This window comes from Plantactinospora sp. WMMC1484 (genome assembly GCF_049315195.1).
Classification (GTDB): domain Bacteria; phylum Actinomycetota; class Actinomycetes; order Mycobacteriales; family Micromonosporaceae; genus Plantactinospora.
In genome coordinates, this window is record NZ_CP186055.1 from 2,924,925 (window position 1) to 3,155,610 (window position 230,686).

The window sequence follows — 230,686 nt, forward strand, 5'->3', positions numbered from 1 at the left end:
GGCAGTACGCGACCAGGACGGCCGGACGTACGCCGCCGCCAGCGTCTCGCTGCCGTCGCTGACCGTCACCGCGTTGCAGTTGGCGGTCGCCTCGGCGGTCGCGGCCGGCGCCACCCGGCTGGAGGCCGGTGCGGTGGTCACCGAGGCGTCGACGCTGGATGGTGCCGGCCACGCCGCCGTCCGCGACCTTGCCGCCGACGCCCCGATCCATGTCGCCGCTCCGGACGGCACCCTGCTCGGCACGGTGCTGGAGTGACCGCGCCCCAGGGCGGCCACCCGGCGAGTCCGCAGGGCGGTCACCCGGCGAGTCCGCAGGGCGGTCAGCCGGCGAGTCCGCAGGCCGGCGACCAGGGGAGCCGTCGGGGCGGTGACCGGGCGGGCCGCCGGACGGAATACGGTTACCGGGCCGGCTTCGCCTGCTTCGTCGGGCGGCCGAACGCCGGCAAGTCGACGCTGACCAACGCGATCGTCGGGCAGAAGATCGCCATAACCTCGAGCAAGCCACAGACCACCCGGCACGTGATCCGGGCCGTCCTGCACCGGCCGGACTCACAGCTCGTGCTGGTGGACACCCCCGGGCTGCACCGGCCGCGTACGCTGCTCGGCGAACGCCTCAACGACCTGGTCCGGCAGACCTGGAGCGAGGTCGACGTGATCGGCCTCTGCATCCCGGCGGACGAGCCGATCGGACGCGGCGACCGGTTCATCACCGGCGAGCTGGCCGAGCTGAAGGCCACGGTGCTGGCGGTGGTGACCAAGACCGACCTGGTGGACCGGAAGCGGCTGGCCGAGCAGTTGCTCGCCGTCGCGGAACTGGGCGACTTCGCCGAGGTGGTGCCGGTCAGCGCGGTCTCCGGCCACCAGGTGGAGACCCTGGTGGACGTGATGACCGGCTACCTGCCGGCCTCGCCGCAGCTCTATCCGGACGACATGCTCACCGACGAGCCGGAGCAGGTCCTGGTCGCCGAGCTGATCCGGGAGGCGGCCCTGGAGGGGGTCAGGGACGAGCTGCCGCACTCGATCGCCGTGGTGGTCGAGGAGATGATCCCCGAGGATCGGCTGACGAAGATCTACGCCGATGTCTACGTGGAGCGGTCCAGCCAGAAGGCGATCGTGATCGGGGCCCGGGCCAGCCGGCTCAAGGAGGTCGGCATCCGGGCCCGGCAGCAGATCGAGGAGTTGCTCGGCACCCGGATCTATCTCGACCTGCACGTGCGGGTGGCCAAGGACTGGCAGCGGGATCCGAAGCAGCTCCGCAAACTCGGCTTCTGACCAGGGACCAGGGACAAGGGACGAGGGCCGCGGATGCCGGTACGGGTGCTGGTCACCGGCGCGGCCGGTCGGGTGGGAAGCCTGCTCCGGCCCCGGCTCGCCGGTCCGGGGCGGATCCTGCGGCTGCTCGACGTCGCCGAGCAGCGCCCGGCCGCGCCCGGCGAACCGGTGGAGATCGTCCGTGCCGACCTCGCCGATCCGGCGGCGCTCGTCGCGGCCTGCACCGGGGTCGACGCCGTCCTGCACCTCGCCGGGATCCCCACCGAGGAGACGTGGGACGCGCTGCTCCGGGTCAACGTGGTCGGCACGCAGCACCTGCTGGAGGCGGCCCGCAGGGCCGGGGTGCCCCGGGTGCTGCTCGCCTCCTCGATCCACGCGGCCGGCTGCTACCGCCGGGAGGGCAGCAGCCCGGACCCGCCCGGTGTGCCGGCGCCGGCCGGCCCGGACGGGGTGCCGGCGGCGGCGCCGCCGCGTCCGGACACCTACTACGGCTGGTCCAAGGCGGCCGTCGAGTCGCTCGGCAGCCTCTACGCGGACCGGTTCGGCATGACCGTCTTCGCGCTGCGGCTCGGTGCCTGCTTTCCGGAGCCGCCAGGGCTCAGCGGGCTGGAGAACTGGCTCTCCCCGGGCGACTGCGCCCGGCTGGTCGACGCATGCCTGCGGGCGGAGGCGTCCGGGTTCCGGGTGCTCTGGGGGATCAGCCGGAACAGCCGGCGCTGGTGGTCGCTGGTCGAGGGGCGGGAGATCGGGTACGAGCCCACCGACGACGCCGAACGCTACGCCGACCGGGTGCGCCCGCTCGACGATGAGATCGCCACCAGCGGGCTGATCGGTGCCCAGTTCTGCCGGTACCCCGTCGGGGAACGGCGCTGATCGACGGCGGTGCCCGCCAGCTGCTCGTAAATCGACGAGGCTCGAAGAGTGCGCCCGCTAGGGTGCGTTCCATGGCACAGATCCTCTCGGTCAACCTCGCCGTTCCCGAGCCGAACAGCGCCAAGGAGGTCGGGGTCACCGGCATCAACAAGCGTCCGGTGGACGGGGCGGTGCCGGTCCGGGCGCCCGGACCGAAGACCGTCGGGCTGGGCAGCGGCCTGGTCGGCGACCAGATCTTCGACGTACGGCACCACGGCGGCGACGACCAGGCGGTGTACGCGTACGCCAGGGAGGACTACGACTGGTGGGAGGCGGAGTTGGGTCGTCCGCTCGCCGACGGCGTCTTCGGGGAGAACCTCACCACCGTCGGGCTCGACGTGAACGGCGCGGTCATCGGTGAGCAGTGGCGGATCGGATCCGAGCTGGTGCTACAGACGACCTTCGGCCGCATCCCGTGTGCGACCTTCCAGCTCAAGATGGGGATCCCGCGGTGGTTGAAGCGGTTCACCCGGGAGGCGCGGCCGGGTGCGTACCTCCGGGTGCTGCGGCCGGGGGAGGTGCGGGCCGGTGACGAGGTGACGGTGCTGCACCGGCCGGAGCACGGGGTGACCGTCGCCGAGGGATTCCGGGCCTGGATGTCCGAGCCGGAGCTGCTGCCCCGGCTGCTGGCGGTCGAGGAGGCCCCGGAGGATCTCCGGGAGCAGCTCCGGAGGCGGCTGAACGCCTGATCCGACCCGGATGCCGAGCTTTCGTCCGTGACGTTGCCGTCTGTTCCGGGAGGGTTCAGCTAAAAATCCTCCGGTTGTTGCTATACCCGCCCGGCGGCAAGGGGTAGGAAGACAATTCGTCCCCTTCTTCCGTCGACAGACCAGGCTGATGCGAAACCGGTACTACGACCTGCTCCGCTGCCTCGCCATCGTCCGCGTCGTCGTCTACCACGTCACCCACTGGGCCTTCCTCACGCTGGCGTTTCCCGCCATGTCGCTGATGTTCGCGCTCGGCGGGGCGTTGATGGCCGGTTCGCTGGAGCGTGGCGGTGCCGCCGCGATCGGGCGCCGGCTGCGCCGGCTGCTGCCGTCGCTCTGGCTGGTGGCGGCGATCTTCGTGCCGGCCATGCTGCTCACCGGCCTGGTCCCGTCCTGGCGGCTGGCGCTCTGGGTGCTGCCGCTGGCCGATCCGCCGGCCAACACCTGGGGCGCGCTGGTCCTCAGCGTGGTCTGGTACCTGCGCGACTACCTCTGGTTCGTCCTCGTCTCGCCGCCGGCCTACTGGCTGTTCCGCCGCTGGCCGGTGCCGACGGTGCTGGCGCCGTACCTGCTGCTGGCGGTCGTCGAGTTCGGCTACCCGGAGGCGCCGGGGGTGCTGCGCGACTTCGGGCTCTACTTCGGGGCCTGGCTGCTCGGCTTCGCCCAGCACGACGGGATGCTGCGGCGGATGTCCCGCCGGCTGATGGTGGCGATCGCCCTGCCCACCGCCGCGCTCGGCGCAGCGTGGATCTTCACGCACCAGGGGCCGCGCGGCTACGACCTGAACGACGTACCGGCCGGCAACGCGCTCTGGTCGTTCGCGTTCGTGCTGCTGGTGCTCGGGCTGGCGCCACCGTCGGTGGCCTGGGTCGATCGCCGGGCGGTGCTGCGTCGGGCGGTGACGGTGGTGAACAGTCGGGCACTGACCATCTACCTCTGGCACATGCCCTTCGTGATCGCCGTCGACGCGCTGCTCTCCGGGCTGGGGCTGGCCCATTCGTCCGCGCTCGGCCTGGCGGCGCGGCTGGCCGCCGTCGCCGTGCTGGTGGCGGGCGCGGTCATGCTGTTCGGCTGGGTGGAGGACCTGGCCGCCCGCCGCCCGCCCTGCCTGCTGCCCGGCGGCCCGATCGCCGCTGCCGCCCGGTCACCTGCCGCCCAACCACCCGCCGGCCGCCCACCCACCGGCCGCCGACCAGCCGCCCTGCCACCTGCTGGCCCCGCCGTTCCGTCCGACCACACGGCTCGGCCTACGGCGGGCGAGCGAGGCGGCGTCAGCTCGCGCGGACAGTGATGCTGCCGCTGCCGGTCTCCAGGTCGAGCACGTCCTTCGCGGCCGGATCGTTGCGCACCCGCACATCGGTGCCGCCCGAGTCGGCGTGCGCCCGCACCTGGTAGTCGCCGGCCGGCACGGTCAGGTCGATGGAGCCGCTCGACGCGCTGGCCTGGACCGAACCGGCGGCGGCGAGGGTCAGCTCGATGCTGCCGGAACCCGTGTGCGCCGACACCTTCCCGGCACCGAGCGAACGGCCCTCGATCGACCCCGAGCCGGCCCGCGCGGAGACCGGCCCCGGCAGCCGGCTGAGGGTGATCCTCCCGGAGCCGGTCTCGGCCCGGACCGGGCCGCTGGCGTCGGTCACCGAGATGTGCCCGGAGCCGACCCTGATGTCGACCTCCGCCAGCGCGGTCAGGGTGACGTTGCCGGAGCCGTTCTCGCCGCGCAGCGTGACGCCGGCCGGGGCGAGGATGTCGTACGACACCCCGCAGTGCCGTCCGCAGTCGGTGTCCAGGAAGAGCTTCGTCCCCTCGATCCGGTAGGTGGCGTCGTCGGGCTGGCCGCCCCGGTACTGGACCACGCGCTCAATCCGGACGTTCTCCACGGCTCCGGTGCGTACCACCACGTCCCCGGAGCCCGGCGAGACCTCGATTTCGGTGATCTTGACATCCTCGGTGCGGTTGTAGGTGAGGCGTTGCTCGGCGACGCCGTCGCAGCCGGCCGAGGCGAGCAGCGCGACCAGGACGAGCGTGCCGGTGGCGGCGGTGGTGGCGGTGGCGGTGGCGGTCCGGGAAACCAGCATGGACGAAGGCTATGGCGGCACCGGATCGCCGGCATCCGGGTTCTGCCACCGGGCCACCCCGATCCGACCCTGAGAGCCGCCTCAGGGTCGCCGATCGGGCAGCCGCGATTGGAAGGGCCCCTTCTTCTACAGAAAACGATAAGAAGGGGCCCTTCCTTACACCCGGAGGGTGGGCGGGAAGAATGGGGGGGTGGCCGGATACCGCCGTCAGCTCTACCGCGACGACGCGGTGGTGCTGCGCGTCCAGAAGCTCGGCGAGTCCGACCGGATCATCACCCTGCTGACCCGCCGGCACGGCCGGCTGCGGGCGGTCGCCCGGGGGGTACGCCGGACCACGTCGCGGTTCGGCGCCCGGCTGGAGCCGTTCGGCCACGTCGACCTCCAGATCGCCGGTGACCCAAAGGGCGAGCAGGGCAGCTCGCTGCACTCGATCAGCCAGGTGGAGGGGGTCCAGCTCTACGGCAAGGCGTTCGTCGCCGACTATCCCCGCTACACCGCGGCGAGTGCGATCGCCGAGACGGCGGAGCGGCTCACCCCGGTCGAGCGGGAGCCGTCGCTGCGGCTCTTCCAGCTCACCCTGGGCGGGTTGCGCGCCCTCGCCGACGGCGAGCACGCCAGCACCCTGGTGCTGGACGCGTACCTGCTGCGTGGGATGGGACTGGCCGGCTGGGCGCCGGCACTGGTCGCCTGCGCGGTCTGCGGTACGCCGGGCCGGCACGGTGCCTTCTCCGTACCGGCCGGGGGTTGTGTCTGCCCCGACTGTCGGCCACCCGGCGCCGCCCATCCGGCGCCCGCCACCCTCGGCCTGATGGCCGCGCTCGCCTCCGGGGACTGGCGGACGGCGGACGCGGCCGAGCAGGCGCACCGCCGGGAGTGCAGCGGCCTGGTGGCGGCGCACCTGCAGTGGCATCTGGAGCGGGGGTTACGCTCGTTGCCGCTGGTCGACAGGGGCTCGACCGGCGGGGAGCGTACGGAGCGGGCGCGGCACGCCCCGCGACGACCCGACGCGGTGGACGTGGCGAGCGAGGCTGCGGCGGACGTAGCGAAGGAAGCACAGTGATCCGAGCGATGACCAACCGGGCCCGCCGGGCGCCGGTGCCACCGACCCCGCACCCGTCCGGTGCCCGGCCTCCGGCGTTGCCGGCCGAGGCGCTGCCGAAGCACGTGGCCGTGGTGATGGACGGCAACGGGCGCTGGGCCAAGGAGCGTGGGCTGCCCCGGACCAAGGGGCACGAGCAGGGCGAGTACTCGCTCTTCGACACGATCGAGGGCGCGATCGAGCTGGGCATCCCGTACCTGTCCGCGTACGCCTTCTCGACGGAGAACTGGCGGCGCTCGCCCGACGAGGTGCGCTTCCTGATGGGCTTCAACCGGGAGGTCATCCGGCGCCGCCGGGACCAGTTGGTGGAGCTCGGGGTCCGGGTGGTCTGGTCCGGCCGGGCCGGCCGGCTCTGGAAGAGCGTCATCTCCGAGTTGCAGACGGCCGAGGAGATGTCCCGGGGCAACTCGACGCTGACGCTGCAGTTCTGCGTCAACTACGGCGGGCAGGCCGAGATCGCCGACGCCGCCGCCGCGATCGCCCGGGAGGTCGCCGCCGGCAGGGTCGACCCGGCCAAGGTCAACGAGAAGATGATCGCGCGGTACCTCTACCACCCGGAGGTGCCGGCGGTCGACATGTTCCTCCGTCCCTCCGGCGAGCAGCGCATCTCCAACTTCCTGCTCTGGCAGAGCGCCTACGCCGAGCTGGTCTACCTGGACGTGCTCTGGCCGGACTTCGACCGCCGGCACCTCTGGTACGCCTGCGAGCTCTACGCCCAGCGGGACCGGCGGTTCGGCGGCGCCCTGCCGAACCCGGTCGCACCGGAACCGATCCGCGGCTGACCGCCGGCGTCCGCACCGGCGCGTCGGCCCGCTACGGGTGGTCGGCGCAGCAGGGGGTCGGGTCCGGCACCTCGAAGGGGCCGATCCGGTTGCCCGCCACCGGCGTGGTGACCAGCGTCAACCGCCCGTCCCGCCAGTGTGGACGGACGAAGTCACGGGTCTCGACCGGCGTGCCCGGGTCGGGCTCCCCGCCGCTGCCGAGCACGGTCACCCGCGCGATGGCGCTCGCCGCCAGCAGGTCGGCGACCGTGAGCACCCCGACCAGTCGGTCGACGCCGGGATAGCGGACCGCCCGGCCGGAGCGGCGGGCGAGGTGCTCGGCGGCGGCGTGCCCGGCGGCGTCCCGCAGCTCCGGCGGCGTCGGCGGCACCTCAGGCACCGTTCCCGCCGGTGCCAGGCTGATCGCGACGTGCGGATGGGGGACGGCCACCAGGTGCGTGCAGGCGACCAGCTCCGGGCCGGCGAACGGCAGCACCTGCTCGCGCAGCCAGTGCTCGGCCTCCCGCTCCGTACGGTGGCCCAGGCTCAGCCCGACCACGAGGCCGGCCCCGGAGGCGGGGCCGGCGCTCGTGGCGATGTCGTGCTCGCCGGTCAACTCGGCAGCACCCAGATCGGGTTGGCGTAGAACCAGAGGTCCTCCCACGGGTCGGCGGCGCCGACCACGTCGAGCGCCGGCCCGTGCGGGTCGACGGCGGCGCCCATCAGGCCGGGCGCGCTCCGCTTGCCGTCGGTGCCCCGCAGCCGTACGTAGAACGGCTTGTCGACCCGGCCGAACGAGTAGGTGAAGGAGACCCGGCCGGTGCCCCGGCCGACCTCGAACGACTTCGCCACCCGGGCGGTGGGCGCGGTGAAGGTGTCCCGGTCGCCGACCGGTCCGGTGACCCGGCCGGTGATCACGTCGACCCGGGCGAGCACCGGCACGAACTGCGACCAGTTCGGCGTGTTGGCCAGGTCGATGTCGATGGTCAGTTCGACGGAGGTGCCCCGCCTGACCCGCAGTACGCCGCCGAGCGGGGTGCCGGAGTCGTGCCGCCGGTCACCGGCGACCCGGGCCCGGACGTCCAGACCGCTGATCAGGCCGCCGTGGTCGACCCAGACCCGGCCGGAGCGCAGCCCGTCCATCACGGCGCGGTAGCTGAACGAGCTCGCCCCGACGTGTGTCCGGCTGTACTGGCCCGGCCAGTAGTCGCCGGCCTCGGTGAGCAGCGGCCCGTACACCGGGTCGTGGTATCTGCCGTTGAGCTCGAAGTTGCTGTCCGGCCCGCGCTGCGAGGTGTCCAGGTAGTTGACGTGCGAGTCGGAGTTGGCGCTGATCCACCACGGCTTGCCCTCGGCCAGCAGGCTGTCCCAGAGCCCGCCGACCGTGGCGGTCATCCAGTCGAAGCCGCCCCAGGTGCGGTAGCTCTCCAGCGGGTAGCCGGGGAACGAGCTGGCGGAGGGGTTGTTGTCGTAGTAGCCCCGGGCCCGGCCGGCGGTCGCTCTCGGCAGGCCGGCGGCCTGGTGTCCGGGCGCGCCCTCCATGCCGATCGCGACCGTGGGGTCGGCGTCCCGCCAGGCCCGCACCTCGTGCGGCGAGTCGATGCCGCGCCGGGCCGGGTGGTTGGCGAGGAAGAGCGCCCCGTCGATCCGACGCCGGCGGACCGCCTCGCCGAGGAACCTGATGCCGGCGACGGCCAGCGCCTCGTTGGCCGGGGTGGGGTCACCGGCGCCGCGCACGCTGCCGTCGTACGCGTTCTCGAACTCCTTCAGCACCGCCACCTCGTTGCGGCCCGGTGCGACGAAGACGGTGGCGTGCTCGGCGGCCGGTATGTTCCATTCCAGACCCTGGTAGATGAGCAGGTCCCTGAGCTGGCCCCGGGCGGCGACGATGTCCGGATTGACCTTCTCCACGCCGATCTTCGCGTGCGTCACGCTGCCGTGGTCGGTGACGACCATCCAGTCCAGCCCGTAGGCGCGGGCGTGCCGGGCCTGGTCGATCACCCGGTACTGGGCGTCGGAGCTGTACTGCGTGTGGATGTGGTGGTCGCCGGCGAGCCACTGGAAGCCGCCCTTCGGCTCCGAGCCGCCGCCGTGCCCGCCGTGCCCGCCGCCGGGGCCGTGCGCGTGTGCCAGCTCGGGTGTGGCGAGCACGGTGGCGGCGGCACCGGCACCGAGCAGGCCCGCGTTGCGCAGGAAGCCGCGCCGGGAGAGGTCGGAGGGGGAGAGCTCCTCGTCCGGGACGGTCAGGTCGACGGCGGCCGGCATGTCCCCGGTGGTGTCGTGGTCGTGGCCGTGGTGATCGTGATCGTGCGAATGGCCGTGGCCCATGCTTGCTCCGTAATTCCTCGACAATGCAGAGGTGGCCCAATCTCGTCCCGCCCGGAGAACAGCAGATGACCTGATCAGGGCACTCATGCAAACATGTTGCTGCGGACATGGGCCCGGCCAGGGTGAACCGTTCGTGCGGGTGCGTAACGCCCCGGCCGGGCCGGCCGGGTCAGCCGACCAGCGGGCGGAAGGTGCCGAGCGCGACGCTGACCGCGAGAGCTCCGGAGGCCAGCACCGCCGCCCCGACCACCAGGGCGGCATCGGCCACTGTGAACCGTTGCCGGCGGGCCGACGTACGCGGCGTCCCCGAGTCGAAGCCGCGCGCGTCCATCGCGGTGGCCAGCCGGGTGCCCCGGCGGATCGCCCCGACCAGCAGGGTGAAGGCGGTCGAGCCGAAGAGGCGCAGTCGGGTCAGCGGGTTGCGGCCGGCATCGAGGCCCCGGGCCCGGCGGGCCAGGCTCACCATCTGCCACTCCAGCGCGAGCAGCGGCACCAGGCGGAACGCGGCCAGCGCCCCGATCGCGAACCGGGGCGGAGCCTTGACGTTCTGGATCAGCGCGTCGGTCAGGTCGGTCGGGTCGGTGGTCGCGAAGATGAGTACGCCGGGCAGCGCCACCGCGATCACCCGGAGCGCCATGCCCAGCGCGGTGACCAGTACCCCGGTGGTGACCTCGACCGGCCCGACCTGCCAGAGCAGGGCGCCGGTCCGCTCGGCGGCGAAGAGCACCAGGGTGCAGAGGATGCCGAGGGCGCTGGCCAGCAGCGGCCAGGCCCGGCGCGCCAGCGCGACGTAGCCGACGCCGAAGAGCGGCACCACGGCGAGCTCGAAGGCGATCGCCACCGCCGGGGCGACCGGGTCCACCGTGGCGATCAGCGTGACGGAGACGACCAGCGCGGCGGCGACCTTGGCGACCGGGTTGCGCCGGGCCAGCGGCGCGCCGGGGGCGGCGATCGGCTGGTACGGGATCACGCGTCGCCCCGTACGCCGGCCGGCTCGGGCGCGCCCTCGCCGAGCCGGATCGTCCGGTCGGCCAGGGCGGCGACGAAGTCGGTGTCGTGGGTGACGGTGACGATGCCGTGCCCGGCGTCGCGCAGTCCGGCGAGCAGGTCGACCAGCTCGATCCAGGTCCGCCGGTCCTGGCCGAAGGTCGGCTCGTCCAGCACCAGCAGCCGGGGGGCGGTGGCCAGCGCCGTCGCCACGCTCAGCCGCCGCGCCTGGCCACCGGAGAGGGTGTACGGGTTGGCTCCCGCCAGCCGGTCGAGCCGGAGCCGGACCAGCAGTTCGTCCACGACCGACCGGACCACCGCCTCGGGCTGACCGGTCCGGCGCGGCCCGAGCGCCAGCTCCTCGAAGACCGTGTTCCGGACGAACTGGTGCTCCGGATCCTGGAAGACGGAACCGATCCGACGGGCCAGCGCAGGCGCCCGCCACCGGTGCGGTGCGGTGCCGGCGTCCCGGCCGGCCAGGGCGGGGGAGGCCGCGAGCCGGCCCGTGCGGGGGCGGAGCAGCCCGCCGAGCAGCAGCGCCAGGGTGGACTTGCCGGCGCCGTTGCGCCCGAGCACGGCGACCGCCTCGCCGGCGCGTACCCGCAGGTCCGTGCCGGCCAGCCGGGGCGGCAGGCCGAGCCGGTCGGCGGCGAGCAGCAGGTCTCCAGGGGCGGTCGCGGCCCGGCGCGGAGCCGTCGGCGGGCCCGGCACCCAGACCCCGGCGGCGGCCAGCTCCGGGCCGTGCGCGGCGAAGACCTCCGCCGGTGGCCCCTCCGCGCGCACCCCGCCGCCGGGTTCCAGCACCACCACCCGGTCGACCAGCGGAAGCGCCTCGGAGACCCGGTGCTCGACCAGGATCAGGGTGGTCTCGTCGTCCACCGCCGCCGCGACCGCGTCACGGACCAGGGCGGCGCCGGCCGGGTCCAGGTTGGCGGTCGGCTCGTCGAGCAGCAGCAGCCCGGGGCGGAGCGCCAGCACCCCGGCCAGGGCGAGCCGCTGCTGCTCGCCGCCGGAGAGCGCGGCGGTGGAGCGGTCGGGGCCGTAGGGAAAGCCGACCCGGGCCAGCGCCCCGGTGACCCGTGGCCAGATCTCCGCCGCCGGTACGCCCCGGTTCTCCAGGCCGAACGCCACGTCGTCACCGGAGCGGGCCATCACCAGCTGGGTTTCCGGGTCCTGGAAGACGATGCCGACCCGCTCCCGGGCCTTGCGCGGGTCGAGCCCGTCGATCTCGACGGTGCCCTCCTGCTCGCCGGAGTCCTCGGCGAGCAGGCCGGCGAGCGCGGCGAGCAGGGTGCTCTTGCCGGCCCCGGAGGCACCGAGCAGCAGCACCCGCTCGCCGTGCCCGATCCGCAGGTCGACGTCGCGGACGGCCCAGGCCCGCCGCCCGGCGTGCCGCCAGCCGAAGCCGCGCAGCCGTACCTCGCTCACCGCGCCCGCGCCGGCTAGACGGCGGTACGTTCGCGGCCGGCCGGGAACCGGTCCAGTACGCCGGTCTGGGCCAGTGAGCGGGTGAGCGCCCAGCCGCCGGCGCCGGCCACGACCGCCGAGCTGAGTACGGTGATCAGGAAGATCGGCACCCGGAACGAGGCGACGTCGAACTCGGAGTAGTAGCGGATCTGGTCGAAGACGGCGGCGGCGAGACCGGCCAGCAGGCCGGAGCCGACCGCCACCGGCAGCCGGAACGAGCGGTAGCGGACGGCCGCGAACGCCGCCTCGGCGGCGACGCCCTGGGTCAGCCCCTGCAGGATGGCGAGGGTGCCCCACTGGCTGCCGAGCAGCACCGAGACGACGGCAGCGACGAACTCGCAGTAGAGTGCGGCGCCGGGCTTGCGGATCACCAGGCCGCCGAGCACCCCCGGCACCAGCCAGATGCCGTAGATGACCGCCTGGGCCGGCGGAAAGAAGGCGAAAGCGCCCTCGGTGGCGCTCCAGACCACGTTCCAGGCCCAGAAGATGACCCCGAACGCGACCGCGATGACGGATGCGACGACGATGTCGACGGTGCGCCATCGGGTGGTGATGGTGGATGTTGTCACGAGCTTGCCTCCCAGTCGCGCAGCGGACCGGGCAAGTCGCACGCCGCGTGCCGGGACGGACCCGGACCGCGGCGCGGCTGGAGAATCGACCGAACTCCCTGCGCTGGCATTACCCAGATCAGGTGCGAGGGTCTGCGGGCGGATCGCCCGCACTCTCAGCGCTGTGCGCTCCCCTGTCGGATGTGCTGTTGTGCCGCAGACGCTACACCGGATGCCGCCGGGCCGACAGTCGGGGAAGCGCCGGATGTGGCCGCGCCCACCATCGCCCGGGATAGGGTGGATGGCCCAGATCAACTTCTCGAAGGGACCGCGATCGTGGCACTCAGCCCGGAGGGCTATCTCGACGTCGTCACCGAGACCATCGCCCGGGTGGCGGCGGGCGCGCGGGACGGCGTACGTCGGGCGGCCGACCTGGTCACCGGCGCGCTCCGGGCCGGCGGGGTGGTGCAGGCGTTCGGCACCGGCCACTCCGAGGCGTTGGCGATGGAGATAGCCGGCCGGGCCGGCGGACTGGTGCCGACGAACCGGATCGCGCTGCGGGATCTGGTGCTGCGCGGGGGTGAGCCGGTCGACGTCCTCGGCCCCACCCTGGAACGGGATCCGACCGTGGCCCGCCGACTCTACGAGGTGACACCGATCGACTCCCGGGACGTCTTCGTGATCGCCTCGAACTCCGGGGTGAACGGCACGGTCGTCGAGTTCGCGTTGCTGGTCAAGGAGCGCGGGCACGGGCTGATCGCCATCACCTCCCGGGAGCACTCGGCCGGGGTCGCCTCCCGGCACCCGTCCGGACGCAAGCTCGGCGACCTCGCCGACGTCGTGCTGGACAACGGCGCCCCGTACGGTGACGCGGCGCTCCCGCTGCCCGGCGGCGGCGCGGTCGGCGCGGTGTCGTCGATCACCGCCGCGCTGCTCGCCCAGCAGATCGTGGTGGAGGTGGTCCGCCGGCTGGTCGAGGCGGGGGAGACGCCTCCGATCTACCTTTCGGCCAACATCCCGGACAGTGACCACCACAACAACGCCCTGGAGGCCCGGTACGCCGGCCGGCTCCGCCGCGGTGCCTGATCTCGGACGACGCGGAACCGAAAGATGCACGCGTTTCGCCGATCCGCGCTCCGGGCAATGACGCCGGAACCAGTAGGCGATCTGGAGGTGGCAGGGTGTCCACGGAGCCCGTACCGGGTGCGGAGGAGACCGCGAAGCAGCGGTGGCAGCGGAACTTCGCGGACCTGTTGCAGGAGTTGCGGGTGGCGCAGACGGGGGTGCAGATCCTCTTCGCCTTCCTGCTCACCCTGCCGTTCAGCAGCGGCTTTCCGGAGACCAACGCCTTCCAGAAGGACACCTACATCGTCGCGCTGCTGGCCGCCGCCGCTGCCGCAGCGCTGATCATCTCGCCGGTCGCCTTTCACCGTGCGCTCTTCCGGCGGGGACGCAAGCCGGAGATGGTCCGGTTCGCGCACAGGATGGCAAGCGGTGGCCTGGCCTTCATGCTCGTCGCCATGGTCAGCTCGGTGTTGCTGGTCACCGACTTCGTCCTGCCCCGGCCGGTGGCGTTCGTGCTCAGCGGGCTGACCGCCGCCTGGTTCCTGACGTTCTGGGCTGCGATGCCATATCTGCGGCGAAACTGGGGCGAGCCGGACGAGGACGACGACGAGGAGCCGGCCACGGGTCGGCCCGACGCGGTCGGCTGAGCGCCGGCCGACCCGGGAGCGGCCCGGCTCACCGTCGCGATTACTCTGCGCAATCCATACGGGACAGTAGACGTCTTCGCCTGATCGGCTTGTCTACTGTGGCCGATCGGAGGAAGTGCTCCAGGTAGTTCCCGCTTTTTTGATCATCGCCATCTTCGGCCGGGCGGGTCGCCCCCTACGCCGGGTCCTTTGACGGAGAGTTATACGCGGAACCGACAACTACGGACCGCGAGAGGCGAGGATGAGCGAGGTTCTGGGGGGACTGCCGGCCGGGCGCCCGGTGGCGGTACTGGTTGACCCGGTCGGGGGGCCGGGTCAACCGATCGACGAGCGCGACCATGACGGGCACCGGGTCGGGCAGGCGCGCCGACTCCGTCGAACAGACGGGGGTGAGGCGGCATGAGGGGCGGGGACAACGCGGTGGTACGGGCCGAGTCGGCCGCCCGGTTGGGGGACCGGGGCCAGGCCGAGTCCGAGGTGAGTTTCGAGGCGTTCTGCCAGCGGAACTTCGTGCTGGTCGAGCGCTTTCTGCTCGCCCAGTGTCCGGACCGGGGGCTGGTCGAGGACGCCGTACAGGAGGCCTTCATCACCGCCCGCGACAAGTGGGAGCAGATCCGGGAGTACGAGAAGCCGCTGGCCTGGATGTACAAGACCGCCCGCTACAAGCTGCTGGTGCTGCGCCGGCGCCGGCGGCAGGACGTCGAGGTCAGCCTCGACGAGGTGCCACCGGAGCGGCTCGCCGAACCGGCCGATCCGGCGGAGGCGCGCGAACTGCTCCGGGGCTGGCTGCCCCAGCTGCCGCCACGCCAGGCCGAGGTCTTCATGCTGGCGCTGGACGGCTGGGCCGACCAGGAGATCGCCCAGTTGCTCGGCATCGCGTACAACACGGTGCGGACGTACCGGCAGGAGGCGCGGAGCCGGTTGAAGGAACTCGCCCAGCAGGCGGGCTTCGACACGCCCGCCGGAAGGGGGCGGGGATGAACCTGGACGACATCCTCTCGTTGGCCGCCGACCGGTCACTGAGCGAGCTGGAGCGGGCCCGCGCCCGCCGGGCCACCCGCAGGGTGCAGCAGGAATACCAGCGGGCCGTCTCCGAGGGCCGGGACCTGACCGGCGACATCGAGGTCCGGGATCCGTTGACCGCCGACACCGACGAGGCGGCCCGGATCGTCCGGGCGGCGGAGTTGGCGAAGCTGGGCACCGTGACCTGGGTACGCAACACCGGCGAGCTGGCCTGGTCGGACGAGATGGCGCTGATCCTCGGCCAGCCGCCCGGGACCCTCCGGCACTCGGTCGCGGCGCTCTCCCGGCTGATCCACCCGGACGACCTCGACCGGGTCCGCCGGGCGGTCGAGTCGGTCTGGCGGGAGCAGACCGTCCGGGAGACGACCTGCCGGGTGGTCCGGCCGGACCGGGTCACCCGGTACGTGCACTGCTACCTGGAGTACGTCGTCGACGACGGGCACCGCCCGTACGGCATCATCGCCACCGCCCGGGACATCACCGAGCGCGAACTCGCCCGGCAGGAGCAGGACCGGCTGGCCCGCCGCCGCGAGACGGTGCAACCGGAGCTGGCCGGCCGGGACCCGGTCACCGGGCTCTTCTCCCGGTCGAGGTTTGCCGACGAGATCGACACCGCGCAGCGGGGCGGGCCGGGTGTGCTGCTGGTGGTGGCCGTGGAGCCGGTCGGTCCGGCCGGCGACCCCGCCGCACTCGGCATCGCCGGCCTCGGCGGTGGTGCCGGCGGCGCCGACGGCGCGGACGAGCAGGAGCGGCTGGCGGTCGCCGTCGCCCAGGTCGTCCGGCGGGTCGTCCGTCGTTCCGACGTCTGCGGGCTGACCGGCCCCCACGAGTTCGGGGTGCTGATGCAGCGGACGACGCTCAGTTCCGCCACCGCGCTCGCCGAGGCGATCATCGACGGCATCCGCTCCCAGTCCTTCGTGCTGGGCCGCACCCGGCTGGTGGACGCCTGGGGCGGCCTGGTTCGCTACCAGGGCCGGGACGGCAGCCGGGGTGCCGACCTGATCGTGGACGCGGAGACGGCCTGGCGTCGCGCCCGGGCGACCGGCGTCTCCCGGGTCGCGCTCGACCAGCCCGCGGCCGAGGAGGAGCGTCGGGCGCTCTGCCGCAGCCGGATCCGGGCGACGGTGGCGGAGAACCGCTTCACCCTCTACACCCAACCCATCCTCGACCTGCGGCTCAACCAGATCACCCGGCAGGAGATCCTGCTCCGCCTGGTGAACGACGGCGGGCAGGCGCACTCGGCGTCGACGCTGCTCGGCGACGCCGAACGGGTGGACGAGATCCTGCCGATCGACCGGTGGGTGATCGACCGCACCATCGAGCTGATCGCCCGGGGGTCGGGTACCTCGCACTACCAGGTGAACCTCTCCGGCCGGTCGCTCGGCGACCCGCACCTGCTGGAACGGGTGCAGGAGCGGCTCCAGCGCTGTGACGTGGACCCGGGCCAGATCACCTTCGAGATCACCGAAACGGCGCGGATCGGCAACCTGACCGAGGCGCACAACTTCGCGCACGGCATCCGTCAGCTCGGCTGTCAACTCGCCCTCGACGACTTCGGGTCCGGGCACGTCCCGTTCGCCTTCCTCACCTACTTTCCGGTCGACCTGGTGAAGGTGGGTGGCGAGTTCGTCGCCGACCTCCGGCACTCGGTGGCGAATCAGAGCATCGTGCGCTCGATCGTGGAGATGTGCGGTGCGCTGGGCATCCGTACCGCCGCCGAGCACGTGGAGGACGAGGCCACGATGAACCTGCTCCGCGACTTCGGGGTCGACTTCGCCCAGGGTTACCTGGTGGGCAAGCCCAAGCCGGTGGCCGGTCCGGCGCGCACGGCGCGGGCGGCGCCCGGGACCGACCTCGATCAGGAGCGGGAGCTGCGAGCCGCCACGGGGTAGCCGAGGGGACGCCGGCTCGGCCCAGCCCCGGGGCAACCCGGTGCCGGGCCGGCCGGCGGGCGGTGGTGGAGCGGGGCGCCGGGCCGGCTGGGAAGGTTGGCGTGCCGGCCCGATGCAACGCTGCGGGATGCCGTAGCCGTCATGAAGGGCGTGACAGCCCGAGCAAGGCCGCGCCCGGCGGTCGACAGGCCGATGGCGGAACCCATCCGGAGCGATCCAGGTGTCCGGAGACGACCGTCGAGAGTCGTCCCGCAGCTGGTGCTGCTGGCAGTCGCGGGCGTCGTCGCCGGCTGTGGTAGCGGCCAGCCAGGCGCGTCGCCGGCCGGGCAGGCTCCCCCGGTGGTGGTGACCGATCAGGGGTACCGGCGACCGGCACCCTCCGCCCTGCTCGATGCGGCGCTCCTCGCGCCCACCGGTCTGGGTGAGGGATGGCGGCAGAGCCCGCACCCGCCGGAGCCACCGCCGTGGCCCTGGCTCCAGGAGGACTGCCCGGCGTACCGGGAGGCGGACTATCCCGCCCAGCGGCACCGCACGGGCGCCGTGCAGCGCCGCTACCGGTACGAGGGATCGGCGCTGGTCGCGACGCACGTCGTCGAGGCGTACGAGGCGGGGTGGGCGGCACGGGCCCTTGACGACGTGCGGCGGGTCCTGGACACCTGCCGGCGTTACGATGCCTACGGCGGGTCCATCTCGTTCACGCTCCTCGACACGGCTCTGCCGCCGCAGGACGGGCTGATCGTGCAGGGGCGGATCGAATCTCCCGGCACCTCTGCCCGGTCCACGCTGCTGGTGGCGGTACGCCACGGTGAACGCCTCTCGACGCTCCAGATTCCCGGGCCGGTGGACCAGCACACGGCGTACGCGGTGGCGGCGAAGTTGGGGGACCTCCTTGACTAGCCGCCGACGCGGGCCGACTCGCCGGAACCTGCTCGTCGCCACCGCCGCCGCGCTGCTCGGGGCGGGTGCCGCCGGTTCCGGGCTGGCGTACCGGTCGATGAGTGGCGAGGACACCTCGCAGCGTCCCGGCCCGCAGGCCGGCACGGCCCGACCGACGCCCAGCCCGACGCCGGACTACGAGGCGCTGGCGCGTACCCGGGTCGAGAAGTACCTGCGCGGGGTCGGCGGGCGGGTCACCCTGGCCGTGCAAGATCGTCACCGCGGCCTGGCGGTCGCCGCCGGGACCCGGCGGTTCCAGACGGCGAGCATCGTCAAGGTCGACATCCTGGCGGCGCTGCTGCTACGCCGGCAGGACCAGGGTCGCAAGCTCGGCGCGCAGGAACGGCAACTGGCCCGGTCGATGATCACGGCCAGCGACAACGCCGCCGCGAGCAGCCTCTACGCGATCGTCGGTTACCGGGCCGGGCTGACCGCCGCCAACCGGATCCTCGGGTTGCGCGAGACGACGGTCAACTCGAGTTGGGGGCTGACCACGACGACCGCCGCCGACCAGCTCCGGCTGCTGGCATCGGTCACCGATCCGGCTGGTCCGCTGACCGACGCCAGCCGGGAGCTGCTGTTCGGGCTGCTCGGACAGGTCGACGACGAGCAGGACTGGGGCGTCACCGCCGCCGCCGGTCCGGCCAGCACCGCGAGCTACGTCAAGAACGGCTGGACGACGGTTGACGCCGACGACGGGCTGTGGCTGGCGAACAGCATCGGCCGGATCGTCGAGCCGGGGCGGGACTGGCTGATCGCCGTACTCTCCGACCATCACGCCAGCCGAGCCGACGGGATCAGGGCGGTGGAGCGGGCCGCGACGTACACCCTGAAAGAGCTGCGCGCGATCCCGCCGGCCGCCCCGGCGCACTGAGTGGTCAACCGACCCGGTTGGTGTTCTCAACCGACCCGGTTGGTGTTCCGCAGAATGATCGTGAACTCACCACCGTGGGCCCGCCGACCCAGACCGTTCACCTGGCCCGGCGCCGTGTCGCCGGAGAAGTAGTAGAGCGGCCAGCCGCCGTACGTCGCCTGCCACGTGCCGTTGCCGAGCCCTTGCCGGCCGGGGCGATGGGACGACTCACCGTCGAGCGTGGGCCGCTCCACGGTGAGCACCGGTGGCCACTCCGCCGCGCAGGCGCCCAGGCAGGTGACGTTGCCGTGCTCGTCGCCGCTGAACGTGTAGACCGCCCGGCCCTCGGCGTCGACGAGCGCGTCCGGATATTTCGGCAGGCCGAACGTGAGCGCCGCCGCATCTCCGCTCGGCGAGGGGGGCGCGGTCGTGGTGGGCGGCGTGGTCGCCGCCGCCGCCGTCGTCGTCGCCGTCGCCGTCGTCGTCGCGGCGGGAGGCGCGGAGGTGTCGTCGCCTCCGGAGCAGCCGCCGGCCAGCAGGAGTGCGCCGCCGGCGGCCAGCCCTGCCAGCCGGAACCGGGACCCAGATCGATGCGTCAACTCTGCCCCCAACCACGATCGTTCGACGGGATTGGTACCAGCCTATTGGTATCACCGAGGGGCAACGGTGACGTCACGCCGGAGACCGGTCAGGTCGTGACCGCCGGGCGGCTCGCCCGGAGGCTGCCGATGCCGATGTCGAGCGCGGCCTCCAGATGCGTGATCCGGCCGGTGGCGAGCATCACCACGACGCCGCCCTGGATGCCGGCGAGCAGCGCGGCGGCGGATCGCTCGGCATCGAGTCCGGGATCGACCTCGCCGATCGCCTGCATGTGCTGGATCCCCGCGCTGATCTCCGCCTGCCAGCGGTGCAGCAGCTCGGTGACCACCGCGCGCGTTCCGGGGGTGCTCCGGCCGAGGTGCGCGACGAGACCGTTCAGCGGGCACTCCATCCCCTGACCGAGATAGCGGGCGACCACCCGGTCCCGCCAGGCCGACCAGGCCGGCCAGGAGGTGAGGTCGCCGAGTTGCGGCTGTTGGTCGCTGATCACCCGGTCCGCCTCGTGCCGGGCGACGGCCAGCAGCAGTTCGTCCTTGCCGTCCGGGAAGTAGTGGAAGAGCTGGCTCTTGCTGGTGCCGGTCCGGGCCCGTACGTCGTCCAGGGTGGTGGCCGCGACACCGCGTTCACGGATCTCCGCCGCCGCACCCTCGACGATCCGTTGCCGGGTAGCGGCGCCTTTCGTGGTTAACATCCGATTCATATGCATTCGATCCCTTGACGGTGGCCCAATTCTGGACTTGCTGGTCCATTTTATCCGGGGCAGAGTGGTGCCTCGGCCAATCCGGCCACGACGATCTGGGGGAGCCATGGGAATCGATAACTACTACCTGCTCGGCAGGTCCGGGCTCCGGGTGAGCCGGCTGGCCCTGGGCACGATGAACTTCGGCACCGCCGGTTTCCATGCCGCGTACGGCCGGACCGAGGCGGAGGCCGAACCCGTCTTCCGGGGCTACCTGGAAGCCGGCGGCAACTTCGTCGACACGGCGGACTTCTACACCGCGGGGGAGAGCGAGCGCATCCTCGGCCGATTGATCGCCGCGGGCCGGGTACGGGACAGGATCGTGCTGACCAGCAAGTTCACCAATACGGTCGATCCGGTCGACCCAAACGCCAGCGGTAACGGCCGCAAGCACATCATCCGGGCGCTGGACGCGACGCTGCGCCGGCTCGGCACCGACTACCTCGACCTCTACCTGTTGCACACCTGGGACCGGATCACCCCGGTCGAGGAGGTCGTGCGTACCCTCGACGACCTGGTGCGGGCTGGCAAGATCCGGTACGCCGGTCTCTCCGACGTTCCCGCCTGGTATGCCGCCCGCGCCCAGAGCCTGGCGGAGGCGCACTCACTGAATCCGATGATCAGCCTCCAGTTGCCGTACTCGCTCGTCGCCCGGGGCGTCGAGCCGGAGTTCGTGCCGATGGCCCAGTCGCTCGGGCTGGGGCTCACCGCGTGGAGCCCGATCGGCGGCGGGCTGCTCACCGGCAAGTACCGGCGGACCGGTGACGGCCTGGCCGGCGAGGGCCGGCTCGGTGCGCCCGGCGGGCACCAGCGGCCGGTCGGCGAGCGGGAGTGGCGGGTGATCGACGCGCTGGAGGGTGTCGCGGCGGAGCTCGGCCGGAGCATGGCCCAGGTGGCGATCAACTGGGTGGCGACACAACCCGGTGTCGGCTCGGCGATCATCGGAGCGAGCACCCCGGAGCAGTTGGCGAGCAACATGGCCGCGCTCGACTTCGAGATTCCGCCGGAGGCGCGCCGCCGGCTCGACCTGGCCAGCGCGGCGGAGCTGGCCGGGCCCTACGCCATGTTCACGCCGGAGTACCAGTCCTGGGTGGTGAGCCCCGGCCTCGGCATCGGCGACAAGCCGGCCGGATATGCCCCGCCGGTCTGGAACGGTGCCGTCGCCCAGCCGGCCGCGTGACGTCGCCCGCCCGTCCTGCCCCTGGCCGGCAGGATCTTCGTCATGCAGCCTGTATTTCGCCGTCGGCTCGCTCACCTGTACATCAGAGGCGCCATGCCGACCCGGTAACGCCTCTGATGTACAGGTGACGGTGGGCGATGGCGGCGTGTCGGCGGGTGGGTGGGGTGGGGAGGTGGGTGGGGAGGTGGGAGGTGGGGAGGGGATTGAGGGGGAGGGGAGGTGGGAGGTGGGGAGGGATTGAGGGGGAGGGGAGGTGGGAGGTGGGGGATTGAGGGGGTGGTATGGGGTTGCTACTGTCGGGTAACAAGTCGGGGTAGGGTTGTTCGCGTGGATTGCTTGGACGACAGGTAGGACCCCTGCCAGGAGCCAGGACGATCGGTGAGGGTCCTTCCATACAGCTCGGAGGGGGTTGCCGTGACCACGACAGAGCAGAACAGGCCGGCGGCGGGTGACTCGGACGGAGTCGGACCGCTGCCGAAGGAGGCCGGTCAGGTCACCGAGCGGGAGGCCCGGCAGGTCGCCGAGGCGGCCCGGGAAGCGGAGTGGGGCAAGCCGAGCTTCGGCAAGGAACTCTTCCTCGGCCGGCTCCGGCTCGACCTGATCGACCCCTGGCCCCGGCCCGAGCCGGAGCGCGCCGCCCGAGCCGAGGAGTTCCTCTCCCGGCTCGGCGACTACGTACGCTCCGAGGTGGACGGCGAGGCGATCGAGCGGGACGCCCGGATCCCGGACGAGGTCTTCGCCGGGCTGGGCCGGCTCGGCGCCTTCGGAATGAAGATCGACCAGAAGTACGGCGGCCTCGGCCTCTCCAACCTGCACTACTGCCGCGCGCTGACCCTGGCCGGCTCGGTCAGCCCGGCGATCGGCGCGCTGCTCTCGGCGCACCAGTCGATCGGGGTGCCGCAGCCGCTCAAGCTCTTCGGCACCGACGAGCAGAAGCAGCGCTTCCTGCCCCGGCTCGCCGCCGGTGAGGTGTCGGCGTTCCTGCTCACCGAGCCGGACGTCGGCTCCGACCCGGCCCGGCTCGCCACCACCGCCGAGCCGACCGAGGACGGCACCGGCTACCGGCTCAACGGCGTCAAGCTCTGGGCCACCAACGGCACCGTGGCGAGCCTGCTGGTGGTGATGGCCCGGGTGCCCGCAGCCCAAGGGCGGCGCGGCGGCATCACCGCCTTCGTCGTCGAGGCCGACTCGCCCGGCATCACCGTCGAGCGGCGCAACGCCTTCCTCGGACTGCGCGGTCTGGAGAACAGCCTGACCCGGTTCACCGACGTCTTCGTACCCGCCGAGAACGTCGTGGGTGGCGAGGGGCGCGGCCTGAAGATCGCGCTGACCACCCTGAACACCGGGCGGCTCTCGCTGCCGGCGATGTGCGTGGGCGCCGGAAAGTGGTCGCTGAACGTGGCCCGGGAGTGGGCCGCCGATCGGGTCCAGTGGGGCCGGCCGGTCGGCGGGCACGAGGCGGTGGCGAGCAAGCTCGCCTTCATCGCCGCCACGACGTACGGCATGGAGACCATGCTCGACCTGAGCTGCCTGCTCGCCGACGACGACCGTAACGACATCCGGATCGAGGCGGCACTGGTCAAGCTCTACGCCAGCGAGATGGCCTGGAGGATTGCCGACGAGCTGGTGCAGATCCGGGGTGGGCGCGGCTACGAGACCGCCGAGTCGCTGACTGCCCGGGGCGAACGCCCGGCCGCCGTCGAGCAGATCCTCCGTGACCTGCGGATCAACCGGATCTTCGAGGGTTCGACCGAGATCATGCACCTGCTGATCGCCCGGGAGGCCGTCGACGCCCACCTCTCGGTGGCCGGCGACATCATCGACCCCGACGCCGAGCTGGGCCAGAAGGTGCGGGCCGGGGCAAAAGCGGGCGCGTTCTACGCGCGCTGGCTGCCCAGCCTTGCCGTCGGCCGTGGCCAGACCCCGAGCGGGTACGCCGAGTACGGCAACCTCGCCGGCCACCTGCGGCACGTGGAGCGGACCGCCCGGAAGCTGGCCCGGTCGACGTTCTGGGGGATGTCCCGCTGGCAGGGCAAACTCGAGCACAAGCAGGGCTTCCTCGGCCGGATCGTGGACATCGGCGCCGAACTCTTCGCGATGTCGGCGGTCTGCGTACGGGCGAACGCCGAACGGGAGACCCGGCCGGAGGGCGTGGAGCTGGCCGACCTCTTCTGCCGGCAGGCCCGCGTACGCATCGCCGCGCTGTTCCGGGCGCTCTGGGAGAACACCGACTCGGTCGACACCGTGGCGGCGAAGCGGATCCTCGCCGGCCGGTACGCCTTCCTGGAGGACGGGGTGGTCACCCCCGCCGCCGACCTGCCCTGGGTGGCCGCCTGGCAGCCCGGCCCGTCCACGGCCGAGGACGTCCGCCGCCGCATCCCCCGCCCCGACCAGAAGTGAGCGGAAGTGGCGTGGTTTTCAGGCAGCCGGTGACCCGGCTCAGTAGAGCCAGGACTCCTTCGGAGCGGTGAGCGGGGCCAGCGTCTCCCAGAGTTCCTCGGGGATCTCCCAGGTGGCGAGGCGGGCCGTCTCGGCAATCCGCTCCGGGCGGGAGACCCCGACGATGGTGGCGGTGATCCGGGGGTCACGCAGGGAGAACTGGAGTGCCGCCGCCCCCAGCGGTACGCCGTGCGCCGTGCACGCCGCCTCCATCGCCCGGATCCGCTCCAACGTGCCGGCGTCCGCCTCGCGGTAGGCGTACCTGGTGAACTCCGCGGGGCCCTTGGCCAGGATGCCGCTGGCGAAGGGCGCCGCGTTCACCACGCCGACGCCGAGGGCTACCGCCTCGTCGATCAGGTCACCGGCCGAGCGGTCCACCAGGGTCCACCGGTTGTGCGTGATCAGTGCCGCGAAGTGTCCCGTACGCAGGTAGCGCGCCATCAGCTCCACCGGGCCGCCGGCCACCCCGAGGTGTCCGATCACGCCCTCGCGCTGCAACTCCAGCAGCGTCTCGACCGGGCCGCCCGGCGCCATACCCGCCTCGAAGCTGATGTGTTCCGGGTCGTGCAGGTAGACCAGCGGCAGCCGGTCCAGGCCGAGTCGTTCCAGGCTTCCCACGGCGGAGCGACGCGTCTGTGCACCGGAGAAGTCGCCGGTGCTGAGGTCTCGGTCGACCTTGGTGGCGAGCACGAAACCCTCCGGTACGCCGCCGATCCGGCGCAGTGCGGCACCGATCCGCCGCTCGCTCTCCCCGTCGCTGTAGCCGGCGGCGGTGTCGAGGAAGTTGAACGGGCCGGTCAGCGCGGCGAGGGCGGTCTCGGTGCCGCGTTCGGCGTCGACGTCGTACCCGAAGACGCCCGGCATGCTGCCCAGCGGGCCGCCGCCGACGCAGACCGGGGTGACGCGCAGGCCGGTGCGGCCGAGCGGGCGGCGGGGGAAGGCGTCCGGGACATGTTCCTGTCGGTACACGGAGATCCTTGACTTGCGACGTCGGCAGGCGTTGCCGGCGGGCGATCATGCCGCCCGCCCGGACATTGTGGCCGGCAGCGGCGGCGCTGGCCAGCCGTTGCGGGCATCATCATCGGCGGCCCGGTGCGCCGCGCAGTCCGAGCGCACGCAGTTCCAGTGCCGCCAGCGCCTCCACTGCCCCGGCGTCACCCCGCCGCCACGCCTGCGCCACGTCCGGATCGATCCGGGTGAGCCGGCGGATCGGCTGGTTGGCCAGCGCCCGCAACGCCAGCAGGTCCCGCCCGCCGGGCGCCGACCGCAACGCCCGGGCGGCGGCGGCCCGCCGCATCCAGCGGACCCGCAACGGCAGCCACCCCAACAGCACCACCCCGAGCGGAAACACCAGCAGGGCCAGCGACAGCGCCAACGCCAGGTCACCCACCAGCTCCTGCTGCTCCCGTCCGGCGTCGGCCATCGCCCGCGCCGCTCCGGCGGCCTTCTCGAACGGCGAGGTCAGCTCGTCGCCCACCACGGGCAACCGGCCGACCTTCCCACCCGCGTCGGCCAGGTTGTCGGCCAGCCCGCCGCCGGCCCCCTCCAGCTTCTGCCCGGGTACGGCGAGCTTCTGCACCAGGTCGTGCAGCCACATCGCGGCCCGGATCCACAGGTAGACCCAGGCGACGACGAGCAGGTCGGTGAGGAGTTGGCGGGCGGCGGTCGGAAAGCGATCGGCGTAGATCCTCATGCCGGTCAGCGTGCCACGGGCCGGTGCGCGACGCCGTGCCGGTGGGCCGGAGGTGCGCTCCCCGGCCCACCGCCCCCACCGTGCTGTCGTCGGTCAGCGCCGGTCCGACACGATGGTGTAGTCCACCCCGCCGAGCACGAACTTCTCGCCGATCTCCCGGGCCGGTCCGACCTGGAGCACCTGGAGCACGTACGGCTTCTGCACGGCCTCGCCGGCCGCGAAGCTCAGCTTGACGACGGGACGCTCCTCCGGGTTGATCGGCAGGTCCCTGATCTCCGCCCGTGCCGGGTCGACCTCCAGCTGGTTCCGACCGACCACCCGGACGCCGTCACCCGCCCGGCCGTTGCGTACCCAGCGTTCGAAGAGCTCCGGGCCGAGGTCGACCACGACCTTCACCCCCGGCACGACCTGGTCCGCCGGCCGGAACACGAGGTCGAAGTTGGCCGGCACGGGCAGCGCGTTCGCCAACGCGTACGGGCGGTCGACCGACGGTCCGCCCGGGGTGGCCGGGACGGTGTTGGCGTTCTTCCAGACGATGTTGTTGTTGTACTGCGTGTTGATGGAGGTCGCCGTGCCCTCGAAGTTCATCGGATCGGTCGCGGACTCCCAGCGGAGCAGGAGGCAGAAGTGGCCGATGGAGGGCACGTTGGGCCACGCGATGGAGGTGACCGTCTCACCGGGCGCGACGGGCAGGCTCTTCGCACCGATCGGGGTCCAGTGGACCGGCCAGTTCGCCGCGCCACCCGAGGTGGTGTAGTACGCGCGCAGCGTGCCGGAGCTGGTCCCCGACCCGTACGGGCCCGGGTTCCGGAGCTTGACGAAGATGTAGCTGGTCGACCCGACGACCGGGTTCGTGTGGGACGCGCACTCGATCCCGTCGGGGCAGATCTTGACGTCCGGGCTGTTGAAGAAGGACGAATAGATCGCCCCGTGCGGCTCGTTCCCGACGTCCGACGCGGTGTCCTTCATGAACGCGTCGGTACGCTCGGAGGCCGCGGCGGTGGCCGTCGACCCGTTGCCGGCGTCACCACCCAGGGCGGCGCTGCTCGTCGAGAGGGTCAGCAGCGTCGCCAATACCGCGCCGAACAACACTATCGAGGTTCGGAGCAGGCGTGGACTCGCAGTGGTCATGGGGTTGGTTCTCCTTCGGTACTGGGGCGATGAGTAGTGAGAAGCGCGCTCCCACGGGGCCGGCAAAACGACTCTAGTCAGTGACCGAAGGCAATGGAATATGCAGATAATTTGATTGCCGTGCGTGCCCGCATATGCCGGGGAGGGAGTAATTCTCGGATAAGGAGGAACGCGAATGGAAGAATTACCCGCCGTTTTGTATCAACCGCGCCCGACGGTTCTCCTGTACGGCCGTGAATCCGGGTGGCGGTCACCGCCCGGCGACGCCTCGGCGTGCCGGCGGTTCCGTGGACGCCTCAGCGCAGCGGGACCCAACTTGTCGCCACCGCGTAGTCCGCGGTCCGCGCCTGTAGCTGGACCGGACCGGGCGGCGGCGGACCCAGCGAGAAGAAGCCGACGGCGTCCACCGCCACCTCCTCGTACGGGCCGCGTGGGGTGCGGGCGACGATCCGGCCGCCGCGAGCCGGCGAGAGCTGCCCGATGATGCCGGTGCCGGTCACCTCGATCGCCACCACGACCGGACCGGCGTGGAACGCCAGGGCGCGGGCGGAGCCGGCGGACCGGGTCAGACCGGCGGGCTCGGGGTCGCACGCCGAGTCGAAGGTCAACTCGGCGATGGCCAACTCGGTGTCCACGGTCCGCCAGCTGAACGCCGCGTAGCCGGCGGCCAGGAACTCGTCCGGACCGGCGGTGCGGAGCTCGTCCGCGTCGGCCGCCGGGAACTCGTCCCGGGGCGCCGGGGACTCGTCCGGCGGCGCCGGGGTCTCGTCCGGCGGCGGTCCGGTGTCGCGCAGCGCCTCGGCCAGCTCGCCCAGCAGGGCCTCGTCATCGCCTGGTGGCCACTGCCCCATCGCGGTCACCTCCGCTCCCGTCGGCCTCCGAGGACGCCCCGACGAACGCGGCGAGCGCGGGGGAGTCGCGCAGCTTCCGTAGGCATCGTGCCTGCGACGGGCCGATGCTGCCGATCGGCATGCCCAACCGCTCCGCGATCTCCCGATAGCTCGTCGGAGGATCGGCGACCAGCAGGGACAGCAACTCCCGGCAGCGCGCCGGGAGCTGGTCGAAGCCGTCCCGCAGCGCCTGCCGGCGTTCCGCCCGGAGCAGGTTCTCGTCCGGCGACGTGAAGTCCGGCGGCAACAGGGCACCGATGGTCGCCCCGACGGCGTGGTCGAGCGGGTCGAACGGCTGGGTACGCCGGCCGACACGGACCAGCCGGTAGCACTCCCGCCGGGTGGTGGTGGCCAGCCAGGTCGCCAGGGCGGCCGGCTCGCGTACCCGGCCCAGGTGCTCCACCAGGCGAAGCCAGACGGTCTGGTTCACGTCCGCCGCGTCGGTTCGGTCCAGCCGGTGTGCCCGGATCACCGAGAGCACCAGCGGGGTGTAGCGGCGGACCAGTTCGGTCCAGGCGAACTCGTCACCGTCGGTGGCCGCGGAGACCAGGTCGGCGAGGACGCCTTCCGTCCCCGGGTCGGCCGGTGCGGCGCCGGCATCGGGGCGCGCGGGCGGCTCCGGACGCTCAGTCAACGAGTACGCCGTAGTCGGGGTGCCAGGCGGGCTGGGCGAGCAGGAACTGCCGGGCCTGCTCGGCGTCGAGCCCGGTGGCGCTCATCACGGCGGCGAGCCGACCCGAGACGTGTGCCGCCGCGAACGACGTGCCGGCCCAGGCCGCGTACCCGAGGAACTGCCTGGCGGGCCGGCCGGGCAGCAGCAGTCGGCCGTCGACGTAGGTGCTGCTCCGCTCGCCGACCGCGCATGCGTCCACCCAGGATCCGAAGCCGCTGTATGCCGCCGGCACCAGCCCGTCCGCCTGCCGGCTGACGGCGGCCACCGCCAGGACCTCGGGGAGCGCCGCCGGCCAGGCCGGCCGGTCGGTGCCGGTGTTGCCCGCGGCCGCGACGACGACGGTGCCCGCCTGCCGGCCGGCGAGCAAGTTGACCAGCGGCAGCGGCGGCAGGTCGTCCTGGGTCAGACAACCCAGCGACAGGTTGACGATCGACACCTGCGGACTGAGTGCCGCCAGGGCCGTCGTCAGCATCTCCTCGTCACCGACGCCGGTCGGATCCAGCGCCGGCTCGGGGTCGAACCGCACGCCCGGCGCGGCCTGCCGGACCACCCCGGCGACGAAGGTACCGTGACCGCCCTGCGGGCCGAGTACGTCGCCGTGCAGGTAGAGCGGGTCCTCGTCGTCGACCTCCGGCAGGTAGCCGCCGCCGAGCCACTGCGGGTGCCGGCTGCCGGCCAGCCGCCAGAGCCCGGTGTCGCAGATGCCGACCGTCACCCCGGCGCCCTCCCCGGCGTACGCCGGATCCGGCGCGGGCAGTGCGGCGGCGACCTGCGGCGGACCGCCCGGGTTGCCCATGATGTTGCCGTAGCCCAGCAGCACGTGGTGCGGTTGCGCCCGGGGGACCGGCTGGCCGGGCCACTGCCGGGGATCGCGCAGCGTCGCCACGACGGCGGGCACGTCGGTCTCCCGGTCGAAGTGCACCCGGGTGACGCCGGCGAACCTGCCGCCCGGGGCGACCTGATGGCCGGCCTTCCGCAGCGCGGTCACCACCCGTGGGGTGTCCGGGTCGGCCACCAGCAACTGCCGGGGGCGGTAGAGGAATTCCCGGCCGGCCTCGGCGTGGTACCGCACGTCCGAATCGGCTTCCAGCAGTTGTTGGAATGCCCGCTGGTATGCGGCGTCGTCGTCCCGGTCAGCGGCGGCGCGCCCCGGTCGGAGTGCGGCACTCAACGGTGTGGTCGCGGCCAGCGCGGCCAACGCCATGAGATGCCGACGGGACAGCCGACCGGTCGGGCGCGGCGCAACGGGACGGTCAGGCGACACCGGTCCTCCACATGTGCGAGAAAAGCGCGGTTGACAGGCCAACTCCTGGAACGTTCCCCGGCGCCTCCCTGAACGTTCTCCGGCGGCGTCAATTCTTTTCCAGCGATAGTCAGTTGTCAATAATCGTGGCTCCGGTGGGTGTCGCTGAATCGCCTCTTTTCGGATACGGTGCAGATTGACCGAAGGCCATTTATCGGGGATTCTGTCCGCATGGGTGACAGCGCCGGCTCCGTCGCTCCCACCGCCCGGGCGGCGCTCGACGCCGTCCAGCGCTATCCCCGCGAGGCCATCACGATCGGTCGACGGGTCCTGGCGACCGGGCAATCCGACGCGGACGAGCGGTCCACCGCGGAGCGGGCGATCGGGCTGGCCCTGCGGGAGCTCAACGACCTGCCGGGGGCGCTGCGGCATCTGCGCCGCGCGCTCCGGGCCGCCGGATCACCCCGGGCGGCGGCGCTGGCCAGGATGAGCCTCGGCTACGTGCTCGCCAACGCCGGCCGCACCTCTGCCGCACTCGCCGCGGTCACCTCGGCGCTGCCCGAGTTGACCGGCGCCGACGCCGGGCGGGCCCGGATGCAGCGGGGCGTGGTGCTGCACTTCCGTGGCCAGTTCGAGGAGGCGGTCCGGGAGTACGGGATCGCGGTGGAGATCGCCCAGCGCGAGGGCGACCGGCTGCTGGAGGCGCGCGCCCGGAACAACCGAGGGCTGCTCAACGCGCACCGGGGCGCGCCCCTGGGCGCCGACGACGACCTCGGCTGCGCCGCCGCCATCTTCCAACGGCTCGGACTGGAGCTGGCCGCCGCCGACGTCCGGTGGAACCTCGGCATCGCCGCGAGCCACGGTGGCGACATCCCCGGGGCGCTGCGCCGCTTCTCCGCCGTGGAGGAGGAGTACACCCGGCTCAACGTACCCCGGCCGGCGCTGCTGCTCGACCGGTTCGAGCTGCTGCTCTCCGTGCCACTGGTCGACGAGGCGGTCGAGGTGGCCAGCGTCGCCGTACGCGAGCTGCAACGGCGCCGGATGGCGTCGGACCTCGCCGAGGCGCTGCTCGCCCGGGCCCGGGCCGCCCTGCTCGCCGGTGATCTGGCGACCGCCACCGAGACCGCGGCGGCGGCACGGGTCCGGTTCCGCCGCCAGGGGCGCCGCACCTGGGCCGCCTTCGCCCGGCACGTCGAACTGCGCGCGGAACTGCGCCGGGGTACCCGCTCGGCCTCCCTGCTGGCCGCGATGGTGCGCACCGCCGGACAACTCGACGCGACCGGATGGCCCGGTCCCGCGCTGACCACCCGGATCGAGGCAGCCGGGCTGGCCGCCGCGCTGGGCCGTACCGGGCAGGCGTTCGACCTGCTCGCGGTCGCCGCGCAGGCGCGCCGCCGGGGGACGGCGGCGCGGCGGGCGCAGGGCTGGTACGCGCTGGCGCTGTCCCGGCGGCTCGGCGGAGACCACCGGGGTGGTGCCCGGGCGCTGCAACGCGGACTGGCGGTGCTCGACGGCTACCGGGCCGCGCTCGGCGCCACCGAACTGCGTGCGCACAGCGGCGCACACGGTCAGGAGTTGGCGGCCGAGGGCGTCGACCTCGCGATCACCTGCGGTACGCCCGCCCAGGTGCTTGCCTGGACGGAGCGGTGGCGGGCCAGCACGCTGCGGATGCGGGCCGTGCTCCCGCCGCAGGACGTCGGGCTCGCCGCCGCCCTCGCCGAGCTGAGGATGGTCAGCGGCGCGCTGGAGGAGGCGCTGCTCGCCGGCCGACCGGTGACCGCACTACGCCGTCGCCAGACCCGGTTGGAACGGCACATCCGGGAACTCGCCCGAGGGGTCGACGGCGGCGGCGGGCTGCTGGCGCCGCCGGGTGTGCACACCCTCGGCGAATGGCTCGGCAGGGCCGTACTGGTGGAACTCGTCGCCCACCGGGAGCGGCTCCGGGCGGTGCTGCTCCGGGACGGTCGGGCGACCCTGCACGACCTCGGCCCGCTCGACGCGGCGCTGCACGCGGCCCGGCTGCACCGGTTCGGTCTGCGTCGGTTGGTGGTGACCGGGGACACCCCGGACGCGCGGGCCGGGGTGGAGCACGCCTCGGAGCTCCTGGATCGGCAGCTCTTCGGGCCGCTGCGGGCGATCCTGGCCGACCGGCCGCTGGTCATGGTGCCGATCGGGGCGTTGCACGCCGTCGCCTGGGCCGGCCTGCCGACCTGCGCCGGACGGCCGGTGACCGTGTCCCCGTCCGCGACGGCCTGGCTCGCCGCCGTCCGCCGTACCGCGCCGGACGGCCCGCCGCTGCTGGCCGCCGGTCCGCGCCTGCCCGCCGCCGAGAGCGAGGTACGCCTGCTGAGCCAGGTGCTGCCCGGCGCGCGTCTGCTGGTGGGCGATGGCGCGACCGCCGAGGCGGTGACCACGGGGCTGGACGGGACCCGGCTGGCGCACATCGCCGCACACGGGACGTTCCGGGCGGACAATCCGCTCTTCTCCACACTGGAACTCGCCGACGGCCCGCTGACCGCATACGAGTTGGAGCGGCTACCCCGACCGCCCGGCTGTGTCGTGCTCTCCGCCTGTGACTCGGGGCTCTCCGGCGTACGCCCCGGCGACGAGGTCATGGGGTTCACCTCGGTGCTGCTGGCCCTCGGCACCAGCAGTCTGATCGCCGCCGTGCTGCCCGTGCCGGCGGACCTGACCACGGCGCTGATGCTGGACCTGCACCGCCGGATGGACGCCGGTGCCTGGCCGGCGTCGGCGCTCGCCGCCGCCCAGCGGGAGTTCGCCGCCATCGGCGACGGCTCCGCACGGGCCACGGCGGCGGCCTTCGTCTGTTTCGGCGCCGGTTGGCTCGGCTCCACGCCGCCGGGCCGGCCGGCGGCCGACTGAGCATCACGCCACCGGCCCGGCCGGCGGCCGACTGAGCATCACGCCACCACACCGCAACCGGGCCGGCCGGCGGTCTCGGATACCGCCAACGGGCGGCGGCGAATCAGGTCACCGTTTGGCGCAGTCACCGTTTGGCGCAGGTCACCGTCTGACGCAGGTCACCGTTTGGCGCACTCCGGGCAGGTGCCGAAGATCTCCAGCGTGTGGCTGACGTCGGAGAAGCCGTGCTTGCTGGCGACCCGGTCGGCCCAGCTTTCCACGGCCGGCCCCTCCACCTCGACCGTACGGCCACAGGCCCGGCAGACCAGGTGGTGGTGGTGCCCCTCGCTGCACCGCCGGTAGAGGTGCTCGCCGCCCGGCGGCCGCATCACGTCGATCTCGCCCGCGTCGGCCAGCCCCTGCAGGGTGCGGTAGACCGTGGTCAGGCCGACCCGCTCGCCCCGGCTGCGCAGCATCGCGTGCAGGTCCTGGGCGCTGTGGAAGCCCTCCACCTCACCGAGCAGTGCGCTGACCGCGCTGCGCTGCCGGGTGTTGCGTGTCGCGGTGCCGCCGTCCGCCGCCGCCATTTCGCCCTCCTCACGTCGCACCAGGTGCCTGCCGGACGCCCCCGTCACGGTGTCTCGCCCGAGTGGCTGACCGCGTCCGCCACGATATGCGCGATGTGCTCGTCAACCAAGGCATAGGCGATTTCCCGACCGCGCCGCGAGCCGCGTACGACTCCGGCGCCGCGGAGCACCCGCAGGTGCTGTGAGACGAGCGGTTGCGGGGCGCCGAGCTGCTCCACCAACTCGTGCACGCACCGTTCGCCCTGTGCGAGCTCGCTGACGATGGCGAGCCGGATCGGTGCGGCGAGCGCGCGTAGCAGCTCACCGGCGCCCGCGTATGCCTCGTAGGCGTTTGTGCTCGTCACCCTGTAACGGTAACCGTTGTTAACGGCGTACCGCCGTTCGGTGCGCCGTTCCAAGGTCAACGGGTGTGGGGCCGGCAGGCTGGGCGGCTGCCGGACCGGCTGTGGCCCCGGCCGCCGAAGGCGCGTCCGGGGCCGCCTGCCGGGCGGCGTCGAGCGCCACGTCACAGGGCTCGACCTGCGGCTCCGGGCCCGGCACGGCGCGCCGCCGGGCCAGCGCCCGGCGTACCGCCACCCCCACCGACACCACCAGGAAGAGCCCGATCGCCAGGATCACGATGGTGGCCCCGAGGGCGGTGTTGGCGGTACCGGCCAGCCACACCCCGGAGCCGGAGGCGAGCAGGCCCAGCCCCATCGCCGCCAGCATGGTGCCGAGGAAGCCCCGGGTGACGAGCTGCGCGGTGGCCACCGGCACCACCATCAGGGCGCTGATCAGCAGCAGTCCGACCGCCCGCATCGCGATGGTCACGGTCACCGCCGTGGTCACCGCGAGTAGCAGGTTGAGCGCCCGGACCGGCAGGCCGGAGACCCGGGCGTACTCCTCGTCGTGGCAGATCGCGAAGAGCGCCGGGCGCAGCGTGACCATGGTCACCAGCACCAGCGCCGCGAGCGCCACGATCACCACCAGATCCTGCGGCGACGTCGTGGTCAGCGAGCCGAAGAGGTACGCCATCAGGTTGGCGTTGCTGCGGCTGCCGGAGAGCCCGACCAGCATCACGCCACCGGCGATGCCGCCGTAGAAGAGCATCGCCAGGGCGACGTCGCCGGAGGTGCGACCGCGTTCCCGGATCAGCTCGATCGCGACGGCGGCGACGGCGGCGACGATCACCGCCGTCAGCACGGGGGAGCGGTCGAGCAGCAGGCCGACCCCGACCCCGGTCAGCGCGACGTGCCCGACGCCGTCACCGATCAGCGACATCCGGCGCTGCACCAGATAGATGCCGAGTGCCGGTGCGGTCAGCCCGATCACCAGCGCCCCGACCAGGGCGCGGATCATGAAGTCGTACTGGAAGAGACTCATGCCCGGCCGCCCCACACCCCTGTCGATCCTGTCGACTCCTCCGGCGCGTGCGGGTGGACGTGGACATGGCCGGGCGCCGCGTGGTGTCCGACCGGTTCCGGCACCGGGCCGTCGTGCGCGATCTTCCCCTCGTGTACGACAACCGCCCGGGTGACCACCTCGGCCAGCGGCCCGAGTTCGTGTGCTACCAGCAGCACCGTCCCGCCGTCGGCGACGAACCCGCGCAGCGCCTCGGCGAAGGCGTCCTGGCTGGCCGAGTCGACCCCGGCGGTCGGCTCGTCGAGGACCAGCAGCTCCGGCCGGCCGGCCAGGGCCCGGGCGATCAGGGTGCGCTGCTGCTGACCGCCGGAGAGGGTCGCCACCGGGTCGCCGGCCCGCTCGGCGAGCCCGACCGCGCGCAGCGCCTCGGCCACCGCCGCCCGGTCGGCGCGTCCCGGCGGCCGGAGCACCCCGCGCCGGGCCAGCCGGCCGGAGGCGACCACCTCGGCCACGGTGGCCGGTACGCCGCTGCCGGCGCCCATCCGCTGCGGCACGTACCCGATCCGCTGCCACTGCCGGAAGCGGCGCTGCGGGGTGCCGAAGAGGGTGACCGCCCCGGCGGCCAGCGGCACCAGGCCGAGGATCGACCGGATCAGCGTGGACTTGCCGGAGCCGTTGGCGCCGAGTACGGCGACCACCTCGCCGGGGCTCACCCGCAGGGACACGCCACGGAGCACGGGGCGGTCGTCGTAGGCGACCACCCCGTGCTCCAGTGTGACGACGGGTCCGGTCATGAGCATCCGAGCGCGGTCTTCAGGGTCTGGAGGTTGCTGCGCATCACCGAAAAATAGTCCCCGGTGCTGTCCGGCTGCAGGCCCTCGATCGGATCGAGTACGGCGGTCTTCGCGCCGACCTCCCGGGCGATCGTCTCGGCGACCTTCGGGCTGACCAGGGTCTCGAAGAAGATCGTGGTCGTCCTGTGCTCCCGGGCCTCGGCGGCGACCTCGGCCAGCCGTTGCGGTGCCGGCTCGTCCTCCGGGCTCAGTCCGGAGATGCCGATCTGCTCCAACTGGTAGCGCTCCGCCAGGTACGCGAACGCGGTGTGGCTGGTCACCAGCTCGCGCCGCTCGCAGGTCCTCAGGCCCTGGGCGTACTCCGAATCCAGGGCCTCCAGTTCGGTGCGGAGCGTGGCCGCCCGGGCGGTGTAGTCGGCGGCCCGGTCCGGGTCGACCGCGCCCAGCCGCTCGGCCAGCTTGTCGGCGATCCCGGCCAGCCGGGTCGGATCCAGCCAGACGTGCGGGTCCTTCCCGCCGGTCTCCTCGGCGTGCTCCTCCCCGGCGGTCTCCTCAGCGTGCTCCTCCCCGGCGCCCGGCTCTCCGGTCGGCTCTCCGGTCGGCTCCCCGGTCGCGGACTCCGCGCCCTCGCCCGCGTGTTCCTCCTCACCTTCGCCCTCGTGCTCGTGGCTGCCGGCGGTCGCGTCCAGCAGTGGCGCGACGGTGGCCACGTCGAAGGCCCGGCCGCCGGCCTGCTGCTCGACCGCCTCGTCCACGCTCGGCTGGAAGCCGGCCAGCAGGACCACCAGCTCGGCGTCGCTGATCTGGCCGACCTGGCCCGGGTTGAGCTCCAGGTCGTGCGGCTCGGCGCCGGGCTTGGCGAGATTCGTCACCCGGACGGCGTCCCCGCCGACCCGTTCGGTGACGAACTGGAGCGGGTAGAACGCGGCGACGACGTCGACCCGGTCGGGGTCGGCGCCGCCGCCACCGCCGTCGCCACAGGCGGCGGTGCCGGCGAGCGCGAGCAGGCCGGTGGCGGTCAGAGCGACGGTACGCAGGGCAGGGCGGATCACCATGTCATCCACTCTGCGCGACAATGAGAATGATTGTCAAAAACGCATGCTTGCATGAGAGTGCTTTCAGGCCCGTGGCCGTCGTCAGAGGATCTTCATCAGTGCGGCGGCGACCAGCAGGGTCAGGATCAGCAGCCGGAGCGTCCGGGTCGCCGTCCGCTGCACCGGCCACGTGGTCACCAGCAGCGCGGCCAGCCCGGCGGCGAGCAGCAGCAGGAGGGCCCCGCCGACGATCCCGGGCGCGAAGAGGGCGACCAACACCAGCACCAGCGCGCCGAGGAACGCGGCCGTCGGGTTGACCCGGGCCAGGCGGGTCAGCAGGACACTCTGCGTACGCTGCATTCCACAGACTCTACGAGATCCCGATACCCCCGGCCGGCCGGCTGTTGCCCCCGACACCCCGCCTGCCGGCCGGGGCCGCGACGGCAGGAGGCGTACGTGCTCGTGACCAACCGGTTCGTCGTGGCGGAGGAGAACGCCGAGACCTTCACGGAGCGGGCGCACGCCGCGCTGGCGGCCCTCGCCGTCCGGCCGGGCTATCGCCGGGGCCGGCTGCTGCGGGCACTCGACGACCCCCGGCACTGGTGCATGATCACCGAGTGGGAGTCGGTCGGCACCTACCGCCGCGCTCTCGGAGCCTTCGACGTCAAGATCCACGCCACTCCGCTGCTCGCCGAGTCGCTCGACGAGCCGTCGGCGTACGAGACGCTCGCCAGCGCCGAACCGGACGGCCAGGTCGACGTCGCCCCGAGCGACCGGGCCGCCGACCCCGGCCGCTGACTCCGCTCGCCGGCTCCGCTCGCTGGCTCCGCTCGCTGGCCCCGCCGACTCGGGCCGCTGGCTCCGCTCGCTGGCTCCGCCGACTCGGGCCGCTGGCTCCGCTCGCTGGCTCCGCCGACTCGGGCCGCTGGCTCCGCTCGCTGGCTCCGCTCGCCGACTCCGCCGACTCGGGCCGCCGACCCCGGCTGCTGACTCCGGCCGGTGAGGAGCCGGGCACTACCCTTGCGCCATGACCGTTTCCGGACCGCCCGGCGGGCCGCCGTCCCCATTCGAGCCCGTCCAGGCCGACGGTCCCGCCGCGCCCGGCGGCGGATCCCTACCGCCGCCCGGTCCGTCCCGTCCGCCCGGCTATCCGCCGCCACCGGCCGGCTCCTACGGCCACCACACACATCCCACGAACCACGGTCAGCCGGCACCGCCGGCCGGCTACGGTCAGCAGGCGCCCCCGGGCGGTTACGGCTACCAGATGCCGCCCGCGGGCTACGGCGACTCGTCGCCCGTGGTGACGGCCGTGGTGACGGCGCCCCCACCACCGGCCGGGCCCGGTGTCGAGCCGCTCTTTCCAGCGCCGCCCAGCGAGGGCCGGGGCGCCCGGATGTGGCTCGGGCTCGGGGTGGCCGCCCTGGCCGTCGTACTCTTCTGCGGCGGTGGCGGGGCGGCACTGGTCGGCCTCCTGGTCTCCGGAGCCGAGGCGTTGAACGAGCAGGCCAGGTCGGTGGTGACCCAGTACCTTGACGCGATCGACGACGAGGAGTTCGACAAGGCGTACGGCCTGCTCTGCGAGTCCGCCCAGCAGCGGGAGTCGCCGGCCGAGTTCGAGCGCCGAGTCGGCGCCGAGCCGGAGATCGCCTCCTTCCGGGTCGGCGACGTCTCGCTGACCGGCGAGCTGAGCGTGCCGGTGGACGTCACCTATGCCAGCGGCGGGCGGGACAACCTTCAGGCCCTGCTGGACCAGGATCCGACAACCGGCGGTCTGCGGGTCTGCGACATCCGGTGAACCCGGGCACGAGAGCGGACAGCCGGTGGACAGCCGGCCGGCCGAGGGCGGGGCCGGCGTCGACGTGGAGTAATCTGCTGGGCTCGGGCCGCAGGTGACCGTACCGTTGTGCGGAGCACCGCCCGAGCCGGGTCCGAGTGCCTGTCCCGTCCGTCGTCCGTACCCCGCCGATGTCGTCCGTACCCCGCCGATCCTGTCGATCCCGTTGATCCCGTTGACCCCGCCCGGGTCCCGTTGACCCGGCTGACCGTCCCGACGATTGTCCCCGCCGGCCGCCAGCCGGTGTAGGAGGTAGCCATGCCAGCCGACCGTATCGACGCCGTCGTCAGTCTCGCGAAGCGTAGAGGCTTCGTCTTCCCGTCCAGCGAGATCTACGGGGGCACCCGGTCGGCGTGGGACTACGGGCCGCTCGGCGTGGAGCTGAAGGAGAACGTCCGGCGCCAGTGGTGGCGGACCATGGTCCAGCAGCGTGACGACATCGTCGGTCTCGACTCGGCGGTGATCCTGGCCCGGGACGTCTGGGCCGCCTCCGGCCACCTGGACGCCTTCGTCGACCCGCTGACCGAGTGCCAGTCCTGCCACAAGCGGTTCCGGGCCGACCACCTCGAAGAGGCGTACGCGGAGAAGCACGGCCAGCCGCCGGCCTCGCTGGCCGAGTTGAACTGCCCGAACTGCGGCAACAAGGGCACCTTCACCGAGCCGCGGATGTTCAACGGCCTGATGAAGACCTATCTCGGCCCGGTGGAGAGCGAGGAGGGCCTGCACTACCTCCGGCCGGAGACCGCGCAGGGCATCTTCGTCAACTACAACAACGTGGCCGCGTCGGCCCGCAAGAAGCCGCCGTTCGGCATCGCCCAGGTCGGCAAGTCGTTCCGCAACGAGATCACCCCGGGCAACTTCATCTTCCGGACCCGCGAGTTCGAGCAGATGGAGATGGAGTTCTTCGTCGAGCCGGGCACCGACGAGGAGTGGCACGAGTACTGGCTGCGCGAGCGCTGGAACTGGTATGTCGACCTCGGTCTCTCCGAGGAGAACCTGCGCTTCTTGGAGCACCCGCAGGAGAAGCTCTCGCACTACTCGAAGCGGACCGTCGACATCGAGTACCGCTTCCGGTTCGGCGGCACCGAGTTCTCCGAGCTGGAGGGCATCGCCAACCGCACCGACTTCGACCTCTCCACGCACAGCAAGCACTCCGGCGTCGACCTCTCCTACTTCGACCAGGAGAAGCAGCAGCGCTGGGTGCCGTACGTGATCGAGCCGGCCGCCGGCCTCACCCGCGCCGTGCTCGCCTTCCTGCTGGAGGCGTACGACGAGGACGAGGCGCCGAACACCAAGGGCGGGGTCGACAAGCGCACCGTACTGCGCTTCGACCCCCGGCTCTCCCCGGTCAAGGTGGCCGTCCTCCCGCTATCCCGCAACCCCTCCCTCTCCCCGAAGGCGAAGGACCTCGCCACCGCACTTCGCCGACGTTGGGTGGTGGAATTCGACGACTCGCAGGCGATCGGCCGCCGCTACCGCCGCCAGGACGAGATCGGCACCCCGTTCTGCGTCACCGTCGACTTCGACACCCTTGAGGACAACGCCGTCACGGTACGCAGTCGCGACACCATGACCCAGGAGCGCATCTCCATCGACCAGGTCGAGCGCTACCTCCTGGACCGCCTCCCCGGCTGCTGAAGCTGCGGTGTAAGGAAGGGCCCCCGCTTATCGTTTTCTGCGGTAGAGGGGGCCCCGCTTAACACCCCGCACACGTCACCGAACCCTCGGCGGGACTGGTACGCGTCCTCGACGATCTGTCGGACCCGCCGTGGTTCCCGGCGGATCTGGGCCGGCGGGAAGTGCAGGATCAGCACACCGTGCCGGCTCAGTTCGTTGTGGCGGTCCATTGTGCGGTGCCAGTCGGCCGGCGCGAAGTGGAACTCCTGGGAGTCGACCTCGAGCGCGATCGCCGCCTCCGCGATGTAGCCGTCCGGGGTGGGCAGGCTCGACCCGTCCCGACCCAGCAGCCGAGGATTCCAGACGATCTCCGGCAGCAACCGGCTTCCGGAAAGGCAGGCACGCAGTTCCGCCTCCGGCGCAGACCGGACACCCCGGACCACTTCCTGGAACGCCCGGCGTACCAGCGCGGTGCGGCTGCGGCCGGCCCGAATCACCTCCTCGTCCAACGCGGCGAGATCGGTGTAGCTCCGCTGTACGGCCTCCGCCACGATCGCCCGTACCACCCGGAGGTCACGCAGGTCGCGTGCGGTGTCGACCACCGCCCTGGCCGGTGAGCAGACCTGGTAGAGGCCACCGTCCCGGGCGCGGTCGTCGAGGGCGAGGGTTCGGCAGACCAGGACGTGTCCGGTGGAGGCGCGACGTGTGTCGTGCGGCACGATCAACTGCATTTTCGGCGTTTGCGGGGCATAGCGGAAGCCGTACCAGATCAGGGCCGCCGGTCCGGTGAGCTGTCCGCTCCGCCCGACATAAAGCGCCGCGGCGATGCGTCGCTGTTCGTCGGTGAGGGTGCCGGTGACCAGGGCGTACGTCGCCGGTAGCACTCGCTGCCACCGACCGCGTCGCGTCTGGCGGTACATGTGCATGTCGTCGATGCCGGCGGCGAGCAACTGTGCCCGCGTCACGATCTGCTGCTGGCGCTCGGCGAGACTGTCGATGCTCGGTCCGTGGTGGCCCGCTGCGGGCCGGGCGCGTCGGTTCCGGGGCGAGGACGGCGTGGCGATGCTCATCGGCGCAGGCTGCTCCGGCCTCACATACATTGTGAGGGCCCTGCCGCGCACCTGTGGATAACGTGGGGGGCTGTGTACGACGATCGAGAGCGGCGGGGAGTGTGCTATGGCTGAGCTGTTAGGAGGGGGCCCTTCTTCTACAGAAAGCGATAAGCGGGGGCCCTTCCTTGCCCTCGGCACGTATTCGGTGTGGCCGCCGGTCGTGCTCGCCCCGATGGCCGGGATCACGAATGTCGCGTTCCGGCGGCTGTGCCGGGAACAGGGTGGTGGGTTGTACGTCTGCGAGATGGTGACCACACGGGCGCTGGTGGAGCGGAATCCGAAGACGCTCCGGATGGTGGCGTTCGGCGGGGACGAGTGGCCGCGCAGCCTCCAGCTCTACGGGATCGACCCGGAGGTGACGGCAGCGGCGGTCCGGATGGTGGTCGAGGAGGGCCTGGCCGACCACGTGGACCTCAACTTCGGCTGCCCGGTGCCGAAGGTCACCCGTAAGGGCGGCGGGGCGGCGCTGCCGTGGCGGCACCGGCTCTTCGCCCGGATCGTCCGGGCGGCGGTCGAGGCGGCCACCCCGGCCGGGGTGCCGGTGACGGTCAAGATGCGCAAGGGCATCGACGACGATCACCTGACGTACGTCGAGGCGGGGCTCGCCGCCCAGGAGGCCGGGGTGGCGGCGGTGGCCCTGCACGGGCGTACGGCGGCGCAGCGCTATTCCGGCACGGCGGACTGGGACGCGATCGGCACGCTCAAGCAGGCGCTGGACGTGCCGGTGCTCGGCAACGGCGACATCTGGGAGGCCGACGACGCGCTCCGGATGGTGGCGTGGACCGGGGCGGACGGTGTGGTGGTCGGGCGCGGCTGCCTCGGCCGGCCCTGGCTCTTCGCCGACCTGGCAGCCGCCTTCGACGGCCGGCCGGTGCGTAGGCTCCCGGCACTCGGCGAGGTGGCGGCGACGATGCGCCGGCACGCCGAGCTGCTGGTCGACTGGTTCGCCGGCGGCGACCGGCCCGACACCGCCGAGCGGGACGGCTGCGTCGACTTCCGCAAGCACGTCGCCTGGTATCTGAAGGGTTTCCCGGTCGGCGGTGAGCTGCGCCGGGCGCTGGCGATGGTGAGCGGCCTCGCCGAACTCGACGACCTGCTCGGCAAGCTCGATCCGGCCGAGCCGTTCCCGGTCGACACGCTCGGCCAGCCCAGGGGCCGGACCAACTCGCCGGGCAAGGTCTTCCTGCCGGACGGCTGGCTGGCCGACCGGGACAGCGCCGAGGTGCCGGCCGGCGCCGAGCTCGCCGACTCCGGCGGCTGACCTGCCCGGAGCCGCTGCCCGGGCCCGCCGTGCCGCCCGGGCCCGCCGTGCCGCCCGGGCCCGCCGTGCCGCCCGGACCCACGTTCCCGGCGAGGGTGAGGGTGAGCCGGCTCCGGCCGAGGGCGGATATCGGGGGAAGCTATCGGGGTCTACACCCCACCGGGATTTCCTGGTCCGGAAGAGGCCGGTGCGGTGTCGGCACCGGTCGCCGTGGAGGAGGAACCGCCGGGGCGGGGTTCGGGTACGACAGGGACGCCCGCCCACGGCACCTCGGGCGAGCGGTGGAACGTGATCCCGGCGGTGCTCCACCGCACCCCCTGCCCGGCCAGCCGGAGCCGGAAGTCGGCCCAGTCTCGGGCCTGCACCGGTGACCAGCCCAGTTCGGCGATGGCCGGCAGCCGGGGGAAGGTCATGAACTCGACGTCGCCGATCGTCCGGACCGTCTCCGTCCAGAGTGGTGCCTCCACGCCCAGCACCGCCTCGGCGGGCACCCCGGCCAGATAGCTGCCGGGATCCCAGTCGTACGCGTCGCGCACCTCGACCAGCCCGGCCCAGTCCTTGCCCAGCGGAGTGGCCGCGGAGTATTTCATGTCCAGATAGCTGCGGTTGCCGGGCGAGAGCAGCAGCTTGGCGCCGGCCCGGACGGCGGCGGCCACGGTCTGGTCCTCCTCCGTGGTGCCCCAGTACTGGAGCACCCGCCCGGCGCTGTGCTCGGCGACCGCGATCTGGTGCCAGCCGAGCACCCGCTTGCCGTGCCCGGTGACGATCCGCTGCACCCGGTTCATGAAGCGGGCGTAGTCGGCCGTGTCGAGGGCGAACGCCTCGTCGCCGCCGATATGCAGGTAACGGCCGGGGGTCAGCGCGGCGACCTCGCCGAGCACGTCGTCGACGAACCGGTAGGTCCGCTCGCTGTCGACGGCGACGGTGCTGAACCCGACGTCGGTGCCGATGTATTCCGGCGGCGCTACGCGGTCCGGGGCGAGTTCCCCGTAGGCGGTCAGCGCGGCGTTGGTGTGCCCGGGCAGGTCGATCTCGGGGACGACCGTGACGTGCCGGGCGGCGGCGTACGCGACGATCTCGGCGTACTGCTCCTTGGTGTAGTGGCCGCCGGGGCCGCCGTCGACCTCGGTGGCGGCACCGACGCTGGTCAGCCTGGGCCAGGAGTCGACGGCGATCCGCCAGCCCTGGTCGTCGGTGAGGTGCAGGTGCAAATGGTTGAGCTTGTAGCGGGCCAGATGGTCGATGAAGCGCAGCACGTGCGGCACGGCGAAGAAGTGCCGCGCCACGTCGAGCATGGCGCCCCGGTAGCCGAACCGGGGGTGGTCGGAGATCGTGCCGCCGGGGATCACCCAGGGGCCGGACTGGCGTCGGGCCGACTCGATCTTCGCCGGCAGCAACTGCCGTAGTGTCTGCACGCCGTAGAAGAGCCCGGCCGCGGTGCGGGCCCGGACCACCACGGCGGTGGCGGTTGTCTCCAGGTGGTAGCCCTCCGCCGAGTCGGCGCCGGCCGGTGCCGTGCCGGTGCGGCTCGCGGTGCCGGCCGCTGCCGTGCCGGGACGGCCCGGTGCACCGGTCGTTGCCGCCTCGTCTCCGGTCAGCAGCAGGGAGATGCCGCCCGGCACGTCGCTCTGGCCGGCGGTGACCACCGGCAGCGGGTAGCCGGTGGGGCGGCGCAGCAGGTCGGCCAGGTAGCGGCCGACCGCGCCGGCCTCGGGACCCGGGGTGGTCCGGATGGTCGTGCCGGGGGTGAGGACGAACTCGACCCCGGCGGCTGGCTCTACCCGCGCGGGCGCGGGTAGCACGTCGGTGAGCCGGGGCGTGTCGGGGCTGGTGGCGAGGGTGGACCGGGATGGGAATGTGGCAGGTCGCACGGCAGATCTCTCCGGGGGAGCCGCAGGTGATTCCGGGCAAATCTCATGAAACGTACGTTCGAAATGGCCAACTGTCAAGGGTTGGTCACCCTCTGGTATGAGCCCTCTCGACCGAGCCTCGTCGCCCGGGGTCAACGCGGGAATTCGACCGAGCCTCGTCGCCCGGGGTCAACGCGGAACCGGGCCGGCCGCTTCCGTCCGAGGGTCGGGTCGATGACTGATCTTGCTCGTGGGATCGTTCCCACACAACCTCGCGAACACGTACAGCCTTCGCAACTGTGCGGATTGTCACCGAACGGTCCCAGGGCACCCGCCGGTCGCTTAGCCTTCGCCCACCAGCAGCCGGCCGTTCTCGCTGGTACGGGCAACTGTCCCCTGGGTAGTAGAGAGCGGCTAAACCTTCGTTCAGTGTCGAACGGCGCACGTGGGAGGGTCCGTTGACAGCGCAGCAGACGGCGGGACACAAGGGGAACAAGAGACACAAGTACGTCTACGACTTCACCGAGGGCAACAAGGACCTCCGGGACCTGCTCGGTGGCAAGGGCGCCAACCTGGCCGAGATGACCAACCTCGGGCTGCCCGTGCCGCCCGGATTCACCATCACCACCGAGGCCTGCCAGGCATACCTGAACACCGGAGCCCAGCCCGACGGGCTGGCCGAGGAGATCGCCGCCCACCTGGCGTCGCTGGAGAAGGGGATGGGCAAGCGGCTGGGTGACCCGGCCGACCCGCTGCTGGTCTCGGTCCGTTCCGGAGCCAGGTTCTCCATGCCGGGCATGATGGAGACGGTGCTCAACGTCGGGCTCAACGACGAGAGCGTGGCCGGCCTCGCCGCCCAGGCCGGTGGCAACCACCGCTTCGCCTGGGACTCCTACCGCCGGCTCATCCAGATGTTCGGCAAGACCGTCTGCGACGTGCCCGGCGAGGACTTCGCGCACGCGCTCGACGAGGCCAAGCGGGCCAAGGGGACCGACAACGACCTCGACCTCGACGCGGACGACCTGCGGGCACTGGTGTCGACGTACAAGACGATCTTCCGCAAGCACACCGGGCGGGATTTCCCGCAACAGCCCCGCGAACAGCTCGAACTCGCCATCAACGCCGTCTTCGAGTCGTGGAACGCCGAGCGGGCCGTGCTCTATCGCCGGCAGGAGCGGATCCCGGCCGACCTCGGCACCGCCGTCAACGTCGTCGCGATGGTCTTCGGCAACCTCGGGCCGGACTCCGGCACCGGGGTCGCCTTCACCCGTGACCCGGCCAGCGGCGCCCAGGGCATCTACGGCGACTACCTGGCCAACGCCCAGGGCGAGGACGTGGTGGCCGGCATCCGCAACACCGTCCCGTTGCAACGGCTCGAAGAGCTGAACAAACCGGCGTACGACGAGCTGCTCGCCATCATGGCCAGGCTGGAGGAGCACTACCGCGACCTCTGCGACATCGAGTTCACCATCGAGCGCGGCAAGCTGTGGATGCTGCAGACCCGGGTCGGCAAGCGCACCGCCGCCGCCGCGTTCGTGATCGCCGCCCAGCTTGTCGACGAGGGCCTGATCGACCTGGACGAGGCGCTGCAGCGGGTCAACGGCGCCCAGCTCGCTCAGCTCATGTTCCCGCGCTTCAAACTCGACACCGATCCGACCCCGCTGGCCAGGGGAATCGGCGCCTCACCCGGGGCCGCCGTCGGCAGGGTTGTCTTCGAGGGGAAGCGGGCGGTCGAGCTGGCCGAGGCCGGCGAGGACGTCATCCTGGTCCGCCGGGAGACCAACCCGGACGACCTGCCAGGCATGATCGCCTCCCGCGGCATCCTCACCTCGCGGGGCGGCAAGACCAGCCACGCCGCCGTGGTGGCCCGGGGGATGGGCAAGACCTGCGTCTGCGGCGCAGACGCCCTCGACGTCGACGTCCGGGCCCGGCGGTTCACCGTGGACGGCCGGACCGTCGCCGAGGGCGACATCGTCTCGATCGACGGCACCACCGGCAAGGTCTACCTCGGCGAGGTGCCGGTCTGGCCCTCCGAGGTGGTCCGCTACTTCGAGGGGAGCGTCGAGGGGGAGACCACGGACGATCCGCTGGTGGCCGCCGTACATCGAATCATGACGCACGCCGACACCCGGCGGCGGCTGGGCGTGCGGACGAACGCCGACACCGGCGAGGACGCGGCCCGGGCCCGGCGGTTCGGGGCCGAGGGGATCGGCCTGTGCCGGACCGAGCATATGTTCCTCGGTGACCGACGCGCGCTGGTCGAGCGGCTGATCCTGGCCCGGAGCGACGACGAGCGGCGGGCGGCCCTGGCCGAACTGCTGCCGTTGCAACGGGCCGACTTCGTCGAGGTGTTCCGGGCGATGGACGGGCAGCCGGTCACCGTCCGGCTGATCGACCCGCCGCTGCACGAGTTCCTCCCCTCGCTGGAGGAGTTGGCGGTGCACGTGGCGGTCGCGCACGAGCGCGGCGAGGACGCGGCCCGGGACGAGGCCCTGCTCAGCGCGGTACGCCGGATGCACGAGCAGAACCCGATGCTGGGCCTGCGCGGTGTCCGGCTCGGCCTGGTCATCCCGGGCCTCTTCGCCATGCAGGTGCGGGCGATCGTCGAGGCGGCGGTGGAGTGCGCCCGGGACGGCGGCACCCCGAAGCCGGAGATCATGGTGCCGCTGGTCGGCGCGGTCCAGGAGCTCGAGACGGTACGTACCGAGGCCGAGAAGATCATCGCGGAGGTGACCCGGGAGCAGGCGGTGGAGGTGCTGATCGGCACCATGATCGAGGTGCCCCGGGCCGCGCTGACCGCCGGGCAGATCGCCGAGGCGGCGGAGTTCTTCTCCTTCGGCACCAACGACCTGACCCAGATGGGCTGGGGCTTCTCCCGCGACGACGTGGAGGGCGCCTTCTTCTGGCGCTACCTGGAGCTGGGGATCTTCGGTATCTCGCCATTCGAGTCGATCGACGCCGAGGGTGTCGGCCGGCTGGTCAGGATCGCCAGTGAGGAGGGCCGGGCGGCCCGTCCCGGGCTGAAGCTCGGGGTTTGCGGCGAGCACGGCGGCGACCCTGAGTCGGTGCACTTCTTCCACCAGGTGGGGCTGGACTACGTCTCCTGCTCGCCGTTCCGGGTGCCGGTCGCCCGTCTGGAGGCCGGCCGGGCGACTGTCGAATCCACCGGCTCCGACAGTCGCTGACCCGGAGACCGAGGGTCGGTGGCCTGTCGCCGCTCCGTCGAGGAGTGGTGACAGGCCACCGTCACGCCGCTGCCGTCGTCACTGCCGTCCCTGCGAGCGCCAGCCACCGGAGGAGGACCATAGGCCGGCCGGGAGCGCGGCCATCGGGGTACGGGTGGCCAGCGGCGCGTCCGGGTCGCTGCTCGGCGGGATCGCGGTCGCCACCGTCGGCTGCCGTACGGCGTTCCAGAGGGCGCCGAGCCGCGCGGCGGCCGGGCGGGCCTCGGCGTGCAGGCGACCCAGGTCGGTCTCCTCCGGCACCACGGTGGTCAGGATCGCGTCCTCGCCGGCCGGATAGACCACGATCCAGCCCTCCGCGCAGCGGACCACGGACTCCCGCAGCGGGCCGTGCCCGACCAGTTGGGCGAAGCGATCACCGATCCCGAGACCCGCCGCGGAGAGGGCGGCGACATGGTGCGGGTCGGCGCCCGGAAGTTCGCCGGCGACCAGCAGCCCGTCCGCGGCGGCCAGCACCGCACCCGATATTTCCGGCACCGCTCGACGTAGCCGGTGCAGTTCGGCCAACAGGGCGGCATCAGTATTCACTGGTGTCTCTCCTTAGCCCCCCGCCCGGTAACCTTCCGACTCCGGCACGCTACACCGCGCGTCGTCCGGGTGCCGTCCCATGACCATCGGCAATCGTCCGGCAACTCTCAGCTGTTTGGCTGTTGTGTCCGCAGCCGCAGGTCAATCGCGTAGTGTGTCGCGCATTCGTTGACCCTTCTCGTCCGGCAACCCGGGCGTAACGTGGTCGACACGCGAACTTCGTTTCCCTCGCAACGGAGGTGTGGCGCATGGGCAGCGTCTGGGAGAACCTGGTGGTCGATGCCGCTGATCCGGCCCGACTGGCGCGCTGGTGGGCCGAGGCGCTCGGCTACCGGATCGTCGCCGAGCTGCCGGACGAGGTGGAGATCCGCCGGGCGCCCGACGTACTGCCCGGCCTGGTTTTCGTGCCGGTGGCGGAGGGGAAGGAGGCGAAGAACCGGCTGCACATCGACCTCCGACCCACCGACAAGGAGGCCGAGATCGAGCGGTTGGTCAACATGGGTGCCCGGCACGTCGACATCGGGCAGGCACCGGAGGTCACCTGGACCGTGCTGGCCGACCCCGAGGGCAACGAGTTCTGCGTGCTCGCCCAGCGGAGTTGAGATGCGCCACCCGGCGCGCCCGTACCCGGGGTTGACCGGGCGGGGGGCCGCCGGGTGAAGATCGGTGGTGTGAACAGTCGGCCGGATGCCGAGCGCCGGGTCGCCGAGCCGGCGAAGGACAGCGGTTACGGGCGCAGCCCGTACCAGCGGGACCGGGCCCGGGTGCTGCACTCGGCGGCGTTCCGCCGGCTCGCCACGAAGACCCAGGTGCACACCGCCGGCACCGACGACTTTCTCCGGACCCGGCTCACCCACTCGCTGGAGGTCGCCCAGATCGCCCGCGAGATGGGCGGGCGGCTCGGCTGCGACCCGGACATCGTGGACGTGGCCGGGCTCGCGCACGACCTCGGGCACCCGCCCTTCGGGCACAACGGCGAGGAGGCGCTCGACGCGCTCGCCGACGGCTGTGGCGGCTTCGAGGGCAACGCCCAGACGCTGCGGGTGCTGACCCGGCTGGAGGCCAAGGTGTACGACCCGGCGGGCGCCTCGGCCGGGCTCAACCTGACCCGGGCCGCGCTCGACGCCACCTGCAAATATCCCTGGCCGCGCCGCCCCGGACGGCGCAAGTTCGGGGTGTACGCCGACGACGCCGACACCTTCGCCTGGCTGCGCCGGGGCGCCCCGGACGGCGACGTACGCTGCCTGGAGGCACAGGTGATGGACTGGGCCGACGACGTGGCGTACTCGGTGCACGACGTCGAGGACGGCATCCACGGCGGCTACCTGCGGCTGCGGCTCGCCCAGTTGCGGGCCGACGCCGACGAGCGGGCGGCGCTCTGCGCCGACGTCGCCGACCGGTACTCCACCGAGTCCGCCGACGACCTGGCCGGGACGCTGGCCGGACTCCTTGCCGACCCGGTGCTCGCCCCGCTCTACGACTACGACGGCAGCCACCGTGCCCTGGCCGCGTTGAAGGCGAGCACCAGCGTGCTGACCGGGCGCTTCGTCGCGGCGGCGGTGCGGGCGACCGAGGAACGCTACGGCAGCGGCCCGCTGCGCCGGTACGCCGCCGAACTCGTCGTGCCCCGGCGGATCCGCGCCGAGTGCGCGCTGCTGAAGGGCATGGCGCTGCGCTACGTGATGCGCCGCCCCGGCGCGCGGGAGCGCTACGAGCAGCAGCGCCAGATCCTGGCCGAGCTGGTGACCGCGCTGCTGTCCCGGGCACCGGAGGTGCTCGACCCGGTCTTCGCGCCGCTGTGGAAGGCGGCGCCGGACGACGCCGCTCGGCTGCGGGTGGTGGTCGACCAGGTCGCCTCGCTCACCGACCCGGCCGCGGTCGCCTGGCACCGGCGCCTCGCGTGAGGAAGGGCCCCCTCTTATCGCTTTCTGTTGTAGAAGGGCCCCTTCCTTGCACTCTTACCAGGCGGAGTTGGTGCCGTCGACGGCGAGGAGGATCTGGTCGAAGGAGTTGCCGTCGTTGTCGTCGGTGTAGGCGGCGCTGATCTCGCCCCAGGGGGAGGAGGTCACCGCGAGCTGTTCCTGACGGCCGGTGGTGGTGCGGCCGAGCACCTGGGCGGGTAGGCGGCCGGTGGTCGTACCGTCCGCGTTGAGGCCGCGGGCGGCGACGTCCGGGGCGGTGGTGCGGATCGTCCAGCCGACCACGACGTTGGCCTGGTCGTCGATGCCGGCGGTCGGCGCCACCGCGCCGGTGCCGGTGGAGACCTCGACGTCGGCGTGCCCGGCGGTGGCCGCGCTGGTGAACGACCGCGCCCACACCCCGGCGGTGCCGGTGTGGTCGGACTCCCAGGCGATCGTGAAGTCGCCGGTGAAGTTGGCCGCGATCGCGGGGCGGCGCTGCTGGGCGCCGGTGGCCGAGTTGGCGACCCGGCGGGAGAGGCTCACCGCACCGTTCGACCGGGCGAACCGGGCCAGCCCGATGTTGTACGACCCGTTCGCGTCGGCGTCCTCGTCCCAGACCACGAGCGCGTCGCCGGAGGCGGAGACGGCCACGTCCGGGCGGTGGTGCTGGCCGCTCGACTGGCTCGCCTGCACCTCGTACGCCTTGGTGCTGGTGCCGGTGTAGCCGGCGACCCGGACGGTCGCCGGTGCGGAGCCCTGGATGTCCTCCCAGGCGACGCTGAAGGCGACCGCCGTGGTGCTGTTCGGTGCGCCGTCCGGGTCGACCGCCACCTTCGGGTAGAGCTGCTGGCCGTCGGCGGAGGCGTTGGCCCGGCCCGAGGCGAGCACGCTGCCGGTCGGCGAGATCACCCGATACGGGACGTTGTAGAAGCCGTTGCCGTCCGGGTCGTCCGCCCAGACGACCACCACGTTGCCCCGGTCGTCGATGCCGACGTCCGGCGTGACGTGCTTCCAGTCGACGCCGGAGGTGCCGCCGCCGGAGAGCTTCAGTTCGTGCAGCGGGGCGCCGTTCTCGAAGACTCGCAGGAAGATCTCGGAGTGGACGTCGTTCTCCGGAGCGGTGGTGTCCCGGTCGTCCTCCCAGACGACGGCGACCCGGCCGTTACGGTTTGCGGCGATGGCCGGCACGTCCTGGTCGCCGGTGGCGACGCTGTTCGCGGTGATCCAGGTGACCGGCGCGGTGGCGATGGCAGCATCGGCAGCTGCCGCCGGGGCCGGTGTGACCCGCGCCGGACTGGCCGGGGTGGCGGGGATGGCCGGGGTGGCGGGGATGGCCCGCGCCGGACTGGCCGGGGTGGCGGGGATGGCCGGGGTGGCGGGGATGGCCAGCAGGGGGGTGAGGAGCAGCGAGGTGACGGGGTTCATGTGGATGCTCCTGCTCAGCCGGCCTGGAGGCCGGGGCGGCCGTCGGTGATGACGAACGATCCGACCGTGGCGGCCGGGGCGCCGTGCTCGGTCACGGTGGCGACCGCCCGGAAGTCGGCCCGGACCTGGCTCCGGCTGATCGTGGTACGCACGTAGCCGCGCCGGTTGGAGTAGAACCGGATGTGCGGGTTGATGGCGGCGTCCGGGATCGCCGTGTCGGCGGTGCCGTTGCCGCCGGAGGAGATCGAGGTGCAGACCAGTTCGGTGCCGATCGTCGCCGAACCCGGGTTGGCGTAGTCGGCCTTCAGGTCGTTGGCCCAGGCCCGGTGCACGTCGCCGGTGAGCACCAGCGGGTTGCGTACGGCACGGTCGACCCAGCCCTGCTGGATCCGGGACCGGGAGGCGCGGTAGCCGTCCCAGGCGTCCATGTTGGCGGCGCCGGCCGCGTCGAGCTGCCGGGCGAAGAAGACCTGCTGGCCCATGATGTCCCAGGTGCCGAGATGCTGGCCGAGGCCGTCGAGGAGCCAGCCCTCCTGGGCGGCGCCGGTCAGCGTACGGCCGGGCAGGTCGGCGTCGGCGCAGACCTTGCGCCCGTCCCCGCAGGCCTGGTCGTCCCGGTACTGGCGGGTGTCGAGCATGTGGAAGGTGGCGAGCTGTCCCCAGCGGACGCGCCGGTAGAGTCCGATGCTGTTGCCGGAGGGTGCGGAGCTGGGCCGCAGCGGCAGGTTCTCGTAGTACGCCCGGTACGCGGCGGTGCGCCGGGCGGTCCACTGCGCGGCGGTCAGCGCCGGGCTGTTGTTCTCCCGCACCGTGCCGGCGTAGTTGTTCTCCACCTCGTGGTCGTCCGGCACCAGCAGCCAGGGTGCGGCGGCGTGCGCCGCCTGTAGGTCCGGATCGGACTTGTACTGGGCGTACCGGCGGCGGTAGTCGGCGAGCGAGACGATCTCGGCGCCGGCGTGTTCGCGTACCGAGCCGCTGCTGGTGGCGTCCTCGTAGAGGTAGTCGCCGAGGTGCAGCACCAGCCCGGGGTTCTCCTCGGCCATCCGGCGGTAGGCGGTGTAGTAGCCGGACTCGTAGTGCGCGCAGGAGGCGAAGGTCATCACCAGGTCCCGGCCGAAACTGCCGGCGGCCGGCGCTGTCCTGGTCCGCCCGACGGCCGAGATGTGCCCCTGGGCCCGGAACCGGTAGTAGTAGTCGGAGTCCGGGGCGAGGCCACCGGCGACGACGTGCACGGAGTGCGCGTCGGCGTACCGGGCGGTGACCGAGCCGGCGGCGACCAGCGAGGTGAACCGGTCGGTGGTGGCGACCTGCCAGTCGACGGTGACGTCAGCGTTGGTCATCCCGCCCTGCCCGTCGGCGTTCAGCGGCGTCGGGGCGAGGCGGGTCCAGAGTACGACGCTGTCCGGCGCCGGCTCGCCGGAGGCGACGCCCAGCTTGAAGGGATAGGGGGTGGCGGCCAGCGCGCCGTGCACCGGCAACGCCACCGCGCCGGCCGCACCGAGTCCACCGAGGACGAAGATACGGCGATTGATCTTCCTCATGGCCGGTAACCCTGGAGTGCGTCTGTTAACGGCGCGGGCACCGGCGCCGAACCCCAGATGGCACCCGGGTGTCGCATCGAGACAGACGGATGTCAGGCCGACCCGGAGGGCAACGAGTTCTGCGTGGAACGTGGCGCGGAGGAACGTGCCGCCACGGGAGGCTGAAACCGGCGGGTCGCTGGTTGGTCAGCAAGACCGGCAAACCGGAGGTCGAGGGAGGAACCCGTCATACAACAACATGGTCCGTTCCGGGTTCGCTCCGGGCATACCACCGTATGAACTGGATCTGGCGCTGCGCCGGCCGAGCCGTCCGCACCGTCCCTTCCGCCGAGCCGGGAATGCGCTCGGATTGGCCGATCTCGGCCGCACGACGGCGCCGCAGGTGGAAACCTCCTAGTCAGGGGACCGCGTCGGCGGCGGGGAGCGGGGGACGGGCCATGGATCCGAGGACTTTCGTGGTGGACGGCGGCACCAGCGGGCTCGGTCTGGAGGTCGCCCGGCTCCTCGCCGCCGACCACCGGGTCGTGATCCTCGGCAACGTTCCCGAGGAGGTTTCCCGGGCCCGGGACGAGCTGGGCTGCGACGGCATCGTCTGCGACATGTCCCGCAGCGAGCAGGTCCGGGACGCCCTGGCCGAGACCACCACCCGGTACGGGTCGATCGACGGGCTGGCGCACTGCGCCGCGATGTGGGCCGGCGGCAAGCTGGAGGAGCTCTCCCCGGAGACGATCCGCCGGGCGATCGAGGTGAACGTGCTCGGCACCGCGTACCTGCTGCACGAGGCGCTGGTCGTGATGCGGGAACAGGGGTACGGCAACATCGTCTACGTCAGCGCCCTCGCCACCGACGTGCCCCGGCCGGGCATCCCGCTCTATCGGGCGACGAAGAGCTTCGGCACCAGCCTGGTCGAGTCGCTGGCGGAGGCGCAGGGGACGAACAGCATCAAGGTGATGGAGATCCATCCCGGGCCGATGCCGACCAGGCTGCAGGAGCGGGTCGGCGCCGAATTCCTCGACACGATCTTCGCCGAGCCGGCGCAGGTGGCGACCGAGGTGGTCCGGCTGCTGCTGCTGCGGGCCGACGACCTCTACGTCTCTGGGCAGCGGGTGCTCCGCGCCGACGGGCGTTGGTAATCCGGGCCGATGGTCAGCGCGGGTCCGGCCTCCGCCGAGCCACCACCCTCGGCGTGGGCGCCGCTGCGGGTGGCGACCTACCGCAACCTCTGGGTGGCGATGCTGGTCGCCAACATCGGCACCTGGATGCAGACCGTCGGCGCCCAGTGGCTGCTGATCGACGAACGGAACGCCTCCACCCTGGTCTCCCTGGTGCAGACCGCCAGCTCCCTGCCGATCCTGCTGCTGGCGCTCCCCGCCGGTGCCCTGGCGGACACCCTCGACCGGCGACGGCTGCTGATCGCCGTGCAGTTCTTCATCGTCGGGGTGGGGCTGGCGCTCACCCTGCTCACCCTCACCGGCCGGATGCCACCGGCGCTGCTGCTCACCCTCACCTTCGCCTTCGGGGTCGGGCAGGCGCTCACCCTGCCGGCGTGGGCCGCGATCATCCCCGACCTGGTGCCGCGCAACCTGCTCCAGCCCGCCTCCGGACTCGGCTCGATCAGCGTGAACGTGGCCCGCTCGGTCGGCCCGGCGATCGCCGGCGTGTTGATCGCGCTGACCGGCGTACCGCTGGTCTTCGCCCTCAACACCCTGGCCTTCCTCTTCTTCGCGGTCACCCTGATCCGCTGGCGGGCCGGCACCTCCCGGTCGGTCGAGGTGCCGGAGCGGTTCACCGCCGCCCTGCGGGCCGGCGGCCGGTACGTCCGGCACTCGCCGATCGTGCAGCGGCTGCTCTTCCGGGCCCTGCTCTTCCTGATTCCCGGTAGCGCCCTCTGGGCGCTGCTGCCGTTGATCGCCAACCAGCGTCTCGGCCTCGGCGCCGGCGGCTACGGTGTCCTGCTGGCCGCGCTCGGCGCCGGTGCGGTGGTCGGCGGGGTGGTGCTGCCCTGGGTCCGCTCCCGGCTTCCGCCGAACGTCTTCCTGCTGCTCGCCGGGCTGACCTACGGGCCGGCCATGCTGGTCGTGGCGCTGGTCCCGATCGAGGCGGTGGTGCTGGTCGCGCTGGTGCCGGCCGGCCTGGCCTGGGTGACGGTGCTGGCCAACCTCAACGCCGAGATGCAGCTCTTCCTCCCCGGCTGGGTACGCGCCCGGGGGCTCGCCGTCTACCAGGTGGTCTTCGCCGGTGGGCAGGCGTTGGGTGCGCTCGCCTGGGGCATCGTCGCCGACACCGCCGGCCTGATCGTGGCGCACGTCGCCGCCGGGCTGCTCATGATCCTCGGCGCGCTGACGGTGCGGGTCTGGCCGCTGCCGGACCTGCGCGCCGTCGAGCAGGACCCGGCGACGCACTGGCCGGACCTCGAGCTGGCGCACGAGCCGGACCCGAGCGTCGGCCCGGTGATCGTGATACTCACCTACACCGTCCGGGAGGAGCGGCGGGCCGAGTTCGTCGCCGCGATGGAGGAGGTCCGGGCCGCGCGGCAGCGTACCGGTGCGTCGCGCTGGGGACTCTTCCGGGAGGGCGAGTCGGGGGACCTCTTCGTGGAGGTCTACGAGCTGCCCTCCTGGGACGAGCACCTGCGCCAGCACGGCGGCCGGCTCACCAAGGCGGACCAGGCGGCCGAGCTGCGGGCGTGGCGGCATGCCGAGGGGACGCCACAGGTGAGCCACCTGTTGCCGGCCGAGGCGAACCCGTAGCCGCCCCGCGACGCCCGCACCGGCGGTCAGGACCGTCGGTCGGCATCGCTGGTCAGGACTCCACCGTCTCCCGGGGGCCGATCGGCTCCCGGACCAGCGCGCCGTCGACGTAGCAGTACTGCCAGTTCTCGCGCGGCTCGATCGAGCGGATCAGCGGATGCCCCGTCTCCTCGAAGTGCGCGGTCGCGTGCTTGTTCACCGAGTCGTCGCAGCAGCGGACGGCGCCGCAGGTCAGGCACATCCGCAGGTGCACCCAGTCGTCGTCGGTCTCCAGGCACTCCGGGCAGGCGTCGTCGTCGGTCTCGGTGATCTGGATCCGGTCGAGGTGGGTGCAGCTCGTACTCATCGTCTCCTCCCGGACATACCGCCAGCGGGACCGGAGGAGCTGGTCCGGGATCACCCGGGCGAGATAGCGGGACTGCGCCGCGAACATCGGGCTGAGCACCGCGAGGATCAGGACGTAGAGCGCGACGAACGGCCCGATCCGGTCGTCGAGCCCGGCCGCCAGCGCGAGTGTCGCCAGGATCAGCGAGAACTCGCCCCGGCCCAGCACGGTCAGCCCGACGTTGGCCGCGCCGCGCTGGTTGAAGCCGAAGAGCGACCCGGTGATCACGCCGGCGCTGATGTTCACCATGATCGTGATGGCGACCGCCACCAGCACCGGTACGGCCACCGAGCCGAACGCCCCGACGTCGATGCTCAACCCGAAGGCGACGAAGAAGACCGCGGCGAAGACGTCCCGCAGCGGCAGGACCAGCCGCTCCACCCGTTCCCGTACGGTGGTCCGGGCGACGACGAGACCGATCATGAGCGCGCCGATCGCGTCGGAGACGCCCACCTCGGCCGAGAGCCCGGCGACCAGTACCACCAGCCCGACCATGCCGATGGCGAGCAGTTCGTCCTCGTGACTGCCGATCAGCCAGCCGATCGCCCGCGCTCCCCAGCGCGCCACCGCGACCAGCAGCAGCAGGTATCCGAAGCTCATCGCGATGTGCATGACGATGCCGGCCGCGGAGGTGGCACCGGCGAGGATCGGGGAGAGCAGGGCGAGGTAGAAGGCGAGGAAGAGGTCCTCGATCACGATGATGCCGAGGATGATCGGAGTCTCGGCGTTGGCCAGCCGGCGCAGCTCGATGAGGAGCTTGGTGGCGATCGCCGAGGAGGAGATGCCGAGCGCACCCGCGATCACGAACGCCTCCGGGGTGCCCCAGCCCAGGGTGAAGCCGAGGGCCAGCCCGGCACCGACGTTCAGCCCGATCGAGCAGCCGGCGGCGATGAAGAGCCGCTTCCCGCTGCCGAAGACCTGCCGCACCGGAAACTCGACGCCGAGGTTGAAGAGCAGCAGCACCAGCCCGATCGCGGCGAGCAGGGCCAGGTCCTCGGGATGTGCGACGAGTACCGGGCCGGGGGTGGCCGGCCCGAGCAGGATCCCGGTCAGCATGAAGAACGGCACGCTCGGCAGCCCCACCCGCCGGCCCGCCCGGGCCAGCAGGCCGGCGACCAGCACGATGGCGCCGAACCCGATCAGATCGGCGTGCATGGGTGTGTCTCCAATCGGGTGGCGTCGCGCCGGGCGGCGGACCCGGGTGACGTCAGGCGAAGCACGTCAGATGAGGCAGGTGGTGGGCGGTCGGGCAGGGGCGCCGGCGGGACGGCCGGTGGGTCGTCAGGCGAAGGTCGTCGGTGGGTCGTCAGGCGAAGGTCGTCGGTGGGACGTCAGGCGAAGGTCGGTGGGTCGTCAGGCGAAGAAGGTGCCGCCGAGTACCGCGCCGACCTTGCGGGACTGCTCCTCGCTGAGTTCGACCACGGCGGTCGGCTCGTCGGAGCGGGAGGTGAAGACGTAGAGGTCCCGGGTGCCGTCGCGGCGTACCACGATCGAGACGCGGTTGCCGCCGTGCCCGAGATCGATGTCGTACCGCTTGCCGATGCCCGGCAGCTCCTGCACGTGTACGCCCTGGCCCATGACCTCTCCCCAGACGAAATGGCCGCCCCCGCAGGACGGGCCGGAACCCGCTGACGGGCCGGCGGAGGTGGTCCGTGTCCGAAAGCCTACGTCCCCGGACGGGTGATCGGCGGACCCCGGGCAGCCGGAACCGAGGAGTTAGGGTAGCCTAATCTAATGACGGACAGCCGGAACGGAACCGGAGTCAGGTACGCCACGGTACTGCGGACCGCGTGGATCACCCCACACATGATCCGGGTGGTGCTCGGCGGGGAAGGGCTGACCGGGTTCGCCGCCGACGCCTACACCGACCACTACGTAAAATTGATCTTCCCGCCGGTCGGCGTCGACTATCCGGTGCCGGCCGACCTCGATGCGATCAAGCGCGAACTGCCCCGCGACCAGTGGCCCCGACTGCGCACGTACACCGTGCGGGCCTGGGACGCGGCGGCCCGCGAGCTGACCCTGGACTTCGTCTACCACGGCGACGAGGGGCTCGCCGGCCCCTGGGCGGCCGCCGCCCGCCCCGGCGACCAGGTGATGTTCCGGGGCCCCGGCGGCGCGTACGCCCCGGACCCGGCCGCCGACTGGCACCTGCTGGTCGGCGACGAGAGCGCCCTGCCGGCGATCGGCGCCGCGCTGGAGCGGCTGCCGCACGGCGCCCCGGCACGGGTCTTCGTCGAGGTCTCCGGCCCGGCCGAGGAACAGCACCTGCCGACCGGGGCCGCCGCCGAGATCGTCTGGGTGCACCGCAACGGTCGGATGGTGGGCGACGCCCTCGTCGAGGCGGTATGCGCGGCCACCTTTCCCGCCGGCGACGTGCACGCCTTCGTGCACGGCGAGGCATACTTCGTCCGCGAGCTGCGCCGGCTGCTCCGGGGCGAGCTGCTCCGGGTGCCGAAGGAGCGGCTCTCCATCTCCGGCTACTGGCGCCGGGGCGACGACGACGAGAGCTGGCGCTCGGCCAAGCCCGAGTGGAACCGGCAGGTCGAGGCGGAGGAGACCGCGACGGTCGGCTGAGCCGTGTTGCCGCGCTGCCACCCCTTCGCCGCCGGCGTCGGCCCCGCAGGGCAGGATGTAGGCCGGAGGGGGTGAGGCGGTGGCCGGGCGGATCCGTGACGAGGACATCGCGCTGGTACGCGAGCGCACCTCGATCGCCGACATCATCTCGGAGACCGTCACGCTGAAGTCGGCGGGCGGCGGCAACCTCAAGGGACTCTGCCCCTTCCACGACGAGAAGACCCCGTCGTTCACCGTCGCACCTGCCCGAAATGTCTATTTCTGCCACGGCTGCGGGGCCGGCGGGGACGCGATCAAGTTCCTGATGGACGCCGAGCACCTGACCTTCGTCGAGTCGGTGGAACGCCTCGCCGACCGGGCCAACATCCAGCTCCGCTACGTCGAGGCCGGCCCGGCGCCGGTCCGGCCGCAGCAGGGCCAGAAGCAGCGCCTCGTCGCCGCACACGCCGCCGCCGCCGAGTTCTACGCCGGCCAGCTCGGCACCGCCGGGGCCCGGCCGGCCCGGGAGTTCCTGGCCCAGCGCGGCTTCGACCGTGCGGCGGCAGAGACCTACGGTTGCGGTTTCGCCCCGGACGCCTGGGACCCGCTCACCAGACACCTGCGGCAGAAGGGCTTCACCGGTCAGGAGCTGGTCACCGCCGGGCTGGCCCGGGAGGCGCGTTCCGGCTCGCTCATCGACCGGTTCCGGCGCCGGCTGCTCTGGCCGATCAAGGATTTGACCGGCGACGTGATCGGCTTCGGTGCCCGCAAGCTCTTCGACGACGACGACGGCCCGAAATACCTGAACACCCCCGAGACGCCGATCTACAAGAAGTCGCACGTGCTCTACGGCATCTCGCAGGCCAAGCGGGAGATCGCCCGGCAGGGGCGGGCGGTGATCGTCGAGGGCTACACCGACGTGATGGCCTGTCACCTGGCCGGCGTGCCGACGGCGGTGGCGACCTGCGGCACCGCCTTCGGCGCGGACCACATCTCCGTGCTGCGCCGGCTGCTGATGGACACCGACGCGGTGGCCGGGGAGATCATTTTCACCTTCGACGGCGACGCGGCCGGGCAGAAGGCGGCGCTGCGGGCCTTCGAGGACGACCAGCGTTTCGTCGGGCGTACCTTCATCGCGGTCAGCCCGGACAACATGGACCCGTGCGAGCTGCGGCTGGCAAAGGGTGACCTGGCCGTGCGGGACCTGGTCGCCCGCCGCGAGCCGCTCGTCGACTTCGCGCTGCGCCAGGTGCTCAACCGGTACGACCTGGACACCGTCGACGGCCGGGTGGAGGCGATGCGCCGGGCGGCGCCGCTGGTGGCCAGGCTCAAGGACCGGGAAAAGCGTCCCGAGTACGTCCGGAAGCTCGCCGGTGACCTCGGCATGGAGATCGAGCCGGTGCAGTTGGCGGTGCGCAACGCCGCCTCCCGGCAGCAGGAGACCGGTGCGCCGCGCCGGGGCAACGGCGCCGGACCGGCACCGCAGCAGCGGCAGGTCCCGGTCGAGCCGCTGGTGGACAGCCCGCAGAGCATGGTGGAGCGGGAGGCGCTGAAGCTCGCCCTCCAGGTGCCGGTGCTGGCCGGCCCGATGTTCGACGCGCTCGCACCGGAGGCGTACCTGAATCCCGTACACCGGGTGGTGCGGGCGGCGATCGAGGCGGCCGGCGGCGCGGCGACCGCGACCACCGGCGCGGTCTGGATCGAGCGGGTCCGGGACCACTGCGGCGACCTGGCCGCCGCCGCGCTCGTCGGCGAGCTGGCCGTGGAACCGCTGCGGCTGGATACCGACCCCGATCCCCGGTATGTCTCGATCACGCTCGCCCGGCTGGAGTGGGGGTCGGTGACCAGCCGGATCCGGGACCTGAAGTCGAAGGTGCAGCGGGTCAACCCGACCACCAACAAGGATGAATACTTCGCGCTCTTCGGCGAGCTGCTCTCGCTGGAGCAGCACGCGCGCGCCCTGCGCGAGCAGGCGATGGGGGGTCTGTAGCCGGTGGCGGGCTTGTTCAACCTCTTCTCCCGGCGGCGGAGGCTGCCGGCCGACCGGCGACCCGCGCTGGAGCCGGCCGAGCGGGTGCTCGACTGGGCCCGGGTGGCCGACGGCGAAGAGGTCGTGGTGGTCACCGACCGTGGGCTCTGGCTGCCCGGCGAGACCGCCCGGCTCGGCTGGCACGAGGTGCACAAGGCGATCTGGTCGGGCCGGGACCTGGCGGTCACCCCGGCCGAGCTGGTCGAGGAGCGGCCCGGCTACCGGGTGGTTGCCGACGGGCCCGTCCGGACGTATCTGCTGGTCGACCCCGGTGACGTGCCGCACCAGGTACGGGCCCGGGTGACCCGGTCGGTGGCGTACACGGCACACCACCGGGTGCCCGGCGGCGGCGGGGTGCGGATCGCGGCCCGGCAGGTGCGCGGCGTCGACGGCCTGACCTGGACGGTCCGCTACGACCCGGGCACGCCGGCCGGCGACCCGAGAGTGGTGGCGACCACCGACGACCTGGTGACGGCCGCCCGGACCGGCACCGATCCGCTGCTCTGACCCCGGGCTGCGGCCGGCTGCTCCGGCGGCGGTGTGGCGGGAAACTCGGTGGGGCGTGTCGGACCTGGCGGTTATGGTCGGGTGCGTGGCGGAGGACGGGGTTCTGATTCGGGCCCGAGGGCTGGTCAAGCGGTTCGGGAATTTCGTTGCGGTCGATGGGATCGACGTCGACGTGCGGGCGGGGGAGGCGTTCGGGTTCCTCGGGCCGAACGGCGCCGGCAAGAGTTCGACCATGCGCATGGTGGGCTGTGTCTCGCCGCCGACCGACGGGACGTTACAGATCATGGGGATGGACCCCCACCGGGACGGGCCGGCGATCCGGGCCCGGCTCGGGGTCTGTCCGCAGCTCGACAACCTCGATCCCGAGCTGACCGTCCGGGAAAATCTCACCACCTACGCCCGCTACTTCGGCATCCCGCGCCGGGTGGCCCGGGAGCGCGCCGCCGAGCTGCTCGACTTCGTGCAGCTCGCCGAGCGGGCCAACAGCAAGGTGGAGCCGCTCTCCGGCGGCATGAAGCGGCGGTTGACCATCGCCCGCGCGCTTGTCAACGAGCCCGACATCGTGCTGCTCGACGAGCCGACCACCGGGCTCGACCCGCAGGCCCGGCACCTGGTCTGGGAGCGACTCTTCCGGCTCAAGCAGCAGGGGGTCACACTGGTGCTGACCACCCACTACATGGACGAGGCCGAGCAGCTCTGCGACCGGCTGGTGGTGATGGACGGTGGCCGGATCGTCGCCGAGGGTTCGCCGCGCTCGCTGATCGAGCGCTACTCGACCCGTGAGGTCGTCGAGTTGCGCTTCGCCGGGGAGAGCCAGGAAGCCTTCGCGGGCAAGTTGGCCGGGCTCGCCGAGCGGATCGAGGTGCTGCCGGACCGGATCCTGCTCTACGTCGGCGACGGCGACGCCGCGGTGGCCGAGGTGCACGCCCGGGCGCTCAGCCCGGCCAGCGTGCTGGTCCGGCGCAGCAGCCTGGAGGACGTCTTCCTGCACCTGACCGGCCGGACGTTGGTGGACTGACGATGGCACTCGTGGAGAGCGCGCCGACCGCCAGGCAGCGCACCGGGCTCGTCGGGCGGTTCCCCGCCCTGGCGGTGCTCGAATACAACCTCGTCGCCTACCGGCGGACCTGGCGGGCGGGAGTCTTCTCCTCCTTCCTGCTGCCGCTGCTCACCATGGTCGGCTTCGGGCTCGGCGTCGGGGCGTACGTCGACTCCGGGGTCGGCGGGGTCTCCTACCTCGACTTCATCGTGCCGGGGTTGATCGCCTCCACCGCGCTCCAGGTGGCGATCGGCGAGTCGACCTGGCCGGTGCTGGGCAACTTCGAGTGGATCAAGACCTACTACGCGCAGGCGGCGACGCCGCTGCGGGTCGCCGACATCGTCGGCGGACAACTCGGCTTCGTGCTGTTCCGGGTCACCACCAGCAGCGCCGCCTTCCTGTTCGTCGCAGGGCTCTTCGGCGCGCTGCACTCGCCGTGGGCGGTGGCGACCCTGCCACTGGTGCTGCTGCTCGCGTTCTCGGTGGCCGCACCGGTCTTCGCCTACAGCTCCTCGATCCGCAGCGACAGCTACCTGGCGCTGCTCTTCCGCTTCGCGGTGATCCCGATGACGCTCTTCGCCGGGGTCTTCTTCCCGGTCGAGTCGCTGCCGGTGCTGCTGCGCTGGCTGGCGTACGCGTCGCCGCTCTGGCACGGCGTGGACCTGTGCCGGGCCGCCACCCTCGGGGTCGCGCCGGCCTGGTCGATCCCGGGTCACCTGCTCTACCTCGCCGCCTGGGGCGCCGTCGGCTGGTGGCTGGCGAACGCCAGCTTCCGCCGCCGGCTGGTCGTCTGACCGTCCGGCCGGCCCCGCACCATCTGCTCCGATCGGAAGGGATGCCTCCGTGGTCAGCATCGTCCTGCCCCGGCTGATCAGCTTCGAGGGCGCGCCCCGCCGCTCGTTCTCGGTGGCCGAGCGCAACGTCGCGGCGTTGAAGTCCGCGTACTGGGTCGTGCTGATCTCGGGATTCTTCGAGCCGCTGCTCTATCTGCTCTCCATCGGCGTCGGGGTGGGAGCACTGGTCGGTGACCTGACGCTGCCGGGTGGCACCGTGGTCTCGTACGCCGCCTTCGTGGCCCCGGCGATGCTGGCCGCCTCGGCGATGAGCGGCGCGCTGGCGGAAACGACCTTCAATTTCTTCGGCAAGATGAAATACATGAAGCTGTACGACGGGGTTCTCGCCACCCCCGTGCAGCCGTTCGAGATCGCCCTCGGGGAGCTGAGCTGGGCGATGTTCCGGGGCACCCTCTACTCGGCAGCGTTCCTGGCCGTGATGGTGGCGCTGGACCTGACCAGTGCGGTACGCGCGCTGGTCGCCTTCCCGGCCGCCGTCCTGGTCGGCTTCGCCTTCGGCGCCCTGGGCATGGCGCTCTCCACCTTCATGCGAAGCTGGCAGGACTTCGACCTGATGGGCTCGGCGCAGTTCACCCTCTTCCTCTTCTCCGGGACCTTCGTGCCGGCCGAGGCATACCCCCTGCTGCTCCGCTGGCTGATCGAGGTGACGCCGCTGTACCGCGCCGTACACCTGATCCGCGGGATCAGCGTGCAGGGCGCCGGCTGGGGCGAACTGCTGGACGTCCTCTACCTGGTCGCGATCACCGTGCTCGGGCTGCTGCTCGCGGGCCGCCGGATGGGCCGGCTGCTCCGCAAGTGAGCCGCTGACCGGCCCCGGCTCCTCACCGTCGCGGTGTGCGTGGATCTTGACGACTTGTTGCACCTGGGACGACAACAGGTCGTCAAGATCTGGACGGAACAGGGGGTGGGGGTGGGAGTGGGTTTGTTGGGCGGTTAGGTGACGTTGGGCGCTACGGTCGGTGATTGAATGATTGCCTTGCGTTGGTGGTGATTCGTGTCCTTCGAGCGGTGGGGCGGTGCGGCGGGCCGGCTGCCCCGGAGTGCCTGGCTGGCGGTGCTGCGCCGTACCCTGCGGGAGGCTCGGGGCGACAATGTCACCGACCGGGCCGCGACACTGACCTACTACGGGCTGCTGTCGCTCTTTCCGGCGCTGCTGGTGCTGGTGGCGGTGCTGGGGCTGCTCGGCGACGCGGCGGTGCACGGTGTGCGGGACGTGGTCCGGGACGTGGTGCCGGAGCCGGCCGCCCGGGACATCCTGCTCGGCGGGATCGGCCAGGTGCAGGGCAATGCCGGCACGGCGGGCCTGGTCGCGGTGCTCGGCATCCTCGGAGCGTTCTGGACGGCGTCCGGCTGGCTCGGCGCCTTCGTCCGGGCCGCCAACGCCATGTACGACGTACCGGAGGGGCGTCCGTTCCTCCGGACCCTGCTGCTCCGGCTCGGGCTGACCGCCCTGGTCGGGCTGCTGGTGCTGGTCAGCCTGGCGATCCTGGTGTTCGGTGGGCGGCTCTCGACGCAGCTGGGCCGGCGGCTCGGCGTCGGGGACGTCGGAATGGCGGTCTGGGACATCGGCAGGTGGCCGGTGCTGGTGCTGCTGGTCAGCCTGATCTTCGCGGTGCTCTACTGGGCGGCACCCAACGCGCGCCGGCGGTTCCGCTGGGTCAGCCCGGGTGGGATTGTCGCGGTACTGGTCTGGGCCGCCGCCTCCGCCGGCTTCGCGTTCTACGTCGACCGATTCGGTTCCTACAACCGGACGTACGGCTCGCTGGCCGGGGTGATCGTGTTCCTCGTCTGGCTCTGGCTCTCCAACCTGGCCGTCCTGCTCGGCGCCGAACTCAGCGCGGAGTTGGAGCGGGAGCGGGCGATCCGGTCGGGCGCGCCGCCGGACCGGGAGCCGTACCTTCCGCTCCGGGACGATCGCGGCCTGCCGGAGACGCGCGATCGGGACGAGGAAGCGTGACCGGGTCGCGTCGTCGGGGTCGGCGTCCTTTCCTTGATCAACAACTAACTTTCGTCCGTAAGGACAAAAGTTAGCGTCATATTGGATGAAGCTCTAGACAGCCGCTCCAGAAGGCTCCTACTGTGTCGAACACAACGCGCTCGCGTTGCGTCGACGTGAAGTGAGCTTGACGGAGGTGAACGGCTGTGCGCACCCCGGAAGCGTTGCACCTGCGGCTGCTGCGGCTGTTGCGCGACGAGGGAGCGGTCTCCCGGGCCGAACTCGCCGACCGCCTGCAGATTCCTCGACCACGCCTCCTCGCCGAACTGGAGCGGCTGGTCAGCCTCGGCTACGTCGCGGAGGCGGGGCTCGCCGCCTCCCGGGGCGGCCGCCGCTCCACCCTTGTCGAACTCAGCCCCGACCTGCGGTTCGCCGCCGTCGACCTGGGCGCCAGCTCGATCGACGTCGAGGTGGTCAACGGCCGGCTCGAAACGGTCGCCGCGTACGCCGAACCGGCCGACATCCGCTCCGGCCCGAAGGTGATCCTCCAGCGGGTCCACGAACTGCTGCACAAGGCCCGGACCGACGGGGCGTACGAGCGACTGCACGCGGTCGGCATCGGCGTGCCGGGTCCGGTGAGCTTCCGCGACGGCGTGCCGGTCTCGCCGCCGATCATGCCGGGCTGGGACCGCTATCCGGTACGCGAGCTGCTCAGCCGCGAGCACGGCTGTCCTGCGGTGGTGGACAACGACGTCAACATCATGGCCATCGGCGAGCGGCACGGCGGCGTCGCGCACTCCGTCGACGACTTCCTCTTCGTCAAGATCGGCACCGGCATCGGCTGCGGGATCTACCTCTCCGGCGAGGTCTACCGGGGCACCGACGGCTGTGCCGGCGACATCGGGCACATCCAGGTCGAGGCGCACGGACCCACCTGCTCCTGCGGAAACGTCGGCTGTCTGGAGGCCCTCTTCAGCGGCGCCGCACTGGCCAAGGAGGCCATCGCGGCGGCCCGGAGCGGGTCGTCGCCGGCCCTCGCCGAGCGACTCGCCGCGACCGGCACGGTCAACGCGCTCGACGTCGCCGAGGGCGCCATCGAGGGGGACGTGACCTGCATCCGGCTGATCCGCGACGGCGGGCGGCGGGTCGGCGGCGTCCTGGCCGGCCTGGTCAGCTTCGCCAACCCGTCGATGATCGTCATCGGCGGCGGGCTGGCCCAGCTCGGCCACATCCTGCTGGCGGAGATCCGCAGCGTGGTCTACCGGCGCTCGCTGCCGCTGGCCACCGGAAACCTGCCGGTGGTCCTCTCCGAGCTCGGTTCCCGGGCCGGGGTCACCGGCGCGGCCGTGCTCGCCACCGACGTCGCATTCGCGGAGGCGCAATGAGCGAACGAGACGCAACGACCGGACCGGACATGACGAATGGACCAGGCGCACCGAGCGGACCAGACGCACCGAGCGGACGAGGCGCACCGAGCGAAGAAGAGCTGACGAGCGGACCGGACGGGGGGCCGGGCGGCGAGGTGGTGTTGCGGCTCACCGACGTGGTGAAGACCTTTCCCGGGGTACGGGCCCTGGACGGCGTGCAGTTGGAGGTGCGGGCCGGTGAGGTGCACTGCCTGCTCGGCCAGAACGGCGCCGGCAAGTCGACCCTGATCAAGGTGCTCTCCGGTGCGCACCAGCCCGACTCGGGGCGGGTGGAGTGGCTCGGCGAGGCGGTCTCGTTCGGCAACCCGCAGGCCGCGATGCGGGCCGGCATCGCCACCATCTATCAGGAACTGGACCTGGTCGGGGACCTGTCGGTGGCGGAGAACGCCTTCCTCGGGCACGAGCCGCGCCAGCTCGGCTTCATCCGCCGGAGCCAGATGGCCCGCCGGACCCGGGACCTCCTGGGCCGGCTCGGGCATCCGGAGATCCCGCCCCGCCGGATGGTCCGGTCGCTGCCGTCGGCCGGCAAGCAGATCGTCAGCATGGCCCGGGCGCTCTCGCACGAGGCGCGGCTGATCATCATGGACGAGCCGAGCGCGGTGCTGGCGCACGACGAGGTCGGCAACCTCTTCCGGATCATCCGGGAGCTGACCGCACAGGGCATCGCGGTCATCTACATCTCGCACCGGCTGGAGGAGATCCGCGAGATCGGCGACCGGGTCACCGTACTCAAGGACGGCCGGACCACCGCGGCGAACCTGCCGGCCCGGACCACCCCGACCCGCGACCTGGTCAGCCGGATGACCGGCCGCACCATCGAGTACGTCTTCCCGGACCGCCCCACCGGGACCCCGGCCGGCGAGCCCCTGCTCGAGGTGCGCGGCCTCGGCCGGGAGGGCGAGTTCGCCGACGTGTCGCTGACCGTGCGCGCCGGTGAGGTGGTCGGGATCGCCGGCCTGGTCGGCTCGGGCCGCTCGGAACTGCTGGAGACCATCTTCGGGGCCCGCCGGGCCGACTCCGGCAGGGTCGCGATGGCCGGCCGTCAGGTCCGGCCGGGCAGTGTCGGTGCCGCCGTCCGGGCCGGGATGGGGATGGCGCCGGAGGAGCGGAAGAGCCAGGCGCTGCTGCTCGGCGAGCCGATCTACCGCAACGTCACGCTCGCCACCTTCTCCCGCTGGGCCCGGCTCGGCTTCACCGACGTCGGCCGGGAGCGGGCCGAGGCGAACGAGGTCGCCGACCGGCTGGAGCTGCGGCCGCGGGACGTCCGGCGGCCGGTACGCACCCTCTCCGGCGGCAACCAGCAGAAGGTCGTGGTCGGCCGGTGGCTGCTCGGTGACACGAAGCTGCTGTTGTTGGACGAGCCGACCCGGGGCGTCGATGTCGGCGCCCGGGCCGAGCTGTACCAGGTGATCCGGGGACTGGCCGCCCGGGGAGTGGGCGTACTGCTGGTCTCCAGCGAAGTGCCGGAGGTGCTCGGGCTGGCCGACCGCGTACTCGTGATGCGGGAGGGCCGGGTCGTGCGCGAGGCGCCGGCCGGAGAACTCGACGAAGACACCGTGCTCGACCTCGTGATGGCGGGGTCGTTGATGGAGGGGGCGCCAGCGTGACCGAACGTACCGAGACCGCCGCGCCGGCCGGGGCGGCGCCGCCGCAGGACCGGTCGTCGCCGGTGCCGCCCGCGCCCGCCGGAGCGCCGCAGCAGCCCGGCGCCGCCGTGGCGGCGGCGAACGGGAACGGGAACGGGCGGTGGAGCGGCGACGCCGGTGAGACGCTGCGACGCAACCTCGGCCTGGTCGGGGTACTGGTGGTGCTGATCGTCATCGGCATCGTCACCCGCCCCGACCTGTACGGCAGCCCCACCTGGGTGCAGTCGAACATCTTCTCGATCCTCACCCTGGCCTCGGTGGTCGGCGTGGTGACCGTGGGTATGACGTTCGTGATCATCGGTGGCGGCATCGACCTCTCGGTCGGCGCGATCGTGGCGCTGGCCGGGGTCTGGAGCACCACGGTGGCGACGCAGAGCTTCGGCGCCGGAGGGATGATCTTCACCGCTGTCGTGGTGGCGGTCTGCGTCGGCCTGGTCAACGGGCTGCTGATCTCGTACGGCAAGCTGGTGCCCTTCATCGCCACCCTGGCCATGCTGGTCGCCGCCCGAGGACTCGCCGCCGAGATCTCCGACAAGCAGACCCAGGTCTCCAACAACTCGACGATCAACGGCATCGCCAGCACGGAGATCCTCGGCATCCCGGTGCTGGTCTTCATCCTCGCCGGGGTGGTCGCGGCCGGCTGGGTGCTGCTCAACCGCACCACCTTCGGTCGGCGTACGGTCGCGGTCGGCGGCAACCCGGAGGCGGCCCGGCTGGCCGGCATCAACGTACGGCTGCACACCATGCTGCTCTACGGGCTCTCCGGGCTCTGCTGCGGTATCGCCGCCGTCATGCTCACCGCCCAGGCCAACTCGGCACAGGCCGCGATGGCGAACCTCTACGAACTCGACGCGATCGCCGCGGCGATCATCGGTGGCACGCTGCTCAGCGGCGGCCGGGGCACGATCATCGGCTCCCTGCTCGGCGTGATCATCTTCGCCACCATCACCAACCTGTTCGCGATCAACGGCCTCTCCACCGAGGCGCAGAACATGGTCAAGGGCGGCATCATCGTCGCCGCCGTGCTGGTCCAGCAGTTCCGGTTCAAGTCGCTCACCCAGCTCCTCGCCCGCAACAGGCTCACCTCGACGAACTGACGTACTCCCCAGGTAGTCCCCGGAGGCGGCCCGCCGCCGGTGGTCGCCGAGCGACCACCGGGCCGGTGGTCCGGCCACCTTCCACACCCCACCCGAAGTCGAATAACCAGGAGGTCGTCATGACCCAGCACGATCCGCTCCGGCCGGTGCGCGACCTGTCCCGTCGCCGGTTGCTGCTCGGCGGGGCGGCGGTCGGCGCCGGCGCCCTGCTCACCGCCTGCACCAGCAACGAGACCGGCGGTGGCGCCAACGAACAGGTCAAGGAGGCGGACGGCGCGGCCAACCCGAACAGTGCGCCGGGCGAGCGGGTCGTCATCGGCTTCTCCGCTCCCGCCGCCGACCACGGCTGGCTCGCCGCCATCACCAAGAACGCCGAGGCGCAGGCCAAGGTCTACTCGGACGTCGAGTTCAAGACGGTCGCCGCCGGTGCGGACGCCGCCGCCCAGCGCGCCGCGCTCGGCACGCTGATCTCGCAGAAGCCGAACGTGATCGTCATGCTGCCGCACGACGGCAAGGAGCTGAACGCCTCCGGGCTGGAGGCGATGAAGGCCGGCATCCCGGTGGTCAACCTGGACCGGGCCTTCCCGGACGCGCTCGCCTACCGCCTCCAGATCAAGGGCGACAACTACGGCATGGGCGTCGCCGCCGGTCGCTACATCGGCGAGCAGATGAGGGCCAAGGGGATCGCCAACCCGGTCATCGGTGAGATCGCCGGCATGGACGAGCTGGAGCTGACCAAGGAGCGCTCCGCCGGCTTCGCCGCCGAACTGGCCGTCTACGGCTTCAAGGTGCAGAACCGGCGCGCCGCCCGGTTCACCGCCGACAGCGGGCAGGCCGAAGCCTCGCAGCTGCTCCAGGCGTTGCCCAAGATGGACGCGCTGTGGAACCACGACGACGACCAGGGCATCGGCGTACTCGCCGCGATCAAGCAGGCGAACCGCTCCGAGTTCATCATGGTCGGCGGCGCCGGCTCGAAGGCCGCCATCGACGCGATCGCGGCCGACGACAGCGTCCTGAAGGCAACCGTCACCTACAGCCCGTCCATGGCCTCGTCGGCGATCTCGCTGGCCCGGCTCATCGCCCAGGGTCGGGGCATGTCCGACCTGGTCGAGCTGCAGGTGCCGAAGGAGATCACCTTGGCCTCCGAGACGATCACGAAGGAGAACGCGAGCGAGTACGGCAAGCTCGGGTTCTGACACACCGGGGGGAGACCCACCTTGTCCAGTGAAGAGAAAGAACTGCGGGTCGGCATGGTCGGCTACGCGTTCATGGGCGCCGCGCACTCACAGGCGTGGCGCACCGTGAACCGCGTCTTCGACCTGCCGGTACGAGCCCGGATGGCCCTGATCTGCGGCCGGGACGAGTCGAAGGTCGCCGACGCGGCCGGCCGGCTCGGCTGGGACGGGCACACCACCGACTGGCGCGAGCTGGTCGCCCGGGACGACATCGACATCGTCGACGTCTGCACGCCCGGCGACAGCCACGCCGAGATCACCATCGCGGCTCTGGAGGCGGGCAAGCACGTCCTGTGCGAAAAGCCGCTCGCCAACACGGTCGAGGAGGCCCGGGCCATGGTCGCCGCGGCGGACCGGGCCCAGACGGTGGGCGTACGGGCGATGTGCGGGTTCAACTACCGCCGGGTTCCCGCGGTCAGCCTGATGCGCGAGATGGTCGCCTCCGGCCGGCTCGGCGTGATCCGGCACGTCCGCGCGGTCTACCTGCAGGACTGGATCACCGATCCGCAGTTTCCGCTGGTCTGGCGGCTGCAGAAGGACAAGGCCGGGTCCGGTGCGCTCGGTGACATCGGCGCGCACATCATCGACCTGACCCAGTTCGTGACCGGTCAGCGGATCACGGGCGTCAGCGCGATCACCGAGACCTTCGTCAAGGAGCGGCCGCTGCCCGCCTCCTCGAGCGGCCTGGCCGCCTCGGCCGACGGCGCCGGGGCCGCGATGGGGCAGGTCACCGTCGACGACGCGGCGGTCTTCGTGGCCCGCCTCGACGGCGGTGCGCTCGCCACCTACGAGGCGACCCGGTTCGCCACCGGGCGGCGCAACGCGCTGCGGGTCGAGATCAACGGTTCGCTCGGCTCGGTGGCGTTCGACCTCGAACGCCTCAACGAGCTGGAGTTCTACGACGCGGGCGAGGCAAGCGTCGAGCAGGGCTTCCGGCGGATCCTGGTCACCGAGGGCGAGCACCCGTACATGGCGGCGTGGTGGCCGCCGGGACACATCATCGGCTACGAGCACTCGTTCACCCACGAGCTGCGGGACTTCCTCGCGGCGATCGCGGGCGGAACGGACCCGAGGCCCTCGTTCGGCGAGGCGCTCCAGGTCCAGCTCGTGCTGGACGCCGTGGCCCGCTCGGCGGAGCTCGGCTCGTCCTGGACCGCCGTGGAGGCGGTGCCCGCCCCGGTGACCGCGTAACCCGAGGAATCTGTCCACCTTGTCGGGTGGGCCGGCCCTACCCCCGGACCGGTGAGCCCGACCCGAGAGACTTTCCGGACCGACCGGCGAGGGTCCGGCCGCGGTTGCGCCCCGCGACCGGATAGAGGACGGTCCGGAAGGGGTACGCACAAGCGACCGGAGTCCGCTCCGGCCGTGCCGCGTACGAGCGGTGACACGGCCGTCCGGTGTGGCCGGACCGGGATTCCCCGGTCGCACCGGACGCCGGAACCCCACCGGCGGGTGGCACAACTGCACAGGGAGATCGCGGCCGGGCCGGCACCCATGCCGCCCGGTCGCCTGGATCGGGGGAGGCAGGACCGCGACGCCGACCGGCCCTGCCTGCCACGCCCCGTCCGCCCGCACGGTCACGGACCCGAGCGGTGCCGGTGCCGCCGACTCCGGTGCCGCAACCGGGATGTTCCACCGGGACGGTCGGGCGGGCGGGGCACCTTCATCGGCGCGGAGGGAGGAGCACTGATGCGTACGGGTGTCTGGCTGGTTGGCGGACGTGGTTCGGTGGCGGTGACCAGCACGGTCGGGGCGCTGGCCCTGCGCGCCGGGCTGGCCGAGCCGACCGGTTGCGTGACCGAGGTGCCGGCCCTGAACAGCCCGGCCCTGCCCGCCCTCGCCGACCTGGTCTTCGGTGGCCACGACGTGGCCACCACCCCGCTGGTGAAGAAGGCCGAGGCGCTGGCGGAGGCGGGTGTGCTGCCGGCCCGGCTGGTGACGGCGCTCGCCGAGGAACTCGGCGCGGTCGAGGCCGAGCTGCGGCCGGCACCGACCGGCGGCCCGCAGGCGGCGGTGGTCGAGGCGGTCGCCGCCGACCTGACCCGGTTCCGCGAGCGCCACCGGCTGGACCGGGTGGTGGTGGTGAACGTCTCCTCGACCGAGCCGGCGCCGGACGTCCGTCCGGCGCACGCCGACCTCGCCGCGCTCGACGCCGCGCTGGCCACCGGTAGCCCGCTGCCGGCCAGCTCCGCGTACGCGTACGCGGCCTTCACCGCCGGCTGCTCCTTCGTGGACTTCACCCCGTCGACCGGCGCCCGGCTGCCCGCCCTGGCCGAGCTGGCCCACCGGGCCGGTGTGCCCTACGCCGGGCACGACGGCAAGACCGGCGAGACGCTTGTCAAGTCTGTGCTCGCCCCGATGTTCGCGATGCGCAACCTGCGGGTGCGGAGCTGGTCCGGCACCAACCTGCTCGGCGGCGGCGACGGCGCCAACCTGGCCGAGCCGGCGGCGAACGCGGCCAAGTCCGCCAGCAAGCAGCGGGTGCTCGGCGAGACCCTCGGCTACGTCCCGCAGGGCACCACCCGGATCGAGTACGTCGACGACATCGGCGACTTCAAGACCGCCTGGGACCTGATCACCTTCTCCGGCTTCCTCGGCACGCCGATGCGGATGGAGTTCACCTGGCACGGCTGCGACTCGTCGCTCGCCGCACCGCTGGTGCTCGACCTGGCCCGGCTGACCACCGCCGCGCACCGGGCCGGCCGGGTGGGGCCGCTGACCGAGCTGGCGTTCTTCTTCAAGGATCCGCTCGGCGAGGTGCCGCACGCCCTCGCCGAACAGTGGGCCACGCTGCGCGCCTTCGTCCGGGAGCTGGACGGCGGGCCGACCTCGGGAGCCGCGGATGCCGTCCCTGCGTGACCTCGCCGAGCTGGTCCGGGCGCCCGCCGCGCTCTCCGTACCCGGTGACGTGGTGGCCGGGGCCGCCGCCGCCGACGCGCTGGACCGCCGGGTGCCGGGGCTTGCCGGGGCGTCGGTGCTGCTCTACTGGGCGGGAATGGCCGCCAACGACTGGGCGGACCGGGAACTCGACGCGCGGGAGCGGCCGGAGCGGCCGATCCCCAGTGGACGGGTCTCGCCGGGGCTCGCCCTCGGTGTCTCGGCCGGGCTCACCGCCGCCGGGATCGGGCTCGCCGGGCTGGCCGGCGGACGCCGGGCGCTGGCCGTGGCGGTGCCGCTGGCCGGGACGATCTGGGCGTACGACCTGCGGGCCAAGAACACTCCGGCCGGGCCGGCGGTGATGGCCGCCTGCCGAGGGCTGGACGTGCTGCTCGGCGCCAGCCAGGGTCGGCCGCTGCGGGCCGTGCCGGCGGCACTGACCGTGGCCGCGCACACGTACACGGTCACGGAACTCTCCCGCCGGGAGGTCTCCGGCGCGACCCGCACGCTGCCGGTCGCCACCCTGGCCGGTACCGCGGCGGTCGCCGCCGCCGCGGTCGCCCCCCGCCGCGACGGTGCCAGTGCCGGTGAGCCGGGCCGGCGGGTCACCTGGCGGAGCCTGGTGCCGGCCGCGCTCGCCGGCTGGTACGGCCTGCAGTACGGCGGCGCGCAGGCCCGGGTGGCGGCCGACCCGCAGGCGTCGCGGGTCCGGGCCGCGGTCGGCACCGGCATCACCGGCCTGCCCGCGCTGCAGGGCGCGCTGGTCGCCCGGGCCGGCGCCGCGCTGCTCGGCGTGGCGGTGGCCGCCGCCGCCCCGCTCGGCCGCCGCCTCGCCCGACTGGTTTCGCCGACATGACCGCCGCCGCCGGCACCGACCGGCCCGGCCTGCGTTTCGGGTACGGCACCAACGGCTTCGCCAACCACCGGCTCGACGACGCGTTACGGGTGCTGGCCGACCTCGGCTACCAGGGTGTGGCGCTGACCCTCGACCACGACCACCTGGATCCGTTCGCCCCGGACCTCGCGGCCCGGGTGGCGGCGGTCGGCCGGAGCCTCGCCGCGCACGGCCTCGGGGTGGTGGTCGAGACCGGGGCCCGGTATCTGCTCGACCCCTGGCACAAGCACGCGCCGACGCTGTTGCACGACGACAACGCGCTGCGGGTCGAGTTCCTGCGCCGGGCCGTGGCGATCGGCGCCGACCTGGGCGCCGAGGCGGTCTCCTTCTGGTCCGGGGTACGCCCGGCCGGGGTCGACCCGGCGACCGCCTGGGACCGGCTCGTCGCCGGCTGCGCGGGACTGGTCGAGGACGCCGACGCCGCCGGGGTGGTGCTCGGCTTCGAGCCGGAGCCGGGGATGCTGGTCGCCGAGATCGCCGACTGGTGGCGGCTGCGGGACGCGCTCGGCGCCCCGCCGGGCTTCGGCATTACCCTCGACATCGGGCACTGCCGCTGCCTGGAGCCACGGCCGGTGCCCGACTGCGTCGCCGAGGTCGCCGCGCACCTGGTGAACGTGCAGATCGACGACATGCGGCGAGGCGTGCACGAGCACCTGGAGTTCGGCACCGGCGAGATCGACTTCCCGCCCGTGCTCCGGGAGCTGGCCGAGGCCGGCTACGCCGGGCTGGTCGCGGTCGAGCTGCCCCGGCACTCGCACGCGGCACCCTCGGTGGCGGCGCACTCGATCGACTTTCTCCGCGCCGCCGCCACCGCCACCGGACTGCCTCCGGGGCCCGTTGCACTGCCGCCGGGTCCGGCGGCGCGGCGGCCGGCGCACCTGCCCGGCAACGCCACCCGAACGGACACGACACCACCGCACCGACGAGCGTGACCTGACTGACGGAGACGACGGGGGGACCGCGACCACCATCCACACCGGACACCGCCTGGGGAGGACCGATGGAACCGGAACCAGAACCTGAACTGGAGCTGGCGCGGCTGCGGGCCGCGCTGCTCGCCGCGCCGGACGGGCGGCTCCCCGACCGGGCCGGGGCACCTGACGGAGCCGGGAAGCCGGACCGGGTCGGGAAGCCGGACCGGGTCGGGGTGCCCGATCGGGGCTGGCTGGCCGAGGCGTTACGCCGGGTCGGGACCGAGCCGGCCAGCATCGGCCGGTTCCTCGCCTCCGCCGGCCGCAGGTGCGGCCGGGCGCCCCTGCCAGAGCTGCCGGAGTGGACCGCCGACGACGCGGCCCGGGTGCTGCTGCTGGCCGCACTGCCCCCGGCCGAGCTGCCCGGCCGGATCGAGGACTGCTACCGGCACGGCGACGCCGCCGAGAAGCGGGCGGTGCTCCGGGCCCTCCCGCTGCTGCCGGTCGGCGACGCCGGTGTCCCGCTGCTGCACGACGCGATCCGGACCAACGACACCCGGCTGGTCGCCGCCGCCCTCGGCCGGTACGCCGACCGGCTCGACCAGCCCGCGTGGCGGCAGGCGGTGCTCAAGTGCGTCTTCACCGGGATCCCGCTGGCCGCCGTGCACCGGCTCGACGAGCGGGCCGATGCCGAGTTGGCCACCATGCTGGCCGGCTTCGCCGAGGAGCGCCGGGCGGCCGGCCGGGACATGCCCGCCGACGCGACCGCGTTGCTGGACCGACTGAGCGCGCTGCACCGGTCGGGGACCCCGACCCGGCCCGGCAGCGCCGAGGAGGCGTGATGAGGATCTTCGACCCGCACATCCACATGACCTCGCGGACCACCGACGACTACGAGCGGATGGCCGCCGCCGGGGTACGCGCCCTGGTGGAGCCGGCGTTCTGGCTCGGCCAGCCCCGCACCAGCGCTGCCTCCTTCGTCGACTATTTCGACTCGCTGGTCGGCTGGGAGCCCTTCCGGGCCAGCCAGTTCGGGATCCGGCACCACGCCACGATCGCGCTGAACCCGAAGGAGGCGAACGACAGGCGCTGCCGCGAGGTGCTCGACCTGCTGCCCCGCTATCTCGACAAGGACGGTGTGGTGGCGGTCGGCGAGGTCGGCTACGACTCGATGACGCCGGAGGAGGACGAGGTCTTCGCCGCCCAACTCGCCCTGGCGGTCGAACACGAGCTGCCGGCGCTGGTGCACACCCCGCACCGGGACAAGGCCCGGGGCACCGAGCGGAGCCTCGCGGTGGTCGCCGAGTCGGGTCTCGACCCGGGCCGGGTGGTGATCGACCATCTCAACGAGGTGACCGTGCCACTGGTCCGGGAGACCGGCTGCTGGCTCGGCTTCTCCATCTATCCGGAGACGAAGATGTCGCCGCCCCGGATGGTCGAGCTGCTCCGGAAGTACGGCACCGAGCGGATGCTGGTCAATTCGGCCGCCGACTGGGGCCGCTCGGATCCGCTGCTGACCCGGGCCACCGCCGAGGCGATGCTCGCCGCCGGCTTCGACGAGGACGACGTCGACCGGGTGCTCTGGCGCAACCCGGTGGAGTTCTACGGCCAGTCCGGCCGGCTCGACCTGGCCGACGCCGGTACGGCCGACGCCGGTACGGCCGACAACGAGCCGGCCGACGCCGAGCCTTCCCCCGGGTCGGCCACCTTCGAGGGGAACTCGATCCTGCGGGGCGGTGCCTGATGCGGCTGCGGCACGCCGACGGGCAGGTGGTGCACCTGAGCTACTGCACCAACGTGCATCCGGCCGAGGACCTGGCCGGGGTGGTGGCGCAGCTCGACACGTACGCGGCGCGGATCCGGGAGCGGCTGGACGCCGACGTACTCGGGTTGGGGTTGTGGCTGGCCGCGCCGGTGGCGGCCGGGCTGGCCGCGGACCCGCAGACCCGGCGGCGGTTCCGGGCCGAGCTGACCGCGCGCGGGCTGGAGGTGGTCACCCTGAACGGCTTCCCCTACCAGGCATTCCAGGCGCCGGTGGTGAAGAAGGCGGTCTACCAGCCGGACTGGACCACCCGGGACCGGCTGGTCTACACGCTCAACCTGGCCACCGTGTTGGTCGACCTGCTCCCCGACGACGCCGTGCGGGGCTCCGTCTCCACCCTGCCGTTGGCCTGGCGGGAGCCGTGGGACGAGCGGCGGTCCCGCCGGGCGGCCCGAGTGCTCGACGAGCTGGCCGAGGGACTGACCCGGATCGCCTGGCAGACCGGCCGGGCGGTGCGGGTCGGCTTCGAGTCGGAGCCGGGCTGCGTGGTCGAGTCCACCGGCCAGGCGGTCGCCGCGCTGTCCAGGGTGGACACCGACCGGCTCGGTGTCTGTCTCGACCTGGCCCACCTCGCCTGTGCCTGGGAGGAGCCGGCGGCGGCGCTGGCCCGGCTGCGCGGCGCCGAGCTGCCGGTGGTGAAGGTCCAGGTCTCGGCCGCACTGGCCGCCGCCGATCCGGTCGCGGCCGCACCGGCCCTGCGCCGGTACGTCGAACCGCGCTTCCTGCACCAGACCCGCGCCCAGGCGTGTGCGCACTCCGCCGACCCGGCCGACCCGGCGCACGCCGCCGACGACCTGGACGCGGCGCTGGCGGCCGGCCTGCCCGGCGCCTGGCGGGTGCACTACCACGTACCGCTGCACGCCGTACCCGAACCGCCGCTGGAGTCCACCGTCCCGGTGCTCCGGTCGGCGCTGCGGGAGTTGTTCGCCGGGCCGGTCGCCGGCTGCGACCACCTGGACGTCGAGACGTACACCTGGGGGGTGCTGCCGGCCGCGCAGCGCCCGGAATCGGACGCGGAGCTGGCCGGCGGGATCGCCGCCGAACTCGCCTTCGCCCGCGACGAACTGGTGGCGCTGGGCCTGACCGAGGTCCCCGCCCCGCCGGCCGGGCCGGCCGCCCCCGCATCCACATCCGCGCCGAGGAGGCACGATGGCTGATCCACTGGTCGTGATCGACGTGGTCGGGCTGACCCCCCGACTGCTCGCCCACATGCCCCGGCTGCGCGCGCTGGCCGACGCCGGCTGCCGGGCCGAACTCGGCGCCGTGCTGCCGGCGGTGACCTGCTCGGCGCAGGCGACGCTGCTGACCGGCGCGCTACCGGCCGAGCACGGCATCGTCGGCAACGGCTGGTATTTCCGGGACCTGGGCGAGGTCCTCCTCTGGCGGCAGCACCACGCGCTGATGGGCGGGGAGAAGGTCTGGCAGGCGGCCCGCCGGGAGCGGCCGGACTACACGGTCGCCAACGTCTGCTGGTGGTACGCGATGGGCGCGGACGTGAACTGGACGGTGACGCCCCGGCCGATCTACTACGCCGACGGGCGCAAGGAACCGGACTGCTACACCGACCCGCCGGAGCTGCACGACGAGCTGACCGGAAAGCTGGGCGGCTTCCCGCTCTTCACCTACTGGGGGCCGGGCGCGGGGCTGCCGTCGTCGCGGTGGATCTGCCGGGCCGCCGAGCAGATCATGGTGGAGAAGAACCCGGACCTGACCCTGGTCTACGTCCCGCACCTCGACTACGACCTGCAACGCTTCGGCCCGTCGTCGCGGCAGGCGACGACCGCCGCGGCCGAACTCGACACCGTACTCGAGCCGCTGTTGGACGCGGCCGCCGCCCGGAACGCGACAGTGGTGGTGCTCTCCGAGTACGGCATCACCGAGGCGAGCCGGCCGGTGGACGTGAACCGGCTGCTCCGCTCCGAGGGGCTGCTCCGGGTCCACACCCAGGACGGGATGGAATACCTGGACCCGTGGACGTCCCGGGCCTTCGCCGTCGCCGACCACCAGGTCGCGCACGTCTACGTGCAGGATCCGGCCGACGTGCCGGCGGTGGCGAAACTCTGCGCCGGGCTGCCCGGGGTGGCCGAGGTGCTGGACGCGGCCGGCAGGGCGGCGCACGGGCTCGACCACGAGCGCGCGGGCGAGTTGGTGCTGGTCGCCGAGGCGGACGCCTGGTTCACGTACTACTACTGGCTCGACGACGCCCGCGCCCCGGACTTCGCCCGGCTGGTGGAGATCCACCGCAAGCCCGGCTACGACCCGGCGGAGCTCTTCTTCGACCCGGCCGCGCCGGGCGCGGCGAAGCGCCGGGCGGCGGTGGCGCTGGCCCGGAAGAAGCTCGGGATGCGCTACCTGATGAGCGTGGTGGGGCTGGACGCGGGCGCCCGCGCCGTACGCGGCTCGCACGGCCGGCTGCCGGCCGACCCGGCGGACGGCCCGGTGCTGCTCTGCTCGGACCCCTCGGCGGCCCGGGACCGGTACGCCGCCACCGAGGTCAAGGACCTGCTGCTCCGCCTCGCCGGCGTCGCCCCTGGAGAAGGGTCATGACGGCCACGGTGCCGGAGGTGGACCTCAGCGCGTTGCGGAAGCGCTTCGACGCCCAGCTCGCCGCCTTCCTCGACCGGCAGGATCCGAACTGGCCCGACGGCGCGCCCCGGGGCGTCTTCACCACCCTGCACCGGTTCGTGCTGGCCGGTGGCAAGCGGCTGCGCCCGCTCTTCTGCTACTGGGGCTGGCGCGGTGCCGGCGGCGCGGACGGTACGCCGATCGTGGCCGCCGCCGCCGCGCTCGAGCTCTTCCACGCCTTCGCGCTGATCCACGACGACATCATGGACGGCAGTGACCGGCGCCGGGGCGAGCCCTCGGTGCACCGGCTCTTCGCCGACCTGCACGCCCGGTCGGCCTGGCGCGGCGACCCGGCGTCGTACGGGCGGAGCACCGCGCTGCTCTGCGGCGACCTCTGCGCCGCCTGGGCGGACCAGATGTTCCACGAGTGCGGGTTGGGCCCGGCGGAGGTGCACCGGGGCTACGGTGTCTTCGCGACCATGCGTACCGAGGTGATCGCCGGGCAGTACCTGGACCTGGTTTCCGGGGTGGGGGACGGGTCGGTGGCGAGCGCGCTGACGGTGATCCGGATGAAGGCCGCCCGCTACACCGTGACCCGGCCGTTGCAGATCGGTGCCGCGCTGGCGGCCGGTCCGCCGGAGCTGCTGACCGCGCTCGCCGCCTTCGGCGACCCGCTCGGCGACGCGTTCCAGCTCCGTGACGACGTGCTCGGGGTCTTCGGCGACCCGGCGCTGACCGGCAAGTCGGTGCTGGAGGACCTGCGCGAGGGGAAGCCGACGGTGATGATGGCGCTGGCCCGGGGGAGTGCCGACCGGGCCCAGGCGCAGCGGTTGAAGGCGCTCTTCGGCAATCCGGAGCTGGATCCGGAGGGCGCGGCGGAGCTGCGGGAGATCATCGTCGGCACCGGCGCGCTGGAGCGGATCGAGCAGATGATCAGGGTACGCGTCGACGCCGCCCTGGCGGCACTGGCCGACGCCCCGCTGCTCGGCGAGGCGGGCGAGATGCTGGCCTCCCTGGCAGCCGAAACTGTCGACCGGCAGGCGTAGCGGCCGTCCGGGCCGCTGGAGGAGGCCCGGGTGCGGCCGGAGGCTGGCCGCGTCGGCGGCCGGGACGGCCGACCACCAGCGTTGGCAGTCGACCGTCCCGGGGGTGTCCGGGTCACTTTCGGCATGGGCGAACAAAAGTCCAACATGGCCCGGCAGAAGGTATGGACACATCTAACTGAAGAACTTAATGTCGTGGCCAAGACATAAATGTTTCGTCGATGTGACCGGCGGCGCGGTTACCCATCGACCGGCCCACCAGCACCACGGGTCGGCAACCCACCGCTACGGCATCTGGCGCGACGGCGGCGCGCCCTGCCTGGCAGTCATGGTCAGGAGGGAAGGGCCCTGTATGTCCAGACAAGACTATCGACGCGTGCCTGATCGGCGGCGCGGCGCGGCCGGTACGGCGCTGCTGCTGCTCGCCACCGCCGCACCGGCGGTACTCGGGCCGGCGATGCTCGGGCCGGCCAGCCCGGCCGCGGCACACCCGATCAACGCGGCCGACTTCCAACAGGTGACCCTGGCCCGGGGCGTTGCCGAGGTGGGCGAGCCGATGTCGCTCGCGGTACTGCCGGACCGCTCGGTCCTGCACACCGCCCGCAACGGCACACTGCGCCGCACCGACGCCGCCGGCAACACGGCGGTGGTCGGGACCCTGCCGGTCTACACCCACGACGAGGAGGGGTTGCAGGGCGTCGGCGTCGACCCCGGCTTCGCCAGCAACCGGCAGATCTACCTCTACTACGCCCCGCCGCTCTCCACCCCGTCCGGCGACGCGCCCGCCACCGGCACGGCGGCGCAGTTCGCACCCTTCGCCGGGGTCAACCGGCTGTCCCGGTTCACCCTCAACGCCGACTTCACGCTCAACACCTCCAGCCAGGTGACGGTGCTCGACGTGCCCGCGGACCGGGGGATGTGTTGCCACGTCGGCGGGGACATCGACTTCGACGCCGCAGGCAACCTCTATCTCTCCACAGGGGACGACAGCAACCCCTTCGAGTCGGCCGGCTACGCGCCGATCGACGAACGGACCAACCGCTACCCGGCGTACGACGCGCAGCGCTCCAGCGCCAACACCAACGACCTGCGCGGCAAGATCCTGCGGATCAAGGTGAACGCGAACGGGACGTACTCGATCCCGAGCGGGAACCTCTTCGCACCGGGCACCGCCAACACCCGCCCCGAGATCTACGCGATGGGCTTCCGGAACCCGTTCCGGATGAGCGTCGACAAGGCGACCGGGCACGTCTACGTCGGCGACTACGGCCCGGACGCCGGCTCGACCAACCCCAACCGGGGCCCGAGCGGGCAGGTCGAGTTCAACCGCATCACCTCGCCGGGCAACTACGGCTGGCCGTACTGCACCGGGACGAACACCAGCACCGAGACGTACAACGAGTGGACCTTCCCGGACGGGCCGAGCGGGGCGAAGTACAACTGCACCGGCGGGCCGACCAACAACTCGTTCCGGAACACCGGCCAGGGCACCCTGCCGCCGGCCCGCCCGGCCTGGATCCGGTACGCCGGTGACGCCGGCACCCCGCCGGAGTTCGGCGGCGGCTCGGAGTCCCCGATGGCCGGCCCGGTCTACCGCTACAGCGCGTCGAACCCCTCGGCCACCAAGTTCCCGCAGTCCTTCGACGGCCAGTTCTTCGCCACCGAGTTCGGCCGGGGTTGGATCAAGCCGATCCACGTCAACGCCGACGGCTCGCCCGGCACCATCGACACCTTCCCCTGGGTCGGCAAGCAGGTGATGGACTCGGCGTTCGGGCCGGACGGCTCCTACTACGTGCTCGACTACGGCACCGGCTACTTCAACGGGGACGCCAACTCGGCGCTCTACCGCTTCGACTACGTCGCCGGTGGCAACCGGGCCCCGATCGCGGTGGCCAGCGCCAACCCGACCTCCGGGACGGCACCGCTGACGGTCAGCTTCTCCTCGGCCGGCTCCTCCGACCCGGAGGGCGGAGCGCTGACCTACAGCTGGGCGTTCGGCGACGGCACCACGTCGACGGCGGCGAACCCGACGAAGACCTACACCGCGAACGGCAGCTACACGGCGACGCTCACCGTACGCGACCCGGCCGGCGCCACCGGCACCGCCAGCGTCACCATCGGGGTCGGCAACACCGCGCCGACGGTGACCATCACCGCCCCGGCCAACGGGCAACTCGTCTCCTTCGGCGACACGGTCCCGTTCTCGATCACCGTCACCGACCCGGAGGACGGCAGCATCGACTGCTCGCGGGCGAAGATGACCTACGTCCTCGGCCACGACAGCCACGGCCACCAGATCACCTCGGCCACCGGCTGCTCCGGCACCATCACCATCCCGGTCGACGGCGAGCACGACGACGCGGCGAACATCTTCCCGATCTTCGACGCCGAGTACACCGACCGGGGCGGGCTGACCACGCACACCCAGCACGAGCTGGTGCCCCGGCACCGGCAGGCCGAGCACTATGAGACCTCCTCCGGGGTCAACAAGTTCGGCAAGACCGCCGCCGAGGGCGGCCAGACCGTCGGTGACATCAACAACGGTGACTGGATCGCCTTCACCCCCTACCGGCTGAACAACGCGACCGGGTTCACCGCCCGGGTCTCGTCGGCCGGCTCCGGCGGCACCCTCCAGCTCCGGGCCGGCTCGGCCACCGGCACCGTGCTGGGCAGCGCCACCGTGCCGGTCACCGGCGGCTGGGACACCTTCACCACCGTCACCGGCAGCATCACCAACCCGCCGGCCGGCACCACCACGCTCTACCTGACCTTCGCCGGCTCCGGCACCGGTGCCCTCTACGACATCGACGCCTTCACCATCAACACCGGCAGTGGCGGCGGGAGCGGCACCGGCCCGATCGTCGGCCTCGCCGGCAAGTGCCTGGAGATCGACGGCGGCAACACCGCCGACGGCAGCCAGGCACAGATCAACACCTGCGTCGCCGGCTCGGCCCGGCAGACCTGGACGCGCAACGGCCAGACCCTGCGTACCCTCGGTAAGTGCCTGGACATCTCCGGTGCCGGCACCGCCAACGGCACCAGGATCCAGCTCTGGACCTGCAACGGCACCGGCGCCCAGAACTGGGCCCCACAACCCGACGGCAGCCTCCGCAACCCGGCCTCCGCCAAATGCCTGGACGTCTCCAACAACAGCTCCGCCGACGGCCAGGACGTCCACCTCTGGGAATGCATCTCCACCGCCGCCAACCAAAAGTGGACCCTGCCCTGACGTGCAAGGAAGGGCCCCCGCTTATCGCATTTTGTAGATGAAGGGCCCCCTCCTAACCGCCCTCACGAGGAGAGCGACGATGCCCAACAGACTGTCCCCCCGGGGTGACCGGAAGGCGGTGCGCTCCGTGCTCGGGATCGCCACCGCCGCGCTGACGGCGCTGGCCTGCACCACGGTGCCGGCCGGGCCGGCCAGTGCCGCCGACGCCCCCTACGACGTACTTGTCTTCTCCAAGACCGCCGGGTTCCGGCACGACTCGATCGCGGTCGGCACCCAGGCGATCCGCGAACTCGGCGCGGCGAACAACTTCACCGTGACCGCCACCGAGGACGCCGCCCAGTTCACCACCGGCAACCTCGCCCAGTACGAGGCGGTGGTCTTCCTCAACACCACCGGCGACGTGCTCAACGCCAGCCAGCAGAGCGCCTTCGAGTCCTACATCCGCAGCGGACGGGGCTACGTCGGGGTGCACGCCGCCGCCGACACCGAGTACGACTGGCCGTTCTACGGCAACCTGGTCGGGGCGTACTTCGCCTCGCATCCGGCGATCCAGCAGGCCAACATCAAGGTGGAGCACCGGGGTCACGCGGCGACCGCGCACCTGCCGCAGACCTGGACCCGCACCGACGAGTGGTACAACTACCGCACCAACGCCCGGTCCAGCGCGCGGGTGCTGGCGACCCTGGACGAGTCGTCGTACTCGGGCGGCGGGATGGGCGCTGACCATCCGCACGCCTGGTGCAAGACGTACGAGGGTGGTCGCTCCTTCTACACCGGCGGCGGGCACACGCAGCAGTCGTACGCCGAGCCGGCGTTCCGGGCGCACCTGCTCGGCGGCATCCGGTACGCGGCCGGCCGCAGCAAGGCCGACTGCCGGCCCGAGACGGGCTACACCACCCTCTACAACGGCTCGACCGCCGGCTGGTCCCAGGCCGGGCCGGGCAGCTTCACCAACTCCGACGCCACGCTCACCTCGGTGGGCGGCATGGGGCTCTACTGGTACAGCGCCAAGCAGTTCACCTCGTACTCCCTGAAGCTGGACTGGCGGATGGCCGGCGACGACAACTCGGGCGTCTTCATCGGCTTCCCACCGTCGAGCGACCCGTGGTCGGCGGTGGACAACGGCTACGAGATCCAGATCGACGCCACCGACGCGGCCGACCGGACCACCGGTGCGGTCTACACCTTCAAGTCGGCCGACATCGCGGCCCGGGACGCCGCGCTGAACCCGCCTGGGGAGTGGAACAGCTACGAGCTGCTGGTCGAGGGGGAGCGGCTGCGCATCTACCTCAACGGTGTGCTGATCAACGACTTCACCAACACCAACCCGGTGCGGTCGCTGGCCGGGCACATCGGGATCCAGAACCACGGCACCGGCGACGACGTCTCGTTCCGGAACATCCGGATCAAGGAACTCGGTGGCGGTCCCGGCCCGGATCCGGGCACCAACACCACCATCCAGGCCGAGGCGTTCAACGCGCAGAGCGGGGTCCAGGTGGTCGGTAAGGCCGGCGCGAACGGCGGCTCGACGATCGGCTACCTCGACCCGGGCGACTGGGCCGCGTACAACGGGCAGAACCTGACCGGGGTCACCTCGCTGCGGGCCCGGGTCGTCTCCGGCGGCGCCGGCGGCACGCTCCAGCTCCGGACCGGTTCGCCGACGGGGACCGTGCTCGGCTCGGTGGCGGTGCCGAACACCGGCGGCTGGGAGAGCTTCGCCGAGGTGAGCACCGGGCTCTCCGGGGTGCCGAGCGGCAGCCACACCATCTATCTCACCGTGGCCGGCTCCGGCAGCGGGCTCTACGACGTCGACGAGTTCACCCTGGTCCGCTCGGGCGGTGGCGGCGGTTCCGGGACCGGGCCGGTGGTCGGGCTCGCCGGCAAGTGCCTGGAGATCGACGGTGGCGGCACCGCCGACGGTACGCAGGCACAGATCAACACCTGTGTCAGCGGCTCGGCCCGGCAGACCTGGACGCGCAACGGCCAGACGCTGCGTGCCCTCGGCAAGTGCCTGGACGTCTCCGGCTCGGGCACGGCGAACGGCACCAAGATCCAGCTCTGGACCTGCAACTCGACGGGAGCGCAGAACTGGGCCGCCCAGTCGGACGGCACCCTGCGCAACCCGTCCTCCGGCAAGTGCCTGGACGTGTCGAACAACAGTTCGGCGGACGGCCAGGACGTGCACCTGTGGGAGTGTGTCGCCGGTGCCGCCAACCAGAAGTGGACCCTGCCCTGAGATGAGTGGGTAGCGGGTCGGGCGCGCCATCCCCACCACCCGCCCAGCGCGACGCCCGCCACCCGCCGTCGAGGAGACGGGCGGCCCGGCCCCGAGCCAACGCGTCGGGCCGCCCGTCTCCCGCCCCGCCCCGGTGGATCCGCACGGATCCGCCGGGGCGGGTGCCGGGGCTTCCTTGGGCGGGGCGGCACGGCCTAGAGTGGTCGTGGCGATCCTCGGTGATGGCCGGCGACCGGGCGGGAGGCGCAACCCGCCCGGCTCGGGTGCGCCTGACGCACGCGTCGACCAACACGCCGAGGGTTCCTCGCCCGGGGAGTTCCCCGCCACCCGTCCCGGACGGTCACCCTCGCCCCGGTCCACCCGGCGCCGTGCCCGGCGCAGTCGCGAATCCCGCGTGTGATCGACAGGGAGAAATACCATGGCGCGACCCATCACGCTCTTCACCGGCCAGTGGGCCGACCTACCGTTCGAGGAGGTGTGCCGGCTCGCCTCCGAGTGGGGCTACGACGGGCTGGAGATCGCCTGCTGGGGCGATCACTTCGAGGTCGACAAGGCGCTCGCCGACGACTCGTACGTCGAGCGCAAGCGGGAGACGCTTGCCAAGTACAACCTCAAGGTCTGGACGATCTCCAACCACCTCGTCGGGCAGGCGGTCTGCGACCACCCGATCGACGAGCGGCACCAGGACATCCTCCCGGCCCGGATCTGGGGCGACGGAGAGCCGGAGGGGGTCCGGCAGCGGGCCGCCGAGGAGATCAAGGACACCGCGCGGGCGGCGGCGAAGCTCGGTGTCAGGACCGTCGTCGGCTTCACCGGTTCGTCGATCTGGCACACCCTGGCGATGTTTCCGCCGGTCCCGCCGGCGATGATCGAGCGGGGCTACCAGGACTTCGCCGACCGATGGAACCCGATCCTCGACGTCTTCGACGAGGTGGGGGTGCGGTTCGCCCACGAGGTGCACCCGAGCGAGATCGCGTACGACTACTGGACCACCCGGCGGACCCTGGAGGCGATCGGGCACCGACCGGCGTTCGGGCTGAACTGGGACCCGTCGCACTTCGTCTGGCAGGAGCTCGACCCGGTCAACTTCATCTTCGACTTCGCCGACCGGATCTACCACGTCGACTGCAAGGACGCCAAGGTACGCACCGGAGACGGGCGGCGGGGCCGGCTCGCCTCCCACCTGCCCTGGGCCGACCTGCGCCGGGGTTGGGACTTCGTCTCGACCGGGCACGGCGACGTGCCGTGGGAGGACTCGTTCCGGGCGCTGAACGCGATCGGCTACGACGGGCCGATCTCGATCGAGTGGGAGGACGCCGGGATGGACCGGCTGGTCGGCGCCCCCGAGGCGCTCCAGTTCGTCCGGCGGCTCGCCTTCGACGCGCCGAGCGCCGCCTTCGACGCCGCGTTCAGCAGCAAGGAGTGACGGTCGCGGTCGGCTGAGAGCCGCATGACGCCGAGACGCGAACGGTGCGGAGTCGGCCCGATCAAGGGTCGACCCCGCACCGATCACGCGGTGCGGCGCACCGGCTCAGAGCGTGGTGCGGCGCACCGGCTCAGAGCGTGGCGCGATGCCCCTGCTCAGAACGTGGTGCCGTTGGTACCCGGCGTCGACGATGCCGCCCGCGAGGCGGGTGCCGCCGGTGCCTTCGTACCCGACGAGGTCTTCGTCCCCGTCGATCCGACGGTCGTGTCCGTGCGGCTGTCGCTGTCGGTGCTGCCCAGCTCGGCCGGGCTTCCGTTGCCCGCCGTGCTGAGCTTCTCGCCCAGCCGGGTGTGGCTGAGCCGGTCCTTGCCCTCGGTGTACAGCCGGGACGCCTGAGCCTGCGCAACCCCGGCGGCCTCCTGCACCGTCGGGTGGTCGAGGACCTTGCGACCCTTGACGACCAGCTCCTCGTACTTGTCCCGGCCCGCGCGGGCGCCCAGGACGAAGCCCACTGCCAGCCCGCCGACGAACCACAGCTTTCCGCGCATGACGGCTCCTCTCCGTATTCTGACGCGGTCAGGGCCCCCGGCGTCACCGGTGGGCGACCGTGTCGCGCCTGCGTCGTCTGTTCCCCAGGTCCCTACCCATCCTCTCTCGATGTCATGCCTGGTACCGGCCCTAGTGTCGTTTTGCCCGATATATGCTGCGCCGTCGGCGCCGATAACCCGGTAGCCCACCACCCCGCGCTGTCCTGTACTCTTGTCCCGTCGCCCGGCGCCGGAGAGATCCAGCGCCGCCCGAGCGATCCCCCGTAGCTCAATTGGCAGAGCAGCCGGCTGTTAACCGGCAGGTTTTTGGTTCGAGTCCAAACGGGGGAGCTTTCCCAACATCCCGCCCGCCGGCCCCGCTGGCGGGCATCGTCATATCTGGGCCCGGCCACGGGGCGGAGCAGTAGCGCTGCCGCCCGCCGGGCCGTCGCAACATGGCGGGGACCGGGCGGGGTGGGAGATGGCTGGATCGCGGCGCCGTATCGCCCTGCTGCTCGCCGCCGTGCTCGTCGTCGGCTGGCTTGCGGTGGGTGCGGTGGCAACGCGCTACCCGGGCCGGCTCGCCGAGGTCGCCACCAACGACAACGCCGCGTTCCTGCCGGCGGACGCCGAGGCCACCCGGGCGCAGCGACTCGCCGCCGGGTTCGCCGAGCGGGAAACGCTACCGGCCTTCGTCGTCTACGCCCGGGAGAGCGGGATCACCGACGCCGACCGGGAACGGGCAGCCTCGGACGCGGCCCGGTTCGCCACCGTCCCGGGCGTGGTCGCGCCGCTGCCGCCGCCGATACCGAGCACGGACGGTAGGGCACTCCAGCTGATCGTGCCGGTGGACAACGCCGCGGGCGACCGGACCCGCGAGGTGGTACGCGAACTGCGCCAGATCGCCGGGCGCGGCAGCGACCCCGGCCAGGTGGTCGTGGTCGGCGGCCCGGCCGGGCTGCTCGGTGACCTGATCGAGGTCTTCTCGTCGATCGACGGTCCGCTACTGCTGGTCACCCTCGGCGTCGTCCTCGTGATCCTGCTCGTGGTCTACCGGAGCCCGGTGCTCTGGGTCATCCCGCTGCTCGCCGCCGGCCTGTCGTACGCGCTCGCCGCCCTGGCCGTCTACTTCCTGGCCAGCTCCGACGTCATCACCCTGAACGGTCAGGCGCAGGGCATCCTCACCGTGCTGGTCTTCGGCGCCGGCACCGACTACGCCCTGCTGCTCATCGCCCGCTACCGCGAGGAACTGTGCCGGCATCCGGAGACCGTCGAGGCGATGTTCGCCGCCTGGCGGGGCGCCGCCCCGGCCATCTTCGCCTCCGGCGGTACCGTCATCGCCGGCCTGCTCTGTCTGCTGCTCTCCAGTCTCAGCTCCAACCAGGCCCTGGGGCCGGTGGCCGCAGTCGGCATCGGCGCCACCCTGGTGGTGATGCTGACCTTCCTGCCGGCGCTGCTGCTGATCGGCGGGCGGTGGGCGTTCTGGCCCCGGTCGCCGCACGTCGAGCACGCCGCCTCGGTCGGCCGGCTCTGGAAACCGGTCGCCCACTTCATCGCCCGCCATGCCCGGCTCGTCTGGGTGGTCACCACCCTCGTCCTGATCGCGCTCGGCTTCGGCCTGACCCAGCTCGGCGACACCCGGCTCAGCCAGTCCGAGCTCTTCACCAACCGGACCGACTCGGTGATGGCCCAGGAGGTGATCGACCGGCACTATCCCGGCGGGATGGGGAGCCCCGCCACCATCTTCACGCTCGCCGGGGCCGCCGACCGGGTGGCCGAGGCGGCCCGCTCGGTGCCCGGGGTGGCCGAGGTGCGTACGGTGCCGGTGGACGACCTCAACGCGACCGGCTCCGGCGGCCCGTCCGGCGGCGCGACCCCGGGACCCTCTCCGGGCGCCCCGTCCCCGGGCTCACCGGGCCCACCGGGCACGCCCGCCGGCCCGCCGAAGGTGGTCGACGGCCGGGTCGAACTCCAGGCCACCCTGATGGCGCCGGCCGACAGCCGCGAGGCGGAACAGACGGTACGCGAGCTGCGCGTCGCCGTACACGCCGTGGCGGGCGCCGACGCGGTGGTGGGCGGGCCGACGGCGATCGGCCTGGACACCTCCGACGCCTCCACCCGGGACCGGAACGTCATCATCCCGGTCGTCCTCGGCGTGATCGCGGTGATCCTGGCGCTGCTGCTCCGCGCGCTGCTCGCGCCGATCCTGCTGATCATCACGGTCGTGCTGTCGTTCCTGGCCACCCTCGGCCTCTGCGCGCTGATCTTCCGGTACGCCTTCGGCTTCCCCGGCGTCGACGCGTCGTTCCCGCTCTTCGCGTTCGTCTTCCTGGTGGCGCTCGGCATCGACTACAACATCTTCCTGATGAGCCGGGTCCGCGAGGAGTCCGTCCGCCGGGGCACCCGCTCCGGCGTGTTGCGCGGGCTGGTGGTGACCGGCGGCGTCATCACCTCGGCCGGCTTCGTGCTGGCGGCGACCTTCTCGGCGCTCGGCGTACTGCCGCTGGTGATCCTGATCGAGCTCGGCCTGGCGGTGGCGCTCGGCGTCCTGCTGGACACGATCGTCGTACGATCCCTGCTGGTGCCGGCGCTGGCTTACGACATCGGCCCGGCGGTCTGGTGGCCGTCCCGACTGTCCCGGGTGCCGAACCGCCCGGGCGCGGGGTGAGGGCGCGTCCGAACTGCCGGCGGAGACCGGGGTGGCGATCGTCGGTGCGGACCGGCCGCTCGGCGTCGTCCGGATGTCGAAGTCGGTTGGTATCCTCGCCGTGCCGGAACCGCCGTGGTGGTGCCGACGCCGGTGGATGATCCGGTGGGCCCGAGGGGCCGACTCGATCCGCACGGGTCGCCGCCACATGTCGGTGGCCGGTCGTCGGTGCACAGGGCTACCATTCCCGCGCCGATGCGGGGCGGTAGCTCAGCAGGTTAGAGCAGGGGACTCATAATCCCTCGGTCGCGGGTTCGAGTCCCGCCCGCCCCACGTATTCCCTTGACCTGTGCTTCTCCGGGACATACCGACCGTGATGCGAACCCAGGGTCGGACGCTGCGATGGACAAGGCTGCTCGTGACCGGCAGCGCCTACCCGTGATCCCGGTCCGGGGTGTACTACCGTCATGGGCGTGGACGATCGCGAGGCTGTGCCGGGGTACGAGCCGCTCACCTTGTGGCGTCTTGGTGCTCTGATCACCGACTCGGACGAGACACGGCGGTGGCGACTGATCGCTGAGTTCCTCGAAGAGCACCGCTGGGAACCGGTCGAGACGCGGAGCACCCTGCTGGACGAGGAGCCGGCGGCGACCGGTGATGAGCACTGGGATGTGTTCCTCGCGGCGCTGGCAGAACATCTCGCGGCCAAGGACGGGCGGGGTGCGCCGGCGTGGGTGGAGACGAGATCGCTACGGCGGCTGTGGTTTCCGTTCAATACTCGGGCAGCGCGGGTCGATGCGTTGGTGCATGCGCCGGCGGCATTTCGGCGCCGTGGTGTGTATGTCGCGGCCCAGGAATTGAACGTCGCGTGAGTGCCGACGACCCGCTGTTGGACCGGGCGGCGATCGAGGATGCATTCCGTCGGTTGGGCGATCGGCTGGCCCGGCGTGGCGTGGTCGCGGATCTCTACGTCTTTGGCGGCGCGGCGATGGCCTTGGCATACGACGCACGCCGGGCGACCCGTGACATTGACGCGGTGTTCCAGCCACACGGCGTCGTGCTGGACGAGGCCCACGCGGTCGCCGACGAACTCGGGTTGCCGCGCTGGTGGCTCAACGAGCAAGCGAGCGCGTACGTCGCGCCCGGCGGTGACGCGGCGGCACCTCGCGTTTTCGATCATCCAGGGCTGCGGGTGTCGGCCGCGTCTCCCGAGCACTTGCTGGCGATGAAGGTGCTCGCCGCGCGGCGCCGTGATGCCGAGGACATCCGGTTCCTGGTCGAGCACCTCCGGCTGACCGGTCCCGATGAGGTGCTGGCGCTGTGTGCCGAGATCTTCCCCGAGGAGGAGGTCCCGGGTCGGGCTCGTCTGGTACTCGATGACGTGTTTGGCGATCAGTGATCTTCTCATCGACCACCTCTCGGTGCCCGTGACCTGCTCGAACACAACGGTAGAAGATCACCAGCGATGGTGGCGGGGTGGTTCGCATGGTGGTACCTCCGGCCCACCACGCTTTGCCAGCCGACAAACCGGTTGTGCAGCCATCCGGGGGGTACGTGCGCAGATCCTCGGCTGCCCCCAGCCGGCACCGAACCGAGAAGGTGTAGTCCCGCTAGCCGGGACGCCGGGCGAGCTGCCGTCCGGTCTCGGCTGCCTCCGGCAGGCCGAGCCCGGTGAAGAGGTCGTGGGCCAGGATGAGCTGTTCAAGGGATTCGTGGTCGGCGCCGAGCGCGTGCAGCACCCGCGAGAGCACCGCGTAGGCGTATGCCTGATCTCGCTGGTCACCGAGCCGCTCGCACTGACCGGCCGCCTGCCGCGCATGCAGGAGAGCGGGTTCCAGCGCGCCGGTTTCTCGCAAGGCGTCCGCCAGCCGGTAGCGTGCCCTCGCCTCACACACGTGCAGACCGGCCGACAGACACAGATCGAGGCACCGGCCGAACCATGACACGGCGTCCTCGTACCTCTGCTGGTCGAACGCCGCGAGCCCGATGACGTACCACGTGTACGCGGTCGCGCCGTCGTCCGACAGATCGTCGAACGAGTGCAGGGCTTTCCGGCAGGCGGCCTCCGCATCGGCAGGCCGTCCGCGGTAGACCTCGGCCAGTGCTGCGTTGGCGATCGACATGAACTCACCGGTGCGGTGGCGAAGCCGACGGGCCAGCCTGATCGCCTCCTCGAAGTGGGTGACGGCGCTGTCGTAGTCGCCGAGATGCAGCGCCAGCAGACCCAGGTCGTTCAGTGCCTGCCGCAGGATGGCGACGTCGTCGTGCGCGGCGCACAGGCGGGCGGCGGTCCTGATCTCGTGCTCGGACTCTTGGAGGCGTACCGCCGCTATCGCCAGGTTGCCGCGTAGGAAGTGCGCGCGCCCGGCCACCTTCCCATCGCCGCTGCGGTCCGCCGCAGAGCACAACACGGACAACAGTTCGATCGTCGGTTCCGCGCGCGGATCGGGCCCGAACGGTGACACCGCAATCATCAGATCCACCGAGCGACGAAGGAGGTCCACCCCACCGGTCGCCATCTGCCCGACCAGCGCCACGATGTTCGGCAGTTCCGCGGCCGCCCAGCGCCGGGCGCTCGCAAGGCTGTCGAAAGGCTGTCCAGCGGGCCCGCCCGCGGACAGGGTCATGGCGACCGGGTCGCCTGGAACGGCCCGCTGGAACGCGTTGACCGCGGTGCTGAGAAGGGCGTCGAGCAGCCTCCCCCGGGAGGCGGCGATCTCCCCGGCCGCCCCAGCGATGTCCTGGGCGAGGGCGAACGACCGCACGAGGGGATGCAGGTGGTAGCGCCCGACGGTGGCCGACTCGAGCAACGCCAGGTCGACCAGTTCCTCCAGCAGGTCTTCGCTGTCCGGCTCGGGCCGGCCCAGTATGCGCGCCGCGATGGGCAGCGCGAAGTCCGGCATATCGGTGACGGCCAACAGGACCATTGCGCGCTGCTGCTCCGGTGTGAGCTGCCGCCAGCTGGCCAGGAAGGTCGCGTTCACGTCGAGATCACCGGCCCGCAACGTGCCCAGCCGGCGCCCGCCGGTGAACCGGTCGCGAAGCGTGCCGATCGACCAGCCCGGCCGGGCGGCCAGCCGTGCGGCCACGATGCGGACCGCGAGCGGCAGCAATCCGCAGGCCACCACGAGTTCCCGTGCCGTCTCGTGCTCGGCGGCCACCCGGTCGTGGCCGATCACCCGGCTCAGGAGCTCAAGCGCCTCGGTCTCGTCGAACACTTCGAGATCGGCGTGTACGGCGCCGTTCAGGCCGGCCAGCCGGGATCGTGAGGTGACCAGGACGCCGCAGGTCGCGGCGCCCGGCAGCAGCGGGGTGATCTGTGCGAGGCTGTGCACGTCGTCCAGCACGACGAGCAGCCGGCGGTCGTGCGTCACCGAGCGGAACAACGCCGACCTGCTTTCCTGGCAGTCCGGGACGGACTCCACCCCGAGCGCCATGAGGAAGCCGGCCAGGACGTCCTGCGGCGATGTCGGCATGGCATCACCGCCCCTCAGTTCCGCGTACAACTGACCGTCCGGGTAGTGTGCGCCAAGTCGGTGAGCGACGTGCCGTGCCAGGGTCGTCTTGCCGAGGCCGCCCATCCCGGCCACGGCCACGATCGGCAACGAGCCGCGGTCGGGCAGGCTTAGCGCATTGGTGATGAGACGGGCCACCGCCTCGCGACCGGTGAAGTCCGCCGTGGTGGCCGGGACCTGGGCCGGCCGCGGCGGTGGCTTCTCGCTCCGCAGCGGCTCCTCGCTCCGCGGTGGCCTCTCGCTCCGCAGCGGCTTCTCGTTCCGCCGTGGCTCCTCGCTCCGTGGTGGCTCCTCGCTCCGTGGTGGCTCCTCGCTCCGCAGCGGCTTCTCGCTCCGCGACGGCGGGGCGGTGGGCCCCTCGCTAGCCAGGAGCCGCCGGTGGGCGTCGGCAAGCTCGGCGCTGGGTTCCAGCCCCAGCCGGTCCACGATCCTGCGGCGAGCGGCCGGGAACACCGCAGCGGCCTCCCCCTGCCGGCCACTGGCTTGCAGCGCCCGGATCAACAGCACGAAAAGGCTTTCCCGCAGCGGGTTCTCGTCGCTGAGAGTGCGCAACTCGGGCACACACCAGGCGGCGCGGCCGAGATCGATGTCCAACGCCAGACGCGCCTCCAGCAGGTCCAGGTGCAGCTCACTGAGCCTGCGACGGTGCCGTTCCGCGAACGGGCCGGGGACCCCGGCCAGCGGCTCGCCCTTGAAGAGGGCAAGCGCCTCGGCCAGCATTGCGCGGGCACTTCCCGGATCGCCGACCCGGCGGGCGCGGCGCGCCAGCGCCTCGGCGCGCCGCACATCGACGGCGTCCTCGGGAATTTCCAGGCGGTAACCGTCACCGACGGTCGTCAGGAGCCGGTGCTCGGCACCGTCGTTCTCCAGCACCCTGCGCCAGCGCCAGGCGTACGTACGGAGGATTTTCGTCGCCGTGACCGGCGGGTCGTCGCCCCACAGCGCTTCCATCAGACCGGCCGCACTCACACCCTGGCCAGGCCGCAGGAGAAGGGCGACGAGCAGGGCCTGTTGCTGCGGACTTCCCATGTCGAGATCAACGGAGCCCCGGCGGCCGCGCACGACGCCGAGCAGGTTGAAACGAAGGGAGTCCACGTCAATCGCAGACAATCGCGTTGGCGCGTCCTGCGGATCGACCCTCATGTCGCCATTCTGGCAAACCGGAGTGGCCAGCGGACGCGGCCGTTCGTGAACCCTTGCGCCCGTCGCTTCGTAGACAGAGCACATCGGTAGGGCCACACGAGTACGACCATCGGGGTGCGGATGAGGTGAATGGAACAACAGCGGTGCCTGACTGCGGATATATCAGTCGTGCATCCGGTGTCTATCGGCGTGCACGAAGCTCAGACCAAGGCTCCGATCGATGATGGAGGAAGCGCATGGGACTGCACGACGCGATCTACCGGGCACAGAAGGACCAGCCTGAACTCGCCGAGACCGAGCAGCGGATCCTCGACGAACTGGCCGAGCGTGACCAGGACTCCGAGGTGGCGGCGGTCGAGACCGCCTCCTGAGTCGACGTCACTGGGCCGGGCGGCTCGTCCGCCCGGCCCTACCGGGTCCCGCAGTGTCGGTGCGTTCAGTCGGAGGTGGAGCGATGTCGAGAACGGATCTTGCGGCCGGCTCGTTGGTCCAGGACGGTGAGCGGGCGCTGAGCCTGTCCGAGGCCTACCTGCGGGGTATGGCGGCGGTGGCGGAGCTCGATCTTCGGGTGGACTGCACGGCGGTGCTCGACGGTGACGCCGCCGTGTGGACTGCGACGTTGTGGCGTGGCGACGACCCGGTACCCAGCGGGCTGGGACTCGGCAAGGGAGGTTCGGCGGCGGCGCGGGTCGGCGCGATCTTCGAGGCGCTGGAGCACCACCTCAGTGGGCTGCGGGGCCTCGCGGACGGCGGGACAACGCTGCGCCCCGCGGGTGAGATCTCCCGCAACGTGACGCTCAGGCAGGACGTGGCGCTCGGCCTACTCGGGAGTTTGCCCGACGGGCCTATGGGGTGCCTTCCCTTCCGGGCGGTGACCAGCGGCGTCGAGGTCGACGTGCCGCTGTTCCTGTCCGTGCCGGACTACCTCGACGAGGAGGCCGACCCGCTGCGGAAGAGTCTCGGGGACCACTACGACTACACCGGTGTGAGCCGCTATTCCTGCAACAACGGCTGGGCGGCGGGCACCGACCCGGTCGAGGCGGCGGTCCACGCGCTCAACGAGACCATCGAGCGGGATGCGCTCTCCCTCCTGCTGATCGACCAGTTCCTGGGGCGGCGGAGATCCCCGCTTGTCCTCATCGAGGCGGGCACGTTGCCGGACGACCTCGCAGCCCTGGTGTCGGTGGCGGAGACCATCCTCGGTCAGCGGCTGCATCTGATCGACATGACCAGCGACCTGGGCGTGCCGGCGATCTTGGCCTACTCTCCCGCGCGGAACGGCGAACCTGCCCGGGTCCGTGGCTGCGGCGCCTCGCTCTCCCGCCACTATGCGATCGCCCGTGCGGTGAGCGAGCTGGTCCAGGTCTACCTGGCGTCCTCGCTCGGGAACATCCACTCCGCGTTCGCCGCCATGACGCCCGTCCGGCACGACTGGACGAAGCCGTACCCCGCGCTCCATGCCTGTTACCGAGGCGACTTCAGCAGCCGGCTCGCCGACGCCACCCTGGTTCCGTACCGGGACACGGAAGCGCCGGACACCGCCGCCGGCCATTATGACGAGCTCATCGACGTCCTCTTCAGACGCGGCCTCACGCCGTTGCAGCGTGACCACTACGTCACCGGCAACCTGGCCGTGGTCAACATCTTCGTCCCCGGCCTGGAGAGGTTCATGCTCGTCACCGACGGACAGGTGGTGGTGCCGGGAGAGCGAGGCATGGCGGTCAAGAACAACGGAATACGACGGGATCCAGAAACGATGCCAGGTGGTTGAAGTTGATCATGGAGTTGGGCTGGGCTGGGCCGATCGCGGGTCCTGGCTTCGGATGCGTGATAGATCGGTAAGACCGAGAATCGGCGGCCAGGGCTTCGCATCCGTAGTTTCTGCCGCCGAATTTGCCGAGGGTGCGCAAGTCGTGTAACTGAACTCGGGTGAACCCGAGTGGTAAGACGCAGGTCTGCCGGTTCACAGGAAAGGCGAACCGTCTTTTGTTTCAGGTTTCTACTGTGATTCCGCGAGCCCTGCTGAATAGCCTCACCCGCATTATCGGTGTGGTCGCCTGACCGGTGAGGTGTGTATGAATACCTGGCACGGCCGATCGGTTCAGGCCACGAGCAGGCGGAGGCCAAGCTCCGCCGTGTCGAGGGCGACGAGGTCCCGGTTGCGCGCGGCCCACCGTCCCGAGGAGAGGTCTTCGCGAAGGGCACTGACCGCCCGTTGCTCAGCCTGCGGCCCGACTCTGGTCCATACCGAGACCGCGCGGCGTACATGTTCCTCCAGGTACGCTTCCGGCCGGCGCCAGTGTGCCTCGAAGAAGCCGTCAGCGCAGTCCCAGGGGACGAGGACCGGCTCCGCGCGTCCTCCGATCGCGCGGGTCAGGTCTGCCAGGGACGGCCAGCCGACGAGGAGGTCGGCGAACTCGGGCAGGTAGTCGCGGGTGAGCCAGAACCGCTGACGCCAGCCGGTGTCGTCGGCGTCGTAGGTGAACACCACCACGCGGCGGGCCACGCGCCGCATCTCACGCAGCCCGGCGATCGGATCCGGCCAGTGATGGACGGTGCTGACCGCCATCGCGGCGTCGAAGGACTGGTCCTCGAACGGCAGGCTCGCCGCGGCGGCAGCCACGCACGGCGCCGCGCCAGGGGGACGCTGCGCCCGCATGACCGCCGACGGTTCCACCGCCGTCACATCGCGGTCGGGGGGCTCGTAGGAGCCGGTGCCCGCCCCGACGTTCAGCACCGTCCGTGCGTCCCCCAGCGCATCCCAGATGCGAGCGGCGATTCGCGGCTCCGTGCGCCGCGTCGCCGGGTAGGCGGATCCGATGGCGTCGTACAACTGTGCGCCGAACACTCTCAGTTGCTCCTCCGGCGTCGTCCGGATTCCCATGGCTCGTGCCTCCAATTCCCTGTCCAGGGCCGTCACCATGGCGGCAGCGCGGTCGCGTTGGTCCATCAGCAGGCCGCGCAGCCGGCACAGGTGCGCGACCGCGTCGGTAGCCGGATCGTCGACCAGTTCCGCGATCTCCCGCAGTCCGAAGCCGAGCCGCCGGTAGGCGAGCACCTCGCGGAGTCGCTCCACGTCTTCCGCCGAGTAGGCCCGATGCCCGGCCGCGGTCCTCGTGGAGGGCTTCAGGAGGCCGATCTCGTCATAGTGATGCAGGGTGCGGACGCTGACACCGGCCAACTCCGCCACTCGCCCCACGGTCATGTGCTCCTCCACGTCACCGACTATGTGGCATGACGCCGCGTGAGGAGCAACATGCGGCCGTCATTGAGCGCGGCGGCTGGCTCAGCCACGCGTCGGCCTGCCTGGAATCGCTGCCCCTGGCTCCCCGCGGGCGTACCTCACGGAGCTGCGGCTGGCATGCGTCGGCCAGGTGAGTGTGCCGACGCCCGGCGACGCACCCACTCACACAGCGGCGACCGATGGCAGAGAAACAGCCCAGAAGTCGGCGTAGCGGCCACCGCGATCCAGTAGCTCCTCGTGGCTGCCGTCCTCGACGATTTTGCCGTTGTCGACGAAGACGACGCGGTCGGCGCGTGGGACCGTCCGCATCCGGTGTGCGACCATCACCACCGTCCGGCCCGCCGCCAGGCGTTGGATGCCGTCGTGGACGGCCGCCTCGTGCGCCGGGTCGAGCGCCGAGGTCACCTCGTCGAGCAGCACGATCGGCGCGTTCTTCAGCAGCGCCCGCGCGATCGAGACCCGCTGGCGCTCACCGCCGGAGAGCGACGTACCGCCTTCTCCGACGTTGGTGGCCCACCCGCCCGGCAGCCGCTCGACGACCTCGTCCAGCCGTGCGGCTGTCGCCGCCGTCCGCACCTCGGCCTCGCTGGCCTCGGGGCGACCAAGCCGGACGTTCTCCTCGATGGTGCCGTCGAAGAGGTAGACGTCCTGGAAGACGATGGCGATCTGTGCCATCAGCACACCGGGGTCGACGTCGCGCACGTCGACACCGCCCACGCGTACGGCGCCCGCCTCCACGTCGTAGAACCGGGCGAGCAGGTGAAGCAGGGTGCTCTTGCCCGCGCCGGACGGACCGACGACGGCCAGCCGCTGTCCCTGCGGCACCGACAGGGACACGCCGTCGAACACCACGCGGTCGACGTGGCGAAAGGTGACCGCGTCGAACTCGAGGTCGAACCGCTGCGGTCGGACGGGCCGGACCGGCTCGGGAAGCGGCTCGGTGCGCAACAGCTTGTCGAGCCGGTCCAACTCGGCTCGGGCACTGCGGAGCTTGCCGCCGACGTTCGACAGCGACAGCAGCGGGTCAGCGCTGCGGGCAGCGAGCACCAGAATGGTCAGGACCTCCGCGACCCCGACGTCGCCGCCGAGCGCGAGGTAGGTGCCCAGGACCAGCAAGGCGGTGAAGGTCGCCTGCACGACGAGCGTGAGGCCCACCGCGCCCGGCAGCACCGACATCGTCTGGCGGCGGGAAGCCCGCTCGACGCCCTGGAGCGCGTCGTCGAGCAGATGGAACCGCTCCGTGCTGCGACCGCCCGCTCGCAGCACCGGCTGCGCCTGCAGGTACTCGATGACCCGGGCGCTGGCCTCGTTGCCGCGCTCGGCGTCGTCTGCGTCGTTGGCGGCCGTCAACCGAGCGGTCCAGACCTGGATGACCACCACAATCGGCGCCGCGACGAGCGCGGCCAGCCCCATCTGCCAGTGGAACACCGCCACCACGACCACGATCGTCAACGGGGTCACGCAGGCGGAGACGAACGGCCCGAGCAGGTGTGCCGATACGCCCATCGCCGCGAGCAGGCCGCGGCTGGCCATGACGGAGACCTCGCCGACCCGGGCGGCGGTGTACCAGCCGATGGGCAATCGGGCGAGGTGCGCACCGAGGCCGTGGTACATGCCACGTAGCATCGTTGTCCCGACGCGCATGCCGGACAGGTCGCTGGTGTAGCGCAGTACGGCGTAGACCGCGACGGAGACCGTGAACGCGATCAGCCACGGCCAGGCGTCCGACGGCGTGTTCCCGAGCAGCGCCCGCAGCACGGGCACCAGCAGCGCGTAGAGCAGGCCCTCGAGCACAGCGGTCGTGGTCATCAGGGCGATGGTGTGGCGCATCGGCCTGGCGTACTCGTCGCCGAGCACACGCAGTAGCATCTTGATCATCGGGAGAGATCTCCTTCCGGTGCACCACGGCGGATCTCGCCAGCATCGGCGACCGCCGCCTGCTGGGCCCGCCAGAACGCGGCGAACTTCCCGTCCCGGGCGAGCAGGTCGGTCGGCCTGCCGCGCTCGACGACCGTCCCGTCCTCGATCATCACGACGGTGTCGGCGTCGGCGATGGTCTCCAGGCGGTGGGCGATGACCAGGACGGTTCGGCCGCGGAGCATCGCCAGGGTCTGACGCACCGCCCGGTCGGTCGGCGGGTCGGCGAAGGCGGTCGCCTCGTCGAGTACCAGGACGGGCGTGTCTGCCGCCAGGGCGCGCGCGATCCCGATGCGCTGTGCCTCGCCGCCGGAGAGTCTGACCTCCTCGCCGATCACGGTCTCGTAGCCGCGGGGCAGTTCGAGGATGCGGTCGTGGATGTGCGCCAGCCGGGCGGCGCGCGTCACGTGGTCGGGATCCACGCGCGGAACCGCCAGCGCGATGTTGTCCGCGACGGACGCGCGCAGCAGGCGGACGTCCTGGAGGACGAAGGAGACCCTGCGGTAGAGCTCCCTGCTGTCGATGTCGCGCAGGTCGACGCCGCCGAGGCATACCGAACCGTCGACGGGGTCGAAGAACCGTGGCAGCAGTTGCGCCAGAGTGGATTTTCCGCTGCCGGACGGCCCGACGAGGGCGGTGACTGTGTCCGGCTCGAGCACCAGGTCGATCCCGCGCAGCACCTCGGGGCCGTCGTCGTAGCCGAACCGGACGCCGCGAAGCTCCACCCGGTTGTCCCGGGGAGTGGCCGGGCGTGCAGGCTCCGGCAGCGCATCCACCTCGAGAACCTCGCGGATGCGGCCGACGGCCCGGCCGGCAGCCTGCATGTCGTCGAAGCCGTGGCCGAGCGCCGCCACGGGGGCGGTCAGACCCAACCCGAGCAGCAGGAAGGGCAGCAGGTCGGCCGGTGCCATGCCGCCGGACGTGATCCGCACCGTGCCGCCGACCAGCACCACCAGCAGCACGAACGGCGGTGACAGCGCCAACTGCATCCCGGCGGCAACTGCGGAGACGCCGCGGACCCACCGGGTGAAGATGTCGACGAAGTCGTCGGCGGCAGTGAGGAACGTGCGGTGGGCGCGCCCGGCACCGCCGAACGCCTTGACCACGCTGATGCCCTGCACGAACTCGACGACGGAGCTGGCGAGCCGGCCCATTGCCGCGTCGAAGTCCTGCTGCTCGCGCATGCGCGCCGGGGTCATCAGCAGCGGAACGTGTGCGATGGCCAGCACCACGGGGAGCAGGGTGATCAGCGTGAGCCGCCAGTCCACCGTCAACAGGTAGACCAGCGACACCAGCGGCACGACGAACGCGGAGGCAAGCTCGCCGGGAGCGTGTGCGATGAACGGGTGCACGGCGCTGACGTCCTCGCCGACCACCTTCGCCAGTTCGCCGCTGCGGCGGCGGGAGAGCCAGCCGATAGGCGCCCGTCCGAGGCCGCGCGCCAGCTCTCGACGCAGCGAGAGCTGGACCCTGCCGTCGAGGTAGTGGCCGAGCCCCGACGACGCGGCGGTGAGGACCAGCCGGACGAAGAGGCCGGCCGCCCCCAGGATCACGACGGTCCAGACGTGGTCCGGGTCGACCGGGCCGGGCGACAGGAGGGCGCGACCCAGCTCGACGACCGCGAGCAGCGGTGCCAGACCCGCTACAGCGCCGGCGACCTGCAGGAGCACCACGGCCGCGAGACTCGGAACATGTGGACCCAGCAACCGTGCCGGGCCTCGTCTCGCGGTGGGGTCGATATTCGGTGGTGGTACGGACTGCCGGCTCGTCTGGTCAAGGTCGGTGGAGGTCAACTCTCTGCCTTTCGTGTCCGCACCTCTCTGCCTTTCGTGTCCGCACCGGCGACACTCGATCGTCGGTGGTCGCGCACGAAGGCGAGGATCTCGCGGCGCGCGGGCCCGACGGCCGGTACCAGGCCGGGAGTGTCGAGGCAGGCGTGGAGCTCATGTCGTCCTCGACCCGGGGATGCGCCATGCCATCGGCTGTCTCCTACCGTTTCGTGCCAAGCGGCCCGAGGATCACTGCGCGCTCGCAGGTCACCGACTGCAAGCCTCGCCGGCGCTTCGTCGCGTGTCTTGGACAAATGTTCCGCTGCGGTGGTCAGCGCCAAGCGACGATTTCCGCGTGGTCGAGATCCGGGAAGAGTTCGCCGAGATCCGGGAAGAGTTCGCCGAGATCCGAGAAGAGTCGCCGAGATCCGGGAAGACAGGTCACGGTCCACCGTGGGCGCGATGGATCGGCATGGTTCGTGCACCGGCGGGAGCTTGAGGGGTACGGCTGGTCGCCGTGGACGTCTGCAGGGTGAGTGTCGAGCGCGGTGTCGTCCCCGGCCCGTACGAGACGGGGCCGGCAGGTCGTCGACCTGCCGGCCCCGTACGGACTTGGTTGGTGTCAGCCCTGCGGCGCCAGCTCCTGAACCGCCGCCGCGATGCTCTCCGGCGAGATGCCCGCCGCCCCGAAGAGGGCGACCGACGTGCCGGAGCCGGGAAGCTCCTGCACGGCCAGGTGGCGTACCCGGGTGGAGACGTCCTGGCGGGCGAGCGACTCCAGGACCGCCGAGCCGAGGCCGCCCTCGGGGTAGTGGTCCTCGACCACCACGAGACCGGCCGGGGTGCGCTCCGCGCTCCGGGCCAGCGCCGCGTCGTCGATGGGCTTGATCGAGTACGCGTCGAGCACGCTCACCTGCACACCCTGCGCGGCCAGCGTCTCGGCCGCCTGGAGTGCGAGATGCACGGTGACACCTGCGGCGATCACGGTCACCACGTCGTCGTCGGAGGAGCGGACCAGCCGGGAACCACCGATCGGGAACTCGTCGTCCGCACCGTAGATGACCGGGTAGGCGCCTCGGGTGGCGCGCAGGTAGCTCACTCCCTCGCGGTCGGCGAGCGCGGCGGTCAGCTTCGCCGTCGAGGTCGCGTCGGAGGGGTAGAGGACCGTGGAACCGCGCACGGCCCGCATCGCGGCGAGGTCCTCAAGGGCCATCTGGGACGGACCGTCCTCGCCGATCTCGACGCCGGCGTGGGTGCCGCAGAGCCGGATGTTGACGCCGGAGACGCCGGCCATCCGGACGAAGTCGTAGGCCCGGGAGAGGAAGGCCGCGAAGGTCGCCGCGTAGGGGACCAGCCCGGCGACGTCCATGCCGACGCAGGTCGCCACCATCTGCTGCTCGGCGATGTAGGTCTGGAAGAACCGGTCGCCGTGCTTGGCGGCGAACTGGAGCGTGTAGGTGGAGTTGCCCACCTCGGCGTCGGCGACCACCACGTTGTCGTCCGAGCCGAGTGCCACCAGCGTGTCGCCGAACGCCTTCCGCACCGCCACCTTCGCGCCCAGCTCGTACTGCGGAAGCGTGTAGCTCTGCGGCTTGCGCTCCGGCCGGTCGTCGGCGCTCTCCGGCAGCAACGGGGTGAAGCGCAGGTCGGTGACGCCGCCGAGTTGCTCGATCACCTGATCGGCGATTTCCGCCGGCAGCGGCTTGCCGTGCCAGTTGTCGGCGTTCTCGACCTCGCCGTACCCGTGGCCCTTCTTGGTGCGGGCGAGGATCACCACCGGCCCGTCGGACTCGGCCGCAGTGGTGTAGGCGCGGTCGACCTCCGCCACGTCGTGCCCGTCCACCACGATGGCGGTGCAGCCGAACGCCTCCACCCGGCGCACGTACCGGTCCATGTCCCACTGCAACTCGGTGGGGCCGACCTGGCCGAGGCGGTTGATGTCGGCGACGACGGTCAGGTTGCCGAGCTGGAACCGGGCCGCCGTGTCCAGTGCCTCCCAGACGGAGCCCTCGGCCAGCTCGCTGTCGCCGCAGAGCACCCAGACCCGGTACGACTCGCCGGTGACCCGGGCGGCCTGCGCCACGCCGACGCCGATCGGCAGGCCCTGGCCCAGTGAGCCGGTCGCCACGTCCACCCACGGCAGCTCGGGGGTCGGGTGACCCTGCAGGGCGGAGCCGGCCCGCCGGTATTTCGTCATGAGGTCGTCGTCGCTGACCACTCCGGCGGCCTTGAAGACCGAGTAGAGCAGCGGCGAGGCGTGCCCCTTCGAGAAGATCAGGTGATCGTTCCCGACTCGCTGTGGGCGTGACCAGTCGTACCGCAGGTGTCTGGTCACGAGGACGCTGAGGAGTTCGGCCGCCGAGGCGCTCGAGGTCGGGTGCCCCGAACCCGCCGACGACGTCATCCGGACGCTGTCGACCTGGAACTGCCTCGCCAGTGCCACTGCGTGATCGAGATTTGAAGTCACGTTTGCAGCATAGCGGTCCGGTTTTCCGCCCCCCAACGCTCCAGGAAAGTCACCGGATGTCCGAGTCCGTCATTAATTGACAGGAAGCGATGTGTGGGATTTCCTGGTCTGTCCCATCCGGCACGGGTCGGCGAGCGCCGATCGACCGAGGCGGCACGCCCGGTCGGGTGACGGCCTGCGCGGCCGGTCGGGTGGCCTGCCGGTCCCGGGCCGGCGTCGTCCCGCCGGGCCGTCCGCACGGCGGCGTGGCGGCGCGCTCTGCCGCCGCCTCGGCACCTCGGTGGGTGCGCGATTGTGCCGGTCCGGAGTCTTGACATCGCGTGGTGAGCGGAACATTGTGATCTTAGCCGTCCGTGTGGCGGACGATCGTCCGTCAGTGGAGCGGCTAGCGGCTCGGCTTCCGGAGGACTGCCATGGCGTCGTCAATCACGAAGCGCTCCTTCCCGCCGGCTTCCCTGTCTGACGTCTGCGTCGGCGGCACTCCACGTACCCCTGCGGTCTGATTCGACTGACGGACGACCGTCCGCTGTCGGCATCGCCTCCAGACCGGGCACCGATCTCTCTCCCACCCACCCCCACCCCCACCCCCACCCCCACCCCCACAGCTGCTCTGCCGACCGACTCGTCCGCACCGCCGTCGAGACGGTGCCCGTCCCGTCCCCGGCCTGTCCCGTCGCCGGTCCCTCCGGCGGCCGGGCTTCATGGTTCGTGCCGGCGGGCCGGGACCGCGCGGCCGAACTGGTCCCCGGCGTCGTCGACTGCCATGGCCGGACCGTGCCGGTCTGGCGCGGCGGTCCCGACTGCTGACACGGCGCGACGTCAAGGGCACCGTGCGGAGGCGTACTCCGCCTGTGCGGACGTGTGCCGGGACATCCTCCCGACCCCGGGAGGACACCCTCCCGACCCGGGCCAGGGCGCACGGACGGTAAGCAGCGACCACCTGATCCAGGAGCATTCAATGGCAGACACATCCGAGCACGGCAACGAGAGCAGACACGGCATCGGGAACGAGCACGGCAACGAGAGCAGACACGGCATCGGGAACGAGCGCGAGCGATCCGGATCGGCGCTGTCCCGCCGTGGGCTGATCGTCACGGGCGGCACTCTGGCCGCGGCGGCCGCGATGGGCGGCCCGCCGGCGCTGGCGTCCGCCCGCCCGGCCCCGCACCGGCCCGACGACGGCCGGGACGACCTGCTCCTCGTCAACGGCAGGATCCACACCATGGACGACCGCAACTCCGTCGTCTCCGCGGTCCGGATCAGCGGCGGGCGTTTCACGTCGCTCGGCCGGGACGCCGAGCGCGGCGGCGCGGCGAGAAGGATCGACCTGCGTGGACGTACGGTCGTACCCGGGCTCGTCGAGAGCCACAGCCACTTCGTCAGCCTGGCGAACCGGCCCGGCTACCACGTCGCCGAGTGGGAACTCGCGAAGAACGTTGCAGAGGTGCTCGGGTACCTCGCGGCGCGCCGCCGCGACGTGCCACCGGGGCAGTTCATCACGGCGATGGGGGCCGGCACGCCACGCATGTTCGCCGAGCAGCGACTGCCGACCCTCGCCGAGCTCGACTCGGCGGTATCCGACCGGCCGGTCCTCGTCTACCAGAGCGGCTTCGGCCCGGCCCGGGTCAACACGCTCGGAAAGCAGTTCTTCGAATCGATCACCGACCTCCCGGTCACCGTCGGCGTGGACGGGACGATCGCCACCGGCAATCCGAACATGGCGAACCGGGCCCTCTACCACCTGCGGATCCGGCAGACCTTTGAGGACAAGCAGCGCAGCGCGCTGGACGCCATGGCGTACTCGGCGAGCGTCGGAGTCACCGCGATCCTGGACCAGACCCTCGTCGCATCCGCGACCGGGACGCTGGATCCGTCCTCGCTCGATCCGCAGCCGACGCACGGGCTGCCCACCCTGGACCACTACCGGATGTACGACGGCTGGCTGGCGTTGCACGCCGACGGGCTCGCGTTCGTGCGGTTGCAGATCAACTTCCTGCACAACCAGGGCTTCATTCCGGAACTCGGCGGCCTGGAGCGGCAGTTGCCCGAGCTGCGGGAGCGGCTGAAGAACCAGTTTCCGTTCTTCGGCGACGAGATGCTGCGCACCGGTGGCATCGGCGAGTGGGCTGCCCCGTTCGCCCAGCCGACGAACGCGGACGGCTATGCGGTCTGGTGGGAGGCGCAACGGCTCGTCGCGCGGGCGCGCTGGCGCAACGAGAACGCCCAGGGCGGCAGCCCGACGAACACCGCCGCCATCGAGCAGGTCGTCGCGGCGTACGAGCAGATGGAGGCGGAGTTCGGCATCAAGGAACTGCGCTGGGGTCTCCAGCACGCCGACCACGCCACGCCCGACCAGCTCGCCAGGCTCAAGGCACTGAACTGTGGCGTCTCCGTCTCGGGCTTCCGCTGGCTGGGCGGCACACCCCGCAGCGACGGGCTCCCGGTCGGGCCGCTCTTCAAGCAGATCCTCGACAGCGGCGTCCGGATGGGTTTGCACGCCGACGGTGTACACATCGCCCCGCACAACCCGTGGTTCTCGCTGCACTACGCGACCACCGGGCGTAACCTGCTCGGCGAGCAGATCAATCCAGGCCAGCAGATCAGCCGGCAGCAGGCGCTGCGCGCCCACACCCGGGGCAACGCGTGGTATCTCAACCGGGAGCACGACCTCGGCTCGATCGAGCGGGACAAGCTAGCCGACCTGGTCGTCCTCGACCGGGACTACTTCAGGGTCAGCGACGCGGCGATGCGCGACATCCGGCCGATCATGACCATCGTGGATGGTGACATCGTGCACGACACCGGCGAGCTGCGCGGTCGCCGGGACTGGGGACACGACCACGACCACTGCTACGACCACCGGGCGGTCGTGCGTCGCTGAGGGCAGCGTCCCGGTGCGATGTGCCGTGGCGCGGCACGTCGCACCGGGACCGAAGAGCGATTCCGCTACGTGGGCGTGGAGCGGTCAGTGCCGGCCCGTGACCAGTACGCCCGTGAGCCGGTCGTACCGGTAGACCCGGGCGTACGACTCGGCCGGATTCTGCAGGCCCCTGACGCGTACCGTCAGCACACCGTGCCGGACCCGGTCTCTGGTCGTGATGCGCAACCAGGGCCTGCCGTCGCGCAGCGCGGTGACCTCCTCCACCAGGTCGCCGTTGCGTCCGGCCGCAATCGCGTAGCCCGGGCCGGCAGCCGGCTGGATGTCGATGCCGCCGTCTTCGCGAAGCGTGAACGTCAGCACGAGGTCGCCGCGGCCACCGTTCGCGTCTCCGACGAAGTCGTAGAGCGGGGCGGGCTCGCCGACGTAGTACTTCAGGCGCCCCAGTCCGGTGACGTCCATGCCGTTGTAGAAATTGCGCCCCGCCGCGTCGAGCCAGAAGTGCGGATTGTGCGTCGGCGAGTTGAAGTCGGGGCCGGAGTTGTAGGAAATGTGCCAGTGCGGCGGATTGTCGGCGTGCAGGGTGTTGTTGGTTTCAAATCCCATCAGGACGAACCGGTGCCCCTTGGCGGCGGCGATCTCGACCATGCCGGAATCCCGGCAGATCGCGTGTGCCGCCACGAGTTGGTGGATCACCGACGTGACGGCGCCGCCCGGCCACGGCACCGTCGTCCACGGCCCGGCGGCGCGGTCGGGGTCGTTGTGTTCGATCCGGTAGTTCATGCCCGGGGAGACGTCGGGAAAGCTCCAGACCTGGAGCGTCGGCTGGTTTGCGCCGGCCGTCGGCTGTGTCATGGGCAGCGCGAACGTGAAACTGTGCCGGTCGCCACGATCGCGCCGTATCGCCAGACGAAGGTCCTGGTGGACGACCGCCTCGACCGGCGTGTCCGGCCACCGGACCCTCACCTCGATGCCTGCGGCGTTCCGCGGGCCACGCACGAACGTGTAGTACTCGGCGCGGGAGGCGACGGAGTAGGTGGCGCCGGGCACGATCTCGTAGCCGGCGGGCAGCGTGATCTCGGGCTGGCCGGGCACGCCGGGAAGACGACGTACGATGCGAAAGGCGCCGTAGGTCAGCTCCTCCGCGCGGGCGACGCCCGGCATCGCCATGGCCAGACCGGCGGCCGGGACGGTTGCGAGCAGAGTTCGTCTGGTCAAGGATCCGCTCATCATGAGGTCCCTTCCGATCACGGCGACGTCGGCCCGGTGATCTCAGCGAGATATCGGCTTCGATCTTTCCGGTTCGTCGCGGGATCGGCCGCCCCGCGCCGTGTTCCGGCACGGAACGACACGTGAACTCTCGACCAACTCAATGCTCGCGGTGCTGCCGTTCGCGGTGTCGCCGTTCGCGGTGTCGCCGTCCGGGGTGTCGCCGTCCGCGGTGTCGGCGTTCGTGGTAGTGCCGGAGGGCCACGGCCGCGGCGGCGCCGCCGACGGCGGTCGCCGCGCCGGTCCAGAGCAGCGGGTTCGTCCGCAGCTCGACCGGGAGCTGCTGGGCGAGCACGAGCACCCCAACCGTCGCGACGAACCAGCCGAACCCCTGCCGGAGGAGTTTCTCCGGGATGCGACCGGCGAGCCGGCCACCGACGAGGCTGCCGGCGACCGCGGCGGCCGTGACCGCAGCGGCGAGCCTCCAGTCGATGTCGACGGTGGAGAGATAACCGGCCAGGCCCGCGAAGGACTTCATCGCGATGACGACCAGCGAGGTGGCGACCGCGTACGGCATCGGCAGGCCGCCGAGCAGGGTGAGTGTGGGTACGACGAGGAAGCCGCCACCGGCGCCGACCAGGCCGGTGACCAGGCCGACCGCGACGCCGTCGACGAGCACCCGCAGCACCGGCACGTCGTGCCGTACCGGCCGGTCGACCCGCCGGCCCCGGATCATCGCGGCGGCGGTACCGAGCATCATCAGGGCGAATCCGGTCAGCAGGAGGCCGGCGGGGACGTAGCCGGCCAGCCGGCCCCCCGGATACGCACCGGCCATGCCGGCGAGGCCGAAGACGAGCCCGGTGCGCCAGCGGACCCGGCCGGCGCGGGCGTGCGGAACGACGCCGACGGCGCTGGTGACACCGACCACGAGCAACGAGGTGGCGATGGCCTCCTTGGCAGGCAGGCCGGCGACGTAGACCAGCAACGGCACGGCGAGAATGGATCCGCCGCCGCCGAGCAGGCCGAGACTGACACCGATCAGGACGGCAAGGCCGAGGGTCTGGGCCAGGCCGGCGGTCACGACCGGGGCCCGGCGGTACCATCCCGCAGCTGCCCGACGATGGTGTCGAGATCGCAGCTCGCACCCCGGTTGTACGGGAGCCTGCCGAGGAGCGTGCCCAGCAGACAGGTGTTGGTGATCGAGGCCAGGGCGAGCCCGGCCCCGATCAGACCGGCCAGCCATTTCGCACCGGGCAGCACGACCGAGGTGAGGATGCTGACCAGGACGATCGTGCCGGCGACGAGGCGTACCTGCCGCTCGAGGTCCCACCGGGGCCTGCCCCGGTTGACCGGTGCGCCGGCGGCCTGCCAGGCGAGGATGCCGCCGGTGAGGACCTTCAGGTTCGGCAGTCCGGTTCCGGCGAGGGTCTGTTCGGCCTGCGCGGCGCGGGCACCGGAGCGGCAGACCAGCACGACATCCTCGTCGAGGTGGCAGCGCAACTCGGTGCGGTGCTCTCTGAGCAGGTCCAGGGGGACGTTGTAGGAGCCGGGGATGTGGCTGGTCTCGAACTCCGCCGGAGTCCGGACGTCGAGCACCCGGGGTGCGCGGCCGGTGTCGAGCAGCTCGCGCAGGGTGGTCGCGTCCAGGGGTGCGGGGGTGGCGGGGCGTGCCGGGGGCATGTCCATGGCTCTCCTCGGATCGGCATGCTGATGCGGGCGAGTGAGGTGGCGGGGTGGCGGCCGGTCGCCGTACCGGAGACGGCCGCGGTGACCGGCCGGGCGCGGCTGACGGTGGTCAGGCGGTACGGGACGTGGGCACGCCGGCCTGCTCGGCCAGCGCGAATTCGTCGTCGATGAGGACGACCTCGCGACCGGCGTTCGCCAGCAGGGAGGCGGCGGTCGTGGCCCGGTATCCGGAGGCGCAGTGCACCCAGACGACCCCGGGCGGTACGGCGTCCAGCCGTCCCGGAAGGTCGGCCAGCGGGATGTGCACGGCGCCGTCGACGTGGCCGGCCTGCCACTCGTTGGTCAGCCGGACGTCCAGCACGACCTGCGGGGCGGGAAGCCCGGCCGGGGTCTCCCCGGCCTGCGCGGCGGCGAGCGCGGCGAAGTCGGCGACGGCAAGCTCGCGCAGCCGCGCGGGATCGTCCGCCCACCCGTCCGGATCACCGGTGGCCCGACCGGCGGGCCGGTCGATGCCGATGCGGACCAGTTCCCGCTGGGCCTCGGTGATCTGCTCCGGACTTCTTGCGAGCAGGGTGATCGGTGCGCCCCAGTCGATCAACCAGCCGAGCCACGTCGACATCGGCCCGTCGAGCCCCAGGCTCACCGTGCCGGCCAGGTGGCAGGCGGCGTACGCCTTGCGCTGGCGCAGGTCGACCACCCACTCGCCGGCGGCGATCCGCTCCCGTAGTCCGGCGGCGTCAACCGGCGGCACCGGGCTCAGGTCGACCGGCGCCGGGCCGGCGCTGTTGGTCACTCCCATGTGGGCGTAGTAGGCCGGATAGGCGCCGAGGCCGGCGAGGGCCTCCGTGACGAAGTCCTCCGCGGTCAGCCGCAGGACGGGGTTGGCCTCCCGCTCCCGACCGATGGTCGAGCCGGGCGCGTCGGTCTGGCTGGCCGAGCAGAAGCTGCCGAATCCGTGGGTCGGCCAGACCTGGGTACCGTCGGGCAGCAGGTCGGCCAGGCGCCGTGCTGAGGTGTGCTGGTGGTGTGCGAGGGCGTGCGCGTGCTGCTGGCCGAGCAGGTCGGTGCGCCCGGTGGTGCCGAAGAGCAGGGACCCGCCGGTGAAGACGCCGACCGGGGACCAGCCGTCGTCTCCGGCCTCGTCGACCACGTAGGCCAGGTGGTGGAAGGTGTGGCCGGGGGTGGCGACGACCCGGATCCGCAGTCTCTCCGACACCACCACCGCGTCGCCGTCCGCCACCGCCATCCGATCGAAGCTCACCTGGTCGTCGGCGGCGACGAGGTATTCGGCACCGGTGAGCCGGGCCAGTTGCAGCCCGCCGGAGACGTAGTCGTTGTGGATGTGCGTCTCCAGCACGTGCGTGACGCGTACGCCGAGTTCGCCGGCGAGGGCCAGGACCCGGTCGACGTCCCGCTGCGGATCCACCACCACGGCCACCCGGCCGTCCGTGGCGAGGTAGCTGCGGTCGCCGAGCGACGACGTCTCGACGACGGACACCTGGACTGCCATCTGTCACCTTCCTCTCAACTCGAACCTCCCAGATACCCCCGGGGGTATCTGGGAGGCACTCTTCTCCCTTGGCGGGGCGGCGCGGGGTGCCGCCGGTGTGCCCTGCTGTCGGGCTCTGCTGTCGAACCCTGGTGGAACCTCGGCGTCGGACCTGCCGTACCGATCCTGCGGGCCCGGTGGCCGCCGGACGCGGGAAGGACCCGGTCCTGTCGAAACAATACCCCCGGGGGTATGTGGTGCGCTAGTCGGGAGACGGCAGCAGGCGCGGTCGCCGCGGGTGGGCCATGGTCAAGGCCATGGCCACCACGCAGAGACCGCGCCTGCTGAAGCGCTGCTGGCGGTGCAGGGTCAGCGGCGTACCGTCCGGCGCCGGCGGGTCAGGAAGATGAGGACCGCTCCGGCGATGAACAACGCGACGCCGACGACGATGAAGGCAATGGTGTTCGCACCGGTCAGCGCCAACCCGCCGCCCGTACCCTGGGTGCCGGTGTCGCGCGCCGGCGGTGCCTCGGCGACGACGTCGGTCCCGTCGCCGGCCGACTCGCCGGCCGACTCGCCGGACGGCGACTCGGTGGCCGCGGGTGCCGCCGGGGTCTCCTTGTCGGAATCGTCGTCTCCCGGCTTGGCGGAGCCGCCGGGCTGCTGTTCGTCCGACTCCTGCTCGTCCTGGCCGGGCTGCTCTCCCTGGCCGGGCTGCTCGGCGGGTGGCTGTTCGTTGCCGGGTTGCTCGGCGGGTGGTTCCTCGTTGCCGGGCTGTTCGGCGGGTGGTTCCTCGTTGCCGGGCTGTTCGGCGGGTGGTTCCTCGTTGCCGGGCTGCTCCGCGGGCGGTTCCTCGGCGGCCGGCTCGACCTGGATCCGGACGGAGTCGAGCGCGGGGATCTGGTTGGCACGAGCCATCATCGGGATGCGGTGCGAGCCGTCGCCGGCCCAGGAGGCGCACTGCGCGATGCCGGCGGGCAGGCCCGGCACTTCGATGATCACTCGGTCCGGCTCGTCGCTGCCCTTACCGTCCTCCGTCGCGACGAAGAACGCGGGCACCGGGGCCGGCTCGGCCGCCTCCGTCGTGCTGGTGAGCATCCGACAGGCCGTGTGGAAGTGCCCCCGCACCAGACCCTCGTCGTTGAGCAGGGAGGTCTCCCGGTAGTAGCCACCCTGCGCCGCCGGCAGGAACCGGTCGCGGACCAGGTTTTGGGTGCTCACGACGAGCCGGAACGACTGGCCCTCGCGTACCCGTCGGGGAGCTTCGCTGATCAGCAGCGTCGGGTTCTGCTCGGCGGCACCCACCTCGCCGAAGGCCGTCGACACGCACCGGTCGCCCTCCTGGAAGCCGGTGTGCGGCGAAAGCCTGCTCTCGTCGCAGTTGTCGCCGAGCGACTCCAGGCCGCCGCCCGGGGCGCCTCCTCCGGAGTTCCCCGGCGCCTCCCCACCCTCCTCCTGCTCCTCGCACTCTGCGGCGGGCGGAGGTGGCGACGCCGTCGACTGCGACGCCTCCGACGGGGACGGCGACGCGCCGCCGGTCTCGTCGCCTCCGGCGGCATCGCCGTTCTCGCCGGCGCCGGCCGGTTCCGACGCGCCGGCCGACGGCGGAGGTGATGTGGGCTCGCAGGCGGGGGCCGCCCGCTCGCTCTCCGCGTTCGAGATCTGTGTGACGCCCACCAGGCCACCGAAGACGGTGAGGGTGGCGACCACGGCAATGACCCGGCGACGCGGGCCGAAACGGGCGGAGGCGCGACCGCGGTGCGACCGTCGCATGTGTATGAACCCTCCCAGTAATCGTGCGCTGCGGCTCGGGCCGGCGGATTCCGTTGCCGTGCCGGGACGACCGTCTCCGGCTTCTGGCTGATCCGACGACCCAGGTGGCGGCGGCATCGGTGCTGCGTGGGCCGTCCTGCGCGCCGCAAGCTCACGGTAGGGAACGGTTCGTCGGCGAATCAAACTCACGTCGCAGAAATGCGCTTTTCTTGAAGGGAAGATAATGGAAACTTATGGTTCGGCCCGTCCCCTCTTCGGGACACCAGACCACCAGGGCGGCCGATCCCGGTCGAGTCGAGCGGCCGGCGGCAGGCGTCACCGGTGACCGACGTGGACCGGTGCAGACGTTTGGCGTTCGGTGGGTTACGGTCCGTTGCTGGTCAAGGCCCGCTCCGGGCTCGGTGGAGAACCTCTTCAGCGGTGAGCGGACTCTTCGGATGGTGCGTCAGACAGAGCGGCGTTCGGAGCTTCACGAATCTGGCGCCCTCCACCGAGGCGTAGAACTGCCCGGTCCCCAGCCGTGCGATGTCGGAGATCGTGCTGCCCTTGGCACGTGCGATCTCCTGCGCCGCATCGATCTGCGCCGGACTGTTGAGCAGTCCGAAGAACTGGGTGGCGGCGTTGCCTGGGATCTGATTGTGCAGCCCTTTCGGCGCCTGTGTGGCGAAGACCAGTCCAAGCCCGTACTTGCGGGCCTGTGAGGCCAGCGCGAGAGTGCTCTGGGTACAGGCCGTCATCGCGCCCGACGGAGCGAGTGTCTGCGCCTCGTCCATCACGAGCAGACCTCCGAGCGGACGATCGCCGGCCGGGTTGCGCTTGATCCACGAGAACAGCGACAGCTGGAGTTGGTTGACGAAGCTCTGCCGCTGCTGCTCGTCCGGCAGGCCGACAAAGCTGATCACCGATACCCGTGCGCGGCGCCCAGGCGACGGCGTCAACAGCAGCCCCGGGTCGACCGGCTCCCCGGTGCCGCCGAAGAGGGGGTCGTTGACCATTGCAGCCGTCAGCAACTGCGCCATGTTCGCCCCCAGCCTGGGAGCGTCGTCAAGGAGGCTGACGCCGTCGGGGATCGCGTTCAGCATGCCGATGAAGCCCCGGAGGTCGCTCGACCCGGTGCGCGCGTAGCTGGTCAGGGCTTCGCGGAGTACCGCTCTGCCAAGGCGCGCCTTGTCGGTCGTACCGTCGACGCGCGCGTGTGGGGCCAACGACGCGACTGCGGCATCGACGCCGGCGAGGAAGGTATCGGGGTCGTCGACAATCTCGGCGAAGTCGGGGAGTGGCTGGAAGGTCAACGGTCGTCCGCTCGCGCGGCGGGGCGTCCACACGACGACATCGGTGTGTGCGAGGTATTCCTGCGCCCGTTCCGCGTCGTGGTCTTCCCAGGCGGAGGGCGGCGACGGCCACGGGTCACCGAGGCGGGCCAGGTCATTGTTGGGATCGAGCACGATGGCGGAGACGCCCCGCAGTGCGCACTCCTCGACCAGCCGGCGGATCAGGACCGTCTTGCCCGACCCGGAGCCCGCGAAGATGGCCGCGTGTCGCCGCAGGACCTCGAGGTCGAGGAGAACCGGGGCGGTGTTCTCGGTCGCCCAACCGATCCGCAGGGCGCTCTCCGCCCCGTCAGCGGCACCGCGGCCCTGGATCACCGGCCCGGCTCCCTCACCGGCCCCGGGCGCGACCAGTGCGGGGGGCGCAGGCTCTGGGGGTGCACCGGACGTGGCGCCGTTGAGGGCGTGACGGAAGATGGCGATCTCGTCGGCCGGCCGCCGCGCGACGAACCAGGGTCGCAGGCTCTCGAGACCGGATTCGGTGATCAGGTCGCGTAGCGCCATGAGTCTGGCCACGTCGGGCTCATCGAAAGGCAAAGTCTTGCCGCCGGCCTCCTCGAACGCCCTGATGACCTCCTGAGTACGTATTCCGGCGGACCAGGCGGGCGTCCGGAGCAGGAAGAGGCGCCGCTCCGGTGCCCCCTGGGTCAACCCGGCGGTGGTGATCGCGTTCCGGATGCGATTGAGCGCGGCGATGTGGTGCGGTGCGCGGACCGCCCGGAATGACCAGTGCTCCTGCCTCTCCGTCTCCTCGTCCAGATTGCGGCGGAGTCGAGCGTGTACGGCGGGCTTGCCGCCGGCCGGGGGATCGATGCTGAAAGGTCGGGTTGCCACGCGCCGCGCCGCGATCCACGCGGTGAGCCCGGCTCTGAGTAGCTCGGGTACGACCCCGTCCTCGGTCTCGTGGCGCAGTGCCGGTGCGGGGTCTGCGGCGTCGATGAGCTCGGCGTACCGAATGTCGATGCGGGCGAGATCCGGCTCCGCCGTTGCCGCCCGCGACCCGGCTGCCTCGGCGGGTGCCGGTGCCGTCCCCAGGTCGTCGCTCGGGTGGCGGAAGCGGATCATCTCCCGCACCTCGCCCGCAACCAGACAGGCCCGGACGTGCGCGTCGACGGTCCGCAGCACCTCGCGGGGGGTGAAGTCCACCGCCTCGTCAAACGCCTCGGGCAGCACCGGCCAGGTGGGATACGGCGGTGCGAAGTCCACCTCGGCGAAACAACCCGCGAACCGCTTCGCGACCAGTTCGTGGGCCAACTCCGCCGACGGAATTCCCTTGAGCTGAATCGCCTCGCGGAACCGGTCCTGAACGGTGTCGGTCGCCTCGTTCTTGATCTTCATCCAGACCTGTGGAAGGCAGGACACGATGGACAGCGACCGGCGGGTGTTCTCGCGAAGCGCCATGAGTCCGCCGGCGATCTGTTCGAGCAGCAGGGCCGCCTGCCATCGGGTCCGCGTGTCGTGGGCCTGGACCTTCTCGGACTGGTTGACCAGGATGTCGATCTGGTCGACCGCCACGACGGTCGGGCCGGTCAGGGCCAGCAGCCGGGAGATGTCGCGGACGACCTCCTGGGCGGAGCGCTTGCCACGCCGCATTCCCCAGGTTGCCCGCTGCCCGACATCCTCCTCGTCGTTCGAACAGAGGAACTCGTACCCGATGTCCTGCAGGCGCATGTCTTCGGTGCACTGCAGGGCCAGGGCCCGGGCGGTGTCCTGGCACTCCATCCCCACCTGACGGTTGCGCTTGCGGATGAGGTCGACGAAGGCATCCAGGATGGGTCGGGACAACTCGGACTCGCCGACCACGGCACGCCGCACCGCACGTGGCGCGGACACCTCGTCGACCAGCCGGCGTAGAAATGCCTTGAGTTGCGTCTCACCGTTCGGCAACGGCCGGGCGAATCCATCCAGCATGGCGAGCGCGGTGCTGCGCCAGAAGGCACTGGCCTCCAACAGACTGACCAGAAAGAAATAGCCGCCATCGGCCTGGACCTGCTCGCGTATCGCGCCAAGCAGGTGGGTCTTACCTGTGCCTCGAGCGCCCAGAATGGCGAACCCTATGGGACTCGACTCCGAGTTTCTGCGCGCCTCCGCGACACCGTCAAGCACCTGGGTCAGGATGTTGTGATGCAGAGCGGGGAGGTGGAACTCCGCCAGTGGTCGCCACACGTCGTCGGGGGTGGGCGCCCAATCGAACCGCAGGGCCGCCAGGGCGCGCAGTTCCGCCGCGTCCGTCATGACGTGATAGCGATGAGGTGCCGGTCCTGGTTGCCGATCCGTACGGCGGCGGCGCGGTCTTCGTCGGTGAGGTCCCCCTGCTGGGAGTTAGGGATGATCTGTACGTCAGGCTCGCGGTTCATCCGTACCAGTGCGGCATCGACCTCGGCCCTGAGCGCGCTCCTGACTTCGGCGAGCCGGACGTAATCGCCCGGTCGCCCGACCTCCCCGTACGCCTTTCGGATGCTCTCCTCGGTGCTCGACAGCGCTGTGCTCTCCGCCGCGAGGTCCCTGCCGGCGAGCCGCAGGGTGAAGAGTTCCGCCGGGGCGACCTTCAGATGATCGAGAAGTTCGCGAAGGAACTGTAGGGCCACGTAGAGTGCACCGCCCGCCGAACCTGCCCTGGCCGGCGCCGCCGCGCCCAGCTCGCCGATCGCCGCTGCCCAGCCCCGCTCGGTCAACTCCAGGACAAGGGGCTTCTCTGTCACGGTGATGAAACCGCGATCCCGCAGGTCGTTGCGGTAAGGGCGTTTCAGGCTGATCCCGGCGACCTTGTCGAAGTAGGTGTTCGGGAGAGCGCTCGCCTTGATCATAAGGGTGACGAGAACGAACCGCTGGACAGGTGTCAGTTCTGCGTCGGCCATGCGAACGCTCCTTTATGGCGAGTGCTTCGGGGTGTTCGTGCGAGGAGGTGGGATATGCGTCGACAGCGCTAGGCCGAACGGCTCTCACGCCTGGCCGATTCTGCCCATGCCGTCGGCGTCACGCAAGGTCCATCCGGAAGTGCTGAAGTCCGACAGTCCGGCGTTTGCTGATCTTCGGATAACCAGTCCAGTGGGGTGCTGTCGAACATTAGTGCTATCGCCCCAAAAATGGATCATGGCACTCGCCATTGCGTTATCCCGACCGCCCTAGCACCATTGCGCTCGGCGGACGCGCCGCCCTCGGGCGGTACCTGCCGGTCCGCCGACTCGATGTTTCTGCGTGCAGCGCGACGGAAGGTGGCGCCGGTGTCCCCGGAGGTCGTCAGCTACCAGTTGGACGAGAAGACGACGGTGCAGTTCGAGATCGAACCCGTCGCCGGTTTTCGGCCGGCGGGCGTGGGTGATGTCGCCGGAACCGTCAGGGACGCCGTGGCCCCGGCGTTGGAGGCGGCCCGCGAGGTGCTCGACCAGGTCAGGGAGCTCGCGCCCGATGCCGTCGACGTGAGGTTCGGTGTCAAGGTGACCGGTACCGCCAGTTGGCTCGTCGCCAAGGCGTCGACCGAGGGAAACTTCGAGATCACGCTCTCCTGGCGGCCGAACGCCCTGCCGGTAGGCAGTCTTCCGCCCGGATGAGACAGTGGTGACCACGGCACCGGAGGACACCTGGGCTGTCGCCGTTCACCTCGGTGAGCGCAGCTCCCAACCGCCCCTCGGTTCGGCCGTGGTGGTCGACACGAACCTCGTCCTCGCCTGCGAGCACGTTGTCTGCCTCAACGGTGTGCTCCGGGAGGATCTGTGGATCTCCTTTCCGCGGACGCCCGGCGTCGGCTACTGGGACCGGCGGCGGGTGGGCCAGCTCCTGTGCGACGGGCGACCGGAGAAGAACATCGACCTGGTCCTGCTCGAACTCGTGGAGCCCGTACCCCGGTCGGTAACGCCGGCCCGGCTGCGCTGTCTGTCCGGGAAGGACCTGGTGAACCGCACCTGGTGGGCGTACGGGTTTCCGCAACACACCGAGGGCGGATGCGCCGCGTACGGGACGATCCGCGCCGAGGGCGGATGGGGACGTGTCCACGTGATCCCGGAGTCCGGCACCGAGGTGACCGGTGGGTTCAGCGGTGCGGCCCTCTGGTCGCCCGACTACGAGGCCGTGGTCGGGATCGTGGTGGAGGCGGCCGGGCAGACGGGCGACGGCCATGCCCTGACCCTCGCCCACGCCGACGGGCAGTTGCCCGACATGAAGCTGTCGGCCCTCGCCGAGTGGCGGGTGGAGGATGCCGACGACTCCGCGTTGGCAGCCTGGGGCTGGACGCTCTCGACCGACGACGAAGCTGGTCGGCACTGGCTGCCCCGGGCCAGAGGGGTCGCGACCAGCGCCGAGGGCGGCGCCCGGTTCCGCGGGCGGACGAGCGCGCTGCACCGACTCGTCGGCTGGCTGGACCAGCCCGAGCCGGCCGACCGTCCGCTGGTCGTCACCGGCTCGCCTGGAGTCGGCAAGTCCGCCGTGCTGGGCCGGATCGTCACCACGGCGGATCCGGGCATACGCGCGATGCTGACGTCGGACGATACGGCGGTGCGGGCCACCGCCGGCTCGGTCTCGTGCGCCGTACACGCCAAGGGAAAGACCGCACTGGAGGTCGCGGCGGAGATCGCGCGGGCGGCTGCGGTCAGCATTCCCGCTGCGGCCGTCGACCTGATGCCGGCCCTGCGGGACCGGTTCGTCGGCCGCCGCCAGCGGTTCAGCCTCATCGTGGACGCGCTCGACGAGGCGGCGACGCCGCAGCACGCCCGAAGCCTGGTCGACGAGGTTCTCCTCCCACTCGCCCGGATACCGGGCGTGCAGGTGATGGTCGGTACCAGGCGCTCCGACGACCACGGTGACCTGCTCCTGGAGTTCGGCGCGGACGCCGAGGTCGTCGACCTGGACTCCCCGGAGTACTTCGCGGAGTCCGACCTCGCCGACTACGCCGAGACCACGCTGCGGCTCCTCGGAGCGGAACGCCCCGGCAATCCCTACACGGACCGGGTGGTGGCGGCACCGGTGGCCCGCCGGATCGCCGCGCTGGCAAACGGCAACTTCCTGGTCGCCGGCTTGGTCGCACGGGCGCACGCGTTGCACGACACGCAACCGGTCGCGCCGGACGGGGTGACGTTCACTGCCACCGTCGCCGACGCCCTGGACACCTACCTACGGGGCCTGCCACCAGCCGGTACGGTACCGGCCCGGTTGGCGCTCACCGTGCTCGCCCACGCCGAGACCCCGGGCATGCCGATCTCGCTCTGGCAGGTGGCCACCCGTGCGTTCGGCGGCCGGGTCAGCGAGACCGAACTGACCGAGTTCGCCCGGACGTCTGCGGCGAACTTCCTCGTGGAGTCCGGCGGGGCAGCCGATCCCACGTACCGGCTGTTCCACCAGGCGCTGAACGAGGCGCTGCTGGGCGGACGGGGCGGCGGTGCCGGCCGGATGCGGGACGAGCAGCGCCTGGTGGAGACGTGGATCGCCAGCGGACGTTCGGCCGGCTGGGACGTCGCGCCGGAGTACCTGTTGCGGTCCCTCCCGCAGCACGCCGCCCGCGCGGGCATGGTTGACGAGCTGCTCACCGATGACGGTTACCTGCTGCACGCCCGACTCGACCGCCTCCTGCGGGTCGCCAGATCGGCCGTCAGCGCACCTGCCCGAGCCCGGGTTCAACTCCTCCGGCGCACTCCGATGGCGGTGGGAGTGGGACCAGCCGAGCGTGCGGCGCTGTTGTCGGTGGTCGATCGGATCGACCGGCTCGACAGCGCCGTGGACGTCAGAGACGCGCCGTACGCCGCCCGCTGGGCCAGTACGCCGCCGCGGACCGAGCAGACGGTCCTGGAGGGACATTCCCAGGCGGTCTACGACGTCTGCGCCGTTCTCGTGGACGGTCGGCATCTGCTGGCCTCGGCCGGCGAAGACGGCACAGTCCGGCTGTGGGACCCGCTGACCAACCAGCCGGAGTACGCCTTCAGCTGTCACGACGACTGTGTCCGCAGCCTCTGTGCGGTAGATCTCGGCGGCACATCGCTGCTCGCGACGGGCGGCCATGACGGCACGATCGGTCTCTGGGACCCGCTTACCGGACATCGAATCTACGAACTGCCGGGGCATGACGACTGGGTCCGCAACCTCTGCACGGTCCGCACCTCGGCGGGGCCGTTGCTCGCCTCGGGGGGCGACGACAGGCTGGTGTGCCTGTGGGATCCGCTGACCGGCATGCTTCGGCACCGACTCGCCGGGCACCTCGGCTGGGTCACCGCGGTCACCGAGGTCCCGACATCCAGGGGAGCGGTGCTCGCCTCGACCGGCTTCGACGGGACGATACAGCTCTGGGATCCGTTGACCGGGACGCACCTGCGGTCGATGAGTGTGGGAAACGGGTGCGTGAGCACCCTGTACGCCTTCACCACCGACACAGGTACGACCCTTGCCTCTGCCGGTTACGACGGTGTCGTGCGGTGCTGGGAGCCGGAGACCGGTGAGCTGCTCGCCGAGCATCCCACCAGCGGAGGACCCCTGACAGACCTCTGCACGCTCGACACCAGGGAAACCCGCCTCCTCGTGTCGACAGGTCAGGATGGTGTCATCCGTCTCTGGGACACCCGGACCGGTCAGACTCGGCCCGGCCTGCGCGGGCACTCGAACTGGTTCCGGGCGGTCTGCGCGGTGCCGATGGCGGGTCGGCAGCTCGTCGCCACCGCGGGTGACGACGGTACCGTCCGGCTGTGGGATCCGGACGGGGCGTTGCCGGGGCCGGTCGTCGACGATGGCCGTCCGGGGGCGGTGACGGCGCTCTGCGCCGTGCCGCGTGACGGCGAGATACTGGTCGCGTCGGCGGGTAGTGACGGCCGCGTCCGGCTCTGGGCGCCGCACGACGGCAGCCAACGCATCGAGCCGTTGACCGGCACCGGTCCGGTCAACGACCTGTGCCTGGTCGATGACGGCTCCCCGCAGCTCGCCGCCGCGATCGAGGACGGGGTCGTGGAGCTGTGGGATGTCGCCACTGGCGATCTTGCCTACCGGATGACCGATCACTATGACGCGGTGAACGCCGTCCGGTCCATCCACACCGGCAATGGACCGGTCATGGTGTCGGCCGGTGACGACGTGACGGTGCGGTTGTGGAATCCGAACGGCGGGGCGATCCAGGGTGGACTTACCGGGCACGGCGACTGGGTGACCGCTCTCGCAGTGATCCGAGACGCCGGACAGGAGGGAATCGCCTCCGGCGACAAGAGCGGCACCGTCCGGCTCTGGGACGGAGACGGTGGGCAGCGATGGAGCCAGCTCGGCCACTACGACGCGGTGAACGCGCTGTGCGGCCTGAGCGTCGAGGGGCGAACCGTCGTCGTCTCGGCGAGCGCCGACCGCACCATCGGAATCTGGGACTGTGCGGATGGGCGCCGACTCGGGATGCTTTCCGGACACCTCGCACCGGTCACCGGGGTATGTGTCGTCGCTACGGGCGGGCGGCATCTGTTGGCATCGACGAGCCTTGACCGGACCGTCCGGCTGTGGGATCCGAGGACGGCCCGTACGGTGCGGACGATTCCGGTGCACCATCAGGCGTTGGCCTGCTGCTACGTGGAACAGACCTTGATCCTCGGACTTGACCGAGGGCTGCTGGCGTTGGCGGTCGGTTCCACCACGGGGAGCGTCACCGCCGGAAACCCCGGCATCGCGGGACGCACGAACGGACCCGGCAGCGGCGTACCGGACGACAGCATCCGTACCCACCCCGATTCCTCGGTGGTCACCCGGTGAGTCCATCCGGCGCGGGCCGACCCGCGTACGGCTCTGCGAGCTGGTCGAGCACGAACGCTTCGAGTCGGTCCCACGAACTCTGCAGCAGCGCCGCCGGATCCTCGGCGGTCATCATGTCCCGTCCCGGGATGAACGCACTCCGGGTGAAGTGTGCGCCGCCCAGCACGTAGCTCAGCTTCAACACCGTGTGCCGGCCGTGGGACTGTAGCGACGGCGTCAGCGCCGGACCCGGGAACGCTGTGCCGCAGTGCACGCAGAGCTGGCAGGAGTCGACGTCCCGCCGGCCGTCCAGGGGTACGCCGTGCCGGTCGCACCGCCGGCACAGCCGCTGCCACGTCTGCGAGGGGACGCCGCGGGGAGTGGTCGGCCCGAAGATCTCGACGGCGGACGGTCCGGCGGGGAGCGATCGGGTGGCCTGCCACGGGCCGGGGTACGGCATCGTCCGTCGCGGGTCGGTCAGCTCGCGTTCCAACCGCCGCCAGGTGTCCTGGACCCGGCCGATCAGGTGCTCGGGTGAGGGCTCGTGCCGCTGCGGGACGTCGATGTCGGTGAGGTCGCAGCCGACATACCGGTGCCCGTCGTCGAGCCGGAGGTGCCAGGTGCCGGGGTGGCCGGCCCGTTCGAAGATCTGGGCCTGGCAGTGCCCCTCGTACCAGGTCTGGATGTCGAGGCTGACCAGGTCGTCGTCGACGGCGGCACTGACCAGGTCGGGGCGCCACCGCATGGGGGTGGCCAGGTGGCCGGCCTCCCGGGTGTCGGTGTCGTCGCCGACGTGGTTGGGTCGGCAGTCGTCCGAGCAGTACGCCGAGCCGTCGGCGGGGGCGGCTCCGCAGGGGCAGAGGCCGGACGTCGCCCGGTCGATCCGGTCGAGCAGGTTGGCCATGACATCGCCGCCTTGGTGCTGGTGGACGCGCTCGGAGTACTACCCGTCGCCGAGGTAACGCATTCAAGAATATCGTTCTATGTGTCGATCCTGGCGACGTTACGCCTCCCTGTCCTCGGGATACCAACGCAGCTCGACGGTGTTGCCGTCCGGATCGCGTACGTAGATCGAGATTGCGCCACCGCGCGCGCCGAACCGGTCGACGGGCCCTTCCAGTACGGTGAACATGCCCGACTCGATCACCTCCGCCCAGTCCAGCGGCTCCACCACCAGGCAGATGTGGTCGACGTTCGACTCGCCCCGGCGACCGTGCACCAGGTCGATGATCGTCTCCGGGGTGATCCGTACCGAGGGGAACGGGACCCGGCCCGCCCGCCACTCGTCGACCCGGACCGGTGCCAGGCCGAGGGTCCCGCAGTAGAACTCCAGCGACCGCTCCACGTCCTGCACCGTGAGCACGAGGTGGTCGAAGGCCTTGACCCGCACCCGCGTCGCATCGGTGGTGCCCATGTCTTCTCCTCCTGTCGGCCAATCGGCGGGGACGAGGACGAGCCTCTCACGGTGCGCCGCGCCGCCGCCTGTCACGGGGTGAGGCCGCCGCCTGTCACGGGGTGAGCAGGAGGATCCGGTCGGGCGTACCGGGCAGGGTGGCGACGGTGCCGGCGGAGTTGACGAGCCGGTAGCCCTCGCCGTCGACCGCCTCGATCCGCCACCGGGAAGCCAGGCCGGAGCCATGCCACGGACCGAGCGTCAGACGTACGCCGCCGTCCCGACCGGTGACCGCCGTCAGCGGCCGGCCCGCACCCCGGTTGACGACCCGGAAATAGCCCTCGCCGGCCGGGGTGAAGTACCAGAGCTGGCAGTTTCCGGCCCGGGGCCGGTCCGCGACGACCCGGCCGGCCGGCCCGGGCCGTGCTGTCCGGCGCTCGCAGCCCGGCACGCCCCACACTCGCTGCCCGGCGGCGTCGGCGATCAGCACGTCCCCGACCGGTTCGAGGCGGAACTGCTGGCAGTCGTTGTCCAGCCAGGACCAGACCTGCACCGGCGTGCCCACCCCGCCGCACCCGGCCGCCTCCAGCACCCGGCCGGCCAGCCGGTTCTCGATCCGGGACCAGCCGTCGGCGGTCGGTACCACCCGGAACCGCTGGCAGTCGTTGGCCAGCCATCCCCAGAGGGCGACCCGGGCACCGTCGGCGTCGACGCAGCCGGCGACCTCGGCGACCTTGTTGCTGGACCGGTGCAGCAGGCTGACCTGGCCGTCGCCCCGGTACTCCGGCCGCCACTGCTGGCAGGTGCTCGGCTCCGGCTCGGCGATCTCGGCGATCCGAACGTCGGCGCCCTCGTATCCGCAGGTCGGCACGCTGACCGCGGCACCGCTGGCCCGGTTGACCAGGGTGAACCAGGCGCTTCCGTGACCGACCCGGACGCTGCCGGAGCGGGGGTCGCCGAGCCGGGGCCAGCCGCCGACCCAGGCGATCGGGCGTACGGAGAGCCTGGGCAGGCCGCCGTCGGTGGCGTCGTAGTAGTGGTGGGCGAACCAGTCACCGCCCGGACCGGCGAAGACGTCACCGCCGCCGGTGCCCCGGAACTCGTTGTAGCCGCGCAACAGGTCGGTGCCGCCGCCGTCGAGCAGTGGTATCCCGGCGGCGTCCAGGTAGGGCCCGGTGACGCTGGTGGAGCGGCCGACCACCGTCCGGTAGTCGGCGTCGACGCCCCGGCAGCAGAAGTCCAGGCTGGCGAAGAGATAGTAGTAACCGCCCCGGCGGATGATCGCCGGATTCTCGATCGAGGCGCCGCCGCGCGACGCGATGTGGTGCAGGGTCGCGTCGGCCGGCAGGCCGGTGCTCCGGTCGATCCGGCGGATCCGGAGCCCGTCCCAGAACGAGCCGAACGCCAGCCACGGCTGCCCGTCGGCGTCGAAGACCAGGTCGGGGTCGATGGCGTTGAAGGTGTCGGTGTCGCGGGACCGCATCACCATGCCGTGGTCGACCCAGCCGTACGCCGGGCTCTCCGGATCGAGCGTCTGCGTGGTGGCCAGGCCGATCACCGAGTTGTTGGTGCCGAACGACGATGCCGCGTAGTAGAGGTGGTAGGCGCCGTCGAAGAAACTGACGTCGGGTGCCCAGAAGTCGGCCGGGACGGTGCCCAACTCCTCGACCACCCAGGCCGGCGGAGTGCGGAACACCGTGCCGAGTTCTGTCCAGTGCAGCAGGTCGGTCGAGCGCTTGATCGGCAGGTAGGTGCGGGTCCCGGCGTCGCCGGTGATGATCGTGTAGTAGTACCGGCCCTGCCGGAGCACGGTCGGGTCGTGCGCGATGGGGTCGGCGGCGATCCGGCCCGCCGGGGCGGGTGTCGGCGGCGGCGACCCCTGGTGTCCGGCCCGTGCGGCCGGGCCGCCCAGCGTCACCACGAGAGCCGTGGCCAGCCCGACCGCCGCTCCGAGCCTCAGTCGGCCGAGCCTCAGTCGGCCGAGCCTCAGTCGGCCGAGCCTCAGCCGGCCGAGCCTCAGCCGGCTGGATGGCCGGCAACGGGGCGTCCAGCGGCGGCCGGGGGTCGGACTGGGAACCCGTGCTACCGCGACCGTGCGAACCATCTCCCGCTCCCTCCGTCAGGCCGCCGCCGGAGCGGAACGGCCGACCATGACGGCCGCGCATCGAGCGGCGGCACTGTCCCGGCGCTGCGAGCATAGACAACCATGCCACGCTGGACCGGCAGAGGTGGAGCGGATCGCCTGGGAGATGCGGGGCGACGGCTGACGCGACGGGGACGGGGACGGGGCGCCGCTGCCGGACGCCGAAACGTCCGCTGGACGCTTTACCGGCCCCTGCCCACCTCGCAGCGTCCACGATCTGGAACAGCCTCCAAGATCTTCGGTAACCTATGGCTCGCCGTGAGCCACAAGTTACCAAGATCAGAAGACTTCCACCGCCGGCCGGGTACGGCCCGGTGTGCCGGTGGCGGTCGACGAAGGCCTGGACCGGCCCGTCGGCGGGCCATCTTCCAGGAAGGCTCTCCCCTGTACCGTCGGAGGCGGCGGTCCGGGGTAGGGCCCGCGCCGCCAGCCACCCCAGCCCAACCTGGGACGGTCCCCGTGCACGACGTTGACCCGTACTTCGCCCCGCTGCTCCGCCGACTACGGCAGGAGCGCGGCCTGTCGGTACGGGCGCTCGCCCACCTCGCCCACCGATCGAAGAGTCACCTCCACGAGCTGGAGACCGGTCGCAAGGCACCGGGCCTACATGTCGCACAGCACCTCGACCGGGTGCTGGATGCCGGTGGCGCGCTGATCGCCTGCCTCACTCCGGCAGCGCGGGCGCGAGACGAGACCGACGCGGCGACGATCGCCCGCCTGATCGATGCCAGCGACATCGGCGCCGAGGCGATCGCCGCCGTCGAGGCGGCAGTCGACGACCTGGCGAGCCTGTACGCGACCACCCCGCCCTCCGGTCTGCTCGACCCGATCCGCCAGCGGCTCGCCCAGATCGGTCGGCTGCTGGACACCCGGGCCACGCTCGACCAGCGACGCCGGCTGCTCGTCGCCGGGGCGTGGCTCAGCCTGCTCCGGGCCACCGTTCACTTCGATCTGCGGCACCGCCGTGCCGCTGCCGCACACCTGTCGATAGCCGAGCAGATGGCCCGCCAGACCGAGCACCGCGAAATCCAGGCGTGGTGCGTGGAGACGGTGGCCTGGGATGCCCTCACCGCAGGCGACTACCGGCGGGCGCTCGACCTGTCCCGCCAGGCGCAGCAGGTGGCGCCGCGCGGCAGCTCGGCGTACATCCAGGCGACCGCGCAGGAGGGCCGGGCGTGGGCACGTATGGGTGACCAGCGGGAGACGCGGCGAACCTTGTCCCGGTTGTCCCGGCTGGTGTCGCCGCTGGCTGTTCCGGACCGGCCAGAGCACCACTACCGGTACGACCCGGCGAAGGCCCTGTCGTACACGGCGACGACGTTGGCGTGGGCCGGTGATCCGGCGGCCGAGGACTACGCGCGGGCGGCGGTGGCCGACCTGATCGGATCGGCCCGACCGCGACGTACCGCCTCGGCGCAGCTGGACCTCGGCCTGGCGCTGGTCGCGGCCGGGCGCCCGGACGAGGCGTGCGCGTCCGCGCAGGTGGCGATCACCTCGGGCAGGGTGGTGCCGTCGAACTGGTGGCGGGCATCCGAGGTACTGGCTGGCGTGGAGGCGTCCGGGATCCGTGAGGCCCGCGAGTTGCGCGACGCGTACGAGGCGTACCGACCGCAGTAGCGGACACCGCGACGCCCAGCGGACACCGGCCTACTCGACCAGCGGTCGGCGTAGTCGGAGGGTGACTGTCAGGGACGCCGGCCAGGGTGTACGGCCCGCATCCGGCGTCCCGGCCGGCCCGGGCCCGCCCCCCGGGTGACCCGGGTCGGTCCCGCCATCCGCCCACAGTGAGCGGCGCCCCGCGACTGGTCTCCGGGGTGTCGTGGCGTCAGGAGGTTCCGACGTGGATATCACCCTGGCCCGCCGCCGGGTCGACCAGTTGATCGAACGCCAGCACCGGGCCGGCCGCCGCTGCCCGGAGTGTGCGCCACGGGGTGGCTGCCTGCGGCTGCTCGCCGCCGTCCACCGCCGCCTCGACCGGGCCGCCACCGCCCGGATCCCGACGGGCCTCCGGCGGCTGGTGTGAACGGCGCCGACGGCCCGCCCGGACTCGCGATCGACACCGCCCAGCGGATCATCCTGACCCATGCCGCCGACCCGCCCGCACGGTGCGCCCAGTGCCGGGAGCGGCGCTGCTGGCTGCTGGAGACGGCGGTGAAGGTCGTGGTCTTCGACGGCTCGCCGATCGACCCCCGGTTGCACGCCGCGATCACGGCCGCCGCCCGCCGGATCGCCGACGTGCATGCCCCCGGCGACGATCGGCTCTGCTCGCCGTGCCTGCTGGAGGAGTGCGAGCCGCTGGAGATCGCGACCGCGTGGCTGCACGTCACCGGAGAGCGGACGGCTGTGCGCCGGACCGCCGTCGACGTCCTCACTCCCGACCTCGACGAGGCGCGGCGGGTGGTGCGGCAGCATCAGGGGTACGGCTGCCCGCGGTGCACCCCGGCGGGGTGTCCGGCCGAGGACGCCGCGGTGCCGGTGGTCTTCTCGGACGTGGCGAGCAGGTGGCCGGAGGGCCCGAAGACCCTGGCGGAGGTGGAGCGGATCGCCCGGGAGATGCGGGGCGACGGCTGACGCGACGGGAACGGGGTGCCGGCTCGCCGGTTACGGCCCGGTGTGCCGGTGGCGGTCGACGAAGGCCATCCAGGGATCGTCCGTCTCCGGTCTGCTGCCCGGCGCCGGGGTCGAGGGCTGTCCGGTTGCCGTCGCCGGTGGTCCACCATCAATCGGCGAGGACGCGGGCCCGTGTGGCGTCGACGTCGCGGCGACCTCCTGCCGGGCTGCCGTGGTGGCCTGCCCGGTGCTCGGGTCGTCCTGCCCGGCGGCCGGGGTGGGGAGGACCGGGACCGGCACCACCTGGCCGGCGTCCGCCTCCGAGCCGTGCCGGGCGGCGAGCAGTGCCGCCAGGGCGGTGGTGATCGGCACGGCGGCGATCAGCCCGATGGTGCCGACCGCGCTGCGGACCAGTTCCTGGGCGATCAGCTCGCTGGTCAGCAACTCGCCGACCGGGGTGGCACTGTCGGCGGCGAAGAGCAGCATCAGCGGCAGGGAGGCGCCGGCGTACGCCAGCACGATCGTGTTGATCACCGAGGCGATGTGTGCCCGGCCGACCCGGGTGGCGGCGGAGTAGAGCCGCCGGAACCCGTACCCGGGGTTTGCCCTGGCCAGTTCGGCCACGGTGGCCGACTGGGTGACGGTGACGTCGTCGAGCACCCCGAGCGAGCCGATGACGATGCCGGCCAGCAGCAGGCCGCGCATGTTGACCTCGCCCTGGGTGACGGAGAGATAGTTGGAGGTCTCGTCGGCGATGCCGGAGAGGTGGGCGGCGGCGGTGGCGATCGCGGAGAGCGCCGCGGTGATGGTCAGGCTGGCCAGCGTGCCGGCCACCGCGATCGTGGTGGTCATGCTGAACCCGTGGGTCAGGTACAGCACGGTGAGCATGATCGCCGCCGCACCGACGATGGCGACGAGCAGCGGCGAGCGCCCGTCGAGGATGGCCGGCACGATGAACATCAGCAGGATCGCGAAGGTGACGCCGAGCCCAGCCAGCGCGCTCAGCCCGCGCCACCGGCCGAAGGCGAGGACGGCGAGCGCGAACACCGCACCGAGCAGCCACAACTGGGTGGAGCGCTGGTGGTCGATGATCGAGTACTGTCGCTCCGGGCTCTCCTCCAGATAGAGCAGCGCCACCTCGTCACCGGGCTGCACCCGGATGGCACCCGGACCGGACGGCACGTCGGTGCTGACCCGCTGTCCGGCCCCGACCCCCTCGGTCAGGTCGACGGCGACCGTGCCGCAGTCGGTCGGGGCTCCGGCCGGCAACTCCTCGTCGGCCGCCGGCGGCGGGCAGGGGACCGAGTCGACCGCGACGACCGTGCCGAGCACCCGGGTCGGCCCGTCGGCCTGGCGTGCCGTGGGGGTGTCGTCGGGCCAGAGCAGCACCATCGCCGCGAGGGTCAGGAGCGCCGCCGGGATCAGCAGCGCCAGGCTCAGCCGCCGGGCCGCTCGGCCGGGCGGTGGGCCGGGGCGCGGCAGGTGACTGTGTGCGTGTTCGGAACTCATCGGCTCGACTGCTGGCCTTCCTCGGTGGTCGATCGGCGGGCACCGGCCCGAGCATCGCAGCCGGGGCCCCCCGACGGGCCAGCATGACACGCCGCCGATCGGCCGGGCGAGCAGCCGGAAACCGTATGCACGCAGGCGATCATGGCGAACACGCGTGCAGGTCAGCGGATGAGTGTGTCGGTGAGCCGCTCGGCGACCTCCTGGTTGAGCGGCTCGTGCCCGAGGAGGAAGCGGTACCAGAACAGTCCGTACGCCTGGTCGACCAGAAGTTCGAGATCCAGCTCCGGGCCCAGTTCCTCCCGTTCCCGGCCGCGCCGGACGATGGCGTGCAGCGCGTCCCGGCGGGTCCGGGTGAACTGCCGGAAGAGTTCGGCGGTGCCGGGATCGCGGGCCGCCTCGGCGGCCAGGGTGCGCAGCACCACCGCCGTCGCCGGCTCTTTCGCCCGGGCGAACGTGTGCGCGAGAAAGGTGCACAGGTCGCCGCGGAGTGACCCGGTGTCCGGGACGGGCACCAGTGCCTCTCCCCAGTCGGTCAGCGCCTCCAGCAGCACCGCCCACTTCGACTGCCACCAGCGGTAGATGGTCTGCTTGCCGACGCCGGCCTCATGGGCAAGGAGGTCGACGGTCAACCCGCCGTCGTGCGGGGCGGTGAGCAGGCGGAGCGCCGCGTCGAGGATCGCCTGCCGGGCCTCCTCGTTGCGGCGCCGGCCGGTGTGTGTCCGGCGATGCCCGTCGGAGCCGTCGGAGCCGGTCGGAGTCACCGGGCTAGCATACGATTTGTCGGAACTGCCGGTCTCGGTAACGAGACGGAGTGTAGGGCGCTGTCCCTCTCCCGGTCGTTCGTCCCGACCCGGGAGGTTTCGACCCTGCTGCCCGCTGGGGAGAAACTGTGGACATGGGCGAGATGAAGGTGGGCACCTCCTCGTGGGCGGATCGGTCCCTGCTCGCGTCCGGCTGGTACCCCCGGTCGGCCAACACCCCGGCAGGACGGCTGGCCTACTATGCCGAACGGTTCGGCCTGGTCGAGGTCGACACCACCTACTACGCGGTGCCGGCGCCGGAGACGACGGCGGCCTGGGTGGACCGTACGCCGCCGGACTTCACCTTCGACGTCAAGGCGCTCGGCCTCTTCACCGGGCACGGGATCCAGGCGGCGGCGCTCCCGGCCGACCTGCGGCCACCGGGCCGGGAGACCGGCCGGGTACGCCGCCGCGACCTGCCGGAGTCCAGCTACGACGAGCTGTGGCGACGGTTCCGCGACGCGGTCGAGCCGATCGCCGGCGCCGGCAAACTCGGTGTCGTGCTGTTCCAGTTTCCGCCCTGGCTGACGCGGGGCGAGCGGGCGAAGCAGCGGGTCCTCGACGCCGTCGAGCGCTGCCGCCCCTGGCGGGTCGCGGTCGAGTTCCGGCACGCCTCCTGGTTCGACGGGGAGAACGCGCCGGAGACGGTCGGCTTCCTCGCCCGGCACGACATCTCGATGGTCAGCGTCGACATGCCACAGGGCCACGAGTCGTCCATCCCGCCGCTGTTGCTGGCCACCGCCGAGCCGGCGGTGATGCGCTTCCACGGCCACAGCCCGGAGTGGACCACCGGCGACAAGGAGGGCCGGTTCCGGTACGCCTACCGTGACGACGAGCTGGCCGAGTGGGCGGGACAGCTGCATGACCTCGCCGACGAAACCGACGAGCTGCATGTACTGCTGAACAACTGCTGCGCGGGGCAGGCGCAGCGGGACGCCGCCAGGCTCGCCGCCCTGCTCGGCCCGCCAGCCGACTGGCCCGGCCGGTACGCGCGGCGCCGCGCGGCCCTTCGGGTGGTGCGGTAGCGGCCCAGGACGACGGTCGGCAGTCGGTCGGCAGTCGGCGGTCGGTCGGCGGTCGATCGGCAGTCGGCGGTCGGCGGTCGGTCGGCGGGTGGTGCCGAGGGTCAGCCGGCCAGGTCGGCGGGGTCGGTGTTGGCGCCGCAGAGCAGCACCGCCAGTCGCTCCCCGGCGGCCGGCCGGTACACGCCCGAGGTGAGCGCGGCCAGGGCGGCGGCGGTGCCGTGCTCGACGGCGACCCGGTAGGTGCTCCAGAGCAGCCGTCGCGCCTCGACGATCTGCCCGTCGGTGACCAGCACGCTGTGCACCCCGGCGCCGACGGCCAGCTCGTAGGCGATGGTGCCGACCCGGCGCGCGCCGAGCGAGTCGGCGGCGACCCCGGCGACAGGTACGTCGACCGGCCCGCCCGCCGCCAGTGCCGCGTGCAGGGCGGCGGCGCCCTCCGGTTCGACCGCGACCACCCGGGCCTGGCCGTCCAGTCCGGCGGTCACCCCGGCCATCAGCCCGCCGCCGCCGACCGCCACCAGCACGGTATCCAGCTCACCGGCCTGTTCCAGCAACTCCAGCGCCACGCTGCCCTGACCGGCGCAGATCTCCGGCTGGTCGTAGGCGTGGCAGAAGAGTGCTCCGGTGTCGGCCGCCCGCTTGACCGCGGCCTCGTAAGCTTCGGCGTACTCGCTGCCGTGCGGGACCACGGTGGCGCCGAGCTGGCGCAGCCTGCCGACCTTGACGGCGGGGGCGGTGGTCGGCACGTACACCTCGGCGGGCAGTCCGAGGGCGCCCGCCGCGTACGCGACGGCGGCGCCCGCGTTGCCGCCGGAGGCGGTGATGACACCGGCGGCCGGCAGCTCGCCGCGCTCGGCGGCGGCCAGCACCCGGTTGAAGACGCCACGTGCCTTGAACGAGCCGGAGTGTTGCAGGAACTCCAGCTTCAGCCAGAGGGCGCCGGCCGGGCCGGCGAGATCGGGCTCGATCCGGGCCACCGGGGTCGTCCGGATGCGTCCGGCTATCCGGGTCGCCGCCTGCTGCACGTCACTACGGGTGATCACGGTCGCCGTCCCTCCACCTGCTCCGCCGTACGGTAGCCCGCACCGGTGGGTGGTGTGGATATGGTGTGTGCCAGCCCACCCCGGCCCGGCCGGGCCCCGCACGGGAGGTCGCGCGATCATCGACGGCATAGCCATCCGGCAGCTCGCCGGCCGGGTCTGGATCTCGCCCGGCGACCCCGACCCGGCGAACGTCCAGGCCGGCGTGGCGGTCGTCGCCGACGAGCGCGGCAGCGTGGTCGTGGATGCCGGGCACAGCCCCGCGCACGCCCGCGAGATCCAAGCCGTCATGCGCGCCGCCGGGCTTCCGCCGGCCCGGTGGCTGGTCTACACCCATCACCACTGGGACCACGTCTGGGGCGCCTGCGCCTGGCCCGACGTCGAGATCGTCGGTCATGTCGCCGGCCGGGAGCTGCTCCGGCAGGAGGCGGCCCGGCCGTGGAGCCACCGCTACCTGCGCGAGCAGGTACGCGCCAACCCCCGGCTCGGCCCGAGCTTCCGGGCCCGGGCGCTGGCGATGGAGGGCTGGGACAACTTCACGATCCTGCCGCCCGGACGCACCTTCGCCGACGAGCTGACCCTGCCCTCCGGCGTACGGCTGCGGCACGTCGGCGGTGCGCACGCTCCCGACTCGACCGTGGTGTACGTCCCCGACGACGGTGTGGCGCTGCTCGGCGACTGCTTCTATCCGCCACCGGCACACCTGCGCAACCCCGACGACGGCCTCGACGTGGCGTTGCTGCGCGGCCTGATCGACGACGACTACGAGTGGTACGTCCAGAGCCACGGCGAGCCGGTCACCCTGGCCGAGGCCCGCCGGCTCGTTTCTGGCTGACCGCCCACCCGCGACCCGGCACCGGCCTGCACCGGCAGCAAACACCCGGCAGCAAACACCCGGCAGTAAGCACCGACGGCAAGCACCGACAGCAAGCACCAGCAGCACCGGCAGCGATATCGCAGGCCGACGGCGTCCGCGCGGCACTCCCGCGCCACCGGCGGATCACCGGCCGGACGTCTTGCGGCAACGTGGTACAGGAATCCTTCCTGGGTGCTGAGACTGCCTGCGGTGCTCGCATACCGCATCCTGGGCACCGCCGGGACGATGATCCTGGGGTGCGCCGGACTGGCCACCGGTGCGTTGCCGGTCGACCAGACCGGAGCGGCGCTCTGGCTGACAGACTGGCGGCACTATCCGGGCCCGGCGCTGATCTGCGGATACGTCGGTCTCACCATGCTGGTGGCGGCCTGGTGGTGGGCGGGGCGTGACCTTCGGCGGCCCGGCGGCGCCGACGTGCGTGGCCTGCTGACCACCCTCGCCCTCTGGACCTGCCCGCTGCTGCTCGGCCCGCCCCTGTTCAGCCGGGACGTCTACAGCTATCTCGCGCAGGGCACGATGGTGCTGGCCGGTGCCGACGTCTACGAGCACGGGGTGTCACGGTTCGGTGGGCCCTTCGCCGCCGAGGTGCCGCAGATGTGGCAGCAGACGCCGGCGCCGTACGGGCCGGTCTTCCTCGGCCTGGCCGCCCTGGTCACCGCCGTGGCCGGCACGACAGCGGCGGCCGGGGTGATCGGCATGCGCGTGGTGGCTCTGCTCGGCGTCGTCCTGCTGGCGGTCTTCCTGCCCCGGCTGGCCCGGCACACCGGGGTCGAGCCGGGCGCCGCGACCTGGCTCGGCGTGCTGAATCCGCTGGTGCCGCTCCACCTGGTCGCCGGGGCGCACAACGAGGCGGTGATGCTCGGGCTGCTGCTGGCCGGCCTCTGCCTCGCCTTCGAACACCGGTTCGCGCTCGCCACCGTCCTGGTGACGCTGGCCGCCCTGGTCAAGGCGCCGGCGGCGGCGGGGCTGCTGGTGGTCGTGGCGCTGGCCCGGCCGTACTGGGGAATCTGGTTTGCCACGCTGCGTACCGCCGGGCTCGCCGGCCTGACGGCGGTGGCCGCCACCGCCGCCACCGGCCTCGGCTACGGCTGGATCACCGCCCTCGGCACACCGTTCTACAAGCACAGCTGGTCGATCTCGAGCGCGCTCGGGCGGGCGTCGCACCGGCTGACCGAGGCGGCCGGGTTCGACCTCGGCACCGCGCCGATGCGGTTCTGGCTCTGGGCCGGGCTGCTCGCCGCCCTCGGGGGCATGGTCCTCGCCTGGTGGCACCGGCGCCGGCTCGGCCCGACGTACGTGCTCGGGCTGGCCCTGGCGGCGGTGGCGGTGCTCGGGCCGGCCACCCGACCCTGGTACGTGCTGTGGGGCCTGGTCCTGATCGCCGCCGCCGCACCACAGCGGCCGGTACGCCTGCTGGCCTCCCTGACCGCCGCCGGCGTCGCCTTCCTCACCCTGCCCAGCGGCTTCGGGCCGGATCCGGCAGAGCTCGCCCTCGCCACGACCGGGGTGGCGCTCGGGATCGTCGCGGTCGGTTGCTTCGGGCTCGGTGTGAACGCACTCTCGACGGTGCTGGCCAGTCCGGCCTGGAACGGCAGGGCGCTGGAGGGGACCTCCCGATGACCGGACCTCCCCGGACGTACGCCCGGGTGCTCCTTCTCCTCGGCCTGGCCGGGGCGATCGCGGTCGCCATCGCCCTGCTCCCCGGGCACCGGGGCTGGTTCGACGTCGGTGTCTACCACGGGGCGGTCAACCACTGGGTTCACGACGGTGGCCGGCTCTACGACTACGTCCGGCCCGGCACGGGTTACGGGTTCACCTATCCACCCTTTGCCGCGCTCTGCATGCTGCCGTTGGCGGTGCTGGACTGGCATCCGGCGATCGCGGTCAACGCCGCGGTCACGGCCGCGGCCGCCGCGTTCGTGCTGTGGCTCCTGGTCGATCCGATCGCCCGGCGGGAGGGCTGGCACCGGGGGTTCAGCTTCGCGCTCGCGGTGTGCCTCTTCGCGATGCTCGGGCCGGTACGCGACACGGTCAGCTTCGGCCAGGTCAACCTGGTGCTGCTCGCCCTGGTCTACGCCGATCTCTGGCTGCTGGACCGGGGTCACCGACTCGCCGGTGTCGGCAGCGGCGTCGCCGCGGCCATCAAGCTGACCCCGGCGATCTTCATCGGCTATCTCGTGGTGACCCGCCGTTGGCGGGCGGCGGCCACGGCGGCGGCCACGGCGTCCGGCGCCACCCTGCTGGCCTGGCTGGTGGCGCCGGAGGCCACCCAAACCTTCTTCGGGCGGGCCGTCTGGGACACCGGCCGGGTCGGGGCGTTGGAGTACGTCTCCAACCAGTCTCTGTTGGGGCTGGCGGCGCGCTGGAATCCGGAGCATCCGAACCGGCTCGCCTGGCTGGTGCTGGTCGCGGTGGTTCTGCTGGTCTGGGCGCACCGGACCCGGCAGGCGGTCCGGCGCGGTGACGAGCGCCACGGATTCGCCCTGACCGGGATCGTCGCGTGCCTGGTCAGCCCGGTCACCTGGGTTCACCATCTGGTCTGGCTGGTGCCCGCGCTGGTGGTCCTCGCCGACTCCACCCTCGCCGGGCGCGCCGGGCGTGCCGGGCTCGCTGGGCGTGCCGGGCTCGCTGGGCGTGCCGGGCTCGCTGGGCGTGCCGGGCTCGCTGGGCGTGCCGGGCTCGCTGGGCGTGCCGAGCTCGCTGGGCTCGCTGGGCGCGCCGAACGCAGCGAGTGCGCCGAGGATTCGCGCCCGGGGTGGCGGTGGCTTCGGCTGTGGCTGTGGCAGTGGCGGGCACTGGCCGCCGCGTACCTCCTGCTCTGTGGCAGCGTCGTCTGGCTGTGGTCCGGGGACCACGACGGCGTCGTCGGCTTCTTCGGGTCGAACAGCTACGTCCTGCTCTCGCTCGCCATGCTGCTGTTCCTGCCGCTGACCACCTCCGGCGGCACCGCCCCGGCGGGCCGGGAGCCGGAGCGGCCACGCAGCGCCCGCACGCCGAGGTAGAGGAAGGGGAGCAGGAGGAGCAGGTCGGCCACGTGCGCGACCGCCGCCTCCCGGCTGATCCGGCTCAACGGAAACGCCAGCGCACCCAGGCAGAGCAGTACGCCGACCGGCAGCGGTGTGGCGCGCAGCCGGAGCAGGGCCACGCCGAGCAGGAAGAGGACGAGCGGGAAGAGCGGTCCGGCGACCCAGTAGAGCGCCCAGGCGGCGAACGGGTGCTGGTCGAGCAGCGCGATCGTGTCCGCGTGCGAGGCGTCGAAGAGCACCTCGTGGATGCTCTGCACCCCGAACGCCACCCCGCCGACGGTCGCGAAGACGGTCAGCGGCAGCGCCACCGCCACGTAGCGGGGCGCCTCGGCGCGGAGCTGGTCGTAGAGGGCGAGCAGGCCGATCAGCCAGCAGGCGCAGGAGAGGGCGGTGAGCGTGCCGGCGGTGACGCCCTGGGTGTCCGGCTGCCAGAAGAAGGAGGCGACGGCGTTCAATACTGGTCCGAGGATGAGGAACATGCCGGGAACGCTACGAACGGCGGGACGCCACCGGATCCGTCCGGCGACGGCGGCGGGCTACCGCATCCGCCGTACCCCGGCGAGCCCGCCGCGGTAGGCGAAGACCACGAGTTGGGCCCGGTCCCGGGCGCCGAGCTTGGTCATCGCCCGGTTGGCGTGCGTCTTGGCGGTCGCGGTGCTCATCCCGAGCCGGGCGGCCACCTCCGCGTTGGAGAGCCCGTCCGCGACCAGTGTCACCACCTCGCGCTCCCGGGCGGTCAACGTGTGCAGGCCGGGCACCTCCGGTCCGCTGGCGTAGGCGGCGATGAGCCGGCGGGTCACCTCCGGCGCCAGCAGCGCGTCGCCGGCCGCCACCACCCGGACCGCCCGGCGCAGCTCCTCCGGCTCCAGGTTCTTCAGCAGGAAGCCACTGGCACCGGCCTGCAGCGCCGCGTAGACGTACTCGTCGAGTTCGAAGGTGGTCAGCACGACGACCCGGACCCCGGGCAGCCGGTCGTCGGCGAGGATCCGCCGGGTCGCGGTCAACCCGTCGGTGCCCGGCATCCGGATGTCCATCAGCACGATGTCCGGCCGGTGCGCCCGGGCCAGCGCGATCGCCTCGTCGCCGTCGGTGGCCTCGGCGACCACCTCGATCTCCGGCGTCCGTTCCAGCAGCACCCGGAACCCGGCCCGGACCAGCGTCTGGTCGTCGGCGAGCAAGACCCTGACCGTCATCCCGGCAGCCATCCCCGCACCTGGAAGCCGGCGCCGCCGTCGGCCGGGCCGGCCCGCAGCCAGCCGCCGAGCCCGGCGGCCCGCTCCGCCATCCCGCGCAGGCCGTTGCCGGGCGGCCCGGCCACGCCCCGGCCGTCGTCGGAGACGGTGAGGTCGAGCCCGTCGCGGCGGTAGCCGATCCGTACCTCGATCCGCTCGGCGCCGGCGTGCCGGAGGGCGTTCGCCACCGCCTCCTGCACGATCCGGTACGCGGTCGCCTCCACCGCCCGGGGCAGCGGTCGCGGCGTACCGTCGTGCCGCAGCACCGTGCCGGTCGTCGCGGCCAGCGCGGACAACCGGTCGAGCCCGGGAGCCGGCGGTTCCGGCCCTGTCGCGGGCTGCCACTGCTGGTCCTCGGGCTGCCACTGCTGGTTGCCGGGCTGCCACTGCTGGTCCTCGGGCTGCCGGGTGCCGTCCCGGAGCACGCCGACCGCGGCGCGCAGTTCGGTCAGCGCCTCCCGGCTGGCCCGCCGGACCGCCTCCAGCGCCTTTCGGGCCTGTTCCGGGTCGTCGTCGAGCACGTCGGCGGCCACCCCGGCCTGCACGCCGACCACCGCGAGGGTGTGCGCGGTGACGTCGTGCAGCTCACGGGCGATCCGGACGCGTTCGTCGAGCACCCGCCGTTCCGCCGTACTGTCCTGCTCGGCGTGCAGCAGGGCGAGGCGGATCCGGCGGCCCCGTACCACCTCGCCGAGGAGCAGCGCCGCCACGAAGACCACGGTCGAACCGTCCAGCGTGGCGTCCAGCGGCTCGACCCCGGCCACCACGGTCCGCCCGTGCGCGTCCAGCAGGATGAAGAGGCCGGCCAGCACCAGGCCGAGCCGGCGGCGCGGCGCCACCGCGACCGAGTAGAGGGCCACCCAGACCGGCGCGGCCGGCGCACCGCCCGGATACCGGGAGACGTGGTAGAGCAGGAAGAGACCACCGACCGCCGCCAGCACCGCGGCCGGACAGCGCCGCCGGGCGAGCAGGGCCGCGGTCATCGCCGCCGCGATGGCGTACGCCCAGAGGTCCGGCGCCCGGTCTGCCGGTTCCACCACCGCGACCGCCATCCGGTACGCGGTGACTGCCCCGGTGACCGCCACTATCCCGACGTCCACCGCCCGGCGCCTCGTCCCGGCCACCGCCCGGCGCCTCGTCCCGGCCACCGCCCGGCGCCTCGTCCCGGCCACCGCCCAGCGACTCATGTCGGCCACCGCCCAGCGACTCATGCCGCCACTGTATTGAGCCGGGTGCGCCGGCACGTACCACGAACGCGGTAGTCCGCCGGCCCGCCGCACCGCGCGGGGGGACACCTCGCCGGCCGGGTTCCGGGGTTGACCCTCGACCTCATCGAGGCCCGAGCATCGTCGGCGTACCGGCCGGAGGCAGGGGGAGTGGACGATGGGGCAGGGAACCGACGAGACGATGGCGAGCATCGCGGAGGCGGTCGAGTGGGGGCGGGCCGGGCGCACCGGGCCGGCCAGGGAGCGGCTGACCGAGCTCTGGGCGGTGATCGGCCCGACCGGTGATCCGTTCCACCGCTGCACACTCGCGCACTACCTCGCCGACCTCCAGGACGATCCGGCCGAGGAACTCCGCTGGGACCTGCGGGCGCTGGAGGCGGCCGAGACGCTGACCGACGAGCGGGCGCAACGGAGCCATGCCGGCCTCGCGGTCGCGGCGTTCCGCCCGTCGTTGCAGCTCAACCTCGCCGAGGACTACCGCAAGCTCGGCCGGCCGGACCAGGCGCGCCGGCATCTGGCCCTCGCCCGGGAGAGCCTGCCGGTGCTCTCCGACGACCCGTACGGGCGGATGATCCGGGACGCGGTCGAGCGCCTCGGCGCCACGCTGGCGGCGACCGACCCGGCGAGCTGAGTCCGGGTACGACGAAAGGGCCGGTCCCCGGATGATGTTCCGGGGGCCGGCCCTTGTCGGGGTGTGCTGTGTCGGATCGGGTTATGCGGAGTAGCCGCGTTCGGCGGCCCAGTTGGCCAGGGCGATGGTGCTCATCCAGTACTCGGCCTGGTCCGGGTTGGCCGGGTCGGCGATCTTGACCTTGCGGCCGTGGTCGTCGTACCCGACAACGGTCAGGTAGTGCCCACCGGCATACGAGTGCGACATCCCGTCGAGGTCGATGCCGGTGCCCTTGATGTTCATCACGACCGGACGCTTCGCGTCGAGGGCGCGGACGATGTCGACCTGGAGCCGGTCCATCTGCTCCGGCGTAACCGTCGGGTCCGGGATCGCCACGGTCCTGTAGCCCTTACCACCGGTGGTGTTGAGTACCCGGGTGGTGTCCTCGGCCGAGTTCGTGCCGGCCTCGGTCGTGCCGAGCTTACCGGCGACCTCGTCCTGGGTCGGGGCGTGGCCCTGCGCGGTCAGCGCGATCCGGGTCGCCGCCGGAGCGCAGTAGTAGCCGTTCTCCTGCGCCTTGTACTGATAGTCCAGGACCTTCGACGGGCTGCCCTTGTCGATGTCCCGCACGTCGGTGGTGACCGCGGCCGAGGTCGGCGACATCGGCGTCGGGGTGTCCGCGGCGATCGCCGGAGCGGCGATCGCGCCACCGGCGACGGCGAGCCCGGCGATACCCAGCGCGGTCCTACGGATCGGGGTCTCGGTGATGGCGGGAAGCCATCGGCTGACGAACGTCATGATGGTCTGCCTTCCATTCCGGGGATGAGACACACCACCACACACCCACCAAGGGTGGAGACCGGTGATGGCGTGCCGAACGAAACACAGGAACGTGTCTCCGGGGGAGGTCAACCGCCGCCACCGCCCGCACATTCCCCCGGGCACTCGACAGCCCCGGGGTGGGGGCCTGCTGCTGCGGTCGTACGCCGGTTACAACGACCCCCGGCCCCCGGATGTTCCACCGACCCGGCCCCACCCACCACCCGATCACCACCAAGACCGGACACCCCACCACAGACCGGACGCCGCGCCCCCGAAGCGGCGGCGGGTCCTCGGACCAGCGCACGGCCATCGCCCCACGGGCGACTCTGTGGCACATTCGTCACCGACACCCCGGCCGCCGCGCGCCACCACCGACCGTGCCGTTCCGGATGGCGGGTGAGCCAGGTCAGCACAGCGGGAGGCCGTGACATGCTACGCGGATCGGGATCGAGATCTTGAAGGAGGCAGTGTGAGCCAGGAAGTACGCGGGGTCATCGCCAGGGTCAAGGGTGCGCCGGTCGAACTGGCCACCGTCGTCGTACCGGATCCCGGCCCCGGTGAGGCGGTGGTGCGGGTGCAGGCCTGCGGGGTCTGCCACACCGACCTGCACTACCGGGAGGGCGGCATCAACGACGACTTCCCGTTCCTGCTCGGCCACGAGGCCGCCGGGATCGTGGAGCAGGTCGGTGCCGGCGTGACCGACGTCGAGCCGGGCGACTTCGTCGTGCTCAACTGGCGGGCCGTCTGCGGCACCTGCCGCGCCTGCCGGCGCGGCCGGCCGTGGTACTGCTTCGCCACGCACAACGCGGCGCAGAAGATGACCCTCACCGACGGCACCGAACTCTCCCCGGCGCTCGGCATCGGCGCGTTCGTGGAGAAGACCCTCGTACACGCGGGGCAGTGCACCAAGGTCGACCCGGCCGCCCGGCCGGCCGCCGTCGGGCTGCTCGGCTGCGGGGTGATGGCCGGGCTCGGCGCGGCGATGAACACCGGCGGCGTCACCCGGGGCGACTCGGTCGCGGTGATCGGCTGCGGCGGCGTCGGCGACGGCGCGGTGGCCGGCGCGGCGCTGGCCGGTGCCACCACGATCATCGCGGTCGACACCGATCCCCGAAAGCTGGAGTGGGCCCGGGGCTTCGGCGCGACGCACACCGTCAACGCCCGGGAGACCGACCCGGTCGAGGCGATCCGGGACCTGACCGGCGGCTTCGGCGCGGACGTGGTGATCGAGGCGGTCGGCCGGCCGGAGACCTGGAAGCAGGCCTTCTACGCCCGGGACCTGGCCGGCACCGTCGTCCTGGTCGGGGTGCCGACCCCGGAGATGAAGGTCCCCGACCTGCCGCTCATCGACGTCTTCGGCCGGGGCGGGGCGCTCAAGTCGAGCTGGTACGGCGACTGCCTGCCCGACCGGGACTTCCCGATGCTGACCTCGCTCTACCTCCAGGGCCGGCTCGACCTGGACGCCTTCGTCACCGAGGAGATCGCCCTCGACCAGGTCGAGGAGGCGTTCACCAAGATGCACCACGGCGACGTGCTGCGGTCGGTGGTGATCTTCTGATGGCGGCCCGGATCGACCACACCGTCACCTCGGGCACCTTCTCGCTCGACGGCCAGACCTTCGACGTCGACAACAACGTCTGGGTCGTCGGCGACGACACCGAGTGCGTGGTGATCGACGCGCCGCACGACGTCGACGCGATCCTGGCCGCGGTCGGCGGCCGGCGCGTGCTGGCCGTCCTGGCCACGCACGCGCACGACGACCACGTACGGGTCGCGCCGGCGCTGGCCGGGGCGACCGGCTCCCGGGTACTGCTGCATCCGGCCGACCGGGTGCTCTGGGACATGGTGCATCCGGACCTGCCACCGGACGGGGAGCTGCGGGACGGGCAGTCGATCGAGGTGGCCGGCACCGCGCTGCGTGTGCTGCACACCCCGGGCCACAGCCCGGGAGCCTGCTCGTTCCACGCCCCCGACCTCGGCGCGGTCTTCACCGGCGACACCCTCTTCCAGGGCGGGCCGGGGGCGACCGGCCGCTCGTTCAGCGACTTCGGCACCATCGTCGACTCGATCCGCCAGCGGCTGCTGAGCCTGCCGCCCGCGACGGTGGTACACACCGGCCACGGCGCGGACACCACGATCGGCGCCGAGGCCCCCCACCTCGACGACTGGCTCGCCCGCGGCCACTGACGTGCAAGGAAGGGCCCCCGCTACAACAGAAAACGATAAGCGGGGGCCCTTCCTTGCACGTCAGCGCACCTGGACGGTGGTGCGCACCGTGGCCTGGTCGATGTCGGAGGTGCGGATGGTGAAGCGCAGCTGCCACTCGCCGGGGATGGGAAAGTTGATCGCGCCGACCGCGTGGTGCGGCTCGATGCCGAGCATCGGGGTGGAGGTCGGTTCGACGCCCTGGGCCGGCAACGAGGCGGTAAGCGTCCACTCCACCGCCGGCAGCGGCTTGCCCTCCGGGGTGTAGACGTAGGCGTGCACGGTGTTGTTCGGTCCGAGCTGCACCGGGTAGATGTCGAACTGGAGGGTGTAGAGCGGCGAGTTGAGCGTCTGGGCGAAGGTGTCGGAGGCGGCGATCTCGGCCTCGATTCCGGCGTTGCGGCCCGGGGTGGTCTGCACCAGCACGGCGCTGATCCCGAGCACGACCAGGCCGACCAGCACCTCCAGGCCGACCGCCCGGCGCAACCGGCGCCGCCCCGCGATCGCGGCTGCCGGACCGCGGCCATCCCCGGGAGCCGTGGACGTGGGAGCCGTGGATGCGGGAGCCGTGGACGTGGGAGCCGTGGATGCGGGCGGAGCGGGTGGTGCTGCCGCGCCGACCGGCACCAGCACGCCGGCCCGCTCGGCGGCGCGTGTCGCGTCGGCGGCGGCTGCCGTGACCGTCCGGCGGCGGACCAGGCGTCGGGCGTACGCGGCGGCACCGAGCAGCACCGCGAGCAGGCCCACCTTGGCCAGTACGAGCTGCCCGTAGCCGGTGCCGACGAGGGCGGCCGGTGTGCCGACCTCGATCACCGCCTGCACCGCCCCGCCGGCGACCAGCCATAGCACCGCGAGCCCGGCCCAGCGGGACCAGACCGGCAGGATGACGGCGAGCGTCCGGGGATGGGCGGCCCGGAGGTGGAAGCAGACCAGCGTCACCAGCCCGCCGAGCCAGACCGACATCGCCGCCAGGTGCGCCACGCTGGCGATGCCGCTGGCCGGCGGGACCGGGGAGGCGGCGGCGTGCCCGGCGACCGGCCAGGTGGCGAGGCCGGCCGCGGCGAGGGCGACCAGCAGCCAGACCCGGAGCCGGCCGGCCCGCCCCGCCAGCACCGGCGGCAGGACGGCGGCGACCAGCAGCAGGATGCCCAGCCTGGCGGCGAGGGCCAGCCCGAAGTCCGAGCCGAGCACCTGGCGCAGTTCGGCGCCGGAGACGTCGAGGAGCCCGGCGCCACTGGTGTACGGCGCCTGCGCCCAGAGCCCGGCCAGGGCGCCGGTCGCGACCAGTCCCAGGCCGACCCGGACCAGCCGGATCGCGCCCCGGCGCGGAAGTCGGCGTGGCCAGAGCAGCCCGAGCAGTAGCGTCGGGCCGATCACCAGGACCAGTCCGGCGTACCCGAGGTATCTGGTCACCGGCACCGCGACCTGGACGTCGGGGCGTACCGTCTGGTCGGCCGGCTCGGGCGGGCTGGCCGAGGCGGCGCCGACGGAGAAGGTGTAGCTCCCGGCCACCGGGTGACTGTCGGCGGAGATCACCCGGTAGCTGACCAGGTACGTGCCGAGCGGCCGGTCGGCGACCCGGATCGGGATCCGGAGTGTGGCGTCCCGCACGGTGGGGTCCCCGTTGTTGATCCGCTTGCCGTCCGGGGCGAGCACCTGCGCCCGACCGGGCACCAGCGCCACCGGTTCGCTGAAGGTGATCGTCACCTCGGTGGGCGAGGAGCCGAGTACGGACCGCTGCTGCGGCACCGTGGAGACGATCGCGGCGTGCGCGGCCGCCGGTCGTGCCGGGGCGACGAGCAGCACGGCCAGGCCAGCGAGGAGCAGCAGCACCGCCAGTACGGCCCGGCCCGGCGCTACCGACGCGGGTCGGAGTCGGGAACGTTCCACCCTTGTTAAATCGTTTATCGGCGCCGGACGGTTCAATCCGCCATCCGACGCAGCGGTAACTTTGTTCATCTCGTGTGGTAGGAACCCTGGGTGGCCCCGGATCTCGACGACGAATTCCGCTGGCTCGAAGCGCTCTCCGATCCCGAGGCGACCGCCTGGGTGCGGGCCCGCAACGCGGAGACCCGTGACGCGCTCGCCGACGACACCTCCTTCGCCACGCTCACCGCCGAGCTGCGTCAGGTGCTGGATGCCGCGGACCGGGTGCCATTCGTACATTGGGACGGAACCTACCTCTACAACCTCTGGAAGGACGAGGCCCACCCCCGGGGGCTCTGGCGGCGTACCACGCTTGACGAGTACCGCCGGCCGGAGCCGGACTGGGAGATCCTGCTGGACGTCGACGCGCTGGCCACGGCCGAGGGCGAGCCGTGGACCTGGCAGGGGGCGGTCGTGCACCACCCCGGCCACCAGCGCTGCCTGGTCCGGCTCGCCCGGGGCGGCTCCGACGCGAGTGTGGTGCGCGAGTTCGACCTGACCCGGCGGGACTTCGTCCCGGACGGATTCACCCTGCCAGAGGCGAAGAGCGACGTCGGCTGGATCGACGCCGACCACATCTACGTCGGCACCGACTTCGGTCCCGGTTCGCTGACCGCCTCCGGCTATCCCCGGATCGTCAAGCGCTGGCGGCGCGGTACGCCACTGGCCGAGGCGACCACCGTCTACCAGGGCCGGGACGACGACGTCGCCGTGTACGCGGTGCACGACCCCACTCCGGGCTTCGTCCGGGACTTCCTCGGCCGCCGGCTGGACTTCTTCCGCCGGGAGGAGTTCCTGCGCACCGACGACGGCGAGCTGGTCCGGATCGACGTGCCGGAGGACGCCGAGACCGACGTACACCGGGAGTGGCTGCTGATCGAGCTCCGTTCGGAGTGGACGGTCGCCGACCGGACGTACCCGGCCGGAGCCGTCCTGGTCACCAGGCTCGACCGGTTCCTCGCCGGGGAGCGCGACCTGACCGTGGTCTTCGCGCCGGGCCCGGACAGTGCGCTCGGCCAGCACGCCTGGACCCGCGGGCACCTGATCCTGAGCAGCCTGGTCGACGTGCGGAGCCGGACCGAGGTGCTCACCCCGGCTGAGGAGGGTTGGCGGCGACGGCCGCTCGCGCTCGACGGCCCGGGGGAGGAGCGGCACGTCGTGATCGTCGACACGAACCCGGAGCAGAGCGACGAGTATCTGCTCGCCAGCACCGGCTTCCTCGCACCCACCGCGCTGCACCACGGCACCGTCGGCGGGCCGGTCGAGACTCTGAAGCGCGACCCGGCGTTCTTCGACCCGGCCGGGATGACGGTACGACAGCTCTTCGCCCGCTCGGCCGACGGCACGCGGGTGCCGTACTTTCTGGTGAGCCCGGCGGGCGAGCCGACCGGGCCGACCCTGCTGACCGGGTACGGCGGCTTCGAGATGGCCTGGACACCGAGCTACAGCGGGATCATCGGGCGGGGCTGGCTGGCTCGGGGCGGGACGTACGTGGTCGCCAACATCCGGGGTGGTGGCGAGTACGGCCCGCGCTGGCACCGGGCCGCGTTGCGGGAGAACCGCCCCCGGGCGTACGAGGACTTCGCCGCCGTGGCGACCGACCTGGTCGACCGGGGCATCACCGTGCCGGCGCGGCTCGGCATCGAGGGCGGCAGCAACGGCGGGCTGCTGATGGGGGCGATGCTGACCCGGTTTCCGGAGCTGTTCGGTGCGGTGGTGGCCCGGGTGCCGCTCTTCGACATGCGCCGCTACCACCTGCTGCTGGCCGGCGCCTCCTGGATGGCCGAGTACGGCAACCCGGACGACGAGGCCGACTGGGCGTTCCTGCGCGAGTATTCGCCGTACCACAACGTCCGGCCCGGCCGGTCGTACCCGCCGGTCCTCTTCGTCACCTCGTCCCGGGACGACCGGGTGCATCCCGGGCACGCCCGCAAGATGGCCGCCCGGATGCGCGGGTACGGCTACGACGTCTCCTACTACGAGAACATCGAGGGCGGCCACGGTGCCGCCGCCGACAACGCACAACTGGCCTTCAAGTGGGCGCTGATGCTGCGCTTCCTCTGGCAGCGGCTGGGCGCCTGACACGTCACGCGGGCCGTCCGCTCACCGTGGGGTCTGCGCTCACCGTGGGGTCTGCGCTCACCGTGGGGTCTGCGCTCACCGTGGGGTCTCGGGCACCCGCTTCCGCGCCTCGCCGGCGTTGTGGTGGTGCAGGAGGCGGGTCAACAGGCGGGTCAGCTGGTCGCGCTCGGTCGGGGTGAGCGGGGCGAGCAGGTCGTCCTGGATCCGGGCCACGGCCCGGTCCAGCCGGCGGAGCTGGCGCCGACCGGCCGGGGTGAGGGTGATGACGTTGCGCCGCCGGTCGGTCGGGTCGGGGGAGCGCTCGACGAGTTGCCGGTCGGCGAGGTCGTTGACCGCCGCCACCACGTCGCTGAGGTGGATGCCGCTGCGCCGGCCCAGGTCGGCCTGGCTGGTCGGGCCGGTCTCGTCGAGGGTCAGCAGCAGCCGGTAGTGGTAGCCGCGGGCGTCGACGGCGGCGAAACCGTCGCCGACCAGCCGCTGCGCGTGCCGGGCGGTCTGGGTGAGCAGCCAGCTCGGCAGTGCGGTCAGCCGGTCGGGCGGGCTGTCGGCCATCCGGTTCTCCATGTGGGCAGCGTAACAACTTCGTTGGTCGGACTAACGTTTCCAGGCCGCCGGCCCTAATATCGTTAGTGTCATAAACGTTAGTCTCACTAATGATAGTCACCGCCCCGTCGGAGAGGACGACAACATGATCAAGCCGTTCCGGATCGAGATTCCCGAGGCGGACCTCGCCGACCTGGCCGAGCGGCTGCGCCGGACCCGCTGGCCGGACGAGCTGCCGGACGCCGGCTGGGACTACGGCATCCCGCTCGCCCGGGTACGCGAGCTGGCCGACCACTGGCAGACCGGCTACGACTGGCGGCGGCAGGAGGCCGCACTGAACGAGCTACCGCAGTACACCACCGAGATCGACGGACAGAACGTGCACTTCCTGCACCTGCGCTCCGCCGACCCGGACGCGATGCCGCTGCTGCTCACCCACGGCTGGCCCGGATCGTTCGTCGAGTTCCTGGACGTGCTCGGGCCACTCGGCGAGGACTTCCACCTCGTCGTACCGTCCATCCCCGGCTACGGCTTCTCCGGGCCGACCCGGGAGCGCGGCTGGGACGTCCGCCGGGTCGCCCGCGCATGGGCCGAACTCATGCGGCGGCTCGGCTACCGGCGCTACGGCGCCCAGGGCGGCGACTGGGGATCGTCGATCTCGCGCGCCCTCGGTGCGTACGCCCCGGAGAACGTCGTCGGGGTGCACCTCAGCTACCTGCCCACACCGCCGCCACCCGGCTGGACCGGCGAGGCGGAACTCTCCGGGGCGGACCGGGAGCGGCTGGCCCGGATCCGGCAGTACGTCGCCCAGCGCCCCGGCTACATGGTGTTGCAGAGCACCCGGCCGCAGACCCCGGCGTACGCGCTGACCGACTCGCCGGTCGGGCAGCTCGCCTGGATCGCCGAGAGGTTCGCCGAGTGGATTGACCCCCGGTCCACGATCCCGGTGGACCGACTGCTCACCAACGTGATGCTCTACTGGCTCACCGGCACCGCCGGCTCGTCGGCCCGGCTGCACCGGGAGAGTCCGATCGGGCCGCTGCCCTGTCCGGTGCCGGTCGGGGTGGCGGTCTTCGCCCACGACATCACCCGGTCGATCCGGTCCTTTGCCGAGGGGGCATATCCAATAGTCCGGTGGAGCGAGTTCGACCGCGGCGGTCATTTTGCCCCGATGGAGGTGCCGGAACTCTTCGTCGAGGACGTCCGGGCGTTCTTCTGGGGGCTCCGCTGACGGCGCGGCTGCCGCGTTGGCCGGTGGCGGTGGCCGGTCCGATCGGCCGGTCGCCGGGCCCCCACACCCGGCGTCCGACCCCGGCCGCGTCCGACCCCGGCCGCGTCCGACCCCGCGCTGTCCGGCCGGGGCCGTCCGACGGAGGGCGGTCAGCTGCCGCCGCCGCCTCCGCAACCGCCGCCGCCTCCGCAACTGCTCCCGCCGCCTCCGCAACTGCTCCCGCCGCCTCCGCAACTGCTCCCGCCGCCACAACTGCTTCCGCCCGAGTCCGAGCCGTAGCTGCCCGCCCCGCAGGCGAAGCCGCCGGCGTGTCCTCCGGAGGTGCCACCGCTGCCACCAACGACCCCGACCTGCTGCGGCAACATCCCGGCCTCGGCGGCGAACTGCGGGTCCGCCGCCCAGAGCGCAGCCGGACCGAAGAGCGCGACCGCCATCCCGGCGCCCGCCGGGCCGTACGTGCTCCACGCCGGATGCTGGGACGGAGCCAGGTGGGCGTGTTCGGTACGTAGGGCGGCCAGTGCCCGGTCGCCGGCCCGGGTACGGCGGGCCGGACGGCGGCCCAGCAGCACGGCGGCCACACCCAGCCCGACCAGGGTCAGGACCAGCGGTAGCCAGGGCTGGCCGGTCGAGACCTCGGCGAGCAGCCGGAGCGCACCGAGCAGCAGCACGCCGGCCAGCATCCAGGTCCGGCCGCGCAGCGCCTGCCGCGTCTGGGTGCCGGAGAGCAGCCCGGCCTGCTCCAGGTCGGTGCGGAGCCGGGACAGCTCCATCCCGACGCCGGAGTCGAAGGGCAGCTCCCGGGGTGCCCGGCGCTGCCCGGCGAAGCGGTGGATCGCCGCCTCCAGGCCGCCGGCCCCGGCCGGGCGGTCACCGGCGACGATCAGGTGCCGGTCCGGAGCGGGGCCGACGGCGATCGCTCCGGCGTTGCGTAGCGAGGCCAGGGCGGCACAGATCGCCAGCCGGTCGCCGCCGTTGAGATGTGCGACCTGCGCGGCGGTCAGCGTCGACGCCGGTACGCTCTCCGGCCCGGCGAGGACCTGCCGGCGCCGTACGGCCGCGAGACCGACGGCGACCACCGCCAGCAGGAGATAGCCCGCCAGGAAGGTCGACGCCGTCATCCCCCACGTCACGGTGCCCGGATCAAGAGTCATGACGCTCCCCCCCCGTCCACTTGGGCCCGACGTTCCTCGATTGTCGGGGCGGGATGGCCGGAGAGCGCTGTTGATCAGCCTTTCTTGCTCGAAGCTTGCGTTTGCCGGGACGGTCGACGCCCGGCCCCGATGCTCAGCCGCGGGTGAGTGGACAGCTGAAGTCGATGCTGAACTCGACCTCCTGCCCGGTGGTGGCTCGCTTGGCCGTGCCGCTCAGCGAGCCCGAGGTGCGGTCGCCGTCCTCGCCGCGCTGACCGGTGAACGCCACCGTCTGGTACGTCTCGTCGGCGCCGCCGAGCGTCAACGGCACGGTCGCCCCGTCGGAGTCCTGGTCGAACGGCCCGGGGTCGTGCGGCAGGGACAGTTCGATCGTGGCGTCGGTGGTGCTCAGCGAGAAGAGCTTCGCCGGCACCTCGATGGTGGAGCAGTCGTCGGTGGTGAACTCGTACTTCTTGCCGTCGGCGGTCACCGTGATCGTGCCGGTGCCTCCGGCCGGCGCTCCCGGCTCCGGTTCGCCGGGCCCCGGTGCGCCGCCGCTCGGCGCGGCGCCGCCATCCGCACCGCTGGAGCCACCCGTCGGAGCCGGGTCGTCGCCACAGGCCGTCACCCCCGAGAGCATCGCCAGCCCCAGCACCGTGCCCAGCAGCATCCGGCGCCCACCGATCCACCCGCGCATCCGCCCCTCCCAGGGTCCGTGGTCGTGCAAACCCCCTCATCGTCGCCGGACTGGTTCGGGGCGGGTTCAGGAATCGTTCGGGTGGCCGGGCGCGGGCCCGGTGCCGGCAGTTCCGGCGCCGCCGTGTGTTCTGCCGGTTCTGCCGGTGTCTCGGCCGGTCGGTCGAAATCGGCGCAGCCCAGCGCGGGGTGCGCCGGCCGGAGCCGGGTCGCGGAACGCTACCCGAAAGTCGCCCGCCGCGGGCCATAACATCGACGGATATCGAAGACCTTGACGATGGGAGCTGGAGATGCGTCGAATATCCGCCCTGTTGGCCGCAGCCGTCACATCGGTCGCGCTGCTCGGGTCACCGGCTCCGGCCCTGGCCGCACCGGGCGATCAACAGTGGTCGTGCGGCAGCGTGCCGTCCGGCTGGGTGGTGTTGGCGTACGCCGGCATCTGCAACCCGAGCACCCGGGCCAGCTACCTCTTCATCCAGCAGGCCGAGGGGATGCCCGCCGGCTCCTCGCTCACCGTGTGCCAGTCCTCGTCCATCCCGGCGGGGTGGCGGATCGTCTACGGCCCCGTGCACGTGGGTAGCTGCGTCGTCAACTGGGGCAGCTCCTCGCCGAACGCGTACATCATCTCCAACTCCTGACCGGGTATCTGCTGGCGGAGCACCCGCAGGTGTGCCGCCCGGAGTTCGGGCCCGGGCGCCACGCCCAACTCGTCGGCGAGCCGGTCACGGATCTCGGCGAAGAGCCGCAGCGCGGTGGCCTGCTGCCCAGCACCCGCCAGGGCGAGCAGCAACCGGGCGTGCAACCGTTCGTGCAGCGGCTCCGCCTCGGCGACCTGGGCGAGCAGTGTGCTGAGCCGGGCGGTCGTACCGGTGGAGAAGGCGAGATCGGCCAGGGTCAGGACGCAGTCCAGCCGCTGCCGGGCCAGCGCCGTCGCCGCCGGATGCCGGAGCAGCCCGGGGAGACCGGCCAGCAGCGGCCCCCGCCAGCAGACGAGCCCGGCGGCGAGCAACTCGACCGCGCGATGCGGCTCGCCCCGGTCCCGCGCCCGAACGGCGCGCTCGGCGAACATCCGGAAGCGGGCCACGTCGACCTGGTCGGCCGGTAACGCCAGCCGGTAGCCGGAACGGTCCCGCACGACGACCGGCGGGGGCGGGCCGGCTACCGGGCCCGCCTCCGGCCGGCCACCGCCGATGTGCCGGCGGAGCCTGGTCAAATAGGTGTGGATCAGTCCGGGGGCGCTGCGCGGCGGTCGGTCCTGCCACAGCACGTCGACGATCTCGGAGACCGGGACCGCCTGGTCCGGCTGGATGGCGAGCAGGCCGAGCAGCAGCCGCTGCTTCGGTGGTCCCACGTCGACCGGTTGGTCGCCACGGCGGATCCGCAACGGACCGAGCACGTCGACGCGGAGTCGTCGGCTCCGGCCGGACTGCCGGCCCGCGACGGTGGAGCGGAGCCGGGCCTGCTGCACCGGGGAGAGGCCGAGGGCGCCGCAGAGCAGGGTCACCACCCGATGCTGCGGCGCCGCCACCCGGCCGTGCTCCAGATCGCGCACAGTCCGTACGCCCACTCGGGCGCGGCCGGCCAGGGCCGCCTGGGTCAACCCGGCCTCCGCCCGGTACGCACGCAGCAGCTCGCCGAACGTGCCCGATTCCTCGCTCACCGGGACCCAGAGTTCCAGGAGGGACTGAACCGCCACTGGAACCGGACTGGATCCACGACCCGGACTGGATCCACGACCCGGACTGGATGCCGGCCAGCGCCGGCCGACTACTCCGATCGGTGCAGGCGGTAGTCCGGTGGCGTCGAGCCAGGTGTCCTCGCCGGAACGACGCGGTGTCGTCGCGGGCGGCCATAACGTCGTGGGCGCCCGCCGCGACCCGCCGGCTGGCGAGGCGACACCAGCGAGGAGGCTCCGATGTCCCGCACCGACACCACCGTTCCGACCCGCTCCGCCCAACGGACCCGCGCGACCGCTCCGGCCGCTCGGACCGCCGGCCGGAGGCGGCGACGGGTCGCCGCCGACGCGATACTCGCCGGGCTCGCCCTGCCGCTCGCCGGCTTCGGCGTGGCCGACCTCGTCAATCCGGGATGGAGCCCGGTCGAGCGGATGGTGAGCTTTTACGTGCATGCACCCCGGGCCGGCTGGCTGATCCCCACCGGAGCGCTGGTGCTCGCCGCCGCGTCGGCCGGGCTGGTGCGGCTGGCCGCGACCCACACCCGCGGCGGCCGGACCGGGCTCTGGCTGCTCGGCCTCTGGTGCGCCGGCCTACTGGTCGTCGGGATCTTCCCAACCGATCCCTACGGCCAGTGGGACCGGCCGCCGTCGCCCGCCGGGATGGTGCACGGGCTGGCCGGCCTGACCGCCTTCGCCGCACTGCCGATGGCGGCGGTCCTGCTCAGCCGGGCATGGCGGCGGGACGCCCGCTGGCGCCCGGTCGCTGCCGCGTTGGCCGGGTCGGCGGCATTGTCGGCGCTGGCGTTCCTGGGTCTCGTGGCGATCACCGGGGACGTGATGGCCGGCGGACCGTCGTTGACCGTCGGAGGGTACGAGTCGGTGGCCGGGCTCGCCGAGCGGGTGCTGCTCTGGTCGTACGCCCTCTGGCTCGGCACGGCCGCGATCGGCCTGCGCCGGATGCCGAAGTGACATAGGGCCATGAGGAGCGGAGGTGAGCAATCGGCGGCTGGTAAAGGGGTAGTGTCCCGGCGACTCTTGGTAGTCGACCGGCTGGCTGAGGCCGGGAGCCGCGGGTCGGTGGCAGGATGTACGGCCAGGCCGTACAACCTTGGGGGAAGCTCGGGTGCGTCAGGACTCACCGCGCTGGGAGCAGATCAACTCCAGTCCGCACCTGCACGAGCAGGAGGGGCTGCGCGATCTTGCCAGTTACCTGCCGGACATGGACCCCTATCACGTCTGGGCAAATGTCGAGTTCGTCGGTAGCGACGGTTCGATCAACGAGGTCGACGCCCTGGTGCTCACCGCGAGCGGTCTCTTCGTCCTGGAGCTCAAGCACTGGCAGGGGGAGCTCCGGGGAGACGGCGGCCAATGGGTGCGCCGGGCGCCCAACTCGCGGCTGATCCCGGAGGACAACCCCTACATCCTGGCCAACCGGAAGGCCAAGCGGCTGGCCAGCCTGATCCGCTACTACGCCCGCCAGCAGGGCCGGGAGCACCAGGCGCCTTACGTCGGGGCGGCGGTCTTCCTGCATGCTCGGGCGATGCGGGCCGCGCTGGATCCGATCGGCGCCCAGCACGTCTACGGGCTGGACGGCCACGACTCCGGGCTGCCGAGCGTCAAGGAGATGCTGCTCGCCCGGCCACGCAATCCGGCGCACCTGGTCGACCCGGCCCGGGGGCGACAGATCGTGGAGCTGGTGCGCGGTGCGAAGATTCGGCCCTCGGTCGCCGACCGCAAGGTCGGCCAGTTGCTGCTGATGCCGCGCCCCTTCGCCGAGGGGATCGGCTGGCAGGACTTCCTGGCCGGGCACGCGATGGACACGTCGCTGGTCCGCCGGGTCCGGTTCTATCTGACCAGCCGGGCGGCCGAGGACGAGGTGCCGGACATCCGGCGGGCCGCCGAACGTGAGTTCCGGCTGTTGCAGGGCATCCACCACCCGGGGATTGCCCGGGCCCACGACCTGGTCGAGCATGCCTGGGGGCCGGCGGTCGTCTTCGACCACGACCAGGATCGGATACGCCTCGACCAGTGGCTGGTGCAGCGCGGCGCCGCGCTGACCCTGGCCCAGAAGTTGCAACTCGTGCAGGATCTCGCAGAGATCATCGGCTATGCCCATTCACGCCGGCTCGCGCACCGGGCGCTGTCGCCGCGCGCGGTCTTCGTCGGTGAGCCCGACGGCGCCCGCCCATCGCTGGTGGTCACCGACTGGCAGACCGGTGGCCGGCTGGCCGCCAGCACCCAGTTGACCCGGCTGGGCCCGTCGACCGATCCGGCGAACCTGGAGCTGTTCTTCGACGACGAGGTGCGCAGATACCAGGCGCCGGAGGCGTCCGGCGCGGCCCGGCTTCCCGGTCACCAGCTCGACGTCTTCGCGCTCGGCGCGCTGACCTACCGGATCGTCGTCGGCGAGGCGCCGGCCACGAGTCCGGAGGAGCTGGCCGCCGCCGTACGCGACAGCGGCCTGCGCCTCGATGCTGCGCTGGACGGGATGCCGCACTCGCTGGTCACCCTCGTCTACGACGCGACTCGCGGCGACCCGGCGCAGCGGCTGCCGAGCGTGACGGCGTTCCGCACGGGCCTGGAGAAGGTCTGGGAGGAGCTGACCCAGCCCGAGCCCGAGCCGGTGCTCGACCCCCTGCTCGCGCATCGGGGTGACGAACTCGACGGTGGTCTGGTGGTGCGGGACCGGCTCGGATCCGGGGCGACCGCGGTGGCGCTGCTGGTGACGATGAAGGACGACGCCGGTGGCTCTCGGGACCTGGTGTTGAAGGTTGCCCGCGACGAGCAGCACGAGGAGCGGCTGAAGGCGGAGGCGCGCACCCTCGCCGGGTTGAAGCATCCCCAGGTGGCCGCGCTGGTCAAGGGGCCGGTGACGGTCGGCAACCGGACGGCGATCCTGATGGAGAGCGCCGGCCCGCGCACCCTGGCCGAGGACCTGCGCGGCGGGCGGCTGGCGCTGGACCTGCTGGAACGTTACGGCCGGGATTTGCTGGACATCCTGAAGTATCTGGACGGGATGGGGGTGTGGCACCGGGACCTGAAGCCGGCCAACCTGGCGGCCCGGCCCCGCCCCAGCGACCGGCAGCCACACCTGTGTGTCTTCGACTTCTCGCTCTCCTCGACGGCGGCGACCGAGCTCAGCGCGGGCACCGTGGCATACCTCGACCCGTTCCTCGGCCCGCCGCGGCGGCTGCGCTACGACGCGGCGGCCGAGCGGTTCGCCGCCGCCGTGACCCTCTACGAGATGGCCACCGGCACGCTGCCCCGTTGGGGCGACAACGCCAACCCGGCTGCGGTGAGCGACGAGGTCAGCCTCGACCCGGCAGCGTTCGACCCGGCGGTGGCCGACCGGCTGGTCGATTTCTTCGCCATGGCGCTGGCCCGGGACGCGGCCCTGCGGTTCGAGACCGTCGACGAGATGACCGACGCGTGGCGGGCGATCTTCCAGCAGATCCCGGCCCCCGACCCGGAGTCGTCCGGTGCCGCCATCGCGACCGGGCTGACCCGGGAGTCGCCGCTGGAGGCCACCGACCTGACGGACCGGGCCCGCTCGGCGCTGGAACGGCACGGCGTGCACACCGTCGGGGAGCTGCTCGACGCCGAACCGTCCCGGCTGACCCGGGCAAAGGGGGTGCCGGACGCCACCCGCAAGGAGATCCTGGCCCAGGCGCGGGCGCTGCGGGCGCTGCTGCCGGCCCCGTCGGCGCCGGAGGAGCGACCGCTGGCGCACGGCATAGAGGCGGTCTGCGCGACCCTGCTGCCGGCGCCGAACAGCCGCAACCGGAAGGTGCGGGAGACTCTGGCGGTCGTGCTGGGCCAGGCGGCCACCGCCGACGGCGGGTTTCTGTGCTGGCCGGCGCAGAGCGAGGCGGCCCGGGCGACCGGGCAGACGCAGCCGCAGATTTCGGTCCTGCTGCGCGGCCAGATCAAGAAGTGGCTCGCCGAGCCGGCCGTGACGGCGGTACGGGACGAGATCGTGTCGCTGCTCGACGCGCGCGGCGGGGTGATGTCCGCCGAGGAGCTGGCCGAGGCGCTGATCGCGGCCCGGGGGTCCTACACGGTCGGGGCGAAGCGGCTGCCGCAGGCGATCGGCCTGATCCGGGCCGCGGTGGAGGCGGAACTCGGCCGGGGCGGCGACGCCCGGCTCGCCATCCAGCGGTTCCGCAGCTCCGATCAGGTGCTGGTCGGGCGGGAGCCGGACGATCCCGCGGCGGTCGTCACCGCCGCCGACCTGCTCGGCTACGTCGTGCGGCTCGGCCGCCGGGCCAGGGAGCTGGTCGACGCCGATCCGCTGCCCACCCGGCAACGGGCGGTCGAGGAGCTGCGCCGGGTGACCGAGCCGGTGGGCAGGCCGGGGGAGGAGGGTGACCGGTCGCCACGCGGGCCGGCGCTCGCGGACCTGCGGTTGTTGCAGCTCGCCGCCGCCGGGAGCAACGGCGAGGTGGACGTCAACGCCCAGGGGCAGCTGTATCCGGTGGGTATGCCGGCGGAGCGGGCGTTGCGGCTGGCGGCGGGCAGCCTGATCGGCCAGCAGTTGACTGTCGAGGAGTTGCGCGCCCGGGTGCGGAGCCGATTCCCCCGGGCCGAGGAACTGCCGGGCCGGCCGGTGCTGGGCGAGCTGCTTGCCGCCGCCCGGGTGCCGCTGACCTGGCATCCGGGCCAGCAGGCGTACGCCCCGGTCAGCGTCTCGTCCGCGCTCTCCGGCACCCGGACGCGCACCCGGACCACCCACGGGCCGCTGCTCGGCCTGGACGCCGGCGAGGAGACGGCGCGGAAGCTGACCGGGGCGATCGAGCGGCACTCTTTTCTGGCGGTGCTGGCGCCGTTCCGCCTGCTCGGCCGGTCCCGGCGCGCGTTGCTGAACCGGCTGTCGCTGACCGAGGTCGATGTCACCGCGATCCTGCTGGACCGGCTCCGGGCTCTCGGCTTCCCGTGGGAGGCGATCCTCGCCGCCGACAACGGCGTGCCGACCGACGCCGACTTCCGCAGCCTCACCGATCTGGTACGCCACCACGTCGTCCCCGCGGTCACCGAGGCGCTGGCGACGGCCGGCGGCCCGGTGCTGATCACCGAGGCGGCGCCGCTGGCCCGGTATGGCCAGCTCGGGATTCTCCAGGAGCTGGCCGACCCGACCCGCCCCCGGCCGGCGGCCCGGTTGCTGCTGGTGCCGGCCCGCACCCAGGAGCCGGTGCTGCTGGACGAGGTGCAGGTGCCGCTGACCTCGCCGTCGAGCCAGTCGGTGTGGCTCGCCCCCGCCTGGCTGGACCCGATCGCCGCGACCACATCCGACTGACCGTAGAGGTGCGGATGATCAGTCAGCCGTGGCCAGCTCGGCAACCCAGACGGTGGGCTGGCCGGTGATGGCGGCGACCATGTCGTAGTCACCGTCGTGGTGCAGGACGACTGTGCCGTGCCGTTCGGTCGTCTTCCTCAGCCCACCGGGGATCGGCCGGGAGTCGGCCTGCGGACAGTCGGGCGGTCCACTTGGGAACGCGAGCTGTGGTAGGAACTGTCGAATGCCCCTCCGCAAACTCGTGCTGGAGAACTACCGCTGTTTCCGGGACCGGCAGGAGATCGAGTTCGCCCCGGTGACCGTGGTGCTCGGCAAGAACAACTCGGGCAAGAGCGTGCTCACCCGGGCGCCGCTGGTCATCGCCACCGGTTTCGGCACCAGCTCCACCGCGCCGCTCGACCTCGACCGGCTCGGCCCGGACGCGGTCGACGACTTCCGGGAGCTCTACCACGACCACCTGACGCTGCGGCCGATCACCGTCGGCCTCGAACTCGACGGACCGGCCCGGTTCGGGCTCGCCGCCAATCTGGAATATGTGGAAAGCATCCGGAGCGCCGTGATATCCGCCCTGGACATCGGGGCGTATGGCACGACCGTGCGACTCGTCTCGACCCGGCTGAGCGGTGCCGGCGACCGGGAGGAAACTCCGGACATCGACGGGATCCCGGTCCGGCCGATGCCGCCGGTGCGCCGGGGCGAGCCGCAGCGGTACGAGATCCGGGTGCCGGGGCAGGAGCCGGTGGTCCGGCCGGTCACCTTCACCGGCCTGCTTCCCCAGCTCACCGATGTGCCGGAACTGCGCTGGCTCGACACGACAGATTTCCGGCCGAGCCCCGGGCCGATCCGCTATCTGAGCCCATATCGGGAGCGGGTGGCGCGGCAACACCGGCTGCCGCTCGGCGATCCGCGCCAGCTCGGCGTGCAGGGCGAGGGGATGCCGGGCATCCTCGCCGACGACGTCGAGCGGGCCGGTGGCGAGCTGATCCACCTGGTCAACGAGAAGCTGGCGGCGATCGTGCCGGACTGGCGGATCGCGGAGATCCAGGCCGGCCCGCTCTTCTCGACGGTGCTGACCCGGCGGGACAGCACCGTCCGGGTCAACCTCGCCGACGCCGGCACCGGGCTGGCCCAGGTGCTGCCGACCCTCGTGCAGTGCGCGCTGGACGAACTGCACGGCGTCGCCGGGGAGCAGCCGTTGCAGATCATCGAGGAACCGGAGATGCACCTGCACCCGGCCGCACACGCCGAGCTGGCCGACCTCTATCTGAACACCGCGAAGACGACCGACACCCGCTTTCTGATCGAGACGCACAGCGAGACGCTGCTGCTGCGCCTGCGCCGCCGGATCGCGGAGGTGGACAACGGCATCGACGCCGACATGGTCCGGGTCTATGTGGTCGAGCAGCGCGACGGTGCCTCGGTGGTGCGCCGGGTCGACATCGACGAGCTGGGCAACCTCGACGAGGACTGGCCGGAGGGCTACTTCTCGCAGGACTACCACGAGGTGCGGCACCTCGCCGCCGCCCAGGCGGAACGGATGGACCATGCTTCTTGACATCGACCAGCAGGTCTTCGACGCCGACGACCACCAACCGGTGATCAGCCTGCTCAGCATGGTCGCCAAGGACCGGCACGACTGGCGGCCGATGCTGCCGGCCGCGATCGAGGCCGAGAGGTTCGTCCAGAAGCTGCGTGCGGCCGAGGTGAAGCTGCCGGCGTTGAGCCTGTGGGCGGAAAAGACGGTCGAGGAAGCCGGACACCGCAGCCGTCCCGCAGCGGACGTCAAGGTCAAGGTAACGCTCGGCAACCTGGAGCCGGTGGTCGAAGACCTGGAAAAGCCGGCCGTACTGGTGGTGGAGAACCGGATCGGCGACGGCGGATTCATCCGGGCCGTGGCGGTGGCGCTGGACGACGCCCAGATGGCACGCGCGATCAGGCGGCGGTGGCTGGAGTTCTGCAACGGGGGCGGCAGCGGGCAGATGCCGGCGCTCGGCGCCGACGAGTGCAAGAAGTTCGCCGTGCTGATCCGGGTCGCCATGCTCTTCGACGGCGACCGGAACGCTCCGGATCAGCCGAGCCAGAACGAGAGCAAGGCGCGCAAGGCCCGGGAGGCCGGAGTGCCGCACGTCCATGTCTTCCATTGGCGGGAGGTGGAAAACTATGTCCCGTTCGCGGTGTGGGATTACCACTTCCCGGAAGAGACCGAGGTCATCGAGCGGCTGCGGGGCATGATCCCACGGCAGCGCGGCTACCTCGACATCAAGGAGGAGTTCCGCGAGGGGCGCACGCGGTGGCGAATGCCGAGCCCGCTGATGCCGGTCGAGGTGGCCCTGACCGAGCAGGACTTTGCCGAGCTGGGCGAGGACGTCGTCGCCGAGCTGCGGCGATTGCTCGCGATGATCCACGAGATCCTGTAGGACACTGACGTCATGCTGAGCGACCGGGGCGAAAGCCGGCTGGAGCCCGTCGTCGTCCACCTCGACAACGTGCTGGAGGACATCGCCGACGGCGTGATCCGGGTGCCGCAGTTCCAGCGTCCCTTCGTGTGGCGACCGGAGCAGATGCTCGAACTCTTCGACAGCATCGAACGCGGTTATCCGATCGGCAGCATCCTGCTCTGGGAGACCACCACCCAGGTTCCGTCGCTGGGCACGATCGGCGAGGTGGAGGTGCCGGACGCGCCGGCCGGTCGCCCGGTGTCCTACATCCTCGACGGGCATCAGCGGCTCTCCACGCTCTTCGGGGTGCTGCGCCGGCTGGGCCGGCCACCGAAGGCCGACGACCAGCGGGAGTGGAAGTGGCGGGTCTATCGGGACCTGACCCCGAAGGTCGACTCGGAGCGCTATCGGCACCACAAGGGGAGCGGCAGCCCGCCGAGGCCGGCGCCGGACAACTTCATGCCGGTGCGCGCGGTGGCCAGCACCCTCGACTTCCTCCACTTCTCCCGCAACCTCGAATTGCGGGCTGGCCGGGAGCGGGCAGAGCGGCTCGTCCGGGAGGCGGACCGGGTTGCCAACCGGCTCAAGAACTGCAAGCTGACGCTTATCAGGTTGCAGGGTGGCAATCTGGACCAGGCGGTCGAGGTCTACACCCGGCTCAACCGCAAGGGCGTACGGATGGACGCCGACCAGATGGTCTCGGCGCTGACCCACCGGCCGGGTCAGCGGACGTTGGCGCAGCGAATCGACGACATCGTGGAGTCGGTGGCGAGCAGCGGCTTCGGCGAGCTGCCCCGGCTGGCGGTCTTCCGGTCGGTGCTGGCGGTGGCCGAGGAACCGGACGTGATGACTCCGCGCTGGGAGGCGGTCGCGCGGCGGCTCCAGGACCGGCTGGTCGACGCGGTCCCGGACGCGGAACGGGCCGTCCATGCGACGGTCGACTTCCTCCGCAGGGCCGGGCTGCCACTGGCCCGACTCATCCCGTACGCGCACCAGCTCGTGGTGCTGGTCAAGTTTTTCCACCACAGCCGGGGTATGGACGACGAGCAGTTCCGCGAGCTGCGACGCTGGTTCTGGGTGACCTCCTGGGCCGGCTCGTTCGCCGGAGCAAATTCGACCACGCTGCGGACCGCCCTGCGGGAGATGCGCGAGTTCGCCGCAGGGCACGGCAAGCTCACCCTCGATCTCGCCGAGGCGCAGCCGATGCCGGACTCGTTCAATCTCAACAGCGCCCGCACGCTCGCCTATGTCGCCTGGGAAGCCGGGGAGTGGCGGAAGAGGCTAGACGTCTTCGGGCAGGAGTTCGACGTGCTGGACCGGCTGGCGGCGGGGGCGAGCCAGGCGTACCGGCCGGTGGTCACCAGCGGCGCACCCGGACTGACACGGCCGGCTAACCGGCTCGTCCTGCCGACCGTGGCCGGTCGTGGGGTCAGGGACTCACTGCTCGACCTGGAAGTCGGAGGAGGCGGGCTCTTCGACGATGGCAGGTTCGGCCGAAAGGTGCTGGAGAGTCACGGCATCCCGGCCTCCGCCTGGTATCGGCTGCGCGACGGTCGGGGTGACCTCTTCATCGAGGACCGGATGGCGCTGCTGGAGGAGCGGCTGCGGACGTTCGCCGCCGAGATCGGGGTGCCACTCGGGGACCACCTGGAAGGCGTCGCCGACGACGACTCGGAGTAGGGGAAAGCGTGGAAGCGGCCCGTAGGATCTGCGTGTGATCGAGCTGAAGGCCCTCCAGGGGCAGGTGCGAAGCCTGGTCGACGACCTGCGCGAGCAGGTCGCGGACGCGCCGGCACTGCGGTCCGAGCTGCGTCAGGAGTACGCGCAGGCAAAGACCGCCGAGCGCGTCGCCGCCAGCTTCGAAACCTGGCTGGAGGACATCCTCGACCAGGCGGCGGTGGCCTGGGTGCTCGGCTGCGTGTTCGTGCGATTCTGCGAGGACAACGAGCTGGTCGACGGGCTGTGGATCGGCGGACCGGAGCCGGCCGCCCCGGCCGAGCGGGCGATGCAGCACCGGCAGGCGCACCTGATCGCCAACCCACGGCACAACGACCGGGAGTGGCTGCGGGAGGCGTTCGGCTATCTGCGCGGGCTGCGGGCCACCGGCAAGATCTTCGACAAGCACAACCCGGTGTGGCGGTTTCCCATTTCGGGTCCGGCGGCCGAGGAGCTCAGCGACTTCTTCCGCCGGGGCGCCGGCCTGGCCTCGCTGCGCGAACCAGAGCTGAACACGCGGTTCCTCGGCGATCTGTATCAGGACCTGTCGGCGCACGCGAAGAAGACGTACGCGCTGTTGCAGACGCCGGAGTTCGTGGAGGAGTTCATCCTCGACCGGACGTTCGAGCCGGCGGTGAAAGAGTTCGGCCTGCCGGCGACCAGCGTGATCGACCCGACCTGTGGGTCCGGGCACTTCCTGCTCGGGGCCTTCCATCGGCTGGTGCGGAAGTGGCAGGAGCGGGAGCCGGCTACGGACATCGGGGTGCTGGTCGAACGGGCGCTTGGCCAGGTGACGGGGGTGGACATCAACCCGTTCGCGGTGGCGATTGCTCGATTTCGGCTGCTGATCGCGGCAATGAAGCTGCGAGGGGTGGCGAGTTTGGAGCGTACACCGGCCTGGCCGATTCGGGTGGCGACTGGCGATTCGCTACTGCCTTGGGGCAATCCTGGGGCGGGTGAACAGACTGACGTGTTCAAATGGCAGACTGAAAAGCCATTTGCGTACTCAAGCGAAGACGAAGATGTGCTGCCCGGTTTTTTGAGGCCAGGTCAATATACCGTTGTGGTAGGGAACCCTCCATACATCACCGTTCCGGACAGTGCGCGTGGTCAGCTTTATCGCGAGCTTTACCCGACGGTCTGTTATCGTCAATATGCGATGACGGTACCTTTTGCCAAGCGCTTTTTCGATCTGGCCGTTCAATCCGACGATAATGGGGAGGGTGGCGGTTGGGTCGGCCAGATTACCGGAAACTCGTTCATGAAGCGTGAGTTTGGCAAGAGGCTTATTAGTGACTACTTTGCGCACGACATTGAACTGACCGAGGTGATCGACACTTCTGCGGCCTATATTCCGGGTCACACCACTCCGACCGTGATCCTAATCGGCAAGGCTAAGCGGCGTCGTCGTTCAGCTAGGGTAAGGACTGTTGTAAGCATTGGAGGTGAGGCTGTCCAGCCAAAGGATCCGGCAAGGGGCAAGGTGTGGTTGTCGATTGTTAATCAGGTCGATTTGCCAGGCTCAGAGTCAAGATGGATTAGTGTCCTCGATCTTCCTCGCGAACAATTCTCTGCCTTTCCGTGGAGCCTTTCTGGGGCTGCTGCTATTGAGCTAATGCGACGCCTTATTCGGCCTCACAGATTAGCGGGCGTTGTCCAGTCGATTGGCCGGACGACGGTGCTAGGGGAGGATGATGTGTGGATACTCCCAGACCTGGCAACCGCGCGTCGTCTGGGTGAGCTAGAGTCCGTAGAGGTCTTCGTTACGGGTGAGAACGTACGCGACTTTCGCATAGAAGGTGCCGCGCTTGCTCGATCGCCCTACCGTGACCCAGCCCACCTCGATGTGGTCGATCATAGCCATACTTTACCAGCGCATTTGTGGCCGTATCGCGTAACGCTCCAGGCTCGCGTGATCTTTGGGCAAACTCTCATGGCCAGAGGGCGGGCCTGGTATGAGCACCTGGAGAATTATACTCAAAGGCTTCGCCTGCCACTCTCGATTGTTTTCGTCTTTGTGGCAACACACAATCATTTCGTGCTTGATCGTGGTGGGAAAATTTTCAACCGGCACGCTCCGGTGATTAAGTTATCGGATGCTGCGACGGAAGACGACTATATTCGGCTCCTTGGGATACTCAACAGCTCCGTGGCCTGCTTCTGGCTTAAGCAGGTCAGCTTTGACAAGGGTAGTCAGTCGGGCACTGGCGGATTCATGCATGATGAATGGGAGCGCTTTTATGAGTTTAGTGGGACAAAGTTGCAGGATTTTCCGTTACCGGAGGCGTACCCGTCGAGGATGGCACGGGAGTTGGATGGACTCGCGCAGCGGCTTGGCGCCGTGACTCCGGCGGCAGTGGCCGCTTCGGGCTTGCCGAGTCGGCGGCGGTTGGCGGAGGCCAAAGCGGAGTACTACTCAATTCGGGCGAGGATGATCGCTCGACAGGAGGAGTTGGATTGGGAGGTCTACCGGCTCTACGGGCTGATTGATGAAGACCTGACGCACCCGAACCCGCCCGAGTTGAACCTCGGCGAGCGGGCCTTCGAGATTGTGATGGCTGCCAGCAAGGTGCAAACCGAGTGGTTCAACCGGCACGGGTCGACGCCAACGGAGAAGCCGCATGACCATTGGCCTGCCGACTATCGAGCGTTGGTTGAGCGTCGCATAGCTGTGATCCGATCGGATCGGCACATCGGACTGATCGAGCGGCCGGAGTGCAAGCGACGATGGAAATCCAAGAGCTGGAACGACATGCAGAAGGCTGCGCTACAGGGCTGGCTGCTGAATCGACTTGAAGCGCCCGAGCTGTGGGGAGGGCTGCCGGAGCCGCTGTCGGTGGCGCAACTCGCTGACCGGGTACGGCATGACGAGGACTTTCGCGCGGTGCTCGACTTGTGGATGGAGCGCGACGACTACAACCTGATGAAAGCCCTGGGCAGTCTGGTTGCCGACGAACACGTGCCCTATCTGCCGGTGCAGCGCTATAGGCCGGCTGGGCTGCGTAAGCGTGCCGAGTGGGAGCGGACCTGGGCGTTGCAGCGCTTGGAGGACGCGGGGGAGAAGGTCGAGATCGATCCACCACCGAAGTACACCTCGGCGGACTTTGCTCGGTCATCGTACTGGGATGCGCGGGGGAAATCGGACGTGCCGAAGGAGCGGTTCATCTCGTACCCGAAGGTGGGGCGGGATGGCGATGACAGTGAGCTGCTGGGCTGGGCCGGGTGGGACCACCTGGCGCAGGCGCAGGCGCTTGCCATGGTCTATCTGGACCGGAAGACGCAGGCGGCCTGGCCGGCGCACCGGCTGTTGCCGCTGCTCGCCGGCCTGGTCGAGCTGGAGCCGTGGTTGCGCCAGTGGCACGCTGCGGAGGCGCCGGGCTTCCCCAACTCGCCGGCCGAGTTCTTCACCGACTTCATCAACGGCGAGTTGGCTCAGCTCAGCTCGGATCGGTCGGCGCTGGCCTTACTCCGGGGCGTACCCGAGCTGTCCTGACGGGCTTCGGTGAAGGTCCGTTCCACCCAGCAGTCTGGCGATCGGGCTCATGCATCCGCCGGAAGTCGGGGCTGCCAGGCCGCCCGTCTCCCGGTGAGACCCATCGGTGGGACTCAGGTGGCCGACCGGTGTCACGAAATGTCGCCGCTTGACCACTGTGGATGATCTAGTGGCAGGTCAAGACTGCTGCGGTGACCTATCGAGCGCAGGAACCATCGAGATATCCAGCGGGAGAACAGCCGACGCATCGCCCGGCGTTCGCGGCGCCACCTCCGGCCGGTGCAAGGCGATCACGAGGGGGTCTGCTCGGCAGACTCGGCCCCGGGCAGAAGGCCGCACTGTTTGTCGGGGGACCTGTGCTCTCGCTCCTGCTCTGCTGCGGCGGTCTGGCGGCGATCGGGAACATCGCTGACCCGGAGGGCGGATCGGCGAACACCTCCTCGGCGGACTCTGCTTCTACGGCGCCATCTCCAACTCCGAGCGCGCCGGTAGGCGACGCCGAAGAGGTCGCGAGTCCGGCGCCGACCTCGGCAAGCCCGACGGTCGAGAAGCAGCGGGTCACCGAGACCCGGAGCATCCCGTTTGGCGAGCGGACCGTGCGGGACTCGTCCCTGGCAAAGGGCAAGCGCAAGGTCCGGACCGCAGGAGTGAAGGGCTCGAAGACCCTCACCTACGAGGTGACGTACGTCAACGGTGAGGAGACCAGCAAGAAGCTTGTCAGCGAGGTGGTGACCAAGAAACCGGTGACGCAGGTTGTCGCGGTCGGCACCAAGGAGACCCGGAAGTGCGATCCGAACTACAGCGGCTGCGTGCCGATCGCCAGCGACGTCGACTGCGCGGGCGGGAGCGGCAACGGCCCGGCGTATGTCAGCGGCCCGGTGAGAGTCATCGGCAACGACATCTACGACTTGGACCGTGATGGTGACGGTTACGGCTGTGACGACTGAGGGCGATGCTGGATGACCAGTGTTGGCGACGTTATAGGCGCAGTGGCTGACGCGAAACATCCGGCCCTAACCCGTCCGGAGCGCCTTGGCGGGTTAGATGATCAAGCAGGGGAGCCGAAGTCGAACTCACCGTCCTTGACTCCGGCGACGAAGGCGTCCCACTCGGCTCGGGTGTAGACGATGGTCGCCGCGTCCGGTGCCTTGCTGTGCCGCAGCGCCACCCGCTCCGACCCGTCGAGCAGCGGTCCAGCTTCCACACAGCTACCGCCGCCGTCCGAACTCCGACTACTGATGTGCCAGGCCGCCGACGGCTGGGTATCGCTCATGAAAACTCCTCCGCGATCGTCGTGATCAACTTCGCCGACTCGCGTGGATCGAGCGCGGCCTCCCGGAGGCGATCGTACGCGTCGAGGTACCTCGTTGACTTGGGCGCCTCGAAGTACATCTGCCCAGCCAGCCCTTCCAGGTAAGCGACTTCGGGGTACGGCTTGGGCATGCGGAACAGCCAGAATGAGCCTTCAAGTCCAGGGTGTAGCCATACCTGGCTGGGAAGGATCCTGATCTCTACCTTCGGCCGCTCAGCGATCTTTCGAAGATGGAGGAGCTGCGCCCGGAGGAGCACGCTGCCGCCAATCTGGCGTCGTAGCACGGACTCGTCGATGATCGTTTCGAGCGCGGGCGGGTTCGCTCGATTGAGTACATGTTGCCGCTCCATCCGGAGTTCCAACCACCGGCCTACCTTGTCCTCGGTGCCGTTGGATCCCTCCACGCATCTGATCACGAGTTCGGCGTACTCCCGCAGCTGGAACAGCCCGGGGACGAGCATCGCGTGGTAGGAACAGACGGTGTTGGCGCGGGACTCCAGCCAGGGAAAGTCGATGAACGACGAGTCGACCAGGTCGCCGTAGTTTTCGGTCCAGCGGTCGGTGCGCCACACTTCCTCGGCGAGGCTGAGGAGCTGGGCGCGTTCGCTTGCCCGGTGGAAGCCGTAGAGGTCGAGGAGGGCGAGCACGTCGTGGCGCTGGATCGGCCACTCGGCGCGCTCGTAGCGGCCGAGCGCCGAACGGTCCCGGTTCAGGTGCTCGGCGACCAGCTCCAGGCTCATGCCGCGCTGCTCGCGCAGGTCCCGGAGCCGCTGGCCGAGCCACTGAGCCCGGAGCGTGCGGATGAAGGGCCGGTGCTGCGTCATTACCATGATCTTTCTCCTCTGCCTGATCGGGGCGGGACAGTCGCGGGAAAAGGTCGAGTGGGAAGGGTTACTCCCACCCGGCGGCCCCTGACAACCTGTCCATAGAGGAGGTGATTGTGAGTCGTCTTTTCAGGTTGGACCGCTGAGTCATCACGACTTACCGGAGTTGTCTATCACGGGCGTGCGCGGCTCCGCGACCCCGCACCATCACGAATTCACTACCGCCCCATCAACCGTGTGGGCGTGGTGAGGCGCGCGCTCGTTCCGGCACGCCCTGCTGCCGTACTCGCCGAATGGCTGCGGCGGTAGGTGCGACAGGGGCGGCCCGTCCCCCCGAATCAGCCTCCCGACGGGCCGCCCCTTTCAAACCCCGGAGCCAATCCCCGAAGCGCTCTGCACCGACGACGAAAGAAGGAGCATGTTGTCCATTGTCGATCACGGTTCGGCTCCCGTTACCGCCACAATTCCGGGCGGCCGGTGATGGACGAGCAGCCGAGGTTCGTCCTGCACCTGCCGTTCACCGCTACCAGCCTGGACGCGGCGAAGCTCTTCGCCCGCACCGCCGGCCGCTCGCTGGCCTTCCTTACCCAGCTCGACGTGCCGGAGACCACCCTCTCCGAGGAGGACAACCAGGGCGTACGGCACCGCATCTACTGTGACCGGCTTCTCGCCGGTGGCCGGCGCTGCGCACTCCGGGCCGAGCACCCCAACGACTGTGCGTCGGTGCAGGGGTGACCGCGACACCCGCCGTCGTGCCCTGCCCGGACTGCGGCACCGTCACCAGCCACGCCTGCGCCTCCTGCGGCCAGCACGGTCTGCGCCGGGCCCAGCTCGTGCTCACCGTGGCCAACCTGGACACCGGGGCGGTCGCCTCGGCAGAGGTCGCAGCCGGGACGCTCGCACCCCGCCCGTCACCCGGCGGCGGCTGGCACCTGGCGCTGACCCCGCTGCTGCACGACCTGGCCGCCTCGGTCGGCGCCGGCAGCTTCCACGATGTCACCGCCCCGACCGAGCCGGTCGGCGAACGGCGGGTGCCGCTGCCCGCCGAGTGGCGGCCCGAGCTGCCCGCCGAGCATCGGGACGACCTGGCGGCAGCGGCGATCGCGGGCTGGACGCGTACCCCGTGGCAGGTCTTCCTCGGTCGGACCGTCGCGCGGCCGGCGTCGGACCCGGACCGGCAGCTCACCCGGCTCTGCGCGGTCGCCGGCCTGCTCTGCCTCGACCTGGTGGTCGAGGCCCGCCGGCTGCCCGGTGCGGCCGGCGGGTTCGGCTGGGAGGTCCGGTACGAGCTGCCCGGCTCCACGCCCCCGGTTCGACCGGCCACCCATCCCGACCTGCCCGCAGCGGTCGCCGCCACCACCGTCGAGCGGGCGATCGCGCTACTGACCACCCGGCAGGTCGCCGCGCCCGCGCACTTCGTCCGCACCGCCGGCCCGGCCGGGGTCGCCCGGCCGGTCACCCTCGACGTCATTCCCGGGGGGACCGACGTCGCGCAGGTCGAACGCCGGATCCTCGGCGCCGTCGCCCCGGCGACCGGCGAGGAGTTCCCGGGCGCCCAGTCGATCTGGCGCAACGGCGCCTGGTGGCACACCGCGCTCCGCCGGGCCGGCGCGGCCGGGCCGCGCACCGACCGGTACCCGGAGAGATGCGACTCCCGGGCCACCGGCACGGTGCGGCGCGACCGGGAGCCGCCGGATCCGCACTGGCGCGGCGCCGCCATCCCGTACGCCGACTGCCCTGACTGCGACCCGGTCACCGGCCTGCGTCCCTGTGACTGCACTCTCGGCGGCCGGCCCGCCGGACCCGACTGTGCCCGCTGCCGGGGCGTCGGCCGCCGCGCATCGGTGCTGCCCTGCCACGCCTGCGGTGGCACCGGCCGCCGTCCTCTCGGCGCCGTCCTCACGCTCAGCAACCTGCGCGACCTGGTCCTGCACCTGAACTGGGAGGTCGGCGCGTCCCCGCCGGCAGTGCTGGTCGCCACCCACCCGGACGGTCAACCGGTGGTCCAGCTTCCCGGCCGCTACCGGCTGGCGCGCTGGGCGAGCATCTTCCGGGTACGCCCCGAGGACCTCGCCGACCTGGACGGTGGTGGCGCGCTCGACCAGGATCTCCGGGACGGCATCGTCAGCCTGCCCGACCCGGACGCCGATCCGCTGGCCCACTACATCGGCCACACCAGCGGCGGCCACCCGGGCGCGCGGCGCTTCGTCCGGGCCGGCGGCCCCGACGTGCCGCCGCTGGCCGAGCTGATCCGGCTCGCCCTCGGCCTCGGTCTCGTGGCCACCGTGACCGTGCAGGATCATCGGCTCAACGACGGCGATCCGCTCCGGCCGCACGGTCTGGGCTGGCACGTCGAACTCAACGCGCCGGCCCTGCCGGTGGGCGTGCCCGACCTGCCGATCCACCCCACCGTCGAAGCGGCGATCGCCGACTGCCTCGACTGCCTCGACCTCGCCCTGGCCGAGGCGGTGCCGGCAGACCCGGCGGATCCGATCCCGGTCCCATCGGTGCTGCAGCCCGCGCCGTTGGACGATCCGCTGCCGCTGCTCGCCCAGCTCGGTGACCGTTATGCCGGCCGGCTGGTGGCGGTCCGGTTCGACCCGGCCGGTTGCCACCTCTACCTGCGACACCACGACGAGGTCCAACACCTGGCGAGCGCCGCCACCCTCGCCACCCTCGGCGCGTCGCCCTCGACGCTGCCGTCACTGTGACGCGGGCGGCTCCCAACATGCTTGTGCGGCTGCACGATGACAAGTGATCTCTGGGAGCACGCCAAAGCTTGCCTGGCCGGAATAATCGGGCGTGGCGGACCGGCCACTACCGCTGGCGTGGCCGCTGCGGCGGTGCAGACTTCTCGCGATCGGCTCATCGCCGCAGCTGAAGCTGACTTTCCACGAGTCACCGCACTGGAGCAGGCGCGTTGGGGTTGCCGCAGGCCGTCGTGCAGACCCGAAGCCTTCGCGTAAACGAGAAGGCGCTCCGTCTCGACGACGTGCGTGGTGTGGTGGGAGTTTCGCCGGAAGGGTGAGGCTGTGACATCTCGAGGAGAAGGAAAGGCGATGGAAAAGCTCTTTTCTGTTTACTGCTCAGGCTCGATTCTCAAGGGGTCCAATGAGCAAGGTAGGTTATGCTGGACCGATGAGGAAAGGGCCGAGGTGGCCAAAGGGGCGGCTCCTGCGGAAGTCGTGTTCCTCAATCCTGATGATCCCATCACCGATCCGGGAAACACTCTTGGTCAGTTCGGCCGGGACATGTACCAGGTTCTTACGGCCACGGCAGTCATAGTCGACGCCAGAGAGCGGCGAGGACTGGGGATCGGTGTCGAGATGACGGTCGCGGCGCTCGTCGGCACGGCCGTGATCGTCGTTGCTCCGCGCAACTCAAAATATCGCTGCGACGTGTTGGAGTACCGCGGTGTCACGGTTCGTGATTACGTACATCCACACGTCGCGTCGCTCGCCGCGCATGTGGTGGAGGATTTCGTCTCCGCGGGTGCGGCGTTGACGACGATCTCAAAATCCTCACCAGGAGACTCGCAGTTGCCGGCATGGTTGTCCGCCGCGCTGGCCGAGTACGAGGGGAACATTCTCAGTGGTGACCAGCCGATGCTGCACGCACTGCATCGAATTCGAGCGGGAGTGGGTGCATCGAGATGAGGATGGATGTCGGTGCCAGCGAAAGCGCAGAGTATCGAGTTGGAAACTGGCATTGCAGGTCTCCATCTGGTGCGCAACGAACCGCTTGAGCAGATGCTCTTCGATCGCAAGGAAGCGGTCTCGTCGTCGCGTCGGCGGGTGTGGTTGGAGCGGGCGCAGCAGTCGGAGTTCGCGGATCCGCCTGCTCACCCCGGCGTCCGCGGTGGCCAGCGCGCGAATCGCCCTGCCGCTCAGGAACGGGTCCACGGCCAGTGTCCGTGCCAGGCTCTCCGTCAGGCTGGACTTGCCGGTCGCCGGAGGCCCCATGATGAATACCGCGATCGGCGCCGTGACCACGGCGGCCTTCACCAGCATCGCTTCTCGGCCGGAGTCACCACATCGTTATTCTGCGGCAGCGGGAGCCGATACAGAAGGTCGGTCCGCCACGGCGGCTGCCGTCCTCGGGCGGACGAGGACGGTCCGGTGGTCTCGACGCCATAGGATCGTCGGGCGGTGGTGATCCGGCCACTACGCGGCGCGGACGAAGGAGCGGTGATGACCCTGCTACGGGACGTGATCGACATCCCTCCCTCGGTGGGAGACGGCGACTTCGTGGTCCGCGCCGCAGAGGGTGCGGACCTGCGCCGGTACATCGTCACCGACCAACTGCGGGAGAACTTCGCGGAGGCGCTGCGCCGGATCGGCCACGCGGTCGGCACGGGCCGGTCCCAGGCGCTCTTCCTGCACGGGTCGTTCGGTTCCGGAAAATCGCACTTCATGGCCGTGCTGCGGGAGGTGCTCCAGCACAACCCGGCCGCCCGGGAGGTGCGCGGCCTCGCCGAGCCGGTGCTCGCCGCCGACGGGTGGCTGCGCGGCAAGCGCATCCTCACCCTCACCTTCCACATGCTCGACGCGCGCTCGGTCGAGCAGGCGGTCCTGGAGGGCTACCTCAACCAGATCACCGCGCTGCATCCGGACGCGCCGGTGCCGCCCGTACACCGGTCGGACGCGATGCTCGACGACGCCGCCCGGCTCCGCGACCGGATGGGTGAGGAGGCCTTTTTCGCCGCGCTGCGCGACGGCGGCAGCCCGACCCACACCGGCGGCGGGCTGGCCGCGCACGTCGCCCGCGCCGCCGGCTGGACGCCGCAGACCTACGCGGAGGCCGCCGCCGCGCCGCCCGGCACCGCCGGCCGGGACGCCCTGGTCAGCGCACTGACCAGCACTTTCTTCACCGGCGCGGTCCGCAGCGGGGAATACCTCGACCTGGACAGCGGCCTCGCGGTGATCACCCGGCACGCTGTCTCGCTCGGGTACGACGCGATGGTGCTCTTCCTGGACGAGTTGATCCTCTGGCTCTCCACCAAGATCAGCGACCACACCTTCGTCAACACCGAGGGCGCCAAACTCAACAAACTCGTCGAGTCGGCGGACGCCGCCCGGCCGATGCCGCTGGTCTCCTTCGTCGCCCGGCAGCGCAACCTGGAGGAGTTCCTCGGCCCGCAGGTCGGCGGCACCGAGCGGGAGGCGCTGGCGCACGTCATGCGCAGCGTGCAGGGCCGGTTCGGTGAGATCGTGCTCGCCGACACCAACCTGCCGGAAATCACCGAAGGGCGCCTCCTCCGGCCGATCGACGAGGCCGCTCGGGCCACCATCGACAACGCCTTCGGCGCCGTACGCGGCAACCGCGAGGTCTGGGACACCCTGTTGCTCGGCGCGCAGTACGGCGACGCCGGCATCGGCTCGGACGCCGCCGCCTTCCGCCGGCTCTACCCCTTTTCGCCCGCCCTGGTGGCGACCCTGGTCGCCCTCTCCCAGGCGTTGCAGCGCGAGCGGACGGCGCTGAAGGTGATGACCGAGCTGCTGGTGGAGCGCCGGGACACGCTGCGGGTCAACGACCTGATCGGGGTCGCGGCCCTCTTCGAGCCGCTGGTGCTGCGCGGCGAGCTGCCCGACCGGCCCAAGCTCCGGCAGCTCTTCTCCACCGCCCGTACGCTCTACCTGGGCAAACTGCGGCCGATCCTGCTCGGCCTGAACGGCATCGCCGAGGAACAGGCGGCCGGGCACACCCAGTTCCAGCTCGACGACAAGCTGATCAAGACGGTGCTGCTCGCCGCCCTGGTGCCCGAGGTGCCGGCCCTGCACAACCTCACCGCCGCCAAGCTGCACGCGCTCAACTTCGGCAGCATCGCCTCACCCATCCCCGGCTACGAGAACCAGGTCGTGCTGAACCGGCTCCGCAAGATCGCCGACGACGCCGGAGAGCTGCACCTCACCGACGGTCCCGACCCGGTGATCACGCTCAAGCTGCACGCCGTCGACTACGACAAGCTGCTCGACCTGGTGCCGGAGCGGGAGACCACCACCACCGGGGTACGCCAGCAGATCGTCCGCGACCTGGTGACCACCGAGATGGGGCTGACCGGCGCCGAGGGGCAGCTCGGCGAGTTGCAGCACCCCCGGGACTGGCGGGGGCGGCGGCACGTCGTGCAGGTGAAGTTCGGCAACGTCCGCGACCCGGACACCATGCCGGTGGCCGCGTTACTCGCCACCGGCGAGGGCTGGCGGATCGTCGTCGACTATCCGTTCGACCCGCAGAACGTGCCGCGTAACGCCGACCGGGCCCGGATCGAGCAACTCGACCAGGGTTCGCACACGGTCTTCTGGCTGCCGCTCTATTTCACCGACGAGATGATGGGTCGGGTCGGTCAGCTCGCGAAGATCAACTACTTGCTCGGCAACAGCGGCACCGGTGACCGGCTCAACGCGCTCGCCGTGGACTGGACGGCGGCCGACCGGCAGCAGGGCCGGGTCTACCTCCAGCAGCGCCAGTCCCAGTTGCGGGGCACCCTGCTGCACGCGCTCAAGCAGGCGTACGGGATCGTCCGGCCACAGCCCGCGGAGGTGCAGGACGACAGCGTCGGGGTGCTGCACACCCTCGCCGAAGGGCTCCAGCTCGGCGACCCGCGCGGCGGAACGCTCCGCGAGGCGTTCGAGAACCTCACCGGCGAGCTGCTGGCCTGGGCGTACCCCGGACGGCCGGCGATGCCCGAGGACGAGAAGCCGGTCACCCGGGGCGAACTGAACAAGATCCTCGAGTACGCGCGGCTGGCGGTCGCCGACCCGACCCGGGGCGTGACCGTGCCACCCGGCGACCAGCGCACCATCCGGCGGGTCTGCAACAACCTCCGCCTGGGCGAGCTGGTCGACCACCGGTATGTGCTGACCACCAGCACGTGCCGGTGGAGCCAGCACCTCCTGCAGGCCGCCGCGAACGAGGGCTACACCGAGCATTTCCCGGTGCACGTGCTGCGCCGGCTCATCGAGCAACCAGCCCGGTTCGGCTTCGACCGCGAGCTGCAAAATCTGATCATCGCGGTCTTTGCGCTGGAGCAGCAGCTCGCCTGGTATCTGCACGGCGGCAAGGTCGACGTCGGCGCCCTCGCGGGAGTGCGGGACGAGTACGAGCTGCGCCATCCACCGATGCCCAGCGAGGAGGCCTGGGCGAGGGCGGTGCGGCGTGGCTCCGCCCTGTTCGGCGAGGTGCTGCCGGTGTGGCGTACTCCGGCGAACCTGGGCGGGTTGGCCGGGACGTTGCGTACCGCGGCGAGCCGGCGCCGGACCGTGACGGCGGGGCTGGTCCGGGCGCTCGTCGAGCATGCCGAGGTGCTCGGCCTGGACCTGTCTGCCGAGAGCGGGCGACTGGCCACCGCCCGGCGGCTGGCGACGCTCACCGAGCAGCTCGGCACCGAGAGCGACGACGTCGTGCTGGTCGAGCTGGCCGCCCAAGCGGATGTCGGCGACATCGACGATCATGCGGCTGGCAGGGCACTCGCCGAGGCGGGTGGCGTCACCGAGGCGCTCAGCCGGCCGCACCAGTGGCCGCTGCTGACCGCGATGGTGGCCCGCGCCGAGACCGACCGGCGCGCCCGGGTCATCGTCGAGCAGCTTCGGGCGGTGGCCAGGCACGAGCAGCACGGTGTCGAGCTGGCCGACGCGTTGCAGACGGCCGCCGACGCCGCGACAGCGCTGCTCGCCACCGAGCGACCCGTTCCGCCGCCACCGCCGGTCGACACCCCACGGCCGGCGGGACCCACCCGATCATGGGCGGGCGATGGCGACAGCATCGGGGACAGAGTACCGCCCGTCCGGCTGGCTCCGGACGACCAGCCAAACGGAACGTCCGATCCGGGAGAGGTCCGCACCGCACAGCGGCGTACGGTCGAGACGTCGACGGCCTGGCGCGAGGTCGCCGCCGAGATCGAGGCCGAGGTGAAGCGCGGCCGGCGGGTGACCGTCACCTGGGAGGTCGAATGAGGGTGCGGGTGCGACCCGGACGCCGTACGGGTGTGGACGGCGGGCGGACGTGGTGAGTCAGCGGGCAGACAGCGGCACCCGCGTGCGATACAGCGCTGTCCGGCCGGACGCGGTGCGCCGCAAGGTCCAGTCCTGGCTGGCGGAGCGCGACGGTGCGATGGCCATCGCCCTGGCCGCCCGTCCGGAATGGCCCGGCGATCCGCTACTGACTGTCGAAGGTGCCACGGTCCGGGTGGTGCCCTGTGCGACCCCACTGGCCGCCCGTGCCGCGCTGCACGACCGGGCAGAGCACGAGCGGCTCGTTCTCCTCACCGAGGTGGGCGAGCGCGAACTCGGCGACGGCCTGCTCGCACATCTGAGCATGCAGCGCGTGCGCAAGGTGCGGCCCTGGGACCTGGTCCGGCAGATGTTCGGCGTCATCGAGCTCGATCCGAGTCTGGTGCGGACCGGGGCCTGGGTCGCCGACGCGCTGAGCGACCATGCCCCGGCCGAAGGCTGGCCGGCCCCGCCGGGCACGATCCTCACCCGCGATCACGCACTGCGGTGCCTCGCCGCCGAACTGCTCGGCCTGCCGAGAGACGAGCTCGACACGCCAGGGCTGTTGCAGTGGAGCATCGATGCACCGGCCCAGCTCCGGTTCGGCACCCTCGGCGAGATGGTGACCAGGGGTGTGACCAGCTACGTGACGGAGGCGGCCGGGCCGGCCGCCGTGCCGATCATGGCTGCGGTGCGTGCCGGTCACGGCGTCGACGCAATCCCGCTCGGCCTGCTGGCCGGAGTGCTCTGGCCCGAGTCGGGTGAGGGGTCGTCGAGCGTCGCGGTGGCCGTCGCCCGGGCCCGGCTCGAGCCGCTCTTTGGCGGTGCCCGGATCACACCCGCCCAGGCCGAGACGTTCCACCGCGCCGCCGAGGCATGGGTCTACCGGGCGGTCGACGCGGGCGGCTCCGCCCGCCGGGAGGCGGTCCGGATGCTCCGCCGCGCCGAAGCGATCGCCGCCGATCTGGAGATCGTCGGGCTGCTCGGCACGTCGGCGGTGCTGCCGAGCGGCTTCACTCAGCGGCTGCGGGCATTCGCTGCGGCTGTCCGGTTTGCGTTGCCGGCCGCTGGTCCCGCCCTGCCGGAACTGGTCGGGCGGGCGCAGGAACTGCTCGAGCCGGTCGAGGCGCACCGGGCAGCCAATCCGGCGCGGGTGGAAACAGCGCGGATGGCGCTCCGGGCGCTGCGCTGGCTTGGCAGCCCGGAGGAGGCGGCCCCGACGACCCTGCTCGACGCCACTCACCGGCAGGTACGCCAGGACGGCTGGGTGGACCGGGCTCGGTTGGACATCTTCGCCGGAGACCCCGATCCGGAGATCGCCGAGGCGTACCAGTCGCTGCATCGTGCCGTGGACGCCCGCCGGAGCCGGCACGACCAACAGTTCGCCGAGCTACTCGCCGAGATCACCGCTGCCGGGGCGGAGCCCGGCGCGCTGCTCCGCGTCGAGGACGTGCTTGACCGGATCGTCGTGCCCATCGTCGAGAACGGTCGACGGGTCCTGCTGCTCGTGATGGACGGCATGGGCGTCGCCGCCGCCACCGAACTCGCCGAATCGATCACCCGCAGCGGCATCTGGGTCGAACTGACCCCGGACGGCGGTCCGCGGACGGGTGCCGTCGCGGTGCTGCCCACGATCACCGAAGCGAGCCGGTGCAGCCTGCTCGCCGGCCGGGTGTGTAGCGGTGGTCGGGCCGCCGAACTCGACGCCTTCGCCCGCCGGTTTCCGGACGGGCGGCTTCTGCACAAGAAGGCGCTGCGGGCCGGTGCCGGTGCCGCCTTCGAATCCGACGTGCTGGCCGCACTGGTCGATCCGAGCCTGCCGGTCGTCGCCGCAGTGGTCAACACCATCGACGACGCACTCGACCGCAGCGAGCCCGGCACAACGGTATGGGGTGAGGACACCATCCCAGCCGTACGGGACCTGCTCGCCGTCAACCAGGATCGGGTCGTCGTCGTGATCTCCGATCACGGCCACGTCGTCGACCGGGGTCCTGAGGCCGTCACCCGGCCAGGCGGCGAGGGCGGCAACCGGTGGCGGACTGCGGAGCCGCCGCCCGGTGACGGTGAGGTCTTGGTGTCCGGCAGCCGGGTGGTGCTCGGTGGTGGCCGCGTTGTTCTCCCCTGGCGGGAGGAGATCCGGTATGGCCCCCGTAAGTCCGGCTACCACGGCGGGGCGGCGCCAGCGGAAGTTGTGGTGCCGGTGCTGGTCTTCGGTGCCGGTGACGAGACCGCCGTGCCGGGTTGGGCCGGTGCGCCCGTGGCAAGCCCGGAGTGGTGGCGGGAGCCGTTGCCGGCGGAGACGTCCCGGCCGGGTACCGCCGTCCCGCCCGGCGGACGCGGCAACGCGGCGCGACGCCGCCCCGGGAGCCCTTCCGCCGGCCAGCCCGAGAGTCTGTTCGACCTGGTCGACCTGAATTCGCCGTCGGCTGCACCGCAGAGCCGGGCCGAGTCACCGGTCCCGGCTCCACCGGCGACATCGGCCGGGCAACGGACGGCACCGACATTCGCCCTGGTCAAGGCGTTGTTGACCAGCGAGCGATACCTCCAGCGTCGTGGCACCCGGGCCCCGCTGCCGGACGAACGCGTTGCCGCGCTGCTGGAAACCCTGCTCGCCAACGGCGACCGGGCCGCCCTGGACACCCTCGCCGCCCGGGCCGGGATCCCGGCCCATCGGATCAACGGCGCCGTCACCGCCCTGCGGCGGCTGCTCCAGGTCGAGGGCTATCCCGTGCTGACCCTTGACCGCGACGGTCAGACGGTGCATCTGCACCGCGACCTGCTGATCGAGCAGTTCGAGCTGCCGGCGGAGCGGCTCCGGGAGCAAGGCGGGCGTCGGTGAGCGTCGACGACATCTCGGCTCGACGTCGCCGCGACATCGTCGACGCGCTGCGCCGGGGGGTCGTTCCCAGCAACGGCCTGGACGCGCTCGCGGTGGGCCTGGACCGGTTCGTCGCCGCGCTCGACGAGGACCTGGACCGGGCAGCCGGTGGCGGCAGCGTCTTCAAAGCTGTCCGTGGCGAGTACGGTGCCGGTAAGACCTTCTTCACGCGATGGCTCGCCGAACGGGCGAAGCGGCGCGGCTTCGCGGCGGCCGAGGTGCAGATCTCGGAGGTGGAGACGCCGCTGCACCGGATGGAAACCGTCTATCGGAGGCTTGTCGAGCACCTCGGCACCGAGCAGTTCGTTCCGAGCGCCCTGCGGCCGGTGCTCGACGGATGGATCTTCGCACTTGAGGAAGACGTGCTGGCGGGCGGCGAGATCGCCGAGGATGACGCGGACGGGCTCGACCGGGCCGTCGGCGAGTTGCTGGAGCGCCGGCTCGGTGAGATATCCCGCAGCACACCCGGATTTGCGGCGGCGCTGCGCGGCTATCGTAGCGCCACGGCACGGGGCGACCGCATCAGCGCCGACGGTCTGGCGGCCTGGCTCGGCGGCCAGCCCCATGTGGCGGCGGCGGTGCGTCGGTCCGCCGGCGTGAAGGGCGACCTCGACCACTTTGCCGCGCTGAGTTTCCTTCAGGGCCTGCTCACGGTGCTGCGTGACAGCGGACACCGGGGACTGTTGCTGGTACTGGACGAGGTGGAGACGCTGCAACGGGTACGCTCCGACGTTCGGGACAAGGCGCTGAACGCGCTGCGCCAGCTCATCGACGAAGTACATGCCGGCCGGTTTCCAGGGCTGATGCTAATTATCACCGGCACGCCGGCCTTCTACGACGGTCCGCAGGGCGCCTCGCGACTGGCTCCGCTGGCCCAGCGGTTGGCAACGGACTTCGGCGGAAATCCACGCTGGGACAATCCGCGGGCGGTTCAGGTGCGGCTGCCCGGCTTCGATCTCGACCGGCTGGTCGAACTCGGTATCCGGGCACGGGACATCTATGGAAGTCCCCGGGTTGACGGGCGGATTGACGACGCGTACCTGGGAATTCTTGCCAGGGCGGTGACCGGCCGGCTCGGCGGCCAGGTCGGCGTGGCACCGAGGGTCTATCTCAAGAAGCTCGTGGCGGATGTGTTCGACCGGGTGGACCAGTTCGACGACTGGAATCCACGAGAGCACTACGAGTTGACCGTGCGGGCCGACGAACTCACCGACGTGGAACGCAACGCTGCCTCCGCCGACGACGTCGAGCTGCGACTCTGACCATCGTGTCCGACTTCGATCCGGTGCTGATGCACCATAGCGTCGACGCGCTGGGTCGGCGTGATCTGCGGCCGTTGCAGCGTGCCGCGATGGCGCCGCTGCTCGCCGGGGACGACGCCCTACTCCGCCGGGTGAGCACCGACCCCGAGGTCGAGATCGTCGACACCGACCCGGTGGCGTTCGTCGTGCGCTGAAGCGGGCCGAGGGGCGGGACGTCTCGCTCTGCGGCGGCGGTCGCCTGGCCGGGACGCTGCTCCCGGAGATCGACGAACTGGTCGTCAAGCATTATCCGGTGGCCATCGGGGCGGGCATCCCCGCTCTTCGCCGGGGTCTTCCGGCCGGTCCCGGTCGCGCTCGCCGACAGCCGTACCTTCGACTCGGGCGCGGCCGTCGTCACCTACACCCGGGCGTGAGCGGAGACCGGAATATCGGTGGCCGGCCCGGTGGCGGGGCGGCCAGGATGACCCGATGCGGATCCGACCGGCCCGTCAGCCTGATCTGCCGGGGGTGCGGGAGATCGAGCGGGCCGCCGGGCAGTCCTTCCGGGGGGTCGGGATGCCGGAGATCGCCGACGACGAGCCGCCGTCGATCGAGGAGCTGAGCCGCTATCGGCGCGCCAACCTGGCCTGGGTCGCGGTTGACGCCGACGACGTACCGCTCGGATATCTGATCGCCGAGCCCGTCGACGGCAACCTCCACGTCGAACAGGTCTCGGTACATCCCCGGGCAGCACGCCGGGGCGTGGGCCGGCGACTGCTCGACCACCTCGCCGGACACGCGGCGGCGACCGGCGTACCGGCCCTGACCCTGACCACCTTCGCCGACGTGCCGTGGAACGCCCCGTACTACGCCCGGTGCGGGTTCGTCGTCCTCGACGAGAGCGACCTCACTGCGGGACTGCGGGCGATCCGGGCCCGTGAGGCGGCGCACGGCCTGGACCGGTGGCGACGGGTCTGCATGCGCCGAAACCTCTGAACGCGGTCGTCCCGCTACGGCGCGGGAAGCGTCTCGGGCGCGGGGAACTGGTCGACCACCACCAGTTCGGTGCCGGGCGCGAGCTCGGACAGCAGCAGTTCCTGGGCCTTCCGGTCGATCTGGATGCAGCCGTTGCTGGTGTTCCGGCCGATGTCGCGCGGGTTGTACCAGGCGTGCAACCCGATGTGCGCGCCACGCAGCCCGGCCGGCACCGCGTCCGGATCGTCGGGTACGGCGCCCAGCGCGAAGACCTCGGTGTCCGCGTACACCCGGCCGGGCAGGGCGGATCGGCCGAGGATGAACGTCCGGCCCAGCGGGGTGGGCTGGGCCGGCATGCCGAGGCCGACCGGCCAGGACCGGACCAGCCGGTCGTCCCGGTACCAGTACAGCCGGTGGTTCTGCCGGGCCACCACGAGCAGGTCGCGCAGCTCCGAGGTGCTCCATGGCCCGGGTGGCACCCAGGCGATGGTCCGGTTCGCCGACGGCAGGAGCACGGCGGTCCAGCCGGCCCGGCGGGTCACGATCGGCGTGGTTACCGGCACCCCGGAGATGGTGGGCGCGAGGAAGGCTCGCGGCCGGCCGCCGGGTGCGTCGTACGCGGCGATCCGGCGGATCGGCCGGAGGCCCTCGCCGAGCCGGACCGTCGACATCGGAGCCGGATCGCGCGGGAAGCCGCGGGGAGCCGGCCCGTAGTCGACCACCGGCAGGTCCGCCGGCGGGGGCGCCGCCGGCAGGGTCGGCTCGGCGGTCGGCGTCGTGGGCGGTGCGACCGGGGCCGGCGTGGGCTCGGCGGCCGACCGCTCGGTGCTCCGTCGCGGGCCGGGCGCGTCGTTGACCACCACCATGGTGAGCACCAGCGCGGCACAGAGTACGCCCAGCGCGGCAGCGGCCCGCCGTCGCGCTCGTCCCGGGGTGAACGGGTTGAAGCGGACAAAAGCCATCAGACTACTGTATGTGGTCGGTCGCCGTCGGTAGGCCATTCGAGTCGGTCCGCGTGTCAGACTGGGCCGCTGACCGTGCCAGACTGGACCGATGACGCAGCCGTCTCCGGTCCGGCAACTTCGACTGGTGGTCACCGCCGACGACTACGAGGAGGCGCTCCGCTTCTATCGGGACGTGCTCGGGCTGCCGGAGCGGGCGGCGTTCTCCTCGCCGGACGGCAGGGTCGCGATCCTCGACGCCGGCCGGGCCACGCTGGAGCTCATCGACCCGGGGCACGCCGAGTACGTCGACGAGGTCGAGGCCGGCCGCCGGGTCGCCGGACACATCCGGGTCGCCTTGGAGGTCGACGACTCGCCGGCGGTTACCGCCACCCTGGTCGAGGCGGGAGCGACGGTGATCGCCGAGCCGACCCGTACCCCGTGGAACTCGCTGAACTCACGGTTGCAGGCGCCCGGTCACCTGCAGTTGACGCTCTTCACCGAGCTGGACGGGGGCGGGCGCGAGCCGGCTGGCGACGCCTGACCCGACCGAGCGCGGGGCGCGGCGTCGGCGGCCGGTCTCCGGTCCCGGCCGGCGGTCGGTATCCGGTCAGACGCCCGGCGGGAGGTGCTCATAAACATCATCTCTGTCAGAGCTGGACCGGCATCAGGATCGAGTAGGCGCGGTCGTCGTCGAGCCGGCGTACCGCCAGGGGGTGGATCGGCCCGTCCAGTTCGAGGAGGAGTTGGCCCGGCCCGACGGCGTCCAGGGCGTCGAGCAGAAATTCCCGGTTCACCCCGACCCGTACTGCCGATTCGGTCGAGCCGGCCGGCGTGCCGGCGGTGGAGACGCTGAGCCGGTTCGCGGCGTCGACGGCGAGCACGCTGACCGTGCAGCGGGCGCCGTCGTCCGGGCGTACCACGGTCCGGGTCTCGCCGGTCGCGAGCCGCTCGCGCAGCCCAGCCGCGTCGGTGGTCACCCGGCGGCGGTCCGGCCCGCCCATCGCGGTCCGCAGCAGCCGGCGGTAGTCCGGGAACTCGTACGCCAGCGGAGGTCCGCTCACCTGTCGGTCCCGGACGCGCAGGGCGATCGCGGACGGCCCGAGGATCAGCGTCGCCGGCCAGCCGCCGGTCAACAGCGCACGGGCGGCGTCCACGAACGCGACCGGCGCGGTCGTCCCGGAGGCGCCGGTCTCCGGGTCCGTGCCGGTGTCCGGGTCCGTGCCGGTGTCCGGGTCCGTGCCGGTGTCCGGGTCCGTGCCGGGCCGCTCGGCACGGACCTCGGAGACGGCCGTCCCATACCGCTCGACGTCGACCTCGGAGACGGCCATCCGGTAGCGATCGGTGGCGACCAGTCGGAGCACGCCCCGGTCGACCTCGAAGCGGACGCCGCCGAGCATCGGCATGTCGGGGTCGGCGCCGACGGCGAACCGGACGGCGTCGACCGCCGCGGCCAGCTCCGGCCCGGGTATGGTCAACCGGATCGCCACCCCGGTGGCCGAGCCTGACGGACCGCAGAGCGCACGCAGCCGGACCACCTCCCGGCGGGCATCGGCGAGGCCGTCTTCGAGCCGGCGTAGGTGCGCGTCGAGCAGCCCCGACACGGCGGCCGGATCCGAACCGTGCAGCTCCACCAACCGGGTGATCTCAGTCAGTGGCATGCCGATCCGGCGCAGCCCGGCTACCAGTCGGGCGGCGGGTAGTTGCCGCTGTGCGTAGCGGCGGTAACCGGTGGCCGGATCCACCAGTGCGGGCGTCAGCACGCCGGCACCGTCGTAGAAGCGCAGTGCGCTGATGCTCAGGCCGCTCGCCCGGGCCATCTCGCCGATGCCGATAAGCCGGCCAGCCCCATCCACGTCCAGGCATTCTGCCCCCTCGACCAGGTCGAGGGTCAACCCGATGCGCCGAGAAGTGACGTAACGGGCCGGAAACGGTATTGCCGTAGTCGTACGTCGGCCTTGGGCGGTTTCGAGCGGTTGCGATAAGCAGCAAATGCGTTTACGGGTCGTTGTGACGGTCTTGGCAGCGTGTTATGGTATCGATGCCATTAGATGGCTGGGCTCGGGAGCGTTTCCTGTTTCTCCACCGAAGACCGCGTACGGGGGCGTCGCGTGAGTGTGAGAATGTCGCCGTTCGAAGCCGCACGACGAGGTGCCGCGGAAGAACTCGATCGATGATTCGCTGACATCGCGCGCGGGCCACGGCCACCGCTGTTTGTGCCCGCGCCGCCGCTCCCGGTCGTGCCGCTGGCAGCCGGGTGATCCGGCGGCCGTTACGCCTGCGTCGCCACCAGCGCGCGGACGGGAACGGAACACCTTCGTAACACGTCGACATGCCGCTTGGACAGCGCACGACAGTTCCGGGTGTTGCGGCGTCACACCCGGCCATCGTGCATGCCAGCCAGGCGCCTGTCGACGCCGACGCGATGCCATCGCCCCGTATCCGTTCCGTGGACGGGACCGTTTCCGGCCTTACGTCATCGCGTTTCCAATCGGTCAGGAATGAGAGGGAAATCATGCCTGGATTGCGCATCGACATCCGGAAAATATCCCGGGTACTGGTGTCGTTGACCACCGTGGCCGTTCTCGGTGCCGCGTACGCCGGACCGGCCGCCGCCGCTCCGACGACGACCGGCACCTGCGAGTTCTCCCGGGCACTGTGCCTGTTCGAGGGGACCGCGTACACCGGCGCGCGGTTCACCGTCTCGGCGCTGGATCCGGTCGTCGGCGCCTGTGTCGACCTGGTCGAGCACGGGTGGGGCGAGCGGGCCCACTCGTGGATCAACACCAACAGCCGGGCCGCCCTGCTCTATGTCAACGACGACTGCACCGGACGGCCGATGCTGCTCAGCGGCAGCAACCCGGCCTTCACCTTCCCGAGCAGGAGCGTGTTCGTCTACTGATGAGCGGGCCTTGACCTTCACCCGTTCACCCCGCACGACGGCCGGCCGGGCGCGGCGGCGCGCCCCGGCCGGCCGCATCGGGGTGAACGCCTCTCCTCCGCAAGGGGTGAACCGCGGCGGGCCGGGTATCCGCCTCGGGCCGTCGATTCGGACCGACCGGAGGAGATGGGCGTTGTCGATGGAGCGGATCGAGGAGTGGGCCGGAACGGTCGCGCCGGCCGGTGGCACGGTGCTCGCCCGGCCGGGTCCCGACGGCGGGCGTCCGGAGCCACCGTTGCTCACCGCGAAGCTGACCGCCACACCGCGATCCGGGGCGGTGCTGCTGCCCCGGCCCCGGCTGTTCGACCTGCTCGACCGCGGGACGGCCGGTCCGCTCACCCTGGTCTCGGCCTCGGCCGGCTGGGGTAAGACCGTACTGCTCAGCTCCTGGTGCCGGGCCCGCAACGGGCCGGACGGCCGGGCCGGGAACGGCCAGGACCCGGTGGCCTGGCTCTCGCTGGAGCCGGGCGACGGCGGAGCGCGGCTCTGGTCATATCTGTACGCCGCACTGCGCCCGGCCGTCGGTGGTCCGGAACCGGATGCCCGCACCGAACCGGATCCGGGTTACGGACTGGAGTCCTTCGCCGACCAGTTGGCCCGCCGTCCCCGGCCGGTGACGCTCATTCTGGACGACCTGCACCAGGTCGACGATCCGGAGGTCTCCAGCGGGCTGGAGTTCCTGCTCCGGCACACGGCGGGACGACTGCGGCTGGTGATCGGCTGCCGTACCGACCCCGGGCTGGCCCTGCACCGCTGGCGGCTCAGCGGCGAGTTGACCGAGATCCGCGCCGCCGATCTGGCGTTCCGGCCCGACGAGGTCGCCGACCTCTTCTCCGCGTACGGGGAGCCGTTGCCGCCCGAGCAGACCCGTGGGCTGGTGAGCCGTACCGAGGGCTGGCCCGCCGGCCTGCGCTTTGCCGCGCTCGCCCTGCCCGGCCACCCGGACCCGGCGCGCTTCGTCGACGAGTTCACCGGAGAGCATCCGGACGTCGCCGATTATCTGACCGAGGAACTGCTCACCGGGCTCTCCGGGGACGCCCGCGAGGCGCTGTGCCGGGCGTCGCTGGTCGCGGGCTTCTCGGCGGACCTTCTCGGCGCGCTGACCGGCCGGACCGACGGGGTCCGGGTCGTCTCCGAAGTGGACCGCCTCGGCGGGTTCGTGATTCCGCTCGGCGGCCGGCCGGCCGGGTACCGCTGCCATCCGATGCTCGGTGAACTTCTCCGCGCCGACCTGGCCCGCCGCCCGGTCGAGCAGGTGGCCGAGCTGCACCGCCGGGCCGCCTCCTGGTTCACCGCGAACGGACTGCCGGCCGAGGCGCTCCGGCACGCGCTCGCGGCCGCCGACCGGGCGTATGCGACCGACGTGCTGCGGCGGCACTGGCCGGACCTCGTCCCGTACGGTCAGCGCGGTCCGGCGCGGCCGGCGCCACCGGCGCCGTCACCCGAGGTGATCCGGGCCGACCCCGAACTCGGCCTGGCCTACGCCGCCGACCGGCTGGACGGCGGCGAGCCGGTAGCGGCCGCCGGATATCTCGGGCTGGCCGACGAGCACAGCCACCTGCTCGACACCGCCGGCCGGCACCGGGTCCGGGGGATCGGCGCCGCCCTGCGGCTCGCCGTGGCACACCTGGAGGGCGACGAAGCGGCGGTCCGGTCCGGCGCCGGCGAACTGCTCCAACCCGACGTGTCCGGCACGAACTTCGACACAAACCCCGGCCCGGTCGCCGGGACCGCTGCCGATCCGGGCCCGGTCGCCGGGACCGCTGCCGATCCGACCGCTACCGATCCGGCCAGTGTCGATGTCGATCCGGCCAGTGTCGATGTCGATCCGGGCAGTGTCGATCCGGGTGGTTCCGGGCTCCGGGCGGTAGCAGTGGCCAGGATCGTGCCGGCCACGATGCGCTTCGGGACGGGTGAGGTGGCTGCCGCCGAGCCGCAGCTCGCCGACGGGTTGGCGGCGGCGGTACGGGCGGGGCTGCCCCGGGCCGGTCGGCTCTGCCTGGGGCGGTTGGCGCTGGCCCGGGCGATCCGGGGCGAGTTGACCGCCGCCGACGAGGCCGCCCGCTCGGTGCTGGGGACGGCGCCGCTGGGCGGCCTGGTCCGGCCTGCCGACGGCGTACACGCCCATCTGGCACAGGCGCTCGTCGCGCTGTACCGGGACCGGCAGGACGACGCCGAGTCCCACCTGGCGCTCGCCGTCCGGGCTGCCGAGTACGTCGACGAGCCACTGGTGCACGGCGTGCTCGGTGTGATCGAGGCGCAGTTGCTGCGCGACCGGGGAGACCTGACCGGCGCGCACCAGGCACTGGCGGCCCGCCGCAGGCGGATCGGCCACCGGGCGGAGGCGCAGCCGCTGGCGCACTGGCTGCTGGCGGCCGAGGCCGAGTTGTGGATAGCGCACGGCGACGTCGAGCTGGCCCGGGAGATGCTGACCTCCGCACTGGACCGGAACGTGGCCCCGGCCGAGCCGGTGGCGATCGCGCTGGCCCGGGCACACCTGCGGGCCAGGGATCCGCAGGCGGCGGCACGCGTCCTGCCCGAATGGGACGGACCGGCCGGTGGGACACCGCCGCCGTCACCTTCGCTGGCCCTGTCCCTGCCGCTTCCGTTGCCGTTGCGGCTGGCGGCCGGCGTACTCGACGCGAGCGCATCCCGGCTCGCCGGGGACCACCGCCGCGCCGCCCGGATTCTCGAACGGGTGCTGCGGCTGGCGGAACCGGAAGGCTTCCGGCAGGTCTTCACCCGGGCCGACCCGCCGGTACGGGACCTGCTCGCCGCCCACCTCGACTCGGGTACGGCGTTCTGGCCGACGGTGGACGACCTGCTCGGCGCCGCCGACGGCGCGGCCGGCGGACCGCCGACCCCAGCGGGTGCGCCGCCGAGCGAACCGCTGACCGAGCGGGAGATGACCGTGCTCCGCTACCTGCAGAGCATCCTCTCCAACGTCGAGATCGCCGCCGAGCTCTCCCTCTCGGTCAACACCGTCAAGACGCACGTCCGGAACATCTACCGCAAGCTCGACGCCACCCGCCGCCGGGACGCGGTACGCCGCGCCCGCGAGCTGAACCTCCTGTAGGCGGGACAACGCAGGATCCGACCTGCCGGGGCCGGCCTCATCGCCGTACGGTGATGTGGTTGTCGACGTTGGCGACACCCGGCGCCGACCAGGCCACCCGTTCGGCCTCCTCGCGTTCGAGCCAGGACCGGACGTCCCCGGTCAGCACCACCGAGTCGCCCTCGATCCGCAGCTCGATCCCGGCCGCGTCGGTCTCGACGCTGCGGACGAGCGCGCTCCGGATCCGTTCGGAGATCTCGTCCGGCTCCGGCACCTCGTGCGGCTGCACCGAGATCCCGTTGGTGAGGCCACGGACCCCGGCCAGCCGGCGTACCGCCTGCTCGGCGGCGCGTCGCTGGTACTCCCACTCGACCTCGCCACGCAGCACGACCCAGCCGTTGGAGACCGTCACGGCGACCTGCGAGGCCGGGACGAAGGCGTCCCACTCCAGGGTTCGGGTGACCGCGGCCGCGATCTCCGGGTCGTCGCGCTCGGCGGAGGACGGCAGCCGTACCTCGAGATCGTTGGCGACGGCACGGACCGGCCGCACCCGCTGCGCGGCCCGCTCCGCCGCCCACTTCCTGGCGTAGTTCTCCACCCAGCCGCGCAACGTCACGACGCCGTCCTGCACCGCCACGCCGATCTCGTTCGGCTGGACCCGGGGCTCCCGGGCCAACTCCGCCAGCACGTCCCGCTGAATCTCCTCGTCGCTGCGGCTCGTCGCACGGCCGGCCATGCTCTCCTCCGACGGTCGAGTTCTGCCTCGGCACGCTCATTCGCCGCCGATCGCCGACCCCATGGGCGTACCGGCGACCGGTAGGCTGCGGCCCGCCGGTCGGCTCCGCTGGTGCGTGCGCCGGTCGGCACCGCTCCTCGACCATGGCTCGCCGCCGGGTGAGTGTCCCTCACCCGGCCCGGGTGAGGGGAGCGCGGGGACGTGACAGTCCGGCAAGCATCATGGATCATCGATGCCGACGTGCTGCGGGAGGCCGGTGTGGTGCGGGAGGCATGGCCCGGGCCGGAAGGATTTGGCAGATGAGGATCGAGCGGCAGGCGGTACCGGCCGGTGGGGACGGGCAGGCCGGCGAGGGACGGGAACCCGGCACGCTGCCGGACGAACAGGAGCCTGGCACGCTGCCGGACGAACGGGGGCCCGGCACGCGACCGGAGGGACGGGCGGGTAGGGGACCGGGTTCCCACGCCGTCGTACGCCTGCTCAGGCACGAGTGGACGCTGGCGGTGCTCGGTGGGCTGCTGCTGGCCGTCGTGCTGACCTGGCCGACCCTGCGCGACATCACCACCACGATCCCGCAGGACATCGGCGACCCCACCCTGCAGGCGTGGCAGATCGCCTGGGGTGGGCACGCGGTGCTGCACGATCCCACCCAGCTGTGGCACTCCAACACCTTCTATCCGGAGCCCTACACCTACGCCTACTCCGACACACTGCTCGGCTACGCCCCGGCCGGGATGCTCGGCGAGGGCCCGGTGGCCGCCGTGGTCCGCTACAACATCCTCTACGTACTGGTGCACGCGCTCGCCTTCGTCGGGGCGTACGCCCTGGTCCGGCAGCTCGGCGCAGGCCGGATCGGCGCCGCGGCGGCCGGGGTGGCCTTCGGGTACGCCCCGTGGAAGCTGGCCCAGGCCGGGCACCTGCACGTGCTCTCCATCGGCGGCATCGCGCTGGCGCTGGCGATGCTCGCGCGCGGACACGGCTGGTCACTGCGGCACGGCTACCGGCCGGACCGGTGCCGCCCCGGCTGGGCGTTCGCCGGCTGGGCGGTGGCGGCCTGGCAGATGACCCTCGGTTTCGGCATCGGCCTGCCGTTCGGCTACGTGCTGGCGCTGGTCTGCCTGGTGGCCGTCGCGGGCTACGGCTGGGCGTGGTGGCGTCGCCGGTCCCGGCCGCCGTTCGGGCGCCGCTTGCTCGTCGCCGATCTGGCCGGCGGAGCCGTCTTCGGCGGGGTCAGCATCGTCATGGCGTTGCCGTACCTGGAGGTGGTGGCCCGGCATCCGGCGGGTCGGCGCACCCTGGAGCACGTGCAGATGTTCTCGCCGCCGTGGCGGGGCTTCCTCACCGCCCCGCCGGAGAACTGGCTCTGGGGCGAGCGGCACGCCGTCGCCCGGGAGACCCTCAGCTTCGCCGGAGAGATGACCCTGCTGCCCGGGGTGGTGCTCATCGGACTCGCCTTCGCCGGGCTCTTCTTCTCGGTGTGGCGGGTCCGGCACCGGGTGCTGCTCGCGGCCGGTGTGCTGGTCAGCGTCGGGCTGGCCAGCGGCACCACGCTCTTCGGCGACGGCAGCCCGGGATACGCCACCCTGGTGGTGTACGCGCCCGGCTTCGACGCGATCCGCACCTCCGGCCGGCTGGTGCTCTGGACGACGCTGCTGCTCGGCATCCTCGCCGCCGGTCTGCTCACCGCGCTGACCCGGCTGCCCGAGGAGGCGCCCGACGCCGCTCCGCCCGACGCCGCTCCGCCCGACGCCGCTCCGCCGGACGCCGGACGGCCGGACGCCGAGGACGGCGTGCGGCCTGCCGGGCCGGGGGCGGCGCCTGCCGGCCAGGCGGCGGCGCCTGCCAACCAGGCGGCGGCGCCTGCCGGCCAGGCGGCGGCGCCTGCCAACCAGGCGGCGGCGCCTGCCGCGCCGTTTGCCGGGCAAGAGCCGGCAGGGTCGGTGTCGACCTGGACACCAGAGGCGTCAACGGTCGCGGGTGACGCCTCTGGTGTCCAGGTGAGTGGGGCGGCGGGTGCCGGTGGCGGGCCGGTCGTCCTGCGGCCGGCCGCGTACCGGGCGCCGCAGGGCGTCGAGGAGGAGCAGCGGTGGCCGGCCGGGCAGCGGCGGGCCGCCGGGCCCCGGAAGCTGCTCGTCCGGCTGGTCGCACTGATCCCGCTGGCGTTGATCGTGCTGGAGGGGGTCAACACCACGCCGCACGCCCCGGTGCTGCCCCAGCCGGCCGCGTTGCGCGGGGCCGAGGGTCCGCTCCTGGTACTGCCGAGCAGCGGCACGCTGGAGTTCAGCGTGATGCTCTGGTCCACCGACGGCTTTCCGAAGATCGTGAACGGGCTGGCCTCCTTCGTTCCGGAGTCGCAGGCGCAGACTCTCGCCGTCACGGCGAGCTTCCCGGACCGACCCAGCGTCGACCACCTCCGCCGGTTGGGCGTACGCACCGTGGTGGTGTTGCCGGAGTACCTGCCGGGCACGCCCTGGCAGGAGGTGTTGAACCGCCCCGTCGACGGGCTCGGGATCGCCCGCGAGGAGGTCGGCGGCTCGGTGGTGTTCAGGCTCGGTTGAGCGGGGCGGGGCCGGCGCCGCGCGGGGTTAGTTTGGTGCCGCAACTATTGGCAGCGTCTAGAGCGGTGTGTGAACGTCTCCCACGACGCCGTCTCGGGAGCCAGGACGACGCCGGGGAGCAGGGGCAGCTCCCTGATCGGTTGTCCTCGTCCATCGCGCGACCGCGCTCCCGCCGGCACCCGGGCGTTTCCCGGATGTGCACCCCGCCGCGCCAACCGGGACGAACGCCGTGCCGGCGGCGGTCAGTTGCGCGCGGAGCTGATCCTCCGCGAGGTGGGGCCCGCACGGAGCTGATTCTCCGCGAGGTGGGGCCGCGCGGAGCTGATCCTCCGCGAGGTGGGGCCCGCACGGATCGGGGCCCGGCGCTTCACCGCGCCGGGCCCCGATCCGGATACCCGCCAGGCGACCGGACGGGCACCCGGGGATCAGGCGGTGTCGACCCGGACCGGTGAGTTGGCCCGGTCGACGTCCACGTACTCCAACTGGTCGGTGGCGGAACGCTCCTGCTCGGCCCGGGCCAGCGCGGCCCGGGACGCGCTGGAGGCGGCCCAGGCCAGTGCGGCGCCGACCAGGCCGGCGCCGACCAGCCACGCCCAGGGCAGTCCGGGCTTACGGCCGGCCAGGGCGTCGTACGCCCGGCTGGCCCGAACCCGGGCCTCGTCGGTCACGGCGCCCATCCGGTCACCGGCGTTGCTGGTGAGGTGGGAGCCGGTCCGGCGCGCCGAGCGGGCGGTGCCGCGCGCGGCGTGCTTCACCGAGTCGCCCGCCGAGTTGACCGCGTTGGTCAGGTACTCCCACGCCTGGTCGGCGACCCGCTCGGGCTTGCTCTGATGTTTCAGCAGGTTCTTTCCGAGCATCGTGCTACCTCCTCGGTTGCCGAACGAAGCGGCCACTTCGGACAGAGGCGTCTGTTCGGCGCGGTTGCTGGTTGCTAACTCGGAGGTGCCCAGGTGCCTTTCCCGGCAAACCCGCCGAGCACGCCTCGACCGCTGCGGGAGACCGACTGTCGCCGGTGCCGGGGGCCCGGCAGGTGACGGCCGGCTCGGCGGACCGTTCAGCGGAGCAGGACAACCGGTGCGCGCTGGGCGAAATCGTCGTCGTCATCGTCGTCGTCATCGCCTCCGCCGCCGAATCCACAGGCGAGCACCAGAGCCAGCAGTGCACCGACCCCGGCCAGTCCGATGAGCTTCCTCAGCATCAGGTGTCTCTCCTCCCGAGCCGGACGTCCGTCGCGAGCCGGACGGACGACCTCATGTTAAGGGGCTTCCGGGGCGAGCGCCCTGCCGCGGAACCGCCACCTTCGGAGATCACCCGCGCGGTGCTCTTGGGGCGGTGTGCGGCTATAGGGGGAATTTGCGCCTGATGCCCCTGGGCGAGGCACGACACAGTCGTCGGTGGTCCGTGCCGGGCTCGCCGGCGGCTACGCTGAGGACGTACGACGGGGGTTGCGAAGCTGAGAGCGCGGGAAAATTTGGCGTAGTTTGTCCCGTTACCGGGCTAGTTTGTCGGCTCGTTGAATAGATTGCCCGTCCGGAAGGGTGGCGATCGGGGCCGTGAGAGGAATACTCTCGGTCGCGGCCCGCGTACTGATTAGGCGCCCGGACATGGGCGAGTGGAGGTGCTCGCGTGAGCCTGTCGATCGACAAGTCGGTCTTGCCTGGCGGAGTTGTGGAGATCGCCCCTCGAGGGGAAATCGACGTCGATACGGCGTACGAGGTCCGTGAGGCGATCGCCGGAGTTCTGACCAAGGGGCAGCCGTCCAGGATCGAGCTCAACATGCGACTTGTCAGCTTCATCGACTCCGTCGGCATCAGCGCCATGGTCGCCGGCTTCCAGACCGCGGAGGTCAGCGGCGTCAAGCTCGTGGTCACCGAACCGAGCCGGTTCGTCCACCGGCAGCTCTGGGTCACCGGCCTGCTGGGCCTCTTCGGTGCGCCCGAGCCCTACTACGGGGGTGCCGCCGGTGCCGCCGAGGAGGTCAAGATCCCCGGCGCCTGACCGCGCCGGTCACCGTGGGTCGTCCAGTCCGGACAGATCGACGTCGGTTGCCTCGGTGATCGCCCGGATCGCTGTCACCGAGGCGTACCCTTGCGCGAGCCAGGCCACATCCGTGCCCGGCTCGACGTGTTGGCCGGACTCCTCCAGTGCGGTACGTACGAATCCCTTGCCGGCTTCCGCCACCGTCATCTGCACCTGCCCGAACCCGGCGAGCGTCCCCCGGCGGACCCCGGAGAGCCGCTCGTAGGGCAGGTCAGGGGCGTTCACGTTCAGCACGGTCTCCACCGGCACCGCGTTCAGTCGCGGCAGCAGGTCCAGCGCCACCCGGGCCGCGGTCGACCAGTGCCGCCGCTCGTCCCGCTCCGGTCGTGGCACGGCCACCGCCGCACCACCGGTACCGGCGCTCGCCTCCTGCGCGGAGAGCACGTCGAGCGAGACCGCGATCCCGTGGCAGCCGTTGGCGGCGGCGGTGAAGGCCGCGCCGACGGTGCCGGAGTGCAGCACCGCCCGGCCGGCGTTCGCGCCCCGGTTCACGCCGGAGAGCACCAGCCCCGGCGCCGGCCCGAAGGCACCGTGCAGGGCGATCAGCGTGATCAGTGCCGGCGAGCCGGCCACCCCGTACGCCGGGACGCCGGCGAGTTCCTCGATCGGGTGCTCCTGGACCACCACCCGGCCGTCCCGCTCCACCGCACTCATCGCGGCACTCGCACCGCTGGCCTCCTCGCTCGGGGCGGCGACCACCACCTCCAGTCCCCGCTCCGCCGCCGTACGGGCCAGCCAGCGCAGTCCGGGAGCCGCGATCCCGTCGTCGTTGGTGATCAGTACCCGGGTGGTCATGATCGGGTCGTCCGGGCGGCCAGTTCGTCCGGGGTCAGCCGGTCCTGCCGGTCGACCTGGAGGGGGGAGAGCCGTACCCGGCCGACCAGGCCGGCGATCGCGTCCGGCCGGCCGGTGCCGAGACCGTGCCGGGTCACATTCAGCGCGCCCGCTGCCGCCCCGGTGCGGACCGCGAGCCGGATGTCGCCGCCCTCCGCCAGGATCGCGGCCACCCCGGCGGTCATCGAGTCGCCGGCACCGCGCGGGTCGGCCACCTCCAGCCGGGGCATGTCGAGCTGGGCCATCTCGCCGTCGATCAGCACCAGGGCCGGCTGCTCGGCCCGGCTGACCACCACCGCCTCGGCCCCCTGGGCGTGCAACGCCTGGATCACCCGGATCAGCTCCGCCTCGCCGTCGTCGGTGGCCAGGCCGTCCCGGACCAGCTCCTCGGAGCTGACCTTCAGGACCGAGACGCCGCCGTCCAGGACGGCCGCCAGGTGTGGGCCGGAGAGGTCTGCGACCACCCGGCTGCCGTTTCGGCCGAGATCGGCGGCGAGCCGGCGGTAGATCTCCGGTGCGACCAGGCTCGGGTGGCCGGGTCCGCTGAGGATGCAGACCTCGGCACCGAGCCCCTCGCTCAACGCCAGGTTGTAGAGCTCGTCCAGCTCGTGCCGGCTCAGCGGATGGCCGGTGGCCGCCGCGACCTCGTGGCGCTTGCCGTCCCGCCGATCGTGCACGTAGCCGCCGCTGCTGGACTCTCGGTGAATCGCGCGCAGCTCGACTCCCTCGCCGGCGAGCAACGGCTCGAGTACCTGGCCGATCTCGCCGCCGAGACCCGCGCAGAGCACCACCGGGACGTCCAGACACCTGATCATCCGGGCCTGCCACACACCCTGGCCGCCGGGGTGCAGGTGGATCTCGGTCTCGTTGGCGGGTTGGTCGATGGTGATCGTCAGCTGTGGGTCGGGAGCAAAGACCATAACGTGTCCGCTCATGCCCGTTAGGTACCCGATAAGCCGCTATTCATGCAGGTCTCGGCCGGTGGCGCCGTATCCGACCCCACGGTTTGTAGGTGGAGAGCGCGGTCGCGACGACCAGCAGGGTGGTGGAGACGATCGGCGCCGCCAGCAGCCCCTGCCGGGCGTCCGGTGGAGTCGCCGCGCCGAGTTCGGCGGCCCGGAGGTTGGGCAGCAGGGCGAAGAGCACCGCGCCGAGCATCACCGTGGTGATGCCCAGTTTGACCAGTACCCACCGGTGCCGGAGCAGGCCCCACGGGGTGAGCAGCGCGCTGGCGAACCCGACCAGCCAGGCGAGCACGCTCAGCGGCACGAAGACGGACTGCCCGACCAGGGCCAGCATCGGGTAGACCAGGTCCGGGTCCGCGCCGCGCGCACCGGCCACGCCGAGGGTCAACAGCACCGCGTCGACCCCGAGCCAGCCGACGGCGGTGACGACGTGCAGGGTGAGAAGGGCTTTTCGCCAGGGCGGGGAGAGCGTCATACCGGTCATGCTGCCGCCGCGTCGGACGTGGCGCGTCGGGCCGGTGTGGATGCCCCGGATACGTAGCTCGACGTAGTGCCGCACGAGGTCGGCGCGGTCAGCCGCGCGGGGCGTACATGATGATCGCGACACCGAGCAGGCAGACGGCGGCGCCGGCCAGGTCGTAGCGGTCCGGACGGAACCGGTCCACCAGCACGGCCCAGCCGAGCGAGCCCGCAACGAAGACGCCGCCGTACGCGGCGAGCACCCGGCCGAAGTGCGGGTCGGGCTGAAACGCCGCGACGAAGCCGTAACCGGCCAGCGCCAGCATGCCGGCGGCGACGAAGAGCAGCCCTCGGTTCTCGCGTACGCCCTGCCAGACCAGCCAGGCGCCGCCGATCTCGGCGACGGCGGCGAGCAGGAACAACAGCAGCGAGCGGGCGAGCATCACCCCGCCATTGTCGCTGCCAACCCGGCGGAACCCCGCGCCGACCGGCGACCCCGGCTGCCGGCATCGATGCATCGATGCCCCTGCCGGTCGCCGGCATTTGACGCCTGGGCCGGTCGTCGGCATTTGACGCCTGAGCCGGTTGCCGGCATTGATATCGGTCTCTAGGCTGAGCCGGGCGTCGGCATTGGACGAACCGGGCGGGCTTCCGGGGAGGGTCCGACCGGCGGCGCACCAGCTCGCGGGAGCCGATCGCGGGGGCGCAGGGCAGGGCGGGCACGCGGCAGGCGTGTGCCGCCCGTCGTCGTCAGCAGCAGTGCCGGCGCCGCCGGAGGCGGTGAGAGAGCCGGCAGTTGTCGAGAGGATCGATCTCCGATGAGGGTTTCCACACCGTACCGTCGCGTGTCACTGGCCGTCGCCGCGGTGACCGCGATCGTGGCGGGCAGCGTCGCCGTGGTCAGTTCGACCCTGGTACCGCCCGCCAGGGCCGCCGCCGGTTGCCAGGTCGACTACCAGGCCAACCAGTGGAGCGGCGGCTTCACCGCCAACATCCGGGTCACCGCCGGGAACACCCCGGTCGACGGCTGGACCGTCACCTGGACCTACGGCGGCGACCAGCGGATCACCAACAGCTGGAACGCGCAGGTCAGCCAGTCCGGCGCGGCCGTCACCGCCCGGAACGTGGCCTGGAACGGGTCGCTGCCGGCCGGCGGCTCGACCGAGTTCGGCGTCCAGGGCAGCTACGCCGCGAGCTCCGCCGCACCGACCGGGTTCACCCTCAACGGCGAGCCCTGCAACGGCGCGGAGCCGACCACGCCACCCACCACCGCGCCGCCGACCACCCGGCCACCGACGACCCCGCCGACCACCGCCCCGCCGACGGTCACCCCGCCGCCGACGACCCCGCCGACGACCCCGCCGCCGAGCGGCTGCGGCGCGGCCGTGCTCTGCGACGGCTTCGAGAACCAGACCGGGGCGACCCCGTCGGGTGACTGGAGCGTGAGCTACCCGGACTGCTCCGGGAGCGGCACCGCCAGCATCGACACCTCGGTGGCGCACCAGGGCAGCCGCTCGGTGCGGATCAACGGCGCCGTCGGCTACTGCAACCACGTCTTCGTCGGCTCCACCCGCAGCCTCGGCGGGCTCGGCACGGTGCGCTACGCCCGGCTCTGGGTCCGGCACACCACCGCACTGCCCACCTCGCACGTGACCTTCCTGGCCATGCGGGATGCCGCCGACGGCAACCGTGACCTGCGGATGGGCGGGCAGAACGGTGCCCTGCAATGGAATCGGGCCTCGGACGACGCCACCCTGCCGGAGCAGAGCCCGAGCGGTGTCGCGCTCAGCGCACCGCTGCCGGTCAACCGGTGGACCTGCCTGGAGTTCATGGTGGACGGGGCGCAGGGCCGGCTCTCCACCTGGGTCGACGGCACGGCGGTGGTGGGACTGACCGCCGACGGCACGCCCACGCACGACGTCGACGGACAGTGGTACAACCGGACGAACTGGCGGCCGGACCTGACCGACCTGCGGCTGGGCTGGGAGAGCTACGGCGAGGGCGCCGACACGCTCTGGTTCGACGACGTGGCGCTGGGGTCGAGCCGGATCGGCTGCTGACGGCTGCCGCGCGACGACCGCCGGCCGGCACTGCCCAGGGGTGGTGGGCGGTGCCGGCCGGAGTCCGGGCGGGCCCGGTCAGTTCATCGACAGGTGTACGTGGTTGGTGTGGTCGCTGGACGGGTCGCCGTTGCCCCCGTTGTACGCCTTCCACCCGCTGCTCGGCAGCCAGATCTGCTTGAACCAGATCACGTAGAGCACACCGAGCCGGTTGGCGTTGCGCACGAAGTACGCCGCCAGGTTGTTGCCGTACGTCCGGTCGCCGCCGGTGGCCACCCCACCGAACCCGTTCTTCTGGGCGGCGAAGTCACACGCCTGCCCCTTGGGGTGCTCGCCGCTGCCGCCGCTGCGGAAGCAGGAGACGAAGCGGGTGAAGCCGGCCGCCTGGGCCTGCTTCAGCGCGTGCAGGGTGCGCGGGGTGATGCAGCCGCTGGTGGTCGGGTCGTCGAGGCTGCACGACTCGTTCGGGAAGGAGCCGTCGGAGTTGCGGGGTGCCGGACGGGCCGATCCGCCGCCGCTGCCGCTGATCCCCGCGCTGGCGCCGCCGCTGTTGTTCGCCGCCGCCAAGGCCCGTTCGGCCTGCTTCTTGCGGGTCTCCATCACCTCGACCTGCTTGCGCTGTTCGCCGACCTCCTTGTCGAGCGCAGCCTTGGCCTGGGTCTCCCGGTCCAGGGTCTCCTGCAGTCCGCGCAGTTCGCGGTTCTCGTTCGCCGAGATGGTGTCGAGCGCGGCGGCCCGGTCCACCAGGCTGGTCGGCGAGCCGCTGTTGAGCAGTGCGGAGACCTGCCCGAGCCGGCCCGTCCGGTACGCCATGCTGGCCATCTCGGCGACCCGCTCGCTCCGGGTCGCCACCTCGGTGCGCAGGGCGGCCAGTTCGGTGTTGAGGTCCTTCTGCCGCTTGACGGAGTTGTCCAACTTGTTCTTGGCGGTCAGGTAGCCCTTGCTGGCGGCTTCCAGTTGCTCGCGCAGGCTGTCGGTGCCGCCGTCGATGTCGTCGCCGCCGGGTGCCGCGGCCAACGCCCCGGGTGGGGCGTACTCCGGGGCCGCGGTGGCGGGTGCGCCGCCGAGTACCGCGAGGGTCATGCCCACGGCGATCACCATGGTCGCCGTCGTGCTCGGCCGTGTCGCGGCCTTCCGGGGCGATCGTCCGCCGGCTCTCCGCGCGGACGCCGGAGCCATTCGGATGGGTGCCAGGAACGGCATATGACAATGTCCTTCCGTCAGCCGCCGACCGGGTTAGCTGACGGGTTCGGGACGGAAGATCCCTACCGCTGGCGCGGATACACCCCTGGTACGTGGTTCCCCGGCTCGCTGGTGCGATTAGGCGACGGCCCCCGCAGGCGCCGGAGGGCGCCGCCCGGCGGAGACCGGAGCCGAGCCTACCGGCAGTTGCCTGTCGGGGATACGGGGCGTTGCCGGAGTTAGATTCGCAATCCTGCCCATTCGCGGGGATGTATCCGGACAAAGTCCTCCAGTTTTCACCCGAAACTTAAGATGCCGCTAACTATCGGTGAGCCTCGACGCCCGCCGGGCGGCCCTTTCACCCCTCGACGTCGATGACGGTCAGCCGCTGGGTGGCCCGGGAGAGGGCGACGTAGAGGGTGCGTACCCCGGCAGCCGAGTCCGCCCGGATCTCCGCCGGACCGACCAGCACGACACCGTCGTACTCCATGCCCTTGGCCTGCATGGTGTCCACCACCTGGAGGCGCGGGTCGGGGGCCGACGCCAGCCAACCGCCGACCTCGGCGCGGCGGGCGGGCGGGGTGATCACGCCGACCGTCCCCTCGACCTCGGTGAGCAGCTTCGCCGCCGCCTCCCGGACCGCGTCCGGCAGCTCGGCCGCCGGCACCACCAGCTCGACCGGGGGCACCCCGGTGGCCCGGACCGCGACCGGCAGCGGCAGGTCGGGCGAGACCTCCCGGATCACCTCGGCCGCCGCCGCGAAGATCTCCGCGGAGTTGCGGTAGTTGGTGGTGAGCACGAACTCGTGCCGGGGACGGCGCCCGAGGGCCTTCTCCCGGGCCCGGGTCAGCTCCGCCGGATCGCCGGTCCAGGCGGTCTGTGCCGGGTCGCCGACGACGGTCCAGGAGGCCAGCCGGCCGCGCCGGCCCAGCATCCGCCACTGCATCGGAGAGACATCCTGGGACTCGTCGACGACCACGTGTGCGTACTCGCGGTAGTCCTCCGGCCGGTCCGGCGCGGATTCCCGGCGAGCCGCCCGCTGCCGGTCCGCGTGTGTGGTCACCTCCCGGACCCCACCCGGGAGCTGGTACGGGTCACGCCTGCGCCGGGCCGGCCGCGGCGGCCGGCCGAGCAGGTGGTCGAGCTCGTCGAGGAGCGCGACGTCGGCGACGCTCGGACCGGCCGCATCCGGCCCGGCGCCGCCCGCCCCCCGGTACGCCTCGGTGAGCAGCCGGGTCTCCGCCCCGGAAAGGATGCCGGCGGTGTACCGGCGCAGCCGCTCCGGCTCGGCCAGCCAGGGCAGCACGTGCCGGGGATGCAGCCGGGGCCACCAGGCGCGCAGGAAATCCCGGAACTCGGGGCGCTCGGCGATCTCGTCCTCGAAGCCGCGCTGGTCCGGCAGGCGGCCGACCCGCAACTGTTGGGCCTGCGCCCAGAGCGCGGTGAAGACGCCGTCGAAGCCGGCCCGGCGGACCTCGTTGCGGCGGGCACCGGGCGGCAGCGCCCGGCTCCGGATCCGCTCCAGCTCGGCGCCGGAGAGCCGGAGCAGCTCGCCCCGGTAGAGCAGGCGCAGCTCACCGGGGGCGTCCGGGACCTGGTCGCGCACCGCCCGCTCCAGCACCCGGCGCATCCGCAGCGACCCCTTGATCGCCGCGACCGGTGCCGGGTCGGTGCGGGTCGCCGCGACCCCCTCGAAGAGCGAGCCCAGCGAGTGCAGGGTGGCGGCGTTCTCGCCCAGTGACGGCAGCACCGAGGCGATGTAGTCGACGAAGACCGCCGACGGCCCCACCACCAGCACCCCGCCGCCGGCGAACCGGTTGCGGTCGGAGTAGAGCAGGTAGGCGGCACGGTGCAGGGCGACCGCCGTCTTGCCGGTGCCCGGGCCGCCGGAGACCACCGTCACCCCGCCGGCCGGGGAGCGGATCGCCTCGTCCTGCTCCCGCTGGATGGTGGCGACGATGTCCCGCATCTCGTGACCGGTGGTCCGGGAGAGGGAGGCGAGCATGGCGCCGTCGCCGACCACCCGCATCCCGTCCGGCGCCGCCGCCGGGTCGAGCAGGTCGTCGGAGATCCGGGTCACCCGCTCGCCGCTCGACGTGATCACCCGGCGGCGGACCACCCCGCGCGGTTCCGCCGCCGTGGCCTGGTAGAAGGCGGCCGCCGCCGGGGCCCGCCAATCCACCACCAGCGGCTCGGCGTGCTCGCCACGTACGCCGAGCCGGCCGATGTGCAGCACCTGCCCGGAGAGCAGGTCGAGCCGGCCGAAGACCAGACCCTCGTGCTCGGCGTCCAGGGTGTGCCGCCGCCGGGCGGCGTGGAAGACCATCGCGTCCCGTTCCACAAGCGCGCCGAAGGTGCCGACCCGGGCGAGCTGGTAGCCGTCCCGCTCGGCCAGCAGGGCCGAACGCCGCAACTGCGCCAGCCGGGCGTAGACCCGGTCCAGGTGGCGCTGCTCGGCCTCGATCTCCTGCCGCAGCGTGGTGTGGTCGGTCAACGCGTCTGCTCCCGGAGATCGACGTGCGGCGCCACCGCCGCCCGGCACCGGTGGGCCGGGCGGCCGCGCGCCGCGCAATTGCCAGGAAGCGAGGGTACGCCGTGCCCGCCCGCCGCGACTCGTCCGTGCCCGTCCCGGAGCGTCTCCGTCCGGTTCAGCGGCATGCCGCGCCGCGGCCGGCGGCGAGCCGCCCGGGCTGCACGACGATGGCCCCGGTCCGCCTCGCCCCGGCGCGCCTGGTCCCGGCCTGCCTGGCCCCGGCGCGCCTGACTCCGGCCGGCGCCGCCGCCGCACGGGTGATCTTCGTCGCTGCCAGGGCCCGGCCGACGACGGAGCGCAGCGCGGTGGTGACCTCGTCGGGGCGCTCCAGCATCAGCATGTGCCCGGCGCCCGGGCAGACGGTCAGCTCGGCCGAGGGCAGCGCCGCGGCGATCGACTCCGTGCATGGCGGCGGGGTGAGCCGGTCCCGGTCCCCGACCAGGGCGACGGTCGGCACCTCCCCGAGGGTGCTGAGCGTCTCCAGCCGGTGCTGCGCGCCGATGGAGGGCCGGAAGCCGCCGACGGAGACGAGCGAGGCCCGGGACACCGCCGAGGTGGTGAGCCGGATGTCGGCCGGGTCACAGGTGTCGCCGAAGAGCAGCCAGCGCAGGGTCGGGCGGAGCGCCTGGAGCAGCGGACCCGGGGTACGCCATCCGCCGAACCGGGCCAGCAGCCCGGCACCGGTGGTCTCGGCGATCCGGATCAGCCGGGCGAGCGGGGCCGGCACGCCGTACGCGGTGTGCGTATGCCCCTCGGCGGTGGTGGAGACGAAGACGACTCCGGCGACCCGGCGGGCGAAGTCGGCGGGATGCCGGTGGGCGTACTCCATCACGGTCATGCCGCCCATCGAGTGCCCGACCAGCACCACCCGCCCGCTCGGCGCCACCCGGGCGAGCACCTCGGCCAGGTCGTCACCGAGCCGGTCCAGGGTGGCCGAGCGCAGGCTGGTCGGATCGGACCGCCCGTGCCCCCGCGCGTCGTAGCGGACCACCCGGACGGTGTCGCCGTACGCCTGGCGCAGCCCGGTGACCTGCCGGTGCCAGGTACGCCGGTCCAGGGTCCAGCCGTGCAGCAGCACCACGGTGAGCGGGGCGGTCTCCGGGCCGGCGACATCGGCGTGCAGCCGGACACCGTCGCTGAGCCGTACCTGAACCGACTCGGCCATGGTCACCTCCGCATCGGGGCCGGGAGCGTGCTGCCGGGACTGGAGGGGAACTACCCGCCCACAGTGCCGGCGAACCATCCCCGGACCTCCCGGGCGGGGCCGTACCCCGTACACGCGTAACGCCCCGACACCGGTGGAACCGGGATCGGGGCGTTACGGAGGTGTAGGACGTGCGGTGCCGGGAACTGACGTGCTGTTCCGGGAACTCAGGCCTCGAAGACGCCGGCCTCGACCAGCCGCTTCTCGGTGGTGTCCCAGCCGTCACCCGGGTATTCGGAGGCCAGGTAGTTAAGCTCGGCCCGGATCTTGGCGGCGTGGCCGGCACCGGCCAGCACCCGGATCTCCTCGACGAAGGCCTCGGAGTCGGTGCGCAGGTGCGAGGTCCTGCCGTTGGTCAGGTTCCGCACGTAGGCGTGCTTGCCGCCGTTGAGCGGGATCAGGTACTTGAACTCGCCGAGCACGCTCAGGGCGCCACCCTGGCCTGCCTGGCCGGCACGGACGGATGCGCGCGCGGTCTTGGAGGTGTTGCTCGCCACGGAGGGACTCCTTGAAGACGTACGGGAGGACTGGAAGCCCGGGGGACAGCAAGTCCGAGAGGACAGCCTGTGCGGCAGACGCCGCCGGGCAAATTTTACACGACAACGGTGATGGCCGGACGGCTACCGCCGCTGACGTGGGGTCCAACCACGGTCACCGGTACGGCTATTCCCTCCGGGCAGTTTCGTGAATCCCTGGCGTACCATCCGTCGCAGCGGTCATCATGTGTTCCAGCAATCGCGCGGTGAGGCTCTGCTCGCCGAGGTCGAGGTCGTAGGGGAAGACGCACCTCGCTCTCCGGGAGGTCACCGTGCCAACGCGTGGCGTCGTATACGTCCACTCGACCCCACTCGCCGTGTGCCAGCACGTCGAGTGGGCGATCGCGCGCGTCCTCACCGCGCCGGTCACCCTGCACTGGACGGCCCAGCCGGTCGATCCGGGCGCCCGTAGGGCGGAGTGCGGGTGGTCCGGCCGGCCTGGGACCGGCGCGGAGCTGGCCGCTGCCCTGAGACAGTGGCCCATGATCCGTTTCGAGGTGACCGAGGAGCCGAGTCCCGGCGTGGACGGCGAGCGGTTCATGTACGTGCCCGGCCGGGGGCTCTTCCGGGCCACCGCCGGCGCGGCCGGTGACATCCAGCTCGGCGAGGACCGGCTGCGGTCGATCATGGAGTCGGCCCGGGCGCCGGAGGCGCTCGCGCACGCCCTCGACAAGGCGATGGGTACCGCCTGGGACGCCGAACTCGAGCCGTACCGGTACGCCGGGGACGGCGCGCCGGTCACCCTGCTCACCAGGGTCGGCTGAGCGCTCCGCCGGGTCCGTGTGCGGACGGCCGGCGCAGCGGCGGGGCCGGCACCCGGGCGTCGGGACCGCCGCAGGCCGGACTGCCGGGCCGCGACAGAGGCCGAGCTGCGACGGAGAGCGATGGTCAAGTTGCCCGGGGGGTGGCGGGCTGGTGGGATAGCGGGCGTGTCGACTCCCCTCCGGCGCGTCCCGCTCGTGCTCACCCGCGTCCCGTTCGTGCTCACCCTCGTCACCGCCCTGACCGTCGCCGGCTGCGCCGGCTCCCGGAAGCCGGCGGCGGGCCCCGGAACCGGTACGCCGGCTCCGTCGCCCTCCGCCAGCGCACCGACGGCACCGCCGGACCCGGCAGCCCGGGCGGCCCAGCTCGTCGGCACCCTCGCCGACGAGGACCTGGTCGGGCAGGTGCTGATGCCGTACGCCTACGGCGACTCGGCCACCAGGGTGTCGGGCGGGTCGGCGGCCGGCAACCGGAAGCTCGCCGGAGTCGACACCCCGGCCGAGATGATCGCCAAGTACCGGCTGGGTGGGCTGATCCTGGTCGGCTTCTCCGCCGACGACCCCACCAGCGACACCCAGCCGACCACCAACGTCGACAACCCGGCCCAGGTTCGCGAGCTGACCGCCGGGATCCAGGCGGCGGCCGGCAAACTGCCGGCCGGCGCCGCCCCGGCCCTGATCGGCATCGACCAGGAGTTCGGCGTGGTCACCCGGATCTCCGAGGGGGTGACCAACCTGCCCAGCGCGATGGCCTTCGGCGCCGCCGGTGACCCGGCGTTGACCGAGAGTGCCTGGCGGGCCGCCGGCAGCGAGCTCGCCGCACTCGGGGTGAACGTCGACTTCGCGCCGAGCGCCGACGTCCTGGACGCGCGGAGCCACGTGATCGGCTCCCGCTCGTACGGGTCGGATCCGAAGGCGGCCGGAGCGCAGGTCGGCGCCGCCGTCCGGGGCCTGCAGGGCGCGGGCGTCGCGGCCACCCTCAAGCACTTCCCCGGGCACGGCCAGACCGCCGCCGACTCGCACAAGGGGCTGCCGGTGGTGACCGTGGACCGCAACAAGCTTGAGGCCACCGCCCTGCCGCCGTTCTCGGCCGGGATCTCCGCCGGAGCCTGGCTGGTGATGGCCGGGCACCTGGACGTGCGCGCCGTGGACCCCGGAGTGCCGGCCACCTTCTCCCGCAAGCTCCTCACCGACGTGCTCCGGGGGCAGCTCGGCTTCACCGGAGTGCTGGTGACCGATGCGATGGACATGGCGGCGGTGGCGAAGGAGTCGCCGGGCAGGACGGCGGTACGGGCCCTCAACGCCGGCAACGACCTGGTGCTGATGCCACCGAACGTGACCGAGGCGTACGACGGGGTGCTGGCCGCGCTCCGCGACGGCTCGCTGCCCCGGACCCGGCTGGTGGAGGCGGTGACCCGGGTGCTGACGCTGAAGTTCCGGCTGGCCGGGCAGGCGACGCCGGAGATGGGCACGCTGAACAGCGCCGGCCACCAGGAGGCCGCCCGCCGTGCGGCGGAGTCGTCGATCACGATGCTGCGCGGCCGGTGCGGCGGGCCGCTGGTGACCGGCTCGGTGACGGTCACCTCGGCGAGCGGCCGGAAGCAGAGCAGGGACCGGCTCAGCCGGGCGTTGCGGGCGGCCGGGGTCAGGGTTGCGGCCTCCGGCGGCAGCGTGGTGCACCTGGTCGGCTACGGCGACGGCACCGCCGACCTGCGCGCCGACGCGGCCGTGACGGTGGCGATGGACACCCCGTACCTGCTCGGGCAGGCGCGCTCCGGGGTGCTGCTGGCGACGTACTCGTCGACCACCGCCTCGTTGACTGCGCTCGCCCGGGTACTGGCCGGGAAGGTTCGGCCGACCGGCCGGTCACCGGTGCCGGTCAGCGGCCTGCCAAGGACTAGCTGCCCGGCGAGCTGACGGCCGGTCAGCGTGCCCGCAACGCCCACGGACCGTCACGGTGCGGCCACGCCGCTCGTGAGTTCGATCACCGGGCCGGCTGGTAGCGTTCGGCTGTCCGGTGGATCGGGAGACGGGGGTGTACGGGCTGTGACGAGCCGGGAACCGACCCTCTCCGTCGTCGTACCGATCTACAACGAGGAAAGCGTCCTGCCGTTACTTGTCGAACGGCTCCGGCCGGTGCTCGACGGGCTCGGCGAGCCGTACGAGGTGGTCGCCGTCGACGACGGCAGCACCGACGCGACACCGGTGGTGCTGACCGGGATGCGGCGCGGCTGGCCCGAGCTGCGGATCATCCGGCTGCGCCGCAACAGCGGCCACCAGGCGGCGCTGATCGCCGGCCTGTTCCGGGCCCGGGGCGGCTACGTCGCCAGCATCGACGCCGACCTCCAGGATCCGCCGGAGACTCTTGTCGAGATGCTGCGGATGGCCCGCGACAGGTCCCTGGACATCGTCTACGGGATACGCGCCGACCGCTCCACCGACACCAGGTTCAAGCGGTCGACGGCGGGCATCTACTACCGGCTGGTGCGCCGGCTGGTCGGCAACACCGTGCCGGCCCAGGCGGGTGACTTCCGGCTGCTCAGCCGGGCGACCGTCGAGGCCCTGCGGGCGCTGCCCGAACGGCGCCCGGTGCTCCGGCTGGTCGTGCCCTGGCTGGGCTTTCCCAGCGGCGAGGTGAGCTACGTCCGCGAGCCACGGGCGGCCGGCACCAGCAAGTACCCGCTCTCCCGGATGTTCCGGCTCGCCACCGACAGCATCACCAGCTTTTCCGCGGCACCGTTACGGGTGGCGACCTGGCTCGGCGCCGGCGGCATGCTGCTCTGCCTGCTCATGGTGGTCTTCGCGGTCGTCGCCTACTTCCGGGACTCCACCGCCACCGGTTGGGCCTCGCTCTACGTCGCGGTGCTCTTCCTCGGCGCCGTCCAGCTGCTCTGCCTCGGGCTGCTCGGCGAGTACATCGCCCGGATCTACGCGGCGGTGCAGGGCCGGCCCAGCTACTTCGTCGGCTCCGACACACTGCAGGCCGGCCCGGACGCGGTCGAGGTTGGCCCGGAGGCGGTCGAGGTTGGCCGGGAGGCGGTCGAGGTTGGCCGGGAGGCGGTCGAGGTTGCCCCGCGCCCGGCCGGGTCCGGGCCGGGCGCGGCCGGTGCGGGGCCGGGCGCGGCGGAGGCGGTCGAGGAGCCGGCCCCCGGGGCCATGGTGGCCACCCCCGCGCCGGTCGCCCGCAACGGCTCCGAGCCGCGGGCCCGCCGGACGCGAGACCGGGCGAGGCGGTGACCGCCACCGTACCGTCGGTGGCCGGATCCTCCACCCCGGCCGCGTCCGCACCGCCCGCCGCGCTGCTGCGCTGGGCACCGCTGCTGGTCGGCGCCGGCTACGTCGCCGTGGTGCTGCTGGCCGCCGACACCGCCCCGGCCGACCTCGCCCGCTACGCCGGCTACCTGCTGCTGGCGCTGATCCTGCCGGGCACCCTGGTCTACCGGGCGCTGCGACGCCGGCCGCACACCCTGGTCGAGGACGTGGCGATGGGCGCCGCCGTCGGGCTGGTGCTGGAGCTGCCCGCCTGGGCGCTCTACGCCTGGCTCGGCATCGCCGGCTGGCTCTGGACCTGGCCGGCGGCGATCGTCGGGCTCTTCCTCGCCGTGCCGGGGCTGCGCCGGCACTGGCTGGTCCGGGGCTACCGGCCCGCCCCGGTCGGCTGGTCCTGGTCGGTGGCCGGCGCGGTCGCGTTCTTCACCACCTATCTCTCCAGCACCTTCCTGGAACGCAACCCGATCCTGCCCACCTCGGAACGCACCCGGCAGTACCTGGACCTCGCCTACCAGCTCTCGCTGGCCGGCGAGGCGAAGCACCAGTTTCCGATCCACCTTCCCCAGGTCGCCACCGAACGGCTCGACTACCACTGGTTCGGCTACGCGCACATGGCCGCGACCAGCCTGATCGGCGGGATCGAGCTGCCTGTGGTGGCGCTGCGGCTGACCATCCCGGCACTCTGCGCCGCCGCGATCGTGCTCACCGCCGTGCTGGGCTGGCGGGTCAGCGGCCGGCCGTGGGTCGGCGCGATCGCCGCCGTGCTCTTCTTCGTGATCGGCGAGACCAACTTCACCGATCCGGTCACCATGCCGTTCGGCACCCAGGCGTCTTTCGTGATCTGGCACGGCATGTCGATGATCTACAGCTGGGTGCTGCTGATCGCGCTGATCGCCGTACTCGCCGACGTGGTCGACCGGCGCGCGGACCGGCCGGTCGCCCCGATCGGTCGCGGTGCGTTCGTCCTCGCCCCGCTGCTGATGTTCGCCTCCAGCGGGGCCAAGGCGAGCTCGCTGCCGGTGGTCGGACTGGCGCTGGCGTTCACCGCGGTCGCGCTGCTGATCGCGACCCGGCGGATCCCGTGGGCGGTCGTCGCGGCCGGCGCCGCCACCGCCGCCGCCCAGCTCTTCGCCACCGCCGTGCTCTACCGCTTCAAGGCGTACGGCGTCGAGGTCGATCCGCTGGCCAGCAGCCTGGAGCCGTACTGGACGCCGCCGCCGGACGGCTGGCCCGGCCCCGTGGTGGTGCTGGCCGTCGTCGCCGCCTTCGCGGTGAACATGCAGCTCCGGGTCGTGGGGATCGGCCCGCTGCTCTGGCTGCGCCGGGGGCGGTTGGAACCGGTGCAGTGGTTCCTGCTCGGTGGCGCTCTGGCCGGCCCGGCGCTCTACCTGCTGCTGCGGCAGTCGGGCGGGGCGAACCAGTACTTCACCCGGGCCGGCTTCACCTTTGCGGTCGTCCTCTCCGCCTGGGGTTACGTGCTGCTCGCCGAGCGGGCCCGGTTGGGCCGGCGCGCCGTCGCCGTGCTCGGTGCCTTCGCGTTCGCCCTCGCGGTCGCGCTGGTCGCCGTCCAGTTCCGGTACGCCGGCCCGGCCTCCGGCGAGATCATGTTCGACTGGCTGCGCCCACTCCTCTGGTGGTCGGCCGGGCTCGCCGTGCTGGCGGTGCTCGCCGCAGGGCTCTGGCGGCCGGCGACCACCGGCATCGCCGCACTGCGGGGCCGGGGCGCGATCGCCCTGCTCACCGCCGTGCTCGTGGTCGGGGCACCGGGACTTGTGATGGACATGCGCAAGTCGGAACGGACCCCGAACGGCGGCGCGTACGCCAACATCCCGCTGCCCAAGTCGCGGGTCGACGCCGCCCGGTGGGCCCGGGACCACAGCGACCCCGGCGACGTGCTGGCGACCAACGTGCACTGCCTGGCGGTGGTGAACGGCTGGTGCGACGCCCGCTCGTTCTGGCTCAGCGCGTACGCCGAGCGCCGGGTGCTCGTCGAGGGGTGGGGCTTCGCGCCCCGGGTGGCGTCGTCGGGCTCGTACACCCCGTTCTGGGACCAGGATCTGCTGCGTCGCAACGACGCGGCGTTCACCGAGCCGACCGGCGCCGGGCTCCGCGAGCTGCGGGACCGGTACGACGTGCGGTGGCTGGTGGTGGACCGGTCGGTGGGGGAGGAGTCGCCGGCACTGGGCCGGCTCGCCCGGCTCCGTTTCGACAACGGCCGGATGGCCGTCTACGAGCTGCCCTGAGGCGGCTGGCGCCAGATTCGGGGGTAGGCCGGGCCTGGAGGGCTTAGCCAGGCCCTGGGCGCCTTTAACCGGTGGTCGGAAAACAGCGGTCCAGCATCTCGTTGCGGAACTTGCCGGCCGGGTCGTATCGGCGGATCAGCTTGGCGAAGTCGGCGTACCGGTCGTAACTGTCGTGGAGCTGCTCGGGCGGGGTGACGAAGAGCTTGCCCCAGTGCGGGCGGGGCCCGAACGGCGCGAGCCGCTGCTCGACCGCCGCCACCACCGGCAGCACCGCCTCGGTCTCCTTGACCCAGGTGAAGTGCAGCGCCGCGCTGTCCCGCCGGTAGCAGGGGCTCAGCCACAGCTCGTCGGCGGCGATCGTGCGGATCTCCGAGATCTGCAGCACGGGCGCGATCCGGTCGGCGATCCCGTCCAGCGCCGCGAGCGCGTCGACCAGACGCTCGCGCGGCACGAAGAACTCCGACTGGAGCTCCTCGCCGCTGCTCGGGGTGAACTCCAGCCGGAAGTGCGGCAGCCGGGCATGCCACGGCCCCGGCACGCCGAGTTGCTCGGTGCAGTGCACCGCCGACATGCCCGGCACCGGATGCCGGGGCTCGGCGGCCGGGGTGGCGCCGTACCAGGGCGACTCGACTCCGTCGTGCCGATGTGGCTCGGCGCCGCCGTGCCGATGTGGCTCGCCGCCGCCGTCGGGGTCGAGCCGGCGCTTCACCCAGACCTGGTTGATCCGCGGGCCGGTCCAGTCGGTGAAGAGGCTGACGCTGTAGCCGGCACCCAGGATCTCGGCCGGATGCGCGTCGAGCTGGTCGCGGGGCAGGTCGTCGTAGACGTGCTGGGCGATCTCGAAGGCCGGGACGAGGTCGAGGGTGAGCCGGGTGACCACGCCGAGCGCGCCGAGCCCGACCACGGCGCCGAGGAAGTCCCCACCGTCGGCCCGGCGCAACGTCACCAGGTCGCCGTCGGCGGTGACCAGCTCCAGCCCGGCGACGGCGGTGGAGAGGCTGCCGTTGCCGGGGCCGGAGCCGTGGGTGCCGGTGGCGCAGGCGCCGGCGACCGAGATGTGCGGCAGCGAGCCGAGGTTGTGCAGGGCGAAGCCGGCCCGGTGCAGGGGAGCGACCAGCTCGCCGTAGCGGGTCCCCGCCGAGACCGTGACGGTGGCCGAGGCGGAGTCGATCTCGAGCACCGGCGACAGGTCGGCGAGCGAGACCAGGTCGCCGGTGGTGTCGGCGATCCGGTTGAACGAGTGGCCGGTGCCGAGGGCCCGGATCCGGTCGCTACCGGCCACCAGCGACCGCAGCTCCGGCACGGAGCGGGGCCGGAGCAGCCGCCGCGCCCGGAAGTCGATGTTGCCGGCCCAGTTGCCGAGCCGCTCGGTCATCCGCCACCTCCGTTCGGGGGAACCGCCGTCAGGTCGACCGCGTCGTCAGGTCGACCGCGCCGTCAGGTCGACCGCGCCGTCAGCACCGGGGCCCGCATCCGCATCAGCCAGAAACTCGAGGGTATCCGGGTGACGTCGTCGATGATCTCGCCGTCGACGTCCGTGAACGCCTCTCTGGCGAGTGCGACGAAGCCCTCCGGCGTGCGGACGTGCTCGCCACGGTCGTTCTTCGACATCCACCGGGACACCGCGCCCTGCCGGGGCTCGAAGCAGGTGTCGACCGCGATCACCCGCCCGCCCGGCGCCAGCGCCCTGCCGGCCACCCGCAGCAGGTGCCGGGAGTCCGAGTCCGAGAGGTGGTGCAGCAGCCCCAGCAGTAGCACGGCGTCGGCCGGCGGGATCGTCGCCAGGTGTTGCTCGCCGAAGACCTCGCAGCGGAACTCGGCCCGGTCACCGCCCCAGCGCCGCTGCGCGTACTCGATGTAGCGGGGCGAGGTGTCGAAGCCGAAGTACCGTACCCGGGGCAGCCGCTCGAAGTAGTAGGCCGGGCCGCAGCCGACGTCGATCACGGTGTCGCCGTCGGCGAGCGCCAGCTCCTCCAGGCAGCGGTAGCGCAACCGGTCGGCACCGAGGCCGCGTTGCAGCGCGACGTAGAGCGGGACGTGGCCGAGCAGGCTCTTCAGCCCTGCCAACATGGCACTCTCCTCCGGAACGGTTCAGGGACGATCGGATTCCGGGCGGTGCGCCCGGAGCATCAACGACACGCCGGGCAGCCGCCCGACCGGCAGGTAACGCTCGGCCGTGATCACCGCACGCAGGCCGAGGTTCACCACCCCGGGCAGGTCGTCGAGGTCGCTGCCGGTGGAGCGGCGCCGCCGCCACGCCGCGACCGGGCGCAGCAGGACGTTCCAGCTCCACAGCTCGTCGACCACCAGGCCGGCCCTGGCGAAGACGGCGGTCAGGGACTGCCGGTCGTACCGGCGGACGTGCCCGACCGCCACGTCGTGTGCCGACCACAACCGCATGTCACAGGGCACGGCGATCAGCGCGGTGCCGCCGGGGCGGAGGATCCGTCGGATCTCCGCCACCGCCAGGTGGTCCTCCTCGACGTGCTCCAGGATGTCGAAGGCGACGACCAGGTCGAGGCCGGCGGAGCCGAAGGGGAGGTGCCGGGCGTCGGCCCGGATGGTGGCCAGGCCGCGCTCGCCGGCGATCCGGGCACCCTCCTGGCTGTATTCCAGGGCCACCGGCTGCCAGCCGTGCGCGCGGAGCACCCGGGTGTTGCCACCGCCGGCCGCACCGATGTCCAGCGCCCGCCCCGCCGGCCGACCATCGGCAGCGAGCCGGCGCAGCGCCCTGGCCAGCAGGGCGCGCCGCTCGCGGTACCACCAGTGGGTGTCCTCGAGCGCGGCGAGTTTGTGGATCTCTGTTGCTTCCACCCTCTGCTCCTCCGCAATCCGAGGGACCCTACCCCACGGGATCGGCGCGCCGTCAGGGCATCGCGCTCCTCCGGCCCGGGCGAGACGTCAGGTCAGACCCGGGCGGAGCCGGTAAGACCCGGGCGGAGCCGGTAAGACCCGGGCGGAGCCGGTAAGACCCGGGCGGAGCCGGTCAGACCCGAGGTGGAGCCGGTCAGATCCGGGCGAAGACGAGGACCGCGTTGTGGCCGCCGAAGCCGAAACCGTTGTTCAGCGCCGCCGGCACCTCCATGTGCCGGGGCTTGTGCGCGGCGACGTCCAGGTCGAGGGCGTCGTCCGGGTCGTCGAGGTTGATCGTCGGCGGTACGACGCCGTCCCGGATGGCCAGGATGGTGGCGATCGACTCCAGCGCGCCGGCCGCGCCCAGCAGGTGCCCGGTCATCGACTTGGTCGCGGTCAGCACCGGGTGGCTGCCGAGCGCCGTGCGCAGCGCGACGACCTCCGCCAGGTCACCGACCGGGGTGGAGGTGGCGTGCGCGTTGACGTGCACGATCTCCGAGCGGTCGATCCCGGCGTCGGCGATCGCCATGTTGATCGCCCGGATAACGCCGCGCCCCTCGGGGTGCGGCTGCACGATGTCGTACCCGTCCGAGGTGAGCGCGGCCCCGGCCAGCCGGGCGTACACCCGGGCGCCGCGCGCGGCGGCGTGGTCGGCGCGCTCCAGGACGACGGCGCCGGCGCCCTCGCCGAGGACGAATCCGTCCCGGGCCTTGTCCCACGGCCGGGAGGCGCGCTCCGGGTCGTCGTTGCGGGTCGACATCGCCCGCATCGAGGCGAAGCCGGCGATCGGCAGCGGGTGGACGACCGCCTCGGTGCCGCCGGCCAGCACCACGTCGGCGCGGCCGGAGCGGATCATGTCGAGCCCGAGGGCGATCGCCTCGGCCCCGGTGGCGCAGGCGCTGGCCACGGAGTGGACCCCGGCCTGGGCGCCGAGTTCCAGCCCGATCCAGGCGGCCGGTCCGTTCGGCATCAGCATCGGGACCGTGTGCGGGGAGACCCGCCGCGGCCCCGACGCCTCCAGGATGTCGTCCTGGGCGAGCAGCGTCTGCGCGCCGCCGATGCCGGAGCCGACGCTGACCGCCAGCCGCTCCGGCTCCGGCGGGGCATCCGCCAGGCCGGCGTCGGCCCAGGCCTCGTGCGCGGCGATCAGCGCGATCGCCTCCGACCGGTCCAGCCGGCGCAGCTTGACCCGGTCCAGCTTCTCGGTCGGCTCGACCGCGAGCTGGGCGGCGATGCGTACGGGCAGTTGACCGGCCCACTCCTGGGTGAGCGGACCCACCCCGGAGCGGCCGGCCAGCATGGCTTCCCAGGTCGACGCGACGTCCCCGCCGAGCGGGGTCGTCGCGCCGAGCCCGGTGACGACGACGTCGGGACGATTCATGGTCAGGACTGTGCCTCGATGTAGGCGACGGCGTCGCCGACGGTCTTGAGGTTCTGCACGTCGTTGTCCGGGATCTTCACGCCGAACTTCTCCTCGGCGGCCACCACGACCTCGACCATGGAGAGCGAGTCGACGTCGAGGTCGTCGGTGAACGACTTCTCCTCGGCGACGTCGTCCGGGCTCACCCCGGCGACCTCTTCGAGGATCTCGGCGAGGCCGGCGGTGATCTCGTCACGGGTCATTGCAGTTGTTTCCTCTCCATGGATGGATGTGCGGGCCGGATGGCTCCGCCGTCGCCGGTCGGTGTTCGACCGTTCCGTGGTGGTGGGGGGGGTGGTGCGGCCGGTTCGGCGGCTACGCCCTCCCGGTGTCCCGGCGCATCCCGGTCGGCGCCCGGACGGGCGTGCCGGGCGGCCGGGGCAGCGGTCAGGGGCACCGGACGACCTGGCCGGCGTAGGTGAGGCCGCCGCCGAAGCCGAAGAGCAGCACGGGGGCGCCGGAGGGCACTTCCCGGCGCTCGACCAGCTTGGACAGGGCCAGCGGCACGCTCGCCGCCGAGGTGTTGCCGGATTCGACGATGTCCTTGGCGATCACCGCCTGTGGCATGTCGAGCCGCTTGGCGATCCCCTCGATGATCCGCAGGTTGGCCTGGTGCGGCACGAAGGCGGCGATCTCCGACGGGGCGATCCCGGCCCGCTCACAGGCCTGCAGCGCCAGCGGGGCGAGCGCGGTGGTGGCCCAGCGGAACACCGACTGCCCCTCCTGCTGGATGTACGGGCGCCAGCCCTCGATGCGTACCGCCTCGCTGCGCTCCGGGACCGATCCCCAGACCACCGGCCCGATGCCGTCCGGCTCGTCGGCGCCGGTGGCGGTGACCACGGCCGCCCCGGCGGCGTCGCCGAAGAGGATGCAGGTCGACCGGTCGGTCCAGTCGGTGAAGTCGGAGAGCTTCTCCGCGCCGATCACGATGGCGTTGCGGGCGGCGCCGGCCCGCAGGGCGTGGTCGACGGTGCCGAGCGCGTACGAGAAGCCGGAGCAGGCGGTGTTGACGTCAAAGGCGCCGGGGGCGTCGATGCCGAGCTTGGCGGCGACCCGGCAGGCGGTGTTCGGGCTGCGGTCCACGGCCGAGCAGGTGGCCACGACGACGAGATCGATGTCGGCGGCGGCGAGTCCCGAGTTGGCCAGCGCCTTGTCGGCCGCTGCGGCGGCCATGTCGGCGACGGTCTCGGTGTCGGCGATGCGCCGGGTGACGATGCCGACCCGCTCCCGGATCCAGGTGTCGTTGGTGTCCACGATCTGGGCGAGGTCGTCGTTGGTGACCACCCGCGACGGCTGGTAGTGACCCAGGGCGATCATCCTGCTCACCGGACCACCGCCCCGCGGTAGTGGTCCGGGGTTTCCCGGGAACCGGTCATGAGAGTTGTCCTCCGATGCGGGCGAGGGGCTGGCCCGGGGCTACCGGGTCGTCGTGCTGGGCGAGCCATTCGGTGAGTACGCCGGAGTCGCGCGCGGTGACCTCGACGGTGCCCTGCCGGGTGGCGACATGGCCGATGACCTGCCCTGCCGCCACGGCGGTGCCCTCGGCCAGCTCCCCGAGAGGGGTGAAGGTGCCGGCGCTGCCGGCCACCACCACCCGGAACCGCATCGCCGGTGCCCGCCCGGGTGGGCCGCCGTGCCGGGCGATCAGGTCGCGTGCGGCGGCGAGGTCGGCCGGGGTGTTCAGGGTGACGATCTCCGGTACGGCCCCGCTGCCCTTCAGCTCGCGCTTGATCAGCCCAGCGAGGGTGCCGGCCGGCGGCAGCTCGATCACGGCGGTCACACCGAGGTCGGCCAGGCCGCGCACGCAGAGGTCCCAGCGGACCGGGGCGGTGACCTGGCGGATCAGGCGTTGCAGCATCTCCCGCCCGTGGTCGACGGCGGCGCCGTCGGCGCTGGAGAACAGGATCCGGCTCGGGTCGGCCGGGACGATGCCGGCCGCGACGGCGGCGAGGGCCCGCTCGGCCGGCGCCATGTAGGGGGTGTGGAACGCTCCGGCGACCTGGAGGGCGATCACCTTGGTGCCGGCCGGCCGGTCCGCGGCGAACTTGGCCAGCCGGTCGAGCGCGCCGGCCACCACGATCTGACCGGCGCCGTTGAGGTTGGCCGGGTGCAGTTCGTGTGCCTCGACCGCTGCCAGCACCTCGTCGGGGTCGCCGCCCATCACCGCCGACATCCCGGTCGGCTCGAGCGCGCAGGCGGCGGCCATCTCCCGGCCGCGTACGCCGGCCAGGGTGACCGCCGTCTCCGGGGCCAGCACGCCGGCCAGCGCCGCCGCGGCCAGTTCGCCGACGCTGTGTCCGGCGGTGGCGTGCACGTCGTACAGCGGCAGGTGCTCGGCGGCGAGCAGGGCGGCGGCGACCAGCAGCGGCTGGGTCCGTGCGGTGTCCCGGATCTCGTCGGCGTCACCCTCGGTGCCGAGCCGGACGAGGTCGACGCCGGCCAGCGCGGACCACCAGCGCAGCCGCGCCTCGGCGCCGGGCAGATCGAGCCACGGGGTCAGGAAGCCGGGCTTCTGGGCGCCCTGGCCCGGAGAGAGTACAGCGAGCACGCCTACGACTCTCCTGGATCATCGGGTCCGGCGCGGGTGCCGTGATGCACCAAACCACACTATCGACTTTGTGGGATACCTACAAAAATTCATGGGGATCACGGACTTGGCGTTACGTGTGTCCTAAACACACGTTAATGTCCCAGGCCCGGCCCGACCGGTGGAGACGGGTCCAGCCGCCCGATCGTGAGCGCCATCCGCAGCGCGAAGGCGTCTCTTGCGGTGAACGGCGAGAATCCCGTGACGTCCGCCACCCGCCGCAGTCGGTACCGGACCGTGTTCGGGTGCACGAAGAGCGCCCGGGCGGCGCTCTCCAGCACCCCGCCGGCGGCGAAGAACGCGTCGAGCGTCTCCAGCAGCTCGCCGCCGGCCCGCACCAGCGCGGCGTAGACGTCCTGGCGCAGGCTCCGCCGGGCCTCGGGGTCGCCGGCCAGGGCACGCTCCGGCAGCAGGTCGGCGGCGGCCACCGGGCGGGGGGCCGCCGGCCAGGCGGGCGCGGCCCGGAAGCCGGCCAGCGCCGCCCGGGCCGAGTCGGTCGCCGCGTCCAGGCTCGGCACCGCCGGCCCGACCACCACCGGCCCGGGGCCGAACCCGGCGAGCATCTTCGCGGTGGCGTCCAGCGGGTCGGCGGTGCCACCGAGCACCAGGACGAGCCGGTCGCCGTGCACCCCGCCGATCATCTCCAGGCCGAGCCGGCGGGTGACCCGGTAGATGGTGTGCAGCACCGCCGCGACCTCGCCGCCCGGGGAGCGGCCCACCGCCACCGCCACCGGCGGGGCGTCCGACCAGCCCAGCGCCGCCGCCCGGCTGGCCAGCACGTCGGGCGAGTCGCCCCGGAGCAGCGCGTCGACCAACAGCGCCTGCAACCGGGCGTCCCAGGCGCCGCGTGACTCGGCGGCTCGCGCGTACACCCGGGCGGCGGCGAAGGCGATCTCCCGGGAGAACTTGAGTACGGCCTCGTGCAGCAGCCGCTCCTCGCCCGGCGCGGCCAGGTGCGGCACCTGCTCCTCCACCACGTCGATGGTGACCTTGATCAGGGCGACCGTCTGCTGCAGGCTGATCGACCGGGCCAGCGCCCGGGGCGCCGCGGCGAAGACCTCGTCGGGAGTGTCCGTCACCGCGTCGGCGCCGTCCCGGTCACCGCCGGACGGCAGCGACCGCAGCCATTCGACCAGGGACCGTACCCCGGCCTGGGCGACGAGCATCACCCAGGAGCGCTGCTCGGCCGGCAGGTCGCGGAACCAGGGCAGCGTCTCGTCCATCCGGGTGACGCTGGCGCTGGCCAGGGTGCCCGCGGCCCGTTCGATCCGGCGCAGCGTGGCCGCCAGCTCGCCGTCGCCCGCCTCGGTCGCCATCGGCCCAGCGTGCCACGTGGAACGCCGGGTGCGGCCACCGGCCGTGACATCATGCTTCGATGATCGCCCGCCTGCCGCTGGTCGTGCCGGTGTTCGCGCTCGCCGCCTTTCTGGTGCTGCTCGCGCTGACCCTGGCCGGCTGGGCGCCGCTGGACCGCTTCGACGCCGCGGCGAGCGACACCTTCCGGGGGTACGGCGACGCCAGTCCCGGCGTGGTCGGCGTGCTCCGGATCGCCACCGACGTGGCGGCGACGGTGCCGTTCCTCGTCGCCGGCCTGGCCGGCACCGTGGCACTGGCCGTCCGCGGCCGGCGTCGCGTGGCCGGGTTCTGCGCCACGGTGACGGTGCTGGTGCCGGTGCTCTGGGGGCTGATGCACTGGCTGGTCCACCATCCCCGGCCCGAGGACGGGTTCGTCGTGATCACCAGCAACGGGTTCCCGAGCGGGCACACCAGCAACGCCGCGGCGGCGGCGCTGGCGGCCGTACTCCTGCTCTGGCCCCGCCTCGGCAGGCGGGGCCGGGCGCTCACCGTCGGGCTGGCCGTGGCGTTCGCGGTCTTCGTCGGGCTCACCCGGATGGCACTGCTGGCGCACTGGCCGACCGACGTCCTGGGCGGCTGGCTGCTGGCGCTCGCCGTCGTCCCGTTGGCCGCCTGGGTGGCCGGAGCGCCCGGAGCGCCCGGAGCGCCCGGGTCGCATCCCGCTCGCCTACCCAGGCCGCCCGGAGCGGGCCGCCGGTAGCGGGTCGCGCGCCCGCTCCGCCCCGCTAGGGCGGCGGCAGGTGGCGCCGGCGGTCAGGACAGCGGCCGACGGTGCCGTAGCCAGGGCAGCGGTGCCACGATCAGGGCAGTGGCAGGCCGATTTCCTGGGCGAGGATGGCCGCCTGTACCCGGCTGCGCAGTCCCAGCTTGCCGAGAATGCGGCTGACGTGGGTCTTGGTGGTGCTCTCCGCCATCGACAACCGGTCGGCGATCTGCTGGTTGGAGAGTCCCAGACCGAGGCAGGCCAGCACGTCCCGCTCGCGCGGTGTGAGCTCGGACAGCGCGTCCCGGGCGGTCGCCGGGCTGGCCGGCGCGGCGGCGGCGAAAGCGGTGATCAACCGCCGGGTCACCGCCGGGGCGATGATCCCCTCGCCCCGCGCGACGGTACGCACCGCCCCGACCAACCCTGTCGCGTCGGTGTCCTTGAGCAGGAAGCCGGAGGCGCCGGCCCGGAGTGCGCCGAAGACGTACTCGTCCAGATCGAACGTTGTCAGCACCAGGACGTCGGCCAGCCGCTCGGCGACGATGACACCGGTCGCCGAGACGCCGTCGAGCCGGGGCATCCGGACGTCCAGCACTGCCACGTCCGGCCGGAGCCGCCGGCAGAGCGCCACCGCCTCCTCGCCGTCGGCGGCCTCGCCGACCACCTCCAGGCCGGGTGTTCCGGCGAGGATCAGCACCAGGCCGGACCGGACCGCGTCCTGGTCGTCGGCGACAACGACCCGGATCACCGGTGCTCGTCCGGACGTCCTGCCGCTCCGGACGCGGGCGGACGTGCGGCTCCACCGGTTGCGGGCGCTGCGGCGGACTCGGCGTGCGGCAGTTCGGCATGCACCCGCCAGCTCGATCCCCGGGGCCCGGCCTCGAACCGGCCGCCGAGCAGGGTGACACGCTCCCGCATCCCGATCAGCCCGGCTCCGGCCCCGGGCAGCCCGGCCCCGGCCGAGATACCGGCACCGCTGGCACCGCTGGCACCGCTGGCACCGCTGGCACCGCCGGGAGCGCCGGAGCGGGCGAGCGGGTTCTCGATGGTGACAGCCACCGACCTGCGCTCGTGGCAGACGGTCAGAATCGTCGGGCCGGCACCGTGCTTGAGTGCGTTGGTCAGCGACTCCTGCACGATCCGGTATGCCGCCAGGTCCACGCCGACCGGCAGCGGTCGTACCTCGCCGGTCGTCTCGAAGCGTACGGCCAGACCGGCGTCCCGGGCCTGACCGACCAGCCGACCCACCTCGGCCAGCCGGGCCCGGACGGGACCGTCGGCGGCGCCCAGCCGGCCCGGCGGCAGGGCCTCTCCGACCGGCCGCGGACCGCCGGCCGGGTCGCGCGGGGCCGGCGGAGGGGACGACGCGGCGCCGGCCGAGGCTGGTCCGCCGTCGGCGGGTTCCCGCAGCAGGCCGATCATCTGCCGCATCTCGCCCAGCCCCTGCACGCTGTTCTCCCTGATCACCCGCAGCGCCTGGTCGAGTTGCTCCCGGTCGAGTCCGGATACGGAGAGCGCCGCGGTGGCGTGGATGGCGACCGCACTCAGATGGTTGGCGACCACGTCGTGCAGCTCCCGGGCCATCCGGCTGCGCTCCGCCGTCACCGCCTGGCGCCGGTCGAGTTCGGCCAGCCGCGCGGTCTGTTCCGCCCGGGCCCGCTCGACGGCGGCCTGGTCGCGGTACTGCCGGACGCTGATCCCGCTGACCACCGGCAGTACGCCGATCAACACCACCGGAATCGCCAGCCCGATGCCCTGCCAGGCCGGGGCGGCGAGGAACACCCCGATCAGCGCGGCGATCCCGCTGAGCGCCAGCGTGATCCAGAGCAGCCGGCGCCAGAGTCTCGGCGGCCCGTAGACGCAGGAGTCGAAGAGCACCTGGGTGTAGACCAGGCTGGTGGCCAGCGACGAGCCGTGGGCGAGGTCGACGGCGATGGCGACGGTGCCCAGCGCCAGACCGAGCCGGGTCGCCACCCGGCGCAGCGCCACGGCCAGGCAGGTGAGCGCGAGGGTGCCGACGTATAGACCCGGCGGGGCGTCCAGCAGGCCGGGATTGAGCGGGTGGTAGACCCCGAGGGCCGTCATCAGCAGCCCGCCCAGCAGGGACGCGGACGCCAGCGCGATGTCCCGGGAGAGAGTCCCGCGCTCCAGGCTCAGCCGTACGGTCACCGCTCGATCACATCACACCGGCGCCGGGTTCCCGTCGGTCCGCATGACGAGACGGGGCCCGGCCGACGTCCGTCGAAGGATGTACCCGTACCTCTTTCGAGGGACCCGGATATCGGCACCGGCGGCGACGTCGCGGCCGGCCGCCCCGACCAGACTGGTGGCGGTGGCCGGGCGGGGGCCCGAGGGGTACGCCCGGCACCAGGACGCGGTGAGCGCCGTCGTGGCGGCATGATCGGGGGTACGCGATGGTGGCGGTGATCGCGGCGGGCGAGATCGGGTTCTGGGTGCTGCTCGGCGCCGGTCTGATCGCCCGCTATCCGCTCCGGAGGCCCCGCCTCGGCGCGGCGCTGCTGCTCGGTACGCCACTGATCGATCTCGCCATCCTGGTCGCCACGGTGATCGACCTGCGGGCCGGGGCGACGGCGGACTTCACGCACGGACTGGCCGCGGCGTACCTCGGATTCTCGGTCGCCTTCGGGCACAGCATGATCCGCTGGGCCGACCAGCGGTTCGCCCACCGGTTCGCGGGCGGACCGCCACCGACGAAGCCTCCCGCCGGCGGTTGGGCCCGGACCCGGTACGAGTGGCGGGAGTGGGGCAAGGGACTGCTGGGCTGGGCGGTGGCCTGTGTGCTGCTCGGTCTCGGCATCCTCATGGTGGGTGACCTGGACCGCACGGCCGAACTGCTCGCCTGGATCGGGCGGTTGACCGTCGCCATCGTGATCTGGCTGATCGCCTTCCCGCTCTGGATGACCGTCTTCCCCAAGCCCGCCAACCCGGACGACGGCCGGGAGCTGACCGCCGGTCGAGCGCCGAACGAGCGCTGAGCGAGCGCCGAACGAGCGCCGAGCGAGTGCTGAGCGAGTGCCGGCGGCCCCGCGAGCTGGATTTTGCGGCGGGTACGCGTGGGTTTCTCGTCACGGCGGCGTCGAGCTTCTCACCTCCGACCAGTACGGTGACAACGTCCCGGTGAGGCGCTTTCCCACACTGGCCAACAGTCGACGGCGTGGGCGGCGCCACCGTGTGCCGGGGCAACCGCCCACCCGGCGGCGAGTGTGAGGAGGACTGGATGGCGCATGACGCCGAGCGCGGCTGTTCGGAGGACGAGCAGGATTCGCTGCTTGGCGATCATCGGTCGCTGCCCCCGCTCGGTCCGGCTGGGCGGCTGCGCTGGGTCTGCGGAGCCACGACCGGGCTGCCGGCCGGCCCGATCGACGGAGTGCCCTCCCGGCCGGGTACCGAACCGGTGGATCCGCGACCTGCCGACCCGGTGGAGTCGTCCGGGGCGGCGCGCCCGCTTGCCCCCTCGGGTGACCAGGTCGGGAAGCCTCGGCCCGACCAGGCCGGGAAGTCCCGCCCCGGGGAGGCGCCCGAGGGGACCGCGCCCGACGCCGGCCCGGGCGGCTCCGGCGGCGGGCGGGATCCGGGCCCGATCGGCGACCGGTCGAGGTTGGTTCCCCGGCCTCGCCGGGGCGGGGCGGAGGTCGATGACCGAAGTCCGCATGGTCCCGGCACCGCCCCGGCCGACAGACCGGCCCAGTCTGACGGCCCAGCGCAGTCTGACGGCCCGGCCGTGGCTGACGGGCCGGACCTGGTTGACGGGCCGGACCTGGTTGTTGACCGGCCGGATGCCACGCCGGACGTGCCGACCGAGTCGGGAGGTCGGCGTACGCCGGGGTGCCAGACCGAGCTTCCCGGGTGGGCCGGGGCGCATCGGCACGGCGCCGTACGCCCGGCACGGCGTTCCGTGCGGCGTGACCGTCCACCGCGCCGCTGGTGCTGATCCTGCCGCTGCGGGCCGGTGGATGCTGAACTCTCTACTGGGGCAGGGTGCTGGACGTCAGCGGGCAGGGTGCTGGACGTCAGCGGGCAGGGTGCTGGACGTCAGCGGGCAGGGTGCTGGACGTCAGCGGGCAGGGTGCTGGACGTCAGCGGGCAGGGTGCTGGACGTCAGCGGGCAGGGTGCTGGACGTCAGCGGGCAGGGTGCTGGACGTCAGCGGGTGCGGCGCCGGACCAGCAGGGCAATCCCGGCCAGGCCGAGGGTGATCGCGACCAGCACGGCACCGTTGAGCAACATCAACTGCCGCAGCTCCCCGAAGAGACGGTCGACCTCCTCGCCGGTGTCGATAGCCTCGTCCGGAATCACCCGTTCGCCACCGCCGATCCCGCCGTGCAGGGTGGTCTGTTGCTCCGGCAGCGGGGCACCCGCCGTCAGCAGCGTCTCCGACATCGTGAGTCGCCCGAAGAACCAGGCGGCGCCGGGGCGGGTCTTGTCCGGCTGCCGGGCCGGGCGATAGACGCGTGGGCCGCCCTTGGCCAGCGGGTAGAGGTCGTAGGACTGCTTGGCGGCGTCGCCGACGTGCACCACGAGGGTGTATTTCGGCCCGAGGTCGGCGGTCTTCGGCGCGCTGGTGTTGCCGTGGCCGCTCTTGACGAAGCCCACCTGGTCGAGGAGGGCGGCGAAGAGCTCGGCGTCGTCCTCGGCCGTGACGGTGAGCTCGTCCGGCAGGCTCTTGCTGCTGATCACGACCGATGTCGGCTTGGCTGCCGGCTTGGCGTGGGCGGCACCGGTGATCCCGAGCCAACTGCCCGCCGCGATCAACAACGTGGCCACGCCGACAAGTCGACGACTCACCTCTCCGGCCATCGCCGACCTCCTCGCCCCGTCTCGATGGTGGCCATGATGCAGGTCACGCGCTGGTTGGTCGGTAAGGTGCCCGACACCGTCCCGGATGGACGCGCCGTGCTCACTACAAAGACTCCGCAGAACGCCGCTCGGTTGCATCTGGAGGAGCGGTAATTGCAACTATCTGCGATCTAGAGTCGACCAAGTGGCGAGCCGTTGATCAGTTGGGCGAAATCGTAGCGGTAGGAGGGCGGGCATGAGACCCCGGGTCGCCCATGTCGGGACATCGGTGCTGATCGGTCGGGACACCGATGCGGATCGTCGCGGTGGCGGCGCTCTGCGTACCGCTGTCCGCCAGTCCGGCCGGAAATGACGCCGGTCGGGAGGCGGTCAGACCAGCCGGAGCCGGGCGGCGCGCAACCGGGTGAGGGTGCGCTCCCGGCCGAGGACGGCCAGCGACTCGAAGAGCGGGAGTCCGACACTGCGTCCGGTCACGGCCACCCGGACCGGCGCCTGTGCCTTGCCGAGCTTCAGACCACGGCGGGCACCGACCTCCTCCAGCGTCGCCTTCAGCGGCTCCGCCGCCCACTCCGGCAGCGCCTCGAAGGCGGCGATAGCCTCGTCCAGCAGGTCGGCGGCACCCTCCTTCATCGCTTTCGCCCAGGCGGCCTCCTCGACCAGCGGCGAGGAGAGGAAGAGGAAGTCGACGTTCGGCACGATCTCGCTGAGCACCGCGATCCGGGTCTGGGCCAGCGGCGCGACGGCGGCGAAGGCGGCCGGGTCGAATTCAGCCGGCCGCCAGGGCGGCGGCGCGATGGTGTCGGTGCCGGTCAGCCAGGGCTGGCAGGCGGCGACGAACTCGTCGACCGGCAGCGCCCGGATGTATTCGCCGTTGAAGGCCCGCAGCTTCTTCTCGTCGAAGAACGCCGGTGAGGGGTTCACCTCGGCGAGCCGGAACTCCGACTCGATCACCGACCACGGCACGATCTCCCGGTCGCCGGTGGGTGCCCAGCCGAGCAGCATGAGGTAGTTGCGCATCGCGTCCGCGAGATAGCCCTCGTCCCGGTACGCCTCCAGCGCCACCTTGTCGCGCCGCTTGGAGAGCTTCTGGCGCTTCTCGTTGACCACCACCGGGACGTGCGCCCAGACCGGCGGCTTGACCCCGAGCGCGTCCCAGAGAAGCTGTTGCTTGGGCGTGTTGGGCAGGTGCTCCTCGGCCCGGATCACGTGGGTGATCCCCATGACCATGTCGTCGACGACGTTGGCGAGCAGGAAGACCGCCGACCCGTCGCCGCGGGCGATCACGAAGTCCTCGATCAGCTTGTTCTCGAAGGTCGGCTCGCCGCGGACGAGGTCGACCACCACGGTCTCGCCCTCGTCCGGAGTACGGAACCGCAGCGCGCGTCCCGGCCCGGCTTCGAGCCCGCGATCCCGGCAGAAGCCGTCGTAGCCCTGGTACTGCGAGCCGGTGCGGGCCTGGATCGCCTCCCGGGTGCAGTCGCAGTAGTACGCCCGGCCCGCGGCGTGCAGCCGGGTCGCAGCGTCGCGGTGCTCGCCCGCGTTCGCGGACTGGAAGTACGGCCCTTCGTAGCTGCCCCGCTGGATCCCGATCCAGTCCAGTGCGGAGAGGATGCCCTCGGTCCACTCCGGCCGGTTGCGGGCCGCGTCGGTGTCCTCGATCCGCAGCACGAAGACCCCGCCCTGCTGCTTGGCGAAGATCCAGTTCTGCAGGGCGGAGCGGGCACCGCCGACGTGGAACATACCAGTCGGGGAGGGGGCAAAGCGTACGCGTACCGTCACGGCCTCCAGCCTACGCAGGCGTCCCGGTGCATCCGCCACCAGGTTTCCGACCCCGCCGGCCCGATCGGCGGGCGTGCCGTTCGTCGGTGTCGAGCCGGGCCGGCCGTCGGTGTCGAGCCGTGCTGGCCGTCGGCGTCGAGCGGGGTTGGCCGTCGGTGTCGAGCCGCGCTGGCCGTCGGCCTCGAGGCGCCGGTCGGCACCCGGAAAGCCCGAATTTCATGGCGGTAGTTTCTTTCGGCGTGTCGATGGTTAATCGTCCGCTTTCGTCCGTAATCGTGAATAAGCTGCCAAAGGTCAAGGTTGTCCGCAATGGAGGCGACTGAAGGATGATGCTCATCGAACGCAGCACGCGGGTCTCCGCCCCGATCGAGGCGGTGTGGGACCTGGTTCAGCGGGCCGAACACCTGCCGGGCTGGCTGGCCGGGGTGCGACAGGCGGAGGTGCTTTCCGGCGAGGGCATCGGCCGGCGCCAGCGGGTGCACGCGGCGGGGGGCCCATTGGACGCCGAGGTGATCGCGTACCAGGAGCCGACCCTGATCGCCTGGCGGGAGCGGGCCGAGGGCGCGGGTGCGCGGGCCGAGGCCCGCACCGAGGTCTACGTCGAACTCGCGCCGGAGGAGGACGGCACCTGCGTACGCCTGATCATGGTCCGCTGGCCGGCCGGCCCGGTCAGCGGTGCGCTGCTGCGCTGGGGGATGCGTCGGGTCGGCGCCGACCTGGAGGGCTCGCTCGCCCGCCTCACCGGGCTGGCCACGGTCGGCTGAGGGGCGGGATCGTCGCGACCGCGACGGTCCCGCCCCTGCGGCTGGCGGATCGACCGCCCCACGGGCCCGGATCGATCAGACCGGGACGGTCAGGAGTCCCCGCCGGTCTCGCCCACCGGGGCCGCCGCGATGTCGTCGATCGCGTACTTCTTGGCGGCCTCGGTCGGCACCGACGGCGGCACCGCGCCACCCCGGGCCAACTGGCGCAGCGCCGCGACGGTCACCGACTCGGCGTCCACGTGGAAGTGCCGGCGCAGCGCGTGCCGGGTGTCCGACAGCCCGAACCCGTCGGTGCCGAGCGAGGTGTAGTCGCCGGGAATCCACCGGGCGATCAGGTCGGGCACCGCGCGCATCCAGTCGCTGACCGCCACCACCGGCCCGTCGACGTCGGCCAGCTTCCGCTGGACGTAGGGCACCCGCGGTTCGTCGCCGGGGTGCAGGAGATTGTACTCCTCGCACTCCACCGCGTCCCGGCGCAGTTCCGTCCAGGAGGTGACCGACCAGACGTCCGCCGCCACGCCCCAGTCCTGGGCCAGCAGGTGCTGGGCCTTCAGCGCCCACTGCATGCCGGTGCCGGAGGCGAGGATGGCGGCCCGGGGTGCGGCGCCGCCGTCCGGACCGGAGACCGAGGGGGCCGGCGAATACCGGTAGATCCCCCTGACCAGCCCGTCCACGTCGAGATCCTGCGGCTCCGCGGGCTGCAGGATCGGCTCGTTGTAGACGGTCAGGTAGTAGAAGACGTTCTCCGGCTGCTCGCCGTACATCCGGTGCAGGCCGCTCTCGAAGATGTGCGCGATCTCGAAGGCGAACGCCGGGTCGTACGCCACCACGGCCGGGTTGGTCGCGGCGAGCAGGTGCGAGTGGCCGTCCTCGTGCTGCAGACCCTCGCCGTTGAGCGTGGTCCGGCCGGCGGTGGCACCGAGCACGAAGCCCCGGGCCATCTGGTCGGCCGCCGCCCAGAACGCGTCACCGGTGCGCTGGAAGCCGAACATCGAGTAGAAGATGTAGAGCGGGATCATCGGCTCGCCGTGCGTGGCGTACGCCGAGCCTGCGGCGGTGAACGAGGCGACCGAGCCGGCCTCGTTGATCCCCTCGTGCAGGATCTGCCCGCTGGTCGCCTCCTTGTAGGAGAGGAACAGCTCCCGGTCGACCGAGGTGTACTTCTGGCCGTGCGGGGAGTAGATCTTCTGGGTCGGGAAGAGCGAGTCCATCCCGAAGGTCCGCGCCTCGTCCGGGATGATCGGCACGAACCGCTTGCCGAACTCACGGTCCTTCATGACGTCCTTGAGCAGCCGGACGAAGGCCATGGTGGTGGCGACCTTCTGCTTGCCGGAGCCCTTCTTGACGTCGGCGAAACGCTCGCTGCCGGGCACCGGCAGGGGTGTCCACTCGGTGCGCCGGCTCGGCAGGTAGCCGCCGAGTTGCTGCCGCCGCTCCCGCAGGTATTCCATCTCCTCGGACTTCTCGCCCGGGTGGTAGTAGGGCGGAAGGTAGGGGTTGGCCTCCAGCGTCTCGTCCGGGATGTCCAGGTAGAGCCGGTCGCGGAAGCTCTTCAGGTCGTCCAGGGTGAGCTTCTTCATCTGGTGCGTGGCGTTGCGCGCCTCGAAGCTCGAACCGAGCGTCCAGCCCTTGATCGTCTTGGCCAGGATGACGGTCGGCTGCCCGGTGTGCTCGACCGCCGCCTTGTAGGCCGCGTAGAGCTTGCGGTAGTCGTGACCGCCCCGCTTGAGGTTCCAGATCTCGTCGTCGCTGAGCCCCTCGACCATCTTCCGGGTGCGCGGGTCGCGGCCGAAGAAGTGCTCCCGGACGTACGCCCCGGACTCCGCCTTGTAGGTCTGGTAGTCCCCGTCGGGCGTGGTGTTCATCAGGTTGACCAGCGCGCCGTCGGTGTCGGCGGCGAGCAGCGGGTCCCACTCCCGGCCCCAGACGACCTTGATCACGTTCCAGCCGGCACCCCGGAAGAACGCCTCCAGCTCCTGGATCACCTTGCCATTGCCGCGTACCGGACCGTCCAACCGCTGCAGGTTGCAGTTGATCACGAAGGTGAGGTTGTCGAGCTCCTCGCGGGCGGCCGCGCCGATCGCGCCGAGCGACTCGGGCTCGTCCATCTCGCCGTCGCCGAGGAACGCCCACACGTGCTGGTCGGAGGTGTCCCTGATGCCCCGGTGCTGCAGGTACCGGTTGAACCGGGCCTGGTAGATGGCGTTGATCCCGCCGAGCCCCATGGAGACGGTGGGGAACTCCCAGAAGTCCGGCATCAGCCGCGGGTGCGGGTACGACGGCAGCCCGCCGCCCGGGTGGGACAGCTCCTGCCGGAAGCCGTCGAGCTGGTCCTCGGTCAGCCGTCCCTCCAGGAACGCCCGCGCGTACATCCCGGGCGAGCCGTGGCCCTGGTAGAAGATCTGGTCGCCACCGCCCGGGTGGTTCTTGCCCCGGAAGAAGTGGTTGAAGCCGACCTCGTAGAGCGAGGCCGAGCTGGCGTAGGTGGAGATGTGCCCGCCCACACCGATCTCCGGCCGCTGCGCGCGGTGCACCAGCATCGCGGCGTTCCACCGGATGTACGCCCGGATCCGGCGCTCTATGTGCTCGTCACCCGGGAACCACGGTTCCTGCTCCGGAGGGATGGTGTTGAGGTAGTCGGTGGTGGTCAGGGGAGGCACCCCGACCTGGCGCTCCCTGGCCCGCTCCAGCAGGCGCAGCATGACGTAGCGGGCGCGTTTGGCACCGCGCTCGTCAATGACACCGTCGAGTGACTCGACCCACTCGCTGGTTTCTTCGGGGTCGATGTCCGGAAGCTGGCTCGGCAGGCCGTCGCTGATCACCGGGCGCTTGCGTTCCGTGGCCACAGGCGTTCCCTAGGTTGTGTGTGGGATAGGTCTCTAGCGCCATCCTGCCCCCTCATGCCGGGCTCCGTCACGTCTAGGGCGCGCAGAGGCGATGCGCGACACAGGTACCAATCGGTAACTTCACGGCAACACGCCGTTTCCGGCCTGGCGGCGGCCAGGGGTTAAGAGGGGGCCCTTCATATACCGAAAACGATAAGAAGGGGCCCTTCCTTGCCACTTCCGGCAGACTGGGCGACATGCAGAGTGAGGTGATCACGATCCAGACCGGGGCGCGGCCGGTGGTCCGGGACATCACCCGGGAGGCCGAGCGGTTCCTCGCGGATCGGGGTGACGGGTTGCTGCACGTCTTCGTGCCGCACGCCACCGCGGGGCTCGCGATCATCGAGACCGGTGCCGGCTCGGACGACGACCTGTTGACGGCGGTGGACGAGCTGCTCCCCACCGACGACCGGTGGCGACACCGGCACGGATCGCCGGGGCACGGGCGGGACCACGTGCTCCCCGCCTTCCTGCCGCCGTACGCGACGCTGCCGGTGCTGGGGGGTCGGCTCGCGCTCGGCACCTGGCAGTCGATCTGCCTGGTCGACCCGAACGGCGACAACTCCACCCGCCAGGTCCGGTTCTCCTTTCTGCCCGGCTGAGACCGGGAATCTTGCCGGCTGAGACCGGCAGCCTTCCGGCTCGAACCGACAGGGCCGCGGTGGCGGGGGATCGATAGCCTCGCCCGATGACGCCATCCCCGATCGACGCGCCGATCGTCGCCGTGACGGTCTATCCGGACCGGGCCAGGGTGACCCGCCGGACCGAGCTCCGCCTGCCGCCCGGAGAGCACCGGATCCGGATCGGACCGTTGCCGCTCGGCCTGCTCCGCGACTCGCTGCGGGTCGGCGGGCACGGCCCGGCGACGGTGCTCGGCGTGGACTCCTCGACCGAGGTCCGGCCCCGGGTCATCGACGGAGCCGCCGCCGAGCTCGCGCAGCGGCGCCGCGACCTGCACGCCGAGCTGGCGGAGCTGGCCGACGCGGAGACGGTCGAGGGGCAGCGCGCCGACTTCCTGACGATGCTCACCCAGCGGGCCGGCGCCAGCTACGCGCGGGCGCTGGCGGCCGGCGAGGCGTCGCCCGGCGACGTCGCCGGATTCGCCGAGTCGGTGGCCGAGCAGACCGCCGCGAGCCAGGCCCGGCGTCGGGAGCTGGGCCGCCGCCAGGAGGAGGCCCAGGAGCGGCTTGCCGCGCTCGAGCGGGAGATCGCCGCACTGGCCGCCCAGCGGTCGCCGGACCGGGTGATCGCCGAGGTGACCCTGCGGGTCGCGCCGGACGTGTCGGAGCCCGGCAGTGCCGCCGGCCCGGTCGCCGGGGACGCCGCCCCGGTCGGGGGTTCCGGCGGGGAGGCCGGGGACGCCGAGGTCCAGCTCGAACTGTCGTACGTGGTGGAGGGCGCGGGTTGGACCTCCTCGTACGACCTCCGGCTCGTCGACGACACCCTGACGCTCACCTGGTTCGGGCTGGTCACCCAGCGGACCGGGGAGGACTGGCCCGAGTGCGAGCTGCGGCTCTCCACCGCCCGCCCGGCGACCGGGACCACCCTGCCGGAGCTGGACCCGTGGTATCTCCGGCAGGCGGAGCCGGTGGTCCCGGTGGCGGAGCGGGAGGTCGGCCGGAGGCGTGCCGCCGGGCCGGTCGCCGCGAGCGCGGCAGGTGGCCCCTCGCGGCCACCGGGTGCCTCCGGCAGCGGCCCGGCGTTCGCTGCCGCGCCCCGCCCGAGGCCCAGGGTGGCGCAGCCGGCCGCCACCCTGACCCAGGGGGCGCAGGCCGCCACCTACGAGCCGGCCCGCCCGGTGGCCGTACCGGCGGACGGGGGTGCGCACCGGGCCGTGGTCGCCGTACTGGAACTCCCGGCCGCCCTCGACCACGTCACCGCGCCGGTCCGGGCGGCAGGGGTGCACCTGCGGGCCACCGCCGTCAACGGCTCCGCGCACACCCTGCTGCCCGGTCCCGCGTCGGTCTTCCACGGCGGTGACTTCGTCGGCGGCACGCGGCTGCCGACCTGGGCGCCGGGCGAGGAGGTCGAGTTGGCGCTCGGCCTCGACGACCGGATCCGGGTGAAGCGGGAGCTGATCCGGCGCAGCGACACGAAGGCCACGCTGGGCTCGACCCGGCGTCGCGAGGTCGAGTACCGGATCAGCGTGGCCAACCACACCCCCCGGCCGGCCCGGTTGACCGTGCTCGACCAGCTTCCGGTCTCGCAGAGCGACGGCATCACCGTCCGGGAGCTGCGGCTGGATCCGCAGCCGGACGAGCGGGCCGCGCTCGGCGAGCTGATCTGGCGGATGGAGCTGCCACCGGGCGGGTCACGGGAGATCGTCACCGGGTTGCGGGTCGAGCTGGCCAAGGGGGTCGAACTGCTCGGCTGGCGCGAATAGGGCCGGCGGCGACCCGACGGGACGGTCGGGCCGCCGCGGTAGGGGGCTCAGGGCCGGGCGTGCTCCCGGGCCGCGGTCTCGGCGGCCAGGTCCACCGTCGCCCGGGTGGTGGCGGTGGCCGGGTCCACCGGCCGGTCGTACGTCTGGTGCAGCCCCGGCACCCGGTCCTGCACCACGAACGACGCCCGGGTGTACGCCGGCGCGCCCGGCGTGGTGACGTACGGCAGCACCTTGAAGTCGGCCTGCAGCTCCCGGGGAGTGAACCTGGTCAGCACGTAGCCCCGCTGGTTGTTGTGGAACCGCAGGTGCGGGTTGTGCGGGAAGTACGGGTGGCTGCCGGTCACCGAGTCGGCGCCGTTGCCGCCGGAGGTGATCGACGAGCAGACCAGCTCGCTGCCGACCGTCCGGGAGGTCGGGTCGGCGTAGTCGAGCTTGAGGTCGTCGGCCCAGTGCGCGTGCACGTCACCGGTCAACACGACGGCGTTGCGCACCTTCGCCTCCACCCAGCCCCGGGTGACCCGGTCCCGGGATGCGACGTACCCGTCCCAGGCGTCCATCGAGCCGAATCGGGCCGGGCCGGCGTCGCTGTCCCGCTGGCCGAAGAAGACCTGCTGGCCGAGGACGTCCCAGCGGGCGTCGGAGCGGCGGAAGCCGTCGATCAGCCAGCGCTCCTGTTCCGCCCCGGTGATCGAGCGGGCCGGGTCGAAGGCGGCCGGGCAGTCCCGGTTGCCGTCCCCGCAGGCCTGGTCGTCCCGGTACTGCCGGGTGTCGAGCATGTGGAAGGTGACCAGCCGGCCCCAGCGGAGCCGGCGGTAGAGCTGCATGTCGATGCCGTGCGGGATGGAGGTGCGGCGCAGCGGCATGTTCTCGTAGTACGCCTGGAAGGCCGCCGCCCGCCGGGCCAGGAAGTCCGGCTGCGGGGTCTCGGGCCGCTCGTACACCTCGTCGGCCCAGTTGTTGTCGAGTTCGTGGTCGTCCCAGACCACCACCCAGGGCGCGACCTGGTGCGCGGCCTGCAGGTCCGGGTCGGACTTGTACTGGGCGTGCCGCTGCCGGTAGTTGGCCAGGGTGACCGTCTCCGGCCCCTCGTGGT

182 protein-coding genes, 2 tRNA genes, 2 pseudogenes and 2 riboswitches (2 of these 188 only partly in view) are annotated in these 230,686 nt (G+C 72.1%); of the genes and pseudogenes, 102 read left to right on the forward strand and 84 right to left on the reverse strand.

Annotation, left to right across the window (positions count from 1 at the left end; genetic code table 11):
• The 5 genes from ACN28C_RS12975 to ACN28C_RS12995 all read left to right on the forward strand — a co-directional run.
• Window positions 1-256 carry the 3' portion of a cytidine deaminase gene (locus ACN28C_RS12975; protein ID WP_422773720.1) on the forward strand. Its footprint begins 143 nt before the window's first position, so only the last 256 of its 399 coding nucleotides appear in the window; its start codon lies beyond the left edge, outside the window; its stop codon occupies window positions 254-256.
• Window positions 253-1,272, forward strand: coding sequence for a GTPase Era (gene era, locus ACN28C_RS12980; protein ID WP_422773721.1), 1,020 nt, complete (start codon window positions 253-255; stop codon window positions 1,270-1,272). Before ACN28C_RS12975 ends, era begins: the two co-directional genes overlap by 4 nt.
• A gap of 33 nt (window positions 1,273-1,305) precedes the next feature.
• Window positions 1,306-2,145 carry an NAD-dependent epimerase/dehydratase family protein gene (locus ACN28C_RS12985; protein ID WP_422773722.1) on the forward strand — a complete coding sequence of 280 codons (840 nt, stop codon included), beginning with the start codon at window positions 1,306-1,308 and terminating at the stop codon, window positions 2,143-2,145.
• 71 nt (window positions 2,146-2,216) lie between these two features.
• A complete protein-coding gene (locus ACN28C_RS12990) occupies window positions 2,217-2,873 on the forward strand; it encodes an MOSC domain-containing protein (protein ID WP_422773723.1) in 657 nt (218 codons plus the stop codon).
• A 148-nt stretch (window positions 2,874-3,021) separates the two neighbouring features.
• Window positions 3,022-4,182 carry an acyltransferase family protein gene (locus tag ACN28C_RS12995; RefSeq protein ID WP_422773724.1) on the forward strand — a complete coding sequence of 387 codons (1,161 nt, stop codon included), beginning with the start codon at window positions 3,022-3,024 and terminating at the stop codon, window positions 4,180-4,182.
• On the opposite strand, the gene ACN28C_RS13000 is transcribed toward ACN28C_RS12995, so the two are convergent.
• The gene (locus ACN28C_RS13000; RefSeq protein ID WP_422773725.1) at window positions 4,163-4,966 is read right to left on the reverse strand and encodes a DUF4097 family beta strand repeat-containing protein; all 804 of its coding nucleotides are present in this window, start codon (window positions 4,964-4,966) and stop codon (window positions 4,163-4,165) included. The two genes, ACN28C_RS12995 and ACN28C_RS13000, sit on opposite strands and share 20 nt — an antisense overlap.
• Window positions 4,967-5,156: 190 nt before the next feature.
• On the opposite strand from ACN28C_RS13000, the gene recO reads away from it, so the two are divergent.
• Both recO and ACN28C_RS13010 read left to right on the forward strand, forming a co-directional pair.
• Window positions 5,157-6,026, forward strand: coding sequence for a DNA repair protein RecO (gene recO / locus ACN28C_RS13005; protein ID WP_422773726.1), 870 nt, complete (start codon window positions 5,157-5,159; stop codon window positions 6,024-6,026).
• 8 nt (window positions 6,027-6,034) lie between these two features.
• Window positions 6,035-6,847 carry an isoprenyl transferase gene (locus ACN28C_RS13010; protein WP_422774642.1) on the forward strand — a complete coding sequence of 271 codons (813 nt, stop codon included), beginning with the start codon at window positions 6,035-6,037 and terminating at the stop codon, window positions 6,845-6,847.
• Between the two features lie 31 nt (window positions 6,848-6,878).
• Here the strand turns inward: ACN28C_RS13010 and ACN28C_RS13015 are convergent, their stop codons facing one another.
• The 5 genes from ACN28C_RS13015 to ACN28C_RS13035 form a co-directional block, all read right to left on the reverse strand.
• Window positions 6,879-7,442, reverse strand: a complete 564-nt coding sequence (locus ACN28C_RS13015) for a hypothetical protein (protein WP_422773727.1) — start codon at window positions 7,440-7,442, stop codon at window positions 6,879-6,881.
• A complete protein-coding gene (locus ACN28C_RS13020) occupies window positions 7,439-9,154 on the reverse strand; it encodes a PHP domain-containing protein (RefSeq protein ID WP_422773728.1) in 1,716 nt (571 codons plus the stop codon). The genes ACN28C_RS13015 and ACN28C_RS13020 overlap by 4 nt, the downstream gene beginning before the upstream one ends.
• Window positions 9,155-9,323: 169 nt before the next feature.
• Window positions 9,324-10,124, reverse strand: a complete 801-nt coding sequence (locus ACN28C_RS13025) for an energy-coupling factor transporter transmembrane component T family protein (RefSeq protein WP_422773729.1) — start codon at window positions 10,122-10,124, stop codon at window positions 9,324-9,326.
• Complete coding sequence (locus ACN28C_RS13030; RefSeq protein ID WP_422773730.1) at window positions 10,121-11,569, reverse strand: ABC transporter ATP-binding protein; 1,449 nt, start codon at window positions 11,567-11,569, stop codon at window positions 10,121-10,123. The genes ACN28C_RS13025 and ACN28C_RS13030 overlap by 4 nt, the downstream gene beginning before the upstream one ends.
• 14 nt (window positions 11,570-11,583) lie before the next feature.
• The gene (locus ACN28C_RS13035; RefSeq protein ID WP_422773731.1) at window positions 11,584-12,177 is read right to left on the reverse strand and encodes an ECF transporter S component; all 594 of its coding nucleotides are present in this window, start codon (window positions 12,175-12,177) and stop codon (window positions 11,584-11,586) included.
• A gap of 77 nt (window positions 12,178-12,254) precedes the next feature.
• A riboswitch (TPP riboswitch) is annotated at window positions 12,255-12,362 on the reverse strand.
• A gap of 130 nt (window positions 12,363-12,492) precedes the next feature.
• Between ACN28C_RS13035 and ACN28C_RS13040 the strand changes: the two genes are divergently transcribed.
• The 6 genes from ACN28C_RS13040 to ACN28C_RS13065 all read left to right on the forward strand — a co-directional run bounded on the left by ACN28C_RS13040 (window position 12,493) and on the right by ACN28C_RS13065 (window position 18,593).
• Complete coding sequence (locus tag ACN28C_RS13040) at window positions 12,493-13,242, forward strand: sugar isomerase domain-containing protein (RefSeq protein ID WP_422773732.1); 750 nt, start codon at window positions 12,493-12,495, stop codon at window positions 13,240-13,242.
• A 95-nt stretch (window positions 13,243-13,337) separates the two neighbouring features.
• Window positions 13,338-13,868, forward strand: coding sequence for a DUF6328 family protein (locus tag ACN28C_RS13045; protein ID WP_422773733.1), 531 nt, complete (start codon window positions 13,338-13,340; stop codon window positions 13,866-13,868).
• A gap of 399 nt (window positions 13,869-14,267) precedes the next feature.
• Window positions 14,268-14,849, forward strand: coding sequence for an RNA polymerase sigma factor (locus ACN28C_RS13050; protein ID WP_422773734.1), 582 nt, complete (start codon window positions 14,268-14,270; stop codon window positions 14,847-14,849).
• The gene (locus ACN28C_RS13055; RefSeq protein ID WP_422773735.1) at window positions 14,846-16,783 is read left to right on the forward strand and encodes an EAL domain-containing protein; all 1,938 of its coding nucleotides are present in this window, start codon (window positions 14,846-14,848) and stop codon (window positions 16,781-16,783) included. The genes ACN28C_RS13050 and ACN28C_RS13055 overlap by 4 nt, the downstream gene beginning before the upstream one ends.
• Window positions 16,784-17,122: 339 nt before the next feature.
• Window positions 17,123-17,680 (forward strand): hypothetical protein, encoded by a 558-nt coding sequence (locus tag ACN28C_RS13060; RefSeq protein ID WP_422773736.1) that lies wholly within the window; start codon window positions 17,123-17,125, stop codon window positions 17,678-17,680.
• The gene (locus ACN28C_RS13065) at window positions 17,673-18,593 is read left to right on the forward strand and encodes a serine hydrolase (RefSeq protein ID WP_422773737.1); all 921 of its coding nucleotides are present in this window, start codon (window positions 17,673-17,675) and stop codon (window positions 18,591-18,593) included. The genes ACN28C_RS13060 and ACN28C_RS13065 overlap by 8 nt, the downstream gene beginning before the upstream one ends.
• Window positions 18,594-18,619: 26 nt before the next feature.
• Here the strand turns inward: ACN28C_RS13065 and ACN28C_RS13070 are convergent, their stop codons facing one another.
• Window positions 18,620-19,171, reverse strand: coding sequence for a hypothetical protein (locus ACN28C_RS13070; protein ID WP_422773738.1), 552 nt, complete (start codon window positions 19,169-19,171; stop codon window positions 18,620-18,622).
• Window positions 19,172-19,260: 89 nt separating this feature from the next.
• On the reverse strand, window positions 19,261-19,863 hold the full coding sequence (locus tag ACN28C_RS13075) for a TetR/AcrR family transcriptional regulator (protein WP_422773739.1): 603 nt from the start codon (window positions 19,861-19,863) through the stop codon (window positions 19,261-19,263).
• Between the two features lie 115 nt (window positions 19,864-19,978).
• Between ACN28C_RS13075 and ACN28C_RS13080 the strand changes: the two genes are divergently transcribed.
• Window positions 19,979-21,091 (forward strand): aldo/keto reductase, encoded by a 1,113-nt coding sequence (locus ACN28C_RS13080; RefSeq protein ID WP_422773740.1) that lies wholly within the window; start codon window positions 19,979-19,981, stop codon window positions 21,089-21,091.
• Window positions 21,092-21,505: 414 nt separating this feature from the next.
• Window positions 21,506-23,491, forward strand: a complete 1,986-nt coding sequence (locus ACN28C_RS13085; protein WP_422773741.1) for an acyl-CoA dehydrogenase family protein — start codon at window positions 21,506-21,508, stop codon at window positions 23,489-23,491.
• Between the two features lie 39 nt (window positions 23,492-23,530).
• Here ACN28C_RS13085 and ACN28C_RS13090 read toward each other — a convergent pair whose 3' ends face one another.
• The 6 genes from ACN28C_RS13090 to ACN28C_RS13115 all read right to left on the reverse strand — a co-directional run bounded on the left by ACN28C_RS13090 (window position 23,531) and on the right by ACN28C_RS13115 (window position 29,121).
• On the reverse strand, window positions 23,531-24,499 hold the full coding sequence (locus tag ACN28C_RS13090) for an aldo/keto reductase (protein ID WP_422773742.1): 969 nt from the start codon (window positions 24,497-24,499) through the stop codon (window positions 23,531-23,533).
• Window positions 24,500-24,608: 109 nt separating this feature from the next.
• Window positions 24,609-25,223 carry a hypothetical protein gene (locus ACN28C_RS13095; RefSeq protein ID WP_422773743.1) on the reverse strand — a complete coding sequence of 205 codons (615 nt, stop codon included), beginning with the start codon at window positions 25,221-25,223 and terminating at the stop codon, window positions 24,609-24,611.
• A 93-nt stretch (window positions 25,224-25,316) separates the two neighbouring features.
• Entirely contained in the window at window positions 25,317-26,354 is a 1,038-nt protein-coding gene (locus ACN28C_RS13100) for a hypothetical protein (protein WP_422773744.1), read from the reverse strand.
• A 296-nt stretch (window positions 26,355-26,650) separates the two neighbouring features.
• Entirely contained in the window at window positions 26,651-27,205 is a 555-nt protein-coding gene (locus tag ACN28C_RS13105; RefSeq protein WP_422774643.1) for a hypothetical protein, read from the reverse strand.
• Window positions 27,180-27,878: an RNA polymerase sigma factor gene (locus ACN28C_RS13110; protein WP_422773745.1), complete on the reverse strand. Its 699-nt coding sequence runs from the start codon at window positions 27,876-27,878 to the stop codon at window positions 27,180-27,182. Before ACN28C_RS13110 ends, ACN28C_RS13105 begins: the two co-directional genes overlap by 26 nt.
• Window positions 27,871-29,121 carry a S8 family peptidase gene (locus ACN28C_RS13115; protein ID WP_422773746.1) on the reverse strand — a complete coding sequence of 417 codons (1,251 nt, stop codon included), beginning with the start codon at window positions 29,119-29,121 and terminating at the stop codon, window positions 27,871-27,873. The genes ACN28C_RS13110 and ACN28C_RS13115 overlap by 8 nt, the downstream gene beginning before the upstream one ends.
• Window positions 29,122-29,391: 270 nt before the next feature.
• Between ACN28C_RS13115 and ACN28C_RS13120 the strand changes: the two genes are divergently transcribed.
• Entirely contained in the window at window positions 29,392-32,043 is a 2,652-nt protein-coding gene (locus ACN28C_RS13120; protein ID WP_422773747.1) for a CHAT domain-containing protein, read from the forward strand.
• Between the two features lie 158 nt (window positions 32,044-32,201).
• Here the strand turns inward: ACN28C_RS13120 and ACN28C_RS13125 are convergent, their stop codons facing one another.
• The 6 genes and pseudogenes from ACN28C_RS13125 to ACN28C_RS13150 all read right to left on the reverse strand — a co-directional run bounded on the left by ACN28C_RS13125 (window position 32,202) and on the right by ACN28C_RS13150 (window position 36,195).
• Entirely contained in the window at window positions 32,202-32,609 is a 408-nt protein-coding gene (locus ACN28C_RS13125; RefSeq protein WP_422773748.1) for a Fur family transcriptional regulator, read from the reverse strand.
• A 44-nt stretch (window positions 32,610-32,653) separates the two neighbouring features.
• On the reverse strand, window positions 32,654-32,953 hold the full coding sequence (locus ACN28C_RS13130) for an ArsR/SmtB family transcription factor (protein ID WP_422773749.1): 300 nt from the start codon (window positions 32,951-32,953) through the stop codon (window positions 32,654-32,656).
• Between the two features lie 151 nt (window positions 32,954-33,104).
• Window positions 33,105-33,971, reverse strand: a pseudogene (locus ACN28C_RS13135) (metal ABC transporter permease); the annotation flags it as partial.
• Complete coding sequence (locus tag ACN28C_RS13140) at window positions 33,968-34,744, reverse strand: metal ABC transporter ATP-binding protein (RefSeq protein ID WP_422773750.1); 777 nt, start codon at window positions 34,742-34,744, stop codon at window positions 33,968-33,970. The pseudogene ACN28C_RS13135 and the gene ACN28C_RS13140, both read right to left, overlap by 4 nt.
• Window positions 34,741-35,799 carry a metal ABC transporter substrate-binding protein gene (locus ACN28C_RS13145; protein WP_422773751.1) on the reverse strand — a complete coding sequence of 353 codons (1,059 nt, stop codon included), beginning with the start codon at window positions 35,797-35,799 and terminating at the stop codon, window positions 34,741-34,743. The genes ACN28C_RS13140 and ACN28C_RS13145 overlap by 4 nt, the downstream gene beginning before the upstream one ends.
• An 81-nt stretch (window positions 35,800-35,880) precedes the next feature.
• Window positions 35,881-36,195 (reverse strand): DUF6703 family protein, encoded by a 315-nt coding sequence (locus ACN28C_RS13150; RefSeq protein WP_422773752.1) that lies wholly within the window; start codon window positions 36,193-36,195, stop codon window positions 35,881-35,883.
• A gap of 39 nt (window positions 36,196-36,234) precedes the next feature.
• Here ACN28C_RS13150 and ACN28C_RS13155 point away from each other — a divergent pair, with 39 nt between their 5' ends.
• From ACN28C_RS13155 to ACN28C_RS13165, 3 genes are all read left to right on the forward strand, one after another.
• Window positions 36,235-36,576 (forward strand): antibiotic biosynthesis monooxygenase, encoded by a 342-nt coding sequence (locus tag ACN28C_RS13155; RefSeq protein ID WP_422773753.1) that lies wholly within the window; start codon window positions 36,235-36,237, stop codon window positions 36,574-36,576.
• 466 nt (window positions 36,577-37,042) lie between these two features.
• A complete protein-coding gene (locus ACN28C_RS13160; RefSeq protein WP_422774644.1) occupies window positions 37,043-37,573 on the forward strand; it encodes a hypothetical protein in 531 nt (176 codons plus the stop codon).
• Window positions 37,574-37,870: 297 nt separating this feature from the next.
• Entirely contained in the window at window positions 37,871-39,250 is a 1,380-nt protein-coding gene (locus ACN28C_RS13165; protein ID WP_422773754.1) for a glycine--tRNA ligase, read from the forward strand.
• Here the strand turns inward: ACN28C_RS13165 and ACN28C_RS13170 are convergent.
• A complete protein-coding gene (locus ACN28C_RS13170) occupies window positions 39,220-40,299 on the reverse strand; it encodes a type IV toxin-antitoxin system AbiEi family antitoxin domain-containing protein (protein WP_422773755.1) in 1,080 nt (359 codons plus the stop codon). The two genes, ACN28C_RS13165 and ACN28C_RS13170, sit on opposite strands and share 31 nt — an antisense overlap.
• A gap of 106 nt (window positions 40,300-40,405) precedes the next feature.
• Here ACN28C_RS13170 and dusB point away from each other — a divergent pair, with 106 nt between their 5' ends.
• Window positions 40,406-41,602, forward strand: a complete 1,197-nt coding sequence (dusB, locus tag ACN28C_RS13175; protein WP_422773756.1) for a tRNA dihydrouridine synthase DusB — start codon at window positions 40,406-40,408, stop codon at window positions 41,600-41,602.
• A gap of 149 nt (window positions 41,603-41,751) precedes the next feature.
• On the opposite strand, the gene ACN28C_RS13180 is transcribed toward dusB, so the two are convergent.
• Window positions 41,752-43,551 carry a beta-N-acetylhexosaminidase gene (locus ACN28C_RS13180; protein WP_422773757.1) on the reverse strand — a complete coding sequence of 600 codons (1,800 nt, stop codon included), beginning with the start codon at window positions 43,549-43,551 and terminating at the stop codon, window positions 41,752-41,754.
• Window positions 43,552-43,910: 359 nt separating this feature from the next.
• Between ACN28C_RS13180 and ppdK the strand changes: the two genes are divergently transcribed.
• Window positions 43,911-46,637 carry a pyruvate, phosphate dikinase gene (gene ppdK, locus ACN28C_RS13185; RefSeq protein WP_422773758.1) on the forward strand — a complete coding sequence of 909 codons (2,727 nt, stop codon included), beginning with the start codon at window positions 43,911-43,913 and terminating at the stop codon, window positions 46,635-46,637.
• 78 nt (window positions 46,638-46,715) lie between these two features.
• Here ppdK and ACN28C_RS13190 read toward each other — a convergent pair whose 3' ends face one another.
• Window positions 46,716-47,222 carry a roadblock/LC7 domain-containing protein gene (locus ACN28C_RS13190; protein WP_422773759.1) on the reverse strand — a complete coding sequence of 169 codons (507 nt, stop codon included), beginning with the start codon at window positions 47,220-47,222 and terminating at the stop codon, window positions 46,716-46,718.
• Between the two features lie 248 nt (window positions 47,223-47,470).
• Between ACN28C_RS13190 and ACN28C_RS13195 the strand changes: the two genes are divergently transcribed.
• The gene (locus ACN28C_RS13195; protein WP_422773760.1) at window positions 47,471-47,824 is read left to right on the forward strand and encodes a VOC family protein; all 354 of its coding nucleotides are present in this window, start codon (window positions 47,471-47,473) and stop codon (window positions 47,822-47,824) included.
• 69 nt (window positions 47,825-47,893) lie between these two features.
• Entirely contained in the window at window positions 47,894-49,126 is a 1,233-nt protein-coding gene (locus ACN28C_RS13200) for a deoxyguanosinetriphosphate triphosphohydrolase (RefSeq protein ID WP_422773761.1), read from the forward strand.
• A 54-nt stretch (window positions 49,127-49,180) separates the two neighbouring features.
• Here ACN28C_RS13200 and ACN28C_RS13205 read toward each other — a convergent pair whose 3' ends face one another.
• Both ACN28C_RS13205 and ACN28C_RS13210 read right to left on the reverse strand, forming a co-directional pair.
• Window positions 49,181-50,548: a hypothetical protein gene (locus tag ACN28C_RS13205; protein ID WP_422773762.1), complete on the reverse strand. Its 1,368-nt coding sequence runs from the start codon at window positions 50,546-50,548 to the stop codon at window positions 49,181-49,183.
• 14 nt (window positions 50,549-50,562) lie between these two features.
• A complete protein-coding gene (locus ACN28C_RS13210) occupies window positions 50,563-52,089 on the reverse strand; it encodes an alkaline phosphatase D family protein (protein WP_422773763.1) in 1,527 nt (508 codons plus the stop codon).
• Between the two features lie 437 nt (window positions 52,090-52,526).
• Between ACN28C_RS13210 and ACN28C_RS13215 the strand changes: the two genes are divergently transcribed.
• On the forward strand, window positions 52,527-53,222 hold the full coding sequence (locus tag ACN28C_RS13215) for an SDR family NAD(P)-dependent oxidoreductase (protein WP_422773764.1): 696 nt from the start codon (window positions 52,527-52,529) through the stop codon (window positions 53,220-53,222).
• Window positions 53,223-53,231: 9 nt separating this feature from the next.
• Window positions 53,232-54,839, forward strand: coding sequence for an MFS transporter (locus tag ACN28C_RS13220; RefSeq protein WP_422773765.1), 1,608 nt, complete (start codon window positions 53,232-53,234; stop codon window positions 54,837-54,839).
• Between the two features lie 52 nt (window positions 54,840-54,891).
• On the opposite strand, the gene ACN28C_RS13225 is transcribed toward ACN28C_RS13220, so the two are convergent.
• Together ACN28C_RS13225 and ACN28C_RS13230 are read right to left on the reverse strand one after the other, a co-directional pair.
• A complete protein-coding gene (locus ACN28C_RS13225) occupies window positions 54,892-56,379 on the reverse strand; it encodes a cation:proton antiporter (protein WP_422773766.1) in 1,488 nt (495 codons plus the stop codon).
• A gap of 198 nt (window positions 56,380-56,577) precedes the next feature.
• Entirely contained in the window at window positions 56,578-56,802 is a 225-nt protein-coding gene (locus ACN28C_RS13230; protein WP_422773767.1) for a potassium transporter TrkA, read from the reverse strand.
• Between the two features lie 156 nt (window positions 56,803-56,958).
• Between ACN28C_RS13230 and ACN28C_RS13235 the strand changes: the two genes are divergently transcribed.
• The 23 genes from ACN28C_RS13235 (at window position 56,959) to ACN28C_RS13345 (ending at window position 86,554) form a co-directional block, all read left to right on the forward strand.
• Window positions 56,959-57,801, forward strand: coding sequence for a siderophore-interacting protein (locus tag ACN28C_RS13235; protein ID WP_422773768.1), 843 nt, complete (start codon window positions 56,959-56,961; stop codon window positions 57,799-57,801).
• 79 nt (window positions 57,802-57,880) lie between these two features.
• The gene (gene dnaG / locus ACN28C_RS13240; protein WP_422773769.1) at window positions 57,881-59,770 is read left to right on the forward strand and encodes a DNA primase; all 1,890 of its coding nucleotides are present in this window, start codon (window positions 57,881-57,883) and stop codon (window positions 59,768-59,770) included.
• 12 nt (window positions 59,771-59,782) lie between these two features.
• On the forward strand, window positions 59,783-60,316 hold the full coding sequence (locus tag ACN28C_RS13245) for a hypothetical protein (protein WP_422774645.1): 534 nt from the start codon (window positions 59,783-59,785) through the stop codon (window positions 60,314-60,316).
• 85 nt (window positions 60,317-60,401) lie between these two features.
• Window positions 60,402-61,334 carry an ABC transporter ATP-binding protein gene (locus ACN28C_RS13250; RefSeq protein ID WP_422773770.1) on the forward strand — a complete coding sequence of 311 codons (933 nt, stop codon included), beginning with the start codon at window positions 60,402-60,404 and terminating at the stop codon, window positions 61,332-61,334.
• Between the two features lie 11 nt (window positions 61,335-61,345).
• Window positions 61,346-62,149 (forward strand): ABC transporter permease, encoded by an 804-nt coding sequence (locus ACN28C_RS13255; RefSeq protein ID WP_422774646.1) that lies wholly within the window; start codon window positions 61,346-61,348, stop codon window positions 62,147-62,149.
• A gap of 49 nt (window positions 62,150-62,198) precedes the next feature.
• On the forward strand, window positions 62,199-63,008 hold the full coding sequence (locus ACN28C_RS13260; protein ID WP_422773771.1) for an ABC transporter permease: 810 nt from the start codon (window positions 62,199-62,201) through the stop codon (window positions 63,006-63,008).
• A 195-nt stretch (window positions 63,009-63,203) separates the two neighbouring features.
• A complete protein-coding gene (locus tag ACN28C_RS13265) occupies window positions 63,204-64,166 on the forward strand; it encodes a YihY/virulence factor BrkB family protein (protein ID WP_422773772.1) in 963 nt (320 codons plus the stop codon).
• A 185-nt stretch (window positions 64,167-64,351) separates the two neighbouring features.
• Complete coding sequence (locus ACN28C_RS13270) at window positions 64,352-65,530, forward strand: ROK family transcriptional regulator (RefSeq protein ID WP_422773773.1); 1,179 nt, start codon at window positions 64,352-64,354, stop codon at window positions 65,528-65,530.
• A 137-nt stretch (window positions 65,531-65,667) separates the two neighbouring features.
• The gene (locus tag ACN28C_RS13275; RefSeq protein ID WP_422774647.1) at window positions 65,668-67,179 is read left to right on the forward strand and encodes a sugar ABC transporter ATP-binding protein; all 1,512 of its coding nucleotides are present in this window, start codon (window positions 65,668-65,670) and stop codon (window positions 67,177-67,179) included.
• Entirely contained in the window at window positions 67,176-68,315 is a 1,140-nt protein-coding gene (locus tag ACN28C_RS13280; protein WP_422773774.1) for an ABC transporter permease, read from the forward strand. Before ACN28C_RS13275 ends, ACN28C_RS13280 begins: the two co-directional genes overlap by 4 nt.
• A 119-nt stretch (window positions 68,316-68,434) precedes the next feature.
• Window positions 68,435-69,511: a substrate-binding domain-containing protein gene (locus ACN28C_RS13285; RefSeq protein ID WP_422773775.1), complete on the forward strand. Its 1,077-nt coding sequence runs from the start codon at window positions 68,435-68,437 to the stop codon at window positions 69,509-69,511.
• A gap of 54 nt (window positions 69,512-69,565) precedes the next feature.
• Window positions 69,566-70,741 (forward strand): Gfo/Idh/MocA family protein, encoded by a 1,176-nt coding sequence (locus ACN28C_RS13290; RefSeq protein ID WP_422774648.1) that lies wholly within the window; start codon window positions 69,566-69,568, stop codon window positions 70,739-70,741.
• A gap of 498 nt (window positions 70,742-71,239) precedes the next feature.
• Window positions 71,240-72,409 (forward strand): inositol-3-phosphate synthase, encoded by a 1,170-nt coding sequence (locus ACN28C_RS13295; RefSeq protein ID WP_422773776.1) that lies wholly within the window; start codon window positions 71,240-71,242, stop codon window positions 72,407-72,409.
• Window positions 72,393-73,283, forward strand: coding sequence for an SCO3242 family prenyltransferase (locus ACN28C_RS13300; RefSeq protein WP_422773777.1), 891 nt, complete (start codon window positions 72,393-72,395; stop codon window positions 73,281-73,283). The genes ACN28C_RS13295 and ACN28C_RS13300 overlap by 17 nt, the downstream gene beginning before the upstream one ends.
• Entirely contained in the window at window positions 73,280-74,254 is a 975-nt protein-coding gene (locus ACN28C_RS13305) for a sugar phosphate isomerase/epimerase family protein (RefSeq protein WP_422773778.1), read from the forward strand. Before ACN28C_RS13300 ends, ACN28C_RS13305 begins: the two co-directional genes overlap by 4 nt.
• 68 nt (window positions 74,255-74,322) lie before the next feature.
• Window positions 74,323-75,075: an EboA domain-containing protein gene (locus ACN28C_RS13310; protein ID WP_422773779.1), complete on the forward strand. Its 753-nt coding sequence runs from the start codon at window positions 74,323-74,325 to the stop codon at window positions 75,073-75,075.
• Window positions 75,075-75,977 (forward strand): TatD family hydrolase, encoded by a 903-nt coding sequence (locus tag ACN28C_RS13315; RefSeq protein ID WP_422773780.1) that lies wholly within the window; start codon window positions 75,075-75,077, stop codon window positions 75,975-75,977. The genes ACN28C_RS13310 and ACN28C_RS13315 overlap by 1 nt, the downstream gene beginning before the upstream one ends.
• Window positions 75,977-77,212 carry a metabolite traffic protein EboE gene (gene eboE / locus ACN28C_RS13320; RefSeq protein ID WP_422773781.1) on the forward strand — a complete coding sequence of 412 codons (1,236 nt, stop codon included), beginning with the start codon at window positions 75,977-75,979 and terminating at the stop codon, window positions 77,210-77,212. The genes ACN28C_RS13315 and eboE overlap by 1 nt, the downstream gene beginning before the upstream one ends.
• The gene (locus ACN28C_RS13325) at window positions 77,205-78,602 is read left to right on the forward strand and encodes an alkaline phosphatase family protein (RefSeq protein ID WP_422773782.1); all 1,398 of its coding nucleotides are present in this window, start codon (window positions 77,205-77,207) and stop codon (window positions 78,600-78,602) included. The genes eboE and ACN28C_RS13325 overlap by 8 nt, the downstream gene beginning before the upstream one ends.
• Window positions 78,599-79,666 carry a polyprenyl synthetase family protein gene (locus ACN28C_RS13330; protein ID WP_422773783.1) on the forward strand — a complete coding sequence of 356 codons (1,068 nt, stop codon included), beginning with the start codon at window positions 78,599-78,601 and terminating at the stop codon, window positions 79,664-79,666. Before ACN28C_RS13325 ends, ACN28C_RS13330 begins: the two co-directional genes overlap by 4 nt.
• Window positions 79,667-80,120: 454 nt before the next feature.
• A complete protein-coding gene (locus ACN28C_RS13335; protein ID WP_422774649.1) occupies window positions 80,121-82,892 on the forward strand; it encodes a PQQ-dependent sugar dehydrogenase in 2,772 nt (923 codons plus the stop codon).
• Between the two features lie 79 nt (window positions 82,893-82,971).
• The gene (locus tag ACN28C_RS13340; protein WP_422773784.1) at window positions 82,972-85,128 is read left to right on the forward strand and encodes a ThuA domain-containing protein; all 2,157 of its coding nucleotides are present in this window, start codon (window positions 82,972-82,974) and stop codon (window positions 85,126-85,128) included.
• 418 nt (window positions 85,129-85,546) lie between these two features.
• Window positions 85,547-86,554, forward strand: coding sequence for a sugar phosphate isomerase/epimerase family protein (locus ACN28C_RS13345; protein ID WP_422773785.1), 1,008 nt, complete (start codon window positions 85,547-85,549; stop codon window positions 86,552-86,554).
• Between the two features lie 155 nt (window positions 86,555-86,709).
• Here the strand turns inward: ACN28C_RS13345 and ACN28C_RS13350 are convergent, their stop codons facing one another.
• Window positions 86,710-87,102 (reverse strand): hypothetical protein, encoded by a 393-nt coding sequence (locus ACN28C_RS13350; RefSeq protein ID WP_422773786.1) that lies wholly within the window; start codon window positions 87,100-87,102, stop codon window positions 86,710-86,712.
• Window positions 87,103-87,359: 257 nt separating this feature from the next.
• On the opposite strand from ACN28C_RS13350, the gene ACN28C_RS13355 reads away from it, so the two are divergent.
• The 5 genes from ACN28C_RS13355 (at window position 87,360) to ACN28C_RS13375 (ending at window position 91,127) form a co-directional block, all read left to right on the forward strand.
• A tRNA-Asn gene (locus ACN28C_RS13355) sits at window positions 87,360-87,432 on the forward strand.
• 130 nt (window positions 87,433-87,562) lie between these two features.
• Window positions 87,563-89,749 (forward strand): MMPL family transporter, encoded by a 2,187-nt coding sequence (locus tag ACN28C_RS13360; protein ID WP_422773787.1) that lies wholly within the window; start codon window positions 87,563-87,565, stop codon window positions 89,747-89,749.
• A gap of 238 nt (window positions 89,750-89,987) precedes the next feature.
• Window positions 89,988-90,061 (forward strand) — tRNA-Ile (locus ACN28C_RS13365).
• A 140-nt stretch (window positions 90,062-90,201) separates the two neighbouring features.
• Window positions 90,202-90,600, forward strand: a complete 399-nt coding sequence (locus ACN28C_RS13370; protein ID WP_422773788.1) for a hypothetical protein — start codon at window positions 90,202-90,204, stop codon at window positions 90,598-90,600.
• Window positions 90,597-91,127 carry a DUF6036 family nucleotidyltransferase gene (locus ACN28C_RS13375; RefSeq protein ID WP_422773789.1) on the forward strand — a complete coding sequence of 177 codons (531 nt, stop codon included), beginning with the start codon at window positions 90,597-90,599 and terminating at the stop codon, window positions 91,125-91,127. Before ACN28C_RS13370 ends, ACN28C_RS13375 begins: the two co-directional genes overlap by 4 nt.
• Window positions 91,128-91,338: 211 nt before the next feature.
• On the opposite strand, the gene ACN28C_RS13380 is transcribed toward ACN28C_RS13375, so the two are convergent.
• Window positions 91,339-94,386, reverse strand: coding sequence for an AfsR/SARP family transcriptional regulator (locus ACN28C_RS13380; protein ID WP_422773790.1), 3,048 nt, complete (start codon window positions 94,384-94,386; stop codon window positions 91,339-91,341).
• Window positions 94,387-94,622: 236 nt separating this feature from the next.
• Here ACN28C_RS13380 and ACN28C_RS13385 point away from each other — a divergent pair, with 236 nt between their 5' ends.
• Window positions 94,623-94,757, forward strand: a complete 135-nt coding sequence (locus ACN28C_RS13385) for a hypothetical protein (RefSeq protein WP_421494590.1) — start codon at window positions 94,623-94,625, stop codon at window positions 94,755-94,757.
• A gap of 83 nt (window positions 94,758-94,840) precedes the next feature.
• Window positions 94,841-96,157, forward strand: coding sequence for a YcaO-like family protein (locus ACN28C_RS13390; RefSeq protein WP_422773791.1), 1,317 nt, complete (start codon window positions 94,841-94,843; stop codon window positions 96,155-96,157).
• A gap of 330 nt (window positions 96,158-96,487) precedes the next feature.
• Here the strand turns inward: ACN28C_RS13390 and ACN28C_RS13395 are convergent, their stop codons facing one another.
• The 4 genes from ACN28C_RS13395 to ACN28C_RS13410 form a co-directional block, all read right to left on the reverse strand.
• The gene (locus tag ACN28C_RS13395; protein ID WP_422773792.1) at window positions 96,488-97,603 is read right to left on the reverse strand and encodes a MerR family transcriptional regulator; all 1,116 of its coding nucleotides are present in this window, start codon (window positions 97,601-97,603) and stop codon (window positions 96,488-96,490) included.
• A gap of 189 nt (window positions 97,604-97,792) precedes the next feature.
• On the reverse strand, window positions 97,793-99,508 hold the full coding sequence (locus tag ACN28C_RS13400; RefSeq protein WP_422773793.1) for an ABC transporter ATP-binding protein: 1,716 nt from the start codon (window positions 99,506-99,508) through the stop codon (window positions 97,793-97,795).
• Complete coding sequence (locus tag ACN28C_RS13405; RefSeq protein ID WP_422773794.1) at window positions 99,505-101,220, reverse strand: ABC transporter ATP-binding protein; 1,716 nt, start codon at window positions 101,218-101,220, stop codon at window positions 99,505-99,507. Before ACN28C_RS13405 ends, ACN28C_RS13400 begins: the two co-directional genes overlap by 4 nt.
• A 718-nt stretch (window positions 101,221-101,938) precedes the next feature.
• Window positions 101,939-103,783 (reverse strand): transketolase, encoded by a 1,845-nt coding sequence (locus tag ACN28C_RS13410; RefSeq protein ID WP_422773795.1) that lies wholly within the window; start codon window positions 103,781-103,783, stop codon window positions 101,939-101,941.
• Between the two features lie 958 nt (window positions 103,784-104,741).
• On the opposite strand from ACN28C_RS13410, the gene ACN28C_RS13415 reads away from it, so the two are divergent.
• Window positions 104,742-106,664, forward strand: coding sequence for an amidohydrolase (locus ACN28C_RS13415; protein ID WP_422773796.1), 1,923 nt, complete (start codon window positions 104,742-104,744; stop codon window positions 106,662-106,664).
• An 84-nt stretch (window positions 106,665-106,748) separates the two neighbouring features.
• Here the strand turns inward: ACN28C_RS13415 and ACN28C_RS13420 are convergent, their stop codons facing one another.
• From ACN28C_RS13420 to ACN28C_RS13450, 7 genes are all read right to left on the reverse strand, one after another.
• On the reverse strand, window positions 106,749-107,879 hold the full coding sequence (locus tag ACN28C_RS13420; RefSeq protein ID WP_422773797.1) for a hypothetical protein: 1,131 nt from the start codon (window positions 107,877-107,879) through the stop codon (window positions 106,749-106,751).
• A gap of 151 nt (window positions 107,880-108,030) precedes the next feature.
• Window positions 108,031-108,951, reverse strand: a complete 921-nt coding sequence (locus tag ACN28C_RS13425) for a sulfite exporter TauE/SafE family protein (RefSeq protein WP_422773798.1) — start codon at window positions 108,949-108,951, stop codon at window positions 108,031-108,033.
• Window positions 108,948-109,550 carry a rhodanese-like domain-containing protein gene (locus ACN28C_RS13430; protein WP_422774650.1) on the reverse strand — a complete coding sequence of 201 codons (603 nt, stop codon included), beginning with the start codon at window positions 109,548-109,550 and terminating at the stop codon, window positions 108,948-108,950. The genes ACN28C_RS13425 and ACN28C_RS13430 overlap by 4 nt, the downstream gene beginning before the upstream one ends.
• 115 nt (window positions 109,551-109,665) lie before the next feature.
• Complete coding sequence (locus ACN28C_RS13435) at window positions 109,666-111,066, reverse strand: rhodanese-like domain-containing protein (RefSeq protein WP_422773799.1); 1,401 nt, start codon at window positions 111,064-111,066, stop codon at window positions 109,666-109,668.
• Between the two features lie 348 nt (window positions 111,067-111,414).
• Entirely contained in the window at window positions 111,415-112,818 is a 1,404-nt protein-coding gene (locus ACN28C_RS13440; protein ID WP_422773800.1) for an LPXTG cell wall anchor domain-containing protein, read from the reverse strand.
• Window positions 112,819-113,198: 380 nt separating this feature from the next.
• Complete coding sequence (locus tag ACN28C_RS13445) at window positions 113,199-116,381, reverse strand: ATP-binding protein (protein WP_422773801.1); 3,183 nt, start codon at window positions 116,379-116,381, stop codon at window positions 113,199-113,201.
• Entirely contained in the window at window positions 116,378-117,004 is a 627-nt protein-coding gene (locus tag ACN28C_RS13450) for a hypothetical protein (RefSeq protein WP_422773802.1), read from the reverse strand. Before ACN28C_RS13450 ends, ACN28C_RS13445 begins: the two co-directional genes overlap by 4 nt.
• Window positions 117,005-117,370: 366 nt before the next feature.
• On the opposite strand from ACN28C_RS13450, the gene ACN28C_RS13455 reads away from it, so the two are divergent.
• Both ACN28C_RS13455 and ACN28C_RS13460 read left to right on the forward strand, forming a co-directional pair.
• On the forward strand, window positions 117,371-117,697 hold the full coding sequence (locus tag ACN28C_RS13455) for a CU044_2847 family protein (protein WP_422773803.1): 327 nt from the start codon (window positions 117,371-117,373) through the stop codon (window positions 117,695-117,697).
• A 7-nt stretch (window positions 117,698-117,704) separates the two neighbouring features.
• Window positions 117,705-121,850: a hypothetical protein gene (locus ACN28C_RS13460; RefSeq protein WP_422773804.1), complete on the forward strand. Its 4,146-nt coding sequence runs from the start codon at window positions 117,705-117,707 to the stop codon at window positions 121,848-121,850.
• Here the strand turns inward: ACN28C_RS13460 and ACN28C_RS13465 are convergent.
• From ACN28C_RS13465 to ACN28C_RS13475, 3 genes are all read right to left on the reverse strand, one after another.
• Window positions 121,840-122,733 (reverse strand): hypothetical protein, encoded by an 894-nt coding sequence (locus ACN28C_RS13465; RefSeq protein WP_422773805.1) that lies wholly within the window; start codon window positions 122,731-122,733, stop codon window positions 121,840-121,842. The genes ACN28C_RS13460 and ACN28C_RS13465 overlap by 11 nt on opposite strands.
• A gap of 99 nt (window positions 122,734-122,832) precedes the next feature.
• A complete protein-coding gene (locus ACN28C_RS13470; protein WP_422773806.1) occupies window positions 122,833-123,243 on the reverse strand; it encodes a VOC family protein in 411 nt (136 codons plus the stop codon).
• A gap of 94 nt (window positions 123,244-123,337) precedes the next feature.
• Window positions 123,338-125,140, reverse strand: coding sequence for a family 43 glycosylhydrolase (locus ACN28C_RS13475; protein WP_422773807.1), 1,803 nt, complete (start codon window positions 125,138-125,140; stop codon window positions 123,338-123,340).
• A 684-nt stretch (window positions 125,141-125,824) separates the two neighbouring features.
• Here ACN28C_RS13475 and ACN28C_RS13480 point away from each other — a divergent pair.
• The 3 genes from ACN28C_RS13480 to ACN28C_RS13490 all read left to right on the forward strand — a co-directional run bounded on the left by ACN28C_RS13480 (window position 125,825) and on the right by ACN28C_RS13490 (window position 127,936).
• Window positions 125,825-126,982: a helix-turn-helix domain-containing protein gene (locus ACN28C_RS13480; protein WP_422773808.1), complete on the forward strand. Its 1,158-nt coding sequence runs from the start codon at window positions 125,825-125,827 to the stop codon at window positions 126,980-126,982.
• Between the two features lie 223 nt (window positions 126,983-127,205).
• Window positions 127,206-127,388, forward strand: a complete 183-nt coding sequence (locus ACN28C_RS13485; RefSeq protein WP_422773809.1) for a hypothetical protein — start codon at window positions 127,206-127,208, stop codon at window positions 127,386-127,388.
• Window positions 127,385-127,936 carry a hypothetical protein gene (locus ACN28C_RS13490; protein ID WP_422773810.1) on the forward strand — a complete coding sequence of 184 codons (552 nt, stop codon included), beginning with the start codon at window positions 127,385-127,387 and terminating at the stop codon, window positions 127,934-127,936. The genes ACN28C_RS13485 and ACN28C_RS13490 overlap by 4 nt, the downstream gene beginning before the upstream one ends.
• A gap of 30 nt (window positions 127,937-127,966) precedes the next feature.
• Here the strand turns inward: ACN28C_RS13490 and ACN28C_RS13495 are convergent, their stop codons facing one another.
• Window positions 127,967-129,424 (reverse strand): YibE/F family protein, encoded by a 1,458-nt coding sequence (locus tag ACN28C_RS13495; protein WP_422773811.1) that lies wholly within the window; start codon window positions 129,422-129,424, stop codon window positions 127,967-127,969.
• Between the two features lie 161 nt (window positions 129,425-129,585).
• Window positions 129,586-130,185, reverse strand: a complete 600-nt coding sequence (locus tag ACN28C_RS13500) for a TetR/AcrR family transcriptional regulator (RefSeq protein ID WP_422773812.1) — start codon at window positions 130,183-130,185, stop codon at window positions 129,586-129,588.
• Between the two features lie 134 nt (window positions 130,186-130,319).
• On the opposite strand from ACN28C_RS13500, the gene ACN28C_RS13505 reads away from it, so the two are divergent.
• Window positions 130,320-131,249 (forward strand): DUF72 domain-containing protein, encoded by a 930-nt coding sequence (locus ACN28C_RS13505; protein WP_422773813.1) that lies wholly within the window; start codon window positions 130,320-130,322, stop codon window positions 131,247-131,249.
• Window positions 131,250-131,350: 101 nt separating this feature from the next.
• Here ACN28C_RS13505 and ACN28C_RS13510 read toward each other — a convergent pair whose 3' ends face one another.
• A complete protein-coding gene (locus ACN28C_RS13510; RefSeq protein ID WP_422773814.1) occupies window positions 131,351-132,292 on the reverse strand; it encodes a threonine/serine dehydratase in 942 nt (313 codons plus the stop codon).
• Between the two features lie 67 nt (window positions 132,293-132,359).
• On the opposite strand from ACN28C_RS13510, the gene ACN28C_RS13515 reads away from it, so the two are divergent.
• The 3 genes from ACN28C_RS13515 to ACN28C_RS13525 all read left to right on the forward strand — a co-directional run bounded on the left by ACN28C_RS13515 (window position 132,360) and on the right by ACN28C_RS13525 (window position 136,168).
• The gene (locus ACN28C_RS13515) at window positions 132,360-133,124 is read left to right on the forward strand and encodes an MBL fold metallo-hydrolase (RefSeq protein ID WP_422773815.1); all 765 of its coding nucleotides are present in this window, start codon (window positions 132,360-132,362) and stop codon (window positions 133,122-133,124) included.
• Window positions 133,125-133,337: 213 nt separating this feature from the next.
• Window positions 133,338-134,786: a polyprenol phosphomannose-dependent alpha 1,6 mannosyltransferase MptB gene (gene mptB, locus ACN28C_RS13520; protein ID WP_422773816.1), complete on the forward strand. Its 1,449-nt coding sequence runs from the start codon at window positions 133,338-133,340 to the stop codon at window positions 134,784-134,786.
• Window positions 134,783-136,168 carry a glycosyltransferase 87 family protein gene (locus ACN28C_RS13525; protein WP_422773817.1) on the forward strand — a complete coding sequence of 462 codons (1,386 nt, stop codon included), beginning with the start codon at window positions 134,783-134,785 and terminating at the stop codon, window positions 136,166-136,168. Before mptB ends, ACN28C_RS13525 begins: the two co-directional genes overlap by 4 nt.
• Here the strand turns inward: ACN28C_RS13525 and ACN28C_RS13530 are convergent.
• From ACN28C_RS13530 to ACN28C_RS13540, 3 genes are read right to left on the reverse strand one after another with little or no spacing between them, the layout of a single operon-like run.
• On the reverse strand, window positions 136,054-136,671 hold the full coding sequence (locus tag ACN28C_RS13530; RefSeq protein WP_422773818.1) for a hypothetical protein: 618 nt from the start codon (window positions 136,669-136,671) through the stop codon (window positions 136,054-136,056). The genes ACN28C_RS13525 and ACN28C_RS13530 overlap by 115 nt on opposite strands.
• A 57-nt stretch (window positions 136,672-136,728) precedes the next feature.
• Window positions 136,729-137,385 carry a response regulator transcription factor gene (locus tag ACN28C_RS13535; protein WP_422773819.1) on the reverse strand — a complete coding sequence of 219 codons (657 nt, stop codon included), beginning with the start codon at window positions 137,383-137,385 and terminating at the stop codon, window positions 136,729-136,731.
• Window positions 137,382-138,635, reverse strand: coding sequence for a sensor histidine kinase (locus tag ACN28C_RS13540; protein ID WP_422773820.1), 1,254 nt, complete (start codon window positions 138,633-138,635; stop codon window positions 137,382-137,384). The genes ACN28C_RS13535 and ACN28C_RS13540 overlap by 4 nt, the downstream gene beginning before the upstream one ends.
• 172 nt (window positions 138,636-138,807) lie before the next feature.
• Between ACN28C_RS13540 and ACN28C_RS13545 the strand changes: the two genes are divergently transcribed.
• The gene (locus ACN28C_RS13545) at window positions 138,808-139,281 is read left to right on the forward strand and encodes a hypothetical protein (RefSeq protein WP_422773821.1); all 474 of its coding nucleotides are present in this window, start codon (window positions 138,808-138,810) and stop codon (window positions 139,279-139,281) included.
• Between the two features lie 81 nt (window positions 139,282-139,362).
• Here the strand turns inward: ACN28C_RS13545 and ACN28C_RS13550 are convergent, their stop codons facing one another.
• The gene (locus ACN28C_RS13550; RefSeq protein WP_422773822.1) at window positions 139,363-140,058 is read right to left on the reverse strand and encodes a C39 family peptidase; all 696 of its coding nucleotides are present in this window, start codon (window positions 140,056-140,058) and stop codon (window positions 139,363-139,365) included.
• A gap of 493 nt (window positions 140,059-140,551) precedes the next feature.
• On the opposite strand from ACN28C_RS13550, the gene ACN28C_RS13555 reads away from it, so the two are divergent.
• Both ACN28C_RS13555 and ACN28C_RS13560 read left to right on the forward strand, forming a co-directional pair.
• Entirely contained in the window at window positions 140,552-141,640 is a 1,089-nt protein-coding gene (locus ACN28C_RS13555; protein ID WP_422773823.1) for an S-(hydroxymethyl)mycothiol dehydrogenase, read from the forward strand.
• On the forward strand, window positions 141,640-142,269 hold the full coding sequence (locus ACN28C_RS13560) for an MBL fold metallo-hydrolase (RefSeq protein WP_422773824.1): 630 nt from the start codon (window positions 141,640-141,642) through the stop codon (window positions 142,267-142,269). The genes ACN28C_RS13555 and ACN28C_RS13560 overlap by 1 nt, the downstream gene beginning before the upstream one ends.
• 60 nt (window positions 142,270-142,329) lie before the next feature.
• Here ACN28C_RS13560 and ACN28C_RS13565 read toward each other — a convergent pair whose 3' ends face one another.
• On the reverse strand, window positions 142,330-144,177 hold the full coding sequence (locus ACN28C_RS13565; protein ID WP_422773825.1) for a copper resistance CopC/CopD family protein: 1,848 nt from the start codon (window positions 144,175-144,177) through the stop codon (window positions 142,330-142,332).
• A 90-nt stretch (window positions 144,178-144,267) separates the two neighbouring features.
• On the opposite strand from ACN28C_RS13565, the gene ACN28C_RS13570 reads away from it, so the two are divergent.
• On the forward strand, window positions 144,268-146,295 hold the full coding sequence (locus ACN28C_RS13570; RefSeq protein ID WP_422773826.1) for a prolyl oligopeptidase family serine peptidase: 2,028 nt from the start codon (window positions 144,268-144,270) through the stop codon (window positions 146,293-146,295).
• Window positions 146,296-146,370: 75 nt separating this feature from the next.
• Here ACN28C_RS13570 and ACN28C_RS13575 read toward each other — a convergent pair whose 3' ends face one another.
• Window positions 146,371-146,859, reverse strand: a complete 489-nt coding sequence (locus ACN28C_RS13575; protein WP_422773827.1) for a MarR family winged helix-turn-helix transcriptional regulator — start codon at window positions 146,857-146,859, stop codon at window positions 146,371-146,373.
• Between the two features lie 124 nt (window positions 146,860-146,983).
• Here ACN28C_RS13575 and ACN28C_RS13580 point away from each other — a divergent pair, with 124 nt between their 5' ends.
• On the forward strand, window positions 146,984-148,069 hold the full coding sequence (locus ACN28C_RS13580; RefSeq protein ID WP_422773828.1) for an epoxide hydrolase family protein: 1,086 nt from the start codon (window positions 146,984-146,986) through the stop codon (window positions 148,067-148,069).
• Between the two features lie 149 nt (window positions 148,070-148,218).
• Here the strand turns inward: ACN28C_RS13580 and ACN28C_RS13585 are convergent, their stop codons facing one another.
• Both ACN28C_RS13585 and ACN28C_RS13590 read right to left on the reverse strand, forming a co-directional pair.
• Window positions 148,219-149,220, reverse strand: a complete 1,002-nt coding sequence (locus ACN28C_RS13585) for a TIGR04222 domain-containing membrane protein (protein WP_422773829.1) — start codon at window positions 149,218-149,220, stop codon at window positions 148,219-148,221.
• A gap of 133 nt (window positions 149,221-149,353) precedes the next feature.
• Complete coding sequence (locus ACN28C_RS13590) at window positions 149,354-149,896, reverse strand: hypothetical protein (protein ID WP_422773830.1); 543 nt, start codon at window positions 149,894-149,896, stop codon at window positions 149,354-149,356.
• Window positions 149,897-150,185: 289 nt separating this feature from the next.
• Between ACN28C_RS13590 and ACN28C_RS13595 the strand changes: the two genes are divergently transcribed.
• The gene (locus tag ACN28C_RS13595) at window positions 150,186-150,533 is read left to right on the forward strand and encodes a hypothetical protein (RefSeq protein WP_422773831.1); all 348 of its coding nucleotides are present in this window, start codon (window positions 150,186-150,188) and stop codon (window positions 150,531-150,533) included.
• On the opposite strand, the gene ACN28C_RS13600 is transcribed toward ACN28C_RS13595, so the two are convergent.
• A complete protein-coding gene (locus tag ACN28C_RS13600) occupies window positions 150,452-151,555 on the reverse strand; it encodes a BTAD domain-containing putative transcriptional regulator (protein WP_422773832.1) in 1,104 nt (367 codons plus the stop codon). The two genes, ACN28C_RS13595 and ACN28C_RS13600, sit on opposite strands and share 82 nt — an antisense overlap.
• A gap of 255 nt (window positions 151,556-151,810) precedes the next feature.
• On the opposite strand from ACN28C_RS13600, the gene ACN28C_RS13605 reads away from it, so the two are divergent.
• The 7 genes from ACN28C_RS13605 to ACN28C_RS13635 all read left to right on the forward strand — a co-directional run bounded on the left by ACN28C_RS13605 (window position 151,811) and on the right by ACN28C_RS13635 (window position 165,457).
• On the forward strand, window positions 151,811-152,539 hold the full coding sequence (locus ACN28C_RS13605; protein ID WP_422773833.1) for a DUF998 domain-containing protein: 729 nt from the start codon (window positions 151,811-151,813) through the stop codon (window positions 152,537-152,539).
• A gap of 154 nt (window positions 152,540-152,693) precedes the next feature.
• Window positions 152,694-156,863: a BREX system serine/threonine kinase PglW gene (gene pglW / locus ACN28C_RS13610; RefSeq protein WP_422773834.1), complete on the forward strand. Its 4,170-nt coding sequence runs from the start codon at window positions 152,694-152,696 to the stop codon at window positions 156,861-156,863.
• A 223-nt stretch (window positions 156,864-157,086) separates the two neighbouring features.
• A complete protein-coding gene (locus tag ACN28C_RS13615; RefSeq protein WP_422773835.1) occupies window positions 157,087-158,418 on the forward strand; it encodes a DUF3696 domain-containing protein in 1,332 nt (443 codons plus the stop codon).
• On the forward strand, window positions 158,408-159,280 hold the full coding sequence (locus ACN28C_RS13620) for a hypothetical protein (RefSeq protein WP_422773836.1): 873 nt from the start codon (window positions 158,408-158,410) through the stop codon (window positions 159,278-159,280). Before ACN28C_RS13615 ends, ACN28C_RS13620 begins: the two co-directional genes overlap by 11 nt.
• A gap of 12 nt (window positions 159,281-159,292) precedes the next feature.
• The gene (locus tag ACN28C_RS13625; protein WP_422773837.1) at window positions 159,293-160,981 is read left to right on the forward strand and encodes a DUF262 domain-containing protein; all 1,689 of its coding nucleotides are present in this window, start codon (window positions 159,293-159,295) and stop codon (window positions 160,979-160,981) included.
• A gap of 34 nt (window positions 160,982-161,015) precedes the next feature.
• Window positions 161,016-164,510 carry a BREX-2 system adenine-specific DNA-methyltransferase PglX gene (gene pglX, locus ACN28C_RS13630; RefSeq protein ID WP_422773838.1) on the forward strand — a complete coding sequence of 1,165 codons (3,495 nt, stop codon included), beginning with the start codon at window positions 161,016-161,018 and terminating at the stop codon, window positions 164,508-164,510.
• 356 nt (window positions 164,511-164,866) lie between these two features.
• Window positions 164,867-165,457, forward strand: a complete 591-nt coding sequence (locus ACN28C_RS13635; protein WP_422773839.1) for a G5 domain-containing protein — start codon at window positions 164,867-164,869, stop codon at window positions 165,455-165,457.
• A 101-nt stretch (window positions 165,458-165,558) separates the two neighbouring features.
• Here the strand turns inward: ACN28C_RS13635 and ACN28C_RS13640 are convergent, their stop codons facing one another.
• Both ACN28C_RS13640 and ACN28C_RS13645 read right to left on the reverse strand, forming a co-directional pair.
• A complete protein-coding gene (locus tag ACN28C_RS13640) occupies window positions 165,559-165,783 on the reverse strand; it encodes a DUF397 domain-containing protein (protein ID WP_422773840.1) in 225 nt (74 codons plus the stop codon).
• Window positions 165,780-166,652, reverse strand: coding sequence for a helix-turn-helix domain-containing protein (locus tag ACN28C_RS13645; protein WP_422773841.1), 873 nt, complete (start codon window positions 166,650-166,652; stop codon window positions 165,780-165,782). The genes ACN28C_RS13640 and ACN28C_RS13645 overlap by 4 nt, the downstream gene beginning before the upstream one ends.
• 474 nt (window positions 166,653-167,126) lie before the next feature.
• Here ACN28C_RS13645 and ACN28C_RS13650 point away from each other — a divergent pair, with 474 nt between their 5' ends.
• The 8 genes from ACN28C_RS13650 to ACN28C_RS13685 all read left to right on the forward strand — a co-directional run bounded on the left by ACN28C_RS13650 (window position 167,127) and on the right by ACN28C_RS13685 (window position 179,749).
• A complete protein-coding gene (locus ACN28C_RS13650; RefSeq protein WP_422773842.1) occupies window positions 167,127-167,381 on the forward strand; it encodes a hypothetical protein in 255 nt (84 codons plus the stop codon).
• Window positions 167,378-169,357 (forward strand): hypothetical protein, encoded by a 1,980-nt coding sequence (locus ACN28C_RS13655; RefSeq protein WP_422773843.1) that lies wholly within the window; start codon window positions 167,378-167,380, stop codon window positions 169,355-169,357. The genes ACN28C_RS13650 and ACN28C_RS13655 overlap by 4 nt, the downstream gene beginning before the upstream one ends.
• Window positions 169,358-169,705: 348 nt before the next feature.
• A complete protein-coding gene (locus tag ACN28C_RS13660; protein WP_422773844.1) occupies window positions 169,706-170,302 on the forward strand; it encodes a hypothetical protein in 597 nt (198 codons plus the stop codon).
• Between the two features lie 534 nt (window positions 170,303-170,836).
• Window positions 170,837-174,598, forward strand: a complete 3,762-nt coding sequence (locus ACN28C_RS13665) for a phage resistance protein (protein WP_422773845.1) — start codon at window positions 170,837-170,839, stop codon at window positions 174,596-174,598.
• 82 nt (window positions 174,599-174,680) lie between these two features.
• Window positions 174,681-177,473: a BREX-2 system phosphatase PglZ gene (gene pglZ, locus ACN28C_RS13670; RefSeq protein ID WP_422773846.1), complete on the forward strand. Its 2,793-nt coding sequence runs from the start codon at window positions 174,681-174,683 to the stop codon at window positions 177,471-177,473.
• Window positions 177,470-178,774, forward strand: coding sequence for a BREX system ATP-binding protein BrxD (gene brxD / locus ACN28C_RS13675; protein ID WP_422773847.1), 1,305 nt, complete (start codon window positions 177,470-177,472; stop codon window positions 178,772-178,774). Before pglZ ends, brxD begins: the two co-directional genes overlap by 4 nt.
• Window positions 178,775-178,779: 5 nt before the next feature.
• Window positions 178,780-178,968: a hypothetical protein gene (locus ACN28C_RS13680; protein ID WP_422773848.1), complete on the forward strand. Its 189-nt coding sequence runs from the start codon at window positions 178,780-178,782 to the stop codon at window positions 178,966-178,968.
• 274 nt (window positions 178,969-179,242) lie between these two features.
• Window positions 179,243-179,749 carry a GNAT family N-acetyltransferase gene (locus ACN28C_RS13685; protein WP_422773849.1) on the forward strand — a complete coding sequence of 169 codons (507 nt, stop codon included), beginning with the start codon at window positions 179,243-179,245 and terminating at the stop codon, window positions 179,747-179,749.
• A gap of 14 nt (window positions 179,750-179,763) precedes the next feature.
• Here ACN28C_RS13685 and ACN28C_RS13690 read toward each other — a convergent pair whose 3' ends face one another.
• Window positions 179,764-180,690 (reverse strand): L,D-transpeptidase, encoded by a 927-nt coding sequence (locus ACN28C_RS13690; protein ID WP_422773850.1) that lies wholly within the window; start codon window positions 180,688-180,690, stop codon window positions 179,764-179,766.
• Between the two features lie 91 nt (window positions 180,691-180,781).
• Here ACN28C_RS13690 and ACN28C_RS13695 point away from each other — a divergent pair, with 91 nt between their 5' ends.
• Complete coding sequence (locus ACN28C_RS13695; protein WP_422773851.1) at window positions 180,782-181,213, forward strand: VOC family protein; 432 nt, start codon at window positions 180,782-180,784, stop codon at window positions 181,211-181,213.
• 106 nt (window positions 181,214-181,319) lie between these two features.
• Here the strand turns inward: ACN28C_RS13695 and ACN28C_RS13700 are convergent, their stop codons facing one another.
• Window positions 181,320-182,525, reverse strand: a complete 1,206-nt coding sequence (locus ACN28C_RS13700) for a MerR family transcriptional regulator (RefSeq protein WP_422773852.1) — start codon at window positions 182,523-182,525, stop codon at window positions 181,320-181,322.
• 659 nt (window positions 182,526-183,184) lie between these two features.
• On the opposite strand from ACN28C_RS13700, the gene ACN28C_RS13705 reads away from it, so the two are divergent.
• Window positions 183,185-183,571, forward strand: coding sequence for a peptidase inhibitor family I36 protein (locus ACN28C_RS13705; protein WP_422773853.1), 387 nt, complete (start codon window positions 183,185-183,187; stop codon window positions 183,569-183,571).
• A gap of 178 nt (window positions 183,572-183,749) precedes the next feature.
• Window positions 183,750-186,686, forward strand: a complete 2,937-nt coding sequence (locus ACN28C_RS13710; protein WP_422774651.1) for a LuxR C-terminal-related transcriptional regulator — start codon at window positions 183,750-183,752, stop codon at window positions 186,684-186,686.
• 37 nt (window positions 186,687-186,723) lie between these two features.
• On the opposite strand, the gene ACN28C_RS13715 is transcribed toward ACN28C_RS13710, so the two are convergent.
• The gene (locus tag ACN28C_RS13715; protein WP_422773854.1) at window positions 186,724-187,401 is read right to left on the reverse strand and encodes a BON domain-containing protein; all 678 of its coding nucleotides are present in this window, start codon (window positions 187,399-187,401) and stop codon (window positions 186,724-186,726) included.
• Window positions 187,402-187,700: 299 nt separating this feature from the next.
• On the opposite strand from ACN28C_RS13715, the pseudogene ACN28C_RS13720 reads away from it, so the two are divergent.
• Window positions 187,701-189,098, forward strand: a pseudogene (locus ACN28C_RS13720) (hypothetical protein); the annotation flags it as partial.
• Between the two features lie 1,286 nt (window positions 189,099-190,384).
• Here ACN28C_RS13720 and ACN28C_RS13725 read toward each other — a convergent pair.
• Window positions 190,385-190,816: a hypothetical protein gene (locus ACN28C_RS13725; protein ID WP_422773855.1), complete on the reverse strand. Its 432-nt coding sequence runs from the start codon at window positions 190,814-190,816 to the stop codon at window positions 190,385-190,387.
• A 197-nt stretch (window positions 190,817-191,013) separates the two neighbouring features.
• The gene (locus ACN28C_RS13730) at window positions 191,014-191,157 is read right to left on the reverse strand and encodes a hypothetical protein (RefSeq protein WP_421494532.1); all 144 of its coding nucleotides are present in this window, start codon (window positions 191,155-191,157) and stop codon (window positions 191,014-191,016) included.
• 428 nt (window positions 191,158-191,585) lie between these two features.
• Between ACN28C_RS13730 and ACN28C_RS13735 the strand changes: the two genes are divergently transcribed.
• On the forward strand, window positions 191,586-191,957 hold the full coding sequence (locus ACN28C_RS13735; protein ID WP_422773856.1) for an STAS domain-containing protein: 372 nt from the start codon (window positions 191,586-191,588) through the stop codon (window positions 191,955-191,957).
• Between the two features lie 9 nt (window positions 191,958-191,966).
• Here the strand turns inward: ACN28C_RS13735 and surE are convergent, their stop codons facing one another.
• The 4 genes from surE to ACN28C_RS13755 form a co-directional block, all read right to left on the reverse strand.
• A complete protein-coding gene (gene surE / locus ACN28C_RS13740) occupies window positions 191,967-192,794 on the reverse strand; it encodes a 5'/3'-nucleotidase SurE (RefSeq protein ID WP_422773857.1) in 828 nt (275 codons plus the stop codon).
• Entirely contained in the window at window positions 192,791-193,768 is a 978-nt protein-coding gene (locus ACN28C_RS13745) for a 1-phosphofructokinase family hexose kinase (protein ID WP_422773858.1), read from the reverse strand. Before ACN28C_RS13745 ends, surE begins: the two co-directional genes overlap by 4 nt.
• A gap of 28 nt (window positions 193,769-193,796) precedes the next feature.
• Window positions 193,797-194,273, reverse strand: coding sequence for a hypothetical protein (locus ACN28C_RS13750; protein ID WP_422773859.1), 477 nt, complete (start codon window positions 194,271-194,273; stop codon window positions 193,797-193,799).
• 97 nt (window positions 194,274-194,370) lie between these two features.
• Window positions 194,371-194,700 carry a YnfA family protein gene (locus ACN28C_RS13755; protein WP_422774652.1) on the reverse strand — a complete coding sequence of 110 codons (330 nt, stop codon included), beginning with the start codon at window positions 194,698-194,700 and terminating at the stop codon, window positions 194,371-194,373.
• Between the two features lie 402 nt (window positions 194,701-195,102).
• Between ACN28C_RS13755 and ACN28C_RS13760 the strand changes: the two genes are divergently transcribed.
• Window positions 195,103-196,317, forward strand: coding sequence for a cellulose-binding domain-containing protein (locus tag ACN28C_RS13760; RefSeq protein WP_422773860.1), 1,215 nt, complete (start codon window positions 195,103-195,105; stop codon window positions 196,315-196,317).
• 78 nt (window positions 196,318-196,395) lie between these two features.
• On the opposite strand, the gene ACN28C_RS13765 is transcribed toward ACN28C_RS13760, so the two are convergent.
• The 4 genes from ACN28C_RS13765 to ACN28C_RS13780 form a co-directional block, all read right to left on the reverse strand.
• Entirely contained in the window at window positions 196,396-197,418 is a 1,023-nt protein-coding gene (locus ACN28C_RS13765) for a coiled-coil domain-containing protein (protein ID WP_422773861.1), read from the reverse strand.
• Window positions 197,419-197,526: 108 nt separating this feature from the next.
• Window positions 197,527-197,654: riboswitch (cyclic di-AMP (ydaO/yuaA leader) on the reverse strand.
• 203 nt (window positions 197,655-197,857) lie between these two features.
• Window positions 197,858-199,993, reverse strand: a complete 2,136-nt coding sequence (locus tag ACN28C_RS13770; protein ID WP_422773862.1) for a HelD family protein — start codon at window positions 199,991-199,993, stop codon at window positions 197,858-197,860.
• A gap of 154 nt (window positions 199,994-200,147) precedes the next feature.
• The gene (locus tag ACN28C_RS13775) at window positions 200,148-201,197 is read right to left on the reverse strand and encodes an alpha/beta fold hydrolase (protein ID WP_422773863.1); all 1,050 of its coding nucleotides are present in this window, start codon (window positions 201,195-201,197) and stop codon (window positions 200,148-200,150) included.
• Window positions 201,198-201,403: 206 nt separating this feature from the next.
• On the reverse strand, window positions 201,404-201,733 hold the full coding sequence (locus ACN28C_RS13780; RefSeq protein WP_422773864.1) for a hypothetical protein: 330 nt from the start codon (window positions 201,731-201,733) through the stop codon (window positions 201,404-201,406).
• Between the two features lie 311 nt (window positions 201,734-202,044).
• Here ACN28C_RS13780 and ACN28C_RS13785 point away from each other — a divergent pair, with 311 nt between their 5' ends.
• From ACN28C_RS13785 to ACN28C_RS13800, 4 genes are all read left to right on the forward strand, one after another.
• Complete coding sequence (locus tag ACN28C_RS13785; RefSeq protein ID WP_107261790.1) at window positions 202,045-202,536, forward strand: DUF3145 domain-containing protein; 492 nt, start codon at window positions 202,045-202,047, stop codon at window positions 202,534-202,536.
• A 156-nt stretch (window positions 202,537-202,692) separates the two neighbouring features.
• A complete protein-coding gene (locus tag ACN28C_RS13790) occupies window positions 202,693-204,450 on the forward strand; it encodes a glycoside hydrolase family 3 protein (RefSeq protein ID WP_422774653.1) in 1,758 nt (585 codons plus the stop codon).
• Window positions 204,451-204,579: 129 nt separating this feature from the next.
• Window positions 204,580-205,770 (forward strand): glycosyltransferase family 2 protein, encoded by a 1,191-nt coding sequence (locus tag ACN28C_RS13795; protein ID WP_422773865.1) that lies wholly within the window; start codon window positions 204,580-204,582, stop codon window positions 205,768-205,770.
• 17 nt (window positions 205,771-205,787) lie between these two features.
• Window positions 205,788-208,046: a hypothetical protein gene (locus ACN28C_RS13800; protein WP_422773866.1), complete on the forward strand. Its 2,259-nt coding sequence runs from the start codon at window positions 205,788-205,790 to the stop codon at window positions 208,044-208,046.
• A gap of 64 nt (window positions 208,047-208,110) precedes the next feature.
• On the opposite strand, the gene ACN28C_RS13805 is transcribed toward ACN28C_RS13800, so the two are convergent.
• The 8 genes from ACN28C_RS13805 to ACN28C_RS13840 form a co-directional block, all read right to left on the reverse strand.
• The gene (locus ACN28C_RS13805) at window positions 208,111-209,421 is read right to left on the reverse strand and encodes an FAD-binding protein (protein WP_422773867.1); all 1,311 of its coding nucleotides are present in this window, start codon (window positions 209,419-209,421) and stop codon (window positions 208,111-208,113) included.
• 62 nt (window positions 209,422-209,483) lie between these two features.
• A complete protein-coding gene (locus ACN28C_RS13810) occupies window positions 209,484-210,116 on the reverse strand; it encodes a class I SAM-dependent methyltransferase (RefSeq protein WP_422773868.1) in 633 nt (210 codons plus the stop codon).
• Window positions 210,117-210,137: 21 nt separating this feature from the next.
• Window positions 210,138-210,860, reverse strand: coding sequence for a class I SAM-dependent methyltransferase (locus tag ACN28C_RS13815; RefSeq protein ID WP_422773869.1), 723 nt, complete (start codon window positions 210,858-210,860; stop codon window positions 210,138-210,140).
• Window positions 210,861-211,053: 193 nt separating this feature from the next.
• Complete coding sequence (gene fabF / locus ACN28C_RS13820) at window positions 211,054-212,280, reverse strand: beta-ketoacyl-ACP synthase II (RefSeq protein ID WP_422773870.1); 1,227 nt, start codon at window positions 212,278-212,280, stop codon at window positions 211,054-211,056.
• Window positions 212,281-212,282: 2 nt separating this feature from the next.
• A complete protein-coding gene (locus ACN28C_RS13825) occupies window positions 212,283-212,522 on the reverse strand; it encodes an acyl carrier protein (RefSeq protein ID WP_107261778.1) in 240 nt (79 codons plus the stop codon).
• A 184-nt stretch (window positions 212,523-212,706) separates the two neighbouring features.
• Window positions 212,707-213,636, reverse strand: a complete 930-nt coding sequence (locus ACN28C_RS13830) for a beta-ketoacyl-ACP synthase III (protein WP_422774654.1) — start codon at window positions 213,634-213,636, stop codon at window positions 212,707-212,709.
• Window positions 213,637-213,691: 55 nt separating this feature from the next.
• Window positions 213,692-214,867 (reverse strand): acyltransferase domain-containing protein, encoded by a 1,176-nt coding sequence (locus tag ACN28C_RS13835; RefSeq protein ID WP_422773871.1) that lies wholly within the window; start codon window positions 214,865-214,867, stop codon window positions 213,692-213,694.
• Between the two features lie 134 nt (window positions 214,868-215,001).
• A complete protein-coding gene (locus ACN28C_RS13840) occupies window positions 215,002-216,222 on the reverse strand; it encodes a PucR family transcriptional regulator (RefSeq protein WP_422773872.1) in 1,221 nt (406 codons plus the stop codon).
• Between the two features lie 59 nt (window positions 216,223-216,281).
• Here ACN28C_RS13840 and ACN28C_RS13845 point away from each other — a divergent pair, with 59 nt between their 5' ends.
• The gene (locus ACN28C_RS13845) at window positions 216,282-216,962 is read left to right on the forward strand and encodes a phosphatase PAP2 family protein (protein WP_422773873.1); all 681 of its coding nucleotides are present in this window, start codon (window positions 216,282-216,284) and stop codon (window positions 216,960-216,962) included.
• A gap of 100 nt (window positions 216,963-217,062) precedes the next feature.
• On the opposite strand, the gene ACN28C_RS13850 is transcribed toward ACN28C_RS13845, so the two are convergent.
• Both ACN28C_RS13850 and ACN28C_RS13855 read right to left on the reverse strand, forming a co-directional pair.
• The gene (locus ACN28C_RS13850; protein WP_422773874.1) at window positions 217,063-217,713 is read right to left on the reverse strand and encodes a response regulator; all 651 of its coding nucleotides are present in this window, start codon (window positions 217,711-217,713) and stop codon (window positions 217,063-217,065) included.
• The gene (locus ACN28C_RS13855; protein WP_422773875.1) at window positions 217,710-219,134 is read right to left on the reverse strand and encodes a sensor histidine kinase; all 1,425 of its coding nucleotides are present in this window, start codon (window positions 219,132-219,134) and stop codon (window positions 217,710-217,712) included. Before ACN28C_RS13855 ends, ACN28C_RS13850 begins: the two co-directional genes overlap by 4 nt.
• Window positions 219,135-219,177: 43 nt before the next feature.
• Here ACN28C_RS13855 and ACN28C_RS13860 point away from each other — a divergent pair, with 43 nt between their 5' ends.
• Both ACN28C_RS13860 and ACN28C_RS13865 read left to right on the forward strand, forming a co-directional pair.
• Window positions 219,178-219,366 carry a hypothetical protein gene (locus tag ACN28C_RS13860; protein ID WP_422773876.1) on the forward strand — a complete coding sequence of 63 codons (189 nt, stop codon included), beginning with the start codon at window positions 219,178-219,180 and terminating at the stop codon, window positions 219,364-219,366.
• Window positions 219,367-219,379: 13 nt separating this feature from the next.
• On the forward strand, window positions 219,380-219,961 hold the full coding sequence (locus ACN28C_RS13865; protein ID WP_422773877.1) for a hypothetical protein: 582 nt from the start codon (window positions 219,380-219,382) through the stop codon (window positions 219,959-219,961).
• Window positions 219,962-221,128: 1,167 nt separating this feature from the next.
• On the opposite strand, the gene ACN28C_RS13870 is transcribed toward ACN28C_RS13865, so the two are convergent.
• Complete coding sequence (locus ACN28C_RS13870; protein ID WP_422773878.1) at window positions 221,129-221,782, reverse strand: hypothetical protein; 654 nt, start codon at window positions 221,780-221,782, stop codon at window positions 221,129-221,131.
• A 369-nt stretch (window positions 221,783-222,151) separates the two neighbouring features.
• Window positions 222,152-223,561: a glutamate--tRNA ligase gene (gltX, locus tag ACN28C_RS13875; RefSeq protein ID WP_422773879.1), complete on the reverse strand. Its 1,410-nt coding sequence runs from the start codon at window positions 223,559-223,561 to the stop codon at window positions 222,152-222,154.
• A gap of 326 nt (window positions 223,562-223,887) precedes the next feature.
• Between gltX and ACN28C_RS13880 the strand changes: the two genes are divergently transcribed.
• A complete protein-coding gene (locus ACN28C_RS13880) occupies window positions 223,888-224,325 on the forward strand; it encodes an SRPBCC family protein (protein ID WP_422773880.1) in 438 nt (145 codons plus the stop codon).
• An 89-nt stretch (window positions 224,326-224,414) separates the two neighbouring features.
• Here the strand turns inward: ACN28C_RS13880 and aceE are convergent, their stop codons facing one another.
• Window positions 224,415-227,171, reverse strand: coding sequence for a pyruvate dehydrogenase (acetyl-transferring), homodimeric type (gene aceE, locus ACN28C_RS13885; RefSeq protein WP_422773881.1), 2,757 nt, complete (start codon window positions 227,169-227,171; stop codon window positions 224,415-224,417).
• Between the two features lie 236 nt (window positions 227,172-227,407).
• On the opposite strand from aceE, the gene ACN28C_RS13890 reads away from it, so the two are divergent.
• Entirely contained in the window at window positions 227,408-227,812 is a 405-nt protein-coding gene (locus ACN28C_RS13890; protein WP_422773882.1) for a YjbQ family protein, read from the forward strand.
• Window positions 227,813-227,898: 86 nt separating this feature from the next.
• Window positions 227,899-229,593 carry a mucoidy inhibitor MuiA family protein gene (locus ACN28C_RS13895; RefSeq protein WP_422773883.1) on the forward strand — a complete coding sequence of 565 codons (1,695 nt, stop codon included), beginning with the start codon at window positions 227,899-227,901 and terminating at the stop codon, window positions 229,591-229,593.
• 47 nt (window positions 229,594-229,640) lie between these two features.
• Here ACN28C_RS13895 and ACN28C_RS13900 read toward each other — a convergent pair whose 3' ends face one another.
• Window positions 229,641-230,686, reverse strand: the 3' portion of a protein-coding gene (locus tag ACN28C_RS13900; RefSeq protein WP_422773884.1) for an alkaline phosphatase D family protein. 607 nt of this gene lie beyond the right edge of the window; only the last 1,046 of its 1,653 coding nucleotides appear in the window; its start codon lies off the right edge, out of view — the gene reads right to left on this strand; its stop codon occupies window positions 229,641-229,643.

What these genes read in the sequence shown, in the direction of transcription:
- ACN28C_RS12985 (WP_422773722.1), top strand. Translation starts at nt 1,306, where the DNA reads ATGCCGGTACGGGTGCTGGTCACCGGCGCGGCCGGTCGGGTGGGAAGC.
- ACN28C_RS12990 (WP_422773723.1), top strand. Translation starts at nt 2,217, where the DNA reads ATGGCACAGATCCTCTCGGTCAACCTCGCCGTTCCCGAGCCGAACAGC.
- ACN28C_RS12995 (WP_422773724.1), top strand. Translation starts at nt 3,022, where the DNA reads ATGCGAAACCGGTACTACGACCTGCTCCGCTGCCTCGCCATCGTCCGC.
- ACN28C_RS13000 (WP_422773725.1), bottom strand. Translation starts at nt 4,966, where the DNA reads ATGCTGGTTTCCCGGACCGCCACCGCCACCGCCACCACCGCCGCCACC.
- ACN28C_RS13010 (WP_422774642.1), top strand. Translation starts at nt 6,035, where the DNA reads ATGACCAACCGGGCCCGCCGGGCGCCGGTGCCACCGACCCCGCACCCG.
- ACN28C_RS13020 (WP_422773728.1), bottom strand. Translation starts at nt 9,154, where the DNA reads ATGGGCCACGGCCATTCGCACGATCACGATCACCACGGCCACGACCAC.
- ACN28C_RS13050 (WP_422773734.1), top strand. Translation starts at nt 14,268, where the DNA reads ATGAGGGGCGGGGACAACGCGGTGGTACGGGCCGAGTCGGCCGCCCGG.
- ACN28C_RS13055 (WP_422773735.1), top strand. Translation starts at nt 14,846, where the DNA reads ATGAACCTGGACGACATCCTCTCGTTGGCCGCCGACCGGTCACTGAGC.
- ACN28C_RS13075 (WP_422773739.1), bottom strand. Translation starts at nt 19,863, where the DNA reads ATGTTAACCACGAAAGGCGCCGCTACCCGGCAACGGATCGTCGAGGGT.
- ACN28C_RS13080 (WP_422773740.1), top strand. Translation starts at nt 19,979, where the DNA reads ATGGGAATCGATAACTACTACCTGCTCGGCAGGTCCGGGCTCCGGGTG.
- ACN28C_RS13095 (WP_422773743.1), bottom strand. Translation starts at nt 25,223, where the DNA reads ATGAGGATCTACGCCGATCGCTTTCCGACCGCCGCCCGCCAACTCCTC.
- ACN28C_RS13100 (WP_422773744.1), bottom strand. Translation starts at nt 26,354, where the DNA reads ATGACCACTGCGAGTCCACGCCTGCTCCGAACCTCGATAGTGTTGTTC.
- ACN28C_RS13105 (WP_422774643.1), bottom strand. Translation starts at nt 27,205, where the DNA reads ATGGGGCAGTGGCCACCAGGCGATGACGAGGCCCTGCTGGGCGAGCTG.
- ACN28C_RS13115 (WP_422773746.1), bottom strand. Translation starts at nt 29,121, where the DNA reads ATGGCGTTGGCCGCGCTGGCCGCGACCACACCGTTGAGTGCCGCACTC.
- ACN28C_RS13120 (WP_422773747.1), top strand. Translation starts at nt 29,392, where the DNA reads ATGGGTGACAGCGCCGGCTCCGTCGCTCCCACCGCCCGGGCGGCGCTC.
- ACN28C_RS13125 (WP_422773748.1), bottom strand. Translation starts at nt 32,609, where the DNA reads ATGGCGGCGGCGGACGGCGGCACCGCGACACGCAACACCCGGCAGCGC.
- ACN28C_RS13140 (WP_422773750.1), bottom strand. Translation starts at nt 34,744, where the DNA reads ATGACCGGACCCGTCGTCACACTGGAGCACGGGGTGGTCGCCTACGAC.
- ACN28C_RS13145 (WP_422773751.1), bottom strand. Translation starts at nt 35,799, where the DNA reads ATGGTGATCCGCCCTGCCCTGCGTACCGTCGCTCTGACCGCCACCGGC.
- ACN28C_RS13160 (WP_422774644.1), top strand. Translation starts at nt 37,043, where the DNA reads ATGCCGCCCGCGGGCTACGGCGACTCGTCGCCCGTGGTGACGGCCGTG.
- ACN28C_RS13165 (WP_422773754.1), top strand. Translation starts at nt 37,871, where the DNA reads ATGCCAGCCGACCGTATCGACGCCGTCGTCAGTCTCGCGAAGCGTAGA.
- ACN28C_RS13170 (WP_422773755.1), bottom strand. Translation starts at nt 40,299, where the DNA reads ATGAGCATCGCCACGCCGTCCTCGCCCCGGAACCGACGCGCCCGGCCC.
- dusB (WP_422773756.1), top strand. Translation starts at nt 40,406, where the DNA reads ATGGCTGAGCTGTTAGGAGGGGGCCCTTCTTCTACAGAAAGCGATAAG.
- ACN28C_RS13195 (WP_422773760.1), top strand. Translation starts at nt 47,471, where the DNA reads ATGGGCAGCGTCTGGGAGAACCTGGTGGTCGATGCCGCTGATCCGGCC.
- ACN28C_RS13205 (WP_422773762.1), bottom strand. Translation starts at nt 50,548, where the DNA reads ATGAACCCCGTCACCTCGCTGCTCCTCACCCCCCTGCTGGCCATCCCC.
- ACN28C_RS13210 (WP_422773763.1), bottom strand. Translation starts at nt 52,089, where the DNA reads ATGAGGAAGATCAATCGCCGTATCTTCGTCCTCGGTGGACTCGGTGCG.
- ACN28C_RS13215 (WP_422773764.1), top strand. Translation starts at nt 52,527, where the DNA reads ATGGATCCGAGGACTTTCGTGGTGGACGGCGGCACCAGCGGGCTCGGT.
- ACN28C_RS13220 (WP_422773765.1), top strand. Translation starts at nt 53,232, where the DNA reads ATGGTCAGCGCGGGTCCGGCCTCCGCCGAGCCACCACCCTCGGCGTGG.
- ACN28C_RS13225 (WP_422773766.1), bottom strand. Translation starts at nt 56,379, where the DNA reads ATGCACGCCGATCTGATCGGGTTCGGCGCCATCGTGCTGGTCGCCGGC.
- ACN28C_RS13230 (WP_422773767.1), bottom strand. Translation starts at nt 56,802, where the DNA reads ATGGGCCAGGGCGTACACGTGCAGGAGCTGCCGGGCATCGGCAAGCGG.
- ACN28C_RS13235 (WP_422773768.1), top strand. Translation starts at nt 56,959, where the DNA reads ATGACGGACAGCCGGAACGGAACCGGAGTCAGGTACGCCACGGTACTG.
- ACN28C_RS13285 (WP_422773775.1), top strand. Translation starts at nt 68,435, where the DNA reads ATGACCCAGCACGATCCGCTCCGGCCGGTGCGCGACCTGTCCCGTCGC.
- ACN28C_RS13290 (WP_422774648.1), top strand. Translation starts at nt 69,566, where the DNA reads ATGGTCGGCTACGCGTTCATGGGCGCCGCGCACTCACAGGCGTGGCGC.
- ACN28C_RS13295 (WP_422773776.1), top strand. Translation starts at nt 71,240, where the DNA reads ATGCGTACGGGTGTCTGGCTGGTTGGCGGACGTGGTTCGGTGGCGGTG.
- ACN28C_RS13300 (WP_422773777.1), top strand. Translation starts at nt 72,393, where the DNA reads ATGCCGTCCCTGCGTGACCTCGCCGAGCTGGTCCGGGCGCCCGCCGCG.
- ACN28C_RS13305 (WP_422773778.1), top strand. Translation starts at nt 73,280, where the DNA reads ATGACCGCCGCCGCCGGCACCGACCGGCCCGGCCTGCGTTTCGGGTAC.
- ACN28C_RS13310 (WP_422773779.1), top strand. Translation starts at nt 74,323, where the DNA reads ATGGAACCGGAACCAGAACCTGAACTGGAGCTGGCGCGGCTGCGGGCC.
- ACN28C_RS13315 (WP_422773780.1), top strand. Translation starts at nt 75,075, where the DNA reads ATGAGGATCTTCGACCCGCACATCCACATGACCTCGCGGACCACCGAC.
- eboE (WP_422773781.1), top strand. Translation starts at nt 75,977, where the DNA reads ATGCGGCTGCGGCACGCCGACGGGCAGGTGGTGCACCTGAGCTACTGC.
- ACN28C_RS13325 (WP_422773782.1), top strand. Translation starts at nt 77,205, where the DNA reads ATGGCTGATCCACTGGTCGTGATCGACGTGGTCGGGCTGACCCCCCGA.
- ACN28C_RS13330 (WP_422773783.1), top strand. Translation starts at nt 78,599, where the DNA reads ATGACGGCCACGGTGCCGGAGGTGGACCTCAGCGCGTTGCGGAAGCGC.
- ACN28C_RS13335 (WP_422774649.1), top strand. Translation starts at nt 80,121, where the DNA reads ATGCTCGGGCCGGCCAGCCCGGCCGCGGCACACCCGATCAACGCGGCC.
- ACN28C_RS13340 (WP_422773784.1), top strand. Translation starts at nt 82,972, where the DNA reads ATGCCCAACAGACTGTCCCCCCGGGGTGACCGGAAGGCGGTGCGCTCC.
- ACN28C_RS13345 (WP_422773785.1), top strand. Translation starts at nt 85,547, where the DNA reads ATGGCGCGACCCATCACGCTCTTCACCGGCCAGTGGGCCGACCTACCG.
- ACN28C_RS13350 (WP_422773786.1), bottom strand. Translation starts at nt 87,102, where the DNA reads ATGCGCGGAAAGCTGTGGTTCGTCGGCGGGCTGGCAGTGGGCTTCGTC.
- ACN28C_RS13360 (WP_422773787.1), top strand. Translation starts at nt 87,563, where the DNA reads ATGGCTGGATCGCGGCGCCGTATCGCCCTGCTGCTCGCCGCCGTGCTC.
- ACN28C_RS13380 (WP_422773790.1), bottom strand. Translation starts at nt 94,386, where the DNA reads ATGAGGGTCGATCCGCAGGACGCGCCAACGCGATTGTCTGCGATTGAC.
- ACN28C_RS13385 (WP_421494590.1), top strand. Translation starts at nt 94,623, where the DNA reads ATGGGACTGCACGACGCGATCTACCGGGCACAGAAGGACCAGCCTGAA.
- ACN28C_RS13390 (WP_422773791.1), top strand. Translation starts at nt 94,841, where the DNA reads ATGTCGAGAACGGATCTTGCGGCCGGCTCGTTGGTCCAGGACGGTGAG.
- ACN28C_RS13400 (WP_422773793.1), bottom strand. Translation starts at nt 99,508, where the DNA reads ATGATCAAGATGCTACTGCGTGTGCTCGGCGACGAGTACGCCAGGCCG.
- ACN28C_RS13415 (WP_422773796.1), top strand. Translation starts at nt 104,742, where the DNA reads ATGGCAGACACATCCGAGCACGGCAACGAGAGCAGACACGGCATCGGG.
- ACN28C_RS13430 (WP_422774650.1), bottom strand. Translation starts at nt 109,550, where the DNA reads ATGCCCCCGGCACGCCCCGCCACCCCCGCACCCCTGGACGCGACCACC.
- ACN28C_RS13435 (WP_422773799.1), bottom strand. Translation starts at nt 111,066, where the DNA reads ATGGCAGTCCAGGTGTCCGTCGTCGAGACGTCGTCGCTCGGCGACCGC.
- ACN28C_RS13440 (WP_422773800.1), bottom strand. Translation starts at nt 112,818, where the DNA reads ATGCGACGGTCGCACCGCGGTCGCGCCTCCGCCCGTTTCGGCCCGCGT.
- ACN28C_RS13445 (WP_422773801.1), bottom strand. Translation starts at nt 116,381, where the DNA reads ATGACGGACGCGGCGGAACTGCGCGCCCTGGCGGCCCTGCGGTTCGAT.
- ACN28C_RS13450 (WP_422773802.1), bottom strand. Translation starts at nt 117,004, where the DNA reads ATGGCCGACGCAGAACTGACACCTGTCCAGCGGTTCGTTCTCGTCACC.
- ACN28C_RS13465 (WP_422773805.1), bottom strand. Translation starts at nt 122,733, where the DNA reads ATGGCCAACCTGCTCGACCGGATCGACCGGGCGACGTCCGGCCTCTGC.
- ACN28C_RS13470 (WP_422773806.1), bottom strand. Translation starts at nt 123,243, where the DNA reads ATGGGCACCACCGATGCGACGCGGGTGCGGGTCAAGGCCTTCGACCAC.
- ACN28C_RS13495 (WP_422773811.1), bottom strand. Translation starts at nt 129,424, where the DNA reads ATGAGTTCCGAACACGCACACAGTCACCTGCCGCGCCCCGGCCCACCG.
- ACN28C_RS13505 (WP_422773813.1), top strand. Translation starts at nt 130,320, where the DNA reads ATGGGCGAGATGAAGGTGGGCACCTCCTCGTGGGCGGATCGGTCCCTG.
- ACN28C_RS13525 (WP_422773817.1), top strand. Translation starts at nt 134,783, where the DNA reads ATGACCGGACCTCCCCGGACGTACGCCCGGGTGCTCCTTCTCCTCGGC.
- ACN28C_RS13530 (WP_422773818.1), bottom strand. Translation starts at nt 136,671, where the DNA reads ATGTTCCTCATCCTCGGACCAGTATTGAACGCCGTCGCCTCCTTCTTC.
- ACN28C_RS13535 (WP_422773819.1), bottom strand. Translation starts at nt 137,385, where the DNA reads ATGACGGTCAGGGTCTTGCTCGCCGACGACCAGACGCTGGTCCGGGCC.
- ACN28C_RS13540 (WP_422773820.1), bottom strand. Translation starts at nt 138,635, where the DNA reads ATGAGTCGCTGGGCGGTGGCCGACATGAGTCGCTGGGCGGTGGCCGGG.
- ACN28C_RS13545 (WP_422773821.1), top strand. Translation starts at nt 138,808, where the DNA reads ATGGGGCAGGGAACCGACGAGACGATGGCGAGCATCGCGGAGGCGGTC.
- ACN28C_RS13550 (WP_422773822.1), bottom strand. Translation starts at nt 140,058, where the DNA reads ATGACGTTCGTCAGCCGATGGCTTCCCGCCATCACCGAGACCCCGATC.
- ACN28C_RS13560 (WP_422773824.1), top strand. Translation starts at nt 141,640, where the DNA reads ATGGCGGCCCGGATCGACCACACCGTCACCTCGGGCACCTTCTCGCTC.
- ACN28C_RS13575 (WP_422773827.1), bottom strand. Translation starts at nt 146,859, where the DNA reads ATGGAGAACCGGATGGCCGACAGCCCGCCCGACCGGCTGACCGCACTG.
- ACN28C_RS13580 (WP_422773828.1), top strand. Translation starts at nt 146,984, where the DNA reads ATGATCAAGCCGTTCCGGATCGAGATTCCCGAGGCGGACCTCGCCGAC.
- ACN28C_RS13585 (WP_422773829.1), bottom strand. Translation starts at nt 149,220, where the DNA reads ATGACTCTTGATCCGGGCACCGTGACGTGGGGGATGACGGCGTCGACC.
- ACN28C_RS13590 (WP_422773830.1), bottom strand. Translation starts at nt 149,896, where the DNA reads ATGCGCGGGTGGATCGGTGGGCGCCGGATGCTGCTGGGCACGGTGCTG.
- ACN28C_RS13595 (WP_422773831.1), top strand. Translation starts at nt 150,186, where the DNA reads ATGCGTCGAATATCCGCCCTGTTGGCCGCAGCCGTCACATCGGTCGCG.
- ACN28C_RS13605 (WP_422773833.1), top strand. Translation starts at nt 151,811, where the DNA reads ATGTCCCGCACCGACACCACCGTTCCGACCCGCTCCGCCCAACGGACC.
- ACN28C_RS13615 (WP_422773835.1), top strand. Translation starts at nt 157,087, where the DNA reads ATGCCCCTCCGCAAACTCGTGCTGGAGAACTACCGCTGTTTCCGGGAC.
- ACN28C_RS13620 (WP_422773836.1), top strand. Translation starts at nt 158,408, where the DNA reads ATGCTTCTTGACATCGACCAGCAGGTCTTCGACGCCGACGACCACCAA.
- ACN28C_RS13625 (WP_422773837.1), top strand. Translation starts at nt 159,293, where the DNA reads ATGCTGAGCGACCGGGGCGAAAGCCGGCTGGAGCCCGTCGTCGTCCAC.
- ACN28C_RS13640 (WP_422773840.1), bottom strand. Translation starts at nt 165,783, where the DNA reads ATGAGCGATACCCAGCCGTCGGCGGCCTGGCACATCAGTAGTCGGAGT.
- ACN28C_RS13645 (WP_422773841.1), bottom strand. Translation starts at nt 166,652, where the DNA reads ATGGTAATGACGCAGCACCGGCCCTTCATCCGCACGCTCCGGGCTCAG.
- ACN28C_RS13650 (WP_422773842.1), top strand. Translation starts at nt 167,127, where the DNA reads ATGGACGAGCAGCCGAGGTTCGTCCTGCACCTGCCGTTCACCGCTACC.
- ACN28C_RS13660 (WP_422773844.1), top strand. Translation starts at nt 169,706, where the DNA reads ATGGAAAAGCTCTTTTCTGTTTACTGCTCAGGCTCGATTCTCAAGGGG.
- ACN28C_RS13665 (WP_422773845.1), top strand. Translation starts at nt 170,837, where the DNA reads ATGACCCTGCTACGGGACGTGATCGACATCCCTCCCTCGGTGGGAGAC.
- ACN28C_RS13685 (WP_422773849.1), top strand. Translation starts at nt 179,243, where the DNA reads ATGCGGATCCGACCGGCCCGTCAGCCTGATCTGCCGGGGGTGCGGGAG.
- ACN28C_RS13690 (WP_422773850.1), bottom strand. Translation starts at nt 180,690, where the DNA reads ATGGCTTTTGTCCGCTTCAACCCGTTCACCCCGGGACGAGCGCGACGG.
- ACN28C_RS13695 (WP_422773851.1), top strand. Translation starts at nt 180,782, where the DNA reads ATGACGCAGCCGTCTCCGGTCCGGCAACTTCGACTGGTGGTCACCGCC.
- ACN28C_RS13705 (WP_422773853.1), top strand. Translation starts at nt 183,185, where the DNA reads ATGCCTGGATTGCGCATCGACATCCGGAAAATATCCCGGGTACTGGTG.
- ACN28C_RS13710 (WP_422774651.1), top strand. Translation starts at nt 183,750, where the DNA reads ATGGAGCGGATCGAGGAGTGGGCCGGAACGGTCGCGCCGGCCGGTGGC.
- ACN28C_RS13715 (WP_422773854.1), bottom strand. Translation starts at nt 187,401, where the DNA reads ATGGCCGGCCGTGCGACGAGCCGCAGCGACGAGGAGATTCAGCGGGAC.
- ACN28C_RS13725 (WP_422773855.1), bottom strand. Translation starts at nt 190,816, where the DNA reads ATGCTCGGAAAGAACCTGCTGAAACATCAGAGCAAGCCCGAGCGGGTC.
- ACN28C_RS13730 (WP_421494532.1), bottom strand. Translation starts at nt 191,157, where the DNA reads ATGCTGAGGAAGCTCATCGGACTGGCCGGGGTCGGTGCACTGCTGGCT.
- surE (WP_422773857.1), bottom strand. Translation starts at nt 192,794, where the DNA reads ATGACCACCCGGGTACTGATCACCAACGACGACGGGATCGCGGCTCCC.
- ACN28C_RS13745 (WP_422773858.1), bottom strand. Translation starts at nt 193,768, where the DNA reads ATGAGCGGACACGTTATGGTCTTTGCTCCCGACCCACAGCTGACGATC.
- ACN28C_RS13750 (WP_422773859.1), bottom strand. Translation starts at nt 194,273, where the DNA reads ATGACGCTCTCCCCGCCCTGGCGAAAAGCCCTTCTCACCCTGCACGTC.
- ACN28C_RS13755 (WP_422774652.1), bottom strand. Translation starts at nt 194,700, where the DNA reads ATGCTCGCCCGCTCGCTGCTGTTGTTCCTGCTCGCCGCCGTCGCCGAG.
- ACN28C_RS13765 (WP_422773861.1), bottom strand. Translation starts at nt 197,418, where the DNA reads ATGGTGATCGCCGTGGGCATGACCCTCGCGGTACTCGGCGGCGCACCC.
- ACN28C_RS13775 (WP_422773863.1), bottom strand. Translation starts at nt 201,197, where the DNA reads ATGGCCGAGTCGGTTCAGGTACGGCTCAGCGACGGTGTCCGGCTGCAC.
- ACN28C_RS13805 (WP_422773867.1), bottom strand. Translation starts at nt 209,421, where the DNA reads ATGACCGAGCGGCTCGGCAACTGGGCCGGCAACATCGACTTCCGGGCG.
- ACN28C_RS13810 (WP_422773868.1), bottom strand. Translation starts at nt 210,116, where the DNA reads ATGTTGGCAGGGCTGAAGAGCCTGCTCGGCCACGTCCCGCTCTACGTC.
- fabF (WP_422773870.1), bottom strand. Translation starts at nt 212,280, where the DNA reads ATGAATCGTCCCGACGTCGTCGTCACCGGGCTCGGCGCGACGACCCCG.
- ACN28C_RS13825 (WP_107261778.1), bottom strand. Translation starts at nt 212,522, where the DNA reads ATGACCCGTGACGAGATCACCGCCGGCCTCGCCGAGATCCTCGAAGAG.
- ACN28C_RS13830 (WP_422774654.1), bottom strand. Translation starts at nt 213,636, where the DNA reads ATGATCGCCCTGGGTCACTACCAGCCGTCGCGGGTGGTCACCAACGAC.
- ACN28C_RS13840 (WP_422773872.1), bottom strand. Translation starts at nt 216,222, where the DNA reads ATGGCGACCGAGGCGGGCGACGGCGAGCTGGCGGCCACGCTGCGCCGG.
- ACN28C_RS13845 (WP_422773873.1), top strand. Translation starts at nt 216,282, where the DNA reads ATGATCGCCCGCCTGCCGCTGGTCGTGCCGGTGTTCGCGCTCGCCGCC.
- ACN28C_RS13860 (WP_422773876.1), top strand. Translation starts at nt 219,178, where the DNA reads ATGACGAGACGGGGCCCGGCCGACGTCCGTCGAAGGATGTACCCGTAC.
- ACN28C_RS13865 (WP_422773877.1), top strand. Translation starts at nt 219,380, where the DNA reads ATGGTGGCGGTGATCGCGGCGGGCGAGATCGGGTTCTGGGTGCTGCTC.
- ACN28C_RS13870 (WP_422773878.1), bottom strand. Translation starts at nt 221,782, where the DNA reads ATGGCCGGAGAGGTGAGTCGTCGACTTGTCGGCGTGGCCACGTTGTTG.
- ACN28C_RS13880 (WP_422773880.1), top strand. Translation starts at nt 223,888, where the DNA reads ATGATGCTCATCGAACGCAGCACGCGGGTCTCCGCCCCGATCGAGGCG.
- ACN28C_RS13890 (WP_422773882.1), top strand. Translation starts at nt 227,408, where the DNA reads ATGCAGAGTGAGGTGATCACGATCCAGACCGGGGCGCGGCCGGTGGTC.
- ACN28C_RS13895 (WP_422773883.1), top strand. Translation starts at nt 227,899, where the DNA reads ATGACGCCATCCCCGATCGACGCGCCGATCGTCGCCGTGACGGTCTAT.